Raw genomic sequence first — 230,686 nt, forward strand, 5'->3', positions numbered from 1 at the left:
CCGCGCTGTTAACCGATATGAACCAGGTGCTGGCCTCCAGCGCAGGTAACGCGGTCGAAGTCCGCGAAGCGGTGCAGTTCCTGACCGGTGAATACCGTAATCCACGTCTGTTAGACGTCACCATGGCGCTGTGCGTGGAAATGCTGATCTCCGGCAATCTGGCGAAAGATGACGCCGAAGCCCGTGCGAAATTGCAGGCGGTGCTGGACAACGGTAAAGCGGCAGAGATTTTTGGTCGCATGGTTGCGGCGCAAAAAGGCCCGACCGATTTCGTCGAAAATTATGCGAAGTACCTGCCGACGGCAATGCTCAGCAAAGCGGTATATGCTGATACCGAAGGCTTTGTCAGCGCGATGGATACCCGTGCGTTGGGGATGGCGGTCGTTTCCATGGGCGGCGGTCGTCGTCAGGCTTCGGACACCATTGATTACAGCGTTGGCTTTAGCGATATGGCGCGTCTGGGCGACAGCGTAGACGGACAACGTCCGTTGGCGGTGATCCACGCGAAAGACGAAGCCAGCTGGCAGGAAGCGGCGAAAGCGGTCAAAGCGGCAATTAGCCTTGACGATAAAGCGCCAGAAATTACACCGACAGTCTATCGTCGTATTACCGAATAACTGTATACTGATCTGATCGCTTTTTTGCGGCGCAGATGTATGGAGAACAAGATGAAACGTGCATTTATTATGGTGCTGGACTCCTTTGGTATTGGTGCGACTGAAGATGCGGATCGCTTTGGCGACGTAGGTTCAGACACTATGGGACACATTGCAGAAGCCTGTGCGAAAGGTGAAGCTGACAATGGTCGCAAAGGTCCACTGAATCTGCCTAACCTGACCCGTCTGGGCCTGGTGAAAGCTCACGAAGGTTCTACCGGTAAAATTGCTGCTGGTATGGACGGTAACGCGGAAGTGATTGGTGCCTACGCATGGGCGCATGAACTTTCTTCCGGGAAAGACACGCCGTCTGGCCACTGGGAAATCGCGGGTGTTCCGGTTCTGTTTGACTGGGGATATTTCTCCGATCATGAAAACAGCTTCCCGCAAGAACTGCTGGATAAACTGGTAAAACGTGCCAACCTGCCAGGCTACCTCGGCAACTGCCACTCTTCCGGTACCGTGATCCTGGATCAACTGGGTGAAGAGCATATGAAAACCGGCAAGCCGATTTTCTATACCTCCGCTGACTCCGTGTTCCAGATTGCCTGCCACGAAGAGACGTTTGGCCTGGATAAACTTTACGAGCTGTGCGAAATCGCACGTGAAGAGCTGACCGAAGGTGGTTACAACATCGGTCGTGTTATCGCACGTCCGTTTATCGGTGATAAAGCCGGTAACTTCCAGCGTACCGGTAACCGTCACGACCTGGCCGTTGAGCCGCCAGCACCGACCGTGCTGCAGAAACTGGTCGACGAAAAAGACGGTCACGTGGTTTCCGTCGGTAAAATCGCGGATATCTACGCTAACTGCGGCATCACCAAAAAAGTGAAAGCCACCGGTCTGGATGCGTTGTTCGACGCCACCATCAAAGAGATGAAAGAAGCAGGTGATAAGACCATCGTCTTCACCAACTTCGTTGATTTCGACTCTTCCTGGGGACATCGTCGCGATATCGCCGGTTATGCAGCGGGCCTGGAACTGTTCGACCGCCGTCTGCCTGAGCTGATGGAGCTGGTGGGTGAAGATGACATTCTGATCCTGACCGCTGACCACGGCTGCGACCCAAGCTGGACCGGCACTGACCACACCCGTGAACACATCCCGGTACTGGTTTACGGCCCGAAAGTGAAACCTGGTTCGTTAGGTCACCGTGAAACCTTCGCTGATATCGGTCAGACGCTGGCGAGCTACTTTGGTACGTCACCGATGGACTACGGTAAAAACATGCTGTAATACCCGTTGTCTTTCGCGCTGTAGATGCGTTGACTTCATTCGCTCCCCCCGGTCACATAGTGAATCTATGCTCCCGGGGATTCACGAATTCGTCGCCTTCCTACAACGCGAAATCCTTAGGGTATTTCACTGTTTTGCATACGTTTTGTAGGCCTGATAAGGCGTAGCCGCCATAAGGCAATAACAACGAAATAAGGACAAAAAATGGCAACTCCACATATTAATGCAGAAATGGGTGATTTCGCTGACGTCGTATTGATGCCGGGCGACCCGCTGCGTGCAAAGCATATTGCTGAAACTTTCCTCGAAGATGTTCGTGAAGTGAACAACGTTCGCGGCATGTTAGGTTTTACCGGTACTTACAAAGGCCGTAAGATCTCCGTTATGGGTCACGGTATGGGTATCCCGTCCTGCTCCATCTACACCAAAGAGCTGATCACCGATTTCGGCGTGAAGAAAATCATTCGCGTAGGCTCCTGCGGCGCTGTGCGTATGGACGTTAAACTGCGTGACGTGGTTATCGGTATGGGCGCTTGCACCGACTCCAAAGTTAACCGTATCCGTTTTAAAGATCATGACTTCGCTGCTATCGCTGACTTCGACATGGTGCGTAACGCGGTTGATGCGGCAAAAGCACTGGGTGTAGACGCGCGCGTGGGCAACCTGTTCTCCGCTGACCTGTTCTACTCTCCGGACGGTGAAATGTTCGACGTGATGGAAAAATACGGCGTGCTGGGCGTGGAAATGGAAGCGGCGGGCATCTACGGTGTTGCTGCGGAATTTGGTGCAAAAGCGCTGACCATCTGCACCGTTTCCGACCATATCCGTACTCACGAGCAGACCACTGCCGCTGAACGTCAGACTACCTTTAACGACATGATCAAAATCGCGCTGGAATCCGTTCTGCTGGGCGATAAAGAGTAAGGGGTGTTGTGGCCCGGTGGCGTTGCGCTGGCCGGGCCTACGGGAATGCCGCTATTAATGCCTGATGGCGCTTCGCTTATCAGGCCTACAGGAGCGGTCTTGTAGGCCGGATAAGGCGCAGCCGCCATCCGGCAATTCGCCACTAATCGCTTAACGCACGGCCTTCGCCACCCACGCCGCCAGTTCACGCAGCTCGCTTTCCTGATCCGGATATTCCGTAACCAGCGCTTCGCAAGTCTGCTGTAAAACATCGGCGCGATACTGGCAGCCCTGTAGCCGCTCTGCCAGCGCTTCTAACGGCGCGGGATTGAGACTGTCGGTAAACACCTGTGTGCGCGTGATATGACCTTTTTCGACGTCGAAATGCAGCTCAACACCGCCCCAGGTGAAACGCTCGTCCAGCAGATGCGAGAAAGCAGGTGCCTGACCAAAATTCCATTCCCAACTGCTCTGGCGGGCAAAGGTTTCGGCAAAATTTGGCAGGTCCGGCGTTTTATCCGGTGAGATCACTTCCGCTTCAACGCGTTCGCCATAATGAGCAAAAAAGGCTTCCGTGATGGCCTGACAGACCTGTTCATGGGTGATGCCCGGTAACAGCTCCGTCAAATTCGCCACCCGTGAGCGGACAGAGGTAATCCCCTTTGCTGCGAGTTTCTTTTTGTCGGGATTGAGATAGTTTGCCAGGCGGCTGAGATCGGCATTTAGCAGCAGCGTGCCGTGGTGGAATCCGCGATCTTTCGTTTCCCGGTAAGCAGAGCCTGAAACTTTGCGATCGCCGTCTGGCGTTTTCACAACCAGATCGTTACGCCCGGAGGCGTCCGCCGTCACACCCAGAGAATTCAATGCGTTGAGGACAATCGCGGTGGAAATGGTTTTGTCGTACTCCGGTTTACCGGCCATAAAGGTAAAGCAGGTATTGCCTAAGTCATGGAACACCGCGCCGCCGCCGCTGCTACGGCGGGCGAGCCGCACGTTGTCTTCCTCCATACGGCGGGTATTACACTCTTTCCACGGGTTTTGCGCCCGGCCAATCACCACCGTATCGGCGTTACGCCACAAGAACAGGACGCGCTGCGTGGCGGGCATCTGGCGAAAAATGCACTCTTCGACCGCGAGATTAAACCACGGATCGTAAGAGTCTGAGATAAGCAGGCGTAGTGTAGTCATGGTTGATTTCCCTTCTGTTTTACAGTTTTTACTGCTTTTACTCTTTTTTCTCGTTGTCTTCTTCCTGCACCGGTTTGTTGGCGGTCAGCAGGAAAGGGGATTGCTGCCAGCGGGTACGCTTGCCTTGCAATAATGTACGGGTGAGCACGACGCCAATCGCCAGCGCCAGCAGCAGCATCAGGCGTAAGATATTGGTGGTGTTATCTACCTGCTTCGCCTCGGTGGCGAGGGTGTGGGTATCCAGCGTCAGGCGCAAATAGCCCAGCGGACCATTTTTCCCCTGAATGGGTTCGACAATCTGCTGGTTAAAATAACCCCCGGCTTTTTTGCCGTCGAGCGCCAGTCGGTCACGAACGTTGACGCTCTCGCCGGTACGCGTAATCAGGTCTCCCTGTTCATCGTACACGCCAGCGTCCAGAATACGGCTACTTTCCGTCAGCTGTGTGAGTACCGCTTTGATGCGTTTTTCATCCGGCGTTTCGGTACGCATTAGCGGAGCAACATTTAGCGCCACCTGGCGGGCCAGCGTACGGGCCAGCTCTTCGAGCTGCGGATTACGCTGCTGCTGGTGACTTTGACTAAACCAGGATGCGCCCTGCATCAGGGCGACGAGCAGCGCAAGACAGAACAATACAATCACTGCACGATGAAGTCGGAATTTCAGTTTTGCGCGAGCCATATTCCACCTGCTGAAAATTTGAGACTTAATGTTGCCAGAAGCGCTGGTTACAGGGTAGCCTCATGCGTTATTTTCCCCTGATGATTCCGACCCGAACGATTTTACAGGAGCTTTAATGCCTAACATAACCTGGTGCGATCTACCTGAAGATGTTTCTCTGTGGCCAGGTCTGCCTCTCTCTTTAAGTGGCGATGAAGTCATGCCGCTGGACTACCACGCGGGCCGCAGTGGCTGGCTGCTGTACGGTCGTGGTCTGGATAAACAACGTTTAACGCAATACCAGAGCAAACTGGGTGCAGCGATGGTGATTGTTGCTGCCTGGTGCGTTGAGGATTATCAGGTGATTCGCCTGGCGGGTTCGTTAACGCCGCGCGCGGCAAAACTGGCTCATGATGCCAAACTGGATGTTGCCCCGTTAGGCAAAATTCCGCATCTGCGCACGCCGGGTTTGCTGGTGATGGACATGGACTCAACGGCAATCCAGATCGAATGCATTGATGAAATTGCTAAACTGGCTGGAACCGGTGAGATGGTTGCGGAAGTCACGGAACGCGCGATGCGTGGCGAACTGGACTTTACCGCCAGCCTGCGTAGCCGCGTGGCGACGCTGAAGGGCGCTGATGCCAATATTCTGCACCAGGTGCGCGAAACGCTACCGCTGATGCCCGGCCTGACTCAACTGGTGTTAAAACTGGAAACGCTCGGCTGGAAAGTGGCTATTGCCTCTGGCGGCTTTACCTTCTTTGCCGATTACCTGCGTAATAAACTGCGTCTGACGGCGGCTGTAGCAAACGAGCTGGAGATCATGGACGGTAAATTTACCGGCAACGTGATCGGCGATATCGTCGATGCCCAGTACAAAGCCAATACCCTGACCCGCCTGGCGCAAGAATATGAGATCCCGATGGCGCAGACGGTGGCGATCGGCGACGGTGCCAACGACCTGCCGATGATCAAAACGGCCGGGCTGGGGATTGCGTATCATGCTAAACCGAAAGTGAATGAAAAGACGGAGATTACTATCCGTCACGCTGACCTGATGGGCGTGTTCTGCATTCTCTCCGGCAGCATGAACCAGAAATGATTAAATTGCCCGGTGGCAAGGTGTCCGTAGGCCGGATAAGCACCCACGCCATCCGGCAAAAGCGTTAACGAAAGAGGTAAAACGTGGCAAAAGCTCCTAAACGCGCCTTTGTTTGTAATGAATGCGGGGCCGATTACCCGCGCTGGCAGGGGCAATGCAGCGCCTGTCAGGCCTGGAATACCATTACCGAGGTGCGCCTTGCCGCATCGCCAACGGTGGCGCGTAACGAGCGGCTCAGTGGCTATGCCGGGAATGCGGGCGTGGCAAAAGTGCAGAAGCTGTCTGACATCAGCCTTGAAGAACTGCCGCGTTTTTCCACTGGATTTAAAGAGTTTGACCGCGTGCTGGGTGGCGGGGTGGTACCCGGTAGCGCTATCCTGATTGGCGGTAATCCCGGCGCGGGGAAATCAACGCTGCTGCTACAAACGCTGTGTAAGCTCGCTGAGCAGATGAAAACCCTGTACGTTACTGGCGAAGAGTCGCTACAACAGGTGGCGATGCGCGCGCACCGGCTTGGCTTGCCGACGGCGAATCTGAACATGCTGTCGGAAACCAGTATTGAACAAATTTGCCTGATTGCCGAAGAAGAACAGCCGAAACTGATGGTGATCGACTCCATTCAGGTAATGCACATGGCGGATATTCAGTCTTCGCCGGGCAGCGTGGCGCAGGTGCGCGAAACCGCCGCTTACCTGACGCGCTTTGCCAAAACGCGCGGCGTGGCGATTGTCATGGTCGGCCACGTCACCAAAGATGGCTCGCTGGCCGGGCCGAAGGTGCTGGAGCACTGTATTGACTGTTCGGTACTGCTCGACGGTGACGCCGATTCCCGTTTCCGTACTCTGCGTAGCCATAAAAACCGCTTTGGTGCGGTGAATGAGCTGGGCGTCTTTGCCATGACCGAACAGGGTCTGCGTGAAGTCAGCAACCCTTCCGCTATCTTCTTAAGCCGTGGCGATGAGGTCACCTCCGGCAGTTCGGTGATGGTGGTCTGGGAAGGCACGCGCCCGCTGCTGGTAGAGATTCAGGCGCTGGTCGATCATTCGATGATGGCGAACCCGCGTCGCGTGGCGGTCGGTCTGGAACAGAACCGTCTGGCGATTCTGCTGGCGGTGCTGCATCGTCACGGTGGCTTGCAGATGGCGGATCAGGACGTGTTCGTTAACGTAGTCGGCGGCGTAAAAGTCACCGAAACCAGCGCCGACCTGGCGTTGCTGCTGGCAATGGTTTCCAGTCTGCGCGACAGGCCGCTGCCGCAGGATTTAGTGGTCTTTGGCGAAGTGGGGCTGGCGGGCGAAATCCGTCCGGTACCCAGCGGCCAGGAGCGTATTTCGGAAGCGGCGAAGCACGGCTTTCGCCGGGCGATTGTCCCTGCCGCTAACGTACCGAAAAAAGTACCGGAAGGGATGCAGGTCTTTGGCGTTAAGAAGCTTGCGGATGCGTTAAGCGTGTTTGACGACCTATAATCAAATACCCGTACGTACTGATTTTGTAGGCCTGATAAGCGAAGCGCCATCAGGCAGTGTTACGCGATTTTTCCAGCAGGAGGCTCTTGTGTCATTTGAATATCTGAAAACCGCCATAAAGCAAAAGGGCTGTACCCTGCAACAGGTGGCGGATGCCAGTGGCATGACCAAGGGATACCTAAGCCAACTGCTGAATGCCAAAATCAAAAGCCCCAGCGCGCAGAAGCTGGAGGCGTTGCACCGTTTTCTCGGGCTGGAGTTTCCGCGCCAGCAGAAAAATATCGGTGTGGTATTCGGCAAGTTTTATCCGCTGCACACCGGCCATATCTATCTTATCCAGCGCGCCTGTAGCCAGGTCGATGAACTGCATATCATCATGGGCTATGACGACACGCGCGATCGCAGCCTGTTTGAAGACAGTGCCATGTCGCAACAGCCGACGGTGCCCGATCGTCTACGCTGGCTGCTGCAAACCTTTAAGTATCAGAAAAATATCCGTATTCATGCCTTCAACGAAGAAGGCATGGAGCCGTATCCGCACGGCTGGGACGTGTGGAGCAACGGGATCAAAACGTTTATGCAGGAGAAAGGGATCCAGCCAAACTGGATCTACACCTCTGAAGAATCAGATGCCCCGCAGTATCTGGATCACTTGGGGATCGAAACCGTGCTGGTGGATCCCAAGCGAACGTTTATGAGCATTAGCGGCGGGCAAATCCGTGAGAACCCGTTTCGCTACTGGGAGTATATTCCGACCGAAGTGAAGCCGTTTTTCGTGCGCACCGTGGCGATTCTCGGCGGGGAGTCGAGCGGCAAATCGACGCTGGTGAATAAGCTCGCCAATATCTTTAACACCACCAGTGCGTGGGAATACGGGCGTGATTATGTTTTCTCCCATTTGGGCGGCGATGAGATGGCGTTACAGTATTCTGACTACGATAAAATTGCCCTGGGACAAGCGCAATACATTGATTTTGCTGTTAAGTACGCCAATAAAGTGGCGTTCATCGACACCGATTTCGTGACCACTCAGGCCTTCTGTAAAAAGTATGAAGGGCGTGAACACCCGTTTGTGCAAGCGCTTATTGACGAGTATCGCTTCGATCTGGTGATCCTGCTGGAGAATAATACCCCGTGGGTAGCGGATGGCTTGCGTAGTCTCGGTAGCTCGGTTGACAGAAAAGCGTTTCAGACGCTGCTGGTCGAGATGCTGCAGGAAAACAATATCAATTTTGTGCACGTTCAGGAGCCTGACTACGACGGTCGCTTCCTGCGCTGCGTGGAGTTGGTGAAAGAGTTGATGGGTGAGCAGAGGTAGGTTTTAGAGGTAGGTTTTAATGCCGGATGCGCTGCGCTTATCCGGCCTACAAGTCGCACTAACCTCATAGACAGGATGGCGCTGTGCATATTCGGCCTACAAGTCGCACTAACCTCGTAGACAGGATGGCGCGGTGCATATCCGGCCTACAAGTCGCACTAACCTCGTAGGCCGGATAAGGCGTAACGCCGCCATCCGGCGCTTAACGCTAATTACTTAGAAATACGCTTGTACTTAATACGTTTCGGCTCCAGCGCATCGGCGCCCAGCGTACGTTTCTTGTACTCTTCGTATTCGGTAAAGTTACCTTCGAAGAACTCAACCTTACCTTCATCCTGGTAATCCAGAATGTGGGTGGCGATACGGTCGAGGAACCAACGGTCGTGCGAGATAACCATCGCGCAGCCCGGGAATTCCAGCAGGGCGTTTTCCAGCGCGCGCAGGGTTTCGATATCCAGGTCGTTGGTTGGTTCATCGAGCAGCAGCATGTTACCGCCAACCTGCAGCAGCTTCGCCAGGTGCAGACGACCACGCTCACCGCCGGACAGCTCGCCTACGCGTTTGCCCTGATCCACACCTTTGAAGTTGAAGCGGCCCACGTAGGCACGGCTTGGCATCTCGGTGTTGCCAATGCGCATGATATCCAGCCCGCCGGACACTTCTTCCCATACGGTTTTGCTGTTGTCCATGGCGTCACGGAACTGGTCAACGGAGGCCAGTTTGACGGTTTCACCCAGCGTGATGGTGCCGCTGTCAGGCTGTTCCTGACCGGACATCATACGGAACAGGGTAGATTTACCCGCGCCGTTCGGACCGATGATGCCGACAATTGCACCTTTCGGTACGGAGAAACTCAGATCGTCGATCAGAACGCGATCGCCGTAGGATTTACGCAGATTGGTGACTTCAACAACTTTATCGCCCAGACGTGCTCCAGGTGGAATAAACAGTTCGTTGGTTTCGTTACGTTTCTGGTATTCGGTGTTGTTTAGCTCTTCAAAGCGTGCCAGACGGGCTTTACCCTTAGACTGACGGCCTTTAGCGCCCTGACGTACCCACTCCAGCTCTTTCTCAATAGATTTACGGCGAGCCGCTTCCTGAGAGGCTTCCTGGGCCAGACGCTGATCTTTCTGCTCCAGCCAGGAAGAGTAGTTACCTTCCCACGGAATACCTTCACCACGGTCCAGCTCCAGGATCCAGCCCGCAACGTTGTCGAGGAAGTAACGGTCGTGGGTAATCGCCACTACGGTGCCTTCGAAGTCGTGCAGGAAGCGTTCCAGCCACGCGACGGATTCCGCATCCAGGTGGTTGGTCGGTTCGTCGAGCAGCAGCATGTCTGGTTTTTCCAGCAGCAGGCGGCACAGCGCAACGCGGCGGCGTTCACCACCGGAGAGATTCTCAATTTTAGCGTCCCAGTCCGGCAGACGCAGGGCGTCAGCGGCACGCTCAAGCTGCACGTTCAGGTTATGGCCGTCGTGCGCCTGGATAATTTCTTCAAACTTGCCCTGTTGTGCGGCCAGTTTATCGAAGTCGGCGTCCGGCTCGGCGTACTTGGCGTACACTTCATCCAGACCTTTCAGCGCACTAACCACTTCGGCAACCGCTTCTTCAACGGATTCACGAACGGTATGCTCTGGGTTCAGTTTTGGTTCCTGCGGCAGGTAACCGATTTTAATGCCTGGCTGTGGGCGAGCTTCACCTTCGATATCGGTATCAATACCGGCCATGATACGCAGCAGGGTAGATTTACCCGCACCGTTCAGACCGAGAACACCGATTTTGGCGCCAGGGAAGAAGCTCAGTGAGATGTTTTTAAGAATATGACGTTTCGGCGGAACGACCTTGCCGACACGATGCATGGTATAAACGAATTGGGCCACGTTGGACTCGCCTCTATGTTTATCGTGATGATGAATAGTTATCAAAGGCGAAGTGTAGCCTTTTTCATTGCCCAATCCCAGCCAGCAGATCCCACTCGCAACAAAAGTAAAAAAGTGTCCGTGACGTGGCGCATTCTGCAATGTCTGGTTAGCATGAATTAATTAAGCGGCATGATGCTGCACAGACGTAACATGAGAAGAGGAAGAGCTTGTGGACAAAGCCAATCAATTTACCTGGCGCCTGCTGGCAGCCAGCGTATGTCTGCTGACGGTCAGTCAGGTGGCGCGAGCCGACTCTCTGGATGAGCAGCGCAATCGTTATGCGCAAATCAAGCAAGCCTGGGACAACCGACAGATGGATGTCGTAGAGCAGATGATGCCCGGCCTGAAGAACTATCCTCTGTACCCGTATCTGGAATATCGTCAGATCACTGACGATCTGATGAATCAGCCCACCATTACCGTTACCAATTTTGTGCGTGCCAATCCGACACTGCCCCCTGCGCGTACGCTGCAATCGCGTTTCGTGAATGAACTGGCGCGCCGCGAAGACTGGCGTGGACTGCTGGCGTTCAGCCCGGAAAAACCGGGTACCACGGAAGCGCAATGTAACTATTACTTCGCGAAATGGAGTACCGGGCAAACCGAAGAAGCCTGGCAGGGCGCGAAAGAGCTGTGGTTGACCGGGAAAAGTCAGCCGAACGCCTGTGACAAATTATTTGGCGTATGGCGCGCCTCAGGCACTCAGGATCCGCTGGCGTATCTGGAGCGTATTCGTCTGGCGATGAAAGCCGGGAATACCGGTCTGGTGACGGCGCTAGCCGGACAGATGCCCGCGCAATACCAAACCATTGCCTCTGCGATCATCTCGCTGGCCAACGATCCGAATTCGGTGATGACTTTTGCACGTACCACCGGCGCCACGGATTTCACCCGACAGATGGCGGCGGTCGCCTTTGCCAGCGTGGCGCGTCAGGATGTGGAAAACGCCCGCCTGATGATCCCGTCCCTGGTGCAGGCGCAACAGCTTAATGATGAGCAAACCCAGGAGCTGCGCGATATTGTTGCCTGGCGTCTGATGGGCAATGATGTCACCGACGAGCAGGCCAAATGGCGTGATGATGCGATTATGCGCTCCAATTCCACCTCGCTTGTGGAGCGCCGGGTGCGCATGGCGCTGGGAACCGGCGATCGTCGTGGCCTGAATACCTGGCTGGCGCGTCTGCCAATGGAAGCAAAAGAAAAAGACGAGTGGCGCTACTGGCAGGCGGATCTGCTGCTGGAGCGCGGACGTGATGCGGAAGCCAAAGAGATCCTGCACCAGCTCATGCAGCAACGCGGTTTCTATCCGATGGTGGCGGCACAGCTTCTGGGCGAAGAGTACGAGCTGAAAGTGGATAAAGCGCCAGCGAACGTTGATTCTGCGCTGACTCAGGGGCCAGAAATGGCACGCGTACGCGAGCTAATGTACTGGAACATGGATAATACCGCGCGCAGTGAATGGGCAAATTTGGTCACCAGCCGTACCAAGTCCGAGCAGGCTCAGTTGGCGCGTTACGCGTTCAACAATCACTGGTGGGATCTTAGCGTTCAGGCGACGATCGCCGGTAAGCTGTGGGATCATCTGGAAGAGCGTTTCCCGTTGGCCTATAAAGATCTGTTTACCCGTTACACCAGCGGCAAGGATATTCAGCCAAGCTATGCGATGGCGATAGCGCGTCAGGAAAGCGCCTGGAACCCGAAAGTGAAATCACCGGTCGGCGCCAGCGGGCTGATGCAGATTATGCCGGGCACGGCGACGCATACGGTGAAAATGTTCTCGATTCCAGGTTACAGCAGTCCGGGCCAGCTACTGGATCCTGATACCAACATCAACATTGGTACCAGCTATTTGCAGTACGTATATCAGCAATTCGGCAATAACCGCATCTTTGCGTCGGCAGCCTATAACGCCGGTCCGGGGCGCGTTCGCACCTGGCTTGGCAATAGCGCTGGACGCATTGATGCTGTGGCGTTTGTCGAAAGTATTCCATTCTCAGAGACGCGTGGTTACGTGAAGAATGTGCTGGCTTATGATGCGTACTATCGCTATTTCCTCGGCGATAAACCGGAGTTGATGAGCGAGGCAGAATGGCAACGTCGTTACTGATCGTGTCGATTGTGTTATGCTATCGTACTCGTTAAAGAGTACAAAAGGGGGAAGCAAGCACGCTTCCCCCGCAACGATGGCGATATCTTATGACTCAGCAATCACCCTATTCAGCAGAGATGGCAGAACAACGTCACCAGGAGTGGTTACGTTTTGTCGATCTGCTTAAACACGCCTACGAACAAGATTTACACCTGCCACTGCTCAATTTGATGTTAACGCCGGATGAGCGTGAAGCGTTGGGCACGCGTGTGCGTATCATTGAAGAGCTGCTGCGCGGCGAGATGAGCCAGCGTGAGCTTAAAAACGAGCTCGGGGCGGGAATTGCCACTATTACGCGGGGGTCGAACAGCCTCAAATCCGCACCGGTGGATTTGCGTCAGTGGCTGGAGCAGGTACTGCTAAAAAGTGTCTGATTCTCTCGTAGGCCGGATAAGGCGAAGCCGCCATCCGGCAATGGTGCGCGCTGCTTGCCTGATGGCGCTACGCTTATCAGGCCTACAAATTACAATGACTCATCGTATATCGCGTTATGAAACGGGCTGAGCGCCAGAATCACCGCCTGGTGATAGACGCTTGAGCGCGTCAGCTTGCCCGCGGTAAAAACGCCGATTGCGCCTTCTTTACGGCCAATTTCATCAATACCCGTATAGTCCGACATCACCGGGCCGAGTGCTTCACCTTTGCGGACTCTGTCGAGAATGACAGTCGGCAATGGCAGCGTGGCTGAACGGGCTTCACCGCGCTGAATGCCGTTATCAATCACCACCCAACTGAAGGTGGCGTCATCGTCAATTCCTGCTTCAATGGCGACCCAGAAATCAGCCTGCGGGTGCAGGCGGCGAGCGTTAACAACGCGATTTCGTGCGCCAGTGCGCGTTTCCTGGTTTCCGAAAGGTTGTTCCGGCACGCCACTCTCGACGGCGACGGGTTCAATATGGCAGGATCCTTCCCCGAAAATCTCTTCAAATGCCCGCAGAATTGCCTGAATTTTGGCAGGATTGGTGGTCGCAGAGATAACCTTGTGCATAATTAAGCTCAGTTTGAAAATTCATCGCAGAGTCTACTCTAAATAATTTGAGTAACAGAAAGGCGGTAAGCAAGGGAATCCTCAGGAACATAGATAACTATGTGACTGGGGTGAGCGAGCGAAACCAACGCATCTGTTACTCAAAGTATGACGAGTATATAACGGAAAAAAAGCATGTTACAGGTATACCTTGTTCGCCATGGCGAAACGCAGTGGAACGCCGAGCGACGTATTCAAGGCCAGTCAGACAGCCCACTAACCGCTAAAGGTGAACAACAAGCCATGCAGGTGGGTGAACGCGCCCGCTCGTTTGGTATTACGCATGTCATCAGTAGCGATCTTGGTCGTACACGACGCACCGCAGAAATCATCGCCCAGGCCTGTGGCTGTGATATCACCTATGACTCCCGTCTGCGCGAGCTAAATATGGGAGTGCTGGAAAAACGTCACATCGATACGCTGACGCCAGAGGAAGAGGGCTGGCGTCGCCAGTTGGTGAACGGCACGGTGGATGGTCGTATCCCGGAAGGGGAATCGATGCAGGAATTGAGCGATCGCGTCAACGCGGCGCTGGCATCCTGTCTGGAATTGCCGCCGGGAAGTCGTCCGCTGCTGGTCAGTCACGGTATCGCGCTGGGTTGCCTGGTGAGCACAATTCTGGGATTACCGGCATGGGCTGAACGTCGCTTGCGTCTGCGCAACTGTTCTATTTCTCGAGTTGATTACCAGGAAAGCTTATGGCTGGCGCCGGGATGGGTCGTTGAAACGGCAGGGGACATCTCACATCTGGACGCCCCTGCGTTGGATGAACTGCAGCGCTAGCGGCGAATCGGAATCAGGAATTCGCAGCGCAGGTTGATCGGGCGATCTCCCGCTTTGGCATCTTCTGCCGGGTAGTATCGCTCGATATCCTGTCCTTTACGGCGCGTCAGGTTCAGCATTGGCATGCATGTGCCGTAAACCGTCAGGATAAACTCTTGCACACCGGTTCCCAGCCCTTCGTAGGTAAACATCACGTACTCGCCACCCTGTAACAGGATAGGCTGCGCCGACGGCACATAGCCATTGGCCTGTTCCGGCGTCAGTGCTGTGGTGTAAAACACTTCCTGTTCGTCATCTTTTTCAATGCTCGGACGCGTTTCGTTAAGCCCGTACAGCACTGGCGGGATCGCCGGAGCCTGAGCAAGGAAGTCGCGCCAGAACTGAATACGCATTTCATGACGGAAATCTGAAATCTGTTCCAGCGAGCAGGAATAGCTTTGCGTGGTGCCGAGCAGTTGCGTATCTTCCAGGGTGACAAACTCGTGCGCAGGCATCGTAAATTCACCCAGTCGCATTGGTGGGCGAATACCGAATGCGCTCCATTCCGGTGAACGGCGATACAGCGCTGGTGTCTGCGAAAATTGTTTCTTGAATGCGCGAGTAAAAGTTTGTTGAGAGTCGAAGCGATATTGCAGCGCAATATCCAAAATTGGACGCGCAGTCAGGCGCAGCGCCACTGCGGATTTCGATAAACGACGGGCGCGGATATAGGCGCCAATAGCATGGCCCGTCACGTCCTTAAACATTCTCTGCAGGTGCCACTTGGAATAGCCCGCTTTTGCCGCCACATTGTCAAGCGACAAAGGCTGATCCAGATGACCTTCCAGCCAGATTAATAGGTCGCGAATAATGCCAGCCTGATCCATAAAATATCCTCATCCTTTCAACAACGAGTACCTGACGTCAGGTATGAGGATAATAGCATTTTTTGCTGTTTTAGCATTCAGTGTTTTTTTTGCTCATAAGTGCTTTTTTCGGACATACGAAAGCGTGATTATTGTAATCCTGTGATCTGTATACATTTTATCTTAAAATGTTTAATAATCACGCAGAACAACTTTTAAGAATGGTAACAATATGAAATATAAGAGCTTAGTCATTTCCTCAATTCTGCTGATGTTGGCGCAGGTCGCCCATGCGGAGCAGATTGGATCTGTCGATACAGTGTTCAAAATGTTTGGGCCGGATCATAAAATTGTGGTCGAAGCGTTTGACGATCCGGATGTTACCAATGTGACCTGTTACGTGAGTCGTGCGAAGACCGGCGGCATCAAAGGTGGACTGGGGCTGGCGGAAGATACTTCCGATGCCGCCATCTCTTGCCAGCAGGTTGGGCCGGTAGAACTGAGCGACAGAATCAAGAACGGTAAAGCTCAGGGCGAAGTGGTATTTAAGAAACGTACCTCGCTGGTGTTTAAATCTTTACAGGTCGTGCGTTTTTACGATGCGAAACGTAATGCGCTGGCCTATCTGGCCTATTCAGATAAAGTTGTCGATGGATCGCCCAAAAATGCCATCAGTGCGGTACCCATCATGCCGTGGCGGCAATAACAAGGAAGCACAATGCAACAGCCGTTGATCTGGTTGGTTGAGGATGAGCAGGGAATCGCTGATACGCTTATCTACATGCTGCAACAGGAAGGGTTTAGCGTAGAGGCGTTTGAGCGCGGATTTCCCGTGCTGGAGAAATCTCGCCAGCAATGCCCTGATGCCATCATTCTGGATGTCGGGCTACCGGATATCAGCGGTTTTGAACTGTGCCGACGTTTACTGGAACGCCACCCGGCGCTGCCGATCCTTTTTCTGACCGCGCGCAGCGATGAAGTGGATCGCCTGTTGGGGCTGGAAATTGGCGCAGATGACTATGTTGCCAAGCCTTTCTCACCGCGCGAGGTGTGCGCTCGTGTGCGTACGCTGCTGCGGCGGGTGCAAAAATTCTCCACGCCTTCATCGATGACACGCTGTGGGGATTTTGAACTTAATGAGCTGGCCGCGCAGATTACCTGGTTCAGCATGCCGTTGAACCTGACGCGTTATGAATTCCTGCTGCTGAAAACATTGCTGATGTCGCCGGGACGTATTTACTCTCGCCAGCAACTGATGGATTTAGTCTGGGCAGACGCGCAGGATACCTTTGACAGAACGGTTGATACTCACATCAAAACGCTGCGCGCCAAGCTGCGGGCTATCAATCCGGAGCTTTCCCCCATCAATACACATCGCGGTATGGGATACAGCCTGAGGAATTGCTGATGCGCATTGGCATGCGTTTGCTGCTCGGCTATTTTCTGATTGTCGCGGTCGCCGCCTGGTTTGTTCTGTCTATCTTTGTGCAGGAAATTAAGCCAGGCGTCCGTCGGGCGACCGAAGGTACTTTAATTGATACCGCCACGCTGCTGGCTGCACTGGCGCGTGATGACGTGCTCTCTGACTCACCGGCTAACGGCAAGCTGGCGCAGGCATTTGCGCAGCTGCATAACCGCCCATTTAACGCCAACATCAGTGGCATTAACAAAGTGCGTAACGAATACCATGTCTACATGACCGACGCGCAGGGCAAGGTGTTGTTTGATTCCGCCAACCAGGCCGTCGGTCAGGACTATTCCCGCTGGAACGACGTGTGGTTAACGCTGCGTGGTGAGTATGGCGCCCGCAGTACGCCGCAAAACCCGAACGATCCGGAAAGCTCGGTGATGTACGTTGCCGCGCCGATCGTAGATGGTGGGCGTATTATCGGCGTGCTCAGTGTCGGCAAACCAAATGCGGCGATGGCACCGGTGATTAAACGCAGTGAACGGCGAATGCTGTGGGCCAGCGCCGTATTGCTGGGCATTGCCCTGGTGATTGGCTTCGGGATGGTATGGTGGATAAACCGATCTATTGCCCGGCTGGCGCGTTATGCCGACTCCGTTACCGAGAATCGCCCCGTCCCACTGCCTGATTTAGGCAGCAGCGAGTTACGCAAACTGGCGCAGGCGCTGGAAAGTATGCGTCTGAAGCTCGAAGGCAAGAACTACATTGAGCAGTATGTCTACGCGTTAACGCATGAGCTGAAAAGTCCGCTGGCGGCCATTCGTGGCGCGGCAGAGATATTGCGAGAAGGCCCGCCGCCAAACGTGGTAGCGCGTTTTACCGATAATATTCTGACGCAAAATGCGCGTATGCAGGCGCTGGTCGAAACTTTGCTGCGCCAGGCGCGACTGGAGAATCGACAGGACGTTACGTTGACGGCGGTGGAGGTAGATACGCTATTTGCTCAGCTCAAAGAGGCGCGTAGCGTGCAGCTGGCGGCAAAAAACATCACGCTGACCATTTTGCCTTCATCGCTTAGCGTCGCTGCCGATCCTGCGTTACTGGAGCAGGCGTTGGGGAATTTACTCGACAATGCTATCGACTTCACGCCACAGGACGGGACGATTACGCTGAGCGCGCATCAGCAGGAGGAGCGGGTCACATTGCAGGTTACCGACAGCGGTAGCGGCATCCCTGATTTTGCATTGCCGCGTATTTTTGAGCGCTTCTACTCGCTGCCCCGCGAGAATGGACACAAGAGCAGCGGTTTGGGGCTGGCGTTTGTCAGTGAAGTTGCACGACTGCATGAAGGTACGGTGACATTATCTAACCGACCAGAGGGCGGCGCACAGGCCTCGTTTACGCTTCACCGTCACTTCACATAACTTCAAATTCTCCGCACATAGCTGTTCTACCTTGCTGATATTGCAAAGGAGAACGCTATGTTTAAATCCCCCCTGTTTTGGAAAATCGTCACCTTAGGCGGCGCCATAATACTGCTGTTAATACCACTGACGATGGTCAGGCAGATAATCGTTGAGCGATCGGATTATCGTGATGAAGTCGAAGATGCTATTCGTCAGAGTACCAGCGGGCCGCAAAAGATGGTCGGGCCGCTGATTGCCGTCCCGGTGACGGAACTGTATATCGAGCTGGAAGGCGACAAACAGATCCAGCGTAAGCGCAGCTATATCCATTTCTGGCTGCCGGAGTCGTTGGTGGTTGAGGGGAATCAGAACGTTGAAGCGCGTAAAATCGGCATTTATGAGGGCCAGGTCTGGCACAATGAACTCTCGGTGAAGGCCGAGTTTAACGCTGAACGTTTGCGTGATTTAAACCATCCCAACGTCAGCGTCGGCAAACCGTTTATCGTGGTTGGCGTGGGGGATGCGCGCGGGATCGGTGTGGTGCAAGCGCCGCAGATCAATGGGGAATCACTGGCTGTTGAGCCAGGGACGGGGCTGGATGGAGGGGCTCAAGGGATCCACATTCCGCTACCTGACGCGAGCTGGGCGGAGCAAAACCTGAGCATGGCGCTGTCGTTGAATTTGAGCGGAACAGGAGATTTCTCCGTTGTTCCGGTTGGCCGTAACAGTGAAATGACTTTAACCAGCAACTGGCCGCATCCCAACTTTCTGGGGGATTTCCTCCCGGCGAAGCGCGAAATCAGCGAATCAGGATTTAAGGCCCAGTGGCAGAGCAGCTGGTTCGCGAATAACCTCGGCGAACGCTTTGATGGCGAAAAGATTGGCTGGAAGGGAATGCCTGCATTTAGCGTTGCCGTCGCCACGCCAGCGGATCAGTATCAGTTAACGGACAGGGCTACCAAGTATGCCATCCTGCTGATTGTACTGACCTTTATGTCTTTCTTCGTGCTTGAAAGTATGACCAGCCTGCGTCTGCACCCGATGCAGTATCTGCTGGTGGGGCTATCGCTGGTGATGTTTTATCTGCTGCTACTGGCATTGTCTGAGCACATTGGTTTTACGGCGGCGTGGATTACGGCAAGCCTGGTGGGGGCGTTGATGAACGGGGTGTATCTGCAGGCGATATTACAGAGTTGGCGGAACAGTATTTTGTTCACCGTAGCGCTACTGGGGCTGGATGGGGTGATGTGGGTGCTGCTACGTTCACAGGACAGCTCTTTACTGCTGGGAACCGGCGTGCTGTTGGTGGCGTTGTGTGGCGTGATGTTCCTGACGCGTCATCTTGACTGGCACTCGCTGGCACAGCCAAAACCAAAGCCGACAGAAATTCCGAAGCCTCAGCCTGCGCAGAGTGACGAGTTTCGCTTATGGAAATAGGGCTGTGGTGAAATGAAAAACGGCGCATAATGCGCCGTTTTTTTACCTGTAAGGATTGAATTAATCCTGCAGGTCGCCGCAGAAACGGTAGCCTTCACCGTGAATGGTGGCGATGATTTCTGGCGTATCCGGCGTAGATTCGAAATGTTTACGAATGCGGCGGATAGTCACGTCAACGGTACGGTCATGCGGCTTCAGTTCGCGACCGGTCATTTTTTTCAGCAGTTCTGCGCGAGACTGGATTTTGCCCGGATTCTCACAGAAGTGAAGCATTGCACGGAATTCGCTGCGTGGCAGTTTATACTGCTCGCCGTCAGGACCAATCAGAGAGCGGCTGTTGATGTCCAGCTCCCAGCCGTTGAACTTGTAGCTTTCGACGCTACGGCGTTCTTCGCTGACAGTACCCAGGTTCATGGTACGGGACAGCAGGTTACGAGCACGGATAGTCAGTTCGCGCGGGTTAAACGGCTTGGTGATGTAATCGTCTGCGCCGATTTCGAGGCCGAGAATTTTATCGACTTCGTTATCACGGCCCGTCAGGAACATCAGCGCAACGTTAGCTTGTTCGCGAAGTTCGCGCGCTAACAGGAGGCCATTTTTCCCAGGCAGATTGATATCCATAATCACAAGGTTGATGTCATATTCAGAGAGAATCTGATGCATTTCCGCGCCATCTGTCGCTTCGAATACATCATAGCCTTCTGCTTCGAAAATGCTTTTCAACGTGTTGCGTGTTACTAACTCGTCTTCAACGATAAGAATGTGCGGGGTCTGCATGTTTGCTACCTAAATTGCCAACTAAATCGAAACAGGAAGTACAAAAGTCCCTGACCTGCCTGATGCATGCCGTAAATTAACATGATCGGCGTAACATGACTAAAGTACGTAATTGCGTTCTTGATGCACTTTCCATCAACGTCAACAACATCATTAGCTTGGTCGTGGGTAGTTTCCCTCTGGACCCGACAGTGTCAAAAACGGCTGTCATCCTAACCATTTTAACAGCAACATAACAGGCTAAGACATGCCGGACACCCAATAAAACTACGCTTCGTTGACATATATCAAGTTCAATTGTAGCACGTTAACAGTTTGATGAAATCAACGTATCCAAATGTTTGCTTTCATCACAAAATTGCAATATTACAACTAGTTGCACGAGCTAATTAATAAATGTAATGAATCCAACCAATGCGATCCATTTTAAAATAAATTATCATGGATAAACAGAGGGATATACAACTTCTGTTAACATAAAAAGCAATAGTACAGTTTGGAAATAGTTTAGCATTTTTTACCGGATGCGAAATCCTTTTTCAGTGACTTCTGTTAAAAAAATGTAAATTTGCGCTGCGTAATATGTTGATGTGCGTCACATTATTACTTGCAGACTGACCAAAAAGAGTATCGAAATGCGTTTAACAATTATTCTGGTTGCCCCTGCCAGAGCGGAAAATATTGGTGCGGCTGCCCGTGCGATGAAGACCATGGGATTCACTCAATTACGTATCGTTGACAGCGAGGCGCATCTGGAACCCGCCACGCGATGGGTCGCGCATGGATCGGGCGACATTATTGATAATATTAACGTTTTTCCAACGTTAGCCGATGCGCTTCACGACGTTGATTTTACTATTGCGACCACCGCGCGTAGCCGAGCGAAGTTCCATTATTACGCCACCCCGGTCGAACTGGTTCCCCTGTTACAGGAGAAATCAGCGTGGATGGATCATGCTGCGCTGGTATTTGGTCGTGAAGATTCTGGGCTGACCAACGAAGAATTAGCGCTGGCAGATGTACTCACTGGTGTACCGATGGTCGCTGACTATCCTTCACTCAATTTGGGGCAGGCGGTGATGGTGTATTGCTATCAATTAGCAGGTTTAATACAACAACCGGCTAAAAACGTTGAGGTGACAGATGAGCTTCAGCTCCAGGCATTGCGCGCACGCGTTTTGCGTTTATTAGCCACGCTGAACGTTTCTGACGACATCAAACTCACGGACTGGTTGCAACAGCGAATGGGTCTGTTGGGGCAGCGAGACACGGCAATGTTGCATCGTTTTTTACATGATATTGAAAAAAACATCACAAAATAAAATTTCGAATAGTTTTTGTTGTGTAGTGTTTTGTTCTTGGTTCAAGTGGGCTCGACATGCTGTATTGGTTGAAAGTAAAAGGGCAAGCAGTTGCTCATGAACAAGTTTCGGAATGTGATCAATTTAAAAATTTATTGACTTAGGTCAGCAGATACTTTAACCCTAAAAGAATACAAGACAGACAGATAATAATTACAGAGCACACAACATCATGAAACGCATCAGCATCACTATTACCACAACCATCACCATTACCACAGGTAACGGTGCGGGCTGACGCGTACAGGAAACACAAGAAAAAGCCCGCACCTAAACAGTGCGGGCTTTTTTTTCGACCAAAGGCAATGAGGTAAACCATGCGAGTGTTGAAGTTCGGCGGTACATCAGTGGCAAATGCAGAGCGCTTTCTGCGGGTTGCCGATATTCTGGAAAGCAATGCCAGACAGGGGCAGGTCGCGACCGTTCTCTCTGCCCCCGCAAAAATTACCAACCATCTGGTGGCAATGATTGAGAAGACCATCGGTGGTCAGGATGCTTTAGCCAATATCAGCGATGCCGAACGCATTTTCTCCGAGCTGCTGGTGGGTCTTGCCGCCGAGCAACCAGGTTTTCCGCTGGCGCAGCTCAAAGCCTTTGTTGAACAAGAATTTGCTCAGATTAAGCACGTCCTGCACGGCATCAGCCTGCTGGGACAGTGCCCGGACAGCATCAATGCCGCGCTTATCTGCCGTGGTGAAAAAATGTCGATTGCTATCATGGCCGGCCTGCTGGAAGCACGCGGGCATAACGTAACGGTCATCGACCCGGTGGAGAAATTGCTGGCTGTCGGCCATTACCTCGAATCTACCGTTGATATCGCCGAATCTACGCGCCGCATCGCCGCCAGCCGTATTCCTGCGGACCACATGATTCTGATGGCAGGGTTTACCGCTGGAAATGAAAAAGGTGAGTTAGTGGTGTTGGGGCGTAACGGCTCTGACTACTCTGCCGCCGTACTGGCCGCCTGTTTGCGTGCCGATTGTTGTGAAATCTGGACCGATGTCGACGGCGTATATACTTGCGATCCGCGTCAGGTACCCGACGCCCGACTGCTGAAGTCGATGTCTTATCAGGAAGCGATGGAGCTTTCTTACTTCGGCGCTAAAGTGCTGCACCCGCGCACCATTACCCCTATTGCCCAGTTCCAGATCCCGTGCCTGATTAAAAATACCGGCAATCCGCAAGCGCCCGGTACGCTGATCGGTGCCAGCAGTGATGACGATGATTTGCCGGTAAAAGGCATTTCTAACCTCAATAACATGGCGATGTTTAGCGTCTCCGGCCCTGGAATGAAAGGTATGGTGGGCATGGCGGCACGCGTTTTTGCCGCAATGTCGCGTGCGGGCATCTCGGTAGTGCTGATCACCCAATCCTCTTCCGAATACAGCATCAGCTTCTGCGTCCCGCAGGGCGACTGCGCGCGTGCGCAACGCGCCATGCAGGATGAATTCTATCTCGAACTGAAAGAAGGCCTGCTGGAGCCGCTGGCGGTGACTGAGCGTCTGGCCATCATCTCGGTCGTTGGCGATGGTATGCGCACCCTGCGCGGCATCTCGGCGAAGTTCTTTGCCGCGCTGGCTCGGGCGAACATCAATATTGTAGCGATCGCCCAGGGCTCGTCTGAGCGTTCTATTTCGGTGGTGGTGAATAACGATGACGCGACCACCGGCGTACGCGTTACCCATCAGATGCTGTTCAACACCGACCAGGTGATTGAAGTGTTTGTGATTGGCGTAGGTGGCGTGGGCGGTGCGCTGCTGGAGCAGCTTAAACGTCAGCAAACCTGGCTCAAAAAGAAACATATCGATCTGCGTGTGTGCGGCGTGGCGAACTCGAAGGCGCTGCTGACCAACGTCCACGGTCTGAATCTGGAAAACTGGCAGTCGGAGCTGGAGAGTGCGAAAGAGCCTTTCAACCTTGGGCGCTTAATTCGTCTGGTGAAAGAATACCATCTGCTCAATCCGGTGATTGTCGACTGTACGTCAAGCCAGGCGGTAGCAGACCAGTATGCCGACTTCCTGCGCGAAGGCTTCCATGTGGTTACGCCGAACAAAAAGGCCAACACGTCGTCGATGGATTACTACCATCAGCTGCGTTTTGCCGCCGCGAAGTCACGTCGTAAATTCCTGTACGACACCAACGTGGGCGCGGGCCTGCCGGTTATTGAAAACCTGCAAAATCTGCTTAGCGCAGGTGATGAACTGCAACGTTTTTCAGGCATCCTTTCTGGCTCACTGTCGTTTATTTTCGGCAAGCTGGATGAAGGCATGAGCTTCTCGCAGGCCACCACCCTGGCGCGTGAGATGGGCTATACCGAACCCGATCCGCGTGACGATCTTTCCGGTACGGACGTGGCGCGTAAGCTGCTGATCCTGGCCCGTGAAACCGGTCGTGAGCTGGAGCTTTCTGACATTGTCATTGAGCCGGTCTTGCCAAAAGAGTTTGATGACTCCGGTGATGTTTCCGCGTTTATGGCGAAATTGTCGCAGCTGGATGACGTCTTTGCCGCGCGCGTGGCGAAAGCCCGTGATGAGGGAAAAGTATTGCGCTATGTTGGCAATATCGAAGAGGACGGCGTTTGTCGCGTGAAAATTGATGCAGTAGACGGCAACGATCCGCTGTTTAAAGTGAAAAACGGTGAAAACGCGCTGGCGTTCTATAGCCACTATTATCAGCCGTTACCGTTGGTTCTGCGCGGATATGGCGCGGGTAACGATGTGACGGCGGCGGGCGTCTTTGCCGACCTGCTACGCACCCTTTCATGGAAGTTAGGAGTCTGACATGGTGAGAGTTTATGCCCCGGCTTCCAGTGCCAATATGAGCGTCGGGTTTGATGTACTCGGTGCGGCGGTAACTCCGGTGGACGGTTCGCTGTTGGGTGATGTGGTGTCCGTTGAGACGGCTGACCAGTTCAGCCTGAACAACCTTGGGCGCTTTGCCAATAAGCTGCCGTCCGAGCCACGTGAAAATATTGTCTACCAGTGTTGGGAGCGATTCTGCCAGGAGCTGGGTAAAACCGTTCCGGTGGCGATGACGCTGGAAAAAAATATGCCGATTGGCTCCGGGTTAGGCTCCAGCGCCTGTTCCGTCGTGGCGGCGTTAGTCGCTATGAACGAACATTGCGGTAAGCCGCTCAACGATACGCGCCTGTTAGCGATAATGGGCGAACTTGAAGGACGTATCTCCGGCAGTATTCATTACGATAACGTCGCCCCGTGCTTTTTGGGCGGTATGCAGTTAATGATTGAAGAAAACGGCATTATTAGCCAGCAGGTGCCAGGCTTTGATGAGTGGCTGTGGGTACTGGCGTATCCAGGGATTAAAGTGTCGACGGCTGAAGCGCGGGCGATTCTCCCAGCGCAGTATCGCCGTCAGGACTGTATCGCTCACGGGCGGCATCTGGCGGGATTCATCCATGCCTGCTATTCCCGTCAGCCTCTTCTGGCCGCGAAGCTGATGAAAGATGTCATTGCTGAGCCGTATCGTACCCGCTTGCTGCCAGGCTTTAGCCAGGCGCGTCAGGCGGTAGCCGAAATTGGCGCGCTGGCCAGCGGTATATCTGGGTCAGGGCCGACGCTGTTCGCCTTGTGCGATAAGCCGGATACGGCGCAGCGCGTAGCAGACTGGCTGGGTAAAAATTACCTGCAAAATCAGGAAGGCTTTGTTCATATTTGCCGGCTGGACACGGCGGGCGCACGGGTACTGGGATAATCAATGAAACTGTATAATCTGAAAGATCACAACGAACAGGTCAGCTTTGCACAGGCCGTCACGCAAGGGCTTGGCAAGAATCAGGGATTGTTTTTTCCGCACGATCTACCGGAATTCAATCTGACAGAAATCGATGAGATGCTGAACCAGGACTTCGTTAGCCGCAGCGCGAAGATCCTGTCTGCATTTATTGGTGATGAGATCCCTCAGGAGATTCTGGAAGAACGCGTGCGCGCGGCATTTGCCTTTCCGGCACCGGTTGCTCAGGTTGCCGCGGATGTCGGCTGTCTGGAACTGTTCCACGGCCCAACGCTTGCATTTAAAGACTTTGGCGGGCGCTTTATGGCGCAGATGCTGACGCACATTAGTGGCGACAAACCGGTAACGATTCTGACGGCGACCTCCGGAGATACCGGGGCGGCCGTTGCGCATGCCTTTTATGGCCTGAAAAATGTGCGCGTGGTGATCCTTTACCCGAACGGCAAGATCAGCCCATTACAGGAAAAACTGTTCTGTACGCTGGGCGGTAACATTGAAACTGTGGCTATTGATGGCGATTTTGATGCCTGCCAGGCGCTGGTGAAACAGGCGTTTGACGACGAAGAGCTGAAGGTGGCTCTGGGGCTGAACTCAGCTAACTCAATTAACATCAGCCGTCTGCTGGCGCAAATCTGTTACTACTTTGAGGCTGTGGCCCAACTGCCGCAAGAGGCGCGTAATCAACTGGTGATTTCCGTTCCCAGCGGTAACTTTGGTGATCTGACTGCCGGGCTGCTGGCGAAATCACTGGGCTTGCCGGTGAAGCGTTTTATCGCGGCGACTAACGTCAACGATACGGTTCCGCGCTTCCTTGCAGAAGGTGAGTGGGCGCCGAAAGCGACTCAGGCGACGTTATCGAATGCGATGGATGTCAGCCAGCCGAACAACTGGCCGCGCGTGGAAGAGCTGTTCCGCCGTAAAATCTGGCGTCTGAATGAACTGGGTTATGCCGCTGTCGACGATGCGACGACCCAGGACACCATGCGTGAACTACATGAGATGGGCTACACCTCAGAGCCGCATGCGGCAGTGGCTTACCGCGCGCTGCGTGACCAGCTAAACCCTGGCGAGTATGGCCTGTTCCTCGGTACTGCGCATCCGGCGAAGTTTAAAGAAAGCGTTGAAGAGATTCTTGACCTGACGCTGGCGTTGCCAAAAGAACTGGCGGAACGCGCGGATCTGCCGCTGCTTTCTCATCACCTGCCTGCTGATTTTGCTGAACTGCGTAAGCTGATGATGACCCGCGGGTAATGGTTGTGCCCGCTGGCGCTTTGCTTAGCGGGCCGACAAAATCTGTAGGCCGGATAAGGCGTTAGCCGTCATCCGGCCTTTTTACTATTGCTCGTGGCGTTTAAATACCAGTTCGCCGTTTCCTGATGCTTCTTCATCAAAGAAATAGCCTTCGCTGTTAAATGCGGTCAATTGTTCCGGCTGCGTTAAGCGGTTCTCAATAATGTAGCGACTCATCAGGCCGCGCGCTTTTTTGGCATAGAAACTGATGACTTTGAACTTGCCGTTTTTCTCGTCGAGGAAGACCGGTTTGATAAGCTCAGCGTTGAGTTTTTTCGGCTTCACGGATTTAAAATACTCATCCGAGGCGAGGTTGATCACCACGCTGTCGCCTTGCGCTTCCAGCGCTTCGTTAAGTTTATCGGTGATGGTATCTCCCCAGAACTGGTAGAGATCTTTACCCTTCGCATTGGCCAGACGAATGCCCATCTCCAGACGGTAAGGCTGCATCAAATCCAACGGACGTAAAACGCCGTATAGCCCGGACAGCATCCGTAAATGCTGTTGAGCGAAGTCGAAATCCGCCTCGCTGAAGGTTTCAGCCTGCAACCCTGTATAGACGTCGCCTTTAAACGCCAGGATGGCCTGACGTGCATTGTCCGGCGTGAAGTCAGGCTGCCAGTCATGGAAACGGGTGGCGTTCAGATCCGCCAGCTTGTCGCTAATCCCCATCAGCTTGCCAATCTGCGGTGCAGAGAGCTGGCGTGCCACGTGAATAAGCTGCTGAGAGTGATCCAGCAACTCGGGCAGCGTATGACGTGTCGTTGCCAGCGGGCTTTGGTAGTCGAGCGTTTTTGCAGGTGAAATCAGAATCAGCATATCCAGTCCTTGCAGGAAATTTACTGCGACTTTAGCAAAAAAAACGACTGAATTGATCGATGGTTGCGATTGCCGCGCTATTCGCGCGGCGTTTCATCCCAGCTATCGGGCGCAAGCTGTTGTCTGATATCAGGATAACGGCGCGGATCGAATTCTGGGCGCACCCCGAGTTTACGCTGGCGCAGATAGTCGCTGGCGATGGTATGGACAACCGGAGAAAGCAGCAGAATCGCCGTCAGGTTAGTGATGGCCATACAAGCCATAATGATGTCGGCCAACTGCCAGACGAGTGGGAAGCTGACTAACGTTCCCCCAACAACGGTACTCACGGTAGCGATACGTAATAGCCAGATGACGCGCATGTTGTCCAGCTTCAGGAAAACGAGGTTGTTTTCCGCATAAATGTAGTTGGCGACGATAGAGCTAAAGGCAAACAGAATCACTATTAAGGCGACGAACCCGGCTCCCCATTCACCCGTCAGTGAGACCATGGCTCTTTGCAGCAACTGGATGCCTTCCATTGGCACATAGCTGGTGCCATTACCCGCCAGTAAAATGATCATTGCGCTGGCCGTACAAAGAATTAGCGTATCGCCCAATACACCAATCATTTGCACAATGCCTTGTGCTGCAGGGTGTGGCGGCCAGGATGCTGCCGAGGCAGCTGCGTTCGGGGTTGAGCCCATTCCGGCTTCATTAGAGAACATACCGCGTTGAAAGCCGCTGGCAATAGCCTGGCTCAGCGTATACCCGGCGGCACCGGCCGCGGCCTCCTGCCAGCCAAAGGCGCTTTTTATGATGGTCATGATAATGCCGGGGAGCTGTCCGAAATGCCAAAGGCAGATGACGAGGCTACAACCGATCCACAGCAGCGCCATCATCGGAACAAACCATTGCATCAGGCGTGCGACGCCTTTAATGCCGCCGACGATGACCAGTAATGACGCGATTGCCAGTGCGATACCGGATAAGAGGGGAGGGATGTCAAAAGCAAAGGTCAGCGCACGAGAGACTGAATTTGCCTGAACGCTATTAAAAATCAGACCATAGGCAATGAGTAAAAAGATGGCAAACAGCACGCCCATCCAGCGCATGCCCAGCCCACGGGCCATATACCATGCAGGACCGCCGCGAAACTGTCCCTTGCTGTCGCGCTCTTTATACAGTTGGGCAAGTGAGCACTCAGCGAATGAGGTTGCCATACCAATGACCGCCGAGACCCACATCCAGAAAATGGCTCCCGCGCCGCCGGCGGCGATCGCCAACGCCACACCCGCCAGATTTCCGCTACCGACGCGCGCGGCAAGACTGGTGCACAAAGCCTGAAAGGAAGTTAAACCGCCCGGTTGCGGGCTGATGCTGTTTTTAAGACTTTTGCCAAACTGACGAATGTAGCGGAACTGCACGAACCCTGTACGCCAGGTGAACCAACATCCTGCGCCAAGCAGGAGGTAGATCATCACCGATCCCCAGAGTATTTCATTAATAAATGAGAAAAAATCAGGCATTAACATCCCTCTTGTTGATGCCGGTAAGCGCGAATAATCCCGTGTAAGCGCTACCAATTATCGACCAGTATATACCTTATAAGGTGATTGATTGCGGGAGTTTACCATAACAATGGGTATATCTTTAATTGCGCATCACGGGCTGTGAGATGCGTAATCAGGGCTGAGCAGCGGGTCGGACAATCCAGGCGGTTGCGCTGAGAGTGCGTCGTGCTATCATCAGGGAAGATCGGTTACATCCCCCTAACAAGCTGTTTAAAGAGAATCGCTATCATGACGGACAAATTGACCTCCCTTCGTCAGTTCACCACAGTAGTGGCCGACACCGGAGACATCGCGGCAATGAAGCTGTATCAGCCTCAGGATGCCACAACTAACCCTTCTCTCATTCTTAACGCAGCGCAGATCCCAGAATACCGCAAGCTGATTGATGATGCTGTAGCCTGGGCTAAGCAGCAGAGCAACGACCGCGCACAGCAGATCGTCGACGCGACCGACAAACTGGCAGTAAATATCGGTCTGGAGATCCTGAAACTGGTCCCGGGTCGTATTTCTACTGAAGTTGACGCTCGTCTGTCCTACGACACCGACGCGTCCATCGCGAAAGCAAAACGTCTGATCAAAATGTACAACGATGCTGGCATTAGCAACGATCGCATTCTGATCAAACTGGCTTCAACCTGGCAGGGCATCCGTGCCGCTGAGCAGCTGGAAAAAGAAGGCATCAACTGTAACCTGACTCTGCTGTTCTCCTTCGCGCAGGCGCGCGCATGTGCAGAAGCTGGCGTATACCTGATTTCTCCGTTTGTTGGTCGTATTCTGGACTGGTACAAAGCCAACACTGACAAGAAAGAGTATGCACCGGCAGAAGATCCGGGTGTGGTTTCCGTAACGGAAATCTACGAGTACTACAAACAGCACGGTTACGAAACCGTGGTGATGGGTGCGAGCTTCCGTAACGTCGGCGAAATCATTGAGCTGGCAGGCTGCGATCGTCTGACGATTGCACCGGCACTGCTGAAAGAGCTGGCGGAAAGCGAAGGTACTATCGAACGTAAACTGTCCTTCTCTGGCGAAGTGAAAGCGCGTCCTGCACGCATCACTGAAGCTGAGTTCCTGTGGCAGCACAACCAGGATCCGATGGCTGTAGACAAACTGGCGGACGGTATCCGTAAGTTTGCTGTAGACCAGGGTAAACTGGAAAAAATGATCGGCGATCTGCTGTAATCATTAACGCGTGGCCCGGATATGGGTCACGCTACCTCTTCTGAAACCTGTCTGTCCTTCCCTTCGCAGTGTATCATTCTGTTTAACGAGACTGTTTAAACGGAATAATCATGAATACTTTACGCATTGGCCTGGTTTCCATTTCTGACCGTGCTTCCAGCGGCGTTTACCAGGATAAAGGCATCCCGGCCCTTGAAGAGTGGCTGGCATCTGCCCTTACCACCCCTTTTGAGCTGCTAACGCGACTGATCCCGGATGAACAGGCGATCATCGAACAGACCTTATGTGAGCTGGTTGATGAAATGAGCTGTCATCTGGTGCTGACTACCGGTGGAACGGGCCCGGCCCGTCGCGACGTAACGCCTGATGCCACGCTTGCCGTAGCTGACCGCCAGATGCCGGGCTTTGGCGAGCAGATGCGCCAGATAAGCCTGCACTTTGTGCCAACGGCTATTCTCTCCCGCCAGGTTGGTGTGATTCGTAAACAGGCGCTGATCCTGAATCTGCCTGGCCAGCCAAAATCGATCAAAGAAACGCTGGAAGGCGTGAAAGATGCTGACGGTAAGGTTATCGTGCCGGGTATATTTGCAAGTGTACCGTATTGTATACAGTTGCTGGATGGGCCGTATGTGGAAACCGCGCCGGCTGTAGTAGCATCTTTTCGTCCTAAAAGCGCAATTCGCGATACAAACGCCTGAAAGTAGCTCGATCGTGACATAAGTGCCAATGATAGTGGAGTATTGAATTGTTTACGATATAGTAATTTTTGCTTTACATATATCGAAAGACAGATTCAATAACTCCACTGACTCATGGTTTGCTATGTCACAACACACTCGACCGCTGAATCGCCAGGATTATAAAACTCTTACGCTTGCTGCTCTCGGCGGTGCGCTTGAGTTTTATGATTTCATTATCTTCGTCTTCTTTGCCGCTGTTGTTGGCGAACTCTTCTTCCCGGCAGATATTCCTGAATGGCTACGTCAGGTGCAAACCTTCGGTATTTTTGCCGCCGGATATCTGGCGCGTCCGCTGGGTGGCATCATCATGGCGCACTTTGGCGATCTGGTCGGGCGTAAGAAAATGTTCACCCTGAGCATTTTGCTGATGGCGATACCGACGCTGGCGATTGGTCTTTTGCCTACCTACGCCTCAATGGGGATCCTCGCGCCGCTGCTGTTACTGCTGATGCGCATTTTGCAAGGCGCTGCCATCGGTGGAGAAGTGCCGGGCGCGTGGGTGTTCGTGGCGGAACACGTACCGGAGCGCCGCATCGGCATTGCCTGTGGCACGCTGACCGCCGGGCTGACGGTGGGGATTCTGCTGGGATCGGTGGTTGCAACGCTGGTGAATACCAGCCTGACGCAGCAGGCGGTGCATGACTACGGCTGGCGTATCCCGTTCCTGCTGGGGGGCGTGTTTGGGCTGGTGGCGATGTACCTGCGTCGCTGGTTGCAGGAAACGCCCATCTTCCTCGAAATGCAGCAGCGTAAAGCGCTGGCGCAAGAGCTACCGGTGAAGTCGGTGGTGAGCAAACATAAAAAAGCGGTGGTCATTTCCATGCTGCTGACCTGGCTGTTATCGGCCGGGATTGTGGTGGTGATCCTGATGTCGCCAGTCTGGTTGCAGAAGCAGTATGGCTTTGCACCCGCGCTAACGTTACAGGCTAACAGTGTCGCTACCATTATGCTGTGCGTCGGTTGTCTGCTGGCCGGGTTTATTGTCGACCGGGTCGGCGCCAGCAAAACTTTTATTGTCGGTAGCCTGCTGCTGGCTTGCTCGAGCTGGTTTTTCTATCACCTGACCGGCAGCCATCCTCAGCACTTGTTCTTGTTATACGGGCTGGTAGGGTTGTGCGTTGGTGTGGTGGGAGCAGTGCCTTATGTGATGGTGCGGGCGTTTCCGGCAGAGGTCCGCTTTACCGGAATCTCCTTTTCTTACAACGTGTCGTACGCCATTTTTGGTGGTCTGACGCCAATCGCCGTGACGATGTTAATGAGCGTGTCGCCAATGGCTCCGGCCTGGTATGTGCTGGCGTTATCGCTGGTGGGGTTAGGTCTGGGGATTTGGCTGCGACAGGATATTTATCATCGCGATACGAGTGTACAGGGAGAGTTACAGCGCTTGTAAGGAATATCCCCCCGTTCGGGGGGATAGCGTCAGTTTAGTGCGCTTCACCGATCGGCAGGATGGTACGGCCAAACTGTTCGTTCAGCACTTCACCCATCGCCAGGTAAATGGCGCTTGCGCCACACACTAAGCCAATCCAACCAGCAACGTGAATGATCGCTTCGTTACCTGCAATGTTGCCAACCGCCAGCAGTGCGAACAGCACTGTCAGGCTCAGGAAGACAAACTGCAACGCGCGGTTAGCTTTCAGCGTGCCGAAGAACATGAACAGTGTGAACACGCCCCACAGACCCAGGTACACGCCCAGGAACTGACCATTGGTTGCATCCGCCAGGCCCATTTTCGGCATGATCAGGATTGCAACCAGCGTCAGCCAGAACGAACCGTAGGAGGTAAAGGCGGTTAAACCGAAGGTGTTGCCTTTTTTATATTCCAGCAGACCGGCAAATATTTGCGCGATACCGCCGTAGAAAATGCCCATCGCCAGAATAATAACGTCAAAGGCGAAGAAACCCGCGTTGTGCAGGTTAAGCAGAATGGTGGTCATGCCAAAGCCCATCAGGCCCAGCGGTGCCGGATTAGCCAACTTAGTGTTGCCCATAATTCCTCAAAATCATCATTGATTGAATGGTGAAATAGTTTCCCCAAATAACGATCACTGTCTTCGGGGCGCGGCATGATAATCAGGGGAGAGGGCACTGTCTATGATCTAACGAAGGGAAAATGAATTATTTTCCCTGTGATGGGCATCACGCTTACGCATGGTTGATCATTTTGCTAAGACAGACGATTTGAAGTACCACCGGGAACTGAGGGATTTGGTGGACGATCTGGTGAGAAATACCCATAGCCAGATGGCGCTGCTTCATGCGCGCGGCAGTGGTTATTCCAGTTCAAAGGCTTTCGCATCAACCGCGTGTCTGCCCCGCATGTTTTCTATGGCTTCTGAATCAAAATGCGCGGAATTAGTCGTCGCCAATAACTTTCAGCGTTGCCATGTCAGAGGAGTTTACTGACTGGCCCGAGAAGGTGATTTTAGACACGCAACGTTTATTGTCGTTGTCGCTATTAATAGTGATCCAGTTGGTCGTTTGTCCCTCTTTAATGGATGACGGGACGTTCAGGCTTTGGCTGGAAGTGCGTACTGCTTTGAAGTAGACGGATGCGCCGTTAAGTTTAATATCGCCGCGATCGGCGGTGAGCTGAATGCGCTTCACAACCCGGCAAACGGGAATTCTCAGCGTGAGGTCGTTGGTTGCGTTGCGGGGCATCGCAACCATACCCAGAACTTTATGATCGTTAGCGTGCGCGGCGCTGCTCAGCAGCAGGCCCATAAGCAGGCTGGTGGAAAGGGTTAACACGGATTTCATGGAATTTCTCTTTGACGGCTGTAAAAGTGTGTGACATCAGACCATCTTACCGCCGACGGGAAACCGTTTCATGGTCGTAATCTTTTCTTTTTATTACAATTTTCACATGAATAACTGTGCTGGTGTTGATTTGTTTTGTGAATTGATTTTGATTGGAAACTATTCGTTTTTTTGCCTTTCTGCCTTTTTACCTTAATTTTATCGCCACTGTGCTAAAAAAAATTTTCATGCCCCCCTTGATGACGTGGGTTACGACCCCATCTTGTAGACAACCGCAGTGGTGAGTCTGAAAAAAAACGATTCAGGGTAGTTGAAACCGCACGTTTCGCCCTTATTACAGATTCACAACCACATGATGACCGAATTTTTAGTGGAGACGTTTAGATGGGTAAAATTATTGGTATCGACCTGGGTACTACCAACTCTTGTGTAGCGATTATGGATGGCACTACTGCACGTGTGCTGGAGAACGCCGAGGGCGATCGCACCACGCCTTCTATCATTGCTTATACCCAGGATGGTGAAACTCTGGTTGGTCAGCCGGCTAAACGTCAGGCAGTGACAAACCCGCAAAACACCCTGTTTGCGATTAAACGCCTGATTGGCCGCCGCTTCCAGGACGAAGAAGTACAGCGTGATGAAGCCATCATGCCGTACAAAATCATCGGTGCTGACAACGGTGATGCATGGATTGACGTAAAAGGTCAGAAAATGGCACCGCCGCAGATTTCTGCTGAAGTGCTGAAAAAAATGAAGAAAACGGCTGAAGATTACCTGGGCGAACCGGTAACTGAAGCGGTTATCACCGTACCTGCATACTTCAACGATGCTCAGCGTCAGGCAACCAAAGATGCTGGCCGTATCGCAGGTCTGGAAGTAAAACGTATCATCAACGAACCGACCGCAGCGGCACTGGCTTACGGTCTGGATAAAGAAGTCGGCAACCGTACTATCGCGGTTTATGACCTCGGTGGTGGTACTTTCGATATCTCTATTATCGAAATCGACGAAGTTGACGGCGAAAAAACCTTCGAAGTTCTGGCAACCAACGGTGATACCCACCTGGGTGGTGAAGACTTCGACAGCCGTATGATCAACTACCTGGTTGACGAATTTAAGAAAGATCAGGGTATCGATCTGCGTAATGACCCGCTGGCGATGCAGCGTCTGAAAGAAGCCGCTGAGAAAGCGAAGATCGAACTGTCTTCCGCTCAGCAGACCGACGTGAACCTGCCGTACATTACTGCAGACGCGACTGGTCCGAAACACATGAACATCAAAGTGACCCGTGCGAAACTGGAAAGCCTGGTTGAAGACCTGGTTAACCGTTCTATCGAGCCGCTGAAAGTTGCTCTGCAGGATGCTGGTCTGTCTGTTTCCGACGTTCAGGACGTTATCCTGGTCGGTGGTCAGACTCGTATGCCGATGGTACAGAAGAAAGTTGCTGAGTTCTTCGGTAAAGAGCCGCGTAAAGACGTTAACCCGGACGAAGCAGTGGCAATCGGTGCTGCCGTTCAGGGTGGTGTATTGACCGGTGATGTGAAAGACGTGCTGCTGCTGGACGTTACCCCGCTGTCTCTGGGTATCGAAACCATGGGTGGCGTGATGACTCCACTGATCGCGAAAAACACCACTATCCCGACCAAGCACAGCCAGGTGTTCTCTACCGCTGAAGACAACCAGTCTGCGGTAACCATCCACGTGCTGCAGGGTGAACGTAAACGCGCCGCTGATAACAAAGATCTGGGTCAGTTTAATCTGGATGGTATCAGCCCGGCTCCGCGCGGTATGCCGCAGATCGAAGTTACTTTTGACATCGATGCCGACGGTATCCTGCACGTTTCCGCGAAAGACAAAAACAGCGGTAAAGAGCAGAAGATCACCATCAAGGCTTCTTCTGGTCTGAACGAAGAAGAAATTCAGAAAATGGTTCGCGAAGCAGAAGCGAACGCAGAATCTGACCGTAAGTTTGAAGAGCTGGTTCAGACTCGTAACCAGGGTGACCATCTGCTGCACAGCACTCGTAAGCAGGTTGAAGAAGCAGGCGACAAACTGCCAGCTGATGACAAAACTGCCATCGAGTCCGCACTGACCGCGCTGGAAACTTCTCTGAAAGGCGAAGACAAAGCGGATATCGAAGCGAAAATGCAGGCGCTGGCACAGGTTTCCCAGAAACTGATGGAAATCGCTCAGCAGCAGCACGCACAGCAGCAGGCTGGCGCAGCAGGCGCTGATGCTTCTGCAAACAACGCGAAAGATGACGACGTTGTCGACGCCGAGTTTGAAGAAGTGAAAGACAAAAAATAATCGCCCTTTGAACGGGTAATTACTGGCACGGGCGAAGAGGTTTCCTCTCCGCCCGTGCACGCATGTTAGGGGCAGATAAAAAGAGATGGCTAAGCAAGACTATTACGAGATTTTAGGCGTTTCCAAATCAGCGGAAGAGCGTGAAATCAAAAAGGCCTACAAGCGCCTGGCCATGAAATTTCACCCGGACCGCAACCAGGGTGATAAAGAGGCCGAAGCCAAGTTTAAAGAGATCAAAGAAGCGTACGAAATCCTGACCGATGCGCAAAAACGTGCGGCTTACGATCAGTACGGTCATGCTGCGTTTGAGCAAGGCGGCATGGGCGGTGGCGGCGGTTTTGGCGGCGGGGCTGACTTCAGCGATATCTTTGGTGACGTGTTTGGCGATATTTTTGGCGGCGGTCGTGGTCGTCAGCGCGCCTCACGTGGTGCTGATTTACGTTACAACATGGATCTCACTCTGGAAGAAGCCGTGCGTGGCGTCACCAAAGAGATCCGTATTCCGACTCTGGAAGAGTGTGACGTCTGCCACGGCAGCGGTGCGAAGTCAGGCACTCAGCCGCAGACCTGTCCAACCTGTCATGGTTCTGGTCAGGTACAGATGCGTCAGGGCTTTTTTGCCGTACAGCAGACCTGTCCACACTGTCAGGGCCGCGGTACGCTGATCAAAGATCCGTGCAACAAATGCCACGGTCATGGTCGCGTTGAGAAAAGCAAAACGCTGTCCGTTAAGATCCCTGCAGGGGTTGATACCGGTGACCGTATTCGTTTAGCGGGTGAAGGTGAAGCCGGTGAACATGGCGCACCAGCAGGTGATTTGTACGTTCAGGTGCAGGTAAAACAGCACCCAATTTTCGAACGTGAAGGCAATAACCTGTACTGCGAAGTACCGATTAACTTTGCGATGGCAGCGCTGGGCGGCGAGATTGAAGTCCCAACGCTGGACGGTCGCGTGAAGCTAAAAATTCCGGGCGAAACGCAAACTGGCAAACTTTTCCGCATGCGTGGAAAGGGCGTCAAGTCTGTACGCGGTGGCGCTCAGGGCGACCTGCTGTGCCGCGTGGTGGTTGAAACCCCTGTGGGCCTGAACGACAAGCAGAAGCAACTGCTCAAAGATCTGCAGGACAGCTTTGGCGGCCCGACCGGAGAACAAAACAGTCCGCGCTCCAAAAGCTTCTTCGACGGTGTGAAGAAGTTCTTTGACGATCTGACGCGCTAAGCTTACTGCCGTATATTCTAAAAAGCCTGAAATTGGAAAATCTCAGGCTTTTATTTTTGGTTCTGTTCTCACTTCCACTCCAGGCTTACCTGTTCAACAACGATATTTGTCTCTGCTTTCTCCGGCAAGGTATGTGCGACACTTGCAAATCCGGGTAATGTCTTCCATACCAATGGGTCTCCAATAACAAAAATGTGTTTTTTAGCACGGGTAAGGGCCACGTTCAGAAGATTAGGTTTGCTCGAAGCCCATTCTGCGCCGCCGCGATTGTGTACATCACATCCAAGAACAAAAATAACGATGTCGTTTTCTTTCCCCTGAAAAGTATGGACTGTACCAACACAGCTTTTTTGCCACTCTTTAATTTCTTTATGTTTTAGTCGCGGTGAGTATTGTTGCCAGCTGGCCAGCTCTCTTTGTTCAATCAGTTCCAACAAAGCATATTTAACAGCCTTGAATGGAGTAATAACGTAAATAGACCCCAGATCTATATTTTCCGTGAGTAGACGGTCCAGCAGTGTAATCAGGCTTTGACCGTGACTATCTCGGTACTGCTTGTCTCCCAAACCGCCTCTTGAAACCAACCAGTGGTTTTCAAGTTCGCCATTGACAAGACGGCTACAGATTTTGTCTGTATCAAGCCCGTGAATCATCCGGTTATTGTATGCCAGTTTATTAGCAATACTGAACATGGGTTCGATACAACGGCGATGTACCCATAATGGGATCCCAATCCAGATGTTATTGTTCATCATCTCTAATTTGCAGCCCCAATGATTGACGCGATCGGCAACCTGTTGGACTGAGAGCTTTTCTGGATTCCACTTTTCAGCATGCTCGTGTAGAAGGTCCTGACAAAGGTGCCTAACCAGTGATGGAGAGGTGGTGAATACAGGCTCAATCTGTAACGGATCGCCCACAACGAGTACGCGTTTGGCGCGCCATATAGCGCCGACGGCCTGTTGAGGTGATGCCTGGCCAGCTTCATCGATCATTACCCAGCCAAGCTCGCCGCCTTTTACTCCATGCAGCATACGTCCCACTGAGGCAAAGGTTGTAGAGAGTACCGGGACAAACATGCATAACGTTTGCCACCAGGGGAGTGGCGTGGGCTCAAGATGAGGGGAATTTAAAAAATTCCTCAGGCGGAGCAGGAACATTTCTCTAAAGCGATCAACGCTCCACATTGCCTCGTAAAGCCAGGCTTGATGAAGATCCATCGCAGCCATAAACAACAGTGAGCGTTGGCGGTTGATCTGAGCGTTTTGCCAGAATGCGGTGCGCTGTAAGCCAGCATTATCGATGGGTTTATGGCTATCAGGTAGAGCTATTCCTGAAAACTTATCCTTCAGGCCCCGCAATTTTTGTTCTATTTCCTCGCGCTGCAGGGCAATCCTGTCTATTTCTTGCTGTAAGCGGCGTTTTTGGGCGTCTGCCTCATTCAGTTGTTTACGCTGTTCAGAAATGAGCTGTGTTTTGTGTATTAATGATGCGCTAAGCGTTAAAAGATGCTGTTGTGTGTTACGTAATGATGTCTGGTAAGTCTGTACCTTTTTACGATTGAGCAAACGAGTCAGCAGGCCAGGTGCATCGGCTTCTTCTATTTTTTGCTGTTGCTTGGCATGCTGAATCTGTTTTTCAATTACGTCCTGCTCAGCTTCAAATTCCTTAAGTGCGCTAAGCCGCTCTTGACATCGCACTGCCGCTTTTGCCATGTCCGAAGACAAAACATCAGATGAACAGTAAGGTTTTTTTGCCAGCAGTTCGGCTAATTCTGCTAACTGTTTTTGCAGCTCTTCTGTTGTTTTCAGGCAGTGAATGAAATGCTGCTTTGCTGCGGTAAAAGAGAGTTTATTGTGGCAAGACTTCCAGCGCCAAAGGCTGAGAAAGTTTTCGTTGTCCGGTCTAGCCATTTCGACTGATGTGTCGCGTAAAAAATGCTCATCAAACAGTAATCTTTGGGCGAATTTTGTACGATTTGTTTTTCTTCCAAGAGCTACTGAAATTAATCCCCAACACTGTTTTTCTGTCGCAAGAGGACGAAAGAGATGGTAATTACGCTCAGTTCCTTTTCCATCTTTATCTCTTTTATGCGCAGATTTGGGCAGGGATTTTGCTGCAACTTGATTTGCGGTCGGTGACAAATAGTCAAGAGAACGAAATTCTTCGGCCAGCGATTTCTTTTGCGGTAATTCGTTAGAGATATTTTCTACGGCTGCATTATTGGATGAGGCCACAATCATTTCGAAACCGGTCAGTTCCGGGACGATAAAGCCTTCATGGGTAAGCGTATCTTCCACATTGCTGAAGCCCGCAAGGATTCTCGCTCGTTCAACGACATTATGCGCAACTAAATCACGCAGCAACGTCGTTTTCCCCGTTCCCGGAGGCCCATTTACTGATAGTAATCCACCTTCAGCAAGCTCTTCTACCGCCGTATTTATTGCAAACTGCTGCATTAATGACATCGCGTGCTCTGGCTCTGAAGGCCAACGCCCCAGAGGCATTTTAGTCGGATGCAGCTTATCGATAATGGCTGTTAGTCCTTTCTGAGAATAGAGATCCGGGTTTCTGTGAACAAGGTGAGTGAGGTAAGTATTGAGTGTTCGGCATCGAGTGTCTTCCAATGATGACATTGCATCTTCAATATCCTCAAAAAAGAAGCTATTTAAGATGGGAAGTACTAATGCCTTTTCATTGTCGCTTATGAGGTCTTCCGTTTCGCTAGCTTCTTCTTGTTCCGTGTCCTGGCTCTCATTGTTGCCGTTAAACCAGTCAATTTGTATTGCATATTGCCATTCAGGTGCAAAGTCCGCCCATGATGTTAAATGAGTGTCGAGCAGCGTGAGAATATTGCTTGCGCGCAATACTCCCGGGCCTTTTTCCCTTACGGGCTCTAACGTAACGCAGAAATCATTGAATGTATCGGCAAGATGCATACAATCGACCGCGAAGACTGATGAGTCGAGTTTGTGGAATTGACGTTTTTTAAGATGGCCCAACGCCCAGGGTAGCGAACTTACCGACAGTTTATCTCTCGTGGGTACACCTTCTCCGTTCAACTGCATCTTAGCAAAACAGGTTGTCCCTTCCTGATCCAAGCGCTGTTCGCATTCGTCGTCATTTTCCTCATTTGTTCCAAGAACCTCCTGACTAATACGGCTGACGATATTTTTCTCAAATAGCCCTACGTGAACAATAAATGATGCCTTCGGCGGAATGTCATATTGCTGGCGTAATTTCTCTGAATGCCACGGAAGTGAAGCATCACCTAATGTAATGAGTTTTTTTAGTGGGATCAGCAGGCTTTTATCTTTTCTTTCAAGCGTATAAGGCTGAAAAAATTCTATGCGTTGCCAGGTTCTCAATATTTCTTGCGGGAGAGGTGTCGAGTCCATCTTAGCTCTTTGATTATTATCCCAATATATCAATGAATACGAGAATACTCTGATCCAAGAATTTTTGAAGATCTGAGAGGAGGAATCATTCTCTCTGGCGGTAATGGCACAGGCAGAACATCTTGATGATTGCTGAAATTTTTACTCGTAAAATCCGATCTATCCATAATGAATAATCTAATTTTAACGAGCTTTTTGAGGGTGTAAGATAGTATTTACGAAGTATTCACCCAATAGAGAGAATAAAAGTGAAACATCTGCATCGTTTTTTTAGTAGCGACGCCTCGGGGGGCATCATTCTGATCATCGCAGCCGTGGTCGCTATGCTGATGGCAAATATCGGGGTTACCAGTGGATGGTACCACGCCTTTTTGGAAACGCCCGTTCAACTGCGGGTTGGCGCGCTTGAGATCAACAAAAATATGCTGCTGTGGATCAACGACGCGTTGATGGCGGTGTTCTTCCTGTTGATTGGTCTGGAGGTGAAGCGCGAGTTAATGCAAGGCTCGCTGGCCAGCCTGCGTCAGGCGGCGTTTCCGATCATTGCCGCTATCGGGGGCATGATTGTCCCGGCGCTGCTGTACCTGGCATTCAACTATGCCGATCCCATCACCCGTGAAGGGTGGGCGATCCCGGCGGCAACGGATATCGCTTTTGCATTAGGTGTGCTGGCGCTGTTGGGCAGCCGTGTGCCGCTGGCGTTGAAAATCTTCCTGATGGCGTTGGCGATTATTGATGACCTCGGCGCTATCGTCATCATCGCGCTGTTCTATACCAGCGATCTCTCGCTGCTGTCGCTGGGTGTTGCCGCATGCGCGATCCTCGTTCTGGCGGCATTGAATCTGTGCGGTGTAAGACGCACCGGTATTTATATTCTGGTTGGCGTAGTGCTGTGGACGGCTGTACTGAAGTCCGGTGTGCATGCAACCCTGGCGGGCGTGATCGTGGGCTTCTTCATTCCATTGAAGGAAAAACACGGACGTTCACCGGCGAAGCGACTGGAGCATGTTCTGCATCCATGGGTGGCATACCTGATCCTGCCACTGTTTGCCTTCGCTAACGCAGGCGTTTCACTGCAGGGCGTCACTATTGATGGACTGACCTCGATATTACCGCTGGGGATCATTGCCGGCCTGTTGATTGGCAAACCGTTGGGTATCAGTCTGTTTTGCTGGCTGGCGTTACGCCTCAAGGTGGCGCAATTGCCGGAAGGAACGAATTTCCAGCAGATTATGGCGGTCGGTATTCTTTGCGGCATTGGCTTTACGATGTCGATTTTTATTGCCAGCCTGGCGTTTGGCAACGTCGATCCTGAGCTGATTAACTGGGCGAAACTGGGGATCCTGATTGGCTCCTTACTGTCGGCGGTTATTGGTTACAGCTGGTTACGCACTCGGTTGAACGCGTCAGCCTGACGGGATAACCCTTTTGTGACAATTTTCAGGGAGAGAGTATGTCTCATATAAACTACAACCACCTGTACTACTTTTGGCATGTCTATAAAGAAGGTTCGGTGGTTGGTGCAGCAGAAGCGCTTTATCTGACACCGCAGACCATTACCGGGCAGATTAAAGCGCTTGAGGAACGCTTGCAGGGAAAGCTGTTCAAGCGCAAGGGGCGTGGGCTGGAGCCCAGTGAGTTAGGCGAATTGGTTTTTCGTTATGCGGATAAGATGTTCACCTTAAGCCAGGAAATGCTGGATATCGTGAACTACCGCAAAGAGTCTAATTTGCTGTTCGATGTTGGCGTAGCAGATGCATTATCGAAGCAACTGGTCAGTAGCGTACTGGATGCCGCTGTGGTTGAAGATGAACAAATCCATCTGCGTTGTTTTGAGTCAACGCACGAGATGCTGTTGGATCAACTCAGCCAACATAAGCTGGATATGATCATCTCCGACTGCCCGATCGACTCTACGCAGCAAGAAGGGTTGTTCTCAGTGCGGATAGGCGAGTGCAGCGTGAGTTTTTGGTGCACCAAACCGCTGCCTGAAAAACCATTCCCGGCCTGCCTTGAGGAGCGTCGGTTGCTGATCCCAGGGCGCCGTTCGATGCTCGGACGTAAGCTGCTGAACTGGATCAACTCACAAGGATTGAATGTCGAAATCCTCGGTGAGTTTGATGACGCTGCGCTGATGAAAGCGTTTGGGGCAACGCATAATGCTATTTTTGTTGCACCTACGCTGTATTCGCACAATTTCTATGCCGATGATTCTATTGTTGAAATTGGACGCGTAGAAAATGTGATGGAAGAGTATCACGCCATATTTGCGGAAAGGATGATCCAGCATCCGGCGGTGCAGCGTATCTGCAATGCGGACTACTCGGCGCTCTTTACGCCAACGAACAAATGACAGACATAAAAAAACCCGCTTGCGCGGGTTTTTTCACAAAGCGACAACAAGCAGGCGATTAAGCCAGTTTGTTGATCTGTGCAGTCAGGTTTGCTTTATGACGTGCAGCTTTGTTTTTGTGGATCAGACCTTTAGCAGCCTGACGGTCCACGATTGGTTGCATTTCGTTAAATGCTTTCAGTGCAGTAGCTTTGTCGCCAGCTTCGATAGCTGCGTATACTTTCTTGATGAAAGTACGCATCATAGAGCGACGGCTAGCGTTGTGCTTGCGGGCCTTTTCAGACTGAACGGCGCGCTTCTTAGCTGATTTGATATTAGCCAAGGTCCAACTCCCAAATGTGTTCTATATGGACAATTCAAAGGCCGAGGAATATGCCCTTTTAGCCTTCTTTTGTCAATGGATTTGTGCAAATAAGCGCCGTTTAAATTGCAGCACTCGTTGCGTAGTGATGGCGCAGGATTCTACCAGCTTGCGTGGCGTGAATACAGCTTTTCCACGAGAAAAATTGCATTGGCGTGCCCGTGAAGGTCTGCAATTTGTTTCATAACAATGAAAACAATCCTCTTTCTGTTTCGTAGAAACAATCGCCGGTTAACGTTGACCGCGGTACAGGGTATACTTTCACGATTTTCACTGTTTTGAGCCAGACATGAAGCTGATACGAGGCATACATAATCTCAGTCAGGCCCCGCATGGGTGTGTGCTGACTATTGGTAATTTCGACGGCGTGCACCGTGGTCACCGTGCGTTGCTGCAGGGTTTACGGGAAGAAGGGCGCAAACGCAATTTACCGGTGATGGTGATGATTTTCGAGCCGCAGCCGCTAGAGCTGTTTGCGACCGACAAGTCACCTGCGCGCCTCACTCGCCTGCGCGAAAAACTGCGTTATCTGGCGGAATGCGGCGTGGACTACGTGCTGTGCGTGCGTTTTGACAGGCGCTTTGCGGCATTAACGGCGCAGACCTTCATCAGCGATCTGCTGGTTAAGCGCCTTGGTGTACAATTTCTTGCCGTTGGTGATGATTTCCGCTTTGGCGCTAGCCGTGCGGGCGATTTCTTGTTATTACAGGAAGCTGGCGCTGAGTATGGTTTTGATATCACCAGCACCCAAACCTTCTGCGAAGGCGGTGTGCGCATTAGCAGCACCGCGGTACGTCAGGCGCTGGCAGAAGATAACCTGCAACTGGCCGAAAGCCTGCTTGGGCATCCTTTTACTATCTCAGGACGTGTCGTTCACGGTGATGAATTAGGGCGCACCATCGGTTTTCCGACGGCAAACTTACCGCTGCGTCGCCAGGTTTCTCCGGTGAAAGGGGTTTATGCAGTTGAAGTGATGGGACTGGGTGACAAACCTTTACCCGGCGTCGCCAACATCGGCACCCGCCCGACGGTAGCAGGCGTACGCCAACAGTTGGAAGTGCATCTATTGGACGTTGTAATGGACCTGTATGGTCGCCATATAGATGTAGTACTGCGTAAAAAAATACGCAGCGAACAGCGATTTGCCTCGCTGGATGAGCTAAAAGCGCAGATTGCGCGTGATGAGTTGACTGCCCGTGAATTTTTTGGGCTAACAAAACCGGCTTAATGCCTATACGAGTTTTAAATACGGAACCGAGAATCTGATGAGTGACTATAAATCAACCCTGAATTTGCCGGAAACAGGGTTCCCGATGCGCGGCGATCTCGCCAAGCGCGAACCGGGAATGCTGGCGCGTTGGACTGATGATGACCTGTACGGCATCATTCGTGCGGCCAAAAAAGGCAAAAAAACCTTCATTCTGCATGATGGCCCTCCTTATGCGAATGGCAGCATTCATATTGGTCACTCGGTTAACAAGATTCTGAAAGACATTATCGTGAAGTCCAAAGGACTCACGGGTTATGACTCGCCTTACGTTCCGGGCTGGGACTGCCACGGTCTGCCGATCGAGCTGAAAGTAGAGCAGGAATACGGCAAACCGGGCGAGAAGTTTACCGCCGCTGAGTTCCGTGCCAAGTGCCGCGAATACGCAGCGACCCAGGTTGACGGTCAGCGTAAAGACTTTATCCGTCTTGGCGTACTGGGCGACTGGTCGCATCCGTACCTGACCATGGACTTCAAAACCGAAGCCAACATCATTCGTGCGCTGGGTAAAATCATCGGTAACGGTCACTTGCACAAAGGTGCGAAGCCGGTGCACTGGTGCGTTGACTGCCGTTCCGCGCTGGCGGAAGCGGAAGTTGAGTATTATGACAAAACCTCCCCGTCCATCGACGTGGCGTTCCACGCCGCCGATCAGGACGCAGTGAAAGCGAAATTTGGCGTTTCTGACGTCAACGGCCCGATCTCTCTGGTTATCTGGACCACTACCCCGTGGACGTTACCGGCGAACCGCGCAATCTCTCTGGCACCTGATTTTGACTATGCGCTGGTGCAGATTGACGGCCAGGCTGTGATTCTGGCGAAAGATCTGGTTGAAAGCGTCATGCAGCGTATTGGCGCGGCTGAATACACCATTCTCGGCACCGTTAAAGGCGCTGAGCTGGAACTGCTGCGCTTTACCCATCCGTTTATGGGCTTTGATGTGCCAGCTATCCTTGGCGATCACGTTACGCTGGATGCGGGTACCGGTGCGGTTCATACCGCTGGCGGTCACGGTCCGGATGACTACGTCATCAGCCAGAAATACGGTCTGGAAATCGCTAACCCGGTTGGCCCGGACGGCGCATACCTGGCGGGTACTTATCCGGATCTGGACGGCGTGAACGTCTTTAAAGCCAACGACAAAATCGTTGCGCTGCTGAGCGAAAAAGGTGCGCTGCTGCACGTTGAGAAGATGCAGCACAGCTACCCATGCTGCTGGCGTCACAAGTCACCGATCATCTTCCGTGCGACGCCGCAGTGGTTCGTCAGCATGGATCAGAAAGGCCTGCGCGCGCAGTCCCTGAAAGAGATCAAAGGCGTGCAGTGGATCCCGGACTGGGGCCAGGCGCGTATTGAATCGATGGTTGCCAACCGCCCTGACTGGTGTATCTCTCGTCAGCGTACGTGGGGTGTGCCGATGTCTCTGTTTGTTCACAAAGACACCGAAGAGCTGCATCCGCGCGCTATCGAACTGATGGAAGAAGTGGCTAAACGCGTTGAAGTTGACGGCATCCAGGCGTGGTGGGATCTCGATCCGAAAGATATCCTCGGTGACGAAGCTGACCAGTATGTCAAAGTCCCGGATACGCTGGACGTGTGGTTCGACTCTGGTTCAACCCACTCCTCCGTCGTGGACGTACGTCCTGAGTTTGCAGGCCATGCGGCAGATATGTATCTGGAAGGCTCTGACCAGCACCGTGGCTGGTTCATGTCATCTCTGATGATCTCCACCGCCATGAAAGGCAAAGCACCTTATCGCCAGGTACTGACTCACGGTTTCACCGTTGATGGTCAGGGCCGTAAGATGTCCAAGTCTATCGGTAACACCGTTTCTCCGCAGGATGTGATGAACAAACTGGGCGCGGATATTCTGCGTCTGTGGGTGGCTTCAACCGACTATACCGGTGAAATGGCCGTTTCTGACGAAATTCTGAAACGTGCTGCCGACAGCTATCGTCGTATCCGTAACACCGCGCGCTTCCTGCTGGCGAACCTGAATGGGTTCGATCCGGTTAAAGACATGGTGAAACCGGAAGAGATGGTGGTGCTGGACAGGTGGGCGGTAGGTTGTGCGCAAGCGGCGCAGGACGAAATCCTGAAAGCCTATGAAGCCTATGACTTCCACGAAGTGGTACAGCGCCTGATGCGCTTCTGCTCCGTCGAAATGGGTTCGTTCTACCTTGACATCATCAAAGACCGTCAGTACACCGCAAAAGCGGACAGCGTGGCGCGTCGTAGCTGCCAAACTGCGCTGTTCCATATTGCTGAAGCGCTGGTTCGTTGGATGGCGCCGATCATGTCCTTCACCGCCGATGAAATCTGGGGCTACCTGCCGGGCGATCGTGAGAAGTACGTCTTTACCGGTGAGTGGTACGAAGGTCTGTTTGGCTTAGGCGAAACCGAAGCGATGAACGATGCCTTCTGGGACGAGCTGTTGAAAGTGCGTGGCGAAGTGAACAAAGTCATCGAACAGGCGCGTGCGGATAAGAAAGTCGGTGGTTCTCTGGAGGCTGCAGTGACCCTGTACGCTGAACCTGAGCTGGCGGCGAAACTGACCGCGCTGGGCGAAGAGTTGCGTTTTGTACTGCTGACCTCTGGTGCGACGGTTGCGGATTATGCAGCGGCTCCTGCTGATGCTCAGCAGAGCGAACTGCTCAAAGGTCTGAAAATCGTACTGAGCAAAGCCGAAGGTGAGAAATGCCCGCGCTGCTGGCATTACACTACCGACGTCGGCCAGGTGGCGGAACATGCAGATATCTGCGGACGCTGTGTCAGCAACATCGCCGGTGATGGCGAACAACGTAAGTTTGCCTGATGAGTAAGCCTCTTTGTTCAACAGGACTACGCTGGCTGTGGCTGGTGGTAGTCGTGCTGATTATCGATTTAGGCAGCAAATACCTGATCCTCCAGAACTTTGCTCTGGGGGATACGGTGTCGCTGTTTCCGTCGCTTAATCTGCACTACGCGCGTAACTATGGTGCGGCGTTTAGCTTCTTAGCCGACAGCGGCGGCTGGCAACGTTGGTTCTTTGCCGGAATCGCCATCGGTATTTGCGTCATCCTGATGGTGATGATGTATCGCTCGAAGGCGACCCAGAAGCTGAACAACATCGCGTATGCGTTAATCATTGGCGGTGCACTGGGCAACTTGTTCGACCGCCTGTGGCACGGCTTCGTGGTTGATATGATTGACTTTTACGTCGGCGACTGGCATTTCGCGACCTTCAATCTGGCCGATACTGCTATCTGTATCGGCGCGGCATTGATTGTTCTCGAAGGCTTCCTGCCGTCGAAAGAGAAAAAAGCCGCATAAAAAAATGCCGGATGGCGCTATGCTAATCCGGCCTACAATATACTGCGATCCTTGTTGGCCCGGTAAGCGTATCGCCACCGGGCAAACAGGCGGCAGCAATTTTAAAGAGCAACCTGCATGTCTAAATCAGTACAGAGTAACAGTGCGGTGCTGGTGCACTTCACCCTTAAGCTCGACGATGGCTCCACCGCAGAGTCAACCCGCAATAACGGCAAGCCTGCGCTGTTTCGCTTGGGCGACGGTTCTCTGTCTGAAGGACTGGAACAACACCTGCTGGGGCTAAAAGAAGGTGATAAAACCACTTTTGCTCTGGAACCGGATGCCGCCTTTGGCGTGTCAAGTCCGGACTTAATTCAGTATTTCTCGCGTCGGGAATTTATGGACGCGGGCGAGCCAGAAATTGGCGCTATCATGCTCTTTACCGCAATGGACGGCAGTGAGATGCCTGGCGTGATCCGCGAAATCAACGGTGATTCGATCACGGTTGATTTCAACCATCCGCTGGCCGGGCATACCGTTCATTTTGATATTGAAGTGCTGGAAGTCGAACCGGCACTGGAGGCGTAAAATGCAGATCCTGTTGGCCAACCCGCGCGGTTTTTGCGCTGGCGTAGACCGCGCTATCAGCATTGTGGAAAACGCGCTGGCTATTTATGGCGCACCGATTTATGTCCGTCACGAGGTGGTGCATAACCGCTATGTGGTGGATAGCCTGCGCGAGCGCGGCGCTATTTTTATCGAGCAAATCAGCGAAGTGCCGGATGGCGCGATCCTGATTTTCTCCGCTCATGGCGTATCTCAGGCGGTGCGTAACGAAGCCAAAGGCCGTGACCTCACGGTTTTTGATGCGACCTGCCCGCTGGTAACGAAAGTGCATATGGAAGTTGCCCGCGCCAGTCGTCGTGGCGAAGAATCCATTCTGATTGGGCACGCCGGGCACCCGGAAGTCGAAGGCACAATGGGCCAGTACAGCAACCCGCAAGGGGGAATGTATCTGGTTGAATCACCGGATGATGTGCTGAAACTGAATGTGAAAAATGAAGGAAAATTATCCTTCATGACGCAGACAACGCTTTCCGTTGACGACACTTCTGACGTTATTGATGCGCTGCGTCAACGCTTCCCGAAAATTGTCGGGCCGCGCAAAGACGATATCTGTTATGCCACCACCAACCGTCAGGAAGCGGTTCGCGCGCTGGCGGAACAGGCTGATGTTGTGCTGGTGGTCGGCTCGAAGAACTCCTCTAACTCCAACCGTCTGGCTGAACTGGCCCAGCGAATGGGGAAAGCGGCGTATTTGATTGACGATGCGACCGACATTCAGGAAGCGTGGGTGAAAGAAGCGAAGTGTGTGGGCGTGACGGCCGGAGCCTCGGCGCCGGATATCCTGGTGCAAAACGTGATTGCTCGCCTGCAAGAGCTTGGCGGTGGGGAAGCGATCCCACTGGAAGGCCGCGAAGAGAACATCGTTTTCGAAGTGCCGAAAGAGCTGCGTGTGGATGTTCGTGAAGTAGAGTAAGTCTTTCCGGTTACGATTATGAGAAGATGCCAGACTTAACGTCTGGCATTTTTTATGGAGAAACCATGCGCTTACCGATCATTCTTGATACCGATCCCGGCATTGATGATGCCGCGGCCATTGCCGCCGCGCTGTTTGCCCCTGAGCTGGATCTGCAACTGATGACCACGGTAGCAGGCAATGTGTCGGTGGAAAAAACCACCCGTAATGCGTTGCAACTGCTGCACTTCTGGAATGCGGATGTTCCGCTGGCGCAGGGAGCATCAATGCCGCTGGTGCGACCGCTGCGTGATGCCGCTTCCGTGCACGGCGAGTCCGGTATGGAAGGGTATGAATTTGTCGAGCACGACCGGCAGGCGATGGCAAAACCCGCCTTCCAGGCGATTCGCGATGCGCTGATGCATGCCCCGCAGCCCGTGACGCTGGTGGCAATTGGCCCGCTGACCAACATTGCGCTGCTGCTGACCCATTATCCTGAATGCGTATTCAACATTCACCGTCTGGTGATTATGGGCGGCTCTGCCGGACGCGGGAACTTCACACCCAACGCCGAGTTTAATATTGCTATCGATCCCGAGGCCGCCGCGAAAGTCTTCCAGAGCGGGCTGGAGATTGTGATGTGTGGGCTGGATGTCACTAATCAGGCTATGCTCGCCCCGGACTATCTGGCGACGCTCCCCCAACTTAACCAGACGGGGAAAATGCTGCATGCGCTGTTTAGCCATTACCGTAGCGGCAGTATGAATACGGGGCTGCGAATGCACGATCTGTGCGCTATTGCCTGGCTGGTGCGCCCGGAACTATTTACCCTGCAGTCGTGTTTCGTGGCGGTTGAAACCCAGGGCGAATATACCTCGGGTACGACGGTGGTGGACATCGAAGGGCGCCTGGGGCATCCGGCAAATGCGCAGGTTGCGCTGGGCCTGAACGTTGAAGGTTTCCAGCAGTGGGTGGCAGAGGTATTTGCCCGCGCGCTGTAATCAGGTGTTGTGCAACGGCACCTTCTCACTGAGATAATCAATCATCGCCCGCATTCTGGCGGGCATATGTTGATTGCGCGTCCATAGCAGCCACAGTTCCCCGCTGTAGTCGCTGATAAATTCCCATTCTGGCAGTACCTGGACAATCTCGCCATTGGCGAGTGCCTCGCTGGCGGTGAACAGTGGCAGGCTGCCGATTCCCAGATCCTTTTTTACCGCGTCCAGACGCACACCGGTGTGGTTGGCGGCGTAACGGCCATAAGTCTGAATGGTCTCCATGCGCTCACCGCGTCGAAACTTCCAACGTGAATCCGCAGGTGTCTCGCCAAGACTGATACAGCTATGCTCGCGCAGTGCCTGCGGATGCTCGGGCGTACCGTGCTTGCGTAAGTATTCGGGGGTTGCGCATATCACATGACTGACCGGCATCAGCGGTTTCCCGTACAGGCCCGGGGAGGGCGACTGGCTGATGCGCAGTGCAAGGTCGACGCCGTCGTCGATTAAATCCATATACCGGTCTTCCAGCCGAAGGCAGACGTCCACTTGCGGGTAGCGCGCAAAGAATTCGGCCATCAGCGGATGAATGACAAATCGCCCCACCGCTTTCGGCACGCTGAGGGTCAGTTGCCCTTGCGCGATGGTTTGTCGACTGCTGCCTGAGTCGACAGCCATTTGTGCCGCATGCAGCATTTCCTGCGCGTGTGCATACACAATTTTGCCCGTTTCGCTGAGCGCCAACTTGCGCGTCGTACGGTGCAGCAGCTTACTGCCCAACGCCTTCTCAAGACGTGAAGCGCTGCGGCTAATAGCGGAAGGCGTAGCACCCGAGGCTTTGGCGGCGGCGGAGAAGCTCCCTTGCTCGATAATCAACACAAAGGTAGCAAGGTCGGGAAGAAGGTTAGGATTCATTTGTGCGTACCAGGCAAAGATGCATTGAACCAGCGCAGGATTATCGCCGTCAGTAAAGTGAATATACTCTTCCCATCAAAAGGAGAGCAATCATGACTGAACGTCTTTATTACACCAGCGATAACACTGAAGGCCAGGCTAACTTACTGAGTTGCTCGGCTGAGCCGGATGGACGGTACGCGGTGGTACTGGATAGAACTCTTTTTCACCCGCAGGGAGGCGGGCAGCCTGCGGATGCTGGCTGGATTGATGATGAGCGGGTTGAAACAGTCCTCGCGCGCGGTGACGATGTGGTGCACATCGTGGCAAAACCGCTCCTCCCCGGCATCGTGAACCTGCGTGTGGATGCCGCGCTGCGTCAACTGCACGCCCGCCTGCACTCGGCAGGACATCTTATCGGCCTGGCGGGTACAGCGTTCGGCTGGCTCCCGGTGAAAGCACACCATTGGCCCAATGAGGGGCGCATTACTTTCGCCGCCGGTGAAAACGGCACGTTACCGGATACGCTATCGCTGCAGGAGAAAATCAACGCCTGGCAGGCAGACAATCTCTCCAGACAAGTGACATTCACCGATGGGTTGCGGCAGGTTGGATTTGGTCATCTCCTTGCTTATCCCTGCGGAGGGACGCATGTTGCGCATCTCTCTGAGATTGGGCCGGTGACGATTACTCAGGTGAAGATGAAAAAAGGGCAAATGATCGTCAACTACACGCTCGTGCCATAAAACCACACTCGCGAAAATATCTACGCAGACTGGCTGGTTTGTGCTCGTATTTCCGTCGTTTTCCCATCATTTTGCGCCATACTGAGTAAGTTTGACTTCTTTCCTGTGCTCCAGCAATGATTCATCCTGCGGGATGAATCATGTCTTTTACTGATATTCCCCTCTGTTTATCATTAAATTCTAATTATGGGTGTTTTCAGCTAGCGGCCTCCGGGCGCGCTGGTTACTCTGAAAACGGTTTACGCAATTTTTATAAAAGAGAATAGCTATGCATGAAGCACAAATCCGTGTCGCAATTGCCGGCGCCGGTGGCCGCATGGGACGGCAGTTAATCCAGGCCGCCATGGCGATGGAAGGTGTTCAATTGGGTGCCGCGTTAGAGCGCGAAGGCTCGTCCTTACTGGGAAGTGATGCCGGAGAATTAGCGGGGGCCGGAAAAACGGGCGTTACCGTGCAAAGCAGCCTTGACGCGGTGAAAGATGATTTCGATGTTTTCATCGATTTTACCCGTCCGGAAGGCACGCTGGCGCATCTGGCGTTTTGTCGTCAGCACGGTAAAGGGATGGTGATTGGCACCACCGGCTTTGACGATGCCGGTAAACAGGCTATTCGTGATGCCGCGCAGGAGATTGCGATCGTTTTCGCCGCGAACTTTAGCGTCGGCGTGAACGTTATGCTTAAGCTGCTGGAAAAGGCGGCGAAAGTGATGGGCGATTACACCGATATCGAGATTATTGAAGCCCACCACCGCCATAAAGTGGATGCGCCGTCAGGTACTGCGCTGGCGATGGGCGAGGCAATTGCCGGGGCGCTGGATAAAGATTTAAAAGAGTGCGCTGTCTATTCACGAGAAGGTTACACCGGCGAGCGCGTACCGGGCACGATCGGTTTTGCCACGGTGCGGGCGGGGGATATCGTCGGTGAGCATACCGCGATGTTTGCTGATATTGGCGAGCGTATTGAGATCACGCATAAAGCGTCCAGCCGCATGACTTTTGCCAATGGCGCAGTGCGATCGGCGATTTGGCTAAAATCAAAGTCAAATGGTCTTTTTGATATGAAAGATGTGCTTGATTTACGCAATTTATAGCTTTTATTACCCTTCGTGATGTGGTTATTGTAATCATAATTTATTGATTACATAGGGCAATATTTTATTGCCCTTTTATTTTTGGGTTTTTGATGTGTTTTTTATATTAAATCGTCATTTATCTGTGTTTTGTTGGGTGTTTCTGTTATCTCAATGTAAATTTTGACCAAATGGTCCACTTTTTTCTCTCTCGCATTCTATTTTTACACTCTTTACCTGCCGCAAGCGTTTTCCACCTCGAGTTAGCTGATCTTTTTGCCTGTTAAATCGTGTGATTTATCCCAGTGGCGCAAAATAATAATAAAAATTGCCCTTTTGGGTAGACTTTTACGTGGGCTATCTCTAGAATGCCGCCGTTTGCCAGAAATCCATAGGTAAGCAAATTTGCATTGATTCATGAGGTGTTAATGAATTAATATGCAAATAAAGTGAGTGAATATTCTCTGGAGGGTGTTTTGATTAAGTCAGCGCTATTGGTTCTGGAAGACGGAACCCAGTTTCACGGTCGGGCCATAGGGGCAACAGGTTCGGCGGTTGGGGAAGTCGTTTTCAATACTTCAATGACCGGTTATCAAGAAATCCTCACTGATCCTTCCTATTCCCGCCAAATCGTCACTCTTACTTATCCTCATATCGGTAATGTCGGCACCAATGAAGCCGATGCAGAATCTTCACAAGTACATGCGCAAGGCTTGGTCATCCGCGACCTGCCGCTGATTGCCAGCAACTTCCGCGATACCGAAGACCTCTCTTCTTACCTCAAGCGCCATAACATTGTGGCGATTGCCGATATCGATACCCGTAAGCTGACGCGTTTGCTGCGTGAAAAGGGTGCACAGAACGGCTGCATCATCGCGGGCGATAACCCGGATGCGGCGCTGGCACTGGAAAAAGCGAAAGCCTTCCCGGGCCTGAACGGTATGGATCTGGCGAAAGAAGTGACTACCGCGGAGCCTTATAGCTGGACGCAGGGGAGCTGGACGCTGGCCGGTGACATGCCGGAAGCAAAATCTGCCGATGAACTGCCGTTCCACGTTGTGGCTTACGATTTCGGTGCCAAACGTAACATTCTGCGTATGTTAGCGGACCGCGGCTGCCGCCTGACGGTTGTACCGGCGAAAACCTCTGCAGAAGACGTTCTGAAGATGAATCCGGACGGTATCTTCCTGTCCAATGGCCCTGGCGACCCGGCGCCGTGCGACTACGCAATTACCGCGATTCAGAAATTCCTCGAAACCGATATTCCGGTATTTGGCATCTGCCTCGGCCATCAACTGCTGGCGCTGGCGAGCGGCGCGAAGACCATTAAGATGAAGTTTGGCCACCACGGCGGCAACCATCCGGTAAAAGATATTGATAACAACACCGTGATGATCACCGCACAGAACCACGGTTTTGCTGTAGATGAAGCCTCCATGCCTGCCAACCTGCGCGTGACCCACAAGTCACTGTTCGACGGCACCTTGCAGGGGATTCATCGTACCGATAAACCGGCGTTTAGCTTCCAGGGGCACCCTGAAGCGAGTCCGGGTCCGCACGACGCTGCACCGTTGTTCGACCACTTTATCGAGTTAATTGAGCAATACCGTCAGTCCGCGAAATAATCAGGAGTAAAAGAGCCATGCCAAAACGTACAGACATAAAAAGTATCCTGATTCTGGGCGCGGGTCCGATTGTTATCGGTCAGGCGTGTGAGTTTGACTATTCCGGCGCGCAGGCGTGTAAAGCCCTGCGTGAAGAGGGTTACCGCGTTATTCTGGTGAACTCCAACCCGGCAACCATCATGACCGACCCGGAAATGGCCGATGCCACTTACATCGAGCCGATTCACTGGGAAGTGGTACGCAAAATTATTGAGAAAGAACGCCCGGATGCGGTGCTGCCAACCATGGGCGGTCAGACAGCGCTGAACTGTGCGCTGGAACTGGAACGCCAGGGCGTACTGGCTGAGTTCGGCGTGACCATGATTGGCGCAACGGCGGATGCCATTGATAAAGCGGAAGACCGTCGTCGCTTCGATATCGCGATGAAGAAGATTGGTCTCGACACCGCACGTTCAGGCATCGCTCACACCATGGAAGAAGCGCTGGCGGTTGCCGCTGACGTTGGCTTCCCGTGCATTATCCGCCCTAGCTTCACCATGGGCGGCACCGGTGGCGGTATCGCCTACAACCGCGAAGAGTTCGAAGAAATCTGCGAACGCGGTCTGGATCTTTCCCCAACCAACGAGCTGCTGATTGATGAATCACTGATTGGCTGGAAAGAGTACGAAATGGAAGTGGTGCGTGATAAAAACGACAACTGCATCATCGTCTGCTCCATCGAAAACTTCGATGCGATGGGCATCCATACCGGTGACTCCATCACCGTAGCACCTGCCCAGACGCTGACCGACAAAGAATATCAAATCATGCGTAACGCCTCGATGGCGGTACTGCGTGAAATCGGCGTAGAAACCGGCGGTTCTAACGTCCAGTTTGCGGTAAACCCGAAAAACGGTCGCCTGATTGTCATCGAGATGAACCCGCGCGTATCCCGCTCCTCGGCGCTGGCGTCCAAAGCTACCGGCTTCCCGATTGCGAAAGTCGCCGCCAAGCTGGCCGTAGGTTACACCCTCGACGAACTGATGAACGACATCACCGGTGGCCGTACTCCGGCCTCGTTTGAACCGTCCATCGACTACGTTGTGACGAAAATACCACGCTTCAACTTCGAGAAATTCGTTGGTGCTAACGACCGCCTGACCACGCAGATGAAATCTGTCGGTGAAGTGATGGCGATTGGCCGTACCCAGCAGGAATCGTTGCAGAAAGCGCTGCGCGGTCTGGAAGTGGGCGCGACCGGCTTCGACCCGAAAGTAAGCCTGGACGACCCGGAAGCACTGACTAAAATCCGTCGCGAGCTGAAAGACGCTGGCGCTGAGCGTATCTGGTACATCGCCGATGCCTTCCGTGCTGGCCTGTCCGTCGATGGCGTGTTCAACCTGACCAACATCGACCGCTGGTTCCTGGTGCAGATTGAAGAGCTGGTACGTCTGGAAGAAAAAGTCACCGACCTTGGCATCAACGGCCTCGACGCTGACTTCCTGCGCGTACTGAAGCGCAAAGGTTTCGCCGATGCGCGTCTGGCGAAACTGGCTGGCGTTCGCGAAGCGGAAATCCGCAAGCTGCGTGACCAGTATAACCTGCATCCGGTTTACAAACGCGTGGATACCTGTGCGGCAGAATTTGCCACCGACACCGCTTACATGTACTCCACCTATGAAGATGAGTGCGAAGCGAATCCGTCCGTCGACCGCGATAAAATCATGGTGCTGGGCGGTGGTCCAAACCGTATCGGTCAGGGCATTGAGTTCGACTACTGCTGCGTACACGCCTCGCTGGCGCTGCGTGAAGACGGTTACGAGACCATCATGGTCAACTGTAACCCGGAAACGGTTTCAACCGATTACGACACCTCCGACCGCCTGTACTTCGAGCCGGTCACGCTGGAAGACGTACTGGAAATCGTGCGTATCGAGAAGCCGAAAGGCGTCATCGTACAGTACGGCGGCCAGACCCCGCTGAAGCTGGCGCGTGCGCTGGAAGCGGCAGGTGTGCCGGTTATTGGTACCAGCCCGGATGCCATCGACCGTGCGGAAGACCGCGAGCGTTTCCAGCAGGCGGTTGACCGTCTGAAGCTGAAACAACCGGCGAACGCTACCGTAACGGCTATCGAACAGGCTGTTGAGAAGGCGAAAGAGATTGGCTACCCGCTGGTAGTGCGTCCGTCGTATGTTCTCGGTGGTCGCGCGATGGAAATCGTCTACGACGAAGCCGACCTGCGTCGCTACTTCCAGACCGCAGTCAGCGTTTCTAACGATGCGCCGGTACTGCTGGACCGTTTCCTTGATGACGCGGTTGAAGTGGACGTGGACGCTATCTGCGACGGTGAAATGGTGCTGATTGGCGGCATCATGGAGCATATCGAACAGGCGGGCGTGCACTCCGGTGACTCCGCATGTTCTCTGCCTGCTTACACCCTGAGCCAGGAAATTCAGGATGTGATGCGCCAACAGGTGCAGAAACTGGCCTTCGAACTGCAGGTTCGCGGTCTGATGAACGTCCAGTTTGCGGTGAAGAATAACGAAGTTTACCTGATTGAAGTGAACCCGCGTGCGGCACGTACCGTTCCGTTCGTCTCCAAGGCAACTGGTGTACCGCTGGCGAAAGTCGCGGCGCGCGTGATGGCCGGAAAAACGCTGGCACAGCAGGGCGTAATCAAAGAAGTAATCCCTCCGTACTACTCGGTAAAAGAAGTGGTGCTGCCGTTCAACAAATTCCCGGGCGTTGACCCGCTGTTAGGGCCAGAAATGCGCTCTACCGGGGAAGTGATGGGCGTGGGCCGTACCTTCGCTGAAGCGTTCGCCAAGGCACAGCTGGGCAGCAGCTCCACCATGAAAAAACAGGGTCGTGCACTGCTCTCCGTTCGCGAAGGCGATAAAGAGCGCGTGGTTGACCTGGCAGCGAAACTGCTGAAGTTTGGCTTCGAGCTGGATGCGACGCACGGGACCGCGATTGTTCTGGGTGAAGCGGGTATCAATCCACGTCTGGTGAACAAGGTGCATGAAGGTCGTCCGCACATTCAGGACCGTATCAAGAATGGCGAGTACACCTATATCATCAACACCACCGAAGGTCGTCAGGCGATTGAAGACTCCAAGCTGATTCGCCGCAGCGCGCTGCAGTACAAAGTGCATTATGACACTACGCTGAACGGCGGTTTCGCCACAGCGATGGCGTTGAATGCCGATGCCACCGAGAAGGTAACATCGGTGCAGGAAATGCACGCGCAGATCAAAAAGTAATAAACAAAAGGTCCGGTGAATATTGCTCTAACCAGACCTGTAATATAATTTTGAAAGGGTTTCTGTAAAGAAACCCTTTTTTTGTCTTGCGTAAGGTCATTCCTGGACAAGTCCGTTTCCGTAACCACATTTTCAATGTAATAAGCACGATATTGCTCACACTAATCAACATTCAAGTCGCATACTATCCTTTATATCCACAATTTTAATATGGCTTAGTTTTTATTAATTTGGACAGGCCGTAGCCAGATTTTTAATTTGTGAAAATGGTGTGCTTATGTGTGAAAAATATGTTGAAAGACCGCTTTATTTGTTAATTGCTGACTGGATGATGGCCGAGGATCGTTGGATCACCGCAAAGGAAATTTCCCGCCATTTTGATATCGAGCACTGCAAAGCAATTAATACGCTCTCTTATATTCTGTCGGAAGTGGGAGAAATTGTTTGTGAAGTTAAGATGATCCCTAATCAGATTGCCGGTCGGGGTTGTCAGTGCCAGCGTCTGGTGAAAGTCGTGAGTATTGACTCTCATCTCTACAGCCGACTGAATCACAATTTGCAGGAGAAAAAGGTGAGCATGGCGAAAACGCCACGCCTGTCTGCCGTTCCTCCAACAGAGCTCAACCGTGAGCAGAAATGGCAGATGATGCTCTCCAAGAGTATGCGTCGCTAATAATCAGTTTGCCTGATGGCGGCATAAACGGTGATTGACGCGTAGGCCGGATAAGCGTGAGCGCATCCGGCATCAATTACTGTGCTGATTTGGGTTTTACGTCCGTTGTGCCTTTCAGGCGTGGCCGGTTTTCTTCGACCCGCGTTAAGGGCAGTGTTTCGTGTAGACCTGTGTGGCAGCGGATTGCAAGATCCTGATACTCTTTGGTGTTTAGCCGTTTCCAGTGCAGTTCCTGGTCCGTGACTTCACGCAATACGCGAGCGGGTGAGCCAACCAGCATCTGCCTTGCCTCTCCCTGAAATCCGGCTTTGACAAAGCTCATGGCGGCGACAATGCTCTCTTCGCCAATCACTGCGCCGTCCATAATGACGCTGTTCATGCCGATCAGCGCATCTCTGCCCACCACGCAACCGTGCAGGATTGCGCCATGGCCGATGTGTCCGTTCTCATGCACAATGGTATCGGTGTCACAGTAGCCGTGCATGATGCAGCCATCCTGCAAATTAGAACCAGCCTCCAGGATCAAGCGACCATAGTCACCGCGCAATGACGCGTGGGGGCCAATATAAACTCCGGCACCCACTATGACATCGCCAATCAGCACGGCGCTGGGATGGACAAAGGCATCCGGATGTACCACCGGAATCAGGCCCTCAAAGGCGTAGTAGCTCATCGTTTTATCTCGGTTTTATTGCCGGATCAGCGAATCGCTATCCGGCATCGGCTCATTAACGACCTTTCCACACCGGGTCGCGTTTTTCGGCAAACGCCTGCGGACCTTCAAGCGCATCTTCCGAATGCAGTACAGATGGATAGTGCTTCAGCACGCCGCTGCGGATGTAGCGGTAGCCTTCTTCCACCGGCATTTCGCTGGTGGTGCGGTAAATCTCTTTCAGTGCGGCGATCGCGAGCGGGGCGCTATTCACCAACTGCTGCGCCAGTTCACGCGCGCTATCCATCAGTTCGCTCTGGCTGACAACGCGGTTGACGATGCCCCAGCGCAGCGCTTCTTCGGCGCTCATTCGTCTGCCGGTCATCACCATTTCGTTGACGATTGCCGGTGGCAGCAGCTTAGGCAGACGCAGTACGCCACCGCTGTCTGGCACGATCCCGAGCTTGGCTTCCGGTAGTGCGAAGCTGGCGTTATCCGCGCCGACGATAAAATCCGCCGCCAGCGCCAGCTCAAAACCACCGCCAAACGCATAGCCGTTTACCGCAGCGATGACCGGTTTATCGAGGTCGAAAATTTCGGTTAAACCGGCAAAGCCGCCTGGGCCAAAATCGGCATCCGGCGCTTCACCTTCAGCCGCCGCTTTTAAGTCCCAGCCCGCAGAAAAGAATTTCTCACCGCCGCCGGTGATAATCGCTACGCGTAATTCCGGGTCGTCACGAAAATTAAGAAACGCTTCACCCATGGCAAAGCTGGTTTTGGCGTCAATGGCATTGGCTTTAGGTCGGTCGAGGGTAATTTCCAGGATCGGGCCGTTACGGGTCAGATGTAATGATTCACTCATAGTTCATCTCCAGATAAATAGATTTCCCGGCAGGAGGAGTTCCTGTCGGAAGGGTTATTTCAGATTTTTTTTGATTATTTTTCCTGAACAATTGCGCGGCAGGTCGGCTCTTATCTCCATAAAAGAGGGAACCTTGAATTTCGCCATATTGTTTTCGCAGAAGCTGAAGAACTCGGCTTCACTTAATGTTTCACCTTCATTAAGGACGATAAACGCTTTAATGGCTTCATCACGGATTGAATCTTTAATACCGACAACCACAATGTCCTGAATTTTCGGATGCGCAGAAATAATATTTTCCAACTCGACGCAGGAGACATTTTCCCCGCCGCGTTTAATCATGTTGCAGCGTCTGTCGACGAAATAAAAATAGCCATCCTCATCCTGATAGCCTGAATCACCGGTATGTAACCAGCCCCCGGGCTCCAGCGCTTTGGCGGTAGCCTCCGGCTGCGCGTAGTACTCTTTGAAGATGGTTTTGCCCGGCACGCCTTTAATACAGATTTCGCCAATTTCTCCGGCGGGCAGGGGACGGTTGTGATCGTCACGGATTTCGGCTTCATAGCTAAATCCCACGCGACCAATGGAGGGCCAGCGTCGTTTGTCACCGGGACGGTCACCGATAATACCGACGATGGTTTCAGTCATACCGTAGGAGGTCAGCAGCCTGACGCCAAAGCGTTCGGTAAAATCGTCTTTTTCCTGCTCGGATAAATTGAGGTAGAACATCACTTCGCGCAGGTGATGCTGTCTGTCGATTGGTGAAGCGGGCTGCACCATTAGCGTTCTGATCATCATCGGAATGCATTCAGTAACCGTCGCCTTATATCTATGCACCTGATTCCAGAACGCCCTGGCACTGTACTTCTCTAGCAGCACAAAGGTGCTGCCAGCGGAGAATGCGGGCATTGCGGCGGTACACTGACAATCGATATGAAACGCGGGCATCACCGTCATGTAGACGTCATCATTACGCAGAGCAATTTGCCAGGCAGAGTAATAGCCCGCAAAACGCAGGTTGTAGTGGGTAATTACCACCCCTTTAGGTCGAGAGGTGGTGCCTGAGGTAAACAGAATTTCCGCCGTATCGTCAGTGGATAACGCAGGTGTATAGCACAGCGTGGCGGACTGGCGGGATTGCAGTTGGGTAAAGTGACTCACGCCGTCGTCAGTCGGAAGCTGTTCGCCAATCAGACAGATATGATTAAGCGGGGTGCTATTTTCCAGCCGTATCTGGCGGTACATAGGATAAAACTGGGCGCTGGTGACCAGCAGGCTTACCTGGCTGTTTTGCAGGATCCAGGCACTTTCTTCACCCAGCAAGCGGGCATTAATCGGTACCATGATGGCGCCAATTTTTGCCAGCCCAAACCAGCAAAAAATGAATTCCGGACAGTTATCCAGATGCAATGCGACCTTATCGCCCTTGCGGATCCCTAAGGAATGGAACAGGTTTGCGGTACGGTTAATCTCTTCATTGAGCGAGGCATAGCTAAACTGCCGAACGACTCCTTCGCAGGATTCGAAAATTAACGCCGTTTTATCTCCGTACACCCCGGCCAGGTCGTCCCACATCTGACGTAAGTTTTGTCCGCCAACGATATCCATATTGCTTTATCCACTGAAATCAGGCGTGAGCGCTAACCATCGAGGGGTCAGCGCGTCGCGTTTATTCCTCAACTCTGGCCAGGCCTTTGCCGACCAGCTCATTTATGTCTGCTTCGCTATAACCAATATTTTTCAGAATGGCGGCAGTATCCATGCCATGTGACGGCATGCCGCGCCAGATTTTCCCCGGGTTGTTTTTAAATTTCGGCATGATGTTTGGCCCTTTGCAGGTGCGGCCATCCATTGTTTGCCACTGAGTAATAGATTCACGGGCAACGTACTGCGGGTTGCCTTCCAGTTCAGGAATAGTCAGCACCTTCGCGCAGGCGATGTTCAGCTCAGCAAAGCGCGTCTGGACTTCGGCGATGGTGTGCGTTGCCAGCCAGGCGTCCAGTTTCTCTTCCACAAGAGGGCCGTAAGGGCATTCCACACGATGGATAAGCTGGGTGCCTTCCGGGACTTCCGGTGTGCCAAGAATGTGGGCGAGGCCAATATCCTTGAAGCATTCGTTGATTTGCGTGATGCCGACCAGCTCCATGACGATATAGCCATCGGCGCATTTATACAGGCCGCAGCCAGCGTAATATGGGTCTTTGCCTTTGGTCATGCGTGGGCAAATTTCGCCGCCGTTGAAGTAATCCATCATGAAATACTGACCCATGCGCAGCATCACTTCGTACATAGCGATATCGATGCTTTCACCTTTACCCGTTTCGCGCACTTTGTGCAGGGCTGCCAGCGCTGCTGTCGTTGCGGTCATCCCGGAGAAGTAATCGGCGGTGTATGGGAAGGCGGGCATTGGCTGATCCACGTCGCCGTTTTGGATCAGATAGCCGCTGAACGCCTGTGCGATGGTGTTATACGCCGGAAGATTGGTGTACTCCTCGGTTCCAAACTGGCCGAAGCCGGAAAGGTGGGCGATAACCAGTTTCGGGTTATGTTCCCACAGCACTTCATCGGTAATACCGCGGCGGGCAAAGGCTGGGCCTTTACTGGCTTCAATGAAAATATCGGTGGTTTCCATCAGCTTCAGAAACGCTTCCCGGCCTTCATCTTTGAAAATATTCAGCGACAGGGCGTGCAGGTTACGGCGTGAGAGCTGCGGGTAGTTAGGCTGCACGCGGATGGTATCGGCCCATGCGACGTTTTCAATCCAGATAACCTCGGCGCCCCATTCGGCGAACATCTGTCCGGCGAAAGGACCGGCAATTTCGATCCCTGAAAAGACAACGCGTACCCCGGAAAGCGGGCCGAAGGCTGGCATTGGTAAATGATTCATCATTTTTCTCCTGGCATTTATGGGTGTCCATGTAGGCCGGATAAGGCGCTCGCGCCGCCATCCGGCATTGAGTGCCTGATGGCGACGCTAAGGCGTCTTATCAGGCCTACAGGTTGCGTCGTTCTATCGGTATTGCTTGAGTACCGCACGACCCAACGTCAGGATCTGCATTTCGTCAGAACCACCAGAAACACGGTCAACGCGCAGGTCACGCCAGAAACGCGTGATGCGGTGGTTGCCCGCGATACCAACACCTCCCAGTACCTGCATGGCGGTGTCTACCACCTCGAACGCGGCGTTGGCGCAGAAGTATTTACACATTGCCGCGTCACCCGAAGTAATGGTGCCGTTATCCGCTTTCCATGCGGCTTCCAGCAGCATGTTTTTCATGGAATTCAGTTTGATCGCCATGTGCGCGAACTTCTCCTGGATCAGCTGGAAACGGCCGATCGTTTCGCCAAACTGTACGCGTTGGTTGGCATAACGCGCTGCGTCTTCAAAAGCACACATTGCCGTACCGTAGTTGGTCAGCGCGACGAGGAAGCGTTCATGGTCAAACTCTTCTTTCACACGGTTGAAGCCATTACCTTCCCGACCGAACATGTCTTTCTCGTCCAGTTCAACGTCATCAAAGGTGATTTCACAGCAGCTATCCATGCGCAGACCGAGTTTCTCCAGTTTGTTGACCTTGATACCCGCCTTGCTCATGTCAACAAACCACTCGGTATAAACAGGTTTATCCGGCGATGCACCATCTCTCGCCATCACTACGATGTACGGGGTATAGGCGCTACTGGTGATAAAGCACTTACTGCCATTAAGATAAACCTTACCATTTTTGCGTGTATAAGTGGTTTTCAGACTGCCAACATCCGATCCCGCTCCCGGTTCTGTGATCGCCGAGTTCCACATCTGCTTACCGGTCCCCTGGAACGCCATGATTTTATCAATTTGCTCTTGGGTACCTTCACGCAGAAAAGTGTTAAAACCGCCTGGTAATTGGTACAACACGTAAGTCGGTGCGCCAAGACGTCCGAGTTCCATCCAGACGGCGGCAACGGTGACAAAACCGGCTTCCAGCCCGCCGTGTTCTTCCGGGATCAACAGGCTATCGATGCCCATATCCGCCAGCGCTTTTACAAAACGCTCAGGGTAGACGCTGTCGCGATCGCACTCGGCAAAATAAGCTTCCCAGTTCTCACTGGCCATCAGTTCACGAATACCGGCGACAAACAGTTCCTGCTCGTCATTTAAGTTGAAATCCATCTTTCAGCCTCTTGATCAATTGGGTTAATAAGAATTACTTGTCTTTCCAGTGCACTTTGGCGTCTTTAATAAAGGACAGCGTCACCATGATGTTGACGAAGAACAGCGGACATCCCCCGGCGATAATTGCGGTCTGAATGGGCTTCAACCCACCCAGCGCCAGCAGAACGATGCCGATGACGCCGACCAGAACGGACCAACCGATACGCACCAACAGCGGCGGTTCTTCACCATCACGAACTTCGCGACAGGTGGACATCGCCAGGGTGTAGGAGCAGGCGTTGATCAGCGTGACGGTGGCAATAAAGCAGAGGATAAAGAATCCCCACATGGTGGCGGTGCTGAGCGGTAAAGCAGCCCAGGTTTCGATAATGGCGCGCGCCACGCCGTGTTGTTCAATTAGCTGCGGGATGTTGAGAATGTTTTTATCCATCAGCAGCAGCGTGTTGCTGCCAAGGACGGTCCACAGGATCCAGGTGGATGCGGTCAGGCCCAGTACCATCCCGAAACACAGTTCACGTACGGTACGACCGCGAGAAATACGTGCCAGGAAGATACTCATCTGGATGGCGTAAATGACCCACCACGCCCAGTAGAAAACAGTCCAGCCCTGCGGGAAGCCGCCTTTGCCGATGGCATCGGTATAGAACAGCATGCGTGGCAGATGCATCAGCAGCATGCCGACCGAGTCGGTGAAGTAGTTCATGATGAAGCTGGCGCCGCTGACGATAAACACCCAGCCGAGCATCAGGAAGCTCAGGTAACTACGTACGTCGCTGGCGATCTTGACCCCTTTTTGCAGGCCGCAGGCCACGCAAATGGCGTTCAATATGATCCAGCAGGTAATGATGATGGCGTCGAGTTGCAGCGTATGCGGAATACCGAACAGCCATTGCATACACTCGGTTACCAGCGGGGTAGCGAGACCGAGGCTGGTGCCCATCGCGAAGATCAGCGCCACCAGATAGAAGTTATCGACGATGGTGCCGAACAAGCCCTTAGCATGCTTCTCGCCAACTAACGGCACCAGTGTGGAACTGGGGCGGATAACGTCCATTTTGCGTACAAAGAAGAAGTAGGCGAACGCGACTGAAAGGAAGCTGTAGGTTGCCCACGGCAGCGGTCCCCAGTGGAACAAGCTGTACGCCAGAGCTATCTCTTTTGCGCCAACGGAGTTGGGGGCGAGAGCAAAAGGCGGGGTAGAGATATAGTAGTAGATCTCGATGGAACCCCAGAACAGCACCGCGGCGGATGTACAGGAAGCGAACATCATAAAAATCCAGCTGGCGGTACTAAACTCGGGTTTTTCGTCGCCTAATTTCTTTTTCGAATATGGGCCAAAGACCAACCAGAACCAACCGAAGAGCATGACGACCATATACCATTCGAATGCCCAACCCCAGACGTTGGTGACATAACTGAATACCGCATTAATAACGACGTTAGCGGCATCAAGATCTCTTACTGTTAGCCAACAAAGTATCCCAACAATTATTAATGGCGGAAAAAAAACCTTCGGTTCAATTCCCGACTTTCTCTTTTCATTTTTCATAAGTGAATTCCAGTGTGAAAACGAAATTTATTTAGCGTGCCCGTATGTGATTGTTTGTTTATTTGTTATTAATGATTTGTTGATAACTTTTTAACCTCTGGGGCGCCTCAGTGAGTAACTCATAATGGGTATTCACTTCCGGCTATTCTGTTATCTGTGTCACACTTTTTTATGCTGGTTATTTTGTCTGGAAATCCAAATAATTCTTTTATTAATCATAATGTTAATGTTGATTTTTTAACTTTTTTAAGTGACTGGCGTTCAATATTGTTGAACCAGCAAACAATATTGAAAATTTTCGTAATTGACATGTTTCTTTCAATATTGGTGAGGTGCATAACACTATTGAAAGTTACGAATATCAATGTGTGACATTTTCAATATTGGTGATTAATGTTTTATTTCCGAATTAAAGAGCGTGATATCTGTATTTAACACCGCCGATATAAATACGTTTCCTTCATGATTTCTGGAGATGCAATGAAGATAATTACTTGCTACAAATGCGTACCTGATGAGCAGGATATTGCGATTAATAATGCTGATGGAACACTCGATTTCAGCAAAGCGGATGGCAAAATCAGCCAATATGATCTGAATGCGATCGAAGCGGCTTGCCAGTTAAAACAGCAGGTGGGAGAGGCTCAGGTTGTGGCCATGAGCGTCGGCGGCAAAGCGCTGACCAATGCAAAAGGGCGCAAAGATGTGCTCTCCCGTGGCCCTGATGAACTGATTGTTGTCATTGACGATCAATTTGAACAGGCGCTGCCGCAACAAACCGCCACTGCGCTGGCTGCCGCCGCACAAAAATCAGGTTTTGATCTGCTTATTTGCGGCGACGGTTCTTCCGATCTTTATGCTCAGCAGGTTGGTCTGCTGGTGGGCGAAATGCTGAACGTGCCGGCGATTAACGGCGTGAGTAAAATCCTCTCTCTTACCGACAGCACGCTGACGGTAGAGCGTGAACTGGAAGATGAAGTTGAAACCCTGAGTATCCCGCTTCCTGCGGTGATCGCGGTCTCTACCGACATCAACACCCCTCAAATCCCTTCCATGAAAGCCATTCTTGGTGCAGCGAAAAAACCGGTCCAGGTCTGGTCGTCTGCGGACATTGGGCTGAACGGCGCGCAAGCGTATTCGGAACAACAGGTTGCCGCACCGAAGCAGCGCGAGCGTCAGCGCGTTGTGATTGAAGGTGACGGTGAAGAACAGATTGCCGCGTTTGTCGAGAATCTTCGCAAAATCATTTAATTATCAGGGGATGTTATGAACAAATTTTCCAGTGTCTGGGTATTCAGCGATACCCCTTCTCGTCTGCCGGAACTGATGAATGGTGCGCAGGCTTTAGGTGAAAACGTTAACACGTTTGTGCTCAGCGATGAGGACGGCGCGGCGGCATGCCATTTAGGGGCGGATCATGTCTGGCTGCTCAGCGGCAAACCAGAAGACCGTATGGTTGAAGACTACGCCGATGCGATGGCCGAAACCATTCGTCAGCACAGCGAGGGCGGCGCGGTGCTGCTGCCGAATACGCGTCGGGGCAAGCTGTTAGCGGCAAAGCTGGGCTTTCGCTTGTCGGCTGCGGTTTCAAACGACGCCAGCGCAGTCGAAGTACAGGACGGAAAAGCGGCGGTCAAACATATGGTCTACGGCGGCCTGGCGATGGGAGCAGAAACAATCGCTTCACCGTTTGCTGTGATCACACTCAGCAGTGGAACGTTTGACGCGCAGCAACCGGATACCGCTCGCAGCGGCGAGGTGCACACCGTCCAGTGGCAGGCTCCGGCTATCGCCGTGACCCGTACGGCCACTCAGGCGCGTCAGAGCAATAGCGTTGATCTCGACAAAGCCCGTCTGGTGGTCAGCGTGGGGCGCGGTATCGGCAGCAAGGAAAATATCTCGCTGGCCGAAGCGCTGTGCCAGGCGATTGGCGCTGAGCTGGCCTGTTCCCGTCCAGTGGCGGAAAACGAGAAGTGGATGGAGCACGAACGCTACGTCGGCATTTCCAACCTGATGCTCAAACCAGAACTGTACCTGGCCGTGGGGATCTCCGGACAGATCCAACATATGGTCGGCGCCAACGGCGCGCAGACGATTTTCGCCATCAACAAAGATAAAAATGCGCCGATCTTCCAGTACGCAGATTTTGGCATCGTTGGCGATGCGCTGAAGATCCTGCCTGCGCTGACGGCTGCTCTGGCGCGTTAAACCATTCGGGCAGGATGCGAAAGTATCCTGCCACTGACAGGAGTACGTATGTCCGAAGATATCTTTGATGCCATCATCGTGGGTGCAGGTCTGGCCGGTTCGGTTGCGGCGCTGGTGCTGGCTCGGGAAGGTGCACAGGTGCTGGTCATCGAGCGCGGCAATTCTGCTGGCGCGAAGAATGTCACCGGTGGGCGCATGTATGCCCATAGCCTGGAACGCATCATTCCCGGCTTTGCTGAGCAGGCCCCCATTGAACGCATCATCACCCACGAAAAACTCGCCTTTATGACCGACAAAGGGGCGATGACCATCGACTATTGCAATGGTGAAGAGGCCGCATCGTCGCAGGTTTCTTATTCCGTCTTACGCAGCAAATTTGACGCCTGGCTGATGGAGCAGGCCGAGGAGGCGGGAGCCCAGCTTATCACCGGTATTCGGGTAGATAATGTTGTGCAGCGCGAAGGCAAAGTTGTGGGCGTGGAAGCCGACGGCGATATTCTGGAAGCCAAAGTGGTGATCCTCGCTGACGGGGTGAATTCTTTGTTGGCAGAAAAACTGGGCATGGCAAAGCGCGTTGAGGCATCGCATGTTGCCGTTGGCGTAAAAGAGCTGATCGAATTGCCAAAATCGGTGATTGAAGATCGTTTCCAGTTACAGGGGAACGAAGGCGCAGCCTGCCTGTTTGCCGGTTCGCCAACAGATGGGTTGATGGGCGGGGGCTTCCTCTATACTAATGAAACGACCCTTTCTCTGGGGCTGGTCTGCGGTCTTCATCATCTGAAAGATGCTAAAAAATCGGTCCCACAAATGCTGGAAGATTTCAAACAGCATCCGGCGGTTGCCCCACTGATCGCTGGTGGCAAGCTGGTGGAATATGCCGCGCACGTCGTACCGGAGGCCGGTATGAATATGCAGCCTGAACTGGTGGGGGAAGGAGTACTGATTGCCGGTGACGCTGCCGGAATGTGTATGAACCTCGGCTTTACTATCCGCGGTATGGATCTCGCCATATCCGCAGGCGAAGCGGCGGCGAAAACGGTGCTTTCCGCGATGAAGCGCGACGACTTCAGCAAGCAGTCGCTGGGCGAATACCGTCAGCATCTCGATGATGGTCCAATGCGCGATATGCGCATGTATCAGAAGCTTCCCGCTTTCCTTGATAACCCACGCATGTTTACCGCCTATCCCGAAATGGCGGTCGGTATCGCGCGCGACCTGTTCACCGTGGATGGTTCCGCTCCGGTGCCAATGCGCAAAAAAATCCTGCGCCATGCGAAGAAAGTGGGCTTCATCAACCTGATGAAAGATGGCCTGAAAGGAGTGACCGTATTATGACATCTCCCGTCAATGTGGACGTCAAACTGGGCGTCAATAAGTTCAATGTGGATGAAGACAGCCCGCACATCATTCTCAAAACCGATCCTGATAAACAGGCGCTGGAAGTACTGATTAAGGCTTGTCCAGCCGGACTGTATAAAAAGCAGGACGACGGCAGCGTTCGTTTTGATTACGCCGGATGCCTGGAGTGCGGAACGTGCCGCATTCTCGGACTTGATACAGCGTTGGAAAAATGGGAATACCCGCGCGGGACATTTGGCGTGGAGTTTCGCTACGGCTAATAAGTACGAGGTTGTGCACCCGTAGGTCGGATAAGACGCGGTAGCGTCGCCATCCGGCAATCATGTGGCGCCAATGCCGGATGGCGGCGTAAACGCCTTATCCGGCCTACAGATGACGCTTTGCCCGTGTTGAAACAGGAAGTCGCTATGCAGCAGCCCAGGAACTTTGATGACATCAAATTTACCTCTATTCACCGCCGGATAATGCTGTGGGGAAGCGGTGGGCCATTTCTGGATGGTTATGTGCTGGTGATGATTGGCGTGGCGCTGGAACAGCTCACGCCAGCGTTGAAACTGGACGCTCAGTGGATTGGTCTGCTGGGGGCCGGCACGCTCGCCGGTCTGTTTGTGGGGACGTCGCTGTTTGGCTACATTTCCGATAAGGTCGGGCGGCGCAAAATGTTCATCATCGATATTATCGCCATTGGCGTGATATCGGCGGCAACCATGTTTGTTTCCTCACCCGTTGAACTGTTGGTGATGCGTGTGCTGATCGGCATTGTGATTGGTGCCGATTATCCAATTGCTACCTCGATGATTACCGAGTTCTCCAATACCCGCCAGCGCGCTTTCTCCATCGGTTTTATCGCCGCGATGTGGTATGTCGGCGCCACCTGTGCCGATCTGGTCGGTTACTGGCTGTATGATGTTGAGGGCGGATGGCGCTGGATGCTGGGCAGCGCGGTGATCCCCTGTATTTTGATCCTGATTGGGCGTTTCGATCTTCCTGAATCGCCGCGCTGGCTGCTGCGTAAAGGTCGGGTGAAAGAGTGTGAAGCGATGATGATCAAACTGTTCGGCGAACCGGTGGTGTTCGACGAAGAGGCGCCGCAGGAGACGCGCTTCCTGCAGCTGTTTAACCGCCGTCATTTCCCGTTTGTCCTGTTTGTTGCCGCTATCTGGACCTGTCAGGTGATCCCGATGTTCGCCATTTATACCTTTGGTCCGCAGATTGTTGGACTGTTGGGGCTTGGCGCCGGGAAAAGCGCTGCGTTGGGCAATGTGGTGATAAGCCTGTGCTTTATGCTGGGGTGCATTCCACCCATGTTCTGGCTTAATAGCGCGGGCCGTCGGCCATTGTTAATTGGCAGCTTTATTATGATGACGTTGGCGCTGGCCGTGCTGGGGTTAATTCCTGATATGGGAGCGTGGCTGGTGGTGCTGGCGTTTGCCGTGTACGCCTTTTTCTCGGGGGGACCGGGAAATCTTCAGTGGCTGTACCCAAATGAACTGTTCCCTACCGACATTCGCGCATCTGCCGTCGGGGTGATTATGTCCTTAAGCCGCATCGGCACCATTGTTTCAACCTGGGCGCTGCCGGTGTTCATTACCAAATACGGGATCAGCAATGTCATGCTGATGGGCGCAGGAATTTCGCTGATTGGCCTGCTTGTGTCCATCGCTTTCGCCCCGGAAACGCGAGGTCTGACGCTGGCGCAAACCAGTCAAATGACGATTCGCAGTAAGCCCGTGACCAGGGCGAGTTATTAGGAGTGTTCTGTATTTTCCCTGCAACTCAGTCAGTTAGCCTACAGTTAACTGGGTATATCACTGAAAACAACTGAAAAGCAGGGAGAACACCATGCAAAAACATATCCTGATCACCTCAATTTTTACCGCAGCAGCACTATTTACCGTAGCCGGTTGTTCCTCAAACCAGGCGGTTAAAACCACCGATGGCAAAACAATCGTCACTGACGGCAAACCGCAAGTCGATGATGATACTGGCCTGGTGTCGTATAAAAATGCGCAAACGGGTAAGACGGAACAGATTAACCGCGATCAGGTTAAGGATATGAGTGAGCTGGACAACTAATATACACTTCATCCTTCAAGTTGCCTCAGTGTTGGCTGCGCTCATTCACCCCAGTCACTTACTTTAGTAAGCTTCTGGGGATTCATTCCCTTGCCGCCTTGATGCAACATGAATGATTTTGTGTATAGGCCTCAATAATATTGGCTGTTAGCCTGTGGATTAACTGACTAAACTCACTGTTATTACAATAATGCAGTGAAACAGGCTAATCATGATCCTCATCATTTATGCGCATCCCTATCCGCAGCACTCGCATGCGAATAAGCGGATGCTTGAACAGGCAAGGACGCTGGAGGGCGTGGAGATCCGCTCGCTCTACCAGCTCTACCCCGACTTCAATATCGATATTGCCGCTGAACAGGATGCGCTGGCACGCGCTGATTTGATCATCTGGCAGCATCCGATGCAGTGGTACAGCACACCTCCATTACTCAAGCTGTGGATGGATAAAGTCCTTTCGCACGGCTGGGCGTATGGCCATGGCGGTACTGCGCTGCACGGTAAACATCTGCTGTGGGCGGTGACGACCGGCGGCGGTGAAAACCACTTCGATATTGGCTCCCATCCCGGATTCGATGTGCTTTCTCAACCCTTACAGGCGACGGCACTTTATTGTGGCCTCAAATGGCTACCGCCGTTTGCGATGCACTGTACGTTTATCTGTGATGATGAAACCCTGCAAGCGCAGGCGCGTCACTACAAACAGCGTCTGATGGAATGGCAGGAGGCACACCATGGATAGCCATACGCTGATACAGGCGCTGATTTATCTCGGATCGGCGGCACTAATTGTCCCCATCGCCGTACGGCTGGGACTCGGGTCTGTACTGGGGTATCTTATCGCCGGGTGCATTATCGGTCCATGGGGCCTGAGGCTGGTAACGGACGCCGAATCCATCCTGCATTTTGCGGAGATCGGTGTGGTGCTGATGCTGTTTGTTATCGGCCTTGAACTGGATCCGCAACGTTTGTGGAAACTGCGAGCCTCGGTGTTCGGCGGCGGCGCATTGCAAATGGTGGTTTGCGGAGGCCTGATTGGTGTGTTCTGTATGTTCCTCGGCCTGCGCTGGCAGGTAGCGGAGCTGATCGGCATGACACTGGCGCTTTCCTCTACGGCTATCGCTATGCAGGCAATGAATGAACGCAACCTGATGGTTTCGCAAATGGGTCGCAGCGCCTTTGCCGTGCTGCTGTTCCAGGATATCGCTGCTATTCCACTGGTGGCGATGATCCCATTACTGGCAGCGAGTGGCGCATCAACAACGCTTGGGGCGTTTGCATTGTCTGCCCTTAAGGTAGCGGGCGCACTGGTGCTGGTGGTGCTGTTAGGTCGTTATGTCACACGCCCTGCCTTGCGTTTTGTCGCCCGTTCGGGCCTGCGGGAAGTGTTCAGTGCCGTTGCGCTGTTCCTCGTGTTTGGCTTCGGTCTGCTGTTGGAAGAGGTTGGATTGTCGATGGCGATGGGGGCATTCCTGGCTGGGGTGCTGCTGGCAAGCTCTGAGTATCGCCACGCGTTGGAAAGCGACATTGAACCATTTAAAGGACTGCTGCTGGGGCTGTTTTTCATCGGTGTAGGGATGTCTATCGACTTTGGTACGCTGATTGATAATCCCTTGCGCATTATCATTCTACTGGTCGGTTTCCTGGTTATCAAAACCGTCATGCTGTGGTTGATAGCGAAACCGTTGCAGGTGCCGAACAAGCAGCGTCGCTGGTTTGCCGTATTATTAGGGCAGGGCAGTGAGTTTGCCTTTGTGGTGTTTGGCGCGGCGCAAATGGCAAATGTGCTCGATCCTGACTGGGCGAAATCGCTGACGCTGGCGGTGGCGTTGTCGATGGCGGCTACGCCGATTTTGCTGGTGATTTTGACGCGTCTGGAAAAATCGGCGACTGAGGAAGAGCGGGAAGCCGATGAAATCGATGAGGAACAACCTAGGGTGATCATCGCCGGGTTTGGGCGATTTGGCCAGATAACCGGTCGTTTGCTATTGTCGAGCGGGGTCAAAATGGTGGTTCTTGATCATGACCCGGACCATATCGAAACGCTGCGTAAATTCGGGATGAAGGTTTTCTATGGCGACGCGACCCGGATGGATCTGCTGGAGTCTGCCGGGGCGGCGAAAGCTGAAGTCATTATTAATGCCATTGACGATCCGCAAACCAGTCTGCAATTAACTGAAATGGTTAAAGAGCATTTCCCGCATCTGCAAATTATTGCTCGTGCGCGCGACGTGGATCATTACATCCGCCTGCGCCAGGCGGGCGTGGATATGCCGGAACGTGAAACCTTTGAAGGTGCATTGAAGACCGGACGTCTGGCGCTGGAAGGTCTCGGGCTTGGGCGCTATGAGGCACGTGAGCGGGCTGACGTATTCCGCCGATTCAATACCATGATGGTAGAGGAGATGGTGAAAGGGGAAAATGACGCGACTTCCCGCGCGGCCGTTTATAAACGCACCAGCGCAATGCTGAGTGAAATTATTGCGGAAGATCGTCAGCACTTATCGTTAATTCAACGCCATGGCTGGCAAGGCACGGATGAAGGTAAGCATACGGGCGACGTCGCCGATGAGCCGGAAGTGAAACCGTCAGCATAGGGTAAAAAGTGTGATGTTCTGCAAACTTTACTGCTAATTGGCTGTTTTTGAACTACTGTAATGCTGGCGTACCACCTTAAATAGGTCGGTTCGCCAGCAGAACGGAAAATTTTCCTGTTCATCCTCTTTCCGCCAGTCGACGAAAGATTGCGCTTTCCGTATAGTGGCGACAATTTTTTTGTATCCGGGAAATATTCAATGATCAGTCTGATTGCGGCGTTAGCGGTAGATCGCGTCATCGGTATGGAGAACGCCATGCCGTGGAACCTCCCTGCCGATCTCGCCTGGTTTAAACGTAATACCTTAAACAAGCCGGTTGTCATGGGACGCCACACCTGGGAATCCATCGGGCGACCGTTACCTGGGCGTAAAAATATCGTCATCAGCAGTAAGCCAGGCACCGACGATCGCGTGCAGTGGGTGAAGTCTGTGGATGAAGCAATTGCGGCCTGCGGCGATGAACCTGAAATTATGGTAATTGGCGGCGGGCGTGTGTATGAGCAGTTCCTGCCAAAAGCGCAGAAACTGTATCTGACGCACATTGATGCGGAAGTGGAAGGGGATACGCATTTCCCGGACTACGAACCGGATGACTGGGAGTCGGTGTTCAGTGAATTCCACGATGCCGACGCGCAAAACTCTCACAGCTACTGCTTCGAGATTCTGGAACGTCGTTAATACTGTAAGTGCCGGATGGCGGCGAAACGCCTTATCCGGCCTACTTTTGTGCCAGATGTAGGCCTGATAAGCGTAGCGCCATCAGGCATAAACCTATCAGGCGTTGACCGCTTCGCCAGGATCCAGATTCAGATGGCGATTTGACGGCTGCACGAAGTACTGTTTGTCTTCCCAGCGCAGACAGGTGAGATCGCCTCCCCAGCAACACCCCGTATCCAGCGCGTAAATGCCTTCTGGCGTGCCTTTACCCTCCAGCGATGCCCAGTGCCCAAATGCAATGCTGTACGCTTCACTGACAGGTCCAGGAATGGCAAACCACGGCTTCAGCGGAGCAGGTGCGTCTTCTGGTGACTCTTTGCTGTACATATCCAACTGACCGTTAGGGAAGCAGTAACGCATGCGGGTAAAGGCGTTGGTAATAAAACGCAGGCGCGCCAGCCCGGTCAGTTCCGGGGTCCAGTTATTGGGCATGTCGCCGTACATCGCATCAAGGAAGAAGGGATACGAGTCGCTCGACAACACGGCTTCAACATCGCGAGCACAGTCTTTTGCCGTCTGCAGGTCCCACTGTGGGGTGATACCGGCATGCGCCATTACCAGCTTCTTCTCTTCGTCTACCTGCAACAGCGGTTGACGGCGGAGCCAGTTAAGTAATTCGTCGGCATCCGGTGCTTCGAGCAGCGATGTGACCCTGTCTTTAGGTTTATTACGACTGATACCGGCGAATACGGCCAGCAGGTGTAAATCGTGATTACCCAATACTAACCGCACGCTGTCGCCCAGTGATTTCACGTAGCGCAAAACGTCCAGCGAGCCCGGTCCACGAGCGACCAGATCGCCGGTGAGCCATAGGGTGTCTTTTTCGGAATTAAAGTCTACCTGATGCAGCAAGGCTACCAGTTCATCGTAACAACCGTGAACGTCGCCAATAAGGTATGTCGCCATAGTTATTGTTTTAATGAATGAGTGTTGGAACGGCGAGTCGGAATACGGGAATATCGATGGTAAAGGCGATGCCTTGTTCATCGATCATTTCGTAATGACCCTGCATGGTGCCCAGTGGTGTTTCAATCACCGCACCGCTGGTGTACTGGTACTCTTCGCCGGGTTCGATGTGGGGCTGGACGCCAACCACGCCTTCACCCTGAACTTCGGTTTCGCGGCCATGACCATTAGTGATCAACCAATAACGCCCCAACAGCTGCACAGGCGCTCGCCCCAAATTGCGGATAGTTACGGTGTAAGCAAAAACGTAACGTTCATCATCAGGTGAGGATTGCGCCTCAATGTAGACGCTTTGTACCTGAATGCACACTCGGGGCGAATTGATCATGTTTAACTCTCCTTCGATGGCGCGTTTTCTGACAGATAGTTAGCCATCCGGCAGTATTGCGCGACAGAGATATTTTCCGCTCGCATCGCCGGATCAATGCCCAGCTCTGTCAGTACTTCAACGCTAAACAGGTTGCCGAGACTGTTACGTACCGTTTTACGGCGCTGATTAAACGCTTCGGTGGTAATACGGCTCAGCACACGAACATCTTTAACCGGGTACGGCATCGTCGTATGAGGGACCAGACGCACAACGGCTGAATCAACTTTAGGCGCTGGCGTAAATGCGGAAGGCGGTACTTCAAGTACCGGGATCACATTGCAGTAATACTGCGCCATGACGCTTAATCGACCATACGCTTTACTGTTTGGCCCTGCAACCAGACGATTGACCACCTCTTTTTGCAACATGAAATGCATGTCGGCAATGGCATCAGTATAGGAAAAAAGATGGAACATGAGCGGCGTGGAGATGTTGTACGGCAGGTTGCCGAATACGCGCAGCGGCTGTCCCATCGTTTGTGCTAGTTCGCCGAAGTTCATGGTCATGGCATCTTGCTGATAAATCGTCAGCTTAGGCCCTAAAAACGGGTGTGTCTGTAGGCGTGCTGCCAGATCGCGGTCGAGTTCAATGACCGTGAGCTTGTCCAGACGTTCGCCTACTGGTTCGGTCAATGCCGCCAGGCCCGGGCCGATTTCGACCATAGCCTGACCTTTCTGCGGGTTGATAGCAGAGACAATACTTTCGATCACAAACTGATCGTTGAGGAAGTTCTGCCCGAAACGTTTACGGGCTAAATGGCCCTGATGGACTCGATTATTCATTGGTATTAACAATCATTTTGATGGCGAGATTAAGCGCCGTAATAAAACTGCCGACATCTGCTTGTCCACGGCCCGCGAGTTCAAGTGCGGTGCCGTGATCGACGGATGTGCGAATAAAGGGCAGGCCCAGCGTGATATTCACACCGCGACCAAATCCCTGGTATTTTAGCACGGGGAGACCCTGATCGTGGTACATTGCCAGCACGGCATCCGCGTGGTCGAGATATTTGGGCTGAAACAGCGTATCTGCGGGCAGCGGACCGTTTAATTTCATTCCCTGCGCACGCAGTTCATCGAGTACCGGAATGATGGTATCTATCTCTTCCGTTCCCATATGACCGCCTTCACCAGCATGCGGGTTAAGACCGCACACCAGAATATGCGGATCGGCAATGCCGAACTTGGTGCGTAAATCATGATGCAAAATGCCGATCACTTCCTGAAGCAGGGCGGGCGTAATGGCGTCGGCAACGGCTCTGAGCGGCAAATGCGTGGTTGCCAGGGCAACGCGCAGCTCTTCGGTCGCCAGCATCATAACAACTTTCTTTGCCTGTGAGCGCTCTTCAAAAAACTCGGTATGTCCGGTAAACGGGACGCCAGCGTCATTGATAACGCCCTTGTGAACCGGGCCGGTGATCAGCGCCGCAAACTCACCTTGCAGACAACCATCGCAGGCGCGAGCCAGCGTATCCACCACATATTGCCCGTTTTCTACCGCCAACTGACCCGCGACAACAGGTGCCCGCAGCGCAATCGGTAACAGCGTCAATGTGCCTGCTGATTGCGGTTTGGCTGGGGTATCTGGAGAGTATGGGAGGAGTGAAAGCGGTAAACCGAGCATCGCTGCCCGGTCATTGAGGAGTGCTGCATCCGCACAGACAACGAGTTCTACAGGCCACTCGCGCTGGGCGAGTTGAACCACCAGGTCCGGGCCAATCCCGGCGGGTTCGCCGGGAGTGATAACAACGCGTTGAGCACGAGTCATTAGTTGCTCAGAACTTTAACGTAAGCGCTGGCGCGCTGTTCCTGCATCCAGGTTGCTGCTTCTTCCGAGAATTTACGGTTCATCAGCATACGGTAAGCTCTGTCTTTCTGCGCTGCGTCAGTTTTATCAACGTTACGCGTATCCAGCAGTTCGATCAGATGCCAACCGAAAGAGGAGTGCACCGGGGCGCTCATCTGGCCTTTGTTAAGTTTGGTCAGCGCATCGCGGAAAGCAGGGTCGAAAATATCCGCTGCAGCCCAGCCCAGATCGCCGCCCTGGTTGGCAGAGCCTGGATCCTGAGAAAACTCTTTAGCGGCTGCCGCGAAGGTAGTTTTACCGCTCTTAATATCTGCCGCGATTTGTTCCAGCTTCAGACGCGCCTGCTGATCGGTCATGATCGGCGACGGCTTAAGCAGAATGTGGCGAGCATGAACTTCAGTCACGGAGATGCTCTGGCTTTGGCCACGCATATCGTTGACTTTCAGGATGTGGAAGCCGACACCGGAACGAATTGGGCCAATGATATCGCCTTTTTTCGCAGTGCTTAACGCCTGGGCAAAGATACCCGGCAGCTCCTGAATACGTCCCCAACCCATCTGACCGCCTTTCAGCGCCTGCTGGTCAGCGGAATAAGTAATAGCCAGTTTTCCGAAATCACTACCGTTACGCGCTTCATCAACAACAGAGCGCGCCTGGCTTTCAGCTGCGTTAACCTGGTCGGACGTTGGGTTTTCCGGTAATGGGATCAGAATGTGGCTCAGGTTCAGCTCGGTGCTGGCATCGTTTTGGTTGCCTACCTGCTGCGCCAGGGCATCCACTTCCTGAGGCAGGATAGTGACGCGACGGCGAACTTCGTTGTTACGCACTTCGGAGATGGTCATCTCTTTGCGGATCTGGCTACGATAGGTTGAATAGCTTAAGCCATCCTGTGCCAGACGGCTGCGCATCTGATCCAGCGTCATGTTGTTCTGCTTGGCGATGTTGGCAATAGCCTGATCCAACTGCTCATCAGAGATTTTAACACCCATCTTCTGACCCATTTGCAGGAGGATTTGATCCATGATCAAACGTTCCAGGATCTGATGACGCAGCGTGGCGTCATCCGGTAATTGCTGACCTGCCTGACCTGCATTCAGTTTTACTGACTGCATTAAGCCATCGACGTCGCTTTCCAGAACGACGCCGTTATTGACGACGGCTGCGACTTTATCGACTACCTGTGGGGCAGCGAAACTGGTATTCGCGATCATGGCGATACCGAGAAGCAGCGTTTTCCAGTTCTTCATACTTTTTCCATTTCAATTAACCGCAATGCGGATTACGTTGTAAATCAATCAGATCATAAAGCGCTTTGATACGGCAAAATGTTCGAACGTAACATTTGAGTCGTGCCGAGACCGTAGTTTGAGCTCAGGCCACGGAGTTCGATATTAAAGCCGATCGTGTTGTCATAAATCGCGTGCTGCATTTTGTCATCCCAACCGTTCAGCTTACGCTCGTAGCCAAAGCGAATGGCGTAACAGCAGGAGTTGTACTGTAAGCCCAACATTGAATCTGCTTCTTTGTTCACGTTGGTATCGAAGTAGTAAGCACCGACAATCGACCAACGCTCAGCAATCGGGAAGCTTGCTACCGCGCCCACCTGCGAAATCCCGTTTTTATACTGATCTGCCGTAGAGTAGTAAGACGGCAAAGTAGCCTGGATATACTCCGAACTGGCGTAACGGTAGTTCAATTGCAGCATCCGGTTTTCATCGCGACGGTATTCAATACTGCTGCTGCTGGTTGCAACGCTGTCCAGACGCGTGTCGTACTGGATCCCACTGCGTAAACCCCAACGATCGGAGATGCGCCAGTAGGTGTCGCCTGCCCATACCAGTGAGCCCGTTTTGTCGTCATTCTCCCATTTAATGTTGTCATCGCCAGTGCGAGACTCGGTGAAATAGTAGATTTGACCCACAGAAATATTAAAACGTTCAACGGCTGCGTCATCATAAACGCGAGATGTGACCCCGGTCGTCATCTGGTTGGCAGAAGCAATACGGTCCAGGCCGCCATAGGTACGGTCACGGAACAGGCCGCTGTAGTCAGATTGCAGCAGGGAGGAGTCATAGTTATAGATATGACTTTGGTCACGATATGGGACGTACAGGTACTGCGCGCGCGGCTCCAGCGTCTGGGTATAGCCCGGTGCCAGCATTTGCATGTCGCGCTCGAATACCATTTTGCCGTCAACTTTAAACTGCGGCATGACGCGGTTGGCTGACTCGTCGAGCTTGTTAACGTTACTCGGGTTGTTGTTGTACCAATCCAGATTGGTCTGCTGATAGTGCGTTGCCAGCAGCTTCGCTTCGGTATTGATACTGCCCCAGTTATTCGACAACGGCAGATTGATCGTCGGTTCAAGGTGAACACGCGTGGCTTCCGGCATGTTGTCATTGGTATTGACGAAATGGACCGCCTGACCATAAATCCGGGTATCAAACGGACCGACGTCGTTTTGGTAGTAGTTGACGTCTAACTGCGGCTGCGCAGAGTAGCTATTACTGTTTTGTGCGTCGAAGACCTGGAACTGCTTGGTCGATACCGTGGCGTCAAAGTTTTGTACCGCGTAGCCGACGCTGAATTTCTGCGTGGCGTAGCCGTCGGTACTGGAACCGTATTTATTATCGAAATCGTTAAAGTAGCTGGTGTCGCTGACCTTGGTGTAGTCGACGTTGAAACGCCACACCTGGTCCAGTACACCGGCGTGCTGCCAGTAGAACAGCCAGCGACGTGAATTGTCATCATTCGGATGTTCGTCCTCGTACACTTTATCGGAATTCAGATAGTCGAACTCCATCAAGCCCGCACCCGCCTGGGTGAGGTAGCGGAATTCGTTCTCCCACATGATCCCGCCGCGACGGTGCATATAGTGCGGCGTGATGGTGGCGTCCATATTGGGCGCAATGTTCCAGTAATACGGGAGGTAGAACTCAAAATAGTTATTGGTGGAATATTTTGCGTTCGGGATCAGGAAACCGGAACGGCGCTTATCGCCGACGGGTAACTGTAAATAAGGACTATAAAAGACCGGAACCGGACCCAGTTTAAAACGGGCGTTCCAGATCTCTGCGACCTGTTCTTCACGGTCGTGGATAACTTCGCTACCGACGACGCTCCAGGTATCGGAACCCGGCAGACAGGAGGTAAAGCTACCGTTTTCCAGAATAGTATAACGGTTTTCCCCACGCTGTTTCATCAGGTCAGCTTTCCCGCGCCCCTGACGGCCGACCATCTGGTAATCACCTTCCCAGATGTTGGTATCTTTGGTATTCAGATTGGACCAGCCCTTCGGTCCCTTCAGAATAACCTGATTGTCGTCATAATGGACATTGCCTAGCGCATCGACGGTACGAATTGGCTCCGGCTGGCCTTCAGCCTGCTTCTGATGAAGCTGCACTTCGTCGGCCTGCAGGCGGCTGTTACCCTGTGCGATATCCACGTTGCCGGTAAACACCGCGTCATCGGGATAATTCCCTTTTGCGTTGTCGGCATTGATGGTGACGGGTAACTCATTAGTCTCGCCCTGTACCAGAGGACGGTCATAGCTCGGCACGCCCAGCATACACTGTGAGGCGAGATCGGCTGCCAGGCCCTGATGGCTATAGAGGGCGCTGGCAATCATGGTGGCCAGAAGAGTGGGAATACGTTTTTTCATACGTTGTATTTATTGTTCCATCATCAGTAGCGTCGCGCGTGACAAACGGTCACAGCCTAACTTATCTCATCTTCACTTCGCTAGTATTAATCCTGCCCATTTTATACCTGCCACCTTTCAAGCTGCATCTTCGTTGTCTTCCTCGTTCACCCCAGTCACTTACATGGGTAAGCTCCAGGGGACTCACTACGTTGCCGCCTTGCTGCAACTCGAAATCCAACGGGTATAGCGTTTGTGGTGTTAGGCACGGCATTGAATGACAGGTATGATAATGCAAATTATAGGCGATGTCCCACAATTGACCGCCGCCGTAAATCGGTAAAAGCACCTTATATTGTGGGACATAGCCTGGCTGAGAGCGGAAAGATTTGGGGAGTCTATGCAGTATTGGGGAAAGATAATTGGTGTAGCCGTGGCCTTAATGATGGGCGGCGGCTTCTGGGGTGTGGTTCTGGGGCTGTTAGTTGGCCACATGTTCGACAAAGCCCGCATGCGCAAAATGGCGTGGTTTGCCAACCAACGTGAACGCCAGGCGCTGTTTTTTGCCACCACTTTTGAGGTGATGGGACATCTGACCAAATCCAAAGGTCGCGTCACGGAAGCTGATATTCATATCGCCAGCCAGTTGATGGATCGGATGAATTTGCACGGTGACTCGCGAACGGCAGCACAACATGCCTTCCGGGTAGGAAAATCGGATAATTACCCATTACGTGAAAAGATGCGTCAGTTTCGCAGCGTCTGTTTTGGTCGATTCGATCTGATCCGCATGTTTCTGGAGATTCAGATCCAGGCGGCATTTGCCGATGGGTCGTTGCATCCTAACGAACGTGAAGTGCTGTATGTGATTGCTGAAGAGTTGGGGATCTCACGCACCCAATTTGATCAGTTCCTGCGCATGATGCAGGGCGGCGCACAGTTTGGCGGCGGATATCAGCAGCAGTCTGGCAGCGGTGGCTGGCAGCAGGCGCAACGTGGCCCGACGCTGGAAGACGCCTGCAATGTGCTGGGTGTGAAAACGACCGACGATGCGACTACCATAAAGCGGGCTTACCGTAAGCTGATGAGCGAGCACCATCCGGACAAACTGGTTGCGAAAGGTCTGCCGCCAGAGATGATGGAAATGGCGAAGCAAAAAGCGCAGGAAATCCAAAAAGCTTACGAGCTGATTAAGGATCAAAAAGGATTCAAGTGATTGAATTGCCGGATGCGGCTAGCGCCTTATCCGGCCTACGTTAATGAATGTAGGCCGGGCAAGCGAAGCGCCCCCGGCATAAATTGGCTCAGAATTTAAAAATCCGCCGGGACTTTAAACGTCATACTGTTGCCGTATTCGGGATGCGTGATGGTTAACATCTCTGCATGCAGCAACAGGCGCGGCGCTAACGCCAGAGCTTCCGGCGGAGCATAGAAGCGGTCGCCCAGGATCGGATGCCCTAAAGCCAGCATATGCACACGCAGCTGGTGGGAGCGTCCGGTAATGGGTTTGAGCACCACCCGGGCGGTGTTATCCGCTGCGAACTCCACGACTTCATACTCTGTCTGCGCCGATTTCCCGGTCTCATAACACACTTTTTGCTTTGGCCTGTTTGGCCAGTCACAAATCAGCGGCAAATCAACCAGACCCTCGGCCGGAGCGGGATGCCCCCAGACGCGTGCAACATACTGCTTTTTCGGTTCGCGCTCGCGAAACTGGCGTTTTAGCTCGCGCTCTGCCGCTTTGGTTAGCGCGACTACAATCACGCCGCTGGTGGCCATATCCAGACGATGCACGGATTCAGCCTGCGGATAATCGCGCTGAATACGCGTCATCACGCTGTCTTTGTGCTCATCCAGACGACCTGGCACAGACAACAAGCCGCTCGGCTTGTTGACCACCATAATGTGTTCATCCTGATACAGGATGACCAGCCAGGGTTCCTGCGGCGGATTGTAGTTTTCCATCCCCATGTATGGCTCCGTTACTGATGCGTCACGACGATCAAGCGCAGGGCATCGAGACGCCAGCCCGCCTGATCCAGGCTTTCCATCACCTGCTGACGGTTGCTTTCGATTGCGCTAAGTTCGTCATCACGGATGTTCGGGTTAACGGCACGCAGCGCTTCGAGACGGGAAAGTTCTGCCGTCAGCTTCTCGTCAGCTTCTTTACGCGCTGCGTCGATCAGCGCGCGGGCTGATTTTTCCACCTGCGCTTCACCGAGTTGCAGAATGGCATGAACATCCTGCTGCACGGCGTTGACCAGTTTGCTGCCGGTGTGGCGGTTAACGGCGCTGAGCTGACGGTTAAAGGTTTCGAACTCCACCTGTGCAGCAAGGTTATTGCCGTTTTTATCCAGCAGCATGCGTACCGGCGTTGGTGGCAGGAAGCGGTTTAGCTGCAGTTGTTTCGGTGCTTGCGCTTCAACAACATAGACCAGCTCAACCAGCAGTGTACCAACAGGTAATGCTTTGTTTTTCAACAACGAAATAGTGCTGCTTCCGGTGTCGCCGGAGAGGATCAGATCCAGACCATTGCGGATCAGCGGATGCTCCCAGGTAATAAATTGAGCATCTTCACGCGACAGGGCGACATCGCGCTCGAACGTAATGGTGCAACCATCTTCTGGTAGCCCAGGGAAATCCGGCACCAGCATATGATCGGACGGCGTCAGCACGATCAAATTGTCGCCACGGTCATCCTGATTAATACCGACGATATCAAACAGGTTCATGGCGAAGGCGATCAGGCTGGTATCGTCGTCCTGTTCTTCAATACTCTCAGCCAGTGCCAGCGCTTTTTCGCCGCCGTTAGAGTGGATCTCCAGCAGGCGATCGCGACCTTGCTCCAGCTGTGCTTTCAGCGCGTCATGCTGTTCGCGGCAGGTTTTGATCAGATCGTCAAAGCCCTCGGTATTTTCTGGTTCAGCCAGGTAGCCGATCAGATTGTTATAGACCGTGTCATAGATGGTACGGCCGGTCGGGCAGGTGTGTTCGAACGCATCCAGACCTTCGTGGTACCAGCGCACCAGCACAGATTGCGCGGTTTTTTCCAGGAACGGAACGTGAATCTGAATATCATGCGCCTGACCAATACGGTCCAGACGGCCAATACGCTGTTCCAGCAGATCCGGGTTGAACGGCAGGTCAAACATCACCAGATTGCTGGCGAACTGGAAGTTACGCCCTTCGGAGCCGATTTCAGAACACAGCATTACCTGGGCGCCGCTATCTTCTTCGCTAAACCAGGCTGCGGCGCGGTCACGTTCAATGATCGACATCCCTTCATGGAACACGGCAGCGCGGATACCTTCGCGTTCGCGCAGAACCTGCTCCAGCTGAAGCGCGGTGGTGGCTTTTGCACAGATAACTAATACTTTTTGCGAGCGGTGGCTGGTCAGGTAGCCCATCAGCCATTCCACGCGCGGGTCAAAGTTCCACCAGGTGCCGGTGTCGCCTTCGAATTCCTGATAAATCTGTTCCGGGTAGAGCATGTCGCGCGCCCGGTCTTCCGCACTTTTACGCGCACCCATAATGCCGGAGACTTTAATCGCCGTCTGGTATTGGGTCGGCAGTGGCAGCTTGATGGTGTGCAGCTCGCGTTTCGGGAAGCCTTTCACGCCGTTACGGGTGTTACGGAACAGGACGCGGCTGGTGCCGTGGCGGTCCATCAGCATCGAAACCAGCTCCTGACGCGCGCTCTGTGCGTCTTCGCTGTCGCTGTTTGCCGCCTGCAATAGCGGCTCAATGTCCTGCTCGCCAATCATGTCGCCTAACATGTTCAGCTCATTGTTACTCAGCTTGTTGCCTGCCAGTAGCATCGCGACGGCGTCGGCGACCGGACGATAATTTTTTTGCTCTTCAACAAACTGGGCGAAATCGTGGAAACGGCTCGGGTCCAGCAGGCGCAGGCGCGCGAAGTGACTTTCCATGCCCAGCTGTTCCGGTGTAGCGGTTAGCAGCAGGATGCCCGGCACACGTTCTGCCAGTTGTTCAATGGCCATATATTCGCGGCTGGGCGCGTCTTCGCTCCATACCAGGTGATGGGCTTCATCGACAATCAGCAGATCCCACTCGGCGTCACACAGGTGCTCCAGACGCTGTTTATTACGACGGGCAAAGTCCAGCGAGCAGATGACCAGTTGTTCGGTTTCAAACGGGTTGTAGGCGTCGTGCTGCGCTTCTGCATAACGCTCATCATCAAACAGTGCAAAACGCAGGTTGAAGCGGCGCAGCATTTCGACCAGCCACTGGTGCTGTAATGTCTCTGGGACGATGATCAGCACGCGCTCTGCGGCGCCGGACAGCAGTTGTTGATGCAGGATCATCCCGGCTTCAATGGTTTTACCTAAACCCACTTCATCTGCCAGTAAAACGCGAGGGGCATGACGACGGCCAACATCATGGGCAATGTTCAGCTGGTGAGGAATCAGGCTGGTACGTTGACCACGCAAACCACTCCACGGCATACGGTATTGTTCGCTCTGAAATTTACGTGCGCGATAGCGCAGAGCAAAGCGATCCATACGGTCAATCTGGCCGGCAAACAGGCGATCTTGTGGTTTACTGAATACCAGTTTGCTGTCGAGCAGTACTTCACGCAGCGTGACACCGGTTTCTTCGGTATCCAGGCGGGTTCCGATATAGGCAAGCAGGCCGTTTTCTTCTTTTACTTCATCGACATGCAGTTGCCAGCCTTCATGGCTTGTTATCGTATCGCCAGGATTGAACATCACGCGGGTCACGGGGGAATCACTGCGCGCATACAGACGGTTTTCGCCCGTCGATGAGAAAAGTAAAGTGACGGTTCGCGCATCCATGGCGACAACAGTACCAAGTCCCAATTCGCTTTCTGTATCGCTGATCCAGCGTTGACCAAGTGTAAAAGGCATATATGTTCGGCTCTATATCTTTAATTGCAGGCAATACTCGTCATTTTCCGGGCTAGTCCCCGTTATTGAGAGCATACGACCCCGCTACCAGGCTAATAAATCAGTGGTAGTGGTGTTAAATGGGTCCAGGAATGGAAAGGGCGCTATGGTACTGGATGGCGGCGGTTTCGTCACGCGTCAAAATAACCCCAGTTGTCCTGTGAGTAGTGTAGCAAAATTATCGTCAATAAAGGGAAGAATTCCCTCGGCAACGGGTTGGATCTGGCGGGTCAGATAATGCTCGTAATCGAGCACAGATAGCTGATAATCAACAGGTTCTGGGCCATTGACCGTCCAGACATATTTTATGGTTCCGCGATTCTGATACTGTGGCGGACGCCCCAGCTTTACATTCTGCTCATCGGCTAACCGCGCAGCGCGAACGTGTGGTGGAACATTTCGCTGGTATTCACTTAACGGGCGACGCAGGCGCTTGCGGTACACCAGTTGTTCATCCATTTCACCGGCCATCAGACGGTCAATAGTCTCGCGAACAAACTCCTGATAAGGTTCGTTACGAAAAATTCGCAGGTATAGCTCCTGCTGAAACTGTTGGGCCAGCGGCGTCCAGTCGGTTCGTACCGTTTCCAGTCCCTTAAACACCATACGTTGCTCAGCACCGTCCTGAATCATCCCCGCATAGCGTTTTTTACTGCCGGTATCTGCACCGCGAATGGTCGGCATCAGAAAGCGACAATAATGGGTTTCAAATTCCAGTTCCAGCGCGCTGGTCAGATTTTGTTGCTTCAGCGATTGCGCCCACCAGGTGTTGACATAGCTCACCAGTTCCCGACCAATTCGGGCTGCATCGTCTTCTGAGTGCGCCTTTTTCAGCCAGACAAAGGTCGAGTCGGTATCGCCATAAATGACATCGTAACCCTGAGCCTCAATTAACGCTTTGGTCTGGCGCATGATCGCATGGCCGCGCATGGTAATGGACGAGGCCAGTCTCGGGTCGAAAAAGCGACAGGCAGTGGTGCCCAGCACACCGTAAAATGCGTTCATGATGATTTTCAACGCCTGCGAGAGTGGCTTATTGCCACGGCGTTTTGCTTCTTCGCGCCCGTGCCAGATCTGAGTAACGATTTCAGGCAGGCAGTGCTTTTCGCGTGAAAACCAGGCGTCAAGGAAACCTTCGGTGCTGTGTTCCGGATCCGGCTGCGCCATCCCTTCGATAAGCCCCACCGGATCGATTAAAAAAGTACGAATTATTGAGGGATACAGGCTTTTGTAATCCAGCACCAGTACCGAGTCGTATAAGCCTGGGCGTGAGTCCATCACGTAGCCGCCGGGACTGGCGTGCGCGGGGACTTCACCCAGATTCGGCGCCACATAACCCGCCCGGTGCATTCGTGGCAGGTAGAGATGTCCGAAGGCGGCAACTGAACCACCGTGCCGGTCGACCGGCAGACCGTTGACCGTCGATCGTTCCAGCAGAAATGGCATGATCTCGGTTTTATGAAAAATGCGCGTGACCAACTCACAGTCTTTGAGATTGTAGGTGGCAAGCGCGGGCTTATCCTGGGCAAATCGACGGTCGATTTCGTCCATTCTGTCCCACGGATTATCAATCGACTTCCCTTCGCCCAGCAGCTCCTGTGACACCGTTTCCAGTGAAAATGACGAGAAATTCCAGAACGCGGATTTTAGCGCCTCAATACCGTCGATAATCAGGCGGCCTTTAGCCTGAGCGAAGAATATGCCGTTTTTGAAGCCATGCTCGCGCCACTCAAGCTCGCTGCTATCACGGCCAAAACGCAAGGGAATGCGGTAACGTTCGGCGTGCTGTTGCAGGACGCGTAAATCGAATTGCACGACGTTCCAGCCGATTATCACATCAGGATCGTGACGGGCAATCCAGTCATTGAGTTTTTCCAGCAACTGCGGGCGGCTTGCAACGTACTCAAGTTCAAAATCAAGCGTAGAGGCGTCGCCGTTTGCCGGGCCGAGCATGTAGACAATACGCTGCCCGCAGCCTTCCAGACCGATGCAATAGAGTTCGCCGTGGCGGGTGGTTTCGATATCCAGCGATACCCATTTTAGCGGTGGTCGATAGTCAGGGTTCGGCTTCAGGCGGGCATTCACCAGCATGTCGCCATGTCTGTCGCCTTCGACCCAAACAGGGGAGGTGATAAAGCGCTCCATCAGATACCGCTCAGGTGGGCGTACGTCGCCCTCATAGACGGTGACTGCGTTTTCGCGCAGCAGTTTTTCCAACCGCATGAGCTGGCGATGTGAGCGGCAATACAGGCCGGAAACAGGCTGGCGGTGGAAGTCTTGCAACTGCAGCGGTGTCAGGCGATAGCCGTTTTCAGTGCGTAATAATGACGTTACGCGAGGAACCTGACTGGTGGGAATAAACGCGACCGACTCCTGAGGCGCGAGCATGACCTGCAGCGGCCCATTGTCTGTAGCCAGCCAGAATGAGACCTCAGTTCCCTGTGGGGTGTCCCGCCAGTGCCGGGTTAAAATAAAACCTGCTTGCGCCACGCTGCGTATCCATCAAAAAACCAGGCATTATTATAGCCTGGTTCTGATAAATTAGCTGTGATTTTATACAGTTGTCATGCTCAAAAGAGGTTACTGCCCGTAATACGCTTTTGTACCGTGTTTGCGCAGGTAGTGTTTATCTAGCAGGGTTTGCTGCATATCCGGTAACTGCGGCGCGAGCTGGCGACAGAAGATCCCCATATAGGCGACTTCTTCCAGCACGATGGCGTTATGCACCGCGTCTTCGGCATTTTTTCCCCAGGCAAACGGACCGTGAGAGTGCACCAGCACGCCAGGCATCTGCGCGGCGTCAATACCTTGTTTCTCAAAGGTTTCAACGATCACGTTGCCGGTTTCCCATTCATATTCGCCGTTGATTTCTTCGTCGATCATTTTCCGTGTGCAGGGAATCGAACCGTAGAAATAGTCCGCATGGGTGGTCCCCGTTGCCGGAATCGACTGACCCGCCTGCGCCCAGATGGTTGCATGACGCGAATGGGTGTGAACAATACCGCCAATGGTCGGGAATGCCTGATACAGCAAACGGTGTGTTGGGGTATCTGAGGAAGGTTTCTTCGTACCTTCAACAACTTCACCCGTGGCGATACTGACTACCACCATATCGTCGGCGGTCATTACGCTGTAATCGACTCCCGAAGGTTTAATCACAAACACGCCGCGCTCGCGATCGACGGCGCTGACATTCCCCCAGGTCAGGGTGACCAGATTGTGCTTAGGCAACGCCAGATTGGCTTCCAGTACCTGACGTTTGAGATCTTCTAACATGATGCTCTCCGATGAATCTTGCCGGATGGCGCTACGCTTATCCGGCCTACAAATCGCACATTCTTGTAGGCCGGATAAGGTGTTTACGCCGTCATCCGGCAGTTGTTAACGTTTGAAGCCGTAATACACTTCGTTCCAGCGCAGCGCGTCCTTAAAGGCCGGCAGGCGGGTATCGTTATCGATCACCGCGATCTCGATATCGTGCATTTCAGCAAACTGGCGCATATCGTTCAGATCCAGCGCGTGGCTGAACACGGTGTGGTGCGCGCCACCGGCCAGGATCCAGGCTTCAGAAGCGGTTGGCAGATCCGGTTGAGCTTTCCACAGCGCGTTAGCGACAGGCAGTTTCGGCAGGTCGTGCGGCGTTTGTACCGTGTCGATGCAGTTAACCAGCAGGCGATAGCGATCGCCGAGATCGATCAGGCTGGCAACCACTGCCGGGCCGGTTTTGGTGTTGAAGATCAGACGGGCAGGATCGTCTTTACCACCAATGCCGAGGTGCTGTACGTCGAGGATCGGTTTCTCTTCCACCGCGATGGACGGGCACACTTCCAGCATGTGCGAGCCGAGCACCAGATCGTTGCCTTTCTCGAAGTGGTAGGTGTAATCCTCCATAAATGAGGTGCCGCCCTGCAGACCGGTTGACATCACCTTCATGATGCGAAGCAGAGCGGCGGTTTTCCAGTCGCCTTCGCCCGCAAAGCCGTAGCCTTGCTGCATCAGACGCTGTACGGCCAGACCAGGGAGCTGTTTCAGGCCGTGTAAATCTTCAAATGTGGTAGTGAAGGCGTGGAATCCGCCCTGTTCCAGGAAGCGCTTCATCCCCAGTTCAATACGGGCCGCTTCCAGGACGTTCTGACGTTTTTCACCGTGGACTTGCGTCGCCGCAGTCATGGTGTAGGTGCTTTCGTACTCATCGATCAGCGCGTTGATTTCGCCGTCGCTAATTGCGTTCACTACCTGCACCAGATCGCCCACGGCCCAGGTGTTTACCGAGAAGCCGAACTTGATCTGCGCAGCGACTTTATCGCCATCGGTGACCGCAACTTCACGCATGTTGTCGCCAAAACGGCAGACTTTAAGGTGGCGGGTATCCTGTTTGGACACGGCCTGGCGCATCCAGGAGCCAATGCGTTCGTGCGCTTGTTTATCCTGCCAGTGACCGGTGACCACGGCATGCTGCTGACGCATACGCGCGCCGATGAAGCCGAACTCACGACCGCCGTGCGCAGTCTGGTTCAGGTTCATAAAGTCCATATCAATGCTGTCCCACGGCAGGGCGGCGTTGAACTGGGTGTGGAACTGCATCAGCGGCTTGTTGAGAATAGTCAGGCCGTTAATCCACATTTTTGCCGGGGAGAAGGTATGCAGCCAGACCACCATCCCTGCACAGCGATCGTCGTAATTTGCGTCACGACAGATAGCGGTAATCTCATCAGGGGAAGTGCCTAGCGGTTTTAATACCAGCTTGCAGGGCAGTTTGGCTTCAGTATTCAGTGCGTTAACGACGTGCTCGGCATGTTGGGTTACCTGACGCAGGGTTTCAGGGCCATACAGATGCTGGCTACCAATCACAAACCACACTTCATAGTTATCAAAAATCGTCATTGTCGTGTCCTTAATGTGTCAGGGTTGCCAGATCTACCGGGGCTTGTTGCGCCGGAGCGGCAGTCGGAAGGTATTGCTGTTCAGCGCTTACTGCCCACTGCTGATAGCGGCGGTAAAGCTGTTCAAAACGTTGAGCCTGCTCTGGGCGAGGTTGCAGCGTGTTTTCCACGGCGCTTGCCATCTGCTGTTGAGCGGCAGGGATATCGGCGTGTACTTTCGCGGCAACGGCGGCGAAGATAGCCGCACCGAGTGCGCAGCACTGGTCTGAAGCGACAATCTGTAGCGGACGGTTCAGCACGTCACAGCAGGCCTGCATGATGACCGGGTTCTTGCGCGCGATACCGCCAAGCGCCATCACGTTGTTAACCGCAATGCCTTGTTCGGTGAAGCATTCCATAATGGCGCGCGCGCCAAAGGCGGTGGCGGCAATCAGACCACCGAACAGCGCTGGCGCGTCGGTTGCCAGGTTCAGATCGGTAATCACCCCTTTCAAACGCTGGTTGGCATTGGGCGTACGGCGACCGTTGAACCAGTCGAGCACGACCGGCAGATGCTCCAGTGATGGATTTTTCGCCCATGCTTCGGTGAGTGCAGGCAGCAGCTGTTTTTGACTGGCTTTAATCTGGGTCTGCAGTTCCGGATGCTGTACGGCAAGCTGTTCCAGCGGCCAGCTCAGCACGCGGCTAAACCAGGCATAGATATCACCGAATGCAGACTGACCAGCTTCGAGGCCAATAAAATTCGGCACCACGCTGCCATCAACCTGGCCGCAAATGCCTTTCACCGCACGCTCGCCAACGCTTTGCTTATCGGCAATCAGAATGTCGCAGGTTGACGTGCCGATGACTTTCACCAGCGTGTTAGGCTGTGCACCTGCGCCGACCGCGCCCATATGGCAGTCAAAAGCACCGCCTGCAATCACCACACTTTCCGGTAGTCCCAGACGCTGTGCCCACTCGGCGCACAGGGTGCCAACCGGCAGATCCGCGGTGAAGGTATCGGTAAACATTGGGTATTGCAGATGGCGGTTGAGGATGGGGTCGAGTTCGTCAAAGAAACTGGCTGGCGGCAGACCACCCCAGCTTTCATGCCACAGAGATTTATGCCCGGCGCCGCAGCGACCGCGACGAATATCCTGTGGGCGTACGGTGTTGGAGAGCAGGGCCGGAACCCAGTCGCATAGCTCAATCCACGAAACCGCAGCTTCGGCAACTGCGTGGTCCTGACGAGTTACATGCAGGATTTTGGCCCAGAACCATTCGCTGGAATAAATGCCGCCGATATAGCGGGAGTAATCGATCTTGCCCGGTGTATGGCACAGGCGGGTGATTTCTTCGGCTTCTTCTACTGAGGTGTGATCTTTCCACAGGACAAACATCGCATTCGGGTTTTCCGCGAACTCCGGACGCAGCGCCAGTACATTACCGTCTGCATCGATGGGGGCCGGGGTTGAGCCGGTACTGTCAACGCCAATACCGACCACTTCCGCGCGCTGCTCAGCGCTCAGTTCGGCCAGTACGGTTTTCAGCGCCGCTTCCATGGATTCAATGTAGTCGCGCGGATGATGGCGAAACTGGTTGTTTGGGCCATCGCAATACTGCCCTTCCTGCCAACGTGGGTACCACTCAACGCTGGTGGCGATCTCTTCGCCGGTGGCACATTCCACCGCCAAAGCGCGTACTGAATCACTACCAAAATCGAGGCCAATTGCAATCGCCATCGTCTTACTCCATCCAAAAATACGGGTATGGATAAACAGTAGTGAGTAGCGATAAAAACCGTCAGGCAGGATCCGCTAATCTTATGGACTAAAATGCTGTGGCATCACAAAGTGTGACGCTGTGCAAATAATCAATGTGGACATTTCTGCCGTAGTTATAGACACTTTTGTTAGCCGATTTTGACGTTGGCGTAGTACATGTTTTTTACAAAGAGCTTTTCACAAGCGGGGTTGATGGTCCATTGCCGCAAATACAGCGGCCCGCAGGGGCGACAGCGATGATGTCTGGCGTAATATGGACAAATTGTTTCTTGGCAGGACGTAGGGAGTATTGAAATTATGGCTGAAACGCAAAACGATCCCCTGTTGCCAGGTTATTCGTTTAACGCGCATTTGGTGGCCGGATTAACCCCCATCGAGGCGAACGGATACCTGGATTTTTTTATCGACAGGCCGCTGGGTATGAAGGGTTATATCCTCAATCTCACCATCCGTGGCGAAGGGGTTATCAATAATCAGGGCAAGCAGTTTGTCTGCCGGCCTGGCGATATTCTGTTGTTTCCACCTGGAGAAATTCACCACTACGGGCGCCATCCTGATGCCAGCGAGTGGTATCACCAGTGGGTTTACTTTCGCCCGCGCGCCTACTGGCAGGAGTGGCTGACCTGGCCGGCCATTTTTGGCCAGACCGGTTTTTTCCGCCCGGATGAAGCACATCAGCCGCATTTTAACGAGCTGTTTGGGCAGATAATTAACGCCGGGCAGGGAGAAGGCCGCTATTCCGAACTGCTGGCGATTAATTTACTGGAACAGTTGTTGCTCCGACGTATGGAAGCCATCAATGAATCGCTACACCCTCCCATGGACAACCGCGTCCGTGATGCCTGCCAGTACATCAGCGATCACCTGGCGGACAGCAATTTTGATATCGCCAGCGTCGCGCAGCACGTCTGCCTGTCGCCTTCCCGTTTGTCGCATCTGTTCCGTCAGCAGTTGGGCATCAGCGTATTAAGCTGGCGCGAGGACCAGCGTATTAGCCAGGCGAAGTTACTGCTGAGTACCACACGTATGCCTATCGCCACCGTAGGTCGCAATGTTGGCTTTGACGATCAGCTCTATTTCTCTCGTGTTTTCAAAAAATGTACCGGTGCCAGTCCGAGCGAGTTTCGTGCAGGATGTGAATAAAAAGTGAATGATGTATCCTGAAAGTTGTCATAACTCGCAATCTATTCAGACAATTGATGGCTTGACGAAGTTGAGAGGGGTTATCAAAATCCCTGCTTCGTAAATTTGACGGACACATTATGCAAGCATTGCTGGAACACTTTATTCTCCAGTCCGCCCTGTACTCTCTGATCGCCGTACTTCTGGTGGCTTTTTTGGAGTCGCTGGCGCTGGTTGGTCTGATTCTGCCCGGGACCGTGATGATGGCGGGGTTGGGCGCGCTGATTGGCAGTGGCGAACTGAACTTCTGGCATGCCTGGCTTGCGGGCATCGTCGGCTGTCTGTTGGGGGACTGGATCTCCTTCTGGTTGGGCTGGCGCTTTAAAAAGCCATTGCACCGTTGGTCGTTCATGAAAAAGAACAAGGCGTTGCTGGATAAAACCGAGCACGCCCTGCATCAGCACAGCATGTTTACTATTCTGGTGGGGCGTTTTGTCGGACCGACGCGCCCGCTGGTGCCGATGGTTGCAGGCATGCTGGATCTGCCTGTCGCTAAATTTATCGTCCCGAATATTATTGGCTGCGTGCTGTGGCCACCGTTCTACTTCCTGCCGGGGATCCTGGCGGGAGCGGCAATTGATATCCCTTCTGATATGCAGAGCGGGGATTTTAAATGGTTGCTGCTGGCGACGGCGGTGTTGCTCTGGGTGGGCGGGTGGTTTTGCTGGCGGCTGTGGCGCAGTGGCAAAGCGGCTGTTGATCGCTTAACGGCGTATTTCCCCCGCAGCCGTTTGCTGTATCTGGCGCCGTTGACGCTCGGGATCGGCGTGGTCGCGCTGGTGGCGTTACTGCGCCATCCGCTGATGCCGGTGTATATCGATATTCTGCGCAAAGTGGTGGGTTACTGACGACACCTTTGCCGGATGGCGGCTTTGCCTTATCCGGCCTACAAAATGTGCGACCTGCAGGCCGGATAAGGCGTTCACGCCGTCATCCGGCAACGCATTATGCTTTAATGCCCAATAGCGCCGAGGCGCTGGCGTTGCCGCTTAACAGATCGTCCGTTTTGCCCAGCCAGGCGATGCGCCCGTCGGCGACCACAATCGAGCGGGGCGCAATTCGCGCCGCATCTTCTACGCTGTGAGAAACCATCAGTAACGTCAGCTGCTTCTCGCGACAGACTTCGGCGACCAGCGTTAGCATCTCCTGGCGCAGCGCAGGATCGAGCGCAGAGAACGGTTCATCAAGCAGTAAAATAGGTTGTTCCCGCACCAGACAACGCGCCAGCGCCACGCGCTGCCGTTGCCCGCCGGAAAGCTCGCCGGGGAGGCGCTCCAGTAGAGAGTCGAGTCCCATTTGTTGGGCGATGTGGAGCATTTTCTCCCGCTGCGATGCGTTCAGTTTTAATCCCGGATTCAGGCCCAGGCCGATGTTTTGCTGTACGCTCAGATGGCTAAACAAGTTGTTTTCCTGAAACAGCATAGAGACAGGACGGCGTGAGGGAGGTGATGTGGTGTGATCTTCACCGTCAATCATCATGGTACCGCTGGCGGGCGTGAGGAAGCCGGCAATCAGATTCAAAAGCGTACTTTTCCCGGCGCCGCTGGGCCCGAGTACAGCTATTTGCTCACCGCGCGCGACCGACAGCGTAAAGCGCATAGGCAAATGATGATAAAGCCATGTGATATCAATCAGTTTTAACATTTCGACCCGGCAATTTCTCAATAACGGTAAACAGCGTAAAGCACAGGATCAGCAGTAATAACGCCGTAACCGCGCCATCCTGACTGCGATAAGAGCCAATCTGCTGATATAAATAAAATGGCAGGGTACGGAAATCCTCATTACCAAATAACGCCACTACGCCAAAATCGCCAATCGACAGGACGCAGGCAAACGCCATCGCCTGCGCCAGCGGGCGCTTCAGGGCGCGCAGTTCAACCACTTTCAGGCGCGACCATCCCTCAATGCCCAACGACTGGCACAACATACTGTAGCGCGCAGTGACGTCACGCATTGGGTTTTCCAGCACTTTCAGCGCGTAAGGGATCGCCATCAACGCATTGGTAAAAATAACAATACCGTCGGCAGATTCGGGAAGCCCAATGGTGTTATTGAGCAGCAGAAAGAAGCCGGTAGCTAACACGATGCCCGGCATGGCGAGGATCATCATGCCGCTCAACTCCAGCATCTGACCTGCCAGCAGTTGCTGTCGGGCACGAAGTTCACGACTGCTCCATAACAGCATCATGGTGAGTACGACGCATAACGCTCCTGCTGCTAATGCGATGCGCAGCGAGGTTCCCAGCGCCTGCCACAGCACTGGCTGCATCAGTACATCCAGAACATGGCGGTTTAAGCCATCGATAATCACCGCCAGCAACGGCGGCAGTAACAGCAACAGGGCAAGAATAATCAGGATTGCGTCAGCCAGTCGGCTGTGCAGGCGATCGTCGGGATCGCGCCAGCCTTGTACCAGGGTAGCACCGGGAGCAATCGCGCGGCTCAGACGTTGACTGAGGAGCACCAGCGCCAAACAACAAACCATCTGGATCAACGCCAGCATGGCTGCGCGGGCAGGATCGTAATCAAAATTCAGCGCCTGATAAATAGCCAGCTCGATGGTCGTGGCCTGTGGCCCGCCGCCAAGCGACAGAACGGTGGCGAAGCTGGCGAAGCACAGCATAAAGATGAGTGCCGCGACGGGCAGGATCTGACGACGCAGCCACGGCCATTCAACAAAACGGAAGAAATGCCAGCCACGCATACCCAACTGAGCGGCTAACTGCCGCTGTTCGCCGGGAATATTCTCCAGCGACTGTAACAGCAGGCGGCTGGCCATCGGCAGATTGAAAAAGACATGCGCCAGCAGAATGCCCTGCAAACCGTATGGCGAAAACGTCCACTCCAGCCCGAATGTATGCCAGAGCGAGGCCAGCCAACCCTGGCGGCCGTAGACGCTAAGAATACCGAATACCGCGACAAGCACCGGCAGGATTAACGTCATCGCGCACAGACGCAGTAGCGCCAGACGTCCTGGAAAACGACGACGATAGAGCGCTCTGGCGAGGAAAATCGCCGGGACAACCGACAGCACAGCGGATAAAAAAGCCTGCCAGAAAGAAAAGCGCACCACGTGCCACAGGTAGTCGTCTTGCCACAGCAAGAGCCACTCTCCCTGCGGGGCGTTAAACCACAGAGCCAGAAATGCGGCCAGGGCAACGGCCACCATCAGCGTGGCGGCGGTAAGCCCTGGAACCAGCCAGCCGGGAATTAACGGCTGACGGCGCGTTGCCATTCGCTAATCCATGTCTGACGTTGAGCCGCAACCTGCTGCGGCGTAAATTCCAGCGCGGTGGCCGGTTTATTCAGTTGCTCGAATCCTGGCGGCAGGGCGACTTGCGTCACGGGATACATCCAGTTGCCGGTCGGAATCGCATTCTGGAATGCCGGGGACACCATAAACTTCAGGAATTTCTCGGCCAGTTCCGGCTGCTTGCTGGCCGCAGTACGGGCGGCGACTTCCACCTGCAAATAGTGGCCTTCGCTAAAGTCGGCTGCGGCGTAGTTGTCTTTTTTATCGGCGATGATGTGATAGGCCGGAGAGGTGGTGTAGCTGAGCACCAGATCGCTTTCACCTTTCAGGAACAGGCCGTAGGCTTCGCTCCAGCCCTTGGTGACGGTGACGGTTTTGGCTGCCAGTTTCTGCCACGCCTCTGGCGCTTTATCGCCATAGACTTTCTGCATCCATAGCAGCAGACCCAATCCAGGCGTGCTGGTGCGCGGATCCTGATAAATGACGCGCCATTTTTGGTCGCTCTCTACCAGTTCTTTCAGGCTTTTGGGCGGATTCTTCAGCTTGTTCTTATCATAAACGAAGGCGAAATAGCCGTAGTCAAACGGAACGAAGGTATCGTTTTTCCAGCCGCCGGGTACGTTAACGGCGTCGTTTGCAACACCACTTTTGGCAAACAGTTTGGTTTGTGTGGCGGCTTCCAGAAGGTTGTTATCCAGACCCAGCACGACGTCGGCTTTGCTGTTTTTTCCTTCCATGCGCAAGCGGTTAAGCAGCGAGACGCCATCTTCCAGCGCCACCAGTTTTAGCTCGCAGTTGCAGTCAGCTTCAAAGGCTTTTTTGATTGTCGGGCCCGGGCCCCAGTCAGCTGCGAACGAGTCGTAGGTATAGACGGTCAGTACAGGTTTAGCGAAGGCAGGCGCTGCGCACAGCAGTAAAAGCGGAAGACATTTTTTAAACACTTTGCACCTCAAGAGTTGGGTGGCAAAGGACTTGAGATAAGCCTCAAATCCCTTCGCCGGCATTATCCGGATCAGGTTCGACGGGTATCTCTCAGCCAGCATATTGCATAGCACCCCGTTGAGAACGGCGTTAGTGTAGTGATTTTGTTGCCGGGCAGCAATTAAGAGCTGGCTCTTATGGATCTGGCGGCGCAAACCACGCCGATTTAAAATCAAACCAGCCGAGGGTATTCATGCGCAGCCCGCGCATACTGCGCTGTCCCTGAATGATCAGCCAGTGGTGGATTAATGGCACAATGGCCTTTGTGGCGAGCAGCTGTTGGCACCATGCTGCCAGGCTCATTTCGCCCGTTCGCCAGCGAGCCGCATCGTTTTCCCAGTCCCGCGAGATACAGTTTTGCAGCAAAGGGACTTCGCACAAATGGGCGAACAGTGAGAAGTCCAGCGGGAGGGTAAAGTTGGCGCTGTTGAGCCAGATATCGCTGACGATTTCACCTGCATGCCATTGATCGTAGTCGATCTCCTGAATATTCAACTGTACCTGATGCTGCGCCAGCAACGTTTTCATGATCTGCGCGATAATCCGGTGTTCGATATGATCGCGATAGTAGGTGATCGTCAGCGTTTCCAGCCCGGCGGGTTTTTCACCATGGCCAGGTTTGGCGTGGTGCCAGCGGGGAAGCAAACCGTAGGCGGGAAACCACAACCGCTGGTACTGTTCATCGGCGTGGCAGATTAAATTCGTTGGCGAGAGAACGCGGCTTGCCCACTCACGGACCTCCTGATTAGCGCCACGGTGGCTACGCGCATCAAACAGCAGGTAGTAGCAGCCTTCTTCGAGGCGGCTTTCGATCGCCTTTTCATCCTCTGTGGGACCTTTTAGCGTCAACCCGCCGCCAGGTTCTTCTCCGATGTCGGGTAATACCCAAACATTAACTTCGTCGATTAGCGCCCGGTAGCCAAAGTAATCATCAAATGCATGAATTTTCAGTTGGTTATTGGTGTTGCGCATTACCGCATACGGACCGGTACCAATCGGGTGGCTGGAAAAGTTGTTTAGCGTTTCCCATTCTCGCGGCAGGATCATGGCCGGGACCTGCCCCAATAGCCAGGGAAGCCAGCGGTCTGGCTGGGCCAGATGGATATCCAGCGTCCAGGCCGTGGGAGAAACTATTTGCGTGATGTGTGAGTACAGTGGCAGGGTGTTAATGCGCCTCAGCGAGGCGATAACATCTTCCATTTCCAGCTCGCGGCCATGATGAAAATGGATCCCCGGGCGCAGGAAGAATCGCCAATGCAAAGGTGAAATTTGCTGCCAGTGATGGGCAATGTCCGCTTCCAGTTCCCCATTTTCCTCATTTACCCGAATTAAGGCACTGAAGATTTGGCGGGCGATATGGGTTTCGGAGCGGCGTAATGCCGTACCGGGGAGCAGGTTGTGCATCGGGCGATAATAGAGAACGCGCATGATATGCCGACCCTGGCGAAAGCTGCGGCCAAGGTGGGAGACCAGCATTTGCCGGACGGCCGTTTTGTCACCGACAAGCTGCACCAGTTGATCGATACGATCCTGTTCCAGTAGGTCTTCCGCGCGCTGCTGCTGGAGCGCCAGCCCGGTATAGAGGAATGTCAGTCGCGAGCGTTTACCTCGTCCAACTTCAGCTTCCCACGTCAACCAGCCACGATCCTGCATGGTATTAAGCAGCGTACGCATATGGCGACGCGAGCAGCTCAGTAGATCCGCCAGCTCGTTGAGCGTCGTGTCTTGCGTCTTACCGTCACAGCATTGCCACAGACGGATGAACTGTTGTTGCAAACGACCAGAAGACATAAAAGGGGAACTCCTGCGGAAAACTCAGCAATTTTATAATCCCTATATTAAGCCAATAATAGATTCCGATGAAGCGATGAGACAACGAAGGGGTCATCTATGCGTCAGTTCTGGTTGAAGTACTTTACCGCGACAGAAAAATCGTCCTGGTTGGCTTGCCCGAGTGCCCCGCAGCGCTTAAAGATGCTCGAAGAGCTGATGCAGTGGGAGATGACATCTGACTCCTGAATTGGAAATTGCAGACATCATGTGTGACTGAGTATTGGTGCAGGATACAGCCTCGTTCACCCGCCAGCAGGTATTATCTGCTGGCTTTTTTCGTTTCAGCTGCGCTTAAAAGGAAAGATATGCTCTGGATTATGACCATGGGACGGCGCCTCAACGGCGTTTACGCGGCATTTATGCTGGTCGCTTTTATGATGGGCGTGGCGGGGGCATTGCAGGCACCCACGCTGAGTCTGTTCCTGAGCCGTGAAGTCGGGGCGCAGCCATTTTGGGTCGGGCTGTTTTACACCGTCAATGCGATTGTCGGGATCGTAGTCAGCCTTGGCCTTGCGAAACGATCCGACAGCCAGGGCGATCGACGTAAGTTGATCATGTTCTGCTGCCTGATGGCAATTGGCAATGCGTTGCTGTTTGCCTTTAATCGTCACTATCTTACGCTGATCACCTGCGGTGTGCTGCTGGCCTCGCTGGCGAACACCGCCATGCCGCAGCTGTTTGCGCTGGCGCGGGAATATGCTGATAACTCCGCGCGTGAAGTGGTGATGTTTAGCTCGGTGATGCGTGCGCAGCTTTCACTGGCCTGGGTAATTGGCCCTCCGCTGGCTTTTATGCTGGCGCTGAATTACGGCTTTACGGCGATGTTTTCCATTGCCGCAGGGATTTTTGCCATTAGCCTGGTGCTGATTGCGCTGATACTGCCGTCAGTTGCTCGGGTGGAGCAGCCTGTAGATGTGCCGCTGGAACAGACCGGCGGTTGGCAGGACAAAAATGTGCGTATGTTGTTTATTGCCTCCACGCTGATGTGGACCTGCAACACCATGTACATCATCGATATGCCGCTGTGGATAAGCCTCGAACTGGGCTTGCCGGACAAGCTGGCCGGGATTCTAATGGGGACGGCAGCTGGACTGGAAATTCCGGCGATGATTCTTGCGGGCTATTACGTGAAGCGCTTTGGCAAACGGCGAATGATGATCGCGGCCGTAGCGGCAGGTGTGCTGTTTTATCTTGGTTTGATCTTCTTTCACAGCCGTACGGCGCTGCTGGTGCTGCAACTGTTTAACGCGGTATTTATCGGTATTATCGCCGGGATAGGCATGCTGTGGTTTCAGGATCTGATGCCCGGACGTGCGGGATCAGCGACCACATTATTTACCAACAGTATTTCAACGGGAGTCATTCTGGCTGGGGTGATTCAGGGGGCAGTTGCGCAAAGCTACGGTCACTATGCCGTCTATTGGGTAATTGCGGTGATTTCGGTGGTGACGCTGTGGATGACCGGGCGGGTGAAGGACGTTTAATACGTACCGGGAATTTCCCGGCGTTGCAGCGCTCGGCCTGGCGATATTTTGTATTCGTTTTTGTAGGCCGGATAAGGCGTTTACGCCGCCATCCGGCAACCTGTCCCTACGGCCTGATCGCGTTATGTTTATCAGGCCTATCCCTCTTTTTTTCATCTTGCACGTAAATGTAACTTTGATCACATAACGATCATTTTCCTCTTCCTGGATCTTCTTTTTTCTACTGTTACGCGTATACAGTTACGCGTAACAGTTATTAAAAAAGGAGTTTTTTATGAAAAACCTATTCGACCTTACCGGCAAACGCGCGTTGATTACCGGTTCCGCTCAGGGCATTGGTAACCTGCTGGCCAGCGGTCTGGCGGCGCACGGTGCTGAGATTGTGATTAACGACATCACCCAGCAGCGGGCGCAGGCGGCGGCGGACAAACTGGTGGCCGAAGGCTATCGCGCTGTTGGCTATGGATTTGATGTCACCAACGGGGAAGAGGTGGCGCGCGCCATCGCGCAAATCGAAAAGGAAGTTGGGGCCATTGATATTTTAATTAACAACGCCGGAATTCAGCGTCGTTACCCCTTCACCGAATTCCCTGAGGCTGAATGGGACAAAGTGATTGATGTAAACCAGAAATCGGTCTTTCTGGTGTCGCAGCAGGTTTCCCGCTACATGGTGCAACGCCGCCGCGGGAAGATTATTAATATCTGCTCAATGCAAAGCGAATTAGGTCGTAAAACCATTACTCCATACGCGGCGTCAAAAGGCGCGGTCAAAATGTTAACCCGTGGCATGTGCGTGGAACTGGCGGAATACAATATTCAGGTCAACGGCATTGCTCCCGGCTATTTCGCCACCGACATGACCACCGCGCTGGTCAACGATGAAGCATTCTCCGCCTGGCTGTTCCAGCGCACTCCCGCCGCTCGCTGGGGTAACCCGGAGGAGCTGATCGGCGCGGCGGTTTATCTTGCCGCGCCCGCTTCTGACTTTGTGAATGGGCATCTTCTGTTTGTGGACGGCGGCATGCTCGCCGCGGTCTGATAAATAATGGGCCGCAGTCGTGGCTTGCCAGCGAAAACAATAATCCAAGGAGTGAGTATGAATATGCTCGCAAAACTGCCAGCACGTCGCTGGTGGTATTTAATGCCGATTATTTTTATTACCTACAGCTTAGCTTATCTTGACCGCGCCAATTACGGCTTTGCCGCTGCCGCGGGTATTGAACATGACTTGGGGATTACTCAGGGAACTGCATCGTTAATTGGCGCGTTATTCTTCCTGGGCTACTTCTTTTTCCAGGTGCCGGGCGCGATGTACGCCGTTAAGCATAGCGTGCGCAAAATGATTTTTTACAGCCTGATCCTTTGGGGGCTTTGTGCCGCGGCGACCGGCTTTGTCAGCAATATCCCAACGCTGATGGCGATCCGCTTTATTCTCGGCATCGTCGAAGCGGCGGTGATGCCCGCGATGCTGATTTATATCAGCAACTGGTTTACCAAAACTGAACGCTCGCGCGCCAACACCTTTTTAATTCTCGGCAACCCGGTCACAGTGCTGTGGATGTCGATAGTCTCCGGCTACCTGATTGAAGCCTGGGGCTGGCGCGAAATGTTTATTATCGAAGGTATCCCGGCGGTGATCTGGGCGTTCTGCTGGGTGATTCTGGTACGCGACAAACCGGCGGATGCGGGCTGGTTGAGCGAGCAGGAGAAACAGGCATTACAGCAGGCGATGGATCGCGAGCAGCGCGACATCAAACCGATGCGTAACTACGGTGAAGCGATGCGTTCACGCAGCGTCATTATGCTTTGCGCGGTGCATGCGCTTTGGAGCATCGGGGTGTATGGCTTCATGATGTGGATGCCGTCAATCCTCAAAAATGCGGCGCAGATGGACATCGTGGCGGTGGGCTGGCTGGCAGCGGTGCCGTATCTGGCGGCGATTTGCCTGATGCTGACAGTCTCCTGGCTGTCCGATAAGTTCCAGAACCGTAAACTGTTTATCTGGCCGCTGCTGTTGATTGCCGCTATCGCGTTCTTTGCCTCGTGGCTGTTGGGCAACCAGTCCTTCTGGCTCTCCTACGCGCTGCTGGTTGTGGCCGCCGCCTGTATGTATGCGCCTTACGGGCCGTTCTTTGCGCTGATCCCCGAACTGCTGCCACGCAACGTCTCCGGCGTGTCGATGGGGATGATCAACAGTTTTGGCGCGTTAGGGGCATTCCTCGGCGCGTGGCTGGTGGGTTACCTCAACGGCGTGACCGGCGGGCCGGGCGTCTCCTACACCTTCATGGCGATTGCTCTGCTGGCGTCGGTGGTGCTGATGTACTGCGTTCGTGCGCAAAATGAAACCACGTCGCCGTCGGCTGAGATGGCTACGCGTTAAGGTTGAGCGAGGAGTGCAGTCGCTAACCGGCTGTGATAAGGTTCTCTGCGAGCATAATGGGCTGTTGGTCGTAGAGAACCTCATGAAAAACAATCGGATGACATTACAGGATATCGCTAATCTGGCCGGGCTGAATAAGATGACGGTCAGCCGTTATCTGCGTGACCCGAATCAGGTGTCGCAACGCAGCCGCGAATTGATTTCGAAAGTGATGGAAGAGAACAACTACATCCCCAACCGCGCCCCGGAAATTCTGCTCAACGCACGCAGCAAAACCATTGGTGTGCTGATCCCCTCGTTTCGTAATCAGATCTTTGCCGACGTGCTGGCGGGGATTGAATCCGTCACCTCGGCCTGCCAGTACCAGACGCTGATCGCCAACTACGAATATGATGCCGAGCGTGAAGAACGTGAGGTGCTGAACTTGCTCTCTTACAATATCGACGGCCTGATCCTCACGGGAAAGCTGCATACCGAGCGGATGATCCAGTACGTGCGCGCCAGCGGCGTACCGGTGGCGGAACTGATGGATATTAGCGGCCAGTATCTTGATATACAGGTTGGGTTTGATAACGAAAAAGCCGCGTTTGAAATGACGCAGGCTTTTATTGACAGCGGTAAACGCAGCATTGCTTTCTTTGGCTCGATGGATGACCCCCGAGACCTCAGCCGTTTTCGCGGCACCGAGAAAGCGCTGGCGGCGCAGGGACTGGAAGCGTACCACCTGGCGCCAAAAACTATTTCGTCGGTGGCGCTGGGACGCAAGATGTTCCAGCAGGCGATGGGGGAAAAGCCGGATATTGACGCTATTTTCTGTACCAACGATGACCTGGCGGTTGGCGCGTTGCTGGAGTGTCAGGCACAGCAGTACGATGTGCCGGGAAAAATGGCGATTGCCGGTTTCCACGGGCTGGAAATTGGCCGTGCGCGGCTGCAAAAAATCGCCAGTGTGATTACGCCACGCTTTGAGATTGGCAAAACGGCGGCGGATATTCTGATTAAGCGTTTGAACGGGAAAGCTGCACCGGGCAGCGTCAATCTTGGCTACCAAATCTATTACGGCGATACGCTTTAGGCGAAGAGAAAGGGCTGGCCACAGTGCGGTGACCAGCGGAAGAGATTACTGCATAAACGCTGGCTGCTTGTCTTCGTACTCGGTGATGGCCGCTTCATGCTGCAGCGTCAGCCCGATGCTGTCCAGACCGTTCAGCATGCAGTGACGGCGGAAGTCGTCAATTTTAAAGCTGTAGGATTTATCGCCTGCTTTCACCACCTGCGCTTCCAGATCCACTTCAAATTTAATGCCCGGATTGGCTTTCACCAGCGCGAACATTTCATCTACCTGCGCGTCGCTCAGGGTCACCGGCAACAGTTGGTTATTGAAACTGTTGCCGTAGAAGATGTCGGCGAAGCTTGGTGCGATAACAACTTTAAAGCCGTAATCGGTCAGTGCCCACGGCGCATGTTCGCGTGAAGAGCCGCAGCCAAAGTTTTCCCGTGCGAGCAGAATTGATGCCCCTTTATATTCCGGGAAGTTTAAAACGAACTCAGGATTCGGCTGTTGGCCCTTTTCGTCCAGGAAACGCCAGTCGTTAAACAGATGGGCGCCAAAACCGGTGCGCGTAACCTTCTGCAAAAACTGTTTAGGGATAATTGCGTCGGTATCAACGTTGGCGGCATCCAGTGGGACAACCAGGCCGGTATGCTGGGTAAATTTCTCTGCCATGGTAGTTTCCTTATTTGATGCTGCGAATGTCGGCAAAATGACCGGTTACGGCGGCAGCGGCGGCCATGGCCGGGCTGACTAAATGCGTGCGACCACCGCGGCCCTGACGACCTTCAAAATTACGGTTGCTGGTGGATGCGCAGCGTTCGCCTGGGTTCAGGCGGTCATTGTTCATGGCCAGGCACATGGAACAGCCCGGTAAACGCCATTCAAAACCGGCTTCGATAAAGATCTTATCCAGACCTTCTGCTTCCGCCTGCGCTTTCACTGGACCAGAGCCCGGCACCACCAGTGCCTGCACACCCGGCGCAACTTTGCGCCCTTTGGCGATTTCTGCCGCGGCGCGTAAATCTTCAATACGCGAGTTGGTGCAGGAACCGATGAACACTTTATCGATAGTCACTTCCGTTAACGGAATACCCGGTTTCAGCCCCATATACGCCAGCGCTTTTTCAGCTGATGCACGCTCAACGGGATCGGCAAATGACGCCGGGTCGGGAATATTATCGTTCACCGAGATGACCTGACCCGGGTTTGTTCCCCAGGTGACCTGCGGAGCGATCTCTTCTGCCTGCAGGGTAACGACGGTATCAAACGTCGCGTTGTCGTCGGTTTTCAGGGTTTTCCAGTATGTAACCGCGTGGTCAAAATCCTCGCCCTTCGGTGCGTGTAAACGACCCTGAACATAGTTAAATGTCGTTTCATCCGGTGCGACCAGACCCGCTTTGGCGCCCATTTCAATGGCCATATTGCACAGGGTCATCCGGCCTTCCATGCTCAATGCACGGATGGCTTCGCCACAAAACTCAACCACGTGTCCGGTACCGCCTGCGCTACCGGTTTTACCGATAATAGCCAGCACAATATCTTTGGCGGTAATGCCAGGGGCTGCTTTACCGTTGACTTCAATCTTCATGGTTTTGGCGCGCCCCTGTTTCAGGGTCTGCGTCGCCAGAACGTGTTCAACTTCAGAGGTGCCAATGCCAAACGCCAGTGCGCCGAACGCGCCGTGTGTAGCGGTGTGGGAATCGCCGCAGACGATGGTCATACCCGGCAACGTCACGCCTTGTTCTGGCCCCATCACGTGAACGATACCCTGATACGGATGGTTCAGGTCGTACAGCTCGACGCCAAATTCGTTACAGTTCTTAATCAGCTCCTGCATCTGTATGCGCGCCATCTCACCCGACGCGTTGATGTCTTTGGTCTGGGTAGAGACGTTGTGATCCATGGTGGCAAAGGTTTTACCTGGCTGGCGTACCTGACGGCCATGCGCGCGCAGTCCATCAAACGCCTGCGGAGAGGTCACTTCATGCACCAGATGCCTGTCGATGTACAACAGTGGGGTTTCGTTTTGCGCCTCAAAGACGACGTGCGCATCAAACAATTTTTCGTACAACGTTTTGGCCATGATTACACCCCTTCTGCGACGTAACGGGCAATGATGTCGCCCATTTCATCGGTACTGACTGCGGCAGCGCCGCGGGCTAAGTCACCGGTGCGAATGCCTTCTTCTAATGCGCGGTTGATGGCGCTCTCAATTGCGGTTGCCGCATCATTGGCATCCAGGCTGTAGCGCAGCAGCAGCGCCAGCGACAGGATCTGGGCGATAGGGTTGGCAATGTTTTTCCCGGCGATGTCCGGAGCTGAACCGCCAGCAGGCTCGTACAAACCAAAACCCTGCTCATTCAGGCTGGCGGACGGTAACATGCCCATCGAACCGGTGATCATGGCGCACTCATCGGACAGAATGTCACCAAACAGGTTAGAGCACAGCAACACGTCGAATTGGGATGGATCTTTAATCAACTGCATTGTCGCGTTGTCGATGTACATATGCGCCAGTTCAACGTCTGGGTATTCATTAGCAATTTCATTGACGATTTCGCGCCACAGAATAGACGTTTGCAGTACGTTAGCTTTATCAATCGACGTAACTTTACGGCGACGTTTGCGAGCGGATTCAAACGCGATACGTGCAATACGTTCGATCTCGAAACGGTGATAAACCTCGGTATCAAAGGCTTTTTCATGTTGTCCGCTGCCTTCGCGGCCTTTTGGTTGACCGAAGTAAATCCCGCCAGTCAGTTCGCGTACGCACAGGATGTCGAAACCGTTCGCGGCAATATCTGCGCGCAGAGGGCAAAACGCTTCCAGCCCCTGGTAGAGCTTAGCTGGGCGCAGATTGCTGAATAATTTGAAGTGCTTACGCAATGGCAGCAGCGCGCCACGCTCTGGCTGCTGGTTTGGCGGCAGGTTTTCCCATTTCGGGCCGCCAACGGAACCAAACAGAATGGCGTCAGCTTGTTCACAGCCTTCAACCGTTGCAGGTGGCAGCGGCTGACCGTGGTTATCAATCGCGGCACCACCCACGTCGTAGTGGCTGGTGGTAATGCGCATGTTAAAACGGTTGCGGATTGCGTCCAGTACCTTCAGGGCTTGCGCCATCACTTCCGGGCCAATACCGTCACCCGGCAAAACAGCAATATGATAATTCTTCGACATCACACGGTTTCCTTGTTGTTCTCGTTGTTCTGAGCTTTGCGTTGCAATTCTTTTTCGACTTCTTCGGCGCGCCAGATGTTGTTCAGCACATGCACCATCGCTTTAGCAGAAGATTCGACGATATCTGTCGCCAGACCGACGCCGTGGAAACGACGACCGTTATAGTTGGCAACGATATCCACCTGACCCAGAGCATCTTTACCGTGCCCTTTGGCGGTCAGGCTGTATTTCACCAGTTCGATGTTGTACTCAGTTACACGGTTGATAGCCTGATAAATAGCATCGACTGGACCGTTACCGTTCGCCGCTTCGGCTTTAACTTCTTCACCGCAGGCCAGCTTGACGGAGGCGGTGGCGATGTCGTTTGAGCCGGACTGCACGCTGAAGTAATCCAGACGGAAATGCTCTGGCTCTTCCTGCTGTTTATTAATGAAGGCCAGCGCTTCCAGGTCGTAATCAAATACCTGACCTTTTTTATCCGCCAGTTTCAGGAATGCGTCATACAGGTTGTCCAGGCTGTATTCATTTTCTTTATATCCCATCTCGTCCATACGGTGTTTCACCGCGGCGCGTCCGGAACGGGAGGTCAGGTTCAGCTGTACCTGGTTCAGACCAATGGATTCAGGCGTCATGATTTCGTAGTTTTCACGGTTTTTCAGTACGCCGTCCTGATGGATGCCGGAGGAGTGGGCAAAGGCGCCGCTACCGACAATGGCTTTGTTTGCCGGAATAGGCATGTTGCAGATTTGGCTGACTAACTGACTGGTACGCCAGATCTCCTGGTGATTGATGCGGGTCTGTACATTCAGGATATCTTTACGCACCTTGATCGCCATGATCACTTCTTCCAGTGAGCAGTTACCGGCGCGTTCGCCGATACCGTTCATCGCGCCTTCCACCTGACGCGCTCCGGCGTGAACGGCTGCCAGCGCGTTGCCGACGCCCAAACCTAAATCATCATGGGTGTGTACGGAGATGATGGCTTTATCGATATTTGGTACGCGTTCATACAGGCCAGAAATGATTGCCCCAAATTCGAAAGGCATGGTGTAACCGACGGTATCGGGGATGTTAATGGTTTTGGCACCCGCGTTAATAGCAGCTTCAACAACGCGAGCCAGATCGGCGATAGGGGTACGGCCTGCATCTTCGCAGGAGAACTCCACGTCATCGGTATAATTACGCGCACGCTTAACCATGTAGACCGCGCGCTCAATGACCTCATCCAGCGTACTGCGTAATTTCGTCGCGATGTGCATCGGCGAGGTGGCGATAAACGTATGAATACGGAAAGCTTCAGCAACTTTCAGCGATTCTGCGGCAACATCGATATCTTTTTCTACGCAGCGTGCTAAGGCGCAAACGCGGCTGTTTTTAACCTGACGAGCAATGGTCTGAACTGACTCAAAGTCGCCCGGTGAAGAAACGGGGAAACCCACTTCCATCACGTCAACGCCCATACGCTCAAGGGCCAGCGCAATCTGCAGTTTTTCTTTCACACTCAGGCTTGCCTGTAACGCTTGTTCACCATCGCGTAAGGTGGTATCGAAAATAATGACTTGCTGGCTCATGGTTTAGGTCCTTGGTTTCTTAGGGCGCCTTGCTTCGAGCATAAAAAAACCCGCGCAACGGCGCGGGTTTTTGTCTTAACTGGAGCTGACTTAATGCTGAATGTCGTCCACCAGTCTACCGCGCAATGAAGATGCGTTTAGTAGTAGTAGACCGTTGAAACGAGCAATGTAAGTCATCAATTAAGCTCCAGGCGAATGCGATATGCTTTTAGTGGTACTGGATATGAAGACTGATGTCAACCCTCACCCTAGCAAATGCCTCACTTGAGGGGGGAAGTTTCGGCAAAACTTAAGCGAATTGTGCTGAATTTTTTGGGGTACATAAAATTAATCAGTTGATGGTTGTACATGTTTTTCATGGTTTGACATATTTGAGCATAATTATTTGCATTTATTGTAACGGCGAACTGGAGAAAACTCCGCCTCTGGGATTTTTTATCCTCATGATTTATTTGTTTTTATAGTGACTATGAATGGGTTGGAACGGTGTGATACCACATAATTGATAAATTAATGTTAACTTTTAATGTATTAATAATATAAACATTTAATTAAAACTTAAATATACATTCACTGTATGTATGATTGTGTATTCGCCACGCTTATGGTTATATTGTTTTTGAAATTTAAACATATGAATCACCGTGCAGTGACACCTGCCACACTGCGCTCGCATTGGTCTTTTGTTCATTTAGGTTTGTGCCTTTATGTTTTCCTAATTTTAATGTTTTTTCTTTTTCTCATCTTATATGTATGGTAAATCATATTAACGGAGATTATTTCTTCACTCCGTCTGGGAAAAGGGAGTTTAGAGTGACAGTGGAGTTAAATATGCCAGAAGTAAAAATAATAGATAAAACAAATATTATAGATATGGGGAAGCCACAACTTCGCATGGTTGATCTTAATTTATTAACCGTCTTTGATGCGGTGATGCAAGAACAAAACATTACCCGTGCCGCGCATACTTTGGGGATGTCGCAACCCGCTGTCAGTAATGCGGTTGCGCGCCTGAAAGTGATGTTTAATGATGAGCTTTTTGTTCGTTATGGACGCGGTATCCAGCCGACAGCAAGAGCCTTCCAGCTATTTGGTTCTGTTCGCCAGGCATTGCAATTAGTGCAAAATGAACTGCCTGGATCGGGCTTTGAACCAGCCAGCAGCGAACGCGTATTCAATCTTTGCGTGTGCAGCCCATTGGATAATATCCTGACGTCATTGATTTATAATCGGGTTGAGCAAGTTGCACCAAACATTCATGTCGTATTTAAATCTTCACTCAATCAAAATACAGAGCATCAATTACGTTACCAGGAAACTGAATTCGTTATTAGCTATGAAGAGTTCCGACGTCCTGAATTTACCAGTATTCCGTTATTCAATGACGAAATGGTGTTAGTGGCAAGTAAAAAGCATCCGCGCATTAGCGGCCCTTTACTGGAAAGTGATGTCTATAATGAACAGCATGCGGTGGTGTCACTTGATCGCTTCGCATCATTCAGCCAACCGTGGTATGACACACCGGATAAACAATCCTGCGTGGCTTATCAGGGCATGGCATTAATTAGCGTTCTTAATATTGTGTCGCAAACGCATTTGGTCTCTATTGCGCCACGTTGGTTAGCAGAAGAATTTGCCGATTCTTTAGAACTACAGATCTTGCCTTTACCGTTAAAATTGAACAGCCGCACATGCTATCTTTCATGGCATGAAGCCGCAGGCCGAGATAAAGGGCATCAATGGATGGAAGAGCTGTTAGTCTCCGTTTGTAAGCAGTAGCATTTGGCAGAGTAAACCGGGCGGTACATCCTGTTTATTCTGCTTTTAAGTTTATAACTGAAATTTTATGCTGAACTCTATTTTTTTACGTCTGTCCAAAAGTGTCAAAAAATAGAGTAATTGCTGTAAGCTCCCATTTTTAAGCGATTTTTTATCATACTGATTGCTTATGCTGGTTTAATTCTCCGTTTATTCGCGTCTTTCCTCCTTTTTATTCTTATTTACTCCAGTGCCACCCCTTCGGAGTCAATTGCCATGCGTCATCGTCAGCGGTTAATGTGTTGTTAAACCGTAATTCATTATAAGAGTGAGGCAAGCCATGGAGATGTTGTCTGGAGCCGAGATGGTCGTCCGATCGCTCATCGATCAGGGTGTGAAGCAGGTATTCGGTTATCCCGGGGGGGCCGTTCTCGATATTTATGATGCGCTGCATACGGTCGGCGGTATTGATCATGTGCTGGTTCGCCATGAACAAGCTGCGGTACATATGGCTGATGGCCTTGCACGCGCCACGGGAGAAGTGGGTGTTGTATTAGTTACCTCCGGACCGGGGGCGACCAACGCGATTACCGGAATCGCAACGGCTTACATGGATTCCATTCCGCTGGTGATCCTCTCCGGACAGGTCGCAACGTCGCTGATTGGCTACGATGCCTTCCAGGAGTGCGACATGGTAGGTATATCCCGCCCGGTGGTAAAACACAGCTTCCTGGTCAAACAAACGGAAGATATCCCACAGGTGCTGAAAAAAGCCTTCTGGCTGGCAGCAAGAGGTCGCCCAGGACCGGTGGTGGTGGATTTGCCGAAGGATATTCTGAATCCGGCGAAGAAACTGCCTTATAGCTGGCCGGACTCGGTGAGTATGCGCTCGTATAATCCGACGACGACGGGACATAAGGGACAGATCAAACGGGCGCTACAGACGCTGGTCGCGGCGAAGAAACCGGTTGTCTATGTGGGCGGTGGAGCGGTCAATGCTGCTTGCCATGAGCAGTTAGCTCAGATTGCTGAAGCGCTGAATCTGCCGGTTGTCTCCTCGCTAATGGGGTTGGGCGCGTTTCCGGCCACGCATCGTCAGGCGCTGGGTATGTTAGGGATGCACGGTACCTACGAAGCGAATATGACCATGCATCATTCCGATGTGATCTTTGCTGTCGGCGTTCGCTTTGACGATCGAACGACGAATAACCTGGCAAAATATTGTCCGAATGCGACCGTGCTGCATATCGACATCGATCCGACCTCTATTTCTAAAACCGTTACTGCGGATATTCCGATTGTGGGTGATGCCCGTCTGGTGCTGGATCAAATGCTCGAACTGCTGGAGCAGGAGAAATCACAGCAGCCACTGGATGATAACCGTGACTGGTGGCAACAGATTGAGCACTGGCGCGCCCGTCAGTGTCTGAAATATGACACGCAAAGCGAAAGCATTAAGCCGCAGGCGGTGATTGAAACCATCTGGCGTCTGACGAAAGGGGAGGCGTATGTGACCTCTGACGTTGGCCAGCATCAGATGTTTGCCGCACTTTATTATCCGTTCGATAAACCGCGTCGCTGGATTAACTCAGGCGGCCTCGGCACGATGGGATTCGGTTTACCCGCGGCGTTAGGGGTGAAAATGGCGTTGCCGGATGAAACGGTAGTGTGCGTCACCGGGGATGGCAGCATTCAGATGAATATCCAGGAGCTGTCGACGGCGCTGCAGTATGAACTGCCGGTGCTGGTGCTCAACCTTAACAACCGTTATCTCGGCATGGTCAAACAATGGCAGGATATGATCTACTCCGGGCGTCACTCTCAGTCTTACATGCAGTCGCTGCCCGATTTTGTGCGCCTTGCTGAGGCTTATGGGCATATCGGTATCCAGATTAATCATCCAGATGAACTGGAGAGCAAGCTGGGTGAAGCGCTGGAGCATGTGCGTAACCATCGCCTGGTGTTTGTCGACGTCACCGTCGACGGCAGTGAGCATGTCTACCCGATGCAGATTCGTGGGGGTGGGATGGATGAAATGTGGCTAAGCAAAACGGAGAGGACCTGATTATGCGCCGGATATTATCAGTATTGCTGGAAAACGAGTCGGGTGCATTATCGCGGGTGATTGGCCTCTTCGCCCAGCGTGGTTACAACATTGAAAGCCTGACCGTCGCGCCGACCGATGACCCGACCTTATCGCGGATGACGATTCAGACGGTAGGGGATGAGAAAGTCCTTGAGCAGATCGAAAAGCAGCTCCACAAACTGGTGGATGTTCTGCGCGTTAGCGAGCTGGGGCAGGGTGCCCACGTTGAACGAGAAATCATGCTGGTGAAAATCCAGGCCAGCGGTTATGGCCGGGAGGAGGTGAAACGCAACACGGAGATTTTCCGCGGGCAAATCATCGACGTGACGCCGTCTATCTACACCGTACAACTGGCGGGCACCAGCGACAAGCTGGATGCGTTTCTGGCAACCCTACGTGAAGTCGCCAAAATTGTGGAAGTTGCTCGTTCCGGCGTGGTGGGACTCTCCCGTGGCGATAAAATTATGCGCTAATCGTCAACCGTAGGCCTGGTAAGCACAGCGATATCAGACCTCATCGTGGAGGTCATGCCGGATAGCGGCATAAACGTCTTATCCGGCCTACATGTAACGTACCCGTTTGCGCTGATGCTACCTGCTGCGCTTTTTTTTGCGAAATCAGCAGTAACCAGAGACAAAAGCGGTTGCCGCAGTCATTATTCTGCGCTTAGATGTTAAGAAGTTTAACCCATGCCATCTAAAAGGTTATGGTTTGTACATTTTACGCAAGGGGCAATTGTGAAACTGGATGAAATCGCTCGGTTGGCCGGCGTTTCGCGAACGACTGCAAGCTACGTTATTAATGGCAAAGCAAAGCAATATCGCGTAAGCGACAAAACGGTTGAAAAAGTCATGGCGGTGGTGCGTGAGCATAATTACCACCCGAATGCCGTGGCGGCCGGGCTGCGTGCTGGACGCACACGTTCTATCGGGCTGGTGATCCCGGATCTTGAGAACACAAGCTATACCCGGATCGCAAACTATCTGGAACGCCAGGCGCGTCAGCGTGGGTATCAGCTGTTGATTGCCTGCTCTGAAGATCAGCCGGATAACGAAATGCGCTGTATTGAGCATCTTTTACAGCGCCAGGTCGATGCCATTATTGTGTCGACTTCTTTGCCGCCTGAGCATCCGTTCTACCAACGCTGGGCAAACAGTTCATTCCCGATTGTGGCGCTGGACCGTGCACTGGACCGCGAACATTTTACCAGCGTTGTGGGTGCGGATCAGGATGATGCGGAAATGCTGGCAGAGGAGTTACGCAAATTCCCTGCTGAAACCGTCCTCTATCTGGGCGCGCTTCCTGAATTATCCGTCAGTTTCCTGCGCGAGCAGGGTTTTCGTACCGCGTGGAAGGACGATCCGCGTGAAGTCCATTTCCTGTACGCCAACAGCTATGAGCGGGAAGCAGCTGCGCAGTTGTTTGATAAATGGCTGGAAACGCACCCAATGCCTCAGGCGTTGTTTACCACGTCGTTTGCCCTGTTGCAGGGCGTGATGGATGTGACCCTGCGTCGTGATGGGCAACTGCCGTCTGATTTAGCGATTGCGACTTTTGGCGATCACGAACTGCTCGATTTCCTACAGTGCCCGGTACTGGCAGTGGCACAGCGCCATCGCGATGTCGCAGAACGCGTGCTGGAGATTGTACTGGCAAGTCTGGACGAACCGCGTAAACCAAAACCAGGTTTAACGCGTATACGGCGTAATCTGTACCGTCGTGGTATTCTCAGCCGTAACTAAGTTTCCTCAATTGATGACGTCGGCGGGATAAGCCTCTGACGTCTTCAATTTTTCTATTCTCAGAAATAACCGCATTATATTTAAGAATATTCTTTAGAATTATCTGAAATTCATTCTTGAAATACCCCGAATTAAAAATGCAACTATCCATTTTTGGGTTATTGATACGTAACGACGCGTTACGCTTGTATTATTTTGTTACATGCTTGTATGGATTTGCCGAATTAACAAACACTTTGCTCTCGTATTGCGGCCATCTGGTGCTTACCTCGACTCTGCGCGGCGTACAGACCGATTAACTGGTACTGTTAACTCGCTGCATATTGTCCTAAAATGCCGCTCGCGTCGCAAACTGACACTTTATATTTTCTTTGGATGATATTCAGTTGTTTTAAACAATGATGAGTTGTTGGATTTTTTTCTTACAAATATTCATGACGTTAATTTGCTTCGTTTGCTGTACGGAATTTGTTCAACGCTGATATTAGCCGTAAACAATGGGTTTTTTGCTCCGCTAAGCGCCGTGACTTGCTTGACAAGGTTTTCCTCCGCTCCGTAAACTCCTTTAAGTGGGAATTTGTGGGATAAAGTGGTAATTGGGGGTGAGGCTGGCATGTTCCGGGGAGCAACGTTAGTTAATCTCGACAGTAAAGGGCGCTTATCCGTGCCTACCCGTTATCGGGATCAACTGCTTGAGAGCGCTACCGGTCAAATGGTTTGCACCATTGACATCCATCACCCGTGCCTGCTGCTGTACCCCCTGCCTGAATGGGAAATAATCGAGCAGAAGCTATCGCGTCTGTCGAGCATGAATCCAGTTGAGCGTCGCGTACAGCGCTTATTGTTGGGTCATGCCAGCGAATGTCAGATGGATAACGCTGGTCGATTACTGATAGCACCCATTCTGCGGCAACACGCAGGGCTAACGAAAGAAGTGATGCTGGTTGGGCAGTTCAATAAGTTTGAGCTGTGGGATGAAACGACCTGGTATCAACAGGTCAAGGAAGATATCGACGCTGAGCAGTCTGTTACTGGCGCGTTGTCGGAACGATTGCAGGATTTGTCTCTATAAAATGACGGAAAATTATAAACATACAACGGTGTTGCTGGATGAAGCCGTAAACGGCCTGAATATTCGTCCAGACGGCATCTACATTGACGGGACATTTGGTCGCGGTGGTCACTCACGTCTGATCCTCTCCCAGCTTGGCGAAGAGGGGCGTTTACTGGCAATCGATCGCGATCCGCAGGCTATTGCCGTTGCAAAAACGATTACCGATCCTCGCTTCTCCATCGTACATGGACCTTTCTCCGCGCTGGCTGACTATGTCGCCGAGCGTGGACTGACCGGTAAGATCGACGGGATTCTTCTCGATCTGGGCGTTTCTTCACCGCAGCTCGATGACGCAGAGCGCGGTTTCTCGTTTATGCGTGACGGTCCGTTAGATATGCGTATGGACCCAACACGCGGTCAGTCAGCGGCCGAATGGCTGCAAACCGCCGATGAAGCAGACATTGCCTGGGTGATTAAAACCTTTGGCGAAGAGCGCTTCGGCAAACGCATTGCGCGCGCCATCGTGGAGCGCAACCGCATCGAACCGATGACCCGCACCAAAGAACTGGCGGAAGTCATTGCGGCGGCAATGCCGGTGAAGGACAAATTCAAACATCCCGCGACCCGTACCTTCCAGGCGGTGCGCATTTGGGTGAACAGTGAACTGGAGGAGATAGAGCAGGCGCTAAAAAGCTCGCTCAGTGTGCTGGCTCCAGGTGGTCGCCTTTCGATCATCAGTTTCCATTCGCTTGAAGACCGCATTGTGAAACGCTTTATGCGTGAACAAAGCCGTGGTCCTCAGGTACCGGCTGGAATACCGATGACCGAAGCGCAGATCAAAAAGCTGGGCGGCCGTGAGTTAAGAGCACTAGGCAAGATGATGCCGGGTGAAGAAGAGGTAGCTGAGAATCCTCGTGCCCGTAGTTCAGTTCTGCGTATTGCAGAGAGGACGAACGCATGATCAGCAGAGTGACAGAAGCCCTAAGCAAAGTTAAAGGATCGATAGGAAGCAACGAGCGCCATGCCTTGCCTGGCGTGATCGGTGACGATCTTTTGCGGTTTGGGAAGCTGCCACTCTGCCTGTTCATTTGCATTATTTTGACGGCGGTTACCGTCGTGACAACAGCCCACCATACGCGGTTACTGACCGCGCAGCGTGAGCAGCTGGTTCTGGAGCGAGATGCGCTGGATATCGAATGGCGTAACTTGATCCTTGAGGAGAACGCGCTCGGCGACCATAGCCGTGTTGAACGGATCGCAACGGAAAAGCTGCAAATGCAGCATGTCGATCCCTCACAAGAAAATATCGTAGTACAAAAATAAGGATAAACGCGACGCATGAAAGCAGCGGCAAAAACGCACAAACCAAAACGCCAGGAAGAACAAGCCAACTTTATCAGTTGGCGTTTTGCGTTACTGTGCGGCTGTATTTTGCTGGCACTGGGTTTTCTGCTGGGGCGCGTTGCCTGGCTGCAAATCATCGCGCCGGACATGCTGGTGCGTCAGGGTGATATGCGCTCTCTACGCGTCCAGGAAGTGTCTACATCACGCGGAATGATTACCGACCGCTCTGGTCGCCCGCTGGCGGTGAGCGTTCCGGTTAAAGCTATATGGGCCGACCCGAAAGAAGTACATGATGCAGGTGGTGTGAGCGTTGGCGAACGCTGGAGAGCGCTGTCAACCGCGCTGAATCTACCGCTCGATCAACTGGCTTCCCGCATTAACGCCAACCCGAAAGGGCGCTTTATCTATCTGGCGCGTCAGGTAAACCCTGACATGGCCGACTACATCAAAAAACTGAAGCTGCCGGGTATCCACCTACGCGAAGAATCCCGCCGTTACTATCCTTCCGGAGAAGTGACTGCTCACCTCATCGGTTTTACTAACGTCGACAGCCAGGGGATTGAAGGCGTTGAGAAGAGCTTCGATAAGTGGCTCACCGGACAACCGGGTGAACGTATTGTACGTAAAGACCGTTATGGCCGCGTCATTGAAGATATCTCCTCTACCGACAGCCAGGCGGCGCATAACCTCGCGTTGAGCATTGATGAGCGTTTACAGGCACTGGTTTACCGCGAACTGAATAACGCCGTGGCGTTCAACAAGGCGGAGTCAGGCAGTGCGGTACTGGTGGATGTAAACACGGGTGAAGTGCTGGCCATGGCCAACAGTCCGTCCTACAACCCGAACAATCTCACCGGTACGCCAAAAGACGCGATGCGTAACCGTACCATCACCGACGTGTTTGAACCGGGTTCTACCGTTAAACCGATGGTGGTGATGACCGCGCTGCAGCGTGGCGTGGTACGCGAAAATACCGTCCTCAACACTATCCCTTACCGAATTAATGGTCACGAAATCAAAGACGTGGCGCGTTATAGCGAATTAACCCTCACCGGGGTTTTGCAGAAGTCGAGTAACGTCGGTGTTTCCAAGCTGGCGTTAGCGATGCCGTCCTCAGCGTTAGTAGATACTTACTCACGTTTTGGGCTGGGAAAAGCGACCAATTTGGGGTTGGTCGGAGAACGCAGTGGCTTATATCCTCAAAAACAACGGTGGTCTGACATAGAGAGGGCCACCTTCTCTTTCGGCTACGGGCTAATGGTAACACCGTTACAGTTAGCGCGAGTCTATGCAACGATCGGCAGCTACGGCGTTTATCGTCCACTGTCGATTACCAAAGTTGACCCTCCTGTTCCGGGCGAGCGTATCTTCCCGGAAGATACCGTGCGTACCGTCGTGCATATGATGGAAAGCGTGGCGCTGCCCGGCGGCGGCGGCGTGAAGGCGGCGATTAAAGGCTATCGTATCGCCATTAAAACCGGTACAGCGAAAAAAGTAGGGCCAGATGGCCGCTACATCAACAAATACATTGCTTATACCGCAGGTGTTGCGCCTGCGAGTCAGCCGCGCTTCGCGCTGGTTGTTGTTATCAACGATCCGCAGGCGGGTAAATACTACGGTGGCGCCGTTTCCGCGCCGGTCTTTGGTGCCATCATGGGCGGCGTACTGCGTACCATGAACATCGAGCCGGATGCGCTGACAACGGGCGATAAAAATGAATTTGTGAATAATCAAGGCGAGGCAACAGGTGGCAGATCGTAATTTGCGCGACCTTCTTGCTCCATGGGTGCCGGGTGCACCGGAGCGAGCACTGCGGGAGATGACGCTTGACAGCCGTGTGGCTGCATCGGGCGATCTCTTTGTCGCAGTATTGGGTCATCAGGCGGACGGGCGTCGGTATATCCCGCAGGCGATAGCGCAAGGTGTGGCTGCCATTATTGCAGAAGCAAAAGATGAAGCTACTGATGGTGAAATCCGTGAAATGCACGGCGTTCCGGTCATCTATCTCAGTCAGCTTAACGAACGTTTATCTGCACTGGCAGGCCGTTTTTACCATGAGCCTTCTGAGAAAATGCGTCTGGTCGGTGTGACCGGGACCAACGGTAAAACTACCACCACCCAATTGCTGGCACAGTGGAGCCAACTGCTTGGCGAAACCAGCGCGGTAATGGGAACAGTAGGCAATGGCCTGCTGGGCAAAGTGATCCCGACGGAAAATACCACCGGTTCAGCAGTTGATGTCCAGCATGTGCTGGCGGGGCTGGCAGCGCAGGGCGCAACGGTTGGCGCGATGGAGGTCTCTTCACACGGTCTGGTTCAGCATCGCGTGGCGGCGCTGAAGTTTGCCGCATCAGTATTTACTAACTTAAGCCGTGACCATCTCGACTACCACGGCGACATGGAACATTACGAAGCCGCGAAATGGCTGCTGTATTCCACGCACCATTGCGGTCAGGCCATCGTCAATGCGGATGATGACGTCGGTCGTCGCTGGCTGGCGAAACTCCCGGATGCGGTTGCCGTTTCGATGGAAGACCACATCAACCCGAACTGTCATGGTCGTTGGTTAAAAGCGGTTGACGTGAAGTATCACGACAGCGGGGCAACGATTCGTTTTACCTCCTCATGGGGCGACGGCGAAATTGAAAGCCGCCTGATGGGGGCGTTTAACGTCAGCAATCTTCTGCTGGCGCTGGCAACGCTGTTGGCACTGGGCTATCCGTTAGCTGATTTACTGAAAACGGCGACACAATTGCAGCCGGTTTGCGGACGTATGGAAGTGTTCAGCGCGCCGGGTAAAACCACCGTGGTGGTTGATTACGCCCATACGCCAGATGCGCTGGAAAAAGCGCTGCAGGCGGCACGTTTGCACTGTACAGGCAAACTGTGGTGCGTCTTTGGCTGCGGCGGCGATCGCGACAAAGGCAAACGTCCGTTGATGGGCGCAATCGCCGAGCAGTTTGCAGATGTTGTCGTGGTGACCGATGACAACCCGCGTACCGAAGAGCCGCGCGCCATTATTAACGACATTCTGGCGGGTATGCTGGATGCCGGACAGGCGAAGGTGATGGAAGGTCGCGCAGAAGCCGTGACAAACGCCATTATGCAGGCGAAAGAAAACGACGTGGTGCTGGTGGCCGGGAAAGGTCACGAAGATTACCAGATCGTTGGCTCGCAGCGTCTCGACTATTCTGACCGCGTGACCGCAGCGCGTCTGCTGGGGGTTATCGCATGATTAGCGTAACGCTCAGCCAACTGGCGGAGATCCTCCGTGGCGAACTGAAAGGGGCCGATCTGACCCTTGATGCCGTAACAACCGATACGCGTAAAGTGACGCCGGGCTGCCTGTTTGTGGCGCTGAAAGGCGAACGCTTTGATGCCCATGATTTTGCAGACAAAGCGCAAGAGAGCGGGGCGGGTGCGCTGCTGGTCAGCCGCCCGTTGGACACCAACCTGCCGCAGCTGATTGTTAAAGATACGCGTCTGGCGTTTGGTGAACTGGCGGCGTGGGTTCGCGCTCAGGTTCCGGCGCGCGTTGTCGCGCTGACCGGCTCATCCGGTAAAACGTCCGTCAAAGAGATGACGGCTGCCATTCTGAGCCAGTGTGGTAACACCCTATATACCGCGGGCAATCTGAATAACGACATCGGCGTACCGATGACGCTGCTGCGCTTAAACAACGATTACGACTATGCCGTGATTGAGCTCGGCGCCAACCATCAGGGCGAAATCGCCTGGACCGTCGGCCTGACGCGTCCGGAAGCGGCGCTGGTGAACAACCTGGCCGCCGCGCACCTGGAAGGCTTCGGCTCTCTGGCGGGCGTTGCGAAGGCAAAAGGTGAGATTTTTACCGGCCTGTCTGCGAACGGTATCGCCATTATGAATGCCGACAACAACGACTGGTTGAACTGGCAAAGCATCATCGGCGATCGCAAAGTCTGGCGCTTCTCCCCGAATGCGGCCAACAGCGACTTTTCTGCGACCAACGTTCATGTGACCTCGCATGGCACGGAATTTTCTCTGCAAACGCCGACCGGAAGCATTGATGTCCTGCTGCCGTTGCCGGGTCGCCACAATATCGCTAACGCCCTTGCGGCGGCGGCGCTTTCTATGGCGGTAGGCGCGACGCACGAGGCGATCAAAGCGGGTTTGAAAGATCTGCAGGCGGTACCAGGACGTCTGTTCCCGATTCAACTCGCAGAAAATCAGCTGCTGCTGGACGACTCCTATAACGCGAACGTCGGTTCGATGACCGCAGCGGTGCAGGTGCTGTCTGAAATGCCGGGCTATCGCGTACTGGTCGTTGGCGATATGGCAGAGCTTGGCGCAGAAAGTGAAGCATGCCATGTACAGGTAGGTGTTGCTGCGAAAGCAGCAGGTATCGACCGTGTACTGAGTACAGGAAAACTGAGTCAGGCAATTAGCGACGCCAGTGGTGTTGGCGAACATTTTGCGGATAAAAGCGCGCTGGCCGCGCATCTTAAAGCATTGATTGCAGAACATCAGGTCATGACGATTTTAGTGAAGGGTTCACGTAGTGCCGCCATGGAAGAGGTAGTACGCGCATTACAGGAGAATGGGACATGTTAGTTTGGCTGGCCGAACATTTGGTCAAATATTATTCCGGCTTTAACGTCTTTTCCTATCTGACGTTTCGCGCCATCGTCAGCCTGCTGACCGCGCTGTTCATCTCTTTGTGGATGGGCCCGCGCATGATTGCCCGCTTGCAAAAAATGTCCTTTGGACAGGTTGTACGTAACGACGGTCCTGAATCGCACTTTAGTAAACGTGGTACGCCAACCATGGGCGGGATCATGATCCTCACCGCGATTGTTATCTCCGTTCTGTTGTGGGCATATCCGTCGAACCCGTACGTATGGTGCGTGCTGGTGGTATTGATTGGCTACGGCATTATCGGTTTTGTCGATGACTACCGCAAAGTGGTGCGAAAAGATACCAAGGGCCTGATTGCTCGCTGGAAGTACTTCTGGATGTCGGTGATTGCGCTGGGTGTAGCCTTTGCGCTGTACCTCGCCGGTAAAGATACCCCGGCTACCGAGCTGGTGGTGCCGTTCTTTAAAGATGTCATGCCGCAGTTGGGGCTGTTCTACGTGCTGCTGGCGTACTTCGTGATTGTGGGTACTGGCAACGCGGTAAACCTCACCGATGGCCTGGATGGTCTGGCGATTATGCCGACCGTGTTCGTGGCAGCGGGTTTTGCGCTGGTGGCATGGGCGACCGGTAACATGAACTTTGCCAACTATCTGCACATTCCCTATTTACGCCATGCCGGTGAGCTGGTGATCGTCTGTACAGCGATTGTCGGCGCGGGGTTAGGCTTCCTGTGGTTTAACACCTATCCGGCGCAGGTCTTTATGGGCGACGTCGGTTCGCTGGCGCTGGGCGGCGCGCTGGGCATTATTGCCGTGCTGCTGCGTCAGGAGTTCCTGCTGGTAATCATGGGCGGCGTATTTGTTGTGGAAACGCTGTCGGTCATTCTGCAGGTTGGCTCCTTTAAGCTGCGCGGACAGCGCATCTTCCGTATGGCGCCGATTCACCATCACTATGAACTGAAAGGCTGGCCGGAACCGCGCGTCATTGTGCGCTTCTGGATTATTTCGCTGATGCTGGTGCTGATTGGCCTGGCAACGCTGAAGGTACGTTAATCATGGCTGATTACCAGGGTAAAAAAGTCGTCATTATCGGTCTGGGATTGACCGGGCTGTCCTGCGTGGATTTCTTTCTGGCGCGTGGCGTGACGCCGCGTGTGATGGATACCCGCGCAACGCCACCTGGCCTGGATAAATTGCCGGAAGCGGTTGAGCGTCATGTTGGCAGCCTGAATGATGATTGGCTGCTGGCCGCCGATCTCATCGTCGCCAGCCCTGGTATTGCCCTGGCGCATCCTTCGCTGAGCGCCGCTGCTGATGCAGGGATCGAAATTGTCGGTGACATCGAGCTGTTCTGTCGTGAAGCGCAGGCGCCGATCGTCGCGATCACCGGTTCCAACGGGAAAAGCACCGTCACCACGTTGGTGGGAGAAATGGCGAAAGCGGCTGGTGTGAACGTGGGTGTTGGCGGAAATATCGGCCTGCCCGCGCTGATGCTGCTGGATGACGAACGTGAGCTGTATGTACTGGAGCTGTCGAGCTTCCAGCTGGAGACAACCTCCAGCTTACAGGCTGTAGCCGCCACCATTTTGAACGTCACCGAAGATCATATGGACAGGTATCCGTTTGGCTTGCAGCAGTACCGTGCGGCCAAACTGCGCGTCTATGAGAATGCGAAAGTGTGTGTGGTTAATGCCGATGATGCGCTGACCATGCCGATTCGCGGGGCGGATGAGCGCTGCGTGAGCTTTGGCATCAACATGGGTGACTATCATCTCAATCGTCAGCAGGGTGAAACCTGGCTGCGGGTGAAGGGCGAAAAAGTCCTGAACGTGAAAGAGATGACGCTTACCGGCCAGCATAACTATACCAACGCACTGGCTGCGCTGGCGCTGGCGGATGCTGCGGGTCTGCCGCGGGCATCCAGCCTGAAAGCGCTGACTACCTTTACCGGTCTGGCGCATCGTTTCCAGTTGGTACTGAATCATAACGGTGTGCGTTGGATTAACGATTCAAAAGCCACCAACGTTGGCAGCACAGAAGCGGCACTGAATGGTCTGCACGTTGACGGTACGTTGCACCTGCTGCTGGGCGGCGATGGGAAATCGGCCGACTTTACGCCGCTGCAACGCTACCTGACTGGCAACAACATTCGTCTGTACTGCTTTGGTCGCGATGGCTCGCAGCTTGCCGCTCTGCGTCCTGAGGTTGCGGAACACACTGAAACCATGGAGCAGGCAATGCGTCTGCTCGCACCGCGTGTGAAGTCGGGTGATATGGTGCTGCTGTCGCCAGCCTGCGCCAGCCTTGACCAGTTCAAGAACTTTGAGCAACGCGGTGACGTCTTTACCCGTTTAGCGAAGGAGTTGGGTTGATGCGATTCTCTCTCCCTCGTCTGAAAATGCCGCGCGTACCGGGACTGGGTGTCCTGGCGTGGATCTTCGCGGCACTTAAAGGCTGGGTGATGGCTTCGCGTGATAAAGACGCGGACAGCCTGATCATGTATGACCGCATGCTGCTGTGGCTGACTTTTGGTCTGGCAGCGATCGGTTTTGTGATGGTGACATCGGCATCAATGCCCGTAGGGCAACGTCTGGCGGGCGATCCCTTCCTGTTTGCTAAGCGTGACGCGCTGTATATCTTCCTCGCGTTCTGTCTGGCGATGGTGACGCTGCGTCTGCCGATGGAGTTCTGGCAGAAGTACAGCACGACGATGCTGATCGCCTCGATCATCATGTTGTTGATCGTTCTGGTGGTGGGGAGCTCCGTTAACGGGGCATCGCGCTGGATCGCGCTGGGGCCGCTGCGTATTCAGCCTGCGGAATTCACCAAGCTGTCGCTGTTCTGTTATCTCGCTAACTACCTGGTGCGTAAAGTCGATGAAGTGCGTAACAACCTGCGCGGCTTCTTAAAACCGATGGGTGTGATTCTGGTGCTGGCAGTCTTACTGCTGGCGCAGCCTGACCTTGGTACGGTAGTGGTGCTGTTTGTCACGACGCTGGCGATGCTGTTTCTCGCTGGTGCGAAACTGTGGCAGTTCATTGCCATTATCGGCATGGGGATTTCGGCGGTGGTGCTGCTGATCCTTGCCGAACCGTATCGTATTCGCCGCGTAACCTCCTTCTGGAACCCATGGGAAGATCCGTTTGGCAGCGGCTACCAGTTAACGCAATCGCTGATGGCTTTTGGTCGCGGTGAGGTTTGGGGTCAGGGGTTAGGTAATTCAGTGCAAAAACTGGAGTATTTACCGGAAGCGCACACCGACTTCATCTTCGCCATCATTGGGGAAGAGTTGGGTTATATCGGTGTGGTATTGGCACTTTTAATGGTATTCTTCGTCGCTTTTCGCGCGATGTCGATCGGTCGCAAAGCACTGGAAATTGACCACCGTTTTTCAGGCTTTTTAGCCTGCTCCATCGGGATTTGGTTCAGCTTCCAGGCCCTGGTAAACGTCGGTGCGGCAGCAGGTATGCTGCCAACAAAAGGTCTGACGTTACCGCTGATCAGTTATGGTGGTTCCAGTTTGTTGATTATGTCGACGGCCATCATGTTTTTGTTACGTATTGATTATGAAACGCGTCTGGAAAAAGCCCAGGCGTTTACACGAGGTGCACGATGAGTGGTCAACCGAAGCGGTTAATGGTGATGGCAGGCGGTACCGGTGGGCATGTGTTCCCGGGGCTGGCGGTCGCGCACCATTTAATGGCCCAGGGCTGGCAGGTTCGTTGGCTGGGCACCGCCGATCGTATGGAAGCGGACTTAGTGCCGAAGCATGGCATTGAAATTGACTTTATTCGCATCTCCGGTTTGCGTGGCAAAGGTGTCAACGCGCTGCTTGCCGCCCCCGTGCGTATTTTTAATGCCTGGCGTCAGGCGCGCGCCATTATGAAGCAGTTTAAGCCTGATGTGGTGCTGGGGATGGGCGGCTATGTGTCCGGCCCTGGCGGTCTGGCTGCCTGGTCATTAGGCATCCCGGTTGTCCTGCATGAGCAGAACGGCATTGCGGGATTAACCAACAAGTGGCTGGCGAAGATTGCAACGAAGGTGATGCAGGCTTTTCCTGGCGCTTTCCCGAATGCGGAAGTGGTGGGTAACCCGGTACGCACCGACGTTCTGGCGCTGCCGTTGCCCGAAGCGCGTCTGGCGGGGCGTGAAGGCCCGGTTCGCGTACTGGTCGTCGGTGGGTCTCAGGGCGCACGTGTTTTGAACCAGACGATGCCGCAAGTTGCCGCAAAGCTTGGCGACGCGGTGACTATCTGGCATCAGAGTGGCAAAGGCGCGCAGCAAACCGTTGAACAGGCGTATGCCGACGCGGGACAAACGCAGCACAAGGTCACTGAGTTTATTGATGATATGGCAGCCGCCTACGCGTGGGCGGATGTCGTAGTTTGTCGCTCCGGCGCGCTGACGGTAAGCGAAATTGCCGCTGCGGGTTTGCCTGCGCTGTTTGTGCCTTTCCAGCACAAAGACCGACAGCAGTACTGGAATGCGCTGCCGCTTGAAAAAGCGGGCGCCGCTAAAATTCTTGAGCAGCCGCAGTTTACTGTGGATGCCGTCGCGAACACCCTTTCCGGGTGGTCGCGAGAAACCTTATTAACCATGGCAGAACGTGCGCGCGCCGCATCCATACCGGATGCCACAGAGCGTGTTGCTAATGAAGTGAGCCGGGCTGCCCGGGCGTAATTGTGGTGATGCCTTTTGCATCGCATGAACTAAGAAGTTAATGGCTAAAGAATGAATACACAACAACTGGCAAAACTGCGTTCCATCGTGCCCGAAATGCGTCGCGTTCGGCACATTCACTTTGTCGGCATCGGTGGTGCTGGTATGGGCGGTATTGCCGAAGTTTTGGCCAACGAAGGTTATCAGATCAGTGGTTCTGACCTGGCGCCGAACCCGGTGACGCAGCAGTTGACGAATCTGGGCGCCACGATTTTCTTCAACCATCGCCCTGAAAACGTGCGTGATGCGAGCGTGGTGGTGGTATCCAGTGCGATTTCTGCGGATAACCCGGAAATTGTTGCGGCGCATGAAGCGCGCATTCCGGTGATCCGTCGTGCTGAAATGCTGGCGGAGTTAATGCGTTTTCGTCACGGTATCGCCATTGCCGGGACGCACGGTAAAACCACGACCACAGCGATGGTCTCCAGTATCTACGCAGAAGCGGGGCTGGATCCGACGTTTGTCAACGGCGGTCTGGTGAAGGCCGCAGGCGTCCATGCGCGTCTGGGTCATAGCCGTTATTTAATTGCGGAGGCGGATGAGAGCGATGCGTCGTTCCTGCATTTGCAGCCGATGGTAGCGATTGTTACCAATATCGAAGCCGATCATATGGATACCTACCATGGCGACTTCGAAAATTTAAAGCAGACGTTTATTAATTTCCTGCATAACTTGCCGTTTTATGGTCGTGCGGTTATGTGCGTTGACGACCCGGTGATCCGCGAGTTGTTGCCGCGAGTTGGTCGTCAAACCACAACCTATGGTTTCAGCGATGATGCTGATGTGCGCGTCGAAGATTACCAGCAGATTGGTCCACAAGGACACTTCACGCTGCTGCGTCAGGGGATGGCCGATTTACGCGTGACGTTGAACGCACCGGGCCGTCACAATGCGCTGAACGCGGCGGCGGCGGTGGCAGTGGCAACAGAAGAAGGCATTGAAGACGACGCAATTCTGCGCGCGCTGGAAAGTTTCCAGGGCACCGGACGCCGTTTTGACTTCCTCGGCGAATTCCCGCTGGAGCCGGTAAACGGTAAAGCCGGGACGGCGATGCTGGTGGATGATTATGGTCATCACCCAACGGAAGTGGATGCCACGATTAAAGCTGCTCGCGCGGGCTGGCCGGACAAAAATCTGGTAATGCTGTTCCAGCCGCACCGCTTTACGCGTACACGCGATTTGTATGACGACTTTGCCAACGTGCTGACTCAGGTCGATGCGCTGTTGATGCTGGATGTATACGCCGCGGGTGAAGCTGCGATTCCGGGGGCTGACAGCCGCTCGCTGTGCCGTACGATCCGTGGTCGCGGTAAGATCGACCCGATTCTGGTATCCGATCCGGCTCAAGTGGCAGACATGTTGGCGCCGGTATTAACCGGCAACGATCTGATTTTGGTGCAGGGCGCTGGAAATATCGGCAAAATCGCGCGTTCCTTAGCTGAAATCAAACTGAAGCCGCAAAACCCGGAGGAAGAACAACATGGCTGATAAAATCGCGGTCCTGTTAGGGGGAACCTCCGCAGAGCGTGACGTTTCGCTGAATTCCGGCGCGGCCGTACTGGCAGGGTTACGCGAAGGTGGTGTGGATGCTCATCCAATTGACCCAAAAGAGGTTGATGTCACGCTTTTGAAATCGATGGGTTTTCAAAAGGTGTTTATTGCACTGCACGGTCGTGGTGGTGAAGATGGCACGTTGCAGGGCCTGCTGGAGCTGATTGGTCTGCCGTATACCGGTAGTGGCGTCATGGCTTCTGCCATTTCGATGGACAAACTGCGCAGCAAACTGTTGTGGCAGGGGGCTGGTTTACCGGTCGCGCCTTGGGTCGCATTGACTCGCGCTGAATTCGAAAAAGGTCTTAGCGATGAGGTGGTTACGGAGATTTCTGCGTTAGGTTTGCCGTTGATTGTGAAGCCAAGCCGTGAAGGCTCAAGCGTAGGGATGTCAAAAGTTGAAGAAGAAAATGCTTTGCATGGTGCATTAGCATTGGCTTTTCAGCATGATGAAGAAGTACTGATCGAAAAATGGCTCAGTGGCCCGGAATTTACAGTTGCGATGCTTGGTGAAGAAATTTTACCGTCAATACGTATCCAACCCGCGGGAACCTTCTATGATTATGAGGCGAAGTATCTCTCTGATGAGACACAATATTTCTGCCCTGCCGGTCTGGAAGTCGAACAAGAGGCACGTTTACAGGAATTAGTCCTGAAAGCGTGGACCGCATTGGGCTGTAAAGGTTGGGGTCGCATTGACGTCATGCTGGACAGCGATGGCCAGTTTTATCTGCTGGAAGCGAATACCTCTCCGGGTATGACCAGCCACAGTCTGGTGCCGATGGCGGCGCGTCAGGCGGGCCTGAGCTTCTCGCAGTTGGTGGTAAGAATTCTGGAGTTGGCGGACTGATATGTCGCAGGCTGCGCTGAACACGCGAAACGGTGATGAAGAAGAAGTAAACTCCTCACGCCGCAATAATGGAACGCGTCTTGCAGGAATATTGTTCCTGCTGACAGTGCTGTGCACCGTGTTTGTCAGCGGCTGGGTAGTGTTGGGATGGATGGAAGATGCGCAACGTTTGCCTTTATCGAAACTGGTGTTAACCGGCGAACGGCATTACACGCGCAATGACGATATTCGTCAGTCCATTCTGGCGCTGGGCGCACCGGGAACCTTTATGACTCAGGATGTGAACATCATTCAGAGTCAAATTGAACGCCTCCCCTGGATTAAACAGGCGAGCGTCAGAAAGCAATGGCCCGATGAATTGAAGATTCATCTGGTTGAATATGTGCCCATTGCGCGTTGGAATGACCAACATATGGTGGATGCTGAAGGAAATACGTTCAGTGTTCCAACCGGTCGGGCCAATAAGCAGGTATTACCCATGTTGTATGGACCGGAAGGCAGCGCAAGTGAAGTGTTGCAAGGGTTCCGCGATATGGGGCAGGTGCTGGCTAAGGATAGATTCACCCTGAAGGAAGCGGCGATGACCGCTCGTCGTTCCTGGCAGTTGACGCTGAATAACGATATTAAGCTGAACCTGGGCAGGGGCGATACGATAAAACGTTTGGCTCGCTTTGTGGAACTCTACCCGGTTTTACAGCAGCAGGCGCAAACCGATGGCAAACGGATTAGCTACGTTGATTTGCGTTATGACTCAGGAGCGGCAGTAGGCTGGGTTCCCTTGCCTCCTGAGGAATCTAATCAGCAACAGAATCAGGCACAGGCAGAACAACAATGATCAAGGCGACGGACAGAAAACTGGTAGTTGGACTGGAGATTGGCACCGCGAAGGTAGCCGCTTTAGTAGGGGAAGTTCTGCCCGACGGTATGGTCAATATCATTGGCGTGGGCAGTTGCCCATCGCGAGGTATGGATAAAGGCGGGGTGAATGACCTTGAGTCAGTGGTGAAGTGCGTACAGCGCGCCATTGACCAGGCTGAACTGATGGCAGATTGCCAGATTTCCTCGGTGTATCTGGCACTTTCCGGTAAACATATTAGCTGTCAAAATGAAATTGGTATGGTGCCCATTTCCGAAGAGGAAGTGACGCAGGAAGATGTGGAAAACGTAGTACATACGGCAAAATCCGTACGCGTTCGCGATGAACATCGTGTTCTGCACGTTATTCCGCAGGAATACGCCATCGACTACCAGGAAGGCATTAAAAATCCGGTCGGTCTTTCCGGCGTGCGTATGCAGGCAAAAGTCCATCTTATTACCTGCCACAACGACATGGCGAAGAACATTGTCAAAGCCGTTGAACGTTGTGGTCTGAAAGTTGACCAACTGATTTTTGCCGGGTTGGCAGCCAGTTATTCCGTGTTGACGGAAGATGAACGTGAGCTGGGTGTCTGCGTGGTGGATATTGGTGGTGGTACAATGGACATCGCTGTTTATACTGGCGGGGCGTTGCGCCACACTAAAGTGATCCCTTATGCAGGGAATGTAGTGACCAGCGATATCGCGTATGCCTTTGGTACGCCGCCGAGCGATGCTGAAGCCATCAAAGTGCGTCATGGATGCGCGCTGGGCTCCATCGTGGGTAAAGACGAAAGCGTTGAAGTGCCAAGCGTAGGTGGTCGTCCACCGCGTAGCCTGCAACGTCAGACCCTGGCAGAGGTCATTGAGCCGCGTTATACCGAGCTGCTCAACCTGGTCAACGAAGAAATTTTGCAATTACAAGAACAGCTTCGCCAGCAGGGTGTGAAACATCATCTGGCGGCGGGGATTGTGTTAACCGGTGGCGCTGCGCAAATTGAAGGTCTTGCGGCCTGCGCACAGCGCGTGTTCCATACGCAAGTACGTATTGGCGCACCGCTGAATATCACTGGTCTGACGGATTATGCCCAGGAGCCTTATTATTCAACGGCAGTGGGGCTGCTTCACTACGGGAAAGAATCCCATTTGAGTGGTGAGGCTGAAGTTGAAAAACGCGTTACGGCATCAGTTGGCTCGTGGATCAAACGACTCAATAGCTGGCTGCGAAAAGAGTTTTAATTTTTAAAGAGACCAACGCACATTAACGGTCTCAGGCGACAGGCACAACGGAGAGAGAAACTATGTTTGAACCTATGGAACTAACCAATGACGCGGTGATTAAAGTCATCGGCGTCGGCGGCGGCGGCGGTAATGCCGTTGAACACATGGTGCGCGAGCGCATCGAAGGTGTTGAATTCTTCGCGGTGAATACCGACGCTCAGGCGTTGCGTAAAACGGCGGTTGGACAGACCATTCAGATTGGTAGCGGCATCACCAAAGGTCTGGGCGCGGGTGCAAACCCGGAAGTCGGCCGTAATGCGGCAGACGAAGACCGTGAAGCTCTGCGTGCAGCGCTTGACGGCGCAGACATGGTGTTTATCGCAGCAGGCATGGGCGGCGGTACCGGTACCGGTGCAGCGCCAGTGGTTGCTGAAGTAGCAAAAGATTTAGGTATTCTGACCGTAGCTGTCGTGACTAAGCCTTTCAACTTTGAAGGTAAGAAGCGTATGGCATTCGCGGAGCAGGGTATCACCGAGCTGTCCAAACATGTGGACTCTCTGATCACTATTCCGAATGACAAACTGCTGAAAGTGCTGGGGCGCGGAATCTCCCTGCTGGATGCGTTTGGCGCAGCGAACGACGTGCTGAAAGGCGCAGTCCAGGGTATCGCTGAACTGATTACTCGTCCGGGCCTGATGAACGTCGACTTTGCAGACGTGCGCACCGTGATGTCCGAAATGGGCTACGCGATGATGGGTTCAGGCGTGGCAAGCGGTGAAGACCGTGCAGAAGAAGCGGCTGAAATGGCTATCTCTTCTCCGCTGCTGGAAGACATCGATCTGTCTGGCGCGCGCGGCGTGCTGGTCAACATTACTGCGGGCTTCGACCTGCGTCTGGATGAGTTCGAAACCGTCGGTAACACGATTCGTGCCTTTGCATCGGATAATGCGACCGTGGTTATCGGTACCTCCCTGGACCCGGATATGAACGACGAACTGCGCGTCACCGTTGTTGCGACTGGAATTGGTATGGACAAACGTCCTGAAATCACTCTGGTGACCAACAAGCAGGTACAGCAGCCGGTAATGGATCGTTACCAGCAGCACGGCATGGCGCCGTTGACGCAAGAGCAGAAACCGGTAGCGAAAGTGGTTAACGACAATACGCCGCAAACCACCAAAGAGCCGGATTATCTGGATATCCCAGCATTCCTGCGTAAGCAAGCTGATTAAGAATTAGCTGGAATTTGGGAATTGTGGCTCTTTGTGCTAAACTGGCCCACCGAATGTATAGTACACTTCGGTTGGATAGGTAATTTGGCGAGATTATACGATGATCAAACAAAGGACTCTTAAACGTATCGTTCAGGCGACTGGCGTCGGTTTGCATACCGGCAAAAAAGTCACCCTGACATTACGCCCTGCGCCGGCCAACACCGGGGTCATCTATCGTCGCACCGACTTGAATCCTCCGGTAGATTTCCCGGCCGATGCCAAATCTGTGCGTGATACCATGCTCTGTACGTGTCTGGTCAATGAGCATGATGTACGGATTTCAACCGTAGAGCACCTTAATGCTGCTCTGGCGGGTTTAGGTATCGATAACATCGTTATTGAAGTTAACGCACCGGAAATCCCGATCATGGATGGCAGTGCCGCTCCGTTCGTTTATCTGCTGCTTGATGCAGGTATTGAAGAACTGAGCAGCGCCAAAAAATTTGTTCGCATCAAAGAGACCGTTCGTGTCGAAGATGGCGATAAGTGGGCTGAGTTTAAGCCGTATAATGGTTTTACGTTGGATTTCACCATCGACTTTAACCATCCGGCGATCGACTCCAGCACGCAGCGCTACGCGATGAACTTCTCTGCGGATGCGTTCATGCGTCAGATCAGCCGTGCGCGTACTTTCGGCTTCATGCGTGATATCGAATATCTGCAGTCCCGCGGCCTGTGCCTGGGCGGCAGCTTCGATTGTGCCATCGTTGTTGACGATTATCGCGTATTGAACGAAGACGGCCTGCGTTTTGAAGATGAATTCGTTCGTCACAAAATGCTCGACGCGATCGGTGACTTGTTCATGTGTGGTCACAACATTATTGGTGCATTTACCGCGTATAAATCCGGTCATGCATTGAATAACAAACTGCTGCAGGCGGTCCTGGCAAAACAGGAAGCCTGGGAATATGTGACCTTCCAGGACGATGCAGAACTGCCGTTGGCGTTCAAAGCACCATCGACCGTACTGGCATAACGACATACGCTGTCGCATAAATTCGACTGGTAAATCTGGCACTCTCTCCGGCCAGGTGAGCCAGTCGTTTTTTTATCTTCCGAGTGCAAACCACCTTATCTGAAGCGACTTTTTCCCCACAGGTAGATTAAAATACCGTTCGATCGCTGCTTTCTTAAGCATATTTACCCGCGACTTGCTGTCATTACTGCTGTGGTGCGAACGCATTAATGGTAAGATTTGTGCGCAAAAAATGGTTTTGCATTTGTAACCCCAAACGCAGGGTATATCAGGTGGCAATAACGTGAGTGGAATACTGACGCGCTGGCGACAGTTAGGCAGACGGTACTTCTGGCCGCATCTCCTGTTGGGGATGGTCGCGGCTAGTTTTGGCCTGCCCGCGCTCGGTAATGCTGCTGAACCTAATACTCCCGCGAAGGCGACCGCCAGCAATCACGATCAAGGTGCTAAAGTTAACTTTAGCCAGCTTGCTTTGCTGGAAGCGACCAATCGGCGCCCAAATTTTACCGTCGATTACTGGCATCAACATGCTATTCGTACGGTTATCCGCCATCTTTCTTTTGCCATGGCACCTCAGGCGTTGCCCGTTGCCGAAGAGCCATTGCCAATCCAGGCGCACCATCTTGCGTTACTGAATACGCTCAGCGCGATGCTGACGCAAGAAGGCACTCCGCCCGCGACAGTAAGTCGCGTGACATACGCACACTTTACCTCTCAGGCCGCGTTTAGCGTTCCGGTCTGGATCAGCCAGCTGCAGGGTATCCGCGCTGGTCCTCAACGCCTCAGCTAAAAAAGAACCTTCCAACTTATAATTTTTGACTCCGCACCGCGGGGCGTTTGAGATTTTATTATGCTAATCAAATTATTAACGAAAGTATTCGGTAGCCGTAACGAGCGTACGCTGCGTCGTATGCGTAAAGTGGTCAATGTCATCAACGCGATGGAACCGGAGATGGAAAAACTCTCCGATGATGAACTGAAAGCGAAGACCGCTGAATTCCGCGCTCGTCTGGAAAAAGGTGCCAGCGTTGAGAGCCTGATCCCGGAAGCGTTCGCAGTAGTGCGTGAAGCGAGTAAGCGCGTGTTCGGTATGCGTCACTTCGACGTTCAGCTGCTGGGCGGTATGGTGCTTAACGATCGCTGCATCGCGGAAATGCGTACTGGTGAAGGTAAAACCCTGACCGCGACGCTGCCAGCCTACCTGAACGCATTAAGCGGGAAGGGCGTACACGTGGTTACCGTGAACGACTATCTGGCTCAGCGTGATGCCGAAAATAACCGCCCGCTGTTTGAATTCCTCGGCATGACCGTTGGTATCAACATGTCTGGCCTGCCTGCGCCAGCCAAGCGTGAAGCCTATAACGCCGATATTACTTACGGTACCAATAACGAATACGGCTTTGACTACCTGCGTGACAACATGGCGTTTAGTCCGGAAGAGCGTGTTCAACGTAAACTGCACTATGCGCTGGTCGATGAAGTCGACTCCATCCTGATCGATGAAGCGCGTACGCCGCTGATCATTTCCGGCCCGGCTGAAGACAGCTCGGAAATGTACAAAAAAGTTAATAAAATCATCCCGCACCTGATCCGTCAGGAGAAGGAAGATTCCGACACGTTCCAGGGCGAAGGCCACTTCTCTGTTGATGAGAAAGCGCGCCAGGTTAACCTGACCGAGCGTGGTCTGGTACTGATTGAAGAGCTGCTGGTTAACGAAGGCATTATGGACGAGGGCGAGTCACTGTACTCTCCTGGTAACATTATGCTGATGCACCACGTGACTGCCGCACTGCGTGCACACGTGCTGTTTACCCGCGACGTCGACTACATCGTGAAAGACGGCGAAGTTATCATCGTCGATGAACACACCGGTCGTACCATGCAGGGGCGTCGCTGGTCCGATGGTCTGCACCAGGCTGTTGAAGCTAAAGAAGGCGTAGAGATCCAGAACGAGAACCAGACGCTGGCATCTATTACCTTCCAGAACTACTTCCGTTTGTACGAAAAACTGGCCGGTATGACCGGTACAGCCGACACTGAAGCGTTTGAATTTAGCTCCATCTACAAACTGGATACCGTGGTTGTGCCGACCAACCGTCCGATGATCCGTAAGGATTTACCGGATCTGGTGTACATGACCGAAGCGGAAAAAATTCAGGCGATCATTGAAGATATTAAAGAGCGTACTGCAAATGGCCAGCCGGTACTGGTAGGTACTATCTCCATTGAAAAATCGGAAGTAGTGTCTAACGAGCTGAGCAAAGCGGGTATCAAACACAACGTTCTGAACGCCAAGTTCCACGCCAACGAAGCTGCAATCGTCGCCCAGGCGGGTTATCCGTCAGCCGTGACTATCGCGACGAACATGGCAGGTCGTGGTACCGATATCGTGCTGGGCGGTAGCTGGCAGGCGGAAGTTGCCGAGCTGGAAAACCCAACTCCGGAACAAATCGCGCAGATTAAAGCCGAGTGGCAGGTTCGCCATGACGCGGTATTAGCAGCCGGTGGCTTGCATATTATCGGTACCGAGCGTCACGAATCTCGCCGTATCGATAACCAGCTGCGTGGTCGTTCGGGCCGTCAGGGTGATGCGGGCTCTTCCCGTTTCTATCTGTCGATGGAAGATGCGCTGATGCGTATTTTTGCCTCTGACCGCGTGTCAGGCATGATGCGTAAACTGGGTATGAAGCCTGGCGAAGCCATTGAACACCCATGGGTGACCAAAGCAATTGCTAACGCGCAGCGTAAAGTGGAAAGCCGCAACTTCGATATTCGTAAGCAGTTGCTGGAGTATGATGACGTCGCCAACGACCAGCGTCGTGCTATCTACACCCAGCGTAACGAACTGCTGGACGTAACTGATGTTAGCGAAACCATCAACAGCATCCGCGAAGATGTCTTCAAAGCAACTATTGATGCCTATATTCCGCCGCAGTCTCTGGAGGAAATGTGGGATATCCCGGGTCTGCAGGAACGTCTGAAAAACGACTTCGATCTTGAGATGCCGATTTCAGAGTGGCTGGATAAAGAGCCTGAGCTGCACGAAGAAACGCTGCGTGAACGTATCCTGGCAAACGCCATCGAAGTTTATCAGCGTAAAGAGGAAGTTGTGGGCGCGGAGATGATGCGTCACTTCGAAAAAGGCGTGATGCTGCAAACTCTCGACTCCCTGTGGAAAGAGCACCTTGCTGCGATGGACTATCTGCGCCAGGGTATCCACCTGCGTGGTTATGCGCAAAAAGATCCGAAGCAGGAATACAAGCGTGAATCTTTCTCTATGTTTGCGTCAATGCTGGAATCACTGAAATACGAAGTGATCAGCACCCTGAGCAAAGTTCAGGTGCGTATGCCTGAAGAAGTCGAAGCTATGGAGCAGCAGCGTCGTGAAGAAGCTGAGCGCTTAGCGCAGATGCAGCAATTGAGCCATAAAGGCGACGATTCTGCCGCGGCAGAAGAGCTGGCAGCACAAACTGGCGATCGTAAAGTGGGTCGTAACGATCCGTGTCCTTGCGGCTCTGGCAAAAAATACAAACAGTGCCACGGCCGTCTGAGCTAAGAAAATAACTTACTGAAAAGGCGCAGAATTCTGCGCCTTTTTTATGGACGATAAAGATGAAAATACTGCAAATCGCCGTCGGGATTATTCGTAATCATCAACATGAAATTTTTATCACCCAGCGTGCGGCTGATGCCCACATGGCCAATAAGCTGGAGTTCCCCGGCGGGAAAATTGAAGCGGGCGAAACACCGGAGCAGGCGCTGATTCGCGAGCTACAGGAAGAAGTGGGGATCACGCCGACTCAAAGCTCATTGTTCGAAAAGCTGGAGTATCAGTTTCCGGACAGGCATATCACTCTGTGGTTCTGGCTGGTTGAAAGCTGGGAAGGCGAGCCGTGGGGAAAAGAGGGGCAACCGGCGCAGTGGATTGCGCAAGATGCTCTGAATGCGCAGGATTTCCCGCCCGCGAATGCACCGGTCATTGAAAAGCTGATAGCTGGCTAATGGTGCTGTAGGCCGGATAAGGCAACGCCGCATCCGGCAAATTATGGCGGGGGCGCTACGCATGCCCGCCCAACGTTTTAGTTCGTAGGCCTGATAAGCGCAGCGCCATCAGGCAAAACAACATAAAATGCCGGATGCGGCGTTGCCTAATCCGACCCACCGTTTTAGCAGAATTACTTCTGTTCTTCACTCCAGTCGTCGCTTTCTGACAGATCGCCAGAGCTTGGGATGCGTTTCTCTTCTGCGGCCCACTCTCCCAGATCGATTAACTGGCAGCGCTTGCTGCAGAATGGGCGAAACGGACTGACCTCAGCCCATACTACAGGCTTGCCGCAGGTTGGGCAGTTGACGATGGTTTGTTCAGACATGTTGACTCCTTAACAGCACGCCAGTTCAAAATCGAGGCGCTCAGGCACCTGACCATTCTCGCTATCCAGCGGCATAAAACGGATGGCAAAACGGCTCTTATGACCAGAAATTTGCGGATAAAGTAGCGAATCAAGCGGCAGCTGCAAGCGTAGCAGATCTGCATCTTCGCCGTTGTCCTGATAAAAACCATTCAGGCTGGTTTGCTTACGAAACGGCGCTGAGTTGCGAATTAAATCCAGTACCAGCGACAGCGCCTGATTGAGCGGATTCAGGCTGGCAAGCCAGGTTTCAACCTGCGCGTCACGATGCGACTGTGCCAGGTGTAACCAGATATGCAGGGTCGGCAGATCGAAACTGCAGCACCCGCCAGGAATACTTAAACGCTGACGGACGAGACCAATCAGACGATCTTCGCGCAGCGTCTGTCCAATACGCGGGGCAGAAATCAGAATGCTACCTGCACTTTTTAACTGCTGACGCAAAGAGTCGATTCTGCTTTGATCAACGCCGGGAACTTCGACCCAGGCCTGGAGTTTACGCTGCTGTCGTTCCAGTTCCTTGAGGAGTTCGGTGCGGACTTCGCCGCGTTCAAATACATCCAGTAAATCTCCGATATTGCGGAAAAAATGCAGAGCGCCGGCAGGGTCAGCAATGGGCAAATTAACGGAGAGCTGTTGGATTAAAAACTCAATGCGCAGCCATGTGCGCATCTTCTCATTGAGAGGGTGTTCAAAAAGGACCTGGGTGTGCATTACGGTTTTTCCTGTGAGACAAACTGCGACGCGCATTGCAAATAGAGCGCGTGCAGGCGGGCGACATCCGAGGCGATGGCTTCCGGTGCGCCATTATTATCAATAACATCGTCTGCCACGGCCAGCCGCGCTTCACGCGTTGCCTGGGCAGCAAGAATTTGTTCAACATGCTCACGCGTGACGTCATCACGCTGCATGGTGCGTCTGAGCTGGGTTTCGGGGGTGACATCCACCACGAGTACGCGGTCGGCTTTTTTATACAGCGAATTTTCCACCAGCAAAGGGACAACCCATAGCAGATAAGGAGAGGTTGCTTGCTGAAACTGACGCTGCGTTTCCTGCTGAATAAGCGGATGGAGCAGGGCATTCAGCCAGCTTTTCTCCTCAGGATTGGAAAAAATGCGTTCGCGTAAAATGCGTCGCTGCAACGATCCGTCTGCGGCTATAACGTCGGAACCAAAATGTTCTTCGATCGCCTTAAGAGCAGGTGTGCCGGGTTCAACCACCTGGCGCGCAATAATATCTGCATCAATGACGTTTATTCCGAGGTCAGCGAACGCATTTGCAACGGTGCTTTTACCACTGCCAATGCCGCCGGTTAAGGCTACCGTATACCTCATAGATGCCGATCCTGGAGTTTAAGTTTGATTATCAAACAGTTAAAAGTTATGCGTGCGAAGGCGAGGCTGCTGCAGGATTAACCTACTATTCGCCAGGTAAATTTATGGGATTGTAGCGTAAAAAAAGAGAATTTCGCAGTCTTGCGCGGCATTGATTAGTGCGTATGATAGCGTCACTGGAGTTGTGAGTTTCGATTTTTCGCCATTAACCCCAGGAATCCGCACATGCGTATCGAAGAAGATCTGAAGTTAGGTTTCAAAGACGTTCTTATCCGCCCTAAGCGTTCTACTCTCAAAAGCCGTTCCGATGTTGAGCTGGAACGTCAATTTACCTTTAAGCATTCAGGTCAGACCTGGTCCGGCGTACCTATTATTGCTGCGAACATGGACACTGTCGGGACGTTTGCCATGGCAACGGCACTGGCATCCTTCGACATCCTGACCGCTGTGCACAAACACTATTCTGTTGAAGACTGGGCCGCCTTCATCGCAGAGAGCTCTGCCGATGTGCTCAAACACGTAATGGTTTCAACCGGTACGTCTGATGCAGATTTCGAAAAAACTAAACAGATTCTGGCGCTCAACCCCGCGCTGAACTTTATCTGCATTGATGTGGCCAATGGCTACTCAGAGCATTTTGTTCAGTTCGTGTCGAAAGCGCGTGAAGCATGGCCGACAAAAACGATCTGTGCGGGCAATGTGGTCACCGGTGAAATGTGTGAAGAGCTGGTACTCTCCGGTGCTGATATTGTCAAAGTCGGCATTGGCCCAGGTTCAGTATGTACCACACGTGTAAAAACCGGCGTTGGCTATCCACAGCTTTCTGCAGTTATTGAATGCGCCGATGCAGCCCACGGTCTGGGTGGCATGATTGTCAGCGACGGCGGTTGCACAATGCCGGGTGACGTGGCAAAAGCGTTCGGTGGCGGCGCAGACTTCGTGATGCTCGGCGGCATGCTGGCTGGTCATGAAGAAAGTGGCGGCAAAATTGTTGAAGAGAACGGTGAGAAATTCATGCTGTTCTACGGTATGAGCTCTGAATCTGCAATGACGCGTCACGTAGGTGGTGTTGCACAGTACCGCGCTGCAGAAGGTAAGACCGTCAAGCTGCCACTGCGCGGCCCGGTTGATAATACCGCTCGCGATATCCTCGGCGGTTTGCGTTCTGCTTGTACCTATGTGGGCGCATCCCGTCTGAAAGAGCTGACCAAACGTACAACGTTTATTCGTGTACAGGAACAAGAAAACCGTGTTTTCAATAGCCTGTAAGAACAGCTAGTTCTGTGAAATGCCTGATGGCGTTACGCCGCCATCCGGCATTTGAATTTATCCTACTCCGCTCATCGCATCTCCCAAATGGAAAATCGGTAAATACATCGCGACGACTAGGGTACCGATGATAAGCCCCGTAATGATCAGCAACGCAGGCTCAAGTAATGCAGCCAAATTCTCAGCCTGAGCCAGGGTTTTCTCGCCATGGTGATGCGCAAGATTGCGCAGCATTGCATCCAGCGAGCCGGAAGCTTCACCAGTTCTGACCAGCTGTATACACAATGGGCTGAATTCACCACTATTTTTAAGCGCTAACCAGATCGGTTTTCCAGCGCTGATATCCTGCTGAACCAGTGCTAAACGTTGCGACCAGAAAGGGTTAGCCAGCGTTTCGGTAACGCTCTCAAGACCCTGCAAAAAGGGAATGCCCGCATTTTGCGTTAACGCCAGAACAGTGAATATCTGCGTGAGTTTTTGCCCTCTCACCATCGGCCCTATGACCGGGAGGCTGAGCAGCAATTTCTGGCGCAGAATGAGCCAGTACGGTTTCTGCTTTATCAAATGATGTGTGGCAACTGCTACCAGGCCAAGTGCTACCGTCAGCCATCCCCATTGGCTGCTACAGTGTGCGATGGTAATAATCCACTGAGTGAGCGCCGGTAGCGGGGTGTTGAACGTCTGGTAGATAGCGGCAAACTCAGGGAGTACAAACTGCAGCATCGCAAATACGACCATCACCGCCATTGTTATGATGATGATCGGATAGCGCAGGGATTTTTTAACTTTATCAGAAAGTTGCTGTTGTTTCTTTTGCTGGTAGGCGAGTTCAAAACAGCAGTCGTCCAGCTTACCCGTAAGTTCTCCGGTACGGATCATTGCCTGGTAAAGGGGCGGAAAAACGTGTTGCCATTGTGATAACGAGGTGGAGAGGGTAATGCCCTGTTCCATATCGTAAGCCAGCGTACGCAGTAGCGCCTGCCATTGACTGCTGGGATGCTGTTCAGCAAGCAGAGCTAGCCCTGTTGAGAGCGTTAACCCTGCCTTTAGTAATGTCGCCAACTGGTGTATGGTTTCGGCACTTCTTGTACGGCTCCAGTGCGAGGTTTTGACACGCATACGTTTAATGCGCAGCGGCGTAATCTGTTGTTTCTCAAGAGCCAGCATTAATGACGGTCGGGTATCGGCCCATAGTGTGCCTTCCAGCGATTTACCTTCGTTGTTAATACCTTGCCAGCGCCAAAGCTGTTTAGTGGACATGAGGTATGCCCAGTACACGAATCAGCTCTTCAAATGTCGTTAACCCTTGCTCGACGGCCTGACAGCCATTCTCGAAAAGCGTTCTCATTCCTGATTGCTGAGCATCAGATTCCACTTCGTCTACGGATGTGCCACTGGAAATACTCTGACGTAATGCCGGAGTAACAGGGAGCACTTCAAACAATGCCGCACGACCATAAAATCCGTAATAACAATGTTTGCAGCCAGGGGCCTGCCAATTCGGTAGTGGTGTAGGCCAGACAGCTTTTGGGAGCGTGATAGGCGTACTCTGACGTTGTCGGCAATGGGGGCACAACTTTCTGACCAACCGCTGTGCAATAACGAGCGTCAGCGCGGAGGCGATCATCCAGCGTGCGACACCCATTTGTTGCAGGCGCACCAGCGTTTCACTGGTGGAATTGGTATGCAGCGTAGAAAGAACCAGATGGCCGGTTTGCGCGGCTTTAAGGGCTATTTCGGCCGTTTCGCCATCGCGGATTTCACCCACCATGATAATGTCGGGATCCTGGCGCAGCAGAGCACGTAAGACTCCCTGAAAAGTCAGGCCGGCACGTGGGTGAATTTGCGTCTGGTTGAGACCTGCGATCGGGATCTCTACCGGATCTTCCACGCTACAAAGATTCACATCCGGGGTGTTTCGGGTTTGCAGCGCACTGTACAGCGTGACCGTTTTGCCGCTTCCGGTAGGCCCGGTAACCAGAATCAGCCCCTGAGGCTGCTGCAAGGCTTGCGAAAATGCGGTCAGCTGCGCGTCTTGCATTCCCAGCGCGGCGATCTCCAGTGACTGATCGACCTGATGAAGTAGCCGCAACACGACCTTTTCGCCGTAGCGACAGGGCAGGGTGGCGATGCGAAACGAGACCGGCTCTCCTGAAATCTCAACGGTAAATTGTCCGTCTTGTGGAAGCCGATGCTCGGCGATATCCAGGCTGCCTAATACTTTTAACCTTGCGGTGATGGCAATGCCCATCTCGGTCGTGACTTCCGGTAAAGCGTGAAGCACGCCATCTACGCGTAATCTGATTCGATAGTGATTTTCCTCGGGTTCAAAATGAATATCAGAAGCCCGTTGCGTCAGAGCGGAATGAAACGTCTGATTCAGCAAGTCTGCTGCGCTGGCGCTGCTTTTCGTGACCACTGCCGGGAGCATTGTCTGCGGTGTATGTGTGTGGCCTTCCATTTGCTGACGTGTCCAGCAGACAATGTCGATGCGCCGGGTGGTGGCAAAATGCAGCGCATCCAGCAGCTCGTGTGATGGGGCGTCTACGACGGCGATATGCACTACTTCATTGTCTGCATCCAGTAATATTGCCTGATAACGTTGGCATAGCGCCGTAAGTTGGGTGGTGTTCATCTCTGTTCCTTAGTGGGTATCAAAGCGGAAAACGTCTTCACAGGCCTGCTGCAATGCGCTGTCGTTCTGGATGACGCAGTTTCGGTTCCAACCGGTAATGCCGTTGGCATTGTCCCAACCTGGCGTCATGGTGATGCTTAGCCCGTTCAGGCTTTCCTGCCCACTAAGACTGACAACTCCCTTTTCAACGCTCATGGCTGAGACGTAACGGGTAGTTGTTGGAGAGGGAATACCATTCGTTCCGGCATCGCAGGTATCTGTTCCGCCATGCTCCAGTGCACAGAGCTCAACCGCCGTGCGATAGGGGACAAAGGTTTGCAGCATGTCTGTCAGCGCGGCTTTGCGCAGATAGTTTTGATATGCCGGAATGCCGATGGCGCTAAGGATGGCAATAATGCCAATTACCACCATGAGTTCGATAAGTGTAAAGCCTCGTTGCTTGTTCATCGTTCGCTCCTTGAGTTTGCTGGCGCTACTTTGGCAAACCGACGGGAGGACGACGAGAGACAAAAAACAAAACGGGAAAGCGGGTTCAGAGGATTTTTACGAAATTACAGAGTCAGACAATGTATTTGCGAAGAGACTCGAAGAAACTGCCGGATGGTGGTGTAAATGCCGTATCCGGCTTACAGAATAAACTTGTGTAGTAGGCCCGATAAGCGAAGCGTCATCGGGCAATACAATCAGCAATTAGCGAAATCGCATGGAGAGATCGAGTGCGCGAACATGTTTGGTCAGTGCGCCAACGGAGATAAAGTCGACACCGGTTTCGGCAAATTCTCGCAGCGTTTCATGGGTGACGTTGCCCGACACTTCCAGACGCGCCTGGCCGTTGGTGCGTTTTACCGCTTCGCGCATTTGGTCAGTTTCGAAGTTATCGAGCATGATGATGTCGGCCCCGGCTTTCAGCGCGTCGTCCAGCTCATCCAGACTTTCTACTTCGACTTCAACCGGCACATCCGGGTGCAACCAGAAGGCTTTTTCGACGGCCTGACGTACCGAGCCGGAAGCAATAATGTGGTTTTCTTTTATCAGGAAGGCGTCGGACAGCCCCAAACGATGATTCGCGCCGCCGCCGCACAATACGGCGTATTTTAGCGCGGTACGCAGTCCCGGCAGTGTTTTACGCGTATCCAGTAGTTGGGTCTTGGTTCCCGCTAACAGGTCGACGTATTTACGCACTTCGCTCGCTACACCTGAAAGCGTCTGCACAAAATTCAGCGCAGTACGTTCACCGGTCAGTAAAACGCGGGAAGGGCCGTCCAGTTCAAACAGCGGCTGATTGGCCTTTATGCTGTCGCCATCTTCGACATGCCAGGTGATGTTGACATCATCGCCAGCCAGCTGAATAAAGACCTCTTCCACCCAACGTTTTCCACAAAAAACGCCATCTTCGCGGGTGATTACGGTGGCATGGGAGCGCATATCTTCGGGTAAAAGCTGCGCGGTGATATCGTTATTGGCATCAACTTCTCCGCCTAAATCTTCACGCAGCGCCTGAGCTACAGCGGCAGGGATATCCAGATTTATGCGTTCCAACAGCGCGTCACGTCGGTAGTCAGGGTTATAGCGGCGAGGCGGCATGATAAAACTCCAAATTGCTAACGAATCATAAGGTGGAAACATGCTACCCTGAACCCGATATGAGCACCACCAATAAGGAGATTCTGCATGTTGTTAGACGAGGGTTGGCTGGCAGAGGCGCGACGCGTTCCCTCTCCGCATTACGATTGCCGCCCGGATGACGAAAACCCTTCTCTGCTGGTGGTGCATAATATCAGCTTGCCGCCCGGCGAGTTTGGCGGCCCGTGGATAGACGCGCTGTTTACGGGCACGATTGATCCCAACGCCCATCCTTATTTTGCCGGGATCGCCCATCTGCGTGTTTCGGCCCATTGTTTGATTCGCCGTGACGGTGAAATCGTGCAATATGTGCCTTTTGATAAACGCGCCTGGCATGCGGGTGTGTCGAGCTATCAAGGGCGAGAACGCTGTAATGATTTTTCAATTGGTATTGAGTTGGAAGGGACGGATACGCTGGCCTATACCGATGCGCAGTATCAGCAACTGGCTGCCGTGACGAGTACTCTGATTATGCGTTATCCGGCCATTGCTAACAACATGACAGGACATTGCAATATTGCGCCCGAGCGTAAGACCGATCCCGGGCCGTCCTTTGACTGGGCAAGGTTCCGCGCCCTGGTCACCCCCTCGTCGCACAAGGAGATGACATGACGCTGTTTACAACATTATTGGTGTTGATTGTTGAACGCCTGTTTAAGCTGGGTGAGCATTGGCAGCTTGATCACCGGATTGAAGCTTTTTTCCGCCGGACTAAGCATTTCTCGATGATGCGTACGGTAGGCATGACTCTTATTGCGATGGGAGTGACATTTCTGCTACTGCGCGCACTTCATGGGCTGTTGTTTAATGTTCCGTTGCTGGTGGCGTGGATCTTAATTGGCTTGCTGTGCATCGGTGCTGGCAAGGCGCGCCTTCACTATCACGCTTACCTGAACGCGGCTGCTCGCGATGATGCTCACGCCCGTGATGCGATGGCCAGCGAGCTGACGCTTATCCATGGGGTTCCGCCGGACTGCGATGAGCGTGAATTCTTGCGCGAACTGCAGAACGCGCTGTTATGGAACAACTTCCGCTTTTATCTGGCACCGTTATTTTGGCTGATTGTCGGTGGTCCGTGGGGACCTGTGACGCTGGTTGGTTATGCTTTTTTACGTGCCTGGCAGTCCTGGCTGGCGCGCTATCAGACACCGCACCAGCGTCTGCAATCAGGTATTGATGCGATCCTGCATGTGCTGGATTGGATCCCGGTGCGTCTGGCGGGCGTGGTCTATGCGTTGCTGGGACACGGCGAGAAAGCGCTGCCGGCCTGGTTTGCCTCGCTTGCGGATCTGCACACATCGCAATATCAGGTGCTTACGCGTCTGGCGCAGTTCTCGCTGGCGCGTGAACCGCACACCGATAAAGTCGAAACGCCAAAAGCCGCCGTTTCGCTGGCGAAGAAAACCTCGTTTGTGGTGGTGGTGGTTATTGCGGTGCTCACCATTTATGGGGCATTAGTATAGCGTTGTGCCGGATGGCGCTAACGCTTATCCGGCCTACAATGAAAAAACGTGTAGGCCCGGTAAGCGTTAGCGCCACCGGGCAGTGCAACGGTTTAGTTCGTATCAGCAGGCGGCACGCCAAAATCTGGCATGCCGTTTTCGTCCCAACGCACGAGCTTCAGACGAGTGTGGCGGTTTGGGTCGTACAGCGGATCGCCCTCGATTTCGGTGTAGTTTCTCGCGTGATACACCAGCACATCTTCACCTTCCGGCGTTTGTGTAAAGCTGTTGTGTCCTGGCCCAAACTGGCGGTTTTCATAACTGGTGGTAAAGACCGGGCGCGGTGATTTGTGCCAGTTCTGTGGGTTGAGCGGATCGGCGTTGAGGTCAATCCACAATAATCCCATACAGTAGTTCTCATCGGTGGCGCTGGCGGAATAGCTGATAAACAGCTTATCGCCATGAACCATGACGGCAGGACCTTCGTTGACCCAAAAACCCCGGCATTCCCAGTCATACTCAGGGTGGCTTAGCATGATCGGCTCGCCTTTAATCGTCCATGGATTTTCCAGCTCTGCGAGATAGATATTGGAGTTTCCGGCGATATCGGGAGACTTCTGCGCCCAGAGGTACCACTGTTTTCCCTGATGGTTAAAGGTGGTGGCATCAAGCGCAAAGGTATCAAACTGCGTTTTAATCTGACCTTTCTCAGTCCACTGGCCGGTCAGTGGATCGGCGTCGGCACATTCGAGCGCAAACATGCGATGCTGGAACATCCCCAGCTTGTCGAGCGACTGTGTATGGGTGGCAGCAAAATAGATGTACCACTTGCCTGCCAGATGATGGATTTCGGGTGCCCAGATGAGTTGGCTCATGGGGCCGCTTTCTGGTTTGCGCCAGACGACAACCTGGGCGGCGGTGCGCAACCCTTCCAGCGAGTCGGCCCGGCGTATCTCCAGTCGGTCATATTCGGGTACTGAAGCAATGAAATAATAGTGGCTACCGTCACGTAAGATAAACGGATCGGCACGCTGTTCAATAAAGGGATTTGGCCACTGATTCATTAGGCTTTCCTTACGGTTTCAGTCGTTTTTATATCGTGGTATTCATTCAGTTCACGGTAGTTGGCGCGGCGCTTTTCTAAATCTGTCTGGATTTGCTGCATAAACTCGCGGTCAACTTTCAGCAGACGAACCACGCCTGCGGTAATCAGGTAGCCTACGCCCGGTATGATGGTAAACAGCAGCATAATACCGTTAATGGCAGAGTCGCTTTGCGCTTTCGCCCCAGCGTCGTAGCCGTACCAGGAGAGCAGGAAGCCGACCATCGCTCCGGCAATCGCCAGGCCTAGTTTCAGGAAGAACAGGTTACCGGAGAAGCTGATTCCGGTGATGCGTTTACCGGTTTTCCACTCGCCATAGTCATCGACATCCGCCATCAGCGACCAGTGCAGCGGAGAAGGAATTTGGTGCAGGATGTTGAGCAGGAAGTAGAGCACCATAATCATCATGGTTGCTTTCGGATCGAAGAAGTAAAACGCGGCAGAGAAAATCGCCAGGATAATATTGGTCCAGAAGAAGACTTTCAGTTTGCACCAGCGATCGGTTAATACCTTCGCCAGCATACTGCCGATCATCATGCCGACCACACCAAGACTGATAAACAGCGTTGCGAACTGCGTGCTTTGCTGCATAACCCAGGTCACGTAGTACATGGTGGCAGCCATGCGAATAAAGCCCGGACAGACGTTGCACAGTGTTAACAGCAGAATTTTTACCCACTGATCGTTCTTCCACACGTCTTTCAGATCGGCTTTTAAATCATCATTGGTCTGGACAGCAGGGCGTACGCGTTCACGGACCGTAGCGAAGCAAAACAGGAACATACACATGCCGATGAAAGCCAGAACCGCCATCGCCATCTGATATCCTTTGGCTTTGTCTTCCCCGCCGAACCAGTCGGCCATTGGCAGCAAGGTGAGGGACAGCAGCAGGGTTGCAATGCCTACCAACACAAAGCGATATGACTGGCAGGCGACGCGTTCCTTCGGATCGTTGGTGATGACGCTGCCGAGCGAGCAGTAGGGAATGTTGATCGCTGTATAAGTAATAGATAGCAGGAAGTAGGTAACGAACGCATAGATAACTTTGCTGTTATAGGTCCACTCAGGGGTGGTAAACATTAGTACGCTGAATAATGCGTACGGGAAAGCCATCCATAAAAGCCATGGACGAAATCGACCATATTTACTACGGGTGCGGTCGGCCATTGCGCCCATTATAGGGTCGGTAACGGCATCGATAACGCGTACTGAGAGCAGTAATACGCCGACCAGTGCAGGTGCCAGACCAAAAATGTCTGTGTAAAAATAGTTAACAAACAACATGATGGCGCCAAAGATGATGTTGCATCCGGCGTCGCCCATTCCATAGCCGATCTTTTCTTTCACCGTGAGCTTACTGGTTTCCATCAACTGCTCTCCATTAATGAGATATGGAGAGAATTATTGTCCGGCACTGGTGTTTTTGCGTTGCAGGATAACGCCGCTGATATGGACTAAACAGTCGTGAGTGGGAAAGTGTGAGACAGGTAACAACCCCCACCTGACGCAGGTGGGGGGAGGGGGGATTAATGCGCTTTAACCGCGCCGGCCGTTTTCTGTTTACACAGGTAGCCGATGCCAAGAATGGCAATCCATACAGGGATTAAGTATACCGAGATCGCCATGCCCGGCGTCATCAGCATAATCACCAGTACTGCAGCCATGAAAATCAGGCACACCCAGTTACCCAGCGGATAGAGCAGCGCCGGGAAGCGGGTGGTAACACCCTGCTGCTGTTTGGCTTTGCGGAACTTCATGTGCGCCAGGCTAATCATTGCCCAGTTGATCACCAGTGCGGAAACCACCAGCGCCATCAGCAGGCCAAAGGCGGATTCCGGTGCCAGGTAGTTGATCAGCACACAAAGAGCCGTCACCAGTGCGGAAACCAGAATGGTGTTCACCGGTACACCGCGTTTATCTACGTTCATCAGCGCTTTCGGCGCATTGCCCTGCTGTGCCAGACCGAACAGCATACGGCTGTTGCAGTATACGCAGCTGTTATAGACAGAAAGGGCGGCAGTCAGCACTACGATGTTCAGGGCATTAGCAACAAAGGTGTCGCCCAGCTCGTGGAAAATAAGGACAAACGGGCTGGTATCGGCCGTGACACGCGTCCACGGCATCAGGGAAAGCAGAACCGCCAGCGAACCCACATAGAAAATCAGGATACGGTAGATAACCTGGTTGGTCGCTTTGGGAATGCTTTGCTCCGGGTTATCCGCTTCTGCTGCGGTGATCCCGACCAGCTCCAGTCCACCGAAAGAGAACATAATAATAGCCATCATCATCACCAGTCCGGTGAAGCCGTGCGGCAGGAAGCCACCCTGGTCCCACAGGTTACTAACGCTGGCCTGCGGGCCGCCGTTACCGCTAAACAGTAACCAGCCACCGAACAGGATCATCGCTACAACGGCAATGACTTTAATAATGGCGAACCAGAACTCCATCTCACCAAACACTTTCACGTTGGTCAGGTTGATGGCGTTGATCAACACAAAGAAGGCAGCCGCAGACACCCATGTTGGGATCTCCGGGTACCAGAACTGGATGTATTTACCCACGGCAGTTAGCTCAGCCATGGCAACCAGCACGTACAGCACCCAATAGTTCCAGCCGGAAGAGAACCCCGCGAAACCGCCCCAGTATTTATAAGCAAAGTGACTAAATGAGCCTGCAACGGGCTCTTCAACCACCATTTCACCTAACTGACGCATAATCAAAAAGGCGATAAAGCCGGCAATAGCGTAACCCAGAATAATACCCGGTCCTGCAGACTGGATAACGGATGCGCTACCAAGGAATAACCCGGTACCAATCGCGCCACCCAGCGCGATTAGCTGTATATGGCGGTTCTTAAGGCCGCGCTTGAGCTGATCGCCATGCTGTTGACTTTCCATCATGAAACCTCGTGTGTGGTTTTACTCTTCATATTTCGAGTGCTTATTTTTTGAACTACGCAGCAATGCGTGTGTAAGTTTGCAATTCCGTTTGTTGTATTAATTTGTTTACAGATGCTTTTGATGAAATGTTGCCTTAATACTTTTGTCTTGATCAGAATAATGATATGCGAGCGCGAATGCACCTGCTTTATGCGGGGAAGATGACGAGTTGAATAAAAAGAAACCATTTGTAAATGCGAGTTTATCTACCACAAAATTTCCATTTTGAATTTCTATTCAATAATAGTGGTTGATATATCGATAAATAAGCAGGTGAATCGGTTCAGATGAGATAATCTTTCGTTTCAATTCCGTTAAAACTACCCCGGGATGGGTAAATTTAACATTTGTGCATAGTTACATGTTTGAAACGTTATTTCTGTAATGTTGTTAAAATATGCCTCCTTTACTGATTTCAATCAAAACCTGTATGGACAGAAGGTGAATACTTTGTTACTTTAGCGTCAAGAACATGAAATTGGTAAGACCAATTGACTCCGGGCAAATGGCTTAAGACAGGAAATCATGGCCTACAGCAAAATCCGCCAACCAAAACTCTCCGATGTGATTGAGCAGCAGCTGGAGTTTTTAATTCTTGAGGGGACACTTCGCCCCGGAGAAAAACTCCCACCGGAACGCGAGCTGGCAAAACAGTTCGACGTCTCCCGCCCCTCCTTACGCGAGGCGATCCAACGCCTTGAAGCGAAGGGCTTACTGCTTCGTCGTCAGGGCGGTGGCACTTTTGTTCAGAGCAGCCTGTGGCAGAGCTTTAGCGACCCACTGGTAGAGCTGCTCTCCGACCATCCTGAATCCCAGTTTGACCTGCTTGAGACGCGCCATGCGCTGGAAGGTATTGCGGCTTATTACGCTGCACTGCGCAGCACGGATGAAGACAAAACGCGTATCCGTGAACTCCACCATGCGATCGAGCTTGCTCAACAGTCCGGCGATCTTGACGGCGAATCTGATGCGGTACTCCAGTATCAAATTGCTGTCACCGAAGCGGCACACAATGTGGTGCTGCTCCATTTGCTAAGGTGTATGGAGCCGATGCTGGCCCAGAACGTTCGGCAAAACTTCGAATTGCTGTATGCGCGTCGTGAAATGCTGCCACTGGTTAGCAGTCACCGTACCCGTATTTTTGAAGCAATTATTGCCGGGAAGCCGGAAGAGGCGCGTGAAGCGTCCCACCGTCACCTGGCGTTTATCGAAGAGATCCTGCTGGACAGAAGCCGTGAGGAAAGCCGTCGTGAACGCGCCTTACGCCGTCTGGAGCAACGAAAGAATTAGTGATTTTTCTGGTAGAACGTTAACCAGAAGATGTTGTAAATCAAGCGCCATATAAAGTGCGCGGCAACTAAACGCAGAACCTGTCTTATTACGCTCTCTGGCGAGAACGTAATGGGACAGGTTCCAGATAACTCAACGTATTAGATAGATAAGGAATACCCCCATGTCAGAACGTTTCCCAAATGACGTGGATCCGATCGAAACTCGCGACTGGCTACAGGCGATCGAATCGGTCATCCGTGAAGAAGGTGTTGAGCGTGCTCAGTATCTGATCGACCAACTGCTTTCAGAAGCTCGCAAAGGCGGCGTGAAAGTAGCGGCAGGTGCAGGGGCCAGCAATTATGTAAACACTATTGCCGTTGAAGATGAACCGGAATACCCGGGCAATCTGGAGCTGGAACGTCGTATTCGTTCTGCTATCCGCTGGAACGCCATCATGACCGTACTGCGTGCGTCTAAAAAGGACCTCGAGCTGGGTGGCCACATGGCATCCTTCCAGTCCTCCGCAACGGTATATGATGTTTGCTTCAACCACTTCTTCCGTGCACGCAACGAGCAAGATGGCGGCGATCTGGTGTACTTCCAGGGTCACATCTCTCCGGGCATCTACGCACGCGCATTCCTGGAAGGTCGTCTGACTGAAGAGCAGATGAACAACTTCCGTCAGGAAGTACATGGCAAAGGCCTGTCTTCCTACCCGCACCCGAAACTGATGCCAGAATTCTGGCAGTTCCCGACCGTATCTATGGGTCTGGGCCCAATCGGTGCTATCTACCAGGCTAAATTCCTGAAATATCTGGAACACCGTGGCCTGAAAGATACCTCTAAACAGACCGTTTACGCCTTCCTGGGCGACGGCGAGATGGATGAGCCAGAATCTAAAGGTGCGATCACCATCGCGACCCGTGAAAAACTGGACAACCTGGTCTTTGTTATCAACTGTAACCTGCAGCGTCTTGACGGCCCGGTAACCGGTAACGGCAAGATTGTTAACGAACTGGAAGGCATCTTCGCGGGCGCTGGCTGGAACGTTATCAAAGTCATGTGGGGCGGTCGTTGGGATGAGTTGCTGCGTAAAGACACCAGCGGTAAACTGATCCAGCTGATGAACGAAACCGTTGACGGCGACTACCAGACCTTCAAATCCAAAGATGGCGCATACGTACGTGAGCACTTCTTCGGTAAATACCCGGAAACCGCAGCCCTGGTTGCTGACTGGACTGATGAGCAGATTTGGGCTCTGAACCGTGGTGGTCACGATCCGAAGAAAGTCTACGCTGCACTGAAAAAAGCGCAGGAAACCAAAGGCAGAGCAACTGTAATCCTGGCCCATACCATCAAAGGTTACGGCATGGGTGACACTGCTGAAGGTAAAAACATCGCTCACCAGGTTAAGAAAATGAACATGGACGGCGTGCGTTATATCCGCGACCGTTTCAACGTTCCTGTGACCGATGAGCAGGTTGAAAACCTGTCTTACATCACCTTCCCGGAAGGTTCTGAAGAGCACACTTATCTGCACGCTCAGCGTCAGAAACTGCATGGCTACCTGCCAGCTCGTCAACCGAACTTCACCGAGAAGCTGGAACTGCCGGCTCTGGAAGACTTCGGTGCGCTGCTGGAAGAGCAGAACAAAGAAATCTCCACCACTATCGCTTTCGTTCGTGCCCTGAACGTGATGCTGAAGAACAAGTCGATCAAAGATCGTCTGGTGCCGATCATCGCTGACGAAGCGCGTACTTTCGGTATGGAAGGTCTGTTCCGTCAGATTGGTATCTACAGCCCGAACGGTCAGCAGTACACCCCGCAGGACCGTGAGCAGGTTGCTTACTATAAAGAAGACGAGAAAGGTCAGATCCTGCAGGAAGGTATCAACGAACTGGGTGCAGGCGCATCCTGGCTGGCTGCTGCGACTTCTTACAGCACCAACGATCTGCCGATGATCCCGTTCTACATCTACTACTCCATGTTCGGGTTCCAGCGTATTGGTGACCTGTGCTGGCAGGCAGGCGACCAACAGGCTCGTGGCTTCCTGATTGGTGGTACTTCTGGTCGTACTACGCTGAACGGTGAAGGTCTGCAGCACGAAGATGGTCACAGCCATATTCAGTCTCTGACTATCCCGAACTGTATCTCTTACGATCCGTCTTACGCGTACGAAGTTGCGGTCATCATGCACGATGGTCTGGAGCGTATGTACGGTGAGAAACAAGAGAACGTTTACTACTACATCACCACGCTGAACGAAAACTACCACATGCCGGCAATGCCAGCAGGTGCCGAGGAAGGTATCCGTAAAGGTATCTACAAACTCGAAACCCTCGAAGGTAAGAAAGGTAAAGTTCAGCTGCTGGGCTCCGGTTCTATCCTGCGTCACGTGCGTGAAGCAGCACAGATCCTGGCGAACGACTACGGTGTAGGTTCTGACGTTTACAGCGTAACCTCCTTCACTGAACTGGCGCGTGATGGCCAGGATTGTGAGCGCTGGAACATGCTGCACCCGATGGAAACTCCGCGCGTTCCGTACATCGCTCAGGTGATGAACGACGCTCCGGCAGTAGCATCTACTGACTATATGAAACTGTTTGCCGAACAGGTTCGTACTTATGTACCGGCTGATGATTATCGCGTACTGGGTACTGACGGTTTCGGTCGCTCTGACAGCCGTGAAAACCTGCGTCACCACTTCGAAGTTGATGCTTCCTACGTGGTTGTAGCGGCCCTGGGCGAACTGGCTAAACGTGGCGAAATCGATAAGAAAGTGGTTGCAGATGCAATCATCAAATTCAACATCGATGCAGATAAAGTTAACCCGCGTCTGGCGTAAGAGGTAAAAGAATAATGGCTATCGAAATCAATGTACCGGACATCGGGGCTGATGAAGTTGAAATCACCGAGATCCTGGTCAAAGTAGGCGACAAAGTTGAAGCTGAACAGTCGCTGATCACCGTAGAAGGCGACAAAGCCTCTATGGAAGTTCCGTCCCCTCAGGCGGGTATCGTTAAAGAGATCAAAGTCTCTGTTGGCGACAAAACTGAGACCGGCAAACTGATCATGATTTTCGATTCCGCCGACGGTGCAGCAGCAGCTGCACCTGCTCAGGCAGAAGAGAAGAAAGAAGCAGCTCCGGCAGCAGCACCTGCTGCCTCTGCGGCGAAAGACGTACACGTACCTGACATCGGCGGTGACGAAGTAGAAGTTACCGAGATCATGGTTAAAGTGGGCGATACCGTTGCGGCTGAACAGTCTCTGATCACCGTTGAAGGTGACAAAGCCTCTATGGAAGTTCCGGCGCCGTTCGCAGGTACCGTTAAAGAGATCAAAATCAACACGGGTGACAAAGTGTCTACCGGTTCCCTGATTATGGTCTTCGAAGTGGCGGGCGCAGCGCCTGCTGCTGCACCGGCTCAGGCGGCTGCTCCAGCAGCAGCGGCGGCTCCGGCTGCTTCCGGCTCGAAAGAAGTTAACGTACCGGATATCGGTGGTGACGAAGTTGAAGTCACTGAAGTGATGGTTAAAGTGGGCGATAAAATTGCCGCTGAGCAGTCACTGATCACCGTTGAAGGCGATAAAGCGTCGATGGAAGTTCCGGCACCGTTCGCGGGTACCGTGAAAGAAATCAAAATCAGCACCGGCGACAAAGTTAAAACCGGTTCTCTGATTATGGTCTTCGAAGTCGAAGGCGCAGCACCTGCAGCCGCTCCTGCACAAGCAGTTGCTCCGGCTCCGGCCGCTGCACCAGCGCCTGCGCAAGCCGCAGCTCCGGCCGCAAAAGCGGAAGGCAAATCTGAGTTTGCTGAAAACGACGCTTATGTTCATGCAACGCCGCTGATTCGTCGCCTGGCGCGCGAATTCGGTGTGAACCTGGCGAAAGTGAAAGGTTCTGGCCGTAAAGGTCGTATCCTGCGTGAAGACGTTCAGGCTTACGTGAAAGACGCTATCAAGCGTGCTGAAGCGGCTCCGGCTGCAGCAGCAGGTGGCGGTATCCCGGGTATGCTGCCTTGGCCGAAAGTGGACTTCAGCAAGTTTGGTGAAATCGAAGAAGTGGAACTGGGCCGTATCCAGAAAATCTCTGGTGCTAACCTGAGCCGTAACTGGGTGATGATCCCGCACGTTACTCACTTCGATAAGACCGATATCACCGATCTGGAAGCGTTCCGTAAACAGCAGAACGCCGAAGCTGAAAAACGTAAACTGGACGTGAAATTCACCCCAGTAGTCTTCATCATGAAAGCCGTTGCCGCAGCTCTGGAACAGATGCCGCGCTTCAACAGCTCCCTGTCTGAAGACGGTCAGCGCCTGACCCTGAAGAAATACATCAACATCGGTGTAGCGGTTGATACTCCGAATGGTCTGGTTGTTCCGGTCTTCAAAGACGTGAACAAGAAGAGCATTACCGAGCTGTCTCGTGAACTGACCGTGATCTCCAAGAAAGCGCGTGATGGCAAGCTGACCGCCGGCGAAATGCAGGGCGGTTGCTTCACCATCTCCAGCATCGGTGGCCTGGGTACTACCCACTTCGCGCCGATTGTGAACGCGCCGGAAGTGGCTATCCTCGGTGTCTCCAAGTCCTCTATGGAGCCAGTGTGGAACGGTAAAGAGTTTATGCCGCGTCTGATGATGCCGATTTCGCTCTCCTTCGACCACCGTGTAATTGACGGTGCGGATGGTGCGCGCTTTATCACCATCATCAACAACATGCTGTCTGACATTCGCCGCCTGGTGATGTAAGCGAAAAAGCCGGCCCGACGGCCGGCTTTTTTCTGGTAATCTCATGAAGTCAGTGAGGTTATTGTGCGAAAGACAAATCGGTTGCCGTTTGTTGTTTCAAAATTGTTAACAATTTTGTAAAATACGGGCGGATAGAACGACCCGCTGGACGACGGGTATAAATTAAGAGGTCATGATGAGCACTGAAATCAAAACTCAGGTCGTGGTACTTGGGGCAGGCCCTGCAGGTTACTCTGCTGCCTTCCGTTGCGCAGATTTAGGTCTGGAGACCGTCATCGTAGAACGTTACAGCACCCTTGGCGGTGTTTGTCTGAACGTCGGCTGTATCCCTTCTAAAGCGCTGCTGCACGTAGCAAAAGTTATCGAAGAAGCCAAAGCACTGGCTGAACACGGTATCGTTTTTGGCGAGCCGAAAACCGATATCGACAAGATTCGTACCTGGAAAGAAAAAGTTATCACTCAGCTGACCGGCGGTCTGGCGGGTATGGCCAAAGGCCGTAAAGTGAAAGTGGTTAACGGTCTGGGTAAATTTACCGGGGCAAACACCCTGGAAGTTGAAGGCGAAAACGGCAAAACCGTGATCAACTTCGACAACGCAATCATCGCGGCGGGTTCCCGTCCGATCGAACTGCCGTTTATTCCGCATGAAGATCCGCGCGTATGGGATTCCACCGATGCACTGGAACTGAAAACTGTTCCTAAGCGCCTGCTGGTAATGGGCGGCGGTATCATCGGTCTGGAAATGGGTACCGTGTACCATGCGCTGGGTTCAGAGATCGACGTGGTTGAAATGTTCGACCAGGTTATCCCGGCTGCCGACAAAGACGTGGTTAAAGTCTTCACCAAGCGCATCAGCAAGAAATTCAACCTGATGCTGGAAACCAAAGTGACCGCCGTTGAAGCGAAAGAAGACGGTATCTACGTTTCCATGGAAGGTAAAAAAGCCCCTGCCGAAGCTCAGCGTTACGATGCTGTGTTGGTTGCTATCGGTCGTGTACCGAACGGTAAAAACCTCGACGCGGGCAAAGCTGGCGTGGAAGTTGACGACCGTGGCTTCATCCGCGTTGACAAACAGCTGCGCACCAACGTGCCGCACATCTTTGCTATCGGCGATATCGTCGGTCAGCCGATGCTGGCACACAAAGGTGTTCATGAAGGTCATGTTGCCGCTGAAGTTATCGCCGGCAAGAAACACTACTTCGATCCGAAAGTTATCCCATCCATTGCATACACTGAACCAGAAGTTGCATGGGTTGGTCTGACCGAGAAAGAAGCGAAAGAAAAAGGCATTAGCTACGAAACCGCCACCTTCCCGTGGGCTGCTTCTGGCCGTGCTATCGCTTCCGACTGTGCAGACGGTATGACCAAACTGATTTTCGACAAAGAATCTCACCGTGTTATCGGTGGTGCGATTGTCGGTACCAACGGCGGCGAGCTGCTGGGCGAAATCGGTCTGGCGATCGAAATGGGTTGTGACGCTGAAGATATCGCGCTGACCATCCACGCGCACCCGACTCTGCACGAGTCAGTGGGTCTGGCGGCAGAAATCTTTGAAGGCAGCATTACCGACCTGCCAAACCCGAAAGCGAAGAAGAAGTAATCTTCTCCCTTTTGTGAAAACGCCTCTTCGGAGGCGTTTTTTTTGCCTGAAGCTACCCGTTATTTCGGGCAACATGCCGGGTGGCGCTAGTGCTAACCCGGCCTACGGCTTAACCTCGCTTTACGGTGCTACGGGTTGCCAGTTTTTATCCGGATGGAATGTGGTTAACGCTTGTGCTTTCTGCTGTGATTCAACACCGAGATCGGCCTGGTAGACTTTGTCTTCACCGTTAATCATAAAACTCATCACGCCGGTGTGATCGTAGCTAACGGGCCAGGCCACCATGGCAAAGCCGCTGGTTTTATCGGGAAGGATACGAAAATGATAGCCGTGATAGCCTGTGCCCGGCTCCTGTGGACTGAAGGCTGGGCCAAGCGGGCTTGGCGCTTCGCCGGGCGAAACAGGCCAGTACAGACCATCCTTTTTCCCTTCAGAACTGACAATCTTTTGCGCGTATTTCTGGTTCATCGCAAAATAGCTCTGCTGAGCATCCACATAGGCGTGCAACGCCTCGATGGCAGCAAGTTCGTTGCGTCCAATCTCACGGGTCAGGATCTCTTCGGCCGCTTCCTTGATATCAAATTGCCAGCCTGAAGCGTTTTTGACGACCGGGATTGGCAGTTGCCAGTCGCTGTCCCCAACCACAAGATGCGCCGTATTGCCGTCGATAACGGTGCTATGGCGAACCTTCCAGTCGCGCAGGAAGCGGTCAACCGCATCAGGATCGACGCCTTCTGGCGGCAGAAAATCACGCCAGTTTTCCCCGAGCAGATTGCTCATTGCACTTTCATTTTGCTCACTGATCGCGTTTGCCAGCGCATCGGTTGCCTGGTCTGGTGTACTGAAGGATTGTTGTGCCATCGCGGTGGCCGAAACCATGAACAACACCATTCCACTGAGTAGTTTATTTTTCATGTCGGTTCCCTTAACGATGACGGAATTCACGGTGTTCAGCACGCCCGCCAGAAGGCTGGCGCGATGGCTGATTACGGGCGACCTGCCGGCTCTGGGCACCTCGCTGTTGCTGTGCCTGCCAGTTGGCGGAGCGGCTGTCGTTACCGCTCAGCGCATTGGCGCGTGGCTGGCTGGTCCGCTGCTGAAGATTGCGCTGTTGCACATTGCGTTGCTGTACCGGTTGCGTGACCCGTTTCTCCTGTCGCTGGGCGACTGCCTGACGATTCTCACGTTGCTGTGTGCTTGTCCGTTTCGCTGTTTGCGGTTTGGTATCGTAACCGCGGTAGTTATTACGCTGGGAAATCTGCTTCAGCTGTTGGCTGGACGCCTGACGCTGGGCGTCTTTCGTGCCCGAGCGCGCTGTCTGCGGGAATGTTTTCCCCGTCGATTTTTCCATCTGGCTCATCGCAGCCTGGCGTTGGCTATCACGGTTGACCGGTCTTTGTTGGGTTGAACTTAAGCCCGTAGCCGTGTTAGTGGAGTGGAAGCGGTTATTGAGCTGGTTATTTGGGTATGGCACACCCTCACGATAGGCCGGGTTGTGCTGCCAGGTACGGTTGGCGTCTGTCAGTCGTTGTCCACTGATTTTATTGAAGTTATCAACGTTAATGTTGATGTTGTTATCACCATTACGGTTATAGCCGCCATGGTTATCCCAGTCATCATTATGATGGTGATCATCGTCGTCATCCCAGTCGATGTTGCTGAAGATGGCATAGGTTGTAGCGACGCCGAGGCTGAAGCCTAAACCATTAACGAAGCTGTTGCCAAACTGCTCGCCGGGCGTAGGCGGCAAATAGGTTGGTGGGTAGGCGGTATTTGGCCAGGTACCGTAAACCGTATTCGGGTTATAGGTAGGAACGTACACCACCTGCGGATCGGCGGATTCAATCTTGATAACCGTTGGGCTTGTTGAGGTGGTCGTGGCTGTTGTGGTCGCTGAACTGGTCGTCGACTCGCTGGTGGCGGTTTTAGCTGGCGCTGCTTTGGTCACAGTAGTGACAGTCTGTTGCGGTGTTGATTGCAACGCACCGGTCTGTTGCGCCAGCGCACGCAGACGTTGAACGGAATCCATGACATCTTTCGGTTGTGCGAGGAAAGCATCGCCCAGGCTTTGTACCCACGGCGGATTTTCACCCATCAGCGACATCAACTGAGGAAAGGCGACCAGCGATTTCACACTGGGATCCCAGGGCTGGCTGGCAACGGCCTGAATGGCGGCATCGCCCTGCATTTTGGGATTGTCTTTTGACCACTGTGCGGCCTGGATGACGTTAGCCGGATAAGTTGAGGCCATCAAAATTTGCGACAGCAGCGAGTCTGGATAGAGCGCAATAGGTGCAACCCACTGATCGATTTGTGCTGCCGAGTAGGTTGGTGCCACAACGGGCGCTGTTTGGTCGGCCGGGGCAGGGGCCGCTACGGGAGCTGGAGCCGGTGCTGACGGTTGCTGTGCAACGGGGGCCGGAGCTGCAGGTTCCGTTGTGCGACTTTTAACGAACATCACGCCAGAGGCGGCAAACAGCCCGGCACTGCACAAAAGGACAAGCAGATGTGGCTTAAGGGGCAACTTCATAAAATGACTCCAACGAGACAAGCGCTGTGCCGTGAGGCGTTCCTGTTGCCGCGAGTATTATTCACCCGTGTTAGACAGTTTTGACTTTTATTGGGGATTCGCCCGGTAAGTCCGGAAAAAGAGTGTGAAGATTTATTACACAATTATATCTGATGGCGGGAAAATCGCTGGAATATTCAGCCGATCGCGCTTAAAAATCAACCGTTTCAGGGAGGTTTCAGGCAGCCTAAATTGCGTTGCGCCTTGTCGCTATACCATTCTTAACGATTCAGCCAATTTTTTATGTTGCTTTTTTGTAAACGGATTAACACTTAGTGAAAATCCTGTTATTGTGCCTTATGCGGTACCGGGCATTTACCCTACTAACTACTGTCTCACAGGAGCGTGAAGAGAATCGCCCATCTACAAAAGCGCCGCATTATGACAATGAGAGCGAGGAGATATCGTCGTGCTAGAAGAATACCGTAAGCACGTAGCTGAGCGTGCTGCCCAGGGGATTGTGCCAAAACCTTTAGACGCAACCCAAATGGCTGCACTTGTCGAGCTGCTGAAGACCCCGCCTGTGGGCGAAGAAGAATTCCTGTTAGACCTGTTGATCAACCGCGTTCCTCCTGGCGTAGATGAAGCCGCTTATGTTAAAGCTGGTTTTCTCGCCGCTGTCGCGAAAGGCGACACCACCTCCCCGCTGGTTACCCCAGAAAAAGCCATTGAACTGCTGGGCACTATGCAGGGTGGTTACAACATTCATCCGCTGATCGACGCGCTGGACGACGCAAAACTGGCACCAATTGCCGCTAAAGCGCTCTCTTCAACACTGCTGATGTTCGATAACTTCTACGACGTAGAAGAAAAAGCCAAAGCGGGCAACGAATATGCGAAGCAGGTAATGCAATCCTGGGCTGATGCCGAATGGTACCTGAACCGTCCTGCCCTGGCTGAAAAAATCACCGTTACCGTCTTCAAAGTGACGGGTGAAACCAACACCGATGACCTTTCTCCGGCACCGGATGCATGGTCTCGTCCGGATATCCCTCTGCACGCGCTGGCGATGCTGAAAAACGCCCGTGAAGGTATCGAACCGGATCAACCGGGCGTTGTTGGCCCGATCAAACAGATTGAAGAATTGCAGAAAAAAGGTTACCCGCTGGCTTATGTGGGTGATGTTGTCGGTACCGGTTCTTCGCGTAAATCCGCAACCAACTCCGTGCTGTGGTTCATGGGTGACGACATTCCTCATGTGCCGAACAAGCGCGGCGGCGGCCTGTGCCTCGGCGGCAAAATTGCACCTATCTTCTTCAACACCATGGAAGATGCGGGCGCACTGCCGATTGAAGTGGACGTGTCGAACATGAATATGGGCGACGTGATTGACGTTTACCCGTTCAAAGGCGAAGTACGCAACCACGAAACCGGCGAACTGCTGGCAAGCTTTGAGCTGAAAACTGAAGTCCTGATCGACGAAGTTCGCGCCGGTGGCCGTATTCCGCTGATCATTGGTCGCGGCCTGACTACCAAGGCGCGCGAAGCGCTGGGTCTGCCACACTCAGACGTATTCCGTCAGGCGAAAGACGTGGCGGAAAGCAGCCGTGGCTTCTCCCTGGCACAGAAAATGGTTGGCCGCGCCTGCGGCGTGAAAGGTATCCGTCCGGGCGCGTACTGCGAACCGAAGATGACCTCCGTCGGTTCTCAGGATACCACTGGCCCAATGACCCGTGACGAACTGAAAGACCTGGCGTGCCTGGGCTTCTCTGCTGATCTGGTGATGCAGTCCTTCTGCCACACCGCGGCCTATCCGAAGCCGGTGGACGTCAATACGCACCATACGCTGCCAGACTTCATCATGAACCGTGGTGGTGTCTCCCTGCGTCCGGGCGATGGCGTTATCCACTCCTGGCTGAACCGTATGCTGCTGCCGGACACCGTTGGCACCGGCGGTGACTCCCATACCCGTTTCCCTATCGGGATTTCCTTCCCGGCAGGTTCTGGTCTGGTGGCGTTTGCTGCGGCGACCGGCGTGATGCCGCTGGATATGCCGGAATCCGTTCTGGTGCGTTTCAAAGGCAAAATGCAGCCGGGTATCACCCTGCGCGATCTGGTACACGCCATTCCGCTGTACGCGATCAAACAGGGTCTGCTGACCGTTGAGAAGAAAGGTAAGAAAAACATCTTCTCTGGCCGCATCCTTGAAATCGAGGGTCTGCCGGATCTCAAAGTGGAGCAGGCGTTCGAACTGACCGATGCTTCCGCTGAACGTTCCGCTGCCGGTTGTACCATCAAGCTGAACAAAGAGCCGATCGTTGAGTATCTGAACTCTAACATCGTTCTGCTGAAGTGGATGATCGCGGAAGGTTACGGCGATCGCCGTACGCTGGAGCGTCGTGTGCAGGGCATGGAAAAATGGCTGGCGGATCCGCAGCTGCTGGAAGCCGACGCTGATGCAGAATACGCGGCGGTGATCGACATCGATCTGGCGGATATCAAAGAGCCAATCCTGTGTGCGCCGAACGATCCGGACGATGCGCGTCTGCTGTCTGACGTACAGGGCGAGAAGATTGACGAAGTGTTCATCGGCTCCTGCATGACTAACATCGGGCACTTCCGTGCCGCTGGTAAGCTTCTGGATGCGCACAAAGGCCAGCTGCCGACGCGTCTGTGGGTGGCTCCGCCAACCCGTATGGACGCCGCTCAGCTGACTGAAGAAGGCTACTACAGCGTATTCGGTAAGAGCGGTGCGCGTATCGAAATTCCAGGCTGCTCTCTGTGCATGGGTAACCAGGCGCGTGTAGCCGACGGCGCAACGGTGGTGTCGACCTCTACCCGTAACTTCCCGAACCGTTTAGGTACCGGGGCAAACGTCTACCTGGCTTCTGCGGAGCTGGCGGCGGTTGCGGCGCTGATCGGCAAACTGCCGACGGCGGAAGAGTACCAGACCTATGTGGCGCAGGTAGATAAAACGGCCGTAGATACTTACCGTTATCTGAACTTTGACCAGCTGTCTCAGTATACCGAGAAAGCCGATGGTGTGATTTTCCAGACCGCGGTGTAATGCGCTAACGCATTTGTGTAAAAACACATCAATGCCCGGAGAAGTCTGCTTCTCCGGGCATTTTTATTTCTATTCCTTATACCCGCTACGCTTTTTTTCTGCCGCGCTGCTGCGATAATTACAGCAAGGCGCAATGCGGTATTGGCGCATTGCCGGGAGCAGAGGAAGACATTATGGATTACGAATTTCTGCGCGATATTACCGGAGTGGTAAAAGTGCGTATGTCCATGGGCCACGAGGTGGTGGGGCACTGGTTTAATGAGGAAGTGAAAGAAAACCTGGCCTTACTTGATGAAGTGGAACAGGCAGCGCGTGCGGTTAAGGGCAGTGAGCGCTCCTGGCAGCGAGCAGGGCATGAATACACGCTCTGGCTGGATGGCGAAGAAGTGATGGTCCGCGCTAATCAGCTGGAGTTCTCCGGCGATGAGATGGAAGAGGGGATGAGCTACTACGACGAAGAAAGTTTTTCGCTCTGTGGTGTAGAGGACTTTCTTCAGGTTGTGGCGGCATACCGCGAATTTGTGCAACAGCGTTAATTCATGCGGAGCCTGAGGGCTCCGCAAAACTATCTATTTAACGTAGGCCAGCAGGCTCAGAGAGTCACGTGCCAGCGCTTTGCATTTCTTTGCCGTTGGGATGCCGATACCGCTGAGATCGCGGTAGCTGTCTTCACCCAGCGCTTTCATATTGAAGGTGTCGTAATTACTCAGGTCCCACTGGTTTTGCTGGGCAAAAAAGACCAGTGCGCGACGAATCTGCCCATTAGGCAAATTCTGGTATCCACAGTCATTTTTCAGAAAAACAAAAACTGCCGTTAAATCGGCCATATCTTCGGCTTCGGACTCGCTGAGCGCGTAGCTATTTGCGCATACGGCCATCAGGCTGCCGAACAAAACTGTTCTGAAAAACGTCTTCATTGCTTCTACCACTGCATCACGGAATTTAAACGTTAGCATACTGCGAGCGAAGCGACGACCTTTATTATTAGCCGTTCACTTGACCTTCCCGTAAGGGGAAGGCTTATGCTTAAAAGATAGCCTGCTTAAGCTGCTGAATATAAGGAAGTGATTATGCAACGTCGTGACTTTTTAAAGTACTCCGTGGCGCTGGGCGTCGCGTCAGCGTTACCTCTGTGGAGCCGGAGCGTATTTGCCGCAGACCGCCCTGCATTGCCCATTCCTGACCTGCTAACCGCGGATGCCTCAAACCGTATGCAATTGGTGGTGCAAGCCGGAAAATCGAGCTTTGCTGGTAAAACAGCGACGACCTGGGGATATAACGGCAATTTACTCGGACCTGCGGTCAAGCTGAACAAAGGGCAATCGGTGACCGTGGATATCCATAACCAGCTTGCCGAAGAGACGACGTTGCACTGGCACGGTCTGGAAATCCCCGGTGAAGTCGACGGTGGGCCGCAAGGCATTATCCCGGCGGGCGGGAAACGTTCAGTGACCTTCACGCCGGATCAGCGCGCGGCAACATGCTGGTTCCACCCGCATCAGCATGGAAAGACCGGCCGTCAGGTAGCGATGGGGCTGGCCGGACTGGTGCTGATTGAAGATGAAGAGATTCGCAAGCTGATGCTGCCTAAGCAGTGGGGCATTGATGATGTACCGGTGATTATTCAGGACAAACAGTTCTCTGCTGATGGGCAGGTTGATTATCGACTGGACATCATGACCGCCGCCGTCGGCTGGTTTGGCGATACGCTGCTGACCAATGGGGCGATTTATCCTCAGCATGCCGCACCGCGTGGCTGGTTGCGTCTACGCCTGCTGAATGGTTGTAATGCACGCTCACTGAACATTGCGGCCAGCGACAATCGTCCTTTGTACGTCATTGCCAGCGACGGTGGACTGTTGGCGGAACCGGTAAAAGTGACCGAGCTTCCTATGCTGATGGGTGAGCGCTTTGAAGTGCTGGTGGATGTCAGTGACGGCAAAGCTTTTGATCTGGTCACTCTGCCAGTCAGCCAGATGGGGATGGCAGTTGCGCCATTTGATAAGCCGCACCCGGTGATGCGCGTTCAACCGTTGCTGATTACCGCTTCCGGCACGCTACCAGATTCGCTGACATCCATGCCATCGCTGCCGTCACTGGAAGGGCTGACGGTGCGCAAACTGCAATTGTCGATGGATCCGATGCTCGACATGATGGGCATGCAAATGCTGATGAAGAAATACGGCGCTCAGGCCATGGCGGGTATGGATCATGGGAAGATGATGGGCCATATGAATAATGACAATATGGGCCACGGCAATATGAATCATGGCAATATGAACCACGGTGAGATGGGGAATATGCAGCATGGTGATATGGGCAACATGAAGCATGGCGGATCGTTTGATTTCCATAACGCCAACCGGATTAATGGTCAGGCGTTTGATATGAATAAACCGATGTTTGCCGCGGCGAAAGGGCAGCACGAACGCTGGGTAATTTCCGGTCAGGGCGACATGATGCTGCATCCGTTCCACATTCACGGCACGCAGTTCCGCATTTTGTCTGAGAATGGCAAAGCGCCAGCCGCACACCGCGCGGGATGGAAGGACACGGTGCGGGTAGAAGGCGGCGTGAGCGAGGTGCTGGTGAAGTTTGACCACGATGCACCAAAAGAGCATGCCTATATGGCGCACTGTCATCTGCTAGAGCATGAAGATACCGGGATGATGCTCGGCTTCACTGTCTAAAAAAATCGCGTTGTGCTTATCCGGCCTGCAGAAATCTCTCGTAGGCCGGATAAAACACAGTCTCTTTACAGCGTTTCATCGCACGACTCCCTCCTCCTGCAAATTCTGCTATTGCACATAAAGTAATCGCCTTTGAAGCCGATAATCATTGGGTACCCAATGTGAGTTCAATGGATGAAATACTATGATTAAAAATGTGCGCGTTATTACCGGCATTCTTCTGGTTCTCGCCATTTTCTGTTTGCTACAGGTCGTGACAGGAAGCTTTTTTTATTCTGCGGTAAACAATGATCGCCATAATTTCCAGAACTCAGGCACCCTGAACGCCCAACAGGAAAATCTGAGTGATAGCGTCAATACGCTGATTAAAACCCGGGTAACGGTAACCCGTGTAGCAATTCGTTTCTTAAAGAACCAACGCGATCCGGCCTCACTGGCGGCAATTGATACTTTGCTGAAAACGGCGAGTGAGTCAATGAAGAAGGCTGAGGGATACTTCGCGCATTATCAGTCATTGCCGCAGGTGTCGGGGCAGAATCCGCAAATTGCATCTGAAATGGAAAAACAGTATCGGCAGATGCACGACGTGATGGCGTTATCGATAGAGTATCTGCGCGCGAATAACTATCAAGCCTATGGCGATCTTGATGCTCAGAAGGCGCAGGATGAGATGGAAGCCAGCTATGACCAGTGGCGTAACGAAAATAACGCGCTGCTTCAGCACGCGGCGGCGGAGAATCAGCACAGCTTTACCCGCATGCAATGGACATTAGGGGCAATTGTCGTCGCTGTGCTCATCGTTCTGGGCATGATCTGGAGCGGGTTGCAGCATATGCTGCTTAAACCCCTGGCGCAGATTATGGAGCATATTCGCATTATTACCCGTGGTGATTTGACCCATCAACTCGACGTCCAGGGACGTAATGAAATGGGGCGTTTGGCGACGGGCTTAGATGAAATGCGACAGTCGCTGATTTCGACAGTCACGTCGGTGCGTAACAGCTCAGAAACGATTCATAGCGGTGCAGCGGAAATCTCATCAGGTAACAACGATCTGTCTTCGCGTACCGAGCAGCAGGCCGCTTCACTTGAAGAGACAGCCGCCAGCATGGAACAGCTTACCGCGACCGTGAAGCAAAATACGGACAATGCGAAACAGGCGACTCAACTGGCTAAGAATGCGTCTGATACTGCCGCGCGTGGTGGACGGGTTGTTGATACAGTCGTGCACACAATGAGTGAAATTGCCGGTAGCTCACAGCAAATTGCGCAGATCACCAGCGTCATCGACAGTATTGCTTTCCAGACCAATATCCTGGCGCTCAACGCGGCGGTTGAGGCAGCCAGAGCAGGAGAGCAGGGACGCGGATTTGCTGTTGTGGCGGGTGAAGTCCGTACCCTGGCAAGCCGTAGCGCTCAGGCAGCCAAAGAGATCAAGGCGTTGATTGATAACTCAACCCACAGCGTGGGGATGGGATCTCAGCAGGTGTCGGACGCGGGTAAAACGATGAAAGAGATTGTCGCTGCGGTTACCCGCGTGACGGACATCATGGGGGAAATCGCCTCCGCCTCGGAGGAGCAGAGTCGGGGGATTGAGCAGGTGAGTCTCGCGGTCTCGCAGATGGACAGTGTCACACAACAAAACGCCGCGCTGGTAGAGGAGTCTGCCGCCGCCGCCGCTTCGTTGGAACAACAAGCTGAACAGTTACGCCTGGCCGTGGCGGCATTTCGCATCACTCGCGATGCCTCCAACAGTGAGCATCGAAAACCACCTAAGGATGCTCCGCAAGCGACCTCCGCGGGGAGTTCGCCACAAGACCCACACTGGGAAACGTTTTAGCCACAGTCTGCCGTGCGCTCCTGGTGTTGATTAATAAGCGTACAAAAAACGCCGCAAACGGGTTCTCCTGTGAACTATCAGAGGAACCCGCTCTCTTTACTGGTATACTTCATCAACTGAATTGTTTGTATGCTGTCGCAAGTTTTGTGGTTAGAGCGGGTCGCCGTCTGTCAGTCGGTGTATCAACGTAAGCGCTTTCTTTCGATCTGCATGATGTGTCAACTGATAAAAATCAGTGAGTTATAGGGTTTATGAAACATACTGTTGAAGTGATGATCCCGGAAGCGGAGATCAAAGCGCGTATTGCTGAACTGGGGCGCCAGATTAACGAACGTTACAAGGACAGCGGCAGCGATATGGTGCTGGTTGGTCTGTTACGTGGCTCATTTATGTTTATGGCGGATCTGTGCCGTGAAGTGCATGTCTCCCACGAAGTCGATTTCATGACGGCATCCAGCTATGGCAGCGGAATGTCTACCACGCGTGATGTTAAAATCCTGAAAGACCTGGATGAAGACATTCGTGGCAAGGACGTGCTGATTGTCGAAGACATCATCGACTCCGGCAATACGTTGTCCAAAGTGCGTGAAATTCTGAGCCTGCGCGAGCCGAAATCCCTGGCTATTTGTACGCTGCTGGACAAACCTTCTCGTCGTGAAGTGAATGTTCCGGTCGAGTTTATCGGCTTCTCAATTCCTGATGAGTTTGTGGTCGGTTACGGCATTGATTATGCGCAGCGTTATCGCCATCTGCCGTATGTTGGCAAAGTGGTGCTGCTGGACGAGTAACTGGCTGGAGCGCCTGATGGCGCTTCGCTTATCAGACCTACGGTGTAGGTTTGTAGGCCGGGTAAGGCGTCGCCGCCTCCCGGCAATGTCACATTATTTATGGTTGCTGTGTTTCTGACTCAGGTTAGACAACCCTTGGCGATAGCGCTGCTCCAGCGTTTCGCGGCTGGTGGCGGTGACGTCCAGATCGCGCAGCAGACCGTCATGAATACCGTATGCCCAGCCGTGAATGGTCACTTTCTGACCGCGATTCCAGGCTGAACGCATAATGGTTGAGTGGCCCAGGTTATAGACCTGTTCCATCACATTCAGTTCGCACAGGGTGTCCATGCGACGTTCCTGCGGCATTTCACCCAGCAGTGAGCTGTGTTTGAACCAGATATCGCGGATGTGCAGTAACCAGTTATCAATCAGCCCCTGTTCTTTATTTTCAATCGCCGCCTGGACGCCGCCGCATCCATAGTGGCCGCAAATAATAATATGTTCCACTTCCAGCACATCCACCGCATACTGAACCACTGAGAGACAGTTCAGGTCGGTGTGAATAACCAGATTAGCAACATTACGGTGAACAAACAGTTCACCCGGTTCAAGACCGGTTAAACGTTCAGCGGGAACGCGGCTATCGGAACATCCAATCCATAGAAAACGCGGATTCTGGGCATGCGTCAGCGTTTCAAAAAATCCGGGATCCTCTTCTACCAGCATCTTTGACCATAGTGCATTGTTGCTGATGAGTGTATCTATGTCTTTCATGGAGTTGTACGACCCGAAGCCAGATAAATTCGATGGGCTAATATAGGGTAACTCCAGCATTAATTAAACTATATATAAAATGTCAGAACGTAAGGTAAGTAAAAAACCATGACCATTGCTCTGGAACTTCAACAACTTAAAAAAACCTATCCCGGTGGCGTTCAAGCGTTACGCGGCATAGATTTGCAAGTCGAAGCGGGTGATTTCTATGCGCTTTTGGGACCGAATGGCGCAGGAAAGTCCACCACCATTGGGATAATCAGCTCGTTGGTGAATAAATCTTCCGGACGGGTGAGCGTCTTCGGATACGATCTCGAAAAAGACACGGTTAATGCTAAACGTCAGCTTGGTCTGGTGCCGCAGGAGTTTAACTTTAACCCGTTTGAAACCGTGCAGCAGATCGTGGTCAACCAGGCGGGTTACTACGGTGTTGAGCATAAAGAAGCGGTCAAACGCAGCGAACTATATTTAAAGCAGCTCGATTTATGGGAAAAACGTAACGAGCGCGCACGCATGCTGTCTGGTGGGATGAAACGTCGTCTGATGATTGCCCGTGCGCTGATGCACGAGCCGAAATTACTCATTCTGGATGAACCAACGGCGGGCGTCGACATTGAGTTACGTCGTTCAATGTGGGGCTTTTTAAAGGATTTAAACGACAAAGGCACCACCATTATTCTGACCACCCACTATCTCGAAGAAGCGGAAATGCTGTGTCGCAATATCGGCATTATTCAGCATGGTGAGTTGGTGGAAAATACTTCGATGAAGAGCCTGCTCTCCAAACTGAAATCCGAGACTTTTATCCTCGATCTGGCGCCGAAAAGCCCGCTGCCGAAACTGGAAGGTTATCAGTACCGGCTGGTCGACACTTCCACGCTGGAAGTGGAGGTTCTGCGTGAACAAGGGGTCAACAGCGTCTTTTCTCAGCTGAGTGCGCAGGGCATTCAGGTATTGAGTATGCGTAACAAAGCGAACCGACTGGAAGAACTGTTTGTTTCTCTGGTTCATGAAAAACAAGGAGATCGCGCATGATGCAGCTTTACTGGGTTGCGCTGAAAAGCATCTGGGCGAAAGAGATCCACCGCTTTATGCGTATCTGGGTCCAGACTTTGGTGCCTCCCGTCATCACCATGACGCTCTATTTTATTATTTTTGGTAATTTGATTGGCTCGCGTATCGGCGAAATGCATGGCTTTAGCTACATGCAGTTTATTGTGCCGGGGCTGATTATGATGGCAGTGATCACCAACTCGTACGCCAACGTGGCCTCGTCGTTCTTTAGCGCCAAGTTTCAACGCAATATTGAAGAGCTGCTGGTAGCCCCGGTGCCGACGCACGTCATTATCGCGGGCTTTGTCGGCGGCGGCGTGGCGCGTGGCCTGTGCGTAGGGATCCTCGTAACGGCTATTTCACTGTTCTTCGTGCCGTTCCAGGTGCACTCCTGGGTCTTTGTAGCGCTCACGCTGGTATTAACGGCGGTACTGTTCTCGCTGGCCGGTCTGCTGAACGCGGTCTTTGCCAAAACTTTTGACGATATCAGCCTGATCCCGACCTTCGTACTGACGCCGTTGACCTACCTGGGGGGCGTTTTCTATTCGTTAACGCTGCTGCCGCCGTTCTGGCAGGGGCTGTCGCATCTGAACCCAATTGTCTACATGATTAGCGGCTTCCGCTACGGCTTCCTGGGTATTCATGATGTTCCGCTGGTCACCACGTTTGGCGTGCTAGTGGTGTTCATTGCGGCGTTTTACTTGCTGTGCTGGTACCTGATTCAGCGCGGACGCGGCCTGCGTAGCTAATTCTTTCTTCCTCTTCCTGGCCGGGAGAGGAAGACTTTTGATGCTTATCACCATTACCGATTTATCACCCTGATAAACTACTTGCCTGCTAAGGAGGTAGGCAATGTTAGGTTGGGTAATTACCTGTCATGACGATAAGGCACAGGATATGCTGCATCGTCTGGAGAAAAAGTACGGTCCGTTGGAGCAATGTCAGGCGGTAAGTTTCTGGCGTGGGCTCAGCTCGAATATGTTAAGCCGCATGATGTGCCATGCCCTGCATGCCACCGACTCAGGCGAGGGCGTGATCTTCCTGACGGATATGGCCGGGGCCGCGCCGTACCGCGTAGCCTCGTTAATGAGCCACAAACACCCCCAGTGTGAAGTGATTTCAGGTATCAGCTATCCATTGCTTGAGCGAATGATTTCGTCACGGGAATCGCTGAGCAGTTCTGCGTTTCGCGATTGCATCGTCGCGCTTGGCGGCCCCGAAGTCTCCAGCCTCTGGCATCAACAACAAAAAAATCCCCCCTTCGTGTTGAAGCATGATTTGTATGAGTATTAATCATTGGTATTGATGATGCTTTTGCTACAATAACCGAGGTTTCTCGCCTCGGTTATCTCATATGGTTATGCGCGTTCTGCTTGTTGTAGTGCTCCTGTTCTCTGGCAGCGTCGCCGCGGCTTTGCCTGCTCGCTATATGCAAACCACCGAAGCGGCCGCCGTATGGGCGCAGATTGGCAATAAGATGGTGACGGTCGGGAATATTCGCGCCGGGCAGATCCTTGCCGTTGAGCCCATCGCGGCAGACTATTACGAATTTACCTTTGGCTTGGGTACCGGGTTTATTGATAAGGGACATCTGGAGCCGGTTCAGGGGAGGCAGAAAGTTGACGATGGTCTGGGCGATCTCAATAAACCGCTCAGCAATCAAAGCCTGGTCACCTGGAAAGATACACCGGTTTATAATGCCCCAGATGTCGGTAGCGCGCCGTTTGGCGTGCTGGCGGATAATCTGCGCTATCCCATTATCAGTAAGCTTAAGGACCGACTCAACCAGACCTGGTACCAGATCCGCATTGGCGGCAGACTGGCTTATATCAGTGCTCTGGATGCGCAGGAAGACAACGGTATCCCGGTGTTAACCTATCATCATATTCTGCGCGATGAAGAGAACACCCGCTTTCGCCACACCTCCACGACAACCTCCGTACGCGCGTTTAGTAACCAGATGGCCTGGCTACACGATCGCGGCTACACGACGCTGACGATGTATCAACTGGAAGGCTATGTACGCAACAACATGAATCTCCCGGCGCGGGCGGTGGTGCTGACGTTCGACGATGGCCTAAAGTCGGTGAGTCGTTATGCTTATCCGGTGTTGAAACAGAACGGTATGAAGGCGACGGCGTTTATTATCTCGTCACGCATTAAGCGCCACCCGCAGAAGTGGGATCCGAAATCGCTACAGTTTATGAGCGTCTCTGAACTGAATGGGATCAGGGACGTGTTTGACTTCCAGTCGCATACCCATTTTTTACATCGGGTGGACGCTCATCATCGGCCGATCCTGCTGAGTCGCAGCTATCACAATATTCTGTTCGATTTTGCCCGTTCGCGTCGGGCGCTGTCCCAGTTCAATCCTCACGTCCTGTATCTTTCGTATCCGTTTGGTGGGTATAACGCCACGGCGGTAAAAGCGGCGGGCGATGCGGGATTCCACATGGCGGTGACCACGGTGAGAGGGAAGGTGAAACCGGGAGATAATCCGATGCTGCTCAAAAGGCTGTATATTTTACGCACGGATTCGCTGGAGACGATGTCGCGGCTGATTAGTAATCAGCCGCAGGGGTAGCTTATTCGTAGGTGACCTGGAAAGTCACCGTGGTGCCGAAAACGCCCGCAGTCACCGCTTCAGAGCCGGTTTTCACCAGTTTCGCCTTCATGGTGTAATCGACGATATTGACCGGATCTCCATAGCTGATTTCACCTATCGCCAGGGTGAATCTAGGACCATCGGCGTACAGATGATGGCTTGCTGATGAACTGAGTTGTACCCCAACGCCACCCGCGGCGGTAATGGCAGAATTGCTGGTGATAGCATTAGTAAAATAGCCTTTATCCGCCGTGGTGTGCGAGGAGCTAATGGTGGAGTATACCGCCATAGTATTAACGCAGGTGCCGGTAATCTGAAACGACACCTCTTTGGTGCTGTCGTTTTCCAGGTCGGAACGATACCAGTCTCCCAGGTCAACGGTGGTGGGCGCGCGTAACGCGCAGGTCGGCTCGTTTAAGGGAATATTAAACGACATTTCCGAGATGTTGATCAGCGGGCGGGGGTGATCATCGACTGTTCCCGTCATCGGATTGCCCAGCACTATTTCCCCCAGCGGGCCGCCGATGGCGGTTAGCATGGTCGTACCGCTCGGTACGCCGTTAAAATCGGGATACTGGTAAATCTCCATCCGTGCACGCCAGATTTGGTCGTCAACAATGCCTTCATCTTCATGGATGTCACCGGTGAGAGTCCATCCCCCTGTACCTGGCGGGAACCAGGCCGCGATGCGGTTATCATCAGGGTAGATCGCAATGGCGTAATAAATACCTGGAATGTTCGTTCTGAACATGGCTTTATTATCCACGTAACCCCACAGCAGTGAGTTATCCGTCTTCTGGTAAACGTTATCGCCGTCATCGCCGACATCACAGTAAGACGTTAACGCTGGCTGCATCTCCATCAGGATGGTGGTGCTTATTTGCGTAGGCGCCGTGATGGTTCCCGGCGGCAGCGGAGTGATTACCGGTTGTACGCCCGGCATCATAATTTGCCGTGGAAGGTTGTTTACAAAGCGACACTCATAGGCCGCATGGGCTGCACCCGATGCGCCCAGGATCATCAGTGCCAGTGATAAACGACTCAATTTCATCATAAATCCTTTTATTCGTATTTGACGTCTACAACGACATTGCTGGTGACGATGCCTGCGGTGACCGCCCCGATATTCTGATAGCGCGCATAGAACTGATAATCCGTTAAATACTGTGCGCTGCTTTTGTTCGAGACATCGTACATCACCGCTGAACTGCCATCGCTGTTCAGTACGTTGGTTTTATAGTCGCTGGAAAATATCACCACGCCGACATTTTCCGCCGCGCCTGCCGTGGCGTCGTTTTTAAATACCTGATTCTGGTTGCTCCAGAACCCGGACTGCGGGCTGAAGCTGAACGTCAGTTGTTTATGCCGCTACTGACATAGCATTCATCAACGTGGAGTGTAAACGGCGTACCGCCCGCTTCGTCGGTGGGGGTGTAGCGGTTGCTGCCGTCGGCGTTATAAAACCAGTTACGCATTACGGTTGGCAGATACACATCATCGCCGTTTTCCACGCTGAATTTACAGGTGGTATCAACAATTGTCGCATTGAGGTTCGCATCTAACTCTCCTGCATGGCTGAAACCTGCCAGGCAAAACAACCCAGCCAGCAGCGTCAGGACTCGTCGGCGTAGAAAAAACGGTAGTGAGTGCATTCGTGTGGTCTCTGGGTTTTATTTATAGGTAATAACAAAGGTGATAGGGGCGGAGACTGCACCAGGATCCACCTTGGTAATATCTTCTCCTTTGGCGACGACGATACGGGAGCTGAAGAGCATCGAAGATGCTCCTTCGAGAGGAGTCCAGGACATAATATAATATTTTCCTGAGCATAACATTTCGACATCTCTGTCAACGTTGCCATACCAGAGTTCGAAGGCGGCATTATTACCAGCTGCATAGGAATTACCGTCGGCATTAACCCCGGAACAGCTCCCTCCAGCACCGGGCTTCGCTTTTATGTCGAGACTGGAAATGCCAGAACAGTCGGTATAGTTAATTTTAAATTGTACCACCCGCGATTTATTGGCTATCTCTGATTTAAACACATCACCATAGTCAATGATGCTGGTCGGGGTACCTGCCATATCAATAATTTGAGCGTTACAGGTGGTGCTGGTAAGTGTAGCGTTAAACGTCATTTCGACGTCATCGGTTCCTGTAATGGCCGCCGTTGTCGTTGCTGAGAATAAAATGGCAGAAAGAGACAGGACGGTTAAAAAGTTAATATTTTTCATCAAAGCGCTCCGTATTCTGCGCAACTTATTCATAACTAAAGTTGAAGGTAGCAATCGTCGTAAACTTGCCGATGGTCATAAGACCGGACTGTGTCTCTCGTAGGGTGGCCGTCAGCGACACTTCTTTTTGATCAATTTCGTCTCGTGTCCACACCAGACCGCCAGTTTCCGAGCTATCGCCAATGGTGAAAGGGGCATCTATTGCTATGCTGCGGGCAATCTCAAGGGCCGCATATTCTGCGCCGCCCTCGGCTTTCGCAATTTGATTTGCCAGACCGGTGGTTAACCGGCTGTCAGCCGTTCCGTTAATCGTGGTTTTTAATGATGTCAATGACTCCGGGCACTCGACAATCACCAGTTTAAATGTCGCTGAGGCTTTACCCGCTTGCCCATCAGCAAGCGGGATAAAGTAGTTAGAACGGCCTGGAATGGATACTGTTATATTTTGTTTGGTGTCACTGCCGGTCCCACCCACCAACTTCATATCACAGGTGGTTTCTTTAATGTTGGCGGTCAGGGTGGCATCCAGGGTGCTTTCTTCTGCGAACGCGGTGCCAGAGGCCGCTATTAACACAAAGGCGGCAACAGGCAGGCTTAAATAGCTTTTATTTCTGTTTACTCTCATGGTTTTTCCCTAAACACAAAATTACAATGAAATGGCTGCTAATACAGCGTCACTCCAGCTTTGGCAGATAATTACGGGTAGGTCACAACAAAGGTGACAGGGGCAGAAACGTTACCCATCTCGACAGTCGCCGCAGTTTGCCCCTCGGCAGCGACAATCCTTGACTGCATCGGGTATTGCCCACTGCCGTTGGATATCGTCACCACCTGCGCTGCTGGCGGTGTCGTGCAGGAAAGCTGCACGCCGGTATCCACCGCGCCGCTCCAGATTTCAAACGCCGTTTTCAGGCCGCCGTCATACGATTTACCGGAGCACTTACCGCCTGAGCCCGGTTTGGCGGCGACCGTCGCGCTGGTCACGCCGGAGCAGTTGCTCAACTGGATTGAAAGCGGGACGGTGCTTTTGCCGATATCCGAACGATAAATATCGCCATATTTAATTTCGGCAGTGCTGGCACCGCTGCCGTCTACCACTTTTGCCGTGCAGGTTCCGGTGACGACGGTCGAGGTAAATTTCATCTTCGCCGAAGTGGTCCCGGAAATAACGGCGCTGCTGGCTACTCCCGAAAAGAGAACGGCAGAAACGGATAACGCGAGTAAAGCTGGGGTCAATTTCATGATAGTGCTCCGTATTCTGCGCAATTTATTCGTAGCTGAATTCAAAGGTAGCGGTGGCTTCAAAAGTGCCAGTGGTTACCCTGCCATCCTGTGTCGCCTGTAACACGGCAACCAGGGGCACTTCGCCAGCTTTAATTTCATCGTTTGTCCAGATCAGACTCTCGCCTGCGGCCGTTGAGTTGATCACGAACGGTGCGTTTGGCGTTGTCATACGTGCGATAGACACGGCGGTATAGTCGGCTCCGCCATTTTCTTTTTTAATGGCGTTAAGAATGCCCGTGGTTAAATAACCTGATTGACTCCCGGTTATTTTCGTTTTTAACGACGTCAGCGTCGGCGGGCATTCCACGATCATGATTTTGAAATTACCCTGTGCGGCCGCGTTGCCAGCCCGGTTGGCTGATGTGCCAAAGTCGCTAATTCGCACGCCAATATCGTTGCCGATTTGCAGCGTCTGGTCGGTGTCCGAGCCATTGCCGCCCTGTAGCTTCATATTGCAGGTGGTTTCGTTCACGGTGGCAGTAAAGTTGACATCAAGGTTAGTCCCTTCCGCCAGCGCTGCTCCTGAGGCCGCCATCGCGATGAGAGCGATAACAGGCAGTCTGAGCATATTTTTTTTCATATTCCCTCTCACTGATTTCCCTAAGGTTACATCTGGCAAACCTGGTCACTCAGAACCGGCGTTAACCCTGCTTTCGTTGTATTTCCTGTTACCTGATAATGAACGGTACAGGTACTTTCTTTGCCGCTGCCCCAAACCACACGCAGCACGCCCTGATCCTCAACGCCGCGCACATAGGCCTGGCCCGCCTGGCCCACGGTGCCGATAGGCTCGTTCTTTTCATTCAGTACATCTGCACCCAATGGAATAAAACCTTTATCGCTGCGCTGTAATTCCAGAATCAGTGAACGGCCTTCATCGGTTTCAAAATTCACCAGTACCACAGCACCGCTGCGCGGTACGGTCACGGCGCTGGTGTTTTTCACTTCAACGTCAGTTTCCAGTGTGCTGATATCCAGCGATACGCGGTTCTCACGGTAAGCCGACATATACGGCATGATGCCGTAGCCGGATTTGCCTATTTCACTGTTGCCGTAGCCGATGCCAGCACCCTCTGCGCCGCTGGCCTTCACCAGCGCCAGCGCATCGGCATCACCGATACTGCCCGGTGCGAACGCTACCCCGCCAGAGTGCAGCACCATACCGCCGCTATAGGTGGCTGAATACTGTTTACTATTATCATCGCTATACGATGCTGAAACGCCCAGTGGACCATAACTGCTGTTCAGCGAGGTAAAACCGCTCACCTGATTAAGGTTGCCGTAGTTGCCACCGCCGCTGGAGGAGGCACTCACGGAATAACTGATATCGTTATTTTTCGTATTGCCACTGGCCGTTGAGTTGAAGCTGGCGCCGCCCTTCATATCTGAGTGCAGCCCCATATTGATATTGCTGAACCCGCCTGAACGATCGTAGCTATTCGAGAAGACGTTCAGCGGGATGCTGAGACTCAGATAGATGCTGTCATCTTTGGCTCCGTTTTGATCGTAGGAGCGTTGTAGCGACAGGCTGTAACTGCCGTAAGCAAAACTGTTGTTGTAGCCGAGGCTGTAATTGGAGGTAGAGCTGTCGCCATTCCAGTAATCCTGCCAGGTCCCGCTGACGTATACCGATCCGTAAGTAGAGTCGCTGGACTGTAGCGGCTGGTTAATACTGATCTGTACCTGATTTTTAGTGCGCTGGTAATCGGAATAGAGTTCGGCGCTAGACTGGTAAGCCTGGTTTTCATATTTCTGCCGCTTAACGCTATCCCGAAGGGAAGCGGCGTCGTTCAGGCTGAGATAATCTTCGGTTGAAAAACGATAAGCCGCCACGTTAAAGGAGGTATTCGTCGCCTCGACCATTTTACTGTAGGTCAGGCGATAGCTTTGCCCGCTTAACGTCCCCAGCTCGTCAACTTCGGCATGAGATTGGGTAATGTCGAAAGCAAATGCGCCGATGCGGGTGTTCATGGCCAGCCCCAGTAGCCCGGCATAGAAATCCATGTCGGTATACTGCGCGCCGATATAGCCGGTAAAGGTATTATTCAGACCGTAGTAAAACTGGGCGTAACCGACCTGCGGTTTGTCAGCGTAAGAATCGTTGTTCAACTCACCGACGCCGATATCCCAGCGCGTAGCGCCGGGGCGCAGCATTTGAGTCACGGAGGAGAAGGGCACGGTAAACGTGCGCTTGCTGCCATCAGATTCTTCAACGGTAACCAACAGGTCGTTACCGTAGCCGGTGGTGCTGAGGTCGTTTATCTCAAAGGCACCCGGTGGTACGGTAGTTTCGTAGATTTTATTGCCGCTTTGCGTAACGGTAACTTTGGCGTTACTGTTCGCCACACCGCGAATGACCGGCGCATAGTTGCTGGTGCCGATCGGTAACATACGGTCATCGTTATACATCCGTGCGCCACGCAGGCTGAAGGAGTCAAACGCATCGCCACGGGTGTAGGAATCGCCGAGCACCATTTGCGCGCTTAATGGCGTAATATCACGCTGTAAATAGATATCCTGGCTGGTGTATTTGCTGCCGTTGTCTTTATCCCAGTTCAGGTTGCCGCGTGAGCGTAAACGCCACGGCCCCATATTCAGACCATAACGCAAGCCCATATATGCCGTGTCGGATGTACTGCCGTTGCCTTCGCTATGCCAGGCGTTCATATCATAAGAAACGAGGGCGGCAGGGACGCCATCTTCCCACAGGGAGGGATCGACATAGCCCGCAGGGCGTTTCAGGATATAAATCTGGGGGAAGTTCAGATCGAGCGCCTGTTTACCTGTGTCATAATTTGCAGATGCACCGGGGTAATATTTTTTAATATCTATACAAGATGCATTATCGTCAGCAGCGTAATCACTGCTAATTGTTTTTGTATCAACGCCGGCTTGTGCTAATAATAATGGCGTAATACAGGCGCTGGCGCGATACGTACCATTTTCTTTGAAAGTAACTTCAGAGGTGATTTTTAAATTATTATTAAGGTTAATTTTAACCCGATAAACCCCGGCTAATACCGGGTTGCCATTCGCAAAACGGCTGACATCAATGTTTGTACCGCTGTTGAATAAGAATTGATCGTTAAATTCTACAGTCTCTTCTGTTTCCGGTACGGATTCCACAGCGCAAACAGAAAATGGAAGTGCGGCACTGACGGCAAGACATAATAGCGAACGTTTAAAAAGCATGGCATTCCCGCATAGTTAGCGTGGGTAGTTCCTTACCCACGACATCGACGCAAATAATAATTATTCAGATTAGTTAATTTTGGCTTCGCGTTTCTCAGAACCGCCGTTATCGTTAATGGTGTAATACATAACGGTTCCGCCGGTGTTATTTGTTAAACCTTTAACCGGCATATTGATATTACTAAAAGGCAGTATAGATTTACTTTCTACTTCGTAATTCTTGCCGCCGACTTTAAACGAGACGCTGGAAATAGAAACGTTGTAAGGCGCGTCATTTTGGGCAACCAGAGAAAGGGTATTCCCCTCTTTTTTCTGCGACCATTTGATATGCTCTGCGGCGTCGCCTGGCGTGCCTTTTAAGCTGTCCGGGCGGAAGAAAAGCTTGATGCGAGTACGAAACGCGAGCTGCAGCTGGTTCAGGCTTTCACCTTCTTTAGCTTTAGATTTTGGCGGAATCTCCAGAACGTTAAACCAGAACAGCGATTCACGATCCTGCGGCAAAGCGCCACCCATATAGGTAATACGCACCGACTGACCTTTTTGCGGATCAACACGAGAAACCGGCGGGGTAATGACAAACGGCAGCTTGAGTTCTTGTGGATTGGTTCCGTCACGCCCGTCATCCAGCCAGGTTTGCACCAGCAGCGGCTTATTGCCCCGGTTATCGAGGTTAACAATCACGTCTTTGGAGGATTGCGGATAGATAATACGCGTCCCGGAAATGACGATATCGGCGCTGGCCGGGAGAGAGGCGCAAATTGCTGCGGCAAAGCAGGTGGTTTTTAATCCCTTATAAAATGTTGTGCTGATCATTTTCCACTTCCTGTTGGAATGTTATTAAAAACCCCCTAACAATGTTAAGGGGTTGATTTTATATACTTAAAAAAACAGGACTTAATTATAGATAACGGTAAATGCTACCTGTGCCTGTACGGTACCAGCGGTTACCGGGTTGTTTGTTGTATCCCAGCCCTGACCTTGGGTATAGGCTACGCGGTAGAATAAATTGCCAATGCCGTTGGTGACAGTCGCGATCTGGGTGTTATTGGTCTGGTCAACTTTTACCTGATCTGTGTTGCTATTGCCGTTGTTAGACAATACCAGGTTTACGTTGGCAGCAGCATCTTGCAGGTTTGCCGGTGGCACCAGCATACCTTCAGAAGTGGAGGTGGAACCGCCCCAGGAGTCAAACTGTGCAGAGGCGCTGGTGACAGTTGCGGGATCGCACTCGGTCAGGTTCAGCGTGAAGTTCTTTTCACCTAAGGTGCTGCCGGCGCCCAATGCGTTAGCAAAGTCTTTCACAAACACGGTGTCCAGGTTAACGTCGAAGTCGTTACCGTTCTGGTCGATTTTGTTATCGACGGAAATTTTACAGGTATTGCTAGACACCAGTCCGTGGAAAGTAACAGTACCGGTATCCGATGGTACATCTGCCGCCATCGCAGAACCTGCGCTCATAACCAGTGCAACAACTGCTGCCAGACTATTTTTTTTAAAAGACATTTTAATATCCATATTCTTGCTAAATAAGAATTAACAATACATATTGTATCGTGTTGTATTTTGAATTAAATTAATTCGCGGAGAGTTTATCGAGTGTGGCTATGAAAAGAAATAGCATGCATTGTTATAAAAACTTAAATGAATATTAATTGTTGCTAATACTAGATGGTATACATAAGGTTACATTGGTTTTTGGATTGTACGAAATATAATATATTTATATGAGTTTGCTTTTAAAATAAAGATGGATTGTATTTTGTATTTTTGAAATTCACTTGATAAATGTATTTACCAAGTGAATTCTTAAAAAAAATATCAGGCAACCTGGACCGGAATGGCTTTCGCGGTGCGCTTCATTTCGTTGTCGCCTTCAAAGTAGGCCACTTTCGGGCGCCATGTCCGGGCTTCTGCATCAGACATGGTGACGAAGCTGGCGATAATCACAATATCGCCAACCTCAGCGCAGTGCGCCGCGGCACCGTTGACCGAGATGATTTTAGAGCCGCGTTCAGCCGCAATCGCATAGGTTGAGAAGCGTTTTCCATTGGTCACGTTCCAGATATCAATCGCTTCGTTTTCCAGAATACCGGAGGCATCGAGGAAATCTTGGTCAATGGCACAGGAACCTTCGTAGTGCAGGTCCGCCTGCGTGACTTTTACGCGGTGGAGCTTGCCTTGCAGCATGGTGCGAATCATAACTTCTATACCCTGTCGTTTATCTTGGCTAAGCAGGCGATTGTGGCCTGCTTTGGAAATTCTCAGGCAGTATTGCCCGATTTTTAACCCCTGTCTACTGGGCTAATGTAACGCTTTGATTATCGATCAGACGTGCCTGTCCCAGCCATGCGGCGACCAGAATGACCGCGCGTTTGCTGTTTTCAGTAAGTTCAAGCAGCGTGTCGGCGTCGCGGATCTGAATATCGTCGGCGCGGAAGCCTTTTTCATTCAGTTCTTGCGCTGCAATGGCAATCATCTCGTCCTGATCACGCTCGCCAGCCTGTAATTTTTCGCCGATGCTGCTCATCACTTTGGATAATCCTGGGGCGATTTTACGCTGCTCTGCCGTCAGGTACCCGTTACGCGAGCTGAGTGCCAGACCATCTTTGGCGCGGATAATCGGCACGCCGACAATCTCAATGTCGTAGCCCATATCGGCGACCATTTTACGAATCAGCGCCAGTTGCTGGAAATCCTTCTCGCCGAAGCAGGCGATATCCGGCTGAATTAGGTTAAAAAGTTTGCTGACGATGGTGGAAACGCCGCGGAAGTGGCCTGGGCGGCTCGCACCTTCCAGCATGGTAGAGAGTCCCGGAACATCAACGTACGTCTGGCCTTCCAGTCCCTGCGGGTAGATTTCCTCAACGGCTGGAGCAAAGACATAATCGACTTTGCGTTTGTTCAGCTTTTCGCAATCTTCCTGCAGCGTGCGCGGATAGCGTACCAGATCTTCCGGTCTGTCGAATTGCATCGGGTTGACGAAAATGCTGACGATGACCACATCAGCCCGCGCTTTTGCCTCATCGACCAGTTTCATATGACCGTCGTGCAGATTACCCATGGTGGGAACCAATGCGATGCGTTTGCCTTCCAGACGCAGACGACGAATATGCTGGCGCAGCAGCGGCAGGGTTTCAATAATTAACACAACAAGGCTCCTTAATGGAAACTGTGTTCTTCGCCCGGATAAACGCCGGACTCCACTTCAGCCATATACTGCCGCACGGCGGCGCGCATGTCGCCTGCTTCATTGAGGAAATTCTTGGCAAATTTCGGGATGTGGCCGCCGGTAATGCCAAACGCATCATGCATAACGAGAATTTGCCCGTCGGTGACGTTACCGGCACCAATACCAATCACCGGAATCGACAGCGCTTCCGTGACGCGCTTCGCCAGCTCAACCGGCACGCACTCCAGCACCAGCAACTGTGCGCCAGCGGCTTCTAAGGCCAGCGCATCATCCAACAGTACCTGTCCGGCGTCGCCGCGGCCCTGAATTTTATAACCGCCGAAGATATTCACCGACTGGGGCGTTAATCCCAGATGACCACAAACCGGCACGGCGCGTTCAGTGAGCATTTTCACCGTATCGACCAGCCAGGCGCCGCCTTCAATTTTGACCATATTAGCGCCCGCACGCATGACTACAGCAGCATTTTCAAACGCCTGTTCCGGGGTGGAGTAAGCCATAAACGGCAGGTCGGAGAGCAATAGACAGTTGGGCGCGCCACGACGCACGGCACGAGTGTGGTAAGCGATATCCTCAACAGTCACGGGCAGGGTGGAGTCGTGCCCTTGTACCGTCATGCCCAGCGAGTCGCCAACCAGCATCACATTGATACCTTCGTCGGCAAATAACTTCGCGAAGCTGTAGTCATATGCGGTGATAGTTGCGAAGCGCTTTTTCTCTTGCTTGCATTTCTGCAGCAGTGAAATGGTGGTGGGTTTCATAACATTTCCTGATGATGAAAGTCATATTTATCGGCATTCTAACAGTCACATTCAGGGGGGCAATTGTTTTAAGCAATCGTTTGGCGCTAAAGCAGTAAACGCTAAAGGGGAAAGGATACTTTACCAGTGTGCAGGTTTTGCAACACCAAGTTGGGTGAGGTGCTGATGCAGGCTTGTACCATCCGGAAAAATAAGTTCAGAAGCAATTTCGAATAACGGCCACAGCATAAAACCACGGTTTTTCATGTCGTAGTGCGGTACGGTCAGACGTTCGGTGTTAATCACTTCATCGCCAAACAGCATAATGTCGAGGTCCAGCGTTCGTGGCCCCCAGCGTTCGGCTTTGCGCACCCGACCCTGTTGTAACTCAATGTGTTGGGTGTGATTGAGCAATTCTTCCGGCGCGAGGGTGGTTTCCAGCGCGACGGCGGCGTTCAGGTAATCGGGTTGATCCTGTGGGCCTAATGGTGGCGTACGGTAAAATGAGGAGACAGCCACGATTCGGCTGTCAGGGATTTCACCGATCGCTTTCACGGCAGCATTAACCTGCTCCAGAGGGGAGGCTAAATTACTGCCGAGGGCGATATATACCCGCCGTTTTTCACGCTGCATCTGTGTCACCACCTTGATGCGACTCGAAATTTGTTGGGTATACGTGATGGGTCATGCGGAACCTTCACGGCGTGGCGCGCGTTTACGCGGGCGACGATGGCGCCGACGTGCGTCTGGCTCTTCATCCAGCTCGTTCAGCATACCTTTTTGTTCCGGCGGCGCAGAAACCTGGAATTCACCCCACCATTTCGCCAGTCGCTGCAATTCCGCATTGTGTTCGACTTCGGCACGCAGCGCTAACAGGTCGTAAGCTGCGCGGAACTTTGGATGTTCCATCAGCTTCCAGGCGCGTTTACCCTGGCGACGGGACATCCGTAGCTGCAACTGCCAGATATCGCGGGTCAGCGAGGTCAGACGTTTCGGGATCGCCAGCGAGCGGCAGGCTTCGTCCAGCACGTCGTTCATTGCCAGCGCGAAAGCGTCGTAGTAGGCCAGACCGCTTTCTTGCGCAATTTTCTGTGCGGCTTCCAGTAGCGGATACCAGAACATTGCCGCGAACAAGAAGGCCGGGTTAACGCGCATATCATTGTGAATGCGGTTGTCGGTATTCTTCAATACCTGGGCAATGATGCGTTCCATTGGGCTGTCACCGTCTTCGGTGAAGTAGCGCGTAATGGTGGGGAACAGCGGCTGGAACAGGCTGTACTCACGCAGCTTTTTATAGGTTTCGTATCCATAGCCCGCCTGTAATAGTTTGAGTGCTTCTTCAAACAGGCGTGCGGGAGGAATATCGTTAAGCAGCGTTGCCAGACGCGGGATCGGCTCTGCGGTTTCCGGGCTGATACGCATGTCGAGCTTGGCGGCAAAGCGTACGGCGCGCAGCATGCGCACAGGATCTTCGCGATAGCGCGTTTCCGGATTACCGATCAGGCGAATGATACCCTCTTCGAGATCCTGCATTCCCCCGACGTAATCACGTACGGTGAAATCGGCCACGCTGTAATACAGGCTGTTAATCGTGAAGTCGCGACGCTGGGCATCTTCTTCAATGGAGCCGAAGATGTTGTCGCGCAGCAGCATACCGTTTTGCCCGCGCTGCGATGTTGTGCGATCGGACTCGCTGCCTTCATGATGACCGCGGAACGTCGCCACTTCGATAATTTCAGGGCCGAACATGACATGGGCCAGACGGAAACGGCGACCGACCAGGCGACAGTTACGAAACAGTTTGCGCACCTGATCTGGCGTTGCGTTAGTGGTGACATCAAAATCTTTCGGCTTTTTGCCCAGCAAAAGATCGCGTACACCACCGCCAACCAGCCATGCCTCGTATCCGGCCTTATTGAGCCTGTACATTACCTTCAGGGCATTTTCACTGATATCTTTGCGGGAGATAGAGTGCTGCTCACGCGGAATTACCGTCATATGTGGACGGGCGACGGCGAGCTCAGCCTCGCGCTCCTCGCGGCTTAGCACCTTGCGGCAAAAATTAGCGACTCGGGTAAAAATAGTGCACCTCGGTAGTGTCAAACTTCAATCAGAACAAGTGTTGCTGTGTAAAAATAGCGGCTAATCATAGCTCAGCATGATGCATTTGAGAATGCCGGATTTAAGATCGCCGATTCAGGCACTGTTGTCAGACGCCAGTTCTCAACGGCAAACATCAGGATCTGGTCCACTCGCATCTCCTGCCACGGGATATCGGCACGCTGGCCGAGAAAGCGTAGCGCGGCAATAATCACCGGGCGCGGATCGCCTTGTGGCAGCGCAGGTGCATGATTTTGTTTTGAAAGTTTAGCGCCTTGTTCGTTGAGCGCCAGTGGAAGATGAATATAGTCAGGCGCTTGCCAGCCAAACTGCTGATACAAAGAGATTTGCCGCACTGTGGGTTCGATAAGATCGGCACCGCGTACAATCTCCGTTACGCCCTGAAAGTGGTCATCAACCACCACGGCGAGGTTATAGGCAAACAGCCCGTCGCGACGGTGAATGATAAAATCTTCCCTCGCAAGCGGCGGGTCAGCCTGAATCTCACCGCGCAGTTGGTCCGTAAACTGCATTACCGGATGGCGTTGCTTGATGCGCACTGCCGCCTGCTCTGGTCCGTGGCGTAACTCACGGCAGTGACCGTCGTAAATACCGCCGACGCTTTGAATACGCGCCCGCGTGCAGGTGCAGTAATAGCTTAGATCCTGCTGATGCAGCCAGGTGAGCGCCTCGCGGTAGGCGTCATGACGCTGGGATTGCCATAAAATGTCGCCATCCCAGTACAGTCCGTAATGTTCCAGCTGACGCAGAATCGTGTCTGCAGCACCGGGAACTTCACGAGGGGGGTCAATATCTTCAATGCGCACTCGCCAGATTCCGCGCCGGGCACGAGCCTGCAGGTAACTGCCGAGGGCGGCAATCAGTGAACCGAAATGCAGTTCGCCGGAGGGGGAAGGGGCGAAGCGGCCAATATAATGTGAATCGCTCATTTTGCGGACTAACAAATAATAAGGCGGGAGATGCTCCCGCCTGTAGTAAACGTGGTAAAAATGACCGGAATTAACCTGCCATTTGTTTTTCGCGGATTTCTGCCAGCGTTTTACAGTCGATGCACAGATCGGCTGTCGGACGCGCTTCCAGACGGCGAATACCAATTTCTACGCCGCATGATTCGCAGTAGCCGAAATCTTCGTCTTCTACTTTCTTCAGCGTCTTCTCGATCTTTTTGATCAGTTTGCGCTCACGGTCACGGTTACGCAGCTCAAGGCTGAATTCTTCTTCCTGTGCGGCGCGGTCCACCGGATCAGGGAAGTTAGCCGCTTCGTCTTGCATATGAGTTACGGTGCGATCGACTTCATCCCTAAGTTGATTGCGCCATGCCTCAAGAATACGCCTGAAGTGCGACAGCTGGGCTTCGTTCATATACTCTTCGCCCGGTTTCTCCTGGTACGGCTCCACCCCAGCGATGGCGAGAATACTCAGGGACGATGTTTTACGGTTTTGCCCTTCTTGCATGTTGCTTCTCCTTAACACGCACTATCGATCCCCATGTTCGGGGGAAAAATCAGGTCGCTATAAATAGCAGATGCTTTTCCGGATAGCAATTATCTAAACGTAACACTTGACAACCCTGTGAGGAAAAGCGTATTTGCCCACGCGCCCGGAATACTAATTGACCAGATATTTACACCATTACAAGGTAATGGGCAACGGCTCTTTAAGAGTCATACCGTGGGCAGAAAGTTCCGCTTTATAAACCAGAATTTCTACCCCCTTAAGCTGTGCTTCAACTAATAATTGCGCATATTTCGCATCGATATGGCGCGCGGGTGAAAACCGTGTAATGGCTGAATGTAGCACGGCGAAAAATATCACTGCCCGCTTGCCTTCAGCCGCTACGCTCATCAATTCCCGAAGATGCTTCTGACCTCGTTCAGTGATGGCATCGGGAAAATAACCCTGCTCTTTTTCCGCCAACGTGACTGATTTCACTTCAATATAGCAGTCAGGTCGGGAATCTGCCTGTAACAAAAAGTCGATGCGGCTCCCTTCGGCGCCGTATTTTACTTCACTTTTCAAGATGCTGTAGCCTGAAACTTCTGAAATTAACGATTGCTGAATCGCCTCTTTCGTTAATCTATTGGCCCACAGCGTGTTAACACAAATAAATGCCCCGGATTGAGTTTGCGTTAATTCCCAGGTATGTGGATATTTGCGTTTAGTATTTTCTGATGTCGAATACCAAACGGTGTCACCTGGCATTGCGCATCCGGTCATCGCACCGGTATTTGGGCAGTGTAGCGTTAACTCTGTGCCAGCTGGTGTGATCACATCCGCTAAAAAGCGCTTATAGCGCTGAATGAGCGTTGCAGGTTGTAAAGGTGGAGAAAATTGCATAAACAGTCCCTTTGATTATTCAGTCAGCGTCCAGCGTTGCAGCGGCGTATAACGCGTGCGTCCTCGTGCAAATGAGGAGGAATAAAGCGCAAACTCCGTGACCGGAAATGACCAGCCAAAGCCCGGTGGCGGGATTGGCACCGCGTGACCGGCATCGCGTAGCAGCGTGATATGCGGATGAAACGGCTGCGGGCTTTGGTAGCATCCACTGCGCGCGGCCTGTGCCCGCAGCATATTCGCCAGTTGCAGCAGCCCGCGCGGCGGCTGACGCATACCCAGCCACACGACCCTGGAGCGCAGCCATTGCCCGGCATCATCGAATTTGAGCGTAAAACCCGGCTGGCGAATACGCCCCGCGAGCTGCGACAGCGCCTGTTGCTTCTCGTCGCTGACGTCGCCTAAAAAGGCCAGTGTCAGATGCAGATTATCGGCGGCGACGGGACGACCCGCTTCAGGGGGGAACTGCGCGGCTCGCCAGTGGATTAGCTGCTCCCGAACCTCGCCTGGCAATTCAATCGCAAAGAACAGCCTTTTTGGCTCAGACATGATGGATACTCGGTTATGAATTAACGCGATGCTACAATGCAGCGCGAAGAATGTTAACCCTCTGGAGCCATTTGTGACGTCGTTGCCCGTTGCCGCCGTAGTGCCTGAACTGCTTACCGCCCTTGATGCCTCGTCGCAGGTTCTGCTGACGGCGCCGACCGGTGCCGGGAAATCGACCTGGTTGCCGTTGCGGCTTCTTGAGCATCGCGGTATCCAGGGGCGGATTATTTTGCTGGAGCCGCGTCGCCTGGCAGCGCGTAATGTGGCGCAGCGATTAGCGGAATTGCTGAACGAAAAGCCGGGTGAAACCGTGGGTTATCGCATGCGCGCACAAAGTTGCGTAGGGCCGCAGACCCGGCTGGAGGTAGTAACAGAGGGCGTCCTGACGCGGATGATCCAACGCGATCCTGAGTTGGCGGGCGTCGGATTAGTGATTCTCGACGAATTTCACGAACGGAGTTTACAGGCTGATCTGGCGCTGGCGCTATTGCTGGATGTGCAGCAAGGGCTGCGTGACGATCTGAAACTGTTGATCATGTCCGCCACTCTGGATAACGGGCGTTTGCAGCAGATGTTGCCCGATGCGCCGACGATCGTTTCTGAAGGCCGCGCATTTCCCGTTGAGCGGCGGTATCAGCCGTTGGCGGCGCATTTGCGTTTTGATGAAGCGGTGGCGATAGCGACGGCGGAGCTATTGCGCCATGAAAGCGGGTCACTGCTGCTATTTTTACCGGGTGTGGGCGAAATCCTGCGCGTACAGGAACAATTGGCTACGCGTGTGGGCAGCGATGTTGTGCTGTGTCCACTGTATGGCGCGTTAACGCTTTCCGAGCAGCGTCAGGCGATTGTGCCGGCGCCACAAGGCAAACGCAAAGTGGTGCTGGCCACCAATATTGCTGAAACCAGCTTGACGATCGAAGGCATCCGGCTGGTGGTGGACTGCGCCCAGGAGCGCGTGGCGCGCTATGACGTGCGTACCGGTCTGACGAGACTGATTACCCAGCGCATCAGCCAGGCTTCGATGACTCAGCGCGCGGGACGTGCAGGTCGTCTGGAGCCCGGTATTTGCCTGCATCTGCTTGCCAAAGAGCAGGCAGAAAGAGCGGCAGCGCAGGGTGAAGCGGAAATATTGCAGAGCGATCTGTCCGGGCTACTGATGGAGTTGCTGCAATGGGGATGTACCGACCCTGAGCAACTGAACTGGCTGGATACGCCGCCCGCCATCAACCTGCAGGCGGCAAAACGGCTGTTGCAGATGCTGGGCGCGCTTGAGGGCGACAGGCTTAGCGCCACGGGGCAGAAAATGGCGGCGTTGGGTAACGATCCTCGTTTAGCGGCGATGCTGGTCGGTGCCAAAAATAATACCGAAGCGGCTACGGCGGCAAAACTGGCTGCGATTCTGGAAGAGCCGCCGCGCGGTGGCAGTACCGATCTGACCGTGGCGTTTTCACGAAATCAGCCCGCCTGGCAGCAGCGCAGTCAACAGTTGCTGAAACGGCTTAACGTTAGCAGCGGGCAGCCCGACAGCACGCTGCTCCCCTCGCTGCTGGCGCGGGCGTTCGCCGATCGGATCGCGCGTCGACGTGGGCAGGAAGGACGCTATCAACTGGCGAATGGCATGGGCGCAATGCTGGATGCCGATGATGCCTCAGGACGCCATGAATGGTTGATAGCGCCACTTTTGTTGCAGGGCAGCGCTTCTCCAGACGCGCGTATCTTGCTGGCTCTGCCGCTGGATATCGAGTCGCTGATGCAGGCATGTCCTGGACTGCTACAACAGTCCGACACCATCGAATGGGATGAAACCCAGGGAACGTTAAAGGCATGGCGTCGGTCGCGCATTGGTCAGCTCACGGTAAAAGTACATCCATTGGCCAAACCCTCGGAAGAGGAGTTGCATCAGGCGATGTTGAACGGCATTCGCGATAAAGGGCTAAGTGTGCTCAACTGGACGCCGGAAGCCGAGCAGTTTCGACTGCGTCTGCAATGTGCGGCAAACTGGTTGTCAGAATACGACTGGCCCGCGGTAGATGAGGATTCTCTGCTGGCGACGCTGGAGGGCTGGCTGCTGCCGCACATGAGCGGTGTACACTCGTTACGTGCATTAAAAGCGCTAAATGTGGGGCTGGCGTTGCGCGGTTTGCTGGATTGGTCAATGCTGCAACGTCTGGATAGTGAACTGCCAGCGCATTACACTGTGCCGACGGGAAGCCGGATTGCCATTCGCTATCATGAGGATAATCCTCCGGTATTGGCAGTTCGGATGCAGGAAATGTTTGGTGAAGCAAAGACCCCAACCATTGCCCAGGGGCGCGTGCCGCTGGTGCTGGAGCTGCTGTCTCCGGCCCAAAGACCTCTACAGGTGACGAGCGATCTGAGCGCGTTCTGGCAGGGATCGTACCGCGAGGTGCAAAAAGAGATGAAAGGGCGTTATCCCAAACATGTCTGGCCGGACGATCCGGCGAATACCGCGCCAACGCGGCGTACCAAAAAGTATTCGTAATGTAACTGTAGGCCGGATAAGGCGTTATGCCGCATCCGGTGAAAGAGCGGTAATAATTGAGAGATTTCTTCTTCTGTCGCAGGACGGAAGAACAGAGAATCGGGCCCTTGCGCCTGAATGTTGCGGAGAAAAAGCATGGCGGGGAATGACCGCGAGCCAATTGGACGTAAAGGGAAACCCTCGCGTCCGGTGAAACAAAAGGTGAGCCGTCGTCAACTCAGAGATGAAGAGTATGACGACGATTATGATGATGATGACTATGAGGATGAAGAACCGATGCCGCGTAAGGGTAAAGGCAAAGGGCGTAAGCCTCGTGGTAAGCGCGGCTGGTTCTGGCTGCTGGTAAAACTGTCGATTGTCTTTTTGGTGCTGATCGCCATTTATGGTGTTTATCTGGACCAAAAAATTCGTAGCCGTATTGATGGCAAAGTCTGGCAGCTTCCTGCGGCAGTATATGGCCGCATGGTTAACCTTGAACCAGAAATGCCTATCGGCAAGAACGAGATGGTGAAGCTGCTGGAGGCCACGCAGTACCGTCAGGTGACGAAGATGACGCGTCCGGGCGAATTTATCGTGCAGGCGAAGAGCATTGAGATGATTCGTCGTCCGTTTGACTTCCCGGACAGTAAGGAAGGGCAGGTGCGCGCGCGTCTGACCTTTGACGGCGATCATCTGGATACCATCGAGAATATGGATAACAACCGCCAGTTCGGTTTCTTCCGTCTCGATCCGCGTTTGATCACCATGCTCTCTTCACCTAACGGCGAGCAGCGCCTGTTTGTTCCGCGTGGCGGCTTCCCGGATCTGCTGGTGGACACGCTGCTGGCGACCGAAGACCGTCACTTCTATGAGCATGACGGTATCAGCCTTTATTCCATTGGTCGTGCGGTGCTGGCGAACCTGACGGCAGGCCGTACAGTTCAGGGGGCCAGTACGCTGACTCAGCAGCTGGTGAAAAACCTGTTCCTCTCCAGCGAGCGTTCCTACTGGCGTAAGGCCAACGAAGCCTATATGGCGCTGATCATGGATGCGCGTTACAGCAAAGACCGCATTCTTGAGCTGTACATGAACGAAGTCTATCTCGGACAAAGCGGTGATAACGAGATTCGCGGCTTCCCGCTGGCGAGCCTCTATTATTTCGGCCGTCCGGTAGAAGAGCTGAGCCTCGACCAGCAGGCGCTGCTGGTGGGGATGGTTAAAGGGGCATCGATCTACAACCCGTGGCGTAACCCGAAACTGGCGCTGGAGCGTCGTAACCTGGTTCTGCGTTTGCTGCAGCAGCAGCAGATTATCGACCAGGATCTGTACGACATGCTGAGTGCGCGTCCGTTAGGCGTACAGCCGCGTGGTGGGGTTATCTCCCCGCAGCCTGCCTTTATGCAGATGGTGCGTCAGGAGCTACAGGCGAAGCTGGGCGATAAAGTTAAAGATCTCTCTGGCGTGAAGATTTTCACCACCTTTGATTCCGTGGCGCAGGACGCTGCAGAAAAAGCGGCGGTGGAAGGCATACCGGTGCTGAAGAAACAGCGTAAGCTGAGCGATCTGGAAACGGCGATTGTGGTGGTTGACCGCTTTAGCGGTGAAGTCCGCGCTATGGTCGGTGGAGCCGAACCGCAGTTTGCGGGCTATAACCGTGCGATGCAGGCGCGTCGTTCGATTGGTTCTCTGGCCAAGCCTGCGACCTATCTGACCGCGCTCAGCCAGCCGAAGCTGTACCGCCTGAATACCTGGATTGCCGACGCCCCGATTGCGTTGCGTCAGCCGAACGGTCAGGTGTGGTCGCCGCAGAACGATGACCGTCGCTATAGCGAAAGCGGGAAAGTGATGCTGGTGGATGCGTTAACGCGTTCAATGAACGTGCCAACGGTAAATCTGGGGATGGCGTTGGGTCTGCCTGCGGTAACCGATACCTGGTTGAAGCTGGGCGCGCCGAAAGATCAGCTTAACCCGGTTCCGGCCATGCTGCTGGGGGCGTTGAACCTGACGCCAATCGAAGTAGCACAGGCGTTCCAGACTATCGCCAGCGGCGGGAACCGTGCGCCGCTGTCGGCGCTGCGTTCGGTGATTGCCGAAGATGGTACCGTGCTGTACCAGAGCTTCCCACAGGCTGAGCGCGCTGTTCCGGCGCAGGCGGCGTATATGACGCTGTGGACCATGCAGCAGGTGGTTCAGCGTGGTACGGGTCGTCAGCTTGGCGCGAAGTATCCGGGTCTACATCTGGCAGGGAAAACCGGGACCACCAACAACAACGTGGATACCTGGTTTGCCGGGATCGATGGCAGCCAGGTGACCATCACCTGGGTGGGCCGCGATAACAACCAGCCAACCAAGCTGTACGGTGCCAGCGGCGCGATGTCGATTTATCAGCGTTATCTGGCCAACCAGACGCCAACACCGCTGGTGCTGACGCCACCGGAGGATGTGGTGGATATGGGCGTAGACTACGACGGTAACTTCGTTTGCAGCGGGGGTATGCGCACGCTTCCAGTATGGACCACCGATCCGGATTCACTGTGCCAACAAGGTGAGATGTTGCAGCAGTCGGGTAATCCGTTCGATCAATCTTCCCAACAGCCGCAGCAACAGCAGCCTCAACAGCAGCAACCGCCGCAGCAGGAGAAGAAGGACGGCGATGGCGTGGCCGGTTGGATTAAAGAGATGTTTGGCGGTAACTAACGCCTGCCTAAAAACCCGCTTCGGCGGGTTTTTCTTTTTTGCGCTATTTGGTTTTAGCTTGCCTTACCTGACGGCGCTGCACTTATCAAGCCTACGGGATTAAGGCAGCCATCCGGTACGTTATCCGTTAAAACATTTCAGCCTAATTTATTAACCCTTTCTTTTCATCTGGTTATTTCTTAACCCCTCAGTTTTAGTAGGGACGCGTATTGCTTGCTATCTCGCCAGAGTTTCGAATATTATGCTGCCGTTATAATAATAATTCTCGTTTACGTTATCATTCACTTTCATCAGAGAAATACCAATGGCGCGTCTTAAAACTGCTCAGCCAAGTTCATCGCTGCGTAAACTCGCAGTAGTGGTAGCCACAGCGGTTAGCGGCATGTCTGTCTATGCACAGGCGGCGGTTGACCCGAAAGAAGAAACCATCACCGTAACTGCTGCACCTGCTCCGCAGGAAAGCGCATGGGGGCCAGCGGCAACCATCGCTGCACGACAGTCTGCTACGGCGACCAAAACAGATACTCCTATTCAGAAAGTTCCGCAGTCTATTTCAGTGGTCACCGCCGAAGAGATGGCGTTGCATCAGCCGAAATCGGTTAAAGAAGCACTCAGCTACACCCCGGGCGTTGCCGTGGGCACGCGTGGTGCTTCTAATACCTATGACTACCTGATTATTCGCGGATTTGCCGCCGACGGCCAAAGTCAGAATAACTATCTGAATGGCCTGAAGATGCAGGGCAACTTCTACAACGATGCGGTTATCGACCCCTATATGCTGGAACGCGCTGAAGTGATGCGTGGTCCGGTTTCCGTTCTGTACGGAAAGAGCAACCCGGGTGGGTTGTTGAACATGGTCAGCAAGCGCCCGACAACGGAGCCGCTGAAAGAAGTTCAGTTCAAAATGGGCACAGACAGTCTGTTCCAGACAGGTTTTGACTTCAGCGATGCGCTGGATGACGATGGTGTGTACTCATACCGTCTGACCGGCCTGGCGCGTTCCGCGAATGCGCAGCAGCAGGGCGCAGAAGAACAACGTTATGCCATCGCGCCATCTTTCACATGGCGTCCGAATGATAAGACGAATTTCACCTTCCTCTCCTACTTCCAGAACGAGCCGGAAACCGGTTATTACGGCTGGTTGCCGAAAGAGGGGACCGTGTCTAAGCTGCCAAATGGTTCACGTCTGCCGACCGATTTCAACGAAGGTGCGGACAACAATACCTACTCTCGTAACGAGAAGATGGTGGGCTACAGCTTCGACCACGAATTTAACGACACCTTTACCGTACGTCAGAACCTGCGTTATGCCCAAAACAAAGTGTCGCAGAAAAGCGTGTACGGCTACGGCATGTGCTCCGATCCGCTGTATACCAAAGATCCGGCTAACAGCCCTTGCGCCAGCATCCCTCAGTCTGATTGGGATCACACGCTGACTCGTCAGTACGTTGACGATAATGAAAAATTGCAGAATTTCTCTGTTGATACCCAGTTGCAGAGCACATTCGCCACCGGTTCCCTGGATCACACATTGCTGACCGGCGTTGACTATATGCGTATGCGTAACGATATCAACTCCTGGTTCGGTTGGGCTGGTTCGGTAGCGCCGTCTGATATCTATAACCTTGACCGTAGCGACTTTGATTTTGGGGCGCATAATGGACCAGGCGCACCTTATCGCGTTCTGAATAAACAGGAACAAACTGGCCTGTACGCTCAGGATCAGATGCAGTGGGATAAGGTGCTGTTCACTCTGGGTGGCCGTTACGACTGGGCTAAGCAGGACTCACTGAATCGTGTGTCTGGCGTGCTGGATTCCCGTGATGACAGAGAGTTTACCTGGCGTGGCGGTGTTAACTACCTGTTCGACAACGGTGTGACCCCGTATTTCAGCTACAGCGAATCGTTTGAACCAAATTCTCAGGTTGGGGAAAGCGGTAATATCTTTGCGCCATCTAAAGGTAAGCAGTACGAAGCGGGCGTGAAGTACGTACCGAGCGATCGTCCGATCGTGTTGACCGGTGCTGTTTACCAGTTGACCAAAACCAACAACCTGATGGCCGACCCGAATGGATCGATTTGGTCAGTTGAAGGCGGCGAAATTCGCTCACGTGGTGTAGAAATTGAAGCGAAAGCGGCGCTGTCAGCCAGCGTTAACGTGGTTGGTTCTTATACCTATACCGATGCGGAATACACCACTGACACCAACTACAAAGGCAATACGCCTGCCCAGGTGCCAAAACATATGGCATCACTGTGGGGGGATTACACCCTCTATGATGGTGCGCTTTCCGGGCTGACGTTGGGTACGGGTGTTCGTTATACTAGTTCCAGTTATGGCGATCCGGCAAACTCCTTCAAAGTGGGAAGCTACACGCTGGTAGATGCGTTAGTGCGTTACGATCTGGCGCGTGTAGGTATGGCTGGCTCCAACGTGGCGCTGCATGTGAACAACCTGTTTGACCGTGAATACGTCGCCAGCTGCTTCAATACCTATGGCTGCTTCTGGGGCGCAGAACGTCAGGTCGTTGCAACTGCAACCTTCCGTTTCTAATTTCTCTTTGGGCACGCTTTGCGTGCCCGTTTTACAAGTTGGCTGCTATGCAGGAAAACAGATCCCATCCTGACACCACTTTTGCGTTGCGTAATGTCTCCTTTCGTGTGCCTGGCCGCACGCTATTGCATCCTCTCTCATTAACTTTTCCTGTGGGAAAAGTGACTGGTCTTATCGGCCACAACGGTTCCGGTAAATCGACGTTATTGAAAATGCTGGGACGTCATCAGCCGCCGTCAGAAGGTGAAATCCTGCTCGATGAACAGCCGCTGGAGAGCTGGAGCAGCAAAGCGTTTGCCCGCAAGGTTGCCTATCTGCCGCAACAGTTGCCGCAGGCAGAAGGGATGACCGTACGCGAACTGGTGGCGATTGGTCGTTATCCATGGCACGGGGCGCTGGGGCGTTTTGGCGTTGCCGATAGAGAGAAAGTAGAAGAAGCGATTTCGCTGGTCGGTTTAAAACCACTGGCGCACCGTCTGGTCGATAGCCTGTCCGGTGGGGAACGCCAACGTGCGTGGATTGCCATGCTGGTGGCACAGGACAGCCGCTGCCTGCTGCTTGATGAACCAACATCCGCGCTGGATATCGCCCATCAGGTTGACGTGCTGGCGCTGGTGCACCGCTTAAGCCAGCAGCGCGGACTGACGGTGGTTGCGGTGCTGCATGATATCAACATGGCGGCCCGTTACTGCGATTACTTAGTTGCGTTGCGCGGTGGTGAGATGATTTCTCAAGGAACGCCTGCTGAACTGATGCGCAGTGAAACTCTGGAACAAATTTACGGTATCCCGATGGGCATTTTGCCGCATCCGGCCGGTGCCGCACCCGTGAGTTTTGTCTATTAATGATCGGATTACATCATATTACCCGTCGGCGATTGCTTACGGCGATGGCGCTGTCGCCTCTGCTGTGGCGGATGAATACGGCGCACGCCGCGGCGGTTGATCCACAGCGCATTGTCGCGCTGGAATGGCTGCCGGTAGAGCTGCTGTTGGCGCTGGGGATTACGCCGTACGGCATCGCAGATATCCCTAACTACAAGCTGTGGGTCAGTGAACCTCCTCTGCCTGATTCGGTGATTGACGTCGGGCTACGTACGGAGCCCAATCTCGAACTGTTGACCGAAATGAAGCCCTCATTTCTGCTCTGGTCGGCAGGCTATGGTCCTTCCCCTGAAAAGCTGGCGCGGATTGCACCTGGCCGGGGATTTAACTTCAGCGATGGCAAAAAGCCGCTGGCCGTTGCGCGACAATCGCTGCAGGAAATGGCGCAATTGTTCAATCTGCAAGCCTCTGCTGAACGCCATTTGACTGAGTACGATCGTTTTATCGCCAGCCTGAAACCGCGCTTCATTCAACGTGGCGCGCGCCCCGTATTGCTTACGTCCTTGCTTGATTCGCGACATATGCTGGTGTTTGGCTCAAACAGCCTGTTCCAGGACGTACTGGACGAATATGGGATCCCAAATTCCTGGCAGGGAGAAACAAACTTCTGGGGTAGCACTGCCGTGAGTATTGACCGTCTGGCTGCTTATAAGGATGTCGATGTGCTGTGCTTTGATCACGGCAACGATAAAGAGATGGCTGCGCTGATGTCTACGCCATTATGGCAGGCGATGCCGTTTGTCCGTAGCGGACGTTTTCAACGTGTGCCTGCCGTTTGGTTTTATGGCGCAACGCTATCGGCCATGCATTTTGCCCGTATTCTGGATAATGCGTTGGGAGGCAAAGCGTGAGCAGGAAACTTGAAATGCCGGATGGCGGCGCAAAAAGCGCCTTATCCGACCTACGGTTCGGGCGCTTTCCAGGCCGGATAAGGCGAAGCCGCCATCCGGCGTTGCTGTTGTTGGTGCTGTTTGTTGCGGCCTGCTGGCTGACATGGGTTAACTTCTCCGTTGCGCTACCGCGCAGTCAGTGGCAACAGGCTATCTGGTCACCGGATATCGACATCATTGAGCAGATGGTTTTTCACTATAGCCTGCTGCCGAGGCTGGCGATTTCTCTGCTGGTCGGCGCCGGGCTGGGGCTGGTCGGCGTATTGTTTCAGCAGGTGTTGCGTAACCCTCTGGCGGAGCCAACCACGCTGGGTGTTGCGACCGGGGCGCAGTTGGGCATTACGGTTACCACGCTGTGGGCTATTCCAGGCGCGCTGACCACGCAATTTGCGGCGCTGGCAGGGGCATGTGTTGTTGGGGCGCTGGTGTTTGGCGTTGCCTGGGGCAAGCGCCTTTCTCCGGTGACGTTAATCCTTGCCGGGCTGGTGGTCAGCCTGTACTGCGGGGCGATTAACCAGTTGATGGTTATCTTCCATCACGATCAGCTGCAAAGCATGTTTTTATGGAGCAGTGGCACGCTAACGCAAACCGACTGGAGCGGCGTACAGCGTCTGTGGCCGCAGCTGCTGGGCGGCGTGATGCTGACTCTGTTGTTATTACGCCCAATGACGTTGATGGGACTGGATGACGGCGTGGCGCGTAACCTTGGTCTGGCGTTGTCGCTGGCGCGTCTGGCGGCGTTATCGCTGGCCATTGTCATCAGCGCCTTACTGGTTAACGCGGTTGGGATTATCGGCTTTATTGGTCTGTTTGCACCGCTGCTGGCGAAAATGCTCGGTGCGCGTCGTTTGCTGGCTCGTCTGGTGCTGGCCCCGCTGATTGGTGCGTTGATCCTCTGGCTCTCCGACCAAATCATTCTGTGGTTGACCCGCGTATGGATGGAAGTCTCCACCGGTTCAGTGACGGCGCTGATTGGCGCACCGTTGCTGCTGTGGTTATTGCCGCGCTTAAGGAGTATGAGCGCCCCGGATATGAACGCCAGTAATCGCATCGCCGCTGAGCGTCAGAATGTGCTGATGTTTGCGCTGGCAGGTGGTGCAATCTTATTGTTGACTCTGGTGGTGGCGCTGTCGTTTGGCCGCGACGCACATGGCTGGACTTGGGCCAGCGGTGCGATGCTGGATGAGCTGATGCCCTGGCGCTGGCCTCGCATTCTGGCGGCCCTGATTGCGGGGGTGATGCTGGCGGTAGCGGGCTGTATTATTCAGCGTCTGACCGGCAACCCAATGGCCAGTCCGGAAGTGCTGGGCATTAGCTCCGGTGCGGCATTTGGCGTGGTGCTCATGCTGTTTTTGGTCCCCGGAAATGCTTTTGGCTGGCTGCTGCCTGCCGGAAGCCTCGGGGCCGCGGCTACTCTGCTTATCATTATGATTGCCGCCGGGCGCGGTGGTTTTTCACCGCACCGTATGCTGCTGGCCGGCATGGCGCTCAGTACGGCGTTTACTATGCTGCTGATGATGCTGCAGGCCAGCGGCGATCCGCGCATGGCGGGCGTGCTGACCTGGATCTCCGGTTCAACCTATAACGCGAGCGGAGAGCAGGTACTGCGTACCGGGATTGTGATGGTGATTCTGCTGGCGCTGACGCCGCTGTGCCGCCGTTGGCTGACAATTTTACCGCTCGGCGGCGATACGGCGCGGGCTGTCGGTATGGCTATCACGCCATCACGCGTGGGGTTACTGCTGCTGGCGGCAGGGCTGACGGCGACAGCCACCATGACTATTGGACCGTTGAGCTTTGTCGGGCTGATGGCGCCGCATATTGCCCGTATGATGGGTTTTCGTCGGGCGATGCCGCATATGCTGATTTCTGCGCTGGCGGGTGGCGTGTTGCTGGTCTTTGCTGACTGGTGCGGCAGGATGGTGCTGTTTCCGTATCAGATCCCGGCGGGGTTATTGTCGACGTTTATTGGCGCGCCGTACTTTATCTATCTGCTGAGAAAGCAGAGCCGCTGAGGCTGACCCCTTTCATGTAGGCCGGATAAGACGTTTTGCATCGACATCCGGCAATAAAAAAGCCGGGTGGGGGCTTCGCCTTACCCGGCCTACATTTCTGCACGTTCTCTTTTTTACAATTTCGCAAACACCCGGCGCGCGGCGTCGATGGTGTTATTGATATCTTCTTCACTGTGCGCCACGGACATAAAGCCCGCTTCGAATGCGGACGGCGCCAGATAAATTCCTTCATCCAGCATCATGTGGAAGAAACGCTTGAAGCGTTCAACGTCGCATGCCATCACATCCTGATAGCAGGTCACGGTTTCTGCATCGGTGAAGAAAATCCCGAACATCCCGCCCACATGGTTAACTACCAGCGGAACATTCGCTTCTTCGGCTGCTTCCAGCAGACCTTCCGCCAGACGTGTCGTCAGTTCGTTCAGCGTTTCATGAATACCCGGCTGAGCGACTTCGGTCAGACAGGCATAACCTGCCGCCATCGCGATTGGGTTACCGGAAAGCGTCCCCGCCTGGTAAACCGGACCGGTCGGCGCCAGCGCGTCCATCACATCGCGGCGGCCACCGAATGCGCCAACGGGCATTCCGCCACCGATGATTTTACCGAGGCAGGTCAGATCCGGCACGACGCCGTAATAATCCTGCGCTCCGGCCAACGCCACGCGGAAACCGGTCATTACTTCATCAATGATCAACAGCGCGCCAAACTCATCGCACAGGGCACGCAGGCCCGGCAGGAATTCCGGCAGCGGCGGGATGCAGTTCATGTTGCCGGCGACCGGCTCAACGATGATGCAGGCGATCTCCTGCGGATACTGTTCAAATGCCGCACGTACTGAAGAGAGATCGTTGTAGGTGCAGGTCAGGGTGTGTTTCGCGAAATCGGCCGGAACGCCCGGAGAGTTCGGCTGACCCAGCGTTAACGCGCCGGAACCGGCTTTAACCAGCAGGCAATCGGCGTGGCCGTGGTAGCAGCCTTCAAATTTGATGATTTTATCGCGACCGGTGAAACCGCGCGCCAGACGGATTGCGCTCATCGTCGCTTCCGTACCGGAGTTCACCATACGCACCATGTCCATGGTCGGCACGAGTTCAGTGACCAGCTCCGCCATTTTCACTTCCATTTCGGTCGGTGCGCCGAAGCTTAAACCGCGCTCCGCTGCTTCAATCACCGCATTACGGATTGCCGGGTGATTATGGCCCAGCACCATCGGTCCCCAGGAACCGACGTAGTCAACATAGGCTTTACCATCGACATCGTACAGATACGCGCCGTCGGCTTTTTCGATAAACAGCGGAGTACCACCCACGCCAGTAAAGGCGCGAACGGGGGAGTTAACGCCGCCTGGGATAAGTTCGCGTGCTGCGCTGTAGAGATTTTCAGACTTACTCATGGATGGGGTCCTGGTTCGTAGAAAAAGTAAATGCCCGCTATTCTAGTTATTCAGAGAAGGTTATGAAAGTTTTACGCATTTGAAACAATACGATTTGCAGGGGATTTTCGTGAAATGTGCGAGTAGAATGCCGATTCCGTATTTGTATTACCAATTAATGATCATCTGATGAAGACAGACACTCCCTCTTTTGAAGCACAACAAATTGTGCGTTTACGCCGCAGGGATCAAATTCGTCGTCTCCTGGAACGAGACAAAACGCCGTTGGCGATCCTGTTGATGGCTGCCGTAGTGGGTACAGTGACAGGGCTTGTTGGCGTGGCATTTGAGAAAGCGGTGACCTGGGTGCAGAATCAGCGCATTGGCGCGCTGGCTCAGGTTGCGGACCATGCCATTCTGCTGTGGCCGCTAGCGTTTATTCTTTCCGCGTTGCTGGCGATGGTCGGCTATTTCCTGGTGCGTAAGTTTGCGCCGGAAGCCGGTGGTTCGGGGATCCCAGAGATTGAAGGCGCGCTTGAAGAGCTGCGACCGGTGCGCTGGTGGCGCGTTCTGCCGGTGAAATTTATTGGCGGCATGGGCACGCTGGGAGCCGGCATGGTGCTTGGGCGGGAAGGTCCGACCGTGCAGATTGGTGGTAACCTCGGGCGCATGGTGCTGGATATTTTCCGCATGCGTAGCGCCGAAGCGCGACATACCTTATTGGCTACCGGTGCGGCAGCGGGTCTTTCGGCGGCGTTTAATGCCCCTCTGGCGGGGATCCTGTTCATTATTGAAGAGATGCGCCCGCAGTTTCGCTATAACCTCGTGTCGATCAAAGCCGTGTTTACCGGCGTTATAATGTCGAGCATTGTGTTTCGTATTTTCAACGGCGAAGCCCCGATTATTGAAGTCGGAAAGTTGTCTAATGCGCCAGTAAATACACTGTGGCTGTATCTGGTGCTCGGACTTATTTTTGGCTGTGTCGGGCCGTTGTTCAACACTATGGTGTTGCGTACCCAGGATATGTTCCAGCGCTTTCACGGCGGTGAAATTAAAAAATGGGTGCTGATGGGCGGCGCGATCGGTGGCCTGTGCGGGATCCTCGGATTAATTCAACCTGAAGCGGCAGGCGGTGGCTTTAACCTGATCCCGATTGCCGCAGCAGGCAATTTTAGCGTCGGTCTACTGCTGTTTATATTTATCACCCGGGTGATCACCACGCTACTGTGCTTCTCATCCGGCGCGCCCGGTGGGATCTTTGCCCCGATGCTGGCGTTGGGCACGTTGCTTGGTACGGCGTTCGGTATGGCTGCGGCAGCCTCTTTTCCGCAGTATCACCTGGAGGCCGGAACCTTTGCCATTGCCGGAATGGGGGCTTTGTTGGCTGCTTCGGTGCGTGCGCCGCTAACGGGTATTGTGCTGGTGCTGGAGATGACTGATAACTATCAGCTCATTTTGCCAATGATTATTACCTGTCTTGGCGCAACACTATTAGCCCAATTTATGGGCGGAAAGCCGCTATACTCGACTATCCTGGCTCGTACGCTGGCAAAACAGGAAGCGGAGCAGGCGGCGAAAAGCCAGGGGACTGCCGCTGGCGAGAATACTTGAACGAAATACCAGGGTATTAGATAATGGCCCAAAATATTGGGTTGAAATTTACCCAATTGCCGATGTCGTTTGGAGCAAAATATGAGTGATGACGTAGCGCTGCCACTGCAATTTACTGAAGCAGCAGCCAATAAAGTAAAAAGCTTGATCGCTGACGAAGAAAACCCGAATCTGAAATTACGCGTGTATATCACTGGCGGTGGTTGCAGCGGTTTCCAGTACGGTTTCACCTTTGATGACCAGGTGAATGAAGGTGATATGACCATTGAAAAACAAGGTGTTGGTCTGGTCGTTGATCCGATGAGTCTGCAATATTTGGTGGGCGGTGCGGTTGACTATACCGAAGGTCTGGAAGGTTCCCGCTTCGTTGTGACTAACCCGAATGCGAAAAGCACCTGCGGGTGTGGTTCTTCTTTCAGCATCTGATTGCTGTCTGTAATACTGATGGTCTGATGGTGTAGGCCCGGTAAGCGTAGCGCCACCGGGCAATGTGCCGGATGGCGGCGTAAACGCCTTATCCGGCCTACATGTTCTGTATCGTCACATCAACGCCCGTTATCATCCAGCGCAAACGTCGGCAATTTCAGATGCCAGCGAATGGCGGCAAGCCGAATCAGCAGGGTGACAATCATCCCCATCATACTGGCGTTTTCCAGTGAAACATCAAAGGTATAAAACGCCGTTGCATGCACGATCCCGCCGATAATACAGGCTGTGGCATAGATCTCGGTGCGCAAAATCATCGGGACTTCACGAGCTAACACATCGCGAATGATCCCACCACCAACGCCGGTAATCACTCCCATACAAATCGCCACCAGCGGCCCTGTTCCTGCGAGAAATGCCTTGTTGACGCCAATACCCACGAACACCGCCAGGCCAACGGCATCCAGCACCGGAAGGATCCATTTCGGTATGCGTCTTGGTTGACGTACCAACAGGATCGTCAGCATGCTGGTGATCATCGCCACCACCAGATCGGTCGGATCCTTAACCCAAAAAACCGGTCCATTATCCAGCGCCATATCGCGGATCGTACCACCACCAACGGCGGTAACCACGCCGAGTACCAGGACGCCAAACGGATCCATACGTAATTTTCCGGCCAGTAATACGCCAGAGATTGCAAATACCGCGGTGCCGATAATATCAAGCCAATAGACGAGCATTTTTAAATCCTCACAACAGACCTGGTGGGGCAGGCGCTAATTTATCTGTGAAAGCGCATTACAGAGTTGTTTTGCGGCGAGGATAATACGCGGGCTCGCGCGTTCGAACCAGTCACTATTAAGTGTAATAATGGGTATTTTTAGCTGGTTTCCCCAGTATTGCTCAATTTTCAGAGTTTCACCCGGACCGCCTGTGGCAACAATAGCCTGGGGGGCTCGTGCCAGGACCTGCTCACGGCTAACCTGCGGCCAGGGAACCCGACTACCGGCAAAGATGTTTTCTCCGCCGCATACCTCAAGAACTTCGTGCTGAATAGAACCTTTTCCACTGGTAAACAGGGGATTGGCGCCAAACTGGAGAAACACGCGTTTTTTCGGTTTGTTGGCATACTGAGATTTAAGTAAAGCATAGTCATCAAGCATGGTTTGCGCCGCCTGTTTAGCTTGTTCAGGCTTGGGGCTCCATGCTGCTAATTGGCGTAGCGCATCGGCAACCTGCTCAATGGTAACGGCGTCCACCCAGATGACCTTAATACCCAGAGAGGTCAGTTGATTCACCTGCCGCTCAGCATTTCCCCCGCGCCAGGCGACAACCAAATCAGGTTTCAGCGCCACAATACGTTCAAGATTCATCCCTTGCCAGGTTGAGACTTCCTCAATATTTTTGGCTTCTGGCGGGTAGTTTGAATAGCTGCTGACGCCAACGGGGGTAATGCCAGCGGCAAAAGCGAGTTCAGTATTGGCAGGAGAAAGCGTCACAACACGCGGCGCGGCGTAAAGGAACGCCGGGAGAGTGAAAAGCAGGGCGACCAGCGCCCTGGAGAGTAATTTAGCCATGCGCCAGTTTCTGTACCAGCGTTTCAACCATCAGACTTGACTGCTTCGCGGCAACCACCAGGAATTCGTCAAAGCTGAGATGGGACTGCTGATCGGCAACGTCAGAGATAGCGCGAACCACGACAAATGGCACGTTAAAGTTGTGGCAAACGTGCGCAATTGCGGTCGCTTCCATCTCAACGGCAATCGCCTGCGGGAAGTTATGCTTAATTTTAGCCAGTCCCACGGAACCATTAATGAAGGCATCGCCACTGACGATAAGTCCGCGAACGGCGTTCAGATTGAGTTCGGCGATGCAAGACTCTGCGGCAGCAATCAACGCAGGATCGGCTTTAAAACCAGCCGGGCAGCCCGGTAGCTGACCAAATTCATAGCCAAAGGCAGTGACGTCGGCGTCGTGATAGCGCGCTTCGTCAGAAACTACGATATCCCCGACTTTCAGCGTAGAGGCCAGGCCACCTGCAGAACCGGTATTAATGATGGCGTCCGGCTTGCAGCGTTCAAGCAGCAGCGTAGCGCCCAGTGCCGCAGCCACTTTACCGATACCCGATTTCAGCAGCGCAACCTCTGTACCGTTCAGTTGGCCGGTGTAAATTTCACAACCGCCGAGCGCGATGGTCTGACGGTTTTCGATTTTGTCACGCAGCAGCGTAACTTCTTCTTCCATTGCACCAATGATGCCGATTTTCATAGATTTACTCGCGATAAGCCAGATTTGAGGGCATAGTCTATCATGCGCTTAAGGGGTAGCGCATTTCTCAGGCGGGAGAGGACATGGCACAGATCGATTTCCGAAAAAAAATAAACTGGCATCGTCGTTACCGTTCGCCGCAGGGCGTGAAGACTGAGCATGAGATCCTGCGTATTTTCGAAAGCGATCGCGGACGTATTATCAATTCACCGGCCATTCGCCGACTGCAACAAAAAACGCAGGTCTTTCCGCTGGAGCGTAATGCGGCAGTACGCACGCGCTTGACGCACTCGATGGAAGTTCAGCAGGTTGGGCGCTATATCGCGAAAGAGATCCTCAGCCGACTGAAAGAACTAAAGCTGCTTGAGCAGTATGGCCTGGATGAACTGACAGGGCCATTTGAGAGTATTGTCGAAATGTCCTGCCTGATGCATGACATTGGCAATCCGCCGTTTGGCCATTTCGGGGAGGCGGCAATTAATGACTGGTTTCGCCAGCGGCTGTATCCTGCCGACGCGGAAAGTCAGCCCCTGAGTGATGACCGCTGCCAGGTGACGGCATTACGATTGCGTGAAGGCGAGGAGTCGCTGAATGATATTCGCCGCAAGGTGCGCCAGGACCTGTGCCATTTTGAAGGCAATGCACAGGGTATTCGCCTTGTGCATACGTTGATGCGTATGAACCTTACCTGGGCGCAGGTCGGCGGTATTTTAAAATATACCCGTCCGGCGTGGTGGCGCGGCAGTGCACCCGAGACGCACAACTATTTAATGAAGAAACCGGGTTATTACCTTTCTGAAGAACCGTATATTGAGCGGTTGCGTAAAGAATTATCATTAGCGCCTTACAGTCGCTTTCCATTAACCTGGATTATGGAAGCTGCCGATGATATCTCTTATTGCGTAGCGGATCTGGAAGATGCCGTTGAGAAAAGAATCTTTAGCGTCGAGCAGCTTTATCACCATCTGCATGAGGCTTGGGGGCACCACGAAAAAGGTTCCCTGTTTAGTCAGGTTGTTGAGAACGCCTGGGAAAAATCACGTTCAAATACATTAAGCCGGAGTACCGAAGATCAGTTCTTTATGTATTTACGCGTCAATACGCTGAATAAACTGGTGCCGTATGCGGCCCAGCGGTTTATTGATAATTTGCCGCAGATCTATGAAGGCAGCTTTAATCATGCACTGTTAGAAGATGCCAGTAGCTTCAGCCAGTTACTGGGTGTTTATAAAAATGTGGCGGTAAAACATGTATTTAGCCATCCGGATGTTGAGCAACTGGAATTACAGGGCTATCGGGTGATCAGCGGGTTGCTGGAGATCTATCAACCGTTATTGAAAATGTCTCAGTCAGATTTTTCTGAACTGGTCGACAATGAAAGAGTAAAACGTTTTCCTATCGAGTCCCGTTTATTTCAGAAGTTGTCTACCCGCCATCGTCTTGCGTATGTTGAGGCGGTTAGTAAAATATCGACGGGGTGCGCCGAGTCTTCGGTTCTGGAATATTATTATCGCTGCCGGTTGATCCAGGATTATATCAGCGGGATGACAGATTTGTATGCCTGGGATGAATATCGTCGCTTGATGGCCGTAGAACAATAAATACTCATTTGTAAAGACGGCCAATAAAATTTTACTTTTTCCTTAAACTCAATTCCGGAACTTAGCGTTATAAAACGACTCTGACGTATACAGCAATTTTGCGTTACCTGTTAATCGAGAACGAAACACATGAAAAAAACCACATTAGCAATGAGTGCACTGGCTCTGAGTTTAGGTTTGGCGTTGTCCCCCCTGTCTGCTACAGCGGCTGAGACGTCGTCTTCAGCAATGACCGCCCAACAGATGCCAAGCCTGGCCCCGATGCTCGAAAAAGTGATGCCATCGGTGGTAAGTATTAACGTCGAGGGGAGCACGACGGTAAATACGCCGCGCATGCCGCGTAATTTCCAGCAGTTCTTCGGTGATAATTCACCGTTCTGCCAGGACGGTTCTCCGTTCCAGAGTTCACCGTTCTGCCAGGGCGGCGCACCGGGCGCTGGTAACGGCGGCGGCCAGCAGCAGAAATTTATGGCACTCGGTTCCGGCGTAATTATTGATGCCGCGAAAGGGTATGTCGTGACCAACAATCACGTGGTGGATAACGCCACGGTGATTAAAGTTCAGTTAAGCGATGGTCGTAAATTTGACGCGAAGATCGTGGGTAAAGATCCGCGCTCCGATATCGCGCTGATCCAAATTCAGGATCCGAAAAACCTGACGGCGATTAAGCTGGCAGATTCCGATGCGCTGCGCGTGGGTGATTACACCGTGGCAATTGGTAACCCGTTTGGCCTCGGTGAAACGGTGACTTCCGGTATTGTTTCTGCGCTGGGACGTAGTGGCCTGAATGCGGAGAACTATGAAAACTTTATTCAGACGGATGCTGCGATCAACCGGGGTAACTCCGGTGGTGCGCTGGTCAACCTGAACGGTGAGCTGATCGGTATTAACACCGCGATCCTCGCGCCGGACGGCGGTAACATCGGTATCGGTTTTGCGATCCCAAGCAACATGGTGAAAAACCTGACCTCGCAGATGGTTGAGTTTGGCCAGGTTAAACGCGGTGAGCTGGGCATTATGGGTACCGAGCTGAGCTCTGAGCTGGCGAAAGCGATGAAAGTTGACGCCCAGCGTGGCGCATTCGTCAGCCAGGTGATGCCGAACTCTTCCGCAGCGAAAGCGGGGATTAAAGCTGGGGATGTGATTACCTCCCTGAATGGCAAACCGATCAGCAGCTTCGCCGCCCTGCGTGCGCAGGTCGGTACGATGCCGGTTGGCAGCAAAATCACCCTGGGTCTGCTGCGTGACGGTAAGCCGGTCACCGTGAACCTGGAATTGCAGCAGAGCAGCCAGACTCAGGTTGACTCCAGCTCTATCTTTAAAGGCATCGAAGGTGCCGATATGAGCAACAAAGGCCAGGACAAAGGTGTCGTGGTAAGCGACGTGAAACCGAATTCTCCGGCTGCACAGATTGGCCTGAAGAAAGGGGATGTGATTATCGGCGCGAACCAGCAACCGGTGAAAAACATCGCTGAACTGCGCAAAATCCTCGACAGCAAACCGGCTGTGCTGGCGCTGAACATTCAGCGCGGTGACAGCTCCATCTATCTGTTGATGCAGTAATCTCCCTGAACCCCTTCCTGCACAGGAAGGGGTTTCTTTTTGTGATACTTCCCACAACTCCATACTTCTCCCTTTCGCTTTGTGCATTTGCACAATGTTGCCGCTTATTATCTTCCCTATGCTTGAGCTCTGCTCACAGGAGGGTTTTATGGCTGGTTGGCATCTTGATACCAAAATGGCGCAGGATATCGTGGCGCGTACCATGCGCATCATTGATACCAATATCAACGTAATGGATGCCCGTGGGCGGATAATCGGCAGCGGCGATCGCGAACGTATTGGTGAATTGCACGAAGGCGCACTGCTGGTGCTTTCGCAAGGGCGGGTGGTCGATATCGACGATGCGGTTGCACGTCACTTGCACGGTGTACGACAGGGGATAAACCTGCCGCTGCGTCTGGAAGGCGAAATCGTTGGCGTTATCGGCCTTACCGGCGAGCCGGAACATCTGCGCAAATACGGCGAGTTAGTGTGCATGACCGCCGAGATGATGCTGGAACAGTCGCGCTTGATGCATCTGTTAGCGCAGGATAGCCGTCTGCGTGAAGAGCTGGTGATGAACCTGATTCAGGCGGAAGAGAATACGCCAGCGCTGATGGAATGGGCCCAGCGTTTAGGCATTGATTTGAACCAGCCGCGCGTGGTGGCGGTATTGGAGGTCGATAGTGGCCAGCTTGGCGTCGACAGTGCAATGGCGGAGCTACAGCAATTGCAGAATGCGTTGACTACGCCCGAACGTAATAATCTGATTGCGATTGTTTCTCTGACTGAGATGGTGGTGCTGAAACCGGCGCTCAATCAGTTTGGCCGCTGGGACGCTGAAGATCATCGTAAGCGCGTTGAGCAGCTTATTGCCCGTATGAAAGAGAACGGACAGCTGCGGTTTCGCGTATCGCTGGGCAACTATTTTACCGGGCCCGGTAGCATTGCCCGTTCGTATCGTACGGCGCGCACTACCATGATGGTCGGTAAACAGCGGATGCCGGAAAGCCGTAGCTATTTCTATCAGGATTTGATGCTGCCTGTGCTGCTGGACAGCCTGCGCGGTGGCTGGCAGGCCAATGAGCTGGCGCGTCCTTTGGTGAGGCTGAAGGCGATGGATAACAACGGGTTGCTGCGTCGGACATTGGCGGCATGGTTTCGTCATAACGTCCAGCCACTGGCCACCTCAAAGGCACTGTTTATTCATCGCAATACGCTGGAATATCGCCTGAATCGTATTTCAGAACTGACCGGGCTGGATCTGGGGAACTTTGACGACCGACTGCTGCTGTATGTGGCGTTACAACTGGATGAACAGCATTGATTAATTGCCTGATGGCGCTAGCTTAACAGGCCTACGAGGATATACCTGTAGGCCTGATAAGGCGTAAGACGCCGCCATCCGGCAACAAACGGCTTATTTACGCGTCAGTTTTTCGAGATCGGCTTCAATTTCGCTGATCTTGTTGGTCACAACGCTTTCAAGATGACGTAAATCATCAAGGATCTTGCGTTTAAGATCGACTTCGCTGCGATCACGCTGGCAGATCTGATCCAGTTCGTCGATCACATAGCGCAGGTTGGGACTGATCTCCTGCACTTCTTTGTAACCCTGGCCGACGCCATCGGCAACCACCGTTTTGCGCTGACGGGGATATTTGAACTTCACGCTCTTGGCAAAAAACTCGCCTTTATCCTTCTGGAAATAGATTTTCAGGATATCGTTGTTGGCTTCTTGCCGCAGGCTGTAACGATCGATCTCTTCAGGATTAGTAATGCCCAGACTTTTCAGATTGTCATACATAGCGGTACCCTTAAGCTCACTATAACCATTGAATAATTAACGAAAAGCCTTGTTTATGCCACTCGCAGATGTAAAAAAAGCGGGCTAAGCCCGCTTTTTCAAATCGCTGTTAGTCGATGGTGCGTAACAGCTCATTGATTCCCACTTTGCCACGCGTTTTGGCATCGACTTTCTTCACAATCACCGCGCAGTACAGGCTGTATTTGCCATCTTTTGACGGCAGGTTGCCGGAGACGACCACGGAGCCTGCCGGAACGCGACCATAATGCACTTCGCCAGTTTCACGATCGTAAATACGGGTGCTCTGACCGATGTACACGCCCATAGAAATAACAGAGCCTTCTTCGACGATTACGCCTTCAACCACTTCAGAACGTGCGCCGATGAAGCAGTTGTCTTCGATGATGGTCGGGTTAGCCTGTAACGGCTCCAGTACGCCGCCGATGCCAACGCCGCCGGACAGGTGTACGTTTTTACCGATTTGCGCGCAGGAACCGACTGTCGCCCAGGTATCAACCATCGTACCTTCATCAACATAAGCGCCGATGTTTACGTAAGATGGCATCAGCACGGTGTTACGGGCGATAAACGCACCCTGACGCACGGCCGCAGGCGGAACCACACGGAAACCTTCCTTCTGGAAGCGCGCTTCGTCATAGTTGGCGAATTTCATCGGTACTTTATCGAAGTAACGGCTTTCCGCACCTTCGATGACCTGATTATCGTTAATACGGAAAGAGAGCAGGACCGCCTTTTTCAGCCACTGATGCGTGACCCACTGACCCTCAATCTTCTCTGCGACGCGCAGTGCACCGGAATCCAGTAAAGAAATAACCTGATTCACCGCTTCGCGGGTTACGGTATCTACATTTGCCGGAGTAATGTCGGCACGGCGCTCGAAAGCGGACTCAATAACGTTCTGTAACTGCTGCATTGTTAAACTCTTTCCATAATAAATAAAAACATCACCCTTTATCGTTTGGATTGAGGGCCTCTGTCAACCGTTGATGCACTTCCTGCTGCAGCTCATTATTAAGGGCGCGCCGGTCGGCGGTGGCGATTATGAATAAATCTTCTACTCGCTCACCAATGGTTGTAATTCGGGCGCCATGCAGCGAAATTCCCAGATCGGCAAAAATCTGCCCGACCCGCGCCAGCAGGCCGGGCTGGTCGAGAGCGATAAGCTCCAGGAATGATTTTCGGTCGGTATGGGTCGGCAAAAAGGTGACCTCAGTATCGACGGTAAAGTGGCGTAATTTTGCCGGCTGGCGACGCGGTTGCGGTGGCTGCCAACTGCGCTGCGTGATGGCCTGTTCCAGTCCAAAACGGATCGCTTCATGTCGGTCTGAAGACAGCGGGCTGCCGTCCGGTTCCAGTACGATGAACGTATCCATCGCCATCCCATCGCGGGTAGTGAAAATCTGCGCATCGTGGACGCTAAGATTACGCCTGTCCAGTTCAGCGCAGACGGCGGCAAACAGGTAAGGACGGTCAGGGCTCCAGATGAAAATTTCTGTCCCGCCGCGCGTGGCCTGTGGGCTGAGCAGGATCAGCGGCTTGCTGAGATCGTGTTGCAGCAGATGGCGCGCATGCCAGGCCAGCTGATTTGGGCTGTGACGCACGAAGTAGTTGGCGCGACAGCGTGACCAGATGTGGTGCAACGCTTCTTCATCAATGTTGTCCATTCGCAGTAGCGCCAGCGCCTGAAGCTGATGATGGCGTACACGCTCACGCATATCCGGCGTATTTTGCATGCCACGACGCAGTTGTTTTTCCGTTGCGAAGTACAGCTCGCGTAGCAGGCTTTGCTTCCAGCTATTCCACAGTGTTTCGTTGGTGGCGCAAATATCCGCGACGGTCAGACACACCAAAAAGCGCAGACGGTGTTCCGTTTGTACCTCTTCGGCGAATTGCTTGATCACTTCGGGATCCTGAATATCGCGGCGCTGAGCGGTCACCGACATCAGCAAATGCTGGCGCACCAGCCACACGATCAGCTGCGTTTCGCGGGAATTCAGGCCGTGCAGTTCGGCGAACTTGAGCACGTCCTGAGCGCCGAGCACCGAGTGATCGCCGCCGCGGCCTTTGGCGATATCGTGGAACAGCGCGGCAATCAGAATCAACTCCGGCTGTCGCAGACGCGGCCATAGATCCACACACAGCGGATGGCGCTGACGGGTCTCTTCGTTGGCAAAACTTTCCAGCTTGAGCATTACGCGGATGGTGTGTTCATCCACCGTATAGGCATGAAACAGGTCAAACTGCATTTGGCCGACAATATGCGACCATTGCGGCATATAGGCCCACAACACGCTGTGGCGATGCATCGGCAGCAGACCGCGGCTCACCGCACCCGGATGGCGTAACATACTGAGAAACAGCGATCGTGCTTCCGGGATGTAGCACAGCGGTTGGGTTAAATGACGGCGGGCATGACGCAGATGGCGCAACGTGGTGGAGTAAATCCCGCTGATCGCGCTGTTACGCACCATGATGTAAAACATCCGCAGTATCGCTTCGGGTTTGCGGATAAACAGATCGTCGTTGCGCAGATCGATCAACGTGCCGCGCAGTTGGAAGTCGTCATCAATCGGGCGAGGTTTTTCATCGGCGGGCATGGCGAGGATCGCCTCGTCGAACAGTTGCAACAGCATGTGATTCAGTTCGCTGACCCGTCGGGTGACGCGGAAATAGTCTTTCATCATCCGCTCGATAGGTTCGTTGCCTTCGCCGCCGTAGTTTAGCCGTTGCGCCACGCTGAGCTGGCGGTCAAACAGCAGGCGGTTGTCGTAACGACTAACGACCAGATGCAGGGCGAAGCGAATCCGCCACAGGATATGCAAACATTCATTGAGCTCGGCACGTTCTGCCAGCGTCAAAAAGCCGAAACCGACCATTTCGTCCAGTGAGGTGGCGCCAAAATGGCGACGGGCCACCCACTGCAGGGTATGGATATCGCGCAGGCCGCCGGGACTGCTTTTGATATCCGGCTCCAGGTTGTAGCTAGTGCCGTGATAGCGCTGGTGGCGCTGATTCTGCTCTTCCACTTTGGCGGCGTAAAACTTGTCGGAAGGCCAGAAACCTTCGCTAAAAATATGCTTTTGCAGCTCTAGAAACAGCGCCACATCGCCGATCAGCAGGCGAGTTTCAATCAGGTTGGTGGCGACGGTTAAATCTGATAATCCTTCCAGCAGACACTCTTCCAGCGTACGCACGCTATGTCCAACCTCCAGCCTCACGTCCCATAGCAGCGTTAACAGCTCACCGACTTTCTCGGCCTGCGCATCAGGCAGCTTTTTACGACTCAGGATCAGCAGGTCAATATCGGAAAGCGGGTGCAATTCGCCTCGCCCGTAGCCGCCAACGGCAACCAGCGCCAGATCGGCTATTTGCCCGAACCCAGCTTCTATCCACAAACGCTGTAGCAGTTGGTCAATAAATTCGGTGCGGGCCTCAATGAGCTGTTCTGCAGAAATTCCACTGTCAAACGCTTCGCCTAACCAGCTCTGGAAGGTGTCGATATGCGCTTTAATGCCGGAGCAGTTGAGGTCGTGTTGTGGCCATGTCCCTGGGTTTTGTGGCTGGCCTGGCAGGGTGGGGAGGGCAGTATTTGCGTGCTGTTCAGGAAGAGTATTCATTATGCGCCACCCATTAAAAAGCCGGATGACGCTTACGCTTATCCGGCCTACGGGAGAGTGCTATTTGTAGGCCTGATAAGCGACAGCGCCATCAGGCAAAACATTATTCGCCGTGTGTGATGATCGCCGGGATGGTGTCATCCTTGCGTAACGTCAGAATTTCACAGCCGTTTTCCGTCACTACAATAGTATGCTCGTACTGTGCAGACAAGCTCCGGTCTTTGGTTTTCACCGTCCAGCCGTCTTTCATGGTACGGATACGGTAATCACCGGCATTCAGCATCGGTTCTATGGTGAACGTCATGCCCGGTTGCAGTACCACACCACCGTCGTCTGCATCGTAGTGCAGAACCTGCGGCTCTTCATGGAAGCCGCGACCGATACCGTGACCGCAGTATTCACGAACGACAGAGAAACCTTCACCTTCCGCGTATTTCTGAATTGCAGCGCCCAGCGTGCGCAGGCGAATACCCGGTTTCACCATCCGCAGTGCCAGATACAGGCTTTCCTGCGTGACGCGGCACAGACGCTCGCCCAGAATAGTTGGTTTGCCGACGATGAACATTTTCGAGGTGTCACCGTGGTACTCATCTTTAATCACGGTAACGTCGATGTTGACGATATCGCCGTCTTTCAGGAGCTTGGCGTCGTCCGGGATCCCGTGGCACACCACTTCATTAATAGAGATACATACGGATTTCGGATAGCCGTGATAGCCCAGGCAGGCGGAAATGGCCTGCTGCTCATTCACGATATAGTCATTACAGAGGCGATCCAGCTCGCCGGTGCTGACGCCCGGTTTAACAAACGGCGCGATCATTTCCAGTACATCAGCGGCCAGGCGGCCAGCGACGCGCATTTTTTCGATTTCTTCAGGGGTCTTGATTGAGATAGCCATAAATTCTGTCCATCAGTGTCGATTATTTCGACAATAATTGTGTAAGTGCTGTCAATGGTATCAGTCTGGGGTGTACCCTGCCAAATTGAGAATCATTCTGAACTTCGCCTTTCGTGCCACAAATGCGTTGGCTACATTTTTTCACCCCAGTCACTTACTGGTTGTAAGCTCCCGGGGATTCAAAATTTTGCCGCCTTCCTGTAACACGAAATTCATCGTTCATTCAGCACAGACCGCCAACAATTATTGGTGTCGGTGGCGTATTTGTGGTATAAAGCGCGCCGGACTTCCGATCCATTCGAAGACTACACACGATGGACGGGAGCGACAAATCTCACTTTGTGTAACAACACACACGTATCGGCACATATTCCGGGGTGCCCTTTGGGGTCGGTAATATGGGATGCGTGGAGGCTTAACCCCAACTTTTATATATAGAGGTTTTAATCATGGCAACTGTTTCCATGCGCGACATGCTCAAGGCTGGTGTTCACTTCGGTCACCAGACCCGTTACTGGAACCCGAAAATGAAGCCGTTCATCTTCGGTGCGCGTAACAAAGTTCATATCATCAACCTTGAGAAAACTGTACCGATGTTCAACGAAGCTCTGGCTGAACTGAACAAGATCTCTGCTCGTAAAGGTAAAATCCTTTTCGTTGGTACTAAACGCGCTGCAAGCGAAGCGGTGAAAGAAGCTGCTAACAGCTGCGACCAGTTCTTCGTGAACCATCGCTGGCTGGGCGGTATGCTGACTAACTGGAAAACCGTTCGTCAGTCCATCAAACGTCTGAAAGATCTGGAAACTCAGTCTCAGGACGGTACTTTCGAAAAGCTGACCAAGAAAGAAGCGCTGATGCGTACTCGTGAGCTTGAGAAACTGGAAAACAGCCTGGGCGGTATCAAAGACATGGGCGGTCTGCCGGACGCTCTGTTCGTAATCGATGCTGACCACGAGCACATTGCTATCAAAGAAGCAAACAACCTGGGTATCCCAGTATTTGCTATCGTTGATACCAACTCTGATCCGGACGGTGTTGACTTCGTTATCCCGGGTAACGACGACGCAATCCGTGCTGTGACCCTGTACCTGGGCGCTGTAGCTACTACCGTTCGTGAAGGCCGTTCTCAGGATCTGGCTTCCCAGGCGGAAGAAAGCTTCGTAGAAGCTGAATAATAAGGCACGCTCGTTAGAGCCCTTATAGACCAGGTAGTATCACGTTTGGTTAGGGGGCCTGTATATGGCCCCCTTTTTCACTTTTAAATCTGTGCGGTTTCATGCCGGGCAGATCAAATCTTCCGAGGATTTTAGAATGGCTGAAATTACCGCATCCCTGGTAAAAGAGCTGCGTGAGCGTACTGGCGCAGGCATGATGGATTGCAAAAAAGCACTGACTGAAGCTAATGGCGACATCGAGCTGGCAATCGAAAACATGCGTAAGTCCGGTGCAATCAAAGCGGCGAAAAAAGCAGGCAACGTTGCTGCTGACGGCGTAATCAAAACCAAAATCGACGGCAACATCGCTTTCATTCTGGAAGTTAACTGCCAGACTGACTTCGTTGCTAAAGATGCTGGTTTCCAGGCATTTGCTGACAAAGTACTGGACGCTGCCGTTGCTGGCAAAATCACTGACGTTGAAGTTCTGAAAGCACAGTTCGAAGAAGAACGTGTTGCTCTGGTTGCTAAAATCGGTGAGAACATCAACATCCGTCGCGTTGCTTCCCTGGAAGGCGAAGTTCTGGGTAACTACCAGCATGGTGCTCGTATCGGTGTTCTGGTTGCTGCAACTGGCGCTGACGAAGAACTGGTTAAACAGCTGGCAATGCACGTTGCTGCAAGCAAACCAGAATTTGTTAAGCCGGAAGACGTTTCCGCTGAAGTGGTAGAAAAAGAATACCAGGTTCAGCTGGATATCGCTATGCAGTCTGGCAAGCCGAAAGAAATCGCAGAGAAAATGGTTGAAGGCCGCATGAAGAAATTCACCGGCGAAGTTTCTCTGACCGGTCAGCCTTTCGTCATGGAACCGAGCAAATCTGTTGGTCAGCTGCTGAAAGAGCATAACGCTGACGTAACGGGTTTCATCCGCTTTGAAGTGGGTGAAGGCATCGAGAAAGTTGAGACTGACTTTGCAGCAGAAGTTGCTGCGATGTCCAAGCAGTCTTAATTTTTAAAGGAGCCGCCTGAGGGCGGCTTCTTTTTGTGTCTGGCTTGTAAATTCAGCGAACCGCTATAGTGGTCATGCTGAAAAGCGACATACAATGTCGCCGGAATTAACTCATCTCATTCGTTGACAGTCTCAGGAAAGAAACATGGCTACCAATGCAAAACCCGTCTACAAACGTATTCTGCTTAAGTTAAGTGGCGAAGCTCTGCAAGGTTCAGAAGGCTTCGGTATTGATGCAAGCATCCTCGACCGCATGGCTCAGGAAATCAAAGAGCTGGTTGAGCTGGGTATTCAGGTTGGCGTAGTGATTGGTGGTGGTAACCTGTTCCGTGGCGCTGGTCTGGCGAAAGCGGGGATGAACCGCGTTGTGGGCGACCACATGGGCATGTTAGCCACCGTAATGAACGGTCTGGCGATGCGCGATGCGCTTCACCGCGCCTATGTGAACGCTCGCTTGATGTCCGCAATTCCTCTGAACGGCGTGTGTGATAACTACAGCTGGGCTGAAGCTATCAGCCTGCTGCGTAACAACCGCGTTGTTATTTTGTCTGCGGGTACCGGCAATCCGTTCTTCACCACCGATTCTGCAGCCTGCCTGCGCGGTATTGAAATTGAAGCGGATGTGGTTCTGAAAGCCACCAAAGTCGATGGCGTATTTACTGCCGACCCGGCTAAAGATCCAACGGCGACTATGTACGAACAGTTGACCTACACTGAAGTACTGGATAAAGAGCTGAAAGTAATGGATCTTGCCGCGTTCACGCTGGCTCGTGACCACAAATTACCGATTCGTGTCTTTAACATGAACAAACCAGGTGCACTGCGCCGTGTTGTTATGGGTGAAAAAGAAGGCACGTTAATCACGGAATAATTCCCGTTGCGGCTAAATGCAGGTAATATTCCGCTTTAATGTCGCGGGATACGTCCCTCAAAATTAATCAAGACTATACTTGTCACATCTTGCGTGGCGGGTATGGTCTGACTGAAACAAGCTTTCAAGGATTCGTAACGTGATCAACGATATCAGAAAAGATGCTGAAGTACGCATGGACAAATGCGTCGAAGCGTTCAAAAACCAAATCAGCAAAATTCGCACGGGTCGTGCTTCTCCTAGCCTGCTGGATGGTATTGTCGTGGAATATTACGGCACGCCGACTCCGCTGCGCCAGCTGGCAAGCGTAACGGTTGAAGATTCCCGTACCCTGAAAATCAACGTATTTGACCGTTCTATGGGTCCAGCCGTTGAGAAAGCAATCATGGCTTCCGACCTCGGTCTGAATCCAAGCTCTGCGGGCTCTGACATCCGCGTTCCGCTGCCGCCGCTGACCGAAGAACGTCGTAAAGATCTGACCAAGATCGTACGTGGTGAAGCTGAAGGCGCGCGTGTTGCGGTACGTAACGTACGCCGTGATGCAAACGACAAAGTGAAAGCGTTGTTGAAAGAAAAAGAGATCAGCGAAGATGACGATCGCCGTTCTCAGGACGACGTACAGAAACTGACTGACGCAGCAATCAAGAAAGTTGATGCGGCGCTGGCAGAGAAAGAAGCAGAACTGATGCAGTTCTGATTCGCCTGTACGCTAAAAACGCCGCTTAGAAGGCCTGAGAAGGCTGGATGGCGGCGTTTTGCTTTTTTCTGTCTACATACTCTAAATATTTCAAGTTGCAGGAAGGCGGTGACGCCAAAGGCCGAGTAAAGCCAACGTACATGCAACTTGAAGTATGACGAGTAAAATTCTTCTGGATGTCCGATGAAGCAATTAACCATCCTGGGATCAACCGGTTCCATTGGTTGCAGTACGCTGGATGTAGTACGCCATAACCCGGAAAAATTTCGTGTTGCTGCGTTGGTGGCGGGTAAAAATGTTGCCCGTATGGTAGAGCAATGCCTGGAGTTTGCGCCTCGCTATGCGGTAATGGATGATGAAAAAAGCGCGGCACAGGTAAAAGCTGCTCTTTTGGCACAGGGTAGCCGTACCGAGGTGATGAGCGGGCAGCAGGCTGCCTGTGATATGGCTGCGCTGGATGATGTTGATCAGGTCATGGCGGCGATTGTCGGCGCAGCGGGTTTGCTGCCGACGCTGGCGGCAATTCGTGCGAGTAAAAGCATTTTGCTGGCGAATAAAGAATCGCTGGTGACCTGCGGTCGTCTGTTTATGGACGACGTGAAACGCCACAAAGCGCAGCTTTTGCCGGTAGATAGCGAGCATAACGCGATTTTTCAGAGTTTACCGCAACCTATCCAACACAATCTGGGATACGCTGACCTTGAGCAAAACGGCGTCATGTCAGTTCTGCTTACCGGGTCTGGTGGCCCATTCCGTGAAACGCCATTGCGCGATCTGGTCTCTATGACCCCCGATCAGGCATGTCGTCATCCGAATTGGTCGATGGGACGAAAAATTTCTGTCGATTCCGCCACCATGATGAACAAAGGTCTGGAATACATTGAAGCGCGTTGGTTATTTAATGCCAGTGCAAGCCAGATGGAAGTGCTGATCCACCCGCAGTCGGTTATTCATTCGATGGTCCGTTATCAGGATGGTAGTGTTCTGGCGCAGTTGGGTGAACCTGATATGCGTACACCTATTGCCCATACGATGGCATGGCCAGAACGTGTGACGTCTGGTGTTAAGCCTGTCGACTTTTGCAAACTCAGTGCGTTGACGTTTTCCGCACCTGACTACCAGCGTTATCCGTGCCTGAAACTGGCGATGGACGCGTTTGAGCAAGGTCAGGCGGCGACGACCGCACTCAATGCCGCGAATGAAATTACCGTTGCCGCATTCCTGGCGCAGCAGATCCGATTTACCGATATTGCCGATCTCAATTTATCCGTACTGGATAAGATGGATTTGCAGGAACCACAGAGCGTTGACGACGTGTTGAAGGTCGATGCCATCGCGCGGGAAGTCGCCAGAAAAGAAGTGATGCGACTCTCAAGCTGATGATAATCCCTCTACGGAGAATCGTGCTATTTGTTAGCGTTGGGCTTCAGTGATATAGTCTGCGCCACCCGATCGCGGGTATTTGCTTTTTTTCGGTCGGGTAAGCCGTGGTTTGACACGGCTTTTTTGTGGATAGGCTTCAGTATTCCTGAGTACCGTAAATCCTTTCAGGGACTAATAACGCGTTATGTTGTCTGCAACTAAACCATTAAGCGAAAATTTGCCAGCACATGGTTGTCGCCATGTCGCAATTATCATGGATGGCAATGGCCGCTGGGCGAAAAAGCAAGGGAAGATTCGCGCCTTTGGGCATAAGGCTGGAGCAAAATCCGTCCGCCGGGCTGTCTCTTTTGCTGCAAATAACGGTATTGATGCGTTAACGCTGTATGCCTTTAGCAGTGAGAACTGGAACCGACCTGCGCAGGAAGTGAGCGCGTTAATGGAACTGTTTGTGTGGGCACTTGATAGTGAAGTGAAAAACCTGCATCGCCATAACGTACGCCTGCGTATTATCGGGGATATCAGTCGATTTAACTCACGTTTGCAAGAACGGATTCGCAAATCAGAAGCGATTACCGCCCAGAATACCGGGTTGACGCTGAATATTGCAGCGAATTACGGTGGACGGTGGGATATTGTCCAGGGAGTCAGGCAACTGGCACAACAGGTGCAGGACGGTGTGCTGCATCCTGAGCAAATCGATGAAGAGATGCTTGGGCAGCAAATTTGTATGCATGAGCTGGCTCCTGTGGATTTAGTGATAAGGACTGGGGGAGAGCACCGAATTAGTAATTTTCTGTTGTGGCAAATTGCCTACGCCGAACTTTACTTTACCGATGTTCTCTGGCCCGATTTCGATGAACAAGACTTTGAAGGTGCGCTGCATGCCTTTGCTAATCGTGAGCGTCGTTTCGGCGGCACCGAACCCGGTGATGAAAAAGCCTGATGGGGGTCGCTTTTGCTGAAGTATCGCCTGATTTCTGCTTTTGTTTTAATACCCGTTGTCATCGCGGCGCTGTTTTTGCTGCCGCCGGTGGGGTTCGCCATTGTTACGTTGGTCGTCTGTATGTTGGCCGCCTGGGAATGGGGACAGTTAAGCGGTTTTACCACGCGTACGCAGCGAGTCTGGCTGGCGGTTTTGTGCGGGCTATTGCTGGCACTGATGCTATTTTTGCTGCCAGAATACCATCGCGATATCCATCAACCGCTGGTTGAAGTATCGCTGTGGGCGTCGCTGGGCTGGTGGGTCGTAGCGCTATTACTGGTATTGTTTTACCCAGGGTCTGCGTCGGTCTGGCGTAATTCCAAAACATTACGCATAATTTTCGGCGTGTTAACCATTGTCCCGTTCTTTTGGGGAATGCTGGCGTTACGTGCATGGCACTATGATGAGAATCATTATAGTGGCGCGCTATGGCTGCTATATGTCATGATCCTCGTTTGGGGAGCAGACTCTGGTGCGTATATGTTTGGTAAGCTGTTTGGCAAACATAAGCTGGCACCGAAGGTTTCTCCTGGTAAAACCTGGCAGGGTTTTATTGGCGGACTCGCCACTGCGGCCGTGATCTCATGGGGTTATGGCATGTGGGCGAATCTTGAAGTTGCGCCTGTCACCTTGCTCATTTGCTCCATCGTTGCAGCCCTGGCCTCCGTGCTGGGTGACCTGACCGAGAGTATGTTTAAGCGTGAAGCAGGTATTAAGGACAGTGGTCACTTAATTCCAGGACACGGTGGTATTCTGGATCGTATTGATAGCCTGACGGCTGCGGTACCGGTCTTTGCCTGCCTGTTGTTACTGGTGTTCAGGACGCTCTAACGGATGGTCTTATGCTGAGTATTCTCTGGAATTTGGCTGCGTTCATCATCGCACTTGGTGTGCTTATCACCGTGCATGAATTTGGTCATTTCTGGGTTGCGCGGCGCTGCGGAGTCCGCGTCGAACGCTTTTCCATTGGCTTTGGAAAAGCGCTTTGGCGGCGTACCGATAAATCAGGTACGGAATACGTCATCGCCATGATTCCCCTCGGCGGTTACGTCAAAATGCTGGATGAGCGCGCTGAACCGGTCGCACCGGAATTGCGCCATTACGCCTTCAACAATAAAACGGTTGGACAACGTGCTGCTATTATCGCCGCGGGTCCGATTGCAAACTTCCTTTTTGCTATTTTTGCTTATTGGCTGGTGTTTATCATTGGTGTCCCTGGCGTTCGTCCTGTTGTTGGTGAAATAACACCCAACTCGATTGCTGCACAGGCGCAAATTCAGCCGGGTACGGAACTAAAAGCGGTTGATGGCATCGAAACCCCTGATTGGGATGCAGTGCGATTGCAACTGGTATCCAAAATCGGCGATGAGCATACAACCCTCAGCGTGGCGCAGTTTGGCAGCAACCAGCGGCAGGACAAAACGCTGGATTTACGCCATTGGGCATTTGAGCCAGACAAAGAGGATCCTGTCTCTAGTTTGGGCATGCGTCCGCGTGGTCCGCAGATTGAACCGGTACTGTCAGAAGTGCAGGTTAATTCCGCTGCAAGTAAGGCAGGTTTGCAAGCTGGCGACAGGATCGTTAAAGTCAATGGTCAGTCACTGACGCAATGGATGACGTTCGTGACTCTGGTGCGCGATAATCCGGATACGCCGTTAGCGCTAGATATTGAAAGACAAGGAAGTTCCTTGTCTTTAACGTTAACCCCAGATTCAAAACAGGTTAACGGGAAGGCAGAAGGGTTTGCGGGCGTGGTGCCTAAAGTTATTCCTCTGCCTGATGAGTATAAGACTGTACGCCAGTATGGGCCATTCAGCGCCATCCTCGAAGCCTCGGATAAAACGTGGCAGTTGATGAAGCTGACGGTCAGTATGCTGGGAAAATTGATTACCGGTGATGTAAAACTGAACAACCTCAGTGGGCCGATTTCTATCGCCCAGGGGGCTGGGATGTCAGCGGAGTTCGGGATTATTTATTACCTGATGTTCCTTGCGCTTATCAGCGTGAACTTAGGGATAATCAACCTGTTTCCGTTGCCCGTTCTTGACGGGGGGCATCTGCTGTTCCTGGCGATTGAAAAGCTGAAGGGCGGTCCGGTATCCGAGCGGGTTCAAGACTTTAGTTATCGCATTGGCTCTATCTTGCTGGTGTTGTTAATGGGGCTTGCACTTTTCAATGATTTCTCTCGGTTGTAAGAGAGTGTTAGGAAGAACGCATAATAACGATGGCGATGAAAAAGTTGCTCATAGCGTCGCTGCTGTTTAGCAGCGCCACCGTATACGGTGCTGAAGGGTTCGTAGTGAAGGACATTCATTTCGAAGGCCTACAGCGAGTCGCCGTTGGTGCGGCTCTCCTCAGTATGCCGGTGCGCACAGGCGACACGGTTAATGATGAAGACATCAGTAATACCATTCGTGCTCTGTTCGCCACCGGTAACTTTGAGGATGTCCGCGTCCTGCGCGATGGTGATACCCTTCTGGTTCAGGTAAAAGAACGTCCGACGATTGCCAGCATCACTTTCTCCGGTAACAAATCGGTGAAAGATGACATGCTGAAGCAAAACCTCGAGGCGTCTGGCGTGCGTGTTGGCGAGTCTCTGGATCGCACAACGCTTGCCGATATCGAAAAGGGCCTGGAAGATTTCTACTATAGCGTCGGTAAGTACAGCGCCAGTGTGAAAGCGGTGGTGACGCCGTTGCCGCGTAACCGTGTTGACCTCAAGCTGGTCTTCCAGGAAGGTGTTTCGGCGAAGATCCAACAGATCAATATCGTCGGCAACCATGCCTTCTCAACTGACGAACTTATCTCTCACTTCCAGTTGCGTGACGAAGTGCCGTGGTGGAATGTGGTAGGCGATCGTAAATACCAGAAACAGAAGCTGGCGGGCGATCTTGAAACCCTGCGCAGCTACTATCTGGATCGCGGTTATGCTCGCTTCAATATTGATTCCACTCAGGTCAGCCTGACGCCGGATAAAAAAGGCATCTACATCACCGTTAACATCACTGAAGGCGAGCAGTACAAGCTTTCTGGGGTTCAGGTGAGCGGTAACCTGGCCGGGCACTCCGCCGAAATTGAGACCCTGACGAAGATCGAGCCAGGTGAACTCTATAACGGCACCAAAGTGACCAAAATGGAAGATGACATCAAGAAGCTTCTGGGTCGCTATGGCTATGCCTATCCGCGCGTTCAGTCGCAGCCTGAAATCAACGACGCTGACAAAACCGTTAAATTGCGTGTAAACGTGGATGCGGGTAACCGTTTCTATGTGCGTAAGATCCGTTTTGAAGGTAACGACACTTCTAAAGACTCCGTTCTGCGTCGCGAAATGCGTCAGATGGAAGGCGCATGGCTGGGCAGCGATCTTGTCGACCAGGGTAAAGAGCGTCTGAACCGTCTGGGTTACTTTGAAACCGTTGATACTGATACTCAGCGTGTTCCGGGCCGCCCGGATCAGGTTGATGTAGTCTACAAGGTTAAAGAGCGTAACACCGGTAGCTTTAACTTCGGCGTCGGTTACGGTACCGAGAGCGGCGTGAGCTTCCAGGCTGGCGTTCAGCAGGATAACTGGTTAGGTACCGGTTATTCTGTCGGGATTAACGGCACCAAAAACGATTACCAGACCTATACTGAGTTGTCTGTCACTAACCCGTACTTCACCGTTGATGGTGTGAGCCTTGGTGGCCGCGTCTTCTATAACGACTTTGAAGCGGATGATGCAGACCTGTCCGATTATACCAACAAAAGTTATGGTACAGACGTGACGCTGGGCTTCCCGATCAACGAATACAACACGTTGCGCGCGGGCCTGGGTTATGTACATAACAAACTGTCCAATATGCAGCCGCAGATCGCAATGGATCGTTATCTTGAGTCGATGGGACAATCCGCTGATACCAGCAGTTTTGCCGCTGATGATTTCACCTTTAACTACGGTTGGACATACAACAAGTTAGACCGTGGTTATTTCCCGACAGACGGTTCGCGTGTCAACCTGAACGGTAAAGTCACCATTCCGGGTTCTGACAACGAATACTACAAACTGTCGATGGATACCGCGACCTATATGCCGATCGATGACGACCACAAGTGGGTTGTTCTGGGTCGTACCAAGGTAGGTTATGGGGATGGCATTGGCAGCAAAGAGATGCCGTTCTACGAGAACTTCTACGCCGGTGGTTCCAGTGGCTTCCAGTCGAATACTATCGGCCCGAAGGCGGTTTATGGCTATGGCGCTCACACTGATCCTAATGATAACAATGATGATTACGAAGCCTGTACTCAGTCTTCAGGCTGTAAATCAGATGATGCGGTAGGTGGTAACGCCATGGCTGTCGCCAGCCTGGAATTTATTACCCCGACGCCGTTTATCAGCGATAAGTATGCTAACTCGGTCCGTACTTCCTTCTTCTGGGATATGGGTACCGTTTGGGATACTAACTGGGATCCGTCATCTGCGCCGTCGGATGTGCCGGACTATAGTGATCCGAGCAATATCCGTATGTCAGCGGGTATCGCGTTACAATGGATGTCCCCATTGGGGCCGTTGGTTTTCTCCTACGCCCAGCCGTTCAAGAAGTACGATGGAGACAAAGCGGAACAGTTCCAGTTTAACATTGGTAAAACCTGGTAACTGTTCTTCGCAAAGGAATGTAGTGGTAGTGTAGCGATGACTTTAGGCGATCTTGCATGGGATCGCCTGGCCACGCAAAGAACTGCACCTTCGGGTGCAAATGGGATGGTAAGGAGTTAATTGTGAAAAAGTGGTTATTAGCTGCAGGTCTCGGTTTAGCGATGGCAACGTCCGCACAGGCTGCTGACAAAATTGCAATCGTCAATATGGGTAGCCTGTTCCAACAGGTTGCACAGAAGACGGGTGTTTCTGCTACGCTGGAAAACGAGTTCAAAGGCCGTGCCAGCGAACTGCAGCGTATGGAATCCGATCTGCAATCTAAAATGCAGCGTCTGCAATCAATGAAAGCGGGTAGCGATCGTACCAAGCTGGAAAAAGACGTTATGGCTCAGCGCCAGACTTTCTCTCAGAAAGCTCAGGCTTTCGAGCAGGATCGTGCACGTCGTTCCAACGAAGAACGTGGCAAACTGGTTACTCGTATCCAGACAGCTGTGAAATCTGTTGCCAGCAGCCAGAGCATTGATCTGGTCGTTGACGCAAACACCGTTGCATACAACAGCAGCGATGTAAAAGACATCACCGCTGACGTACTGAAACAGGTTAAATAAGTAATGCCTTCAATTCGACTGGCTGATTTAGCAGAGCAGTTGGATGCAGAATTACACGGTGATGGCGATATCGTCATCACCGGCGTAGCGTCCATGCAATCTGCGCAAACTGGCAATATCACGTTCATGGTGAATCCTAAATACCGTGAACACTTAGGCGTATGCCAGGCGTCTGCCGTTGTGATGACGCAGGACGATCTTCCTTTTGCTAAGAGTGCGGCGCTGGTAGTGAAGAATCCCTACCTGACCTATGCACGTATGGCGCAAATTTTAGATACCACGCCTCAGCCTGCACAGAACATTGCACCCAGTGCAGTGATCGATGCAACGGCGAAGCTGGGTAATAATGTCTCTGTGGGCGCAAATGCGGTCATTGAGTCTGGCGTAGAACTGGGCGATAACGTGGTTATCGGTGCAGGTTGTTTCGTCGGAAAAAATACCAAAATCGGTGCAGGTTCACGCTTGTGGGCGAATGTGACGATTTACCACGACATCCAGATCGGTGAAAATTGCCTGATCCAGTCCAGCACCGTCGTTGGATCTGATGGATTTGGTTACGCGAACGATCGTGGTAACTGGGTGAAGATCCCCCAGCTTGGTCGCGTGATTATCGGCGATCGCGTCGAGATCGGCGCTTGTACCACCATTGACCGTGGTGCTCTGGACGATACTGTGATCGGTAATGGTGTTATCATTGATAACCAGTGCCAGATTGCGCATAACGTTGTGATTGGCGACAATACGGCGGTAGCCGGTGGCGTCATTATGGCGGGTAGCCTGAAGATTGGCCGTTATTGCATGATTGGCGGCGCCAGCGTGATCAATGGGCATATGGAAATATGCGACAAAGTCACGGTGACTGGCATGGGTATGGTGATGCGTCCTATCACCGAACCTGGCGTCTACTCCTCAGGCATTCCGCTACAACCCAACAAGGTATGGCGTAAAACAGCTGCACTGGTGATGAATATTGATGATATGAGCAAGCGCCTCAAAGCGATTGAGCGCAAGGTTAATCAACAAGACTAAAGCACCGTTTTTGCATGTCTGACTTTTCGGCCTGTCCCATTCATACGATTGCGACAGGCCGTGTTATTATTGCCTTTTAGTATATTTTGACAGGAAGAGTATTTTGACTACTAACACTCATACTCTGCATATTGAAGAGATTTTAGAACTTCTGCCGCACCGTTTTCCGTTTCTGCTGGTTGACCGCGTGCTGGATTTTGAAGAAGGTCGTTTTCTGCGCGCAGTGAAAAATGTATCCGTTAACGAGCCTTTCTTTCAGGGCCACTTCCCGGGTAAACCTATTTTCCCTGGCGTATTGATTCTGGAAGCGATGGCACAGGCTACCGGTATCCTCGCGTTTAAAAGCGTAGGAAAACTGGAACCAGGCGAACTGTATTATTTCGCGGGTATTGATGAAGCACGCTTTAAGCGTCCTGTCGTGCCTGGCGATCAGATGATCATGGAAGTGACTTTCGAGAAAACGCGCCGTGGCCTGACCCGTTTTAAAGGGGTTGCGCTGGTCGACGGTAAAGTTGTGTGCGAAGCAACGATGATGTGTGCCCGTAGCCGGGAGGCCTGATACGTGATTGATAAATCCGCCTTTATTCACCCGACCGCCATTGTAGAAGAGGGCGCCAGCATTGGTGCCAATGCTCACATTGGCCCATTTTGTATTGTTGGACCCCATGTTGAAATTGGTGAGGGTACCGTACTGAAGTCTCACGTTGTCGTGAATGGCCATACAAAAATTGGTCGCGATAACGAGATCTATCAGTTTGCCTCCATCGGTGAAGTTAACCAGGATCTTAAATATGCTGGCGAACCGACCCGTGTGGAAATTGGCGATCGCAACCGCATCCGCGAAAGCGTCACCATTCATCGTGGCACAGTGCAGGGCGGTGGAGTGACGAAGGTGGGCAGCGATAACTTACTGATGATTAATGCGCACGTCGCGCATGATTGTACGGTAGGCAACCGCTGTATTCTGGCGAATAACGCCACGCTTGCCGGACATGTTTCGCTTGATGATTTTGTTATCATCGGCGGCATGACTGCGGTGCATCAGTTCTGCATCATCGGTGCGCATGTGATGGTTGGCGGCTGTTCTGGTGTAGCCCAGGACGTGCCTCCGTACGTTATCGCCCAGGGCAACCACGCGACGCCGTTTGGCGTCAATATCGAAGGTCTGAAGCGTCGTGGATTCACCCGCGAAGCGATTACCGCGATTCGTAACGCCTACAAAGCGTTGTACCGTAGCGGTAAAACGCTGGAAGAAGTGAAACCAGAAATCGCGGAACTGGCGAAACAGTACCCCGAAGTTCAGGCTTTCAGCGACTTCTTTGAGCGCTCAACGCGTGGCCTGATTCGTTAATGACTGAACAGCGTCCTTTAACGATTGCCCTCGTCGCCGGAGAAACCTCCGGCGATATTCTTGGTGCAGGGTTAATCCGTGCACTCAAGGCTCGCGTTCCCAATGCGCGCTTTGTTGGCGTTGCGGGGCCGCTGATGCAGGCCGAAGGTTGTGAAGCCTGGTACGAAATGGAAGAGTTGGCGGTCATGGGCATTGTTGAAGTGCTCGGACGCCTGCGCCGTTTACTGCATATTCGTGCCGACCTCACTCGCCGATTCACCGACTTAAAGCCGGATGTTTTCGTCGGCATTGATGCACCTGATTTCAATATTACCCTCGAAGGGAATTTGAAAAGACAGGGCATTAAAACCATTCATTATGTCAGTCCGTCCGTTTGGGCGTGGCGACAGAAACGCGTTTTCAAAATAGGCAGATCCACCAACATGGTGCTGGCCTTTCTGCCTTTCGAAAAGGCGTTTTATGACAAATTTAACGTCCCGTGCCGCTTTATCGGTCATACCATGGCAGATGCCATGCCGTTGGACCCGGATAAAAATGCGGCGCGTGATGTTCTGGGCATTCCTCATGACGCTCACTGCCTGGCGCTACTGCCAGGAAGCCGTGGTGCAGAAGTGGAAATGCTCAGCGCCGATTTTCTGAAAACGGCGCAGCTATTACGCCAGCATTATCCGGATCTTGAGGTGGTGGTGCCGTTGGTGAATGCCAAACGTCGCGAGCAGTTTGAACGCATTAAAGCGGAAGTTGCACCGGAGCTTTCTGTACA

198 protein-coding genes, 2 pseudogenes, 1 riboswitch and 1 other annotated feature (2 of these 202 only partly in view) are annotated in these 230,686 nt (G+C 53.0%); of the genes and pseudogenes, 120 read left to right on the forward strand and 80 right to left on the reverse strand.

Annotation, left to right across the window (positions count from 1 at the left end):
• The 3 genes from deoA to deoD form a co-directional block, all read left to right on the forward strand.
• On the forward strand, nt 1-617 hold the 3' end of the coding sequence (deoA, locus tag OGY72_RS19025) for a thymidine phosphorylase (protein WP_016151609.1). 706 nt of this gene lie to the left of the window's left edge; 617 of the gene's 1,323 nt are visible here — the last part of the coding sequence; its start codon lies beyond the left edge, outside the window; its stop codon occupies nt 615-617.
• A 51-nt stretch (nt 618-668) separates the two neighbouring features.
• Complete coding sequence (gene deoB, locus OGY72_RS19030; RefSeq protein WP_003019037.1) at nt 669-1,892, forward strand: phosphopentomutase; 1,224 nt, start codon at nt 669-671, stop codon at nt 1,890-1,892.
• A gap of 204 nt (nt 1,893-2,096) precedes the next feature.
• The gene (gene deoD, locus OGY72_RS19035; RefSeq protein ID WP_000224864.1) at nt 2,097-2,816 is read left to right on the forward strand and encodes a purine-nucleoside phosphorylase; all 720 of its coding nucleotides are present in this window, start codon (nt 2,097-2,099) and stop codon (nt 2,814-2,816) included.
• 150 nt (nt 2,817-2,966) lie between these two features.
• Here deoD and lplA read toward each other — a convergent pair whose 3' ends face one another.
• Complete coding sequence (lplA, locus tag OGY72_RS19040; protein ID WP_003829951.1) at nt 2,967-3,983, reverse strand: lipoate--protein ligase; 1,017 nt, start codon at nt 3,981-3,983, stop codon at nt 2,967-2,969.
• A 37-nt stretch (nt 3,984-4,020) separates the two neighbouring features.
• On the reverse strand, nt 4,021-4,662 hold the full coding sequence (locus OGY72_RS19045; protein ID WP_003829948.1) for a YtjB family periplasmic protein: 642 nt from the start codon (nt 4,660-4,662) through the stop codon (nt 4,021-4,023).
• 115 nt (nt 4,663-4,777) lie between these two features.
• Here OGY72_RS19045 and serB point away from each other — a divergent pair, with 115 nt between their 5' ends.
• From serB to nadR, 3 genes are all read left to right on the forward strand, one after another.
• On the forward strand, nt 4,778-5,746 hold the full coding sequence (gene serB, locus OGY72_RS19050; protein ID WP_003829946.1) for a phosphoserine phosphatase: 969 nt from the start codon (nt 4,778-4,780) through the stop codon (nt 5,744-5,746).
• An 83-nt stretch (nt 5,747-5,829) separates the two neighbouring features.
• Nucleotides 5,830-7,212, forward strand: a complete 1,383-nt coding sequence (gene radA, locus OGY72_RS19055) for a DNA repair protein RadA (protein ID WP_003829944.1) — start codon at nt 5,830-5,832, stop codon at nt 7,210-7,212.
• Nucleotides 7,213-7,300: 88 nt separating this feature from the next.
• On the forward strand, nt 7,301-8,530 hold the full coding sequence (nadR, locus tag OGY72_RS19060; protein WP_502873601.1) for a multifunctional transcriptional regulator/nicotinamide-nucleotide adenylyltransferase/ribosylnicotinamide kinase NadR: 1,230 nt from the start codon (nt 7,301-7,303) through the stop codon (nt 8,528-8,530).
• 212 nt (nt 8,531-8,742) lie between these two features.
• Here nadR and ettA read toward each other — a convergent pair whose 3' ends face one another.
• Nucleotides 8,743-10,410: an energy-dependent translational throttle protein EttA gene (gene ettA, locus OGY72_RS19065; RefSeq protein WP_003829940.1), complete on the reverse strand. Its 1,668-nt coding sequence runs from the start codon at nt 10,408-10,410 to the stop codon at nt 8,743-8,745.
• A 211-nt stretch (nt 10,411-10,621) separates the two neighbouring features.
• On the opposite strand from ettA, the gene sltY reads away from it, so the two are divergent.
• Entirely contained in the window at nt 10,622-12,559 is a 1,938-nt protein-coding gene (gene sltY, locus OGY72_RS19070; RefSeq protein ID WP_149384477.1) for a murein transglycosylase, read from the forward strand.
• A gap of 89 nt (nt 12,560-12,648) precedes the next feature.
• The gene (trpR, locus tag OGY72_RS19075) at nt 12,649-12,975 is read left to right on the forward strand and encodes a trp operon repressor (RefSeq protein WP_032934222.1); all 327 of its coding nucleotides are present in this window, start codon (nt 12,649-12,651) and stop codon (nt 12,973-12,975) included.
• A gap of 89 nt (nt 12,976-13,064) precedes the next feature.
• Here the strand turns inward: trpR and yjjX are convergent, their stop codons facing one another.
• Nucleotides 13,065-13,589, reverse strand: coding sequence for an inosine/xanthosine triphosphatase (gene yjjX, locus OGY72_RS19080; RefSeq protein ID WP_003829935.1), 525 nt, complete (start codon nt 13,587-13,589; stop codon nt 13,065-13,067).
• Between the two features lie 174 nt (nt 13,590-13,763).
• On the opposite strand from yjjX, the gene gpmB reads away from it, so the two are divergent.
• A complete protein-coding gene (gene gpmB, locus OGY72_RS19085) occupies nt 13,764-14,411 on the forward strand; it encodes a 2,3-diphosphoglycerate-dependent phosphoglycerate mutase GpmB (protein ID WP_003019006.1) in 648 nt (215 codons plus the stop codon).
• On the opposite strand, the gene robA is transcribed toward gpmB, so the two are convergent.
• Nucleotides 14,408-15,277: an MDR efflux pump AcrAB transcriptional activator RobA gene (gene robA, locus OGY72_RS19090; protein ID WP_003829933.1), complete on the reverse strand. Its 870-nt coding sequence runs from the start codon at nt 15,275-15,277 to the stop codon at nt 14,408-14,410. The genes gpmB and robA overlap by 4 nt on opposite strands.
• Before the next feature lie 211 nt (nt 15,278-15,488).
• On the opposite strand from robA, the gene creA reads away from it, so the two are divergent.
• Genes creA through creD form a run of 4 tightly spaced genes read left to right on the forward strand, consistent with a single transcriptional unit; the run spans nt 15,489 to nt 19,507 of the window.
• Entirely contained in the window at nt 15,489-15,962 is a 474-nt protein-coding gene (gene creA, locus OGY72_RS19095; protein WP_003018998.1) for a protein CreA, read from the forward strand.
• A gap of 12 nt (nt 15,963-15,974) precedes the next feature.
• Nucleotides 15,975-16,664 carry a two-component system response regulator CreB gene (gene creB / locus OGY72_RS19100; RefSeq protein ID WP_003829928.1) on the forward strand — a complete coding sequence of 230 codons (690 nt, stop codon included), beginning with the start codon at nt 15,975-15,977 and terminating at the stop codon, nt 16,662-16,664.
• Nucleotides 16,664-18,088, forward strand: coding sequence for a two-component system sensor histidine kinase CreC (gene creC / locus OGY72_RS19105; RefSeq protein ID WP_003829926.1), 1,425 nt, complete (start codon nt 16,664-16,666; stop codon nt 18,086-18,088). Before creB ends, creC begins: the two co-directional genes overlap by 1 nt.
• A gap of 57 nt (nt 18,089-18,145) precedes the next feature.
• Entirely contained in the window at nt 18,146-19,507 is a 1,362-nt protein-coding gene (creD, locus tag OGY72_RS19110) for a cell envelope integrity protein CreD (RefSeq protein WP_126319324.1), read from the forward strand.
• Between the two features lie 60 nt (nt 19,508-19,567).
• Here creD and arcA read toward each other — a convergent pair whose 3' ends face one another.
• Nucleotides 19,568-20,284 (reverse strand): two-component system response regulator ArcA, encoded by a 717-nt coding sequence (gene arcA, locus OGY72_RS19115; protein WP_001194359.1) that lies wholly within the window; start codon nt 20,282-20,284, stop codon nt 19,568-19,570.
• A 95-nt stretch (nt 20,285-20,379) separates the two neighbouring features.
• Here arcA and yjjY point away from each other — a divergent pair, with 95 nt between their 5' ends.
• The 6 genes from yjjY (at nt 20,380) to thrC (ending at nt 26,646) form a co-directional block, all read left to right on the forward strand.
• Entirely contained in the window at nt 20,380-20,520 is a 141-nt protein-coding gene (yjjY, locus tag OGY72_RS19120) for a YjjY family protein (protein WP_042998021.1), read from the forward strand.
• A 399-nt stretch (nt 20,521-20,919) separates the two neighbouring features.
• Nucleotides 20,920-21,606, forward strand: coding sequence for a tRNA/rRNA methyltransferase (locus OGY72_RS19125; RefSeq protein WP_286548845.1), 687 nt, complete (start codon nt 20,920-20,922; stop codon nt 21,604-21,606).
• A 206-nt stretch (nt 21,607-21,812) separates the two neighbouring features.
• Nucleotides 21,813-21,939: a sequence feature (Thr leader region), on the forward strand.
• Nucleotides 21,818-21,883, forward strand: a complete 66-nt coding sequence (gene thrL / locus OGY72_RS19130) for a thr operon leader peptide (RefSeq protein ID WP_032337689.1) — start codon at nt 21,818-21,820, stop codon at nt 21,881-21,883. It overlaps the preceding feature by 66 nt.
• Before the next feature lie 23 nt (nt 21,940-21,962).
• Nucleotides 21,963-24,425 carry a bifunctional aspartate kinase/homoserine dehydrogenase I gene (thrA, locus tag OGY72_RS19135; protein ID WP_003829761.1) on the forward strand — a complete coding sequence of 821 codons (2,463 nt, stop codon included), beginning with the start codon at nt 21,963-21,965 and terminating at the stop codon, nt 24,423-24,425.
• 1 nt (nt 24,426) lies between these two features.
• Nucleotides 24,427-25,356, forward strand: a complete 930-nt coding sequence (gene thrB / locus OGY72_RS19140) for a homoserine kinase (RefSeq protein WP_003829759.1) — start codon at nt 24,427-24,429, stop codon at nt 25,354-25,356.
• Nucleotides 25,357-25,359: 3 nt separating this feature from the next.
• On the forward strand, nt 25,360-26,646 hold the full coding sequence (gene thrC / locus OGY72_RS19145; protein ID WP_275397296.1) for a threonine synthase: 1,287 nt from the start codon (nt 25,360-25,362) through the stop codon (nt 26,644-26,646).
• Between the two features lie 84 nt (nt 26,647-26,730).
• On the opposite strand, the gene yaaA is transcribed toward thrC, so the two are convergent.
• A complete protein-coding gene (gene yaaA, locus OGY72_RS19150) occupies nt 26,731-27,504 on the reverse strand; it encodes a peroxide stress protein YaaA (RefSeq protein WP_032942329.1) in 774 nt (257 codons plus the stop codon).
• 77 nt (nt 27,505-27,581) lie between these two features.
• Nucleotides 27,582-29,012, reverse strand: coding sequence for an alanine/glycine:cation symporter family protein (locus tag OGY72_RS19155; RefSeq protein WP_286548853.1), 1,431 nt, complete (start codon nt 29,010-29,012; stop codon nt 27,582-27,584).
• Nucleotides 29,013-29,285: 273 nt separating this feature from the next.
• Between OGY72_RS19155 and tal the strand changes: the two genes are divergently transcribed.
• From tal to OGY72_RS19170, 3 genes are all read left to right on the forward strand, one after another.
• Nucleotides 29,286-30,239: a transaldolase gene (gene tal, locus OGY72_RS19160; protein WP_003829752.1), complete on the forward strand. Its 954-nt coding sequence runs from the start codon at nt 29,286-29,288 to the stop codon at nt 30,237-30,239.
• A 110-nt stretch (nt 30,240-30,349) separates the two neighbouring features.
• On the forward strand, nt 30,350-30,937 hold the full coding sequence (gene mog, locus OGY72_RS19165) for a molybdopterin adenylyltransferase (protein ID WP_079937140.1): 588 nt from the start codon (nt 30,350-30,352) through the stop codon (nt 30,935-30,937).
• A gap of 124 nt (nt 30,938-31,061) precedes the next feature.
• Nucleotides 31,062-32,369: an MFS transporter gene (locus tag OGY72_RS19170; protein ID WP_003829746.1), complete on the forward strand. Its 1,308-nt coding sequence runs from the start codon at nt 31,062-31,064 to the stop codon at nt 32,367-32,369.
• Between the two features lie 34 nt (nt 32,370-32,403).
• Here OGY72_RS19170 and satP read toward each other — a convergent pair whose 3' ends face one another.
• On the reverse strand, nt 32,404-32,970 hold the full coding sequence (gene satP / locus OGY72_RS19175) for an acetate uptake transporter (protein WP_003829744.1): 567 nt from the start codon (nt 32,968-32,970) through the stop codon (nt 32,404-32,406).
• 364 nt (nt 32,971-33,334) lie between these two features.
• Nucleotides 33,335-33,739 (reverse strand): DUF2541 family protein, encoded by a 405-nt coding sequence (locus OGY72_RS19180; RefSeq protein ID WP_003829741.1) that lies wholly within the window; start codon nt 33,737-33,739, stop codon nt 33,335-33,337.
• 384 nt (nt 33,740-34,123) lie between these two features.
• Between OGY72_RS19180 and dnaK the strand changes: the two genes are divergently transcribed.
• Nucleotides 34,124-36,046 (forward strand): molecular chaperone DnaK, encoded by a 1,923-nt coding sequence (dnaK, locus tag OGY72_RS19185; protein WP_003829739.1) that lies wholly within the window; start codon nt 34,124-34,126, stop codon nt 36,044-36,046.
• Between the two features lie 85 nt (nt 36,047-36,131).
• A complete protein-coding gene (gene dnaJ / locus OGY72_RS19190; protein WP_181509547.1) occupies nt 36,132-37,265 on the forward strand; it encodes a molecular chaperone DnaJ in 1,134 nt (377 codons plus the stop codon).
• Between the two features lie 68 nt (nt 37,266-37,333).
• On the opposite strand, the gene OGY72_RS19195 is transcribed toward dnaJ, so the two are convergent.
• A complete protein-coding gene (locus OGY72_RS19195; protein ID WP_286548859.1) occupies nt 37,334-40,663 on the reverse strand; it encodes a DEAD/DEAH box helicase in 3,330 nt (1,109 codons plus the stop codon).
• A 248-nt stretch (nt 40,664-40,911) separates the two neighbouring features.
• On the opposite strand from OGY72_RS19195, the gene nhaA reads away from it, so the two are divergent.
• Nucleotides 40,912-42,078, forward strand: coding sequence for a Na+/H+ antiporter NhaA (gene nhaA, locus OGY72_RS19200; protein ID WP_079937135.1), 1,167 nt, complete (start codon nt 40,912-40,914; stop codon nt 42,076-42,078).
• A gap of 38 nt (nt 42,079-42,116) precedes the next feature.
• Nucleotides 42,117-43,016 (forward strand): transcriptional activator NhaR, encoded by a 900-nt coding sequence (gene nhaR, locus OGY72_RS19205; protein ID WP_003829732.1) that lies wholly within the window; start codon nt 42,117-42,119, stop codon nt 43,014-43,016.
• A 58-nt stretch (nt 43,017-43,074) separates the two neighbouring features.
• On the opposite strand, the gene rpsT is transcribed toward nhaR, so the two are convergent.
• Nucleotides 43,075-43,338: a 30S ribosomal protein S20 gene (rpsT, locus tag OGY72_RS19210; protein WP_003018940.1), complete on the reverse strand. Its 264-nt coding sequence runs from the start codon at nt 43,336-43,338 to the stop codon at nt 43,075-43,077.
• 105 nt (nt 43,339-43,443) lie between these two features.
• Here rpsT and OGY72_RS19215 point away from each other — a divergent pair.
• From OGY72_RS19215 to rihC, 7 genes and pseudogenes are all read left to right on the forward strand, one after another.
• Nucleotides 43,444-43,659: pseudogene (locus tag OGY72_RS19215) on the forward strand (DUF2575 domain-containing protein).
• 7 nt (nt 43,660-43,666) lie between these two features.
• Nucleotides 43,667-44,605, forward strand: coding sequence for a bifunctional riboflavin kinase/FAD synthetase (ribF, locus tag OGY72_RS19220; protein WP_003829725.1), 939 nt, complete (start codon nt 43,667-43,669; stop codon nt 44,603-44,605).
• Nucleotides 44,606-44,642: 37 nt separating this feature from the next.
• Nucleotides 44,643-47,459, forward strand: coding sequence for an isoleucine--tRNA ligase (gene ileS / locus OGY72_RS19225; protein WP_003829724.1), 2,817 nt, complete (start codon nt 44,643-44,645; stop codon nt 47,457-47,459).
• A complete protein-coding gene (gene lspA / locus OGY72_RS19230; RefSeq protein WP_003018932.1) occupies nt 47,459-47,956 on the forward strand; it encodes a signal peptidase II in 498 nt (165 codons plus the stop codon). Before ileS ends, lspA begins: the two co-directional genes overlap by 1 nt.
• 117 nt (nt 47,957-48,073) lie before the next feature.
• Nucleotides 48,074-48,523 (forward strand): FKBP-type peptidyl-prolyl cis-trans isomerase, encoded by a 450-nt coding sequence (fkpB, locus tag OGY72_RS19235; protein WP_003018929.1) that lies wholly within the window; start codon nt 48,074-48,076, stop codon nt 48,521-48,523.
• A gap of 1 nt (nt 48,524) precedes the next feature.
• Nucleotides 48,525-49,475 carry a 4-hydroxy-3-methylbut-2-enyl diphosphate reductase gene (gene ispH, locus OGY72_RS19240; RefSeq protein WP_003018925.1) on the forward strand — a complete coding sequence of 317 codons (951 nt, stop codon included), beginning with the start codon at nt 48,525-48,527 and terminating at the stop codon, nt 49,473-49,475.
• 65 nt (nt 49,476-49,540) lie between these two features.
• Entirely contained in the window at nt 49,541-50,455 is a 915-nt protein-coding gene (gene rihC, locus OGY72_RS19245; protein WP_125362749.1) for a ribonucleoside hydrolase RihC, read from the forward strand.
• Here rihC and OGY72_RS19250 read toward each other — a convergent pair whose 3' ends face one another.
• Nucleotides 50,456-51,364 (reverse strand): LysR family transcriptional regulator, encoded by a 909-nt coding sequence (locus tag OGY72_RS19250; RefSeq protein WP_126319296.1) that lies wholly within the window; start codon nt 51,362-51,364, stop codon nt 50,456-50,458.
• Between the two features lie 92 nt (nt 51,365-51,456).
• On the opposite strand from OGY72_RS19250, the gene OGY72_RS19255 reads away from it, so the two are divergent.
• From OGY72_RS19255 to caiF, 5 genes are all read left to right on the forward strand, one after another.
• The gene (locus OGY72_RS19255) at nt 51,457-52,089 is read left to right on the forward strand and encodes an alanyl-tRNA editing protein (protein ID WP_003829712.1); all 633 of its coding nucleotides are present in this window, start codon (nt 51,457-51,459) and stop codon (nt 52,087-52,089) included.
• A gap of 268 nt (nt 52,090-52,357) precedes the next feature.
• Nucleotides 52,358-53,179: a 4-hydroxy-tetrahydrodipicolinate reductase gene (dapB, locus tag OGY72_RS19260; RefSeq protein WP_003829711.1), complete on the forward strand. Its 822-nt coding sequence runs from the start codon at nt 52,358-52,360 to the stop codon at nt 53,177-53,179.
• A gap of 455 nt (nt 53,180-53,634) precedes the next feature.
• Nucleotides 53,635-54,783, forward strand: coding sequence for a glutamine-hydrolyzing carbamoyl-phosphate synthase small subunit (gene carA / locus OGY72_RS19265; RefSeq protein WP_279275196.1), 1,149 nt, complete (start codon nt 53,635-53,637; stop codon nt 54,781-54,783).
• 17 nt (nt 54,784-54,800) lie between these two features.
• Entirely contained in the window at nt 54,801-58,025 is a 3,225-nt protein-coding gene (carB, locus tag OGY72_RS19270; protein ID WP_286548860.1) for a carbamoyl-phosphate synthase large subunit, read from the forward strand.
• 277 nt (nt 58,026-58,302) lie between these two features.
• Nucleotides 58,303-58,698, forward strand: a complete 396-nt coding sequence (gene caiF / locus OGY72_RS19275) for a carnitine metabolism transcriptional regulator CaiF (RefSeq protein ID WP_003829705.1) — start codon at nt 58,303-58,305, stop codon at nt 58,696-58,698.
• Between the two features lie 76 nt (nt 58,699-58,774).
• Here caiF and caiE read toward each other — a convergent pair whose 3' ends face one another.
• From caiE to caiT, 6 genes are all read right to left on the reverse strand, one after another.
• Nucleotides 58,775-59,371: a carnitine operon protein CaiE gene (gene caiE / locus OGY72_RS19280; RefSeq protein ID WP_149335412.1), complete on the reverse strand. Its 597-nt coding sequence runs from the start codon at nt 59,369-59,371 to the stop codon at nt 58,775-58,777.
• Between the two features lie 55 nt (nt 59,372-59,426).
• On the reverse strand, nt 59,427-60,212 hold the full coding sequence (gene caiD, locus OGY72_RS19285) for a crotonobetainyl-CoA hydratase (protein ID WP_286548864.1): 786 nt from the start codon (nt 60,210-60,212) through the stop codon (nt 59,427-59,429).
• 54 nt (nt 60,213-60,266) lie between these two features.
• Nucleotides 60,267-61,820 (reverse strand): crotonobetaine/carnitine-CoA ligase, encoded by a 1,554-nt coding sequence (gene caiC / locus OGY72_RS19290; RefSeq protein ID WP_286548865.1) that lies wholly within the window; start codon nt 61,818-61,820, stop codon nt 60,267-60,269.
• A gap of 61 nt (nt 61,821-61,881) precedes the next feature.
• Nucleotides 61,882-63,099, reverse strand: a complete 1,218-nt coding sequence (gene caiB / locus OGY72_RS19295; RefSeq protein ID WP_126319874.1) for an L-carnitine CoA-transferase — start codon at nt 63,097-63,099, stop codon at nt 61,882-61,884.
• A gap of 123 nt (nt 63,100-63,222) precedes the next feature.
• On the reverse strand, nt 63,223-64,365 hold the full coding sequence (caiA, locus tag OGY72_RS19300) for a crotonobetainyl-CoA dehydrogenase (RefSeq protein ID WP_003018898.1): 1,143 nt from the start codon (nt 64,363-64,365) through the stop codon (nt 63,223-63,225).
• Nucleotides 64,366-64,399: 34 nt separating this feature from the next.
• Nucleotides 64,400-65,917 carry an L-carnitine/gamma-butyrobetaine antiporter gene (gene caiT, locus OGY72_RS19305; protein WP_003829695.1) on the reverse strand — a complete coding sequence of 506 codons (1,518 nt, stop codon included), beginning with the start codon at nt 65,915-65,917 and terminating at the stop codon, nt 64,400-64,402.
• 480 nt (nt 65,918-66,397) lie between these two features.
• Here caiT and OGY72_RS19310 point away from each other — a divergent pair, with 480 nt between their 5' ends.
• From OGY72_RS19310 to folA, 9 genes are all read left to right on the forward strand, one after another.
• Nucleotides 66,398-67,168 carry an electron transfer flavoprotein FixA gene (locus tag OGY72_RS19310; RefSeq protein WP_032942343.1) on the forward strand — a complete coding sequence of 257 codons (771 nt, stop codon included), beginning with the start codon at nt 66,398-66,400 and terminating at the stop codon, nt 67,166-67,168.
• A gap of 15 nt (nt 67,169-67,183) precedes the next feature.
• Nucleotides 67,184-68,125, forward strand: coding sequence for an electron transfer flavoprotein subunit alpha/FixB family protein (locus tag OGY72_RS19315; protein ID WP_148362461.1), 942 nt, complete (start codon nt 67,184-67,186; stop codon nt 68,123-68,125).
• Nucleotides 68,126-68,173: 48 nt separating this feature from the next.
• Nucleotides 68,174-69,460: an FAD-dependent oxidoreductase gene (locus tag OGY72_RS19320; protein WP_286548867.1), complete on the forward strand. Its 1,287-nt coding sequence runs from the start codon at nt 68,174-68,176 to the stop codon at nt 69,458-69,460.
• Entirely contained in the window at nt 69,457-69,744 is a 288-nt protein-coding gene (gene fixX, locus OGY72_RS19325; protein ID WP_000203736.1) for a ferredoxin-like protein FixX, read from the forward strand. The genes OGY72_RS19320 and fixX overlap by 4 nt, the downstream gene beginning before the upstream one ends.
• A 147-nt stretch (nt 69,745-69,891) precedes the next feature.
• Nucleotides 69,892-71,235, forward strand: a complete 1,344-nt coding sequence (locus OGY72_RS19330) for an MFS transporter (protein ID WP_003829621.1) — start codon at nt 69,892-69,894, stop codon at nt 71,233-71,235.
• Nucleotides 71,236-71,326: 91 nt separating this feature from the next.
• Nucleotides 71,327-71,560, forward strand: a complete 234-nt coding sequence (locus OGY72_RS19335) for a YgdI/YgdR family lipoprotein (RefSeq protein ID WP_003018880.1) — start codon at nt 71,327-71,329, stop codon at nt 71,558-71,560.
• 211 nt (nt 71,561-71,771) lie between these two features.
• Nucleotides 71,772-72,302, forward strand: a complete 531-nt coding sequence (gene kefF / locus OGY72_RS19340) for a glutathione-regulated potassium-efflux system oxidoreductase KefF (RefSeq protein WP_003829618.1) — start codon at nt 71,772-71,774, stop codon at nt 72,300-72,302.
• Nucleotides 72,295-74,157, forward strand: a complete 1,863-nt coding sequence (kefC, locus tag OGY72_RS19345) for a glutathione-regulated potassium-efflux system protein KefC (RefSeq protein ID WP_003829616.1) — start codon at nt 72,295-72,297, stop codon at nt 74,155-74,157. Before kefF ends, kefC begins: the two co-directional genes overlap by 8 nt.
• A gap of 198 nt (nt 74,158-74,355) precedes the next feature.
• Entirely contained in the window at nt 74,356-74,835 is a 480-nt protein-coding gene (folA, locus tag OGY72_RS19350) for a type 3 dihydrofolate reductase (RefSeq protein ID WP_003018873.1), read from the forward strand.
• Between the two features lie 96 nt (nt 74,836-74,931).
• Here folA and apaH read toward each other — a convergent pair whose 3' ends face one another.
• Genes apaH through lptD form a run of 6 tightly spaced genes read right to left on the reverse strand, consistent with a single transcriptional unit; the run spans nt 74,932 to nt 81,677 of the window.
• On the reverse strand, nt 74,932-75,780 hold the full coding sequence (gene apaH, locus OGY72_RS19355) for a bis(5'-nucleosyl)-tetraphosphatase (symmetrical) ApaH (RefSeq protein ID WP_003829612.1): 849 nt from the start codon (nt 75,778-75,780) through the stop codon (nt 74,932-74,934).
• Nucleotides 75,781-75,790: 10 nt separating this feature from the next.
• Nucleotides 75,791-76,168 (reverse strand): Co2+/Mg2+ efflux facilitator ApaG/CorD, encoded by a 378-nt coding sequence (gene apaG, locus OGY72_RS19360; protein WP_003018867.1) that lies wholly within the window; start codon nt 76,166-76,168, stop codon nt 75,791-75,793.
• A 2-nt stretch (nt 76,169-76,170) separates the two neighbouring features.
• Nucleotides 76,171-76,992 carry a 16S rRNA (adenine(1518)-N(6)/adenine(1519)-N(6))-dimethyltransferase RsmA gene (gene rsmA / locus OGY72_RS19365; protein WP_003829609.1) on the reverse strand — a complete coding sequence of 274 codons (822 nt, stop codon included), beginning with the start codon at nt 76,990-76,992 and terminating at the stop codon, nt 76,171-76,173.
• The gene (gene pdxA, locus OGY72_RS19370; protein ID WP_126319277.1) at nt 76,985-77,977 is read right to left on the reverse strand and encodes a 4-hydroxythreonine-4-phosphate dehydrogenase PdxA; all 993 of its coding nucleotides are present in this window, start codon (nt 77,975-77,977) and stop codon (nt 76,985-76,987) included. The genes rsmA and pdxA overlap by 8 nt, the downstream gene beginning before the upstream one ends.
• Nucleotides 77,977-79,263: a peptidylprolyl isomerase SurA gene (gene surA, locus OGY72_RS19375; protein WP_003829603.1), complete on the reverse strand. Its 1,287-nt coding sequence runs from the start codon at nt 79,261-79,263 to the stop codon at nt 77,977-77,979. The genes pdxA and surA overlap by 1 nt, the downstream gene beginning before the upstream one ends.
• Nucleotides 79,264-79,316: 53 nt before the next feature.
• Nucleotides 79,317-81,677 (reverse strand): LPS assembly protein LptD, encoded by a 2,361-nt coding sequence (gene lptD, locus OGY72_RS19380; protein WP_191235770.1) that lies wholly within the window; start codon nt 81,675-81,677, stop codon nt 79,317-79,319.
• A 379-nt stretch (nt 81,678-82,056) separates the two neighbouring features.
• Between lptD and djlA the strand changes: the two genes are divergently transcribed.
• Nucleotides 82,057-82,872, forward strand: coding sequence for a co-chaperone DjlA (gene djlA, locus OGY72_RS19385; RefSeq protein WP_003829600.1), 816 nt, complete (start codon nt 82,057-82,059; stop codon nt 82,870-82,872).
• 95 nt (nt 82,873-82,967) lie between these two features.
• Here djlA and rluA read toward each other — a convergent pair whose 3' ends face one another.
• The 6 genes from rluA to araB form a co-directional block, all read right to left on the reverse strand.
• Nucleotides 82,968-83,627 carry a bifunctional tRNA pseudouridine(32) synthase/23S rRNA pseudouridine(746) synthase RluA gene (gene rluA / locus OGY72_RS19390; protein ID WP_003018849.1) on the reverse strand — a complete coding sequence of 220 codons (660 nt, stop codon included), beginning with the start codon at nt 83,625-83,627 and terminating at the stop codon, nt 82,968-82,970.
• Between the two features lie 11 nt (nt 83,628-83,638).
• Nucleotides 83,639-86,545: an RNA polymerase-associated protein RapA gene (gene rapA / locus OGY72_RS19395; RefSeq protein WP_286548880.1), complete on the reverse strand. Its 2,907-nt coding sequence runs from the start codon at nt 86,543-86,545 to the stop codon at nt 83,639-83,641.
• Nucleotides 86,546-86,722: 177 nt separating this feature from the next.
• Nucleotides 86,723-89,074, reverse strand: coding sequence for a DNA polymerase II (gene polB, locus OGY72_RS19400; protein WP_286548882.1), 2,352 nt, complete (start codon nt 89,072-89,074; stop codon nt 86,723-86,725).
• A gap of 90 nt (nt 89,075-89,164) precedes the next feature.
• Nucleotides 89,165-89,860 (reverse strand): L-ribulose-5-phosphate 4-epimerase, encoded by a 696-nt coding sequence (gene araD, locus OGY72_RS19405; protein WP_286548885.1) that lies wholly within the window; start codon nt 89,858-89,860, stop codon nt 89,165-89,167.
• A gap of 105 nt (nt 89,861-89,965) precedes the next feature.
• Nucleotides 89,966-91,468 carry an L-arabinose isomerase gene (gene araA / locus OGY72_RS19410; RefSeq protein WP_123268692.1) on the reverse strand — a complete coding sequence of 501 codons (1,503 nt, stop codon included), beginning with the start codon at nt 91,466-91,468 and terminating at the stop codon, nt 89,966-89,968.
• A 10-nt stretch (nt 91,469-91,478) separates the two neighbouring features.
• Entirely contained in the window at nt 91,479-93,188 is a 1,710-nt protein-coding gene (gene araB / locus OGY72_RS19415) for a ribulokinase (protein WP_286548890.1), read from the reverse strand.
• A gap of 339 nt (nt 93,189-93,527) precedes the next feature.
• Here araB and araC point away from each other — a divergent pair, with 339 nt between their 5' ends.
• Both araC and OGY72_RS19425 read left to right on the forward strand, forming a co-directional pair.
• Nucleotides 93,528-94,373, forward strand: a complete 846-nt coding sequence (gene araC / locus OGY72_RS19420) for an arabinose operon transcriptional regulator AraC (RefSeq protein WP_003829586.1) — start codon at nt 93,528-93,530, stop codon at nt 94,371-94,373.
• Nucleotides 94,374-94,492: 119 nt separating this feature from the next.
• Entirely contained in the window at nt 94,493-95,260 is a 768-nt protein-coding gene (locus OGY72_RS19425; RefSeq protein WP_003829584.1) for a DedA family protein, read from the forward strand.
• A gap of 97 nt (nt 95,261-95,357) precedes the next feature.
• On the opposite strand, the gene thiQ is transcribed toward OGY72_RS19425, so the two are convergent.
• The 4 genes from thiQ to sgrR all read right to left on the reverse strand — a co-directional run bounded on the left by thiQ (nt 95,358) and on the right by sgrR (nt 100,440).
• Nucleotides 95,358-96,056, reverse strand: a complete 699-nt coding sequence (gene thiQ / locus OGY72_RS19430) for a thiamine ABC transporter ATP-binding protein ThiQ (protein WP_286548895.1) — start codon at nt 96,054-96,056, stop codon at nt 95,358-95,360.
• A complete protein-coding gene (gene thiP / locus OGY72_RS19435) occupies nt 96,040-97,650 on the reverse strand; it encodes a thiamine/thiamine pyrophosphate ABC transporter permease ThiP (protein ID WP_003829581.1) in 1,611 nt (536 codons plus the stop codon). Before thiP ends, thiQ begins: the two co-directional genes overlap by 17 nt.
• Nucleotides 97,626-98,609 (reverse strand): thiamine ABC transporter substrate binding subunit, encoded by a 984-nt coding sequence (gene thiB / locus OGY72_RS19440; protein ID WP_149281217.1) that lies wholly within the window; start codon nt 98,607-98,609, stop codon nt 97,626-97,628. Before thiB ends, thiP begins: the two co-directional genes overlap by 25 nt.
• 30 nt (nt 98,610-98,639) lie before the next feature.
• Nucleotides 98,640-98,737: riboswitch (TPP riboswitch) on the reverse strand.
• Nucleotides 98,738-98,784: 47 nt separating this feature from the next.
• Nucleotides 98,785-100,440 carry an HTH-type transcriptional regulator SgrR gene (gene sgrR, locus OGY72_RS19445; protein WP_148362453.1) on the reverse strand — a complete coding sequence of 552 codons (1,656 nt, stop codon included), beginning with the start codon at nt 100,438-100,440 and terminating at the stop codon, nt 98,785-98,787.
• 99 nt (nt 100,441-100,539) lie between these two features.
• On the opposite strand from sgrR, the gene sgrT reads away from it, so the two are divergent.
• The 5 genes from sgrT (at nt 100,540) to idnR (ending at nt 105,421) form a co-directional block, all read left to right on the forward strand.
• Nucleotides 100,540-100,668 carry a glucose uptake inhibitor SgrT gene (gene sgrT, locus OGY72_RS19450; protein ID WP_003829577.1) on the forward strand — a complete coding sequence of 43 codons (129 nt, stop codon included), beginning with the start codon at nt 100,540-100,542 and terminating at the stop codon, nt 100,666-100,668.
• Nucleotides 100,669-100,787: 119 nt separating this feature from the next.
• Complete coding sequence (locus tag OGY72_RS19455; RefSeq protein WP_003829576.1) at nt 100,788-101,966, forward strand: sugar efflux transporter; 1,179 nt, start codon at nt 100,788-100,790, stop codon at nt 101,964-101,966.
• A gap of 274 nt (nt 101,967-102,240) precedes the next feature.
• Complete coding sequence (gene idnO, locus OGY72_RS19460) at nt 102,241-103,005, forward strand: gluconate 5-dehydrogenase (RefSeq protein ID WP_123268699.1); 765 nt, start codon at nt 102,241-102,243, stop codon at nt 103,003-103,005.
• A gap of 57 nt (nt 103,006-103,062) precedes the next feature.
• Nucleotides 103,063-104,346 (forward strand): MFS transporter, encoded by a 1,284-nt coding sequence (locus OGY72_RS19465; RefSeq protein ID WP_003829574.1) that lies wholly within the window; start codon nt 103,063-103,065, stop codon nt 104,344-104,346.
• A gap of 82 nt (nt 104,347-104,428) precedes the next feature.
• Nucleotides 104,429-105,421, forward strand: a complete 993-nt coding sequence (gene idnR, locus OGY72_RS19470; RefSeq protein WP_126956898.1) for a DNA-binding transcriptional regulator IdnR — start codon at nt 104,429-104,431, stop codon at nt 105,419-105,421.
• Between the two features lie 45 nt (nt 105,422-105,466).
• On the opposite strand, the gene leuD is transcribed toward idnR, so the two are convergent.
• The 5 genes from leuD to leuL form a co-directional block, all read right to left on the reverse strand.
• Nucleotides 105,467-106,072, reverse strand: coding sequence for a 3-isopropylmalate dehydratase small subunit (leuD, locus tag OGY72_RS19475; protein WP_003829572.1), 606 nt, complete (start codon nt 106,070-106,072; stop codon nt 105,467-105,469).
• 10 nt (nt 106,073-106,082) lie between these two features.
• Nucleotides 106,083-107,483, reverse strand: a complete 1,401-nt coding sequence (gene leuC / locus OGY72_RS19480) for a 3-isopropylmalate dehydratase large subunit (RefSeq protein ID WP_063941101.1) — start codon at nt 107,481-107,483, stop codon at nt 106,083-106,085.
• A 2-nt stretch (nt 107,484-107,485) separates the two neighbouring features.
• Nucleotides 107,486-108,577: a 3-isopropylmalate dehydrogenase gene (gene leuB / locus OGY72_RS19485; RefSeq protein ID WP_003829570.1), complete on the reverse strand. Its 1,092-nt coding sequence runs from the start codon at nt 108,575-108,577 to the stop codon at nt 107,486-107,488.
• A complete protein-coding gene (gene leuA, locus OGY72_RS19490; protein ID WP_003829569.1) occupies nt 108,577-110,148 on the reverse strand; it encodes a 2-isopropylmalate synthase in 1,572 nt (523 codons plus the stop codon). The genes leuB and leuA overlap by 1 nt, the downstream gene beginning before the upstream one ends.
• A 90-nt stretch (nt 110,149-110,238) precedes the next feature.
• A complete protein-coding gene (gene leuL / locus OGY72_RS19495) occupies nt 110,239-110,325 on the reverse strand; it encodes a leu operon leader peptide (RefSeq protein WP_048998978.1) in 87 nt (28 codons plus the stop codon).
• 654 nt (nt 110,326-110,979) lie between these two features.
• On the opposite strand from leuL, the gene leuO reads away from it, so the two are divergent.
• From leuO to mutT, 23 genes are all read left to right on the forward strand, one after another.
• The gene (gene leuO, locus OGY72_RS19500; protein ID WP_020996231.1) at nt 110,980-111,927 is read left to right on the forward strand and encodes a transcriptional regulator LeuO; all 948 of its coding nucleotides are present in this window, start codon (nt 110,980-110,982) and stop codon (nt 111,925-111,927) included.
• 319 nt (nt 111,928-112,246) lie between these two features.
• A complete protein-coding gene (gene ilvI, locus OGY72_RS19505) occupies nt 112,247-113,971 on the forward strand; it encodes an acetolactate synthase 3 large subunit (protein ID WP_286548911.1) in 1,725 nt (574 codons plus the stop codon).
• Between the two features lie 2 nt (nt 113,972-113,973).
• Complete coding sequence (gene ilvN, locus OGY72_RS19510) at nt 113,974-114,465, forward strand: acetolactate synthase small subunit (RefSeq protein ID WP_003829566.1); 492 nt, start codon at nt 113,974-113,976, stop codon at nt 114,463-114,465.
• Nucleotides 114,466-114,729: 264 nt separating this feature from the next.
• On the forward strand, nt 114,730-115,734 hold the full coding sequence (cra, locus tag OGY72_RS19515) for a catabolite repressor/activator (protein WP_003018794.1): 1,005 nt from the start codon (nt 114,730-114,732) through the stop codon (nt 115,732-115,734).
• Between the two features lie 613 nt (nt 115,735-116,347).
• Complete coding sequence (gene mraZ, locus OGY72_RS19520; RefSeq protein ID WP_003018792.1) at nt 116,348-116,806, forward strand: division/cell wall cluster transcriptional repressor MraZ; 459 nt, start codon at nt 116,348-116,350, stop codon at nt 116,804-116,806.
• A 1-nt stretch (nt 116,807) separates the two neighbouring features.
• Nucleotides 116,808-117,749, forward strand: a complete 942-nt coding sequence (rsmH, locus tag OGY72_RS19525; protein WP_003018789.1) for a 16S rRNA (cytosine(1402)-N(4))-methyltransferase RsmH — start codon at nt 116,808-116,810, stop codon at nt 117,747-117,749.
• Nucleotides 117,746-118,111: a cell division protein FtsL gene (gene ftsL / locus OGY72_RS19530; RefSeq protein ID WP_000625651.1), complete on the forward strand. Its 366-nt coding sequence runs from the start codon at nt 117,746-117,748 to the stop codon at nt 118,109-118,111. Before rsmH ends, ftsL begins: the two co-directional genes overlap by 4 nt.
• A 15-nt stretch (nt 118,112-118,126) precedes the next feature.
• The gene (gene ftsI / locus OGY72_RS19535; protein WP_003829538.1) at nt 118,127-119,893 is read left to right on the forward strand and encodes a peptidoglycan glycosyltransferase FtsI; all 1,767 of its coding nucleotides are present in this window, start codon (nt 118,127-118,129) and stop codon (nt 119,891-119,893) included.
• Nucleotides 119,880-121,367: a UDP-N-acetylmuramoyl-L-alanyl-D-glutamate--2,6-diaminopimelate ligase gene (gene murE / locus OGY72_RS19540; protein ID WP_003829536.1), complete on the forward strand. Its 1,488-nt coding sequence runs from the start codon at nt 119,880-119,882 to the stop codon at nt 121,365-121,367. Before ftsI ends, murE begins: the two co-directional genes overlap by 14 nt.
• The gene (gene murF, locus OGY72_RS19545; RefSeq protein ID WP_003829534.1) at nt 121,364-122,722 is read left to right on the forward strand and encodes a UDP-N-acetylmuramoyl-tripeptide--D-alanyl-D-alanine ligase; all 1,359 of its coding nucleotides are present in this window, start codon (nt 121,364-121,366) and stop codon (nt 122,720-122,722) included. Before murE ends, murF begins: the two co-directional genes overlap by 4 nt.
• Complete coding sequence (gene mraY / locus OGY72_RS19550; RefSeq protein WP_003018774.1) at nt 122,716-123,798, forward strand: phospho-N-acetylmuramoyl-pentapeptide-transferase; 1,083 nt, start codon at nt 122,716-122,718, stop codon at nt 123,796-123,798. The genes murF and mraY overlap by 7 nt, the downstream gene beginning before the upstream one ends.
• A gap of 2 nt (nt 123,799-123,800) precedes the next feature.
• Nucleotides 123,801-125,117, forward strand: coding sequence for a UDP-N-acetylmuramoyl-L-alanine--D-glutamate ligase (gene murD / locus OGY72_RS19555; RefSeq protein WP_174785182.1), 1,317 nt, complete (start codon nt 123,801-123,803; stop codon nt 125,115-125,117).
• Complete coding sequence (gene ftsW, locus OGY72_RS19560; protein WP_003829529.1) at nt 125,117-126,361, forward strand: cell division protein FtsW; 1,245 nt, start codon at nt 125,117-125,119, stop codon at nt 126,359-126,361. Before murD ends, ftsW begins: the two co-directional genes overlap by 1 nt.
• A complete protein-coding gene (murG, locus tag OGY72_RS19565) occupies nt 126,358-127,425 on the forward strand; it encodes an undecaprenyldiphospho-muramoylpentapeptide beta-N-acetylglucosaminyltransferase (protein WP_126319254.1) in 1,068 nt (355 codons plus the stop codon). The genes ftsW and murG overlap by 4 nt, the downstream gene beginning before the upstream one ends.
• 51 nt (nt 127,426-127,476) lie before the next feature.
• A complete protein-coding gene (gene murC / locus OGY72_RS19570) occupies nt 127,477-128,952 on the forward strand; it encodes a UDP-N-acetylmuramate--L-alanine ligase (protein ID WP_003018763.1) in 1,476 nt (491 codons plus the stop codon).
• Nucleotides 128,945-129,865, forward strand: coding sequence for a D-alanine--D-alanine ligase (locus OGY72_RS19575; protein WP_286548917.1), 921 nt, complete (start codon nt 128,945-128,947; stop codon nt 129,863-129,865). The genes murC and OGY72_RS19575 overlap by 8 nt, the downstream gene beginning before the upstream one ends.
• Before the next feature lies 1 nt (nt 129,866).
• A complete protein-coding gene (gene ftsQ / locus OGY72_RS19580; protein WP_003018758.1) occupies nt 129,867-130,700 on the forward strand; it encodes a cell division protein FtsQ in 834 nt (277 codons plus the stop codon).
• Complete coding sequence (ftsA, locus tag OGY72_RS19585; protein WP_003018755.1) at nt 130,697-131,959, forward strand: cell division protein FtsA; 1,263 nt, start codon at nt 130,697-130,699, stop codon at nt 131,957-131,959. The genes ftsQ and ftsA overlap by 4 nt, the downstream gene beginning before the upstream one ends.
• A gap of 62 nt (nt 131,960-132,021) precedes the next feature.
• Complete coding sequence (gene ftsZ / locus OGY72_RS19590; protein ID WP_003018753.1) at nt 132,022-133,173, forward strand: cell division protein FtsZ; 1,152 nt, start codon at nt 132,022-132,024, stop codon at nt 133,171-133,173.
• Nucleotides 133,174-133,273: 100 nt separating this feature from the next.
• On the forward strand, nt 133,274-134,191 hold the full coding sequence (gene lpxC / locus OGY72_RS19595; RefSeq protein ID WP_006686706.1) for a UDP-3-O-acyl-N-acetylglucosamine deacetylase: 918 nt from the start codon (nt 133,274-133,276) through the stop codon (nt 134,189-134,191).
• 283 nt (nt 134,192-134,474) lie between these two features.
• Nucleotides 134,475-134,981, forward strand: coding sequence for a secA translation cis-regulator SecM (secM, locus tag OGY72_RS19600; RefSeq protein WP_003829520.1), 507 nt, complete (start codon nt 134,475-134,477; stop codon nt 134,979-134,981).
• A 60-nt stretch (nt 134,982-135,041) separates the two neighbouring features.
• Nucleotides 135,042-137,747, forward strand: coding sequence for a preprotein translocase subunit SecA (gene secA, locus OGY72_RS19605; protein ID WP_003829517.1), 2,706 nt, complete (start codon nt 135,042-135,044; stop codon nt 137,745-137,747).
• A gap of 56 nt (nt 137,748-137,803) precedes the next feature.
• Nucleotides 137,804-138,193 (forward strand): 8-oxo-dGTP diphosphatase MutT, encoded by a 390-nt coding sequence (mutT, locus tag OGY72_RS19610; RefSeq protein WP_063941107.1) that lies wholly within the window; start codon nt 137,804-137,806, stop codon nt 138,191-138,193.
• Between the two features lie 173 nt (nt 138,194-138,366).
• On the opposite strand, the gene yacG is transcribed toward mutT, so the two are convergent.
• From yacG to coaE, 3 genes are read right to left on the reverse strand one after another with little or no spacing between them, the layout of a single operon-like run.
• Nucleotides 138,367-138,561 (reverse strand): DNA gyrase inhibitor YacG, encoded by a 195-nt coding sequence (yacG, locus tag OGY72_RS19615; RefSeq protein WP_003018740.1) that lies wholly within the window; start codon nt 138,559-138,561, stop codon nt 138,367-138,369.
• Nucleotides 138,562-138,570: 9 nt separating this feature from the next.
• On the reverse strand, nt 138,571-139,314 hold the full coding sequence (gene zapD / locus OGY72_RS19620; protein ID WP_126319250.1) for a cell division protein ZapD: 744 nt from the start codon (nt 139,312-139,314) through the stop codon (nt 138,571-138,573).
• On the reverse strand, nt 139,314-139,934 hold the full coding sequence (coaE, locus tag OGY72_RS19625) for a dephospho-CoA kinase (protein WP_003829511.1): 621 nt from the start codon (nt 139,932-139,934) through the stop codon (nt 139,314-139,316). Before coaE ends, zapD begins: the two co-directional genes overlap by 1 nt.
• Nucleotides 139,935-140,159: 225 nt before the next feature.
• On the opposite strand from coaE, the gene OGY72_RS19630 reads away from it, so the two are divergent.
• Nucleotides 140,160-141,203 (forward strand): GMP reductase, encoded by a 1,044-nt coding sequence (locus OGY72_RS19630; RefSeq protein ID WP_003829510.1) that lies wholly within the window; start codon nt 140,160-140,162, stop codon nt 141,201-141,203.
• Between the two features lie 57 nt (nt 141,204-141,260).
• Here the strand turns inward: OGY72_RS19630 and hofC are convergent, their stop codons facing one another.
• The 4 genes from hofC to nadC form a co-directional block, all read right to left on the reverse strand.
• Nucleotides 141,261-142,463, reverse strand: coding sequence for a protein transport protein HofC (hofC, locus tag OGY72_RS19635; RefSeq protein ID WP_286548920.1), 1,203 nt, complete (start codon nt 142,461-142,463; stop codon nt 141,261-141,263).
• A complete protein-coding gene (gene gspE / locus OGY72_RS19640) occupies nt 142,453-143,838 on the reverse strand; it encodes a type II secretion system protein GspE (RefSeq protein WP_149281207.1) in 1,386 nt (461 codons plus the stop codon). The genes hofC and gspE overlap by 11 nt, the downstream gene beginning before the upstream one ends.
• 9 nt (nt 143,839-143,847) lie before the next feature.
• The gene (gene ppdD, locus OGY72_RS19645) at nt 143,848-144,285 is read right to left on the reverse strand and encodes a prepilin peptidase-dependent pilin (protein ID WP_003829506.1); all 438 of its coding nucleotides are present in this window, start codon (nt 144,283-144,285) and stop codon (nt 143,848-143,850) included.
• A gap of 243 nt (nt 144,286-144,528) precedes the next feature.
• Nucleotides 144,529-145,422, reverse strand: a complete 894-nt coding sequence (gene nadC / locus OGY72_RS19650) for a carboxylating nicotinate-nucleotide diphosphorylase (protein ID WP_003837454.1) — start codon at nt 145,420-145,422, stop codon at nt 144,529-144,531.
• Between the two features lie 87 nt (nt 145,423-145,509).
• Between nadC and ampD the strand changes: the two genes are divergently transcribed.
• Both ampD and ampE read left to right on the forward strand, forming a co-directional pair.
• Nucleotides 145,510-146,073: a 1,6-anhydro-N-acetylmuramyl-L-alanine amidase AmpD gene (ampD, locus tag OGY72_RS19655; protein WP_286548923.1), complete on the forward strand. Its 564-nt coding sequence runs from the start codon at nt 145,510-145,512 to the stop codon at nt 146,071-146,073.
• Entirely contained in the window at nt 146,070-146,924 is an 855-nt protein-coding gene (gene ampE / locus OGY72_RS19660) for a beta-lactamase regulator AmpE (protein ID WP_128611342.1), read from the forward strand. Before ampD ends, ampE begins: the two co-directional genes overlap by 4 nt.
• A 92-nt stretch (nt 146,925-147,016) precedes the next feature.
• On the opposite strand, the gene OGY72_RS19665 is transcribed toward ampE, so the two are convergent.
• The 3 genes from OGY72_RS19665 to aroP all read right to left on the reverse strand — a co-directional run bounded on the left by OGY72_RS19665 (nt 147,017) and on the right by aroP (nt 150,905).
• The gene (locus OGY72_RS19665) at nt 147,017-147,967 is read right to left on the reverse strand and encodes a glycoside hydrolase family 43 protein (RefSeq protein WP_126319236.1); all 951 of its coding nucleotides are present in this window, start codon (nt 147,965-147,967) and stop codon (nt 147,017-147,019) included.
• Entirely contained in the window at nt 147,967-149,373 is a 1,407-nt protein-coding gene (locus tag OGY72_RS19670) for a glycoside-pentoside-hexuronide (GPH):cation symporter (RefSeq protein WP_003829494.1), read from the reverse strand. The genes OGY72_RS19665 and OGY72_RS19670 overlap by 1 nt, the downstream gene beginning before the upstream one ends.
• 158 nt (nt 149,374-149,531) lie before the next feature.
• Nucleotides 149,532-150,905 carry an aromatic amino acid transporter AroP gene (aroP, locus tag OGY72_RS19675; protein WP_008786209.1) on the reverse strand — a complete coding sequence of 458 codons (1,374 nt, stop codon included), beginning with the start codon at nt 150,903-150,905 and terminating at the stop codon, nt 149,532-149,534.
• Between the two features lie 564 nt (nt 150,906-151,469).
• Between aroP and pdhR the strand changes: the two genes are divergently transcribed.
• The 4 genes from pdhR (at nt 151,470) to lpdA (ending at nt 158,565) form a co-directional block, all read left to right on the forward strand.
• Nucleotides 151,470-152,234, forward strand: a complete 765-nt coding sequence (pdhR, locus tag OGY72_RS19680; RefSeq protein ID WP_003018699.1) for a pyruvate dehydrogenase complex transcriptional repressor PdhR — start codon at nt 151,470-151,472, stop codon at nt 152,232-152,234.
• Nucleotides 152,235-152,397: 163 nt separating this feature from the next.
• Nucleotides 152,398-155,061 (forward strand): pyruvate dehydrogenase (acetyl-transferring), homodimeric type, encoded by a 2,664-nt coding sequence (aceE, locus tag OGY72_RS19685; RefSeq protein WP_048214932.1) that lies wholly within the window; start codon nt 152,398-152,400, stop codon nt 155,059-155,061.
• 14 nt (nt 155,062-155,075) lie between these two features.
• On the forward strand, nt 155,076-156,965 hold the full coding sequence (aceF, locus tag OGY72_RS19690; protein ID WP_063941114.1) for a pyruvate dehydrogenase complex dihydrolipoyllysine-residue acetyltransferase: 1,890 nt from the start codon (nt 155,076-155,078) through the stop codon (nt 156,963-156,965).
• A gap of 175 nt (nt 156,966-157,140) precedes the next feature.
• Nucleotides 157,141-158,565 carry a dihydrolipoyl dehydrogenase gene (gene lpdA, locus OGY72_RS19695; protein ID WP_003829486.1) on the forward strand — a complete coding sequence of 475 codons (1,425 nt, stop codon included), beginning with the start codon at nt 157,141-157,143 and terminating at the stop codon, nt 158,563-158,565.
• 120 nt (nt 158,566-158,685) lie between these two features.
• On the opposite strand, the gene OGY72_RS19700 is transcribed toward lpdA, so the two are convergent.
• Together OGY72_RS19700 and OGY72_RS19705 are read right to left on the reverse strand one after the other, a co-directional pair.
• Nucleotides 158,686-159,480 carry a DUF2950 family protein gene (locus OGY72_RS19700; RefSeq protein WP_286548930.1) on the reverse strand — a complete coding sequence of 265 codons (795 nt, stop codon included), beginning with the start codon at nt 159,478-159,480 and terminating at the stop codon, nt 158,686-158,688.
• 10 nt (nt 159,481-159,490) lie between these two features.
• Entirely contained in the window at nt 159,491-161,095 is a 1,605-nt protein-coding gene (locus OGY72_RS19705; RefSeq protein ID WP_286548931.1) for a DUF3300 domain-containing protein, read from the reverse strand.
• Nucleotides 161,096-161,543: 448 nt separating this feature from the next.
• Here OGY72_RS19705 and acnB point away from each other — a divergent pair, with 448 nt between their 5' ends.
• Both acnB and yacL read left to right on the forward strand, forming a co-directional pair.
• Complete coding sequence (acnB, locus tag OGY72_RS19710) at nt 161,544-164,141, forward strand: bifunctional aconitate hydratase 2/2-methylisocitrate dehydratase (RefSeq protein WP_286548933.1); 2,598 nt, start codon at nt 161,544-161,546, stop codon at nt 164,139-164,141.
• A 173-nt stretch (nt 164,142-164,314) separates the two neighbouring features.
• Entirely contained in the window at nt 164,315-164,677 is a 363-nt protein-coding gene (gene yacL, locus OGY72_RS19715) for a protein YacL (RefSeq protein WP_003018670.1), read from the forward strand.
• 33 nt (nt 164,678-164,710) lie between these two features.
• Here the strand turns inward: yacL and OGY72_RS19720 are convergent, their stop codons facing one another.
• Nucleotides 164,711-165,058, reverse strand: coding sequence for a YacC family pilotin-like protein (locus OGY72_RS19720; RefSeq protein WP_003018667.1), 348 nt, complete (start codon nt 165,056-165,058; stop codon nt 164,711-164,713).
• Nucleotides 165,059-165,211: 153 nt separating this feature from the next.
• On the opposite strand from OGY72_RS19720, the gene cueO reads away from it, so the two are divergent.
• The 3 genes from cueO to hpt all read left to right on the forward strand — a co-directional run bounded on the left by cueO (nt 165,212) and on the right by hpt (nt 169,459).
• The gene (gene cueO / locus OGY72_RS19725; protein ID WP_191235756.1) at nt 165,212-166,831 is read left to right on the forward strand and encodes a multicopper oxidase CueO; all 1,620 of its coding nucleotides are present in this window, start codon (nt 165,212-165,214) and stop codon (nt 166,829-166,831) included.
• A gap of 184 nt (nt 166,832-167,015) precedes the next feature.
• Nucleotides 167,016-168,671, forward strand: coding sequence for a methyl-accepting chemotaxis citrate transducer (gene tcp / locus OGY72_RS19730; RefSeq protein WP_286548935.1), 1,656 nt, complete (start codon nt 167,016-167,018; stop codon nt 168,669-168,671).
• Nucleotides 168,672-168,922: 251 nt separating this feature from the next.
• Complete coding sequence (hpt, locus tag OGY72_RS19735; protein WP_003018658.1) at nt 168,923-169,459, forward strand: hypoxanthine phosphoribosyltransferase; 537 nt, start codon at nt 168,923-168,925, stop codon at nt 169,457-169,459.
• A 93-nt stretch (nt 169,460-169,552) separates the two neighbouring features.
• On the opposite strand, the gene can is transcribed toward hpt, so the two are convergent.
• Nucleotides 169,553-170,215: a carbonate dehydratase gene (can, locus tag OGY72_RS19740; RefSeq protein WP_286548938.1), complete on the reverse strand. Its 663-nt coding sequence runs from the start codon at nt 170,213-170,215 to the stop codon at nt 169,553-169,555.
• A 108-nt stretch (nt 170,216-170,323) separates the two neighbouring features.
• Here can and OGY72_RS19745 point away from each other — a divergent pair, with 108 nt between their 5' ends.
• The 4 genes from OGY72_RS19745 to OGY72_RS19760 all read left to right on the forward strand — a co-directional run bounded on the left by OGY72_RS19745 (nt 170,324) and on the right by OGY72_RS19760 (nt 173,852).
• On the forward strand, nt 170,324-171,250 hold the full coding sequence (locus OGY72_RS19745) for an ABC transporter ATP-binding protein (RefSeq protein ID WP_103768372.1): 927 nt from the start codon (nt 170,324-170,326) through the stop codon (nt 171,248-171,250).
• Nucleotides 171,247-172,017 (forward strand): ABC transporter permease, encoded by a 771-nt coding sequence (locus OGY72_RS19750; RefSeq protein WP_003829467.1) that lies wholly within the window; start codon nt 171,247-171,249, stop codon nt 172,015-172,017. Before OGY72_RS19745 ends, OGY72_RS19750 begins: the two co-directional genes overlap by 4 nt.
• A 103-nt stretch (nt 172,018-172,120) precedes the next feature.
• Nucleotides 172,121-172,561: a PTS sugar transporter subunit IIA gene (locus OGY72_RS19755; RefSeq protein ID WP_080210193.1), complete on the forward strand. Its 441-nt coding sequence runs from the start codon at nt 172,121-172,123 to the stop codon at nt 172,559-172,561.
• 61 nt (nt 172,562-172,622) lie between these two features.
• Nucleotides 172,623-173,852, forward strand: coding sequence for a polysaccharide deacetylase family protein (locus OGY72_RS19760; RefSeq protein ID WP_286548945.1), 1,230 nt, complete (start codon nt 172,623-172,625; stop codon nt 173,850-173,852).
• Between the two features lies 1 nt (nt 173,853).
• Here OGY72_RS19760 and OGY72_RS19765 read toward each other — a convergent pair whose 3' ends face one another.
• The 18 genes and pseudogenes from OGY72_RS19765 to thpR form a co-directional block, all read right to left on the reverse strand.
• The gene (locus OGY72_RS19765) at nt 173,854-174,927 is read right to left on the reverse strand and encodes a fimbrial protein StkG (protein WP_286548949.1); all 1,074 of its coding nucleotides are present in this window, start codon (nt 174,925-174,927) and stop codon (nt 173,854-173,856) included.
• A gap of 8 nt (nt 174,928-174,935) precedes the next feature.
• Nucleotides 174,936-175,525 (reverse strand): annotated as a pseudogene (locus tag OGY72_RS19770) (fimbrial-like protein).
• Between the two features lie 18 nt (nt 175,526-175,543).
• Entirely contained in the window at nt 175,544-176,107 is a 564-nt protein-coding gene (locus OGY72_RS19775) for a fimbrial protein (protein WP_148362437.1), read from the reverse strand.
• 25 nt (nt 176,108-176,132) lie between these two features.
• A complete protein-coding gene (locus tag OGY72_RS19780; RefSeq protein WP_148362436.1) occupies nt 176,133-176,732 on the reverse strand; it encodes a fimbrial protein in 600 nt (199 codons plus the stop codon).
• 71 nt (nt 176,733-176,803) lie between these two features.
• Nucleotides 176,804-177,349: a fimbrial protein gene (locus tag OGY72_RS19785; protein WP_126319222.1), complete on the reverse strand. Its 546-nt coding sequence runs from the start codon at nt 177,347-177,349 to the stop codon at nt 176,804-176,806.
• 25 nt (nt 177,350-177,374) lie between these two features.
• Nucleotides 177,375-177,971, reverse strand: coding sequence for a fimbrial protein (locus OGY72_RS19790; protein WP_149384444.1), 597 nt, complete (start codon nt 177,969-177,971; stop codon nt 177,375-177,377).
• Between the two features lie 26 nt (nt 177,972-177,997).
• Nucleotides 177,998-180,583 carry an outer membrane usher protein gene (locus OGY72_RS19795; RefSeq protein WP_126319218.1) on the reverse strand — a complete coding sequence of 862 codons (2,586 nt, stop codon included), beginning with the start codon at nt 180,581-180,583 and terminating at the stop codon, nt 177,998-178,000.
• A 69-nt stretch (nt 180,584-180,652) separates the two neighbouring features.
• Nucleotides 180,653-181,396, reverse strand: a complete 744-nt coding sequence (locus OGY72_RS19800; RefSeq protein WP_126319216.1) for a fimbrial chaperone — start codon at nt 181,394-181,396, stop codon at nt 180,653-180,655.
• Between the two features lie 81 nt (nt 181,397-181,477).
• Nucleotides 181,478-182,086, reverse strand: a complete 609-nt coding sequence (locus tag OGY72_RS19805) for a fimbrial protein (protein WP_286548955.1) — start codon at nt 182,084-182,086, stop codon at nt 181,478-181,480.
• Between the two features lie 315 nt (nt 182,087-182,401).
• Complete coding sequence (gene panD, locus OGY72_RS19810) at nt 182,402-182,782, reverse strand: aspartate 1-decarboxylase (protein ID WP_126319212.1); 381 nt, start codon at nt 182,780-182,782, stop codon at nt 182,402-182,404.
• 94 nt (nt 182,783-182,876) lie between these two features.
• Nucleotides 182,877-183,731 (reverse strand): pantoate--beta-alanine ligase, encoded by an 855-nt coding sequence (panC, locus tag OGY72_RS19815; RefSeq protein ID WP_286548959.1) that lies wholly within the window; start codon nt 183,729-183,731, stop codon nt 182,877-182,879.
• Nucleotides 183,732-183,742: 11 nt separating this feature from the next.
• Nucleotides 183,743-184,534, reverse strand: coding sequence for a 3-methyl-2-oxobutanoate hydroxymethyltransferase (panB, locus tag OGY72_RS19820; RefSeq protein ID WP_126319208.1), 792 nt, complete (start codon nt 184,532-184,534; stop codon nt 183,743-183,745).
• A gap of 120 nt (nt 184,535-184,654) precedes the next feature.
• Complete coding sequence (folK, locus tag OGY72_RS19825) at nt 184,655-185,146, reverse strand: 2-amino-4-hydroxy-6-hydroxymethyldihydropteridine diphosphokinase (RefSeq protein ID WP_126319206.1); 492 nt, start codon at nt 185,144-185,146, stop codon at nt 184,655-184,657.
• 51 nt (nt 185,147-185,197) lie between these two features.
• Nucleotides 185,198-186,595 carry a polynucleotide adenylyltransferase PcnB gene (gene pcnB / locus OGY72_RS19830; RefSeq protein ID WP_204192014.1) on the reverse strand — a complete coding sequence of 466 codons (1,398 nt, stop codon included), beginning with the start codon at nt 186,593-186,595 and terminating at the stop codon, nt 185,198-185,200.
• A 71-nt stretch (nt 186,596-186,666) separates the two neighbouring features.
• The gene (gene gluQRS / locus OGY72_RS19835; protein WP_286548963.1) at nt 186,667-187,563 is read right to left on the reverse strand and encodes a tRNA glutamyl-Q(34) synthetase GluQRS; all 897 of its coding nucleotides are present in this window, start codon (nt 187,561-187,563) and stop codon (nt 186,667-186,669) included.
• 70 nt (nt 187,564-187,633) lie between these two features.
• On the reverse strand, nt 187,634-188,089 hold the full coding sequence (gene dksA / locus OGY72_RS19840) for an RNA polymerase-binding protein DksA (protein ID WP_003829221.1): 456 nt from the start codon (nt 188,087-188,089) through the stop codon (nt 187,634-187,636).
• A 177-nt stretch (nt 188,090-188,266) separates the two neighbouring features.
• The gene (gene sfsA / locus OGY72_RS19845; protein ID WP_286548965.1) at nt 188,267-188,971 is read right to left on the reverse strand and encodes a DNA/RNA nuclease SfsA; all 705 of its coding nucleotides are present in this window, start codon (nt 188,969-188,971) and stop codon (nt 188,267-188,269) included.
• Between the two features lie 15 nt (nt 188,972-188,986).
• Entirely contained in the window at nt 188,987-189,517 is a 531-nt protein-coding gene (gene thpR, locus OGY72_RS19850) for an RNA 2',3'-cyclic phosphodiesterase (RefSeq protein ID WP_126319202.1), read from the reverse strand.
• Nucleotides 189,518-189,590: 73 nt separating this feature from the next.
• On the opposite strand from thpR, the gene hrpB reads away from it, so the two are divergent.
• From hrpB to fhuB, 6 genes are all read left to right on the forward strand, one after another.
• Nucleotides 189,591-192,020, forward strand: coding sequence for an ATP-dependent helicase HrpB (gene hrpB / locus OGY72_RS19855; protein ID WP_286548970.1), 2,430 nt, complete (start codon nt 189,591-189,593; stop codon nt 192,018-192,020).
• Between the two features lie 135 nt (nt 192,021-192,155).
• Nucleotides 192,156-194,696, forward strand: a complete 2,541-nt coding sequence (mrcB, locus tag OGY72_RS19860; RefSeq protein ID WP_286548972.1) for a bifunctional glycosyl transferase/transpeptidase — start codon at nt 192,156-192,158, stop codon at nt 194,694-194,696.
• A 304-nt stretch (nt 194,697-195,000) separates the two neighbouring features.
• Complete coding sequence (fhuA, locus tag OGY72_RS19865; RefSeq protein ID WP_286548974.1) at nt 195,001-197,250, forward strand: ferrichrome porin FhuA; 2,250 nt, start codon at nt 195,001-195,003, stop codon at nt 197,248-197,250.
• Nucleotides 197,251-197,297: 47 nt separating this feature from the next.
• On the forward strand, nt 197,298-198,095 hold the full coding sequence (fhuC, locus tag OGY72_RS19870; RefSeq protein ID WP_003829206.1) for a Fe3+-hydroxamate ABC transporter ATP-binding protein FhuC: 798 nt from the start codon (nt 197,298-197,300) through the stop codon (nt 198,093-198,095).
• Nucleotides 198,095-198,985 carry a Fe(3+)-hydroxamate ABC transporter substrate-binding protein FhuD gene (gene fhuD, locus OGY72_RS19875; protein WP_286548977.1) on the forward strand — a complete coding sequence of 297 codons (891 nt, stop codon included), beginning with the start codon at nt 198,095-198,097 and terminating at the stop codon, nt 198,983-198,985. The genes fhuC and fhuD overlap by 1 nt, the downstream gene beginning before the upstream one ends.
• A 14-nt stretch (nt 198,986-198,999) precedes the next feature.
• A complete protein-coding gene (fhuB, locus tag OGY72_RS19880) occupies nt 199,000-201,039 on the forward strand; it encodes a Fe(3+)-hydroxamate ABC transporter permease FhuB (RefSeq protein WP_286549037.1) in 2,040 nt (679 codons plus the stop codon).
• Between the two features lie 113 nt (nt 201,040-201,152).
• Here the strand turns inward: fhuB and hemL are convergent, their stop codons facing one another.
• Nucleotides 201,153-202,433, reverse strand: a complete 1,281-nt coding sequence (hemL, locus tag OGY72_RS19885) for a glutamate-1-semialdehyde 2,1-aminomutase (RefSeq protein ID WP_286548979.1) — start codon at nt 202,431-202,433, stop codon at nt 201,153-201,155.
• Nucleotides 202,434-202,601: 168 nt separating this feature from the next.
• Between hemL and clcA the strand changes: the two genes are divergently transcribed.
• Genes clcA through erpA form a run of 3 tightly spaced genes read left to right on the forward strand, consistent with a single transcriptional unit; the run spans nt 202,602 to nt 204,449 of the window.
• The gene (clcA, locus tag OGY72_RS19890; RefSeq protein WP_126319194.1) at nt 202,602-204,023 is read left to right on the forward strand and encodes a H(+)/Cl(-) exchange transporter ClcA; all 1,422 of its coding nucleotides are present in this window, start codon (nt 202,602-202,604) and stop codon (nt 204,021-204,023) included.
• 23 nt (nt 204,024-204,046) lie between these two features.
• Nucleotides 204,047-204,112, forward strand: a complete 66-nt coding sequence (yadW, locus tag OGY72_RS19895; RefSeq protein ID WP_122973801.1) for a small protein YadW — start codon at nt 204,047-204,049, stop codon at nt 204,110-204,112.
• Entirely contained in the window at nt 204,105-204,449 is a 345-nt protein-coding gene (gene erpA, locus OGY72_RS19900; RefSeq protein WP_003829201.1) for an iron-sulfur cluster insertion protein ErpA, read from the forward strand. Before yadW ends, erpA begins: the two co-directional genes overlap by 8 nt.
• 119 nt (nt 204,450-204,568) lie before the next feature.
• On the opposite strand, the gene OGY72_RS19905 is transcribed toward erpA, so the two are convergent.
• The 3 genes from OGY72_RS19905 to mtnN are packed head-to-tail and all read right to left on the reverse strand — an operon-like array spanning nt 204,569 to nt 206,720.
• Nucleotides 204,569-205,192, reverse strand: coding sequence for a TRIC cation channel family protein (locus OGY72_RS19905; RefSeq protein ID WP_286548983.1), 624 nt, complete (start codon nt 205,190-205,192; stop codon nt 204,569-204,571).
• Nucleotides 205,193-205,228: 36 nt separating this feature from the next.
• Nucleotides 205,229-206,029, reverse strand: a complete 801-nt coding sequence (gene btuF / locus OGY72_RS19910) for a vitamin B12 ABC transporter substrate-binding protein BtuF (protein WP_003829197.1) — start codon at nt 206,027-206,029, stop codon at nt 205,229-205,231.
• Nucleotides 206,022-206,720, reverse strand: a complete 699-nt coding sequence (gene mtnN / locus OGY72_RS19915; RefSeq protein ID WP_003829195.1) for a 5'-methylthioadenosine/S-adenosylhomocysteine nucleosidase — start codon at nt 206,718-206,720, stop codon at nt 206,022-206,024. Before mtnN ends, btuF begins: the two co-directional genes overlap by 8 nt.
• Before the next feature lie 83 nt (nt 206,721-206,803).
• Between mtnN and dgt the strand changes: the two genes are divergently transcribed.
• From dgt to cdaR, 3 genes are all read left to right on the forward strand, one after another.
• On the forward strand, nt 206,804-208,321 hold the full coding sequence (gene dgt, locus OGY72_RS19920; RefSeq protein WP_286548987.1) for a dGTPase: 1,518 nt from the start codon (nt 206,804-206,806) through the stop codon (nt 208,319-208,321).
• Nucleotides 208,322-208,450: 129 nt separating this feature from the next.
• On the forward strand, nt 208,451-209,884 hold the full coding sequence (gene degP / locus OGY72_RS19925) for a serine endoprotease DegP (protein ID WP_003018567.1): 1,434 nt from the start codon (nt 208,451-208,453) through the stop codon (nt 209,882-209,884).
• Nucleotides 209,885-210,032: 148 nt separating this feature from the next.
• Nucleotides 210,033-211,190: a DNA-binding transcriptional regulator CdaR gene (gene cdaR / locus OGY72_RS19930; protein ID WP_003829189.1), complete on the forward strand. Its 1,158-nt coding sequence runs from the start codon at nt 210,033-210,035 to the stop codon at nt 211,188-211,190.
• Nucleotides 211,191-211,283: 93 nt separating this feature from the next.
• On the opposite strand, the gene OGY72_RS19935 is transcribed toward cdaR, so the two are convergent.
• The 4 genes from OGY72_RS19935 to map all read right to left on the reverse strand — a co-directional run bounded on the left by OGY72_RS19935 (nt 211,284) and on the right by map (nt 216,206).
• A complete protein-coding gene (locus tag OGY72_RS19935) occupies nt 211,284-211,670 on the reverse strand; it encodes a DUF3461 family protein (RefSeq protein WP_003018562.1) in 387 nt (128 codons plus the stop codon).
• A 109-nt stretch (nt 211,671-211,779) separates the two neighbouring features.
• Nucleotides 211,780-212,604: a 2,3,4,5-tetrahydropyridine-2,6-dicarboxylate N-succinyltransferase gene (gene dapD, locus OGY72_RS19940; protein WP_003829186.1), complete on the reverse strand. Its 825-nt coding sequence runs from the start codon at nt 212,602-212,604 to the stop codon at nt 211,780-211,782.
• A gap of 31 nt (nt 212,605-212,635) precedes the next feature.
• Nucleotides 212,636-215,308: a bifunctional uridylyltransferase/uridylyl-removing protein GlnD gene (glnD, locus tag OGY72_RS19945; protein WP_126319189.1), complete on the reverse strand. Its 2,673-nt coding sequence runs from the start codon at nt 215,306-215,308 to the stop codon at nt 212,636-212,638.
• A 103-nt stretch (nt 215,309-215,411) separates the two neighbouring features.
• Nucleotides 215,412-216,206: a type I methionyl aminopeptidase gene (gene map, locus OGY72_RS19950; protein ID WP_003829182.1), complete on the reverse strand. Its 795-nt coding sequence runs from the start codon at nt 216,204-216,206 to the stop codon at nt 215,412-215,414.
• Nucleotides 216,207-216,655: 449 nt separating this feature from the next.
• Here map and rpsB point away from each other — a divergent pair, with 449 nt between their 5' ends.
• From rpsB to lpxB, 14 genes are all read left to right on the forward strand, one after another.
• Entirely contained in the window at nt 216,656-217,381 is a 726-nt protein-coding gene (gene rpsB / locus OGY72_RS19955) for a 30S ribosomal protein S2 (RefSeq protein WP_003018553.1), read from the forward strand.
• Between the two features lie 136 nt (nt 217,382-217,517).
• A complete protein-coding gene (gene tsf / locus OGY72_RS19960; RefSeq protein ID WP_003018551.1) occupies nt 217,518-218,369 on the forward strand; it encodes a translation elongation factor Ts in 852 nt (283 codons plus the stop codon).
• A 145-nt stretch (nt 218,370-218,514) separates the two neighbouring features.
• Nucleotides 218,515-219,240, forward strand: coding sequence for a UMP kinase (gene pyrH, locus OGY72_RS19965; RefSeq protein WP_003018549.1), 726 nt, complete (start codon nt 218,515-218,517; stop codon nt 219,238-219,240).
• Between the two features lie 139 nt (nt 219,241-219,379).
• Nucleotides 219,380-219,937, forward strand: a complete 558-nt coding sequence (gene frr, locus OGY72_RS19970) for a ribosome recycling factor (protein ID WP_003018547.1) — start codon at nt 219,380-219,382, stop codon at nt 219,935-219,937.
• 183 nt (nt 219,938-220,120) lie between these two features.
• On the forward strand, nt 220,121-221,317 hold the full coding sequence (ispC, locus tag OGY72_RS19975; protein WP_003829176.1) for a 1-deoxy-D-xylulose-5-phosphate reductoisomerase: 1,197 nt from the start codon (nt 220,121-220,123) through the stop codon (nt 221,315-221,317).
• 187 nt (nt 221,318-221,504) lie between these two features.
• A complete protein-coding gene (gene ispU, locus OGY72_RS19980) occupies nt 221,505-222,263 on the forward strand; it encodes a (2E,6E)-farnesyl-diphosphate-specific ditrans,polycis-undecaprenyl-diphosphate synthase (protein ID WP_008786266.1) in 759 nt (252 codons plus the stop codon).
• Between the two features lie 12 nt (nt 222,264-222,275).
• A complete protein-coding gene (gene cdsA / locus OGY72_RS19985) occupies nt 222,276-223,133 on the forward strand; it encodes a phosphatidate cytidylyltransferase (protein ID WP_003829174.1) in 858 nt (285 codons plus the stop codon).
• 11 nt (nt 223,134-223,144) lie between these two features.
• Nucleotides 223,145-224,497, forward strand: coding sequence for a sigma E protease regulator RseP (rseP, locus tag OGY72_RS19990; protein ID WP_003829173.1), 1,353 nt, complete (start codon nt 223,145-223,147; stop codon nt 224,495-224,497).
• 29 nt (nt 224,498-224,526) lie between these two features.
• Nucleotides 224,527-226,935 carry an outer membrane protein assembly factor BamA gene (bamA, locus tag OGY72_RS19995; RefSeq protein WP_286548994.1) on the forward strand — a complete coding sequence of 803 codons (2,409 nt, stop codon included), beginning with the start codon at nt 224,527-224,529 and terminating at the stop codon, nt 226,933-226,935.
• 122 nt (nt 226,936-227,057) lie between these two features.
• A complete protein-coding gene (gene skp / locus OGY72_RS20000) occupies nt 227,058-227,543 on the forward strand; it encodes a molecular chaperone Skp (RefSeq protein WP_003018533.1) in 486 nt (161 codons plus the stop codon).
• Between the two features lie 3 nt (nt 227,544-227,546).
• A complete protein-coding gene (gene lpxD, locus OGY72_RS20005; RefSeq protein ID WP_003018531.1) occupies nt 227,547-228,572 on the forward strand; it encodes a UDP-3-O-(3-hydroxymyristoyl)glucosamine N-acyltransferase in 1,026 nt (341 codons plus the stop codon).
• 103 nt (nt 228,573-228,675) lie between these two features.
• The gene (fabZ, locus tag OGY72_RS20010) at nt 228,676-229,131 is read left to right on the forward strand and encodes a 3-hydroxyacyl-ACP dehydratase FabZ (RefSeq protein WP_003018528.1); all 456 of its coding nucleotides are present in this window, start codon (nt 228,676-228,678) and stop codon (nt 229,129-229,131) included.
• A 3-nt stretch (nt 229,132-229,134) separates the two neighbouring features.
• A complete protein-coding gene (lpxA, locus tag OGY72_RS20015) occupies nt 229,135-229,923 on the forward strand; it encodes an acyl-ACP--UDP-N-acetylglucosamine O-acyltransferase (RefSeq protein WP_003018525.1) in 789 nt (262 codons plus the stop codon).
• Nucleotides 229,923-230,686: the 5' portion of a lipid-A-disaccharide synthase gene (lpxB, locus tag OGY72_RS20020; RefSeq protein WP_063941139.1), read on the forward strand. The gene runs 385 nt beyond the window's last position; the window shows 764 of its 1,149 coding nt (coding positions 1-764); its start codon is at nt 229,923-229,925; its stop codon lies beyond the right edge, outside the window. The genes lpxA and lpxB overlap by 1 nt, the downstream gene beginning before the upstream one ends.

The sequence above is a fragment of the Citrobacter sp. Cpo221 genome, assembly GCF_030332345.1.
Classification (GTDB): Bacteria; Pseudomonadota; Gammaproteobacteria; order Enterobacterales; family Enterobacteriaceae; genus Citrobacter; species Citrobacter portucalensis.

Coding starts and splice junctions, on each gene's coding strand:
- deoB (WP_003019037.1), top strand. CDS start 669: ATGAAACGTGCATTTATTATGGTGCTGGACTCCTTTGGTATTGGTGCG.
- deoD (WP_000224864.1), top strand. CDS start 2,097: ATGGCAACTCCACATATTAATGCAGAAATGGGTGATTTCGCTGACGTC.
- lplA (WP_003829951.1), bottom strand. CDS start 3,983: ATGACTACACTACGCCTGCTTATCTCAGACTCTTACGATCCGTGGTTT.
- OGY72_RS19045 (WP_003829948.1), bottom strand. CDS start 4,662: ATGGCTCGCGCAAAACTGAAATTCCGACTTCATCGTGCAGTGATTGTA.
- serB (WP_003829946.1), top strand. CDS start 4,778: ATGCCTAACATAACCTGGTGCGATCTACCTGAAGATGTTTCTCTGTGG.
- trpR (WP_032934222.1), top strand. CDS start 12,649: ATGACTCAGCAATCACCCTATTCAGCAGAGATGGCAGAACAACGTCAC.
- yjjX (WP_003829935.1), bottom strand. CDS start 13,589: ATGCACAAGGTTATCTCTGCGACCACCAATCCTGCCAAAATTCAGGCA.
- gpmB (WP_003019006.1), top strand. CDS start 13,764: ATGTTACAGGTATACCTTGTTCGCCATGGCGAAACGCAGTGGAACGCC.
- robA (WP_003829933.1), bottom strand. CDS start 15,277: ATGGATCAGGCTGGCATTATTCGCGACCTATTAATCTGGCTGGAAGGT.
- creA (WP_003018998.1), top strand. CDS start 15,489: ATGAAATATAAGAGCTTAGTCATTTCCTCAATTCTGCTGATGTTGGCG.
- creB (WP_003829928.1), top strand. CDS start 15,975: ATGCAACAGCCGTTGATCTGGTTGGTTGAGGATGAGCAGGGAATCGCT.
- creC (WP_003829926.1), top strand. CDS start 16,664: ATGCGCATTGGCATGCGTTTGCTGCTCGGCTATTTTCTGATTGTCGCG.
- creD (WP_126319324.1), top strand. CDS start 18,146: ATGTTTAAATCCCCCCTGTTTTGGAAAATCGTCACCTTAGGCGGCGCC.
- arcA (WP_001194359.1), bottom strand. CDS start 20,284: ATGCAGACCCCGCACATTCTTATCGTTGAAGACGAGTTAGTAACACGC.
- yjjY (WP_042998021.1), top strand. CDS start 20,380: ATGACTAAAGTACGTAATTGCGTTCTTGATGCACTTTCCATCAACGTC.
- OGY72_RS19125 (WP_286548845.1), top strand. CDS start 20,920: ATGCGTTTAACAATTATTCTGGTTGCCCCTGCCAGAGCGGAAAATATT.
- thrA (WP_003829761.1), top strand. CDS start 21,963: ATGCGAGTGTTGAAGTTCGGCGGTACATCAGTGGCAAATGCAGAGCGC.
- thrB (WP_003829759.1), top strand. CDS start 24,427: ATGGTGAGAGTTTATGCCCCGGCTTCCAGTGCCAATATGAGCGTCGGG.
- thrC (WP_275397296.1), top strand. CDS start 25,360: ATGAAACTGTATAATCTGAAAGATCACAACGAACAGGTCAGCTTTGCA.
- yaaA (WP_032942329.1), bottom strand. CDS start 27,504: ATGCTGATTCTGATTTCACCTGCAAAAACGCTCGACTACCAAAGCCCG.
- OGY72_RS19155 (WP_286548853.1), bottom strand. CDS start 29,012: ATGCCTGATTTTTTCTCATTTATTAATGAAATACTCTGGGGATCGGTG.
- tal (WP_003829752.1), top strand. CDS start 29,286: ATGACGGACAAATTGACCTCCCTTCGTCAGTTCACCACAGTAGTGGCC.
- mog (WP_079937140.1), top strand. CDS start 30,350: ATGAATACTTTACGCATTGGCCTGGTTTCCATTTCTGACCGTGCTTCC.
- OGY72_RS19170 (WP_003829746.1), top strand. CDS start 31,062: ATGTCACAACACACTCGACCGCTGAATCGCCAGGATTATAAAACTCTT.
- satP (WP_003829744.1), bottom strand. CDS start 32,970: ATGGGCAACACTAAGTTGGCTAATCCGGCACCGCTGGGCCTGATGGGC.
- OGY72_RS19180 (WP_003829741.1), bottom strand. CDS start 33,739: ATGAAATCCGTGTTAACCCTTTCCACCAGCCTGCTTATGGGCCTGCTG.
- dnaK (WP_003829739.1), top strand. CDS start 34,124: ATGGGTAAAATTATTGGTATCGACCTGGGTACTACCAACTCTTGTGTA.
- dnaJ (WP_181509547.1), top strand. CDS start 36,132: ATGGCTAAGCAAGACTATTACGAGATTTTAGGCGTTTCCAAATCAGCG.
- OGY72_RS19195 (WP_286548859.1), bottom strand. CDS start 40,663: ATGGACTCGACACCTCTCCCGCAAGAAATATTGAGAACCTGGCAACGC.
- nhaR (WP_003829732.1), top strand. CDS start 42,117: ATGTCTCATATAAACTACAACCACCTGTACTACTTTTGGCATGTCTAT.
- ribF (WP_003829725.1), top strand. CDS start 43,667: ATGAAGCTGATACGAGGCATACATAATCTCAGTCAGGCCCCGCATGGG.
- ileS (WP_003829724.1), top strand. CDS start 44,643: ATGAGTGACTATAAATCAACCCTGAATTTGCCGGAAACAGGGTTCCCG.
- lspA (WP_003018932.1), top strand. CDS start 47,459: ATGAGTAAGCCTCTTTGTTCAACAGGACTACGCTGGCTGTGGCTGGTG.
- fkpB (WP_003018929.1), top strand. CDS start 48,074: ATGTCTAAATCAGTACAGAGTAACAGTGCGGTGCTGGTGCACTTCACC.
- ispH (WP_003018925.1), top strand. CDS start 48,525: ATGCAGATCCTGTTGGCCAACCCGCGCGGTTTTTGCGCTGGCGTAGAC.
- rihC (WP_125362749.1), top strand. CDS start 49,541: ATGCGCTTACCGATCATTCTTGATACCGATCCCGGCATTGATGATGCC.
- OGY72_RS19250 (WP_126319296.1), bottom strand. CDS start 51,364: ATGAATCCTAACCTTCTTCCCGACCTTGCTACCTTTGTGTTGATTATC.
- OGY72_RS19255 (WP_003829712.1), top strand. CDS start 51,457: ATGACTGAACGTCTTTATTACACCAGCGATAACACTGAAGGCCAGGCT.
- dapB (WP_003829711.1), top strand. CDS start 52,358: ATGCATGAAGCACAAATCCGTGTCGCAATTGCCGGCGCCGGTGGCCGC.
- carB (WP_286548860.1), top strand. CDS start 54,801: ATGCCAAAACGTACAGACATAAAAAGTATCCTGATTCTGGGCGCGGGT.
- caiF (WP_003829705.1), top strand. CDS start 58,303: ATGTGTGAAAAATATGTTGAAAGACCGCTTTATTTGTTAATTGCTGAC.
- caiE (WP_149335412.1), bottom strand. CDS start 59,371: ATGAGCTACTACGCCTTTGAGGGCCTGATTCCGGTGGTACATCCGGAT.
- caiD (WP_286548864.1), bottom strand. CDS start 60,212: ATGAGTGAATCATTACATCTGACCCGTAACGGCCCGATCCTGGAAATT.
- caiC (WP_286548865.1), bottom strand. CDS start 61,820: ATGGATATCGTTGGCGGACAAAACTTACGTCAGATGTGGGACGACCTG.
- caiB (WP_126319874.1), bottom strand. CDS start 63,099: ATGAATCATTTACCAATGCCAGCCTTCGGCCCGCTTTCCGGGGTACGC.
- caiA (WP_003018898.1), bottom strand. CDS start 64,365: ATGGATTTCAACTTAAATGACGAGCAGGAACTGTTTGTCGCCGGTATT.
- caiT (WP_003829695.1), bottom strand. CDS start 65,917: ATGAAAAATGAAAAGAGAAAGTCGGGAATTGAACCGAAGGTTTTTTTT.
- OGY72_RS19310 (WP_032942343.1), top strand. CDS start 66,398: ATGAAGATAATTACTTGCTACAAATGCGTACCTGATGAGCAGGATATT.
- OGY72_RS19315 (WP_148362461.1), top strand. CDS start 67,184: ATGAACAAATTTTCCAGTGTCTGGGTATTCAGCGATACCCCTTCTCGT.
- OGY72_RS19320 (WP_286548867.1), top strand. CDS start 68,174: ATGTCCGAAGATATCTTTGATGCCATCATCGTGGGTGCAGGTCTGGCC.
- fixX (WP_000203736.1), top strand. CDS start 69,457: ATGACATCTCCCGTCAATGTGGACGTCAAACTGGGCGTCAATAAGTTC.
- OGY72_RS19330 (WP_003829621.1), top strand. CDS start 69,892: ATGCAGCAGCCCAGGAACTTTGATGACATCAAATTTACCTCTATTCAC.
- OGY72_RS19335 (WP_003018880.1), top strand. CDS start 71,327: ATGCAAAAACATATCCTGATCACCTCAATTTTTACCGCAGCAGCACTA.
- kefF (WP_003829618.1), top strand. CDS start 71,772: ATGATCCTCATCATTTATGCGCATCCCTATCCGCAGCACTCGCATGCG.
- kefC (WP_003829616.1), top strand. CDS start 72,295: ATGGATAGCCATACGCTGATACAGGCGCTGATTTATCTCGGATCGGCG.
- folA (WP_003018873.1), top strand. CDS start 74,356: ATGATCAGTCTGATTGCGGCGTTAGCGGTAGATCGCGTCATCGGTATG.
- apaH (WP_003829612.1), bottom strand. CDS start 75,780: ATGGCGACATACCTTATTGGCGACGTTCACGGTTGTTACGATGAACTG.
- apaG (WP_003018867.1), bottom strand. CDS start 76,168: ATGATCAATTCGCCCCGAGTGTGCATTCAGGTACAAAGCGTCTACATT.
- rsmA (WP_003829609.1), bottom strand. CDS start 76,992: ATGAATAATCGAGTCCATCAGGGCCATTTAGCCCGTAAACGTTTCGGG.
- pdxA (WP_126319277.1), bottom strand. CDS start 77,977: ATGACTCGTGCTCAACGCGTTGTTATCACTCCCGGCGAACCCGCCGGG.
- surA (WP_003829603.1), bottom strand. CDS start 79,263: ATGAAGAACTGGAAAACGCTGCTTCTCGGTATCGCCATGATCGCGAAT.
- lptD (WP_191235770.1), bottom strand. CDS start 81,677: ATGAAAAAACGTATTCCCACTCTTCTGGCCACCATGATTGCCAGCGCC.
- djlA (WP_003829600.1), top strand. CDS start 82,057: ATGCAGTATTGGGGAAAGATAATTGGTGTAGCCGTGGCCTTAATGATG.
- rluA (WP_003018849.1), bottom strand. CDS start 83,627: ATGGGGATGGAAAACTACAATCCGCCGCAGGAACCCTGGCTGGTCATC.
- rapA (WP_286548880.1), bottom strand. CDS start 86,545: ATGCCTTTTACACTTGGTCAACGCTGGATCAGCGATACAGAAAGCGAA.
- araD (WP_286548885.1), bottom strand. CDS start 89,860: ATGTTAGAAGATCTCAAACGTCAGGTACTGGAAGCCAATCTGGCGTTG.
- araA (WP_123268692.1), bottom strand. CDS start 91,468: ATGACGATTTTTGATAACTATGAAGTGTGGTTTGTGATTGGTAGCCAG.
- araB (WP_286548890.1), bottom strand. CDS start 93,188: ATGGCGATTGCAATTGGCCTCGATTTTGGTAGTGATTCAGTACGCGCT.
- araC (WP_003829586.1), top strand. CDS start 93,528: ATGGCTGAAACGCAAAACGATCCCCTGTTGCCAGGTTATTCGTTTAAC.
- OGY72_RS19425 (WP_003829584.1), top strand. CDS start 94,493: ATGCAAGCATTGCTGGAACACTTTATTCTCCAGTCCGCCCTGTACTCT.
- thiQ (WP_286548895.1), bottom strand. CDS start 96,056: ATGTTAAAACTGATTGATATCACATGGCTTTATCATCATTTGCCTATG.
- thiP (WP_003829581.1), bottom strand. CDS start 97,650: ATGGCAACGCGCCGTCAGCCGTTAATTCCCGGCTGGCTGGTTCCAGGG.
- sgrR (WP_148362453.1), bottom strand. CDS start 100,440: ATGTCTTCTGGTCGTTTGCAACAACAGTTCATCCGTCTGTGGCAATGC.
- sgrT (WP_003829577.1), top strand. CDS start 100,540: ATGCGTCAGTTCTGGTTGAAGTACTTTACCGCGACAGAAAAATCGTCC.
- OGY72_RS19455 (WP_003829576.1), top strand. CDS start 100,788: ATGCTCTGGATTATGACCATGGGACGGCGCCTCAACGGCGTTTACGCG.
- idnO (WP_123268699.1), top strand. CDS start 102,241: ATGAAAAACCTATTCGACCTTACCGGCAAACGCGCGTTGATTACCGGT.
- OGY72_RS19465 (WP_003829574.1), top strand. CDS start 103,063: ATGAATATGCTCGCAAAACTGCCAGCACGTCGCTGGTGGTATTTAATG.
- idnR (WP_126956898.1), top strand. CDS start 104,429: ATGAAAAACAATCGGATGACATTACAGGATATCGCTAATCTGGCCGGG.
- leuD (WP_003829572.1), bottom strand. CDS start 106,072: ATGGCAGAGAAATTTACCCAGCATACCGGCCTGGTTGTCCCACTGGAT.
- leuC (WP_063941101.1), bottom strand. CDS start 107,483: ATGGCCAAAACGTTGTACGAAAAATTGTTTGATGCGCACGTCGTCTTT.
- leuB (WP_003829570.1), bottom strand. CDS start 108,577: ATGTCGAAGAATTATCATATTGCTGTTTTGCCGGGTGACGGTATTGGC.
- leuA (WP_003829569.1), bottom strand. CDS start 110,148: ATGAGCCAGCAAGTCATTATTTTCGATACCACCTTACGCGATGGTGAA.
- leuL (WP_048998978.1), bottom strand. CDS start 110,325: ATGACTTACATTGCTCGTTTCAACGGTCTACTACTACTAAACGCATCT.
- leuO (WP_020996231.1), top strand. CDS start 110,980: ATGCCAGAAGTAAAAATAATAGATAAAACAAATATTATAGATATGGGG.
- ilvI (WP_286548911.1), top strand. CDS start 112,247: ATGGAGATGTTGTCTGGAGCCGAGATGGTCGTCCGATCGCTCATCGAT.
- ilvN (WP_003829566.1), top strand. CDS start 113,974: ATGCGCCGGATATTATCAGTATTGCTGGAAAACGAGTCGGGTGCATTA.
- mraZ (WP_003018792.1), top strand. CDS start 116,348: ATGTTCCGGGGAGCAACGTTAGTTAATCTCGACAGTAAAGGGCGCTTA.
- rsmH (WP_003018789.1), top strand. CDS start 116,808: ATGACGGAAAATTATAAACATACAACGGTGTTGCTGGATGAAGCCGTA.
- ftsL (WP_000625651.1), top strand. CDS start 117,746: ATGATCAGCAGAGTGACAGAAGCCCTAAGCAAAGTTAAAGGATCGATA.
- ftsI (WP_003829538.1), top strand. CDS start 118,127: ATGAAAGCAGCGGCAAAAACGCACAAACCAAAACGCCAGGAAGAACAA.
- murF (WP_003829534.1), top strand. CDS start 121,364: ATGATTAGCGTAACGCTCAGCCAACTGGCGGAGATCCTCCGTGGCGAA.
- mraY (WP_003018774.1), top strand. CDS start 122,716: ATGTTAGTTTGGCTGGCCGAACATTTGGTCAAATATTATTCCGGCTTT.
- murD (WP_174785182.1), top strand. CDS start 123,801: ATGGCTGATTACCAGGGTAAAAAAGTCGTCATTATCGGTCTGGGATTG.
- ftsW (WP_003829529.1), top strand. CDS start 125,117: ATGCGATTCTCTCTCCCTCGTCTGAAAATGCCGCGCGTACCGGGACTG.
- murG (WP_126319254.1), top strand. CDS start 126,358: ATGAGTGGTCAACCGAAGCGGTTAATGGTGATGGCAGGCGGTACCGGT.
- murC (WP_003018763.1), top strand. CDS start 127,477: ATGAATACACAACAACTGGCAAAACTGCGTTCCATCGTGCCCGAAATG.
- OGY72_RS19575 (WP_286548917.1), top strand. CDS start 128,945: ATGGCTGATAAAATCGCGGTCCTGTTAGGGGGAACCTCCGCAGAGCGT.
- ftsQ (WP_003018758.1), top strand. CDS start 129,867: ATGTCGCAGGCTGCGCTGAACACGCGAAACGGTGATGAAGAAGAAGTA.
- ftsA (WP_003018755.1), top strand. CDS start 130,697: ATGATCAAGGCGACGGACAGAAAACTGGTAGTTGGACTGGAGATTGGC.
- ftsZ (WP_003018753.1), top strand. CDS start 132,022: ATGTTTGAACCTATGGAACTAACCAATGACGCGGTGATTAAAGTCATC.
- lpxC (WP_006686706.1), top strand. CDS start 133,274: ATGATCAAACAAAGGACTCTTAAACGTATCGTTCAGGCGACTGGCGTC.
- secA (WP_003829517.1), top strand. CDS start 135,042: ATGCTAATCAAATTATTAACGAAAGTATTCGGTAGCCGTAACGAGCGT.
- mutT (WP_063941107.1), top strand. CDS start 137,804: ATGAAAATACTGCAAATCGCCGTCGGGATTATTCGTAATCATCAACAT.
- yacG (WP_003018740.1), bottom strand. CDS start 138,561: ATGTCTGAACAAACCATCGTCAACTGCCCAACCTGCGGCAAGCCTGTA.
- zapD (WP_126319250.1), bottom strand. CDS start 139,314: ATGCACACCCAGGTCCTTTTTGAACACCCTCTCAATGAGAAGATGCGC.
- coaE (WP_003829511.1), bottom strand. CDS start 139,934: ATGAGGTATACGGTAGCCTTAACCGGCGGCATTGGCAGTGGTAAAAGC.
- OGY72_RS19630 (WP_003829510.1), top strand. CDS start 140,160: ATGCGTATCGAAGAAGATCTGAAGTTAGGTTTCAAAGACGTTCTTATC.
- hofC (WP_286548920.1), bottom strand. CDS start 142,463: ATGTCCACTAAACAGCTTTGGCGCTGGCAAGGTATTAACAACGAAGGT.
- gspE (WP_149281207.1), bottom strand. CDS start 143,838: ATGAACACCACCCAACTTACGGCGCTATGCCAACGTTATCAGGCAATA.
- ppdD (WP_003829506.1), bottom strand. CDS start 144,285: ATGAACAAGCAACGAGGCTTTACACTTATCGAACTCATGGTGGTAATT.
- nadC (WP_003837454.1), bottom strand. CDS start 145,422: ATGCCGCCTCGCCGCTATAACCCTGACTACCGACGTGACGCGCTGTTG.
- ampD (WP_286548923.1), top strand. CDS start 145,510: ATGTTGTTAGACGAGGGTTGGCTGGCAGAGGCGCGACGCGTTCCCTCT.
- ampE (WP_128611342.1), top strand. CDS start 146,070: ATGACGCTGTTTACAACATTATTGGTGTTGATTGTTGAACGCCTGTTT.
- OGY72_RS19665 (WP_126319236.1), bottom strand. CDS start 147,967: ATGAATCAGTGGCCAAATCCCTTTATTGAACAGCGTGCCGATCCGTTT.
- OGY72_RS19670 (WP_003829494.1), bottom strand. CDS start 149,373: ATGGAAACCAGTAAGCTCACGGTGAAAGAAAAGATCGGCTATGGAATG.
- aroP (WP_008786209.1), bottom strand. CDS start 150,905: ATGATGGAAAGTCAACAGCATGGCGATCAGCTCAAGCGCGGCCTTAAG.
- pdhR (WP_003018699.1), top strand. CDS start 151,470: ATGGCCTACAGCAAAATCCGCCAACCAAAACTCTCCGATGTGATTGAG.
- aceE (WP_048214932.1), top strand. CDS start 152,398: ATGTCAGAACGTTTCCCAAATGACGTGGATCCGATCGAAACTCGCGAC.
- aceF (WP_063941114.1), top strand. CDS start 155,076: ATGGCTATCGAAATCAATGTACCGGACATCGGGGCTGATGAAGTTGAA.
- lpdA (WP_003829486.1), top strand. CDS start 157,141: ATGAGCACTGAAATCAAAACTCAGGTCGTGGTACTTGGGGCAGGCCCT.
- OGY72_RS19700 (WP_286548930.1), bottom strand. CDS start 159,480: ATGAAAAATAAACTACTCAGTGGAATGGTGTTGTTCATGGTTTCGGCC.
- OGY72_RS19705 (WP_286548931.1), bottom strand. CDS start 161,095: ATGAAGTTGCCCCTTAAGCCACATCTGCTTGTCCTTTTGTGCAGTGCC.
- yacL (WP_003018670.1), top strand. CDS start 164,315: ATGGATTACGAATTTCTGCGCGATATTACCGGAGTGGTAAAAGTGCGT.
- OGY72_RS19720 (WP_003018667.1), bottom strand. CDS start 165,058: ATGAAGACGTTTTTCAGAACAGTTTTGTTCGGCAGCCTGATGGCCGTA.
- cueO (WP_191235756.1), top strand. CDS start 165,212: ATGCAACGTCGTGACTTTTTAAAGTACTCCGTGGCGCTGGGCGTCGCG.
- tcp (WP_286548935.1), top strand. CDS start 167,016: ATGATTAAAAATGTGCGCGTTATTACCGGCATTCTTCTGGTTCTCGCC.
- hpt (WP_003018658.1), top strand. CDS start 168,923: ATGAAACATACTGTTGAAGTGATGATCCCGGAAGCGGAGATCAAAGCG.
- can (WP_286548938.1), bottom strand. CDS start 170,215: ATGAAAGACATAGATACACTCATCAGCAACAATGCACTATGGTCAAAG.
- OGY72_RS19745 (WP_103768372.1), top strand. CDS start 170,324: ATGACCATTGCTCTGGAACTTCAACAACTTAAAAAAACCTATCCCGGT.
- OGY72_RS19750 (WP_003829467.1), top strand. CDS start 171,247: ATGATGCAGCTTTACTGGGTTGCGCTGAAAAGCATCTGGGCGAAAGAG.
- OGY72_RS19755 (WP_080210193.1), top strand. CDS start 172,121: ATGTTAGGTTGGGTAATTACCTGTCATGACGATAAGGCACAGGATATG.
- OGY72_RS19760 (WP_286548945.1), top strand. CDS start 172,623: ATGGTTATGCGCGTTCTGCTTGTTGTAGTGCTCCTGTTCTCTGGCAGC.
- OGY72_RS19765 (WP_286548949.1), bottom strand. CDS start 174,927: ATGATGAAATTGAGTCGTTTATCACTGGCACTGATGATCCTGGGCGCA.
- OGY72_RS19775 (WP_148362437.1), bottom strand. CDS start 176,107: ATGAAAAATATTAACTTTTTAACCGTCCTGTCTCTTTCTGCCATTTTA.
- OGY72_RS19780 (WP_148362436.1), bottom strand. CDS start 176,732: ATGAGAGTAAACAGAAATAAAAGCTATTTAAGCCTGCCTGTTGCCGCC.
- OGY72_RS19785 (WP_126319222.1), bottom strand. CDS start 177,349: ATGAAATTGACCCCAGCTTTACTCGCGTTATCCGTTTCTGCCGTTCTC.
- OGY72_RS19790 (WP_149384444.1), bottom strand. CDS start 177,971: ATGAAAAAAAATATGCTCAGACTGCCTGTTATCGCTCTCATCGCGATG.
- OGY72_RS19795 (WP_126319218.1), bottom strand. CDS start 180,583: ATGCTTTTTAAACGTTCGCTATTATGTCTTGCCGTCAGTGCCGCACTT.
- OGY72_RS19800 (WP_126319216.1), bottom strand. CDS start 181,396: ATGATCAGCACAACATTTTATAAGGGATTAAAAACCACCTGCTTTGCC.
- OGY72_RS19805 (WP_286548955.1), bottom strand. CDS start 182,086: ATGTCTTTTAAAAAAAATAGTCTGGCAGCAGTTGTTGCACTGGTTATG.
- panD (WP_126319212.1), bottom strand. CDS start 182,782: ATGATTCGCACCATGCTGCAAGGCAAGCTCCACCGCGTAAAAGTCACG.
- panB (WP_126319208.1), bottom strand. CDS start 184,534: ATGAAACCCACCACCATTTCACTGCTGCAGAAATGCAAGCAAGAGAAA.
- folK (WP_126319206.1), bottom strand. CDS start 185,146: ATGCAGCGTGAAAAACGGCGGGTATATATCGCCCTCGGCAGTAATTTA.
- gluQRS (WP_286548963.1), bottom strand. CDS start 187,563: ATGAGCGATTCACATTATATTGGCCGCTTCGCCCCTTCCCCCTCCGGC.
- dksA (WP_003829221.1), bottom strand. CDS start 188,089: ATGCAAGAAGGGCAAAACCGTAAAACATCGTCCCTGAGTATTCTCGCC.
- sfsA (WP_286548965.1), bottom strand. CDS start 188,971: ATGCAATTTTCTCCACCTTTACAACCTGCAACGCTCATTCAGCGCTAT.
- thpR (WP_126319202.1), bottom strand. CDS start 189,517: ATGTCTGAGCCAAAAAGGCTGTTCTTTGCGATTGAATTGCCAGGCGAG.
- mrcB (WP_286548972.1), top strand. CDS start 192,156: ATGGCGGGGAATGACCGCGAGCCAATTGGACGTAAAGGGAAACCCTCG.
- fhuA (WP_286548974.1), top strand. CDS start 195,001: ATGGCGCGTCTTAAAACTGCTCAGCCAAGTTCATCGCTGCGTAAACTC.
- fhuC (WP_003829206.1), top strand. CDS start 197,298: ATGCAGGAAAACAGATCCCATCCTGACACCACTTTTGCGTTGCGTAAT.
- fhuD (WP_286548977.1), top strand. CDS start 198,095: ATGATCGGATTACATCATATTACCCGTCGGCGATTGCTTACGGCGATG.
- fhuB (WP_286549037.1), top strand. CDS start 199,000: ATGCCGGATGGCGGCGCAAAAAGCGCCTTATCCGACCTACGGTTCGGG.
- hemL (WP_286548979.1), bottom strand. CDS start 202,433: ATGAGTAAGTCTGAAAATCTCTACAGCGCAGCACGCGAACTTATCCCA.
- clcA (WP_126319194.1), top strand. CDS start 202,602: ATGAAGACAGACACTCCCTCTTTTGAAGCACAACAAATTGTGCGTTTA.
- erpA (WP_003829201.1), top strand. CDS start 204,105: ATGAGTGATGACGTAGCGCTGCCACTGCAATTTACTGAAGCAGCAGCC.
- OGY72_RS19905 (WP_286548983.1), bottom strand. CDS start 205,192: ATGCTCGTCTATTGGCTTGATATTATCGGCACCGCGGTATTTGCAATC.
- btuF (WP_003829197.1), bottom strand. CDS start 206,029: ATGGCTAAATTACTCTCCAGGGCGCTGGTCGCCCTGCTTTTCACTCTC.
- mtnN (WP_003829195.1), bottom strand. CDS start 206,720: ATGAAAATCGGCATCATTGGTGCAATGGAAGAAGAAGTTACGCTGCTG.
- dgt (WP_286548987.1), top strand. CDS start 206,804: ATGGCACAGATCGATTTCCGAAAAAAAATAAACTGGCATCGTCGTTAC.
- degP (WP_003018567.1), top strand. CDS start 208,451: ATGAAAAAAACCACATTAGCAATGAGTGCACTGGCTCTGAGTTTAGGT.
- cdaR (WP_003829189.1), top strand. CDS start 210,033: ATGGCTGGTTGGCATCTTGATACCAAAATGGCGCAGGATATCGTGGCG.
- OGY72_RS19935 (WP_003018562.1), bottom strand. CDS start 211,670: ATGTATGACAATCTGAAAAGTCTGGGCATTACTAATCCTGAAGAGATC.
- dapD (WP_003829186.1), bottom strand. CDS start 212,604: ATGCAGCAGTTACAGAACGTTATTGAGTCCGCTTTCGAGCGCCGTGCC.
- glnD (WP_126319189.1), bottom strand. CDS start 215,308: ATGAATACTCTTCCTGAACAGCACGCAAATACTGCCCTCCCCACCCTG.
- map (WP_003829182.1), bottom strand. CDS start 216,206: ATGGCTATCTCAATCAAGACCCCTGAAGAAATCGAAAAAATGCGCGTC.
- rpsB (WP_003018553.1), top strand. CDS start 216,656: ATGGCAACTGTTTCCATGCGCGACATGCTCAAGGCTGGTGTTCACTTC.
- tsf (WP_003018551.1), top strand. CDS start 217,518: ATGGCTGAAATTACCGCATCCCTGGTAAAAGAGCTGCGTGAGCGTACT.
- pyrH (WP_003018549.1), top strand. CDS start 218,515: ATGGCTACCAATGCAAAACCCGTCTACAAACGTATTCTGCTTAAGTTA.
- ispC (WP_003829176.1), top strand. CDS start 220,121: ATGAAGCAATTAACCATCCTGGGATCAACCGGTTCCATTGGTTGCAGT.
- ispU (WP_008786266.1), top strand. CDS start 221,505: ATGTTGTCTGCAACTAAACCATTAAGCGAAAATTTGCCAGCACATGGT.
- rseP (WP_003829173.1), top strand. CDS start 223,145: ATGCTGAGTATTCTCTGGAATTTGGCTGCGTTCATCATCGCACTTGGT.
- bamA (WP_286548994.1), top strand. CDS start 224,527: ATGGCGATGAAAAAGTTGCTCATAGCGTCGCTGCTGTTTAGCAGCGCC.
- lpxD (WP_003018531.1), top strand. CDS start 227,547: ATGCCTTCAATTCGACTGGCTGATTTAGCAGAGCAGTTGGATGCAGAA.